Consider the following 230686-nt stretch of genomic DNA (forward strand, 5'->3'; position numbering starts at 1 on the left):
CCATCTTGCCGTGCGCGATGGGCGAATAGGCTTCGACCAGGATGCCGTGCTCCTTGGCGTAGTCGAGCAGGTCGAAGCGTGTGTTGCCTACGTGGGTGAGCAGCTGGTTGACCACGGGCTTGACCTCGCCGTGCTCGAGGATGTTGTCGAGGTCGACGTTCTCGAAGTTGGAGACGCCGATGGAACGGACCTTGCCCGCCTTCTGCGCCTCCTCCATGGCCCGCCAGACCTCGAGGTTGCCGGCGAAGCAGTGGTCGCCCTCGTGGAAGTGGGCCCAGGGTTCCGGCGCGTGGATGAGCAGCAGGTCGACGTAGTCGAGGCCGAGCGCCTCCAGGGAGGTGTCGATGGAGTCCTTGGCGGTCTGGTAGTCCTTGTATTCGGCCTGGATCTTGGTGCACACGAAGAGGTCCTCGCGCCGAGCGCCGGAATCGCGGATGCCCTCGCCCACACCGCGCTCGTTCTCGTAGGCCTGAGCCGTGTCGATGTAGCGGTAACCGGAGCCGATCGCGGTCTTCACCGCCGCGGCGGCCTTGTCGTCGTCGATCAGCCAGGTGCCGAATCCCAGCTTGGGAATCGTCAGTCCGTCGTTCAGTCGGTAGTCCTCGTCAAGTATCGTCATCATCGTCTCTTTCCCGGTCGCGGCACGCGTCCTTTCGCACGCCGTTCGCGCTTGTTCCAGCATCCCCTGGACCGTCGTTCGGCAGCATCTCGTCCGTGATGACACCACCAACGCACCACTCTAAACACCTGAAGCGCGTGAAGTCAACACCGCCATCGCGTCACGGTTGCCGGCCCCACCGCCCGCGAGCGCATCCGCGGCTGCGCCGCGTCAGGCGACATAGGTGTCGTAGGCGCTCAGCGCATAGCTGGCGTAGCCGTATTGCGGGGCGCCACCGAAGACGATCGCCATGTCGAGTCCCTCGACGAGCTGCTCGCGGGTGACGCCGGCGTCGGCGGCCGCGCGCACATGCGTCATGATGCACCGTTCGCTGCCGCGGGCCACACCCATCAGCACCGCGATCAGCGCCTTGGTCCCGCCATCTAGCGCGCCGGGCCGCAACGCGTCGGCCTTCATAACCAGGAAGTCGCCCACCACCTTCGGGCTGGCTTGCCGGTAGGCGTCGCGTGCGGCGACGAAACGGTCGGTCTCTTCGGTAATCGCCTGGTCTATCATGGTCACTCTCCTGCTCTGTTGAATGTTGGCATCATAATTGGTTCAATATGTATTGAACTACTTTGGGGATTGTACCATGGTCACCATGAGAGACCAACTGCACACCGACCCCAAGGACGTCACCATCACCCAGGCGCTTTCGGCGCTGGGCGACCCGCTGCGCCTGCGCATCGTCGCGCTGCTCGACGCCAACGGGGAGATGCCCTGCGGCGACATCTACCGAGCGCTGGGCATCACCAAGACCGCAGCCTCCCACCATTTCAAGGTGCTGCGCGGCGCCGGGCTGGTGTGGCGCGACCACCATGGTGTCAAGCAGAGCGCGCGACTGCGCCGCGCCGAGTTCGACGAGGCCTTCCCCGGCCTGCTCGACGCCGTGCTGCGCAAGGCCAGGGGCGAGGCCGGGTCCAGGTCCGAAGTCTGACGATCGCGGAGCCACAAAACCCGCAAGATCCGCCATCGTCCATGTCACCGTAGAAACATGGCCATACGACCATCCGCAAACGTTATGCCTCGTTCGACGCGCGCCTCGCATAAGGCGAAAGATCGACGGGCTCATGGGCTTGTGGCAGTTCGAGCCTGACTTTGTACGGTTTCGTCTCGTCGGCGCAATTGCTAGTGTGCGCGAGCGCCATCACCGGCCCATCCGGTATCTGGCCCCAGTGCTTGGCCATGAGTCGCGCGCCCAGGAATCCGATCTCCTCGCCATCCATGTATATGAAAACGGTGGGATAGCCTTCGTACTTACCGCTCGGAATGAAATCCTTGACCAAGGTGACCCAGAAATACGATCCGCGCGGATACTTGCGCAAGGTTTTCTGATATAAGGAACCACCGCTGAGGTTCTCTCCGCCATGCGCCTCGAGTTCGGCGCCTTCCGGCTTCTCGTTGACGGGGTCGGTCTTTTGCCCGGAAAGGCTTCTGGCGCGCATCACGGCATTGGTCTTGGCCTTGTTCCTTCGTTTCGCACGCCGCCTTTCCTCTGCAGTCTCAGCTCGCGGACCATCCATCTCCTGCAACAGCTGATACGCCTGCCAGGTCTGCAAGGCATCGGAAAGCGCCCTGTGCTGTTCCGGTTATTCGACGCCCAAGCGGTCGAGCAAGCTCTCGAGGGTATGGGACACTTTGTCTCCGGGAAACATCACCTTGCTGAGGTCCATAGTATCCACGGTCCGCGGCGGCCTCAATCCGGACAACCCTGCCAATCCAGCCTCATTGTTAATGATGCCAATGTCGTAGGAGAGATTGTGGCCCATCAAAGGAAGGCTACGGATGGCATCGAGCACCGGCGCCAGCACCTGACCGGGAGAGGGCTGCCCGACAAGCATATCCTGCGTGATGTGGTTGATTGCCGCGGCTCCGAATGTATTCGATACCTCCGGATTGACGAGCTGGGAAAACGTCGCCGTTACCCGAGCGTTCTCAATGAGGACGACGCCGATGTCAAGAAGACGTGGCGGTTTACCAGAGCCTGTTGTCTCCGTATCGATGACTGCGCAGTCAGCGGTCTTGGCCGCGGCGACGAATCCCGGATCGAGACAATAAGGACCGTCATCGTTGGGTGTCTGGATTATGGATGTGAGCATGGCTTCGTCGCCTCTCTGCGTTGATGCTTGGACAGTCCGTTGGGCGGCTGTCTTAATGCCCAGACATTCGACCGGCTGAATTTCTGGCCGTTCGTCCGACTGAACCGACTGAACGATTGGTCGAATGGATGGTTGCCGGGCCGCGCCGGAAGCCTCTGCCTGCCACGTGAAGTCAGACACGACTATCGGCTGATTTTGCGGTCGCAATCCCTTGGCTCGTATTTCGGTCGCGCCGGCCATACCATCGCTCGCCTTATGACCGATCTTCCTCGAAAGATACCAGAACAGCCAGCCGACCAGGGAGCATGGCAGGACGGCAATCAGCATGCCCACCAAGAACGCGGCGAAATTCTTCGATATCAGGGAGAATGCGACAGAGCAGAACAGGAGCGCCGCCAGCCAACAGACGATCGCGAGTATCGTAAGAACGGTTTTCAGAACCTTGACGAGGAAGGTCCGCTGCTGTGCGTGTCTGGGCATGCCCCAACGATATCGGACAGTGCCGATTCAAGTGTCCATCCAACGCAAGCGGACGTTCAACAAGCATCATTCACGGACAGCCATCGGACACCCGCAAGACCGGAAGCCATAGGAAACGCTGAAATTCCACGGAAACCAAAAGTCGGGATGACAGGATTCGAACCTGCGACATCCTGTTAGATTGACAGTTAAAACGACTGGTAACGGACAATACCGGAAACTGCCGATAACGCTGGTATTCCAAGGAAAACCCGCACCATCCGGAAAACGGTAGAGACGGTTGGAAACGGTAAATGCCGGAGGTCATCGTGTCTGAATCGTGTCTGGGACATCAAGTCCTGAAATCAAATATCCGATTTTAGAACATATTGCGACTGATCAAAAGATGGACTATTATTACGGTGACACGAAGAAGCATGTCACCCTATCATTTTTCTTTATGAGTTTCGGTTTCAGACTTAATCGGATAAATGCGTTCATCCCAAAGCTGTTTAGCATAAGAAAACAGGACGAATCCGATGAGAGTGCCGAGTAACCCTTTAAAGAGATCAGGTACATCTAATACTGAGAAGTGCAACCACAGCAATGTCAAACAGCTAAAAATTGGGTATAAAGATGTCCGAACGAACCAGTAGACATTTGTTTTCTTCGATATATCATGAAACGCATAGATTACTGAAACCATTTCAGGAACACAGACAAGAACTGTTACGGCAATAATAACGGTTCTAGTATCGTCGTTAGCCCTCCCAATTTTGAATAAAGATAAAGCACTTAAAATGACAACAAGCATCCCAAATGTGGCTATCATATGTACAGCCGAGGCAACCGCAACCGGGATGGAATGTTGTTTCAAGTTGATACCGATAAGAAGTAATGACAGAATGCACGCGACAAACATTCCCTAAGCCAAAAGATTCAAAACTTTTTGACTTGGAAGGTTGCAGAGAAAGAATAGATCCGACAACGACAACACACAGCAACATAAAATGCAAATCAAGTCCGAAACTATGAACCACCAACGAGCAACCCTTTTATCCCTAACCGTCGCCCAACGGCACGTAGAAAGACAAAAAGCTCTGATGGTCTTCTCAGTTGCAGCCTCATAATCCGTACCAGTGTTACCACGGTACGAAACAATGAAGGCAGAAAGCAATAAGCTTACGATAGAAATCGCAAAAAGCCAAATAAATATTGTCACTACAATTTCCATTAACTCATTCCTCAGTGTGAATCAAACCATTTCAAATCCACAGCGCAGCAACCAATACTCCTTGCCAAACTCAGAAGGAAAAAATACCGTACTTGGCAACCTTTGCTTTAAACTCATCCCCTTTCCCCGTATCCCTAATTTTCTGGGCCCACTCCTGCCTAGACATTTCACGGCTGTCAATTACCGCTTCGGCTAGGATTCTCTTTACATTTTCAGGCGTCGCATCTTTGATTCTGTATTTTCCTGTTCTGAGGATTTCATAGACATCATCAAGGCTACCTTCGTGTGCGAATACTCGGCCCAATACCCCATCAGACAAGCCGTATTGCATTTCAGCTTGCTTCCTGAATTTGTTTAGCAATTTTTCTATTGCCTTTTTGCTGTTAAAAGTGCTTGTGATATTAACCGACTCGGCCGGAATATATTTCACAAGATCCAAAGGCCGAAGGTTATATTCCGTTAAAGCCGTGAACAAGGAAACAAACCACAATACCAGTGGATACTTTGTTTGTAAGCCAACAAGTACATCGTCATTATCCAAGCAACGATACAAATAAAGCGGCTGAATATCAGCATTGCATAGATTGATTTCAGCGTTCAGGTCGACTTCTTGGTTGAGGCAAATCAATGAATCGATTCGCCTGTCAAAGGCGGTTTCGATTTGTATGTCGTCCAATTTTCCTGCGATGTCGTTGACTCGGCTATTTACCGCGAAGACCGAATAATAGATTGGCAGTTCATTCCACTCTCTGCCTCCCATTGTTCTCTTTCGTTCAATTGGTTGCGGGCGGTAGGCTACACGTGAAAGTTTCTTGATGCTCTGGCAATTTGTACAACAGGTCTTGAGCTCGTCCACGGTGAGAGTCGTCTTCACCTCAATCACGCCAAGGATTGCCTCGACGGGGACCAATGCCATATCGCTGAATTCGGTGTACATGAACACGGGCATCTGGTTTTTGTCGTAAAGGATCAGGTCGAGTTGCCGGCTGCGATGACCGTTGCTGTCTATTGCTTCGCCGCTTACGATTCCTATTTTCTGCGGCAGGAGTTTGGAGAGAAAGGCCTTTACGATGTTCTCAAGTCCTGTGCCCGCAGAACCATTATGGGAAAAGGCCTCGCGTACCGCATTCGCTTCCTTTCCCAGCTTTTGCTCCAGCTCGGAAAAGATACTTGCCAAATCGTCCGGTTTTTCTTCCTCCATATTTCACTCCTCACTGGCCGAAAATGTTGTTACCCTCAATACGACATGCACCGTCATGGCACAATGGTATTCGTCGAACACGGCTCATCGACTATTTTCTTTAATGCGTGAGTACAGCCCGGGAATTATTCGGGCCTCTTCCTTGCCGGAGAGATCGCGTTCCTCGACCTGGTAGTAGATCGCGTTCAGGTTCTTGGTGCTGATGCGGAATTGAGATCTTGGGTGGGGCGTCCATGAGCCGTTGACGAGTTTGGCTTTGTCGCCGGGATCGTAGGCGGCCTTGCCGTCGTTGAACGCCTGAAGGAACAGACCAAAGGATGTCGACAGGCCCAAAGTCAAAAGTGGCCCGAATTCCACGAGGGTGTCCTCGCCCGTACCGGTCTTGAGATAGGGGACATAGGCGGCGCGGTTGTGTTTGCGTTGCCAGTGCTCGAGCAATTTCAGGTACGACCATCCTGCAGCAACTTCCCCGGTCCTTTTGTCGACGAGTTCTACCATGCCGGCCGTGTCGAAATGTCTGTCATCGATGAACCCAGTGAGCCTGAGTTTCAGAAGTTTTTCTGGGCTGTCCTCATCGGGACGGTCGAAGTCCTTGGTCGTGAAATAGTATTCGACTGGCTCGTGCGCGGAATCGAACTTGTTGACATGTCCGAATTTTTGGACGAACTCGACGGTGGAATGCTCCTTGGCCCACCCTGCGTCTGGTTGCGGAGTGAACAGGGTGACACGGTGGGCGCTTCGTTTGGCGAGGTCCTTCTGAGCGATGGCCTTGAGCTCCCAGACATCGAAGTCGGGACCGGGGATGGCGTTCTCACCAATACCGAGCTCGGCCTCCAGCGTGAGGCCTGGCGCGTTCGGAGCGACGTATGGCCGGATGGGCTCACAGCCCTCCACGTTCCTCCATGGAACGATCTTGCGACCGATGATCTTGAGCAACGCCTGTTCCAGCACGGAGAAATCACCGATTTCGTGACCATCTTCGAACACGACCGGGCAAAGATGCCCGGGCCTGAAACCCTTCATTTGTTGGACATATCCAGCTGCCGGCGAAAAAGCACCCACGATAAGCGCGACGACATGGTCGGGTTCGCCGTTCTCACCCGCGACAGGGCCGAGGAACAAGCAGCGTCCTTCCTCGTAGCCGCGCTTTTCGGGATTCATCAGCTCGCTGGGCGATTCCCTGCAACCCTGTAGGAAGCCCGAGAGGCGCACCTCAGGATACTGCGGGTAGTAGCACAGCCGCGTATTCGGGGCTTCAAACGCGCCTCGCGGGTTGACCCATCGCCACGGGACGGGTATCTGCACGACGGGCGCGCCGGCCTTGGGCTTGCCCGACTTCCCCGCCGCGAACGTGGGTGTGCCCAAGGGCAGGAAGGACAGGTCGGAGAGATCGTTGGCGAACCACACCTGTTGTTTGCTGTTGTTGTTCCTTACCAGGCGCTTGACCCATACGCTTTTCGCGCCTTGGTCGGCGAGCAGGTCGTGGACCTGCCCGATCGTCGCCTGGTCGTACCATTGCCGCGTCGCATCATCGTTCATGCCACCCGATGATACTTGGCGGCTGGGAGAACGGGATGACCGGTCAGTTGAAGCTGGCCCCTTCGACGGCGCGCTTGCGGGCCTTGCTGATGGCCTTGTCCTCCGCTTCGACGCTTTTTCCCTTCTGACCCATGTCGTCCTGCTGCATGACCTTGAGGATATGGGGACGCATGATGCGAGCGACCTCGGCCACGGCCGGGACGACCACGCTGTTGCCGAACTGCCGGTAGGCCTGCGTGTCGGACACCGGGATACGGAAGTCATCGGGGTAGCCCATCAGGCGAGCGCACTCGCGCGGGGTGAGACGGCGCGGCCGCTTCCCCTCCTGCTTAACGAGGATCTCGGATCCGTCCTTGTGGTAGCGCGCCGACAGGGTGCGCGAGACCATGTCCGGGGTGACCAGCCCGTACCCGAATCCGTGACCTAAGGCCTCGTGCTTCTTCTTGTAGTCCTGCAGGTACTGCCACAGGCGCGGGGTGAGTGTGTACTTGTCTTGGACCTTGCATTTCTCAAAATCGAAGAACCGGTCGCTGTCCCACGGCAGATAGGGCTCGCTACCATCGGTCTTATGCAGAATGTCAGAGAGAACCGGCTTGCGCTCGGGGAACTCGAGGTCGTCCCAAGTGAAGTCCGTCTCGGAACGGAAGCCGGCGATGTAGATGCGTTCACGATGCTGCGGGACGAAATGCTGGCCGTCGATGACCTTCCAGTGGACCTCATAGCCTAGTTCGTCCTTGAGCGTGTCGAGGATAACCTTGAAGGTGCGACCCCGGTCGTGACTGGTCAGGTTCTTCACGTTCTCCAACAGGAACGCGGCCGGCCGCTTAGCGGCGATGATACGCGCCACGTCGAAGAACAGTGTCCCCTGCGTTTTGTCGCGAAAGCCCGTCTCTCGCCCGAGGCTACGCTTCTTCGACACCCCAGCCACGCTGAAGGGTTGGCAAGGGAAGCCCGCCAACACCACGTCGCAGTCCGGGATGTCGTTGGCGTCGACCTCGGTGATGTCCCCCGCCATGCTCTCCTCGAACCCGTAGTTGGTCCGGTAGGTGCGCGTCGAGAACTCGTTCCACTCCGAGGAGAACACCGCGTGCCCGCCCGCCGATGCGAACCCGCGACGGATCCCGCCGATACCTGCGAACAAATCGACCGTGCGGAAATCCTTCCCTGTCTCCTTGGTGGTGCCATGGTACAGATCCTGCAACGCGGGAATATAGGCCGGCTTGCACGGAACCGTGCCTAGCTCCCAACGCTCCACCGTCGAAGTTGACACACCCATTGATTCCGCCAACTGTCGACGAGTCATCGACTCCCGCAAACGGGCGATCAGCCCGGCCGCCTCGTCATCACGCGTAGGCCGCTTCTCAGTGTCCACATCAAGTACTAATTCATCACTCATAGGGAAAAACTTACCTCATAATGATGACAAAAACTCCCTATTCGGCATGTTAAGCATAATTTCACCAAACACAAAATCCAAGAAAATCTATAACAACGTTATTCTTCACATTCCTGTATAAGTCTATTGAGCACATGAGTTTCATACGGCTGGGTATCATGATCAAACTCAAGCGCGGCTCCACCCTGTAGCAGGTACTTTTCATTCTGTTTTGTGGGTTCAATCTGATATGCCTTCCAGAATGCCCGGTATTCCGCAGGGTCGAGTTTTTCTATGGATTCCGCTTTCGATTGAAAATCGGGATGCTGCGTAGGATTGATGGGCCCGTCCAGCCAGAACCGGAAACCCAATTGGACAATGAGGGCTTCCGCATCATATGGGCGGTCGCCATAGTCCTTGCGTTGCTCGATTCTTTTGGCGACTGCATCGAAATATCGACTGACCCCACGCTCATTGATTACCGATGTGGTCAAGGCCAAGCCACCGCCAATTGACGATATTGTTCCATAAAGGTTCAGGCAGGAACGATAGCAATACATTCGTTCTGCCGGGCTGACCGTGATTCCGATTTTTCGTTCGGCATCGTCGAATATGGACTCGAACGCCTGCAAACATGCGTCATCCATTTCCTGGATTTGCTTGAAATCGGAATCCGCGAACCGCTTGGTCGTCTGTTTCAGCCTTTTGTCGAAGATGAGTTTCACGAGCCGATTCGGCACATGCCGCACCTCCGAATGCATGACAGATATCGCGTTGGCTTCCATACGGTTCTGAACGGCGGAGTATTCATCACCCCCCATCCTGTCCACATAATCGAGGAACTCCTCATAGTCCGCGGAATGGGTGAGATCATCAGTGTCGAACATCTTGGCGAGTGTCTGCTCGTCGTCGATGACTTCTCTGAGTTGCAGTACAGCGTGCTTGTTGGCGAGCTCGTTGATGAAGTATGCCGAAGAATTGCTGCTGAAGTCGGTGGGGTTCGTGTTTCTAGGCTGGAACATGAAGTCCATGTATTGCTCGACTAATGGCTTCGCCGTCTCCTCCTTGGCCTCGTTCGAATCGGTTTCCTTCATATTTTTGAACAACCCGGCTGTGACCGGATCGGTGGCGTTCGAATCTTTCTTGGGCAGCCAGTGGTCATAGTACAGTTTCTCGTACTCACGCGGATGGAACAGGTACAGATAGATAACGAAAAGTTCCTGGTCAGGCTGGACCCTACCCTTTTTGTCTTGTCCGATGAACTCGGCTTCCGCATAGGCAAGGAATCTGTTCGCGTCCCGGGCCGTACGATGCTCGTACACGAACATGGTTTCCACCGATGACAGGTCGACGTCCTTCCCCAGCAATTCAGCGACCGCCTCGCGGATTCTCTGGGCGACGTTTCCGGACTGCAATGGAAGGGGAAGCATAATTTTCTGGTCGATAATCTTGTTCAGATAATTGTCTTTGAAAGATTTGAGATTCCATTGGTCACCGACGAATATGATTGCGGTATAGCCATGGACGGCATTGAAGAGCGTGTAGAGTTCTTTCTGAAGAGCTTCGTCCAAACGGTCGAAATCGTCTATGACCAAGACCTTTGGCCGTCGTATACTCGTCAGCGATCGGATTGAGACCGTAAACAGGAGGCGATCAGTATCGAACCACCTGCTATTCAGAAATCCACGCAAGGTCGTCAGAACCACGGATATGACCGTCACCGGCAGAGTGAGTGAGTTCAGTTTTCCCAATACGGGAATGCTGCCCTGTAGGGCCAAAAGGATGGCTCCGGTGACCGCAAAGACAAGCAGAACCAGACCTGTTCCGTAAACGATTTTCGCAAACCTAGGGAAAGTGGCGGAGAACAGGTTCTGGGCCAAAGTATTCCTGTTCGTCGGCTTCCACAATGCAAGATCGATGAATCTGTAGTCTTTCATTGCATCGGTCTTTTTGACTTTCTCCAGATATTCGGTCTTGCCACTACCCCAACTGCCTTGGAGAAAAAAGGTCCTGTGGCCACCGGCTATACGTTTTGCGAAAGCCTCCGCCTGCCCTGACGTATCAATGTCGCTTATACGCAAAGACTCCAGTTCTACCACAACTTTTTTGCTACCACGCATCACGTCCCAGCCCCTAGAAACAGCACCAAAAAAACAACCGCTAACAATCTATCTATAAGACTAGCAGCAAAGGGGCGATGCTAATCAACAGAGAACAAATGGAAGAAAACCAATTCACGAATCCAACGGGACGTTGCTTGAAAGCGGTAAACCATATTACGCCGAGTGCTAGCTGACATAACAGTATCGGTAAAACGCCATCAACCGTACAAGACCACGACCGTGCACACGTTTCTACAACGATTTGCCCAAATCTCTTTCATCAATTATTCATCCCTGTCGTATACCGGTAGGTGATGTTGTAGCCGAGGGTTTCCATGAGCAGGCCGATGATGAGGTAGACATTGCTCCATGTGCGCCAGTCGGCGATACGGGCAAGCTAGTCTTCAACATCGAATCCTTGGTTCATTTACCATTACAAAACACGGACTAAATCATCGAAACCACGGAGATATGTCCACAATTCCATAGAAGACGGAAACACCGAAATTGTAAGTCATCGTGTCTGAATCGTGTCTGGAAGCAAAAACGGCTGAAATCACAACGCCTAGAAACATTGAAATTCCAAGGGTTCTGAGTCGGGATGACAGGATTTGAACCTGCGACATCCTGCTCCCAAAGCAGGCGCGCTACCAAGCTGCGCTACATCCCGATGTGCTCCGCCAACCGCCCGAAGCACGGCCGACCGGCCACCATAAAGGCGGCCACAAGCACAATACTCCAGTATAACCCGGGATGTGCCAACGACTCGCTAGAATGACAACGGCAAAGGCGAACTCAACCACCGGGAGGCACAGATGGGATTGCACCAGCGCGCGGAGGCCTCGGGGCTGCTCTCCTTCATCGTCTGCGCGATCGTGGGCGCCGGGGCGATGTGGGCCTGCGTCTCCCTGTTCCCCGCCGGGCTCATGCTCAGCCGCCGCCTCTTCGTGGCCTGCGCGATCATCGTCGCGGCCTGCGGCACCGTCTCGTTCATCGTCGGCTATTCGCACCGCTCGAGCTCCCTGAGCCCGCGCAACCGATGGTTCGCCATCCTGCGCCGCATCGTCGAGATCCTGGCGCTGGCGACGGTCTACGCCTCCACCCTCTTCCTGACGGCCTTCGCCGCACTGAGCTTCGCCGGCAACCTGATGGGCCCGATGTTCCACGACTACCTGGTGGCGATCTGTGCCGGTGCGGCGGGCGTGGCGGGCTACCTCACCTTCGTGCAGGCGGAGCTAATGGACGCGAAGACGCTGGCGGGCCTGCTGCCGTTCTTCGTCGTCTCCGGGGTGAGCGTGGCCGGCCTGACCACCGACGACCCGGATTGGTCGCGCAACAACTTCTCCCAGCTCGGTGACCGCACCACCTTCGCGGCGCGCATGTTCGACTCCACGCTCATCCTGGCGGGCGTCTGCGTGGTCATCGTCAGCTACTTCGCGGTCTCCGAGCTCATCACCACCTACCGCCAGCGCCGGCAATGGCACCAGGACCAGGGACCGCTGCGATCAGGCAGCCGCATTCGCCACTACCGTCTGCGCCTGACCTGTCTGTCGGCGATGCTCGCCCTCTCCGGGGCGGCGTTCGTGGGCATCGGCACCTTCCGCTACACCCCGCACCCGAAGCTGCACAACTTCTCGGCGCATGGCCTGGTCGTGGTGATGGGGCTGCTGCTCATCCTGCTGCCGTGGCTCGCCCCGCAGCTCTCGCTGGCGATCTACGTGGCCGGCTATCTGGGCATCGCCCTGTGCGCGGCCGCGCTGGTGCAATGGCTCGGCGGCGCCAACACGCTGACCAACGTCGAGGCCCTGGCCGGAATGGTGTTCCTGGGCTGGTTCATCGTCTTCTCACGGCAGATCGCGGCCATCGAGGCCGACCGTGTGATCGCCCAGGTGCTGCACGGGAACGCCGCCACCGAAAGTGACGCCGACGCCGAATCGTCCGCGAGCGCCACACCGCCACGCGCGCACGCCGAGGAGATTCCCGACACCATCGAGATCGGTCACCGCCTGCATTCGCGCATCGCCGCGACACAATGAAGGCAGGACGTTTCGGCCGGGTCGGGTCGAGCCGGGTCCCGACACCATCGAAACATCCCCGTCGATCAGATAGATATGTCGGTCAGCACTACCCGACCAACCGGATTCAACAAGTCGGCCAATCAGACCCAACGGACCGGCAGTATGGCTAAACCAATGCAGCCACCAATGATTCAATCACTCCGATCGCACTACGGAGCCCATCGATCGCGTCTACCTGTCCGGTTCGGCTCTGAGCCGGCGCAGCTGCTCGGACTGGATGGCGATGATGGAGTTGGCGCCCATGAGTCCCACGCCCTGCAGCTCCTCCCAGCTGACCCACGCGGACTGCACGTGCTCGTCGCGGTCGAAGTGCCGCGCTCCCTGCGTCCAGCCGTCGAGGTCGATGCCGAGCACATACGAGCGCTCGTCGGTCATGCCCTCGGAGGAATAGGTCCGTGCGATCCGGCGGATGCGAATCGAGTCCTCGGTCTCGGGCACGACGCCCGTCTCCTCGCGCAGCTCGCGCAGGGCGGCCTGCCGCGCCGTCTCCCCCTCGTCCATCAGCCCGGCCGGAATACCGTAGGCGAAGCCGTTGGGCCCCACGCGGTATTCACGCTCGACCAGGTAGCGGTCGCGCCTCACGTCGTGCACCAGCATGACCACCGCTCCGGGGTGCCGCACGATCTGACGATGGATATGGACCGTACCGCCGTCACGTTTGGCCAGGGCCAGTTCCATGTCGTCCACGTGGAAGATGGCGCCGCGGTACTTCGTCTCCTGGCCCACCACGGTGGCGGGCGCCTCCATGTCGATGCTGTCCGGCGTCTCGCCCAGCTTCGCGTTGACCCCGCGCCGCAACGCCGAGACGTCATGAGAGGGTTCCGGCGTCATCATCGTATCGTCGGCCCCATCCGCGGTATCAGCGGGCCTCTTGTCATCGGCCCCGTGCTCATTGACCATCGTTCCTCGATTCCACATCCGTCGGCCGTATCGACCGTGCATGTCACTCGCCGCCTTCGCGCCCCAGCACCATCTGCCAGGGATCGGTGCTCTGCCGCAGCCACTGGGTCTCCGGGCGATGGCCGGTGCGTCGCTCCACTCCGTCGGCGATGTCGTCGAGGGCATAGCAGAACCAGAGCGATTCGATGGCCGAATGCGGCGTGTTGATCAACGCTGGGCGCATGGTCGCCGGCGACATGTCGCCGATACGGGTGCCGGCGCCGCCGAGTCCGATGCCATCGGCACGCAGGGAGGCCTCGTACCTGGCCTGTTCGAGTGCGTCGGTGGCCGGATGGTGGCGCAGGTCGCTGGTGACATAGACGTCCGCGCCGCACGCGCGCACATCGTCGAAGTTCGAGTCGCCCGAGCCCGGCAGCACCGCGACCGTGCGCACCGTGGCGTCGAGGTCGCCGGCCACCTGGATGCCATAGGTGGTCGCCGGCACCACGTCCGCCACGGTGGCGGCGAAATCGCGCAGCGGCACCGGGCGTGCCAGCTCGCCGACGCGTCCCAGCCCCACGGCCTGGCCATGCTGGACGATTCCCGAGTCGACGAGCGGACGCTGATCGGTCAGCCCGAGGGCGTCGGCGGCGGCCTGGGCGACGCCACGGTAGGCGACGTCGGCGTTGGTGTGCCCCACCCACAGCGCGCAGTGCGCCCGATAGAGCTTGCCGGCGATGGCCCCGTGCACGCCGAGCCCCGAGACCTCGTGCACCGAGCGGAAGAAAAGCGGATGGTGGCAGACCAGCAGATCGGCCCTGACGGCGAGCGCCCGGTCGATGGTGGCCATGGTGGGGTCGGCCGCGAAGACGATGCGGGCGACCCTGTCGTGCGGGTCGCCGACGATGAGACCGGGATGGTCCCAATCCTCGGCGTAGTCGAGCGGATAGAGCTCCTGCAAGACCTCGACGACCTGGGCGAGCGTCGGTGCGTCCTTGTCTGCCATATTGTCCCTCCTTGTCATTCCGGATTCGGCGGACGGGTTTTAAATACCTTGGAATTCCACGGTTCCACGAAACCTCCATGCCGCTTTGGAAACGGAAACCGTCAGTGCGCGGCCGCCTGCCAGTCGGAGCCGATGCCGATGGAGACGTCCAGCGGCACGGCCAGGTCGACGGCATGCTCCATGGCGTCGCGCACCAACTCACTGACCTGTTCGCTCTCCCCCGGCGCGACCTCAAGCACCAGTTCGTCGTGGATCTGCAGGATCACGCGGCTCTTGACCCCTGCTTCGCGCAACGCGTGGTCGGCGCGGATCATGGCGATCTTCATGATGTCGGCGGCGGAACCCTGGATCGGGGCGTTGAGCGCGCCGCGCTCGGCGGCGTCGCGCACCTGGCGGCGTGAGGACTTGAGCCCCGGGAAGTAGCGCCGGCGGCCGAACATCGTCTCGGTGTAGCCTTTCTGGCGCGCGGTGGCGACCAGCGACTCGAGGTAGTCGTGCACACGCCCAAAAGTGGCGAAATACTTGGATTTGAGCACGTCGGCCTCGGCGGGGCTGATCTTGAGCTGCTGGCTCAGCCCGTAGGTGCTCAGCCCGTAGGCCAGGCCGTAGCTCATCGCCTTGACGTGGCTGCGCTGGTCGGAGCTGATCTCGTCGACCGGGATGTCGTAGACCAGGCTGGCCACGTAACGGTGGAAGTCGGCGCCGGACTTGAACGCCTCGATCAGCGACTCGTCGCCGGAGAGGTCGGCCATGATGCGCAGCTCGACCTGCGAGTAGTCGCAGCTCAGCAGCGACTCGAAGCCCTCGCCGGGCACGAACGCGGAGCGGATCTCGCGGCCGGCAGCGTTGCGGTTGGGGATGTTCTGCAGGTTCGGGTCGACCGAGCTCAGGCGCCCGGTGGCGGCGACGGTCTGCTCGAAGGTGGTGTGGATGCGGCCGTCACGCGGATTGACCGCCTCCAGCAGCGTCTGCGCGATCTGCTTCAGCTTGTTGGTCTCGCGGTGGCGCAGCAGCGCGCCGAGGAAGTCGCTGGCCTTCTCGTCGTTGGCGTACTTGACATAGAGGTTCTGCAGGGTGGCGGCGTTGGTGGTGTAGGAGCCGGACTTGGTCTTGCGCGAGGGCTTGAGGCCCATCTCCTCAAAGAGCACCGTGCGCAGCTGCTTCGGGCTCTGCAGGTTGAGCTCGTGGCCGGCGGCGTCGAAGGCGATCTGCTGGGCCTGGCCGGCGTCCGCGGAGAAGGCGTCGAGCAGCTCGTGCATGCGTCCGAGGTCCACCTTCGCGCCGTTGTCCTCGATGCCGTGCAGCGCCTGCGAGACCGGCAGCTCGATGGAGCGCAGCAGGCCGAACTGCCTGCGCCGGTCGATCGGGGTCTTCAGGAAGTCGGCGAGCGCCCGCACGAGCGCGGCGTGCCGTACGGCGTCCTGGCGCAGCAGCTCGTCCTCGCCCGCCTGCTCCTGTCCGTCGCCCCCGCCGAGGTCGAGCTCGCCCTGCGCCTGCTTGGGCTGTTCCTCGGCGACGTCGATCTTCAGGAAGTGCTCGGCGGCCTTCTCCAACGTGTCGGCGTGGAAGTCGGGGTGGACCAGGTAGCCGGCGAGCTTGGTGTCGAAGAGCGGACGGCCCAGGCTGACGCCGGCCGAGGCGAAGAGGTGCAGGTGCTCCTTGTAGCCGTGCACCACCATCGAATGGCGGTAGGCGCCCAGAAGGGTGTTCAATTCGTCGCGCATGGCGTCGTCGATCGTCCGCGCGTCGAGCACGGCCGCCTCGCTTCCGGCGAGCAGCGCCACGGCCTCGAGCCTGGCATCGCCCGGCTTCGAGCGTCCTTCGGCGTGGACCACCCACGAATGGCCCACCCGCTCTGCGCATTGCATGTCGTGGTCGACCAGCTCGGGGCCTGTGGCACCGTCGATGATGGCCTGCTCGTCCGCCTTGCCGTCGGCACCGTCGTCCGCATCGGCCTGCGCATCGGCCTGCGGCGTGGCAGCGCCCTCGCCGTCGACGCCGAACGCCTCCAAGGCATGGTCCGCGAGGCCGGAGGGGTCCGCGGCGAACGCGGAGGCGATGTTCCTGCCGATCCAGTCGCCCAGCTGGCCGGCGTCGCCGATCACGGTGACGTTCGGCTCGACGACGCTCACCTCGTCGTCCTCGGCGGCCGCGAGGTCGGCGCCGGCGTCGGCGTCCTCCGGCATCGTACCGCCGTTGAACGCCTTGACCAGCCGGTTCTTCGAGCGGGTGCCGAACTCGAGCTTGGCGAAGATGGCGTTGACCTTGCCCATGTCCATGCCGCCCAGGGTGAAGTCGTCGATGGAAACGCCGAGGTCCATGTCACGCAGCACGGCGTTGACGCGGCGGTTGAGCTTGACCTGCTCGATGTTGTCGCGCAGCGCCTGCCCTTTCTTGCCGGGCAGCTCGTCGGCGTGCTCGATGATGCCCTCGAGGCCGCCGTACTGGTTGATCCACTTGGCCGCGTAGCCGTCGCCGACGCCGGGCACGCCGGGGATGTTGTCGGCCGTCTCGCCGCGCATCGCCGCGAGGTCCGGGTACTGCTGGGGGGTGACCTTGTATTTGTCGACGATGGCCTGCGGGGTCATGTGCTTGAGGTCCTTGAAGTGGTGGCCCGGGTAGAGCACGGTGATGTCGTCGTCGATCAGCTGGAAGGCGTCGCGGTCGCCGGAAAGCACCAGTGTCTTGTAGCCGGCGCTCTCCCCCATCGAGGCCATGGTGCCGATGATGTCGTCGCCCTCGAAGCCCTGCTTCTCGATGTAGCGCACGCCCAGCGCCTTCAGCAGCTCCTGGATGATCGGCAGCTGGCTCAGCAGTTCCTCGGGCGCGGCGTCGCGGGTGCCCTTGTACTGCGGGAGCATCTTGTTGCGGAAGGTGCCGCCGGCCATGTCGAAGGCGACGGCGAGATGGTCCGGCTTCTCGTTGTCGAGCACCTGGGCGAGCATCGTCGCGAAGCCCCACACGGCGTTGGTGGGTTGGCCGGCCGAGGTGGAGAAGCTCTCCACCGGCAGCGCGAAGTAGGCGCGGAATGCCAGGGAATGGCCGTCCACCACCAGCAGCGTGCCCTCGCCCTTGCCGGATGCCTCTTTGTTCTCGTCACTCATAAGTCATGCCCTCGCTCGTTGGTGTTTCCGCCGTCTGCTCTAACTATACAAATATCGCCTGCCGACTCGCAGAGGAGACGACAGGCGAATGGTGAGATTTATGGCTCAGCGCTTGTCCTGCGCGGGCTTCGGATCGCCGTACTTGGCGATGATGGCCATGGCCAGGCGCTTCTTGGGGATGCGCTGGTCCATGGAGGTCTTCTGGATCCAGCGGAAGGCGCCCTGCTCGGAGAAGTCGGCCTTGTCCATCAGCAGGCCCTTGGCGCGGTCGACGAGCTTGCGCTCCTCGAGCGTGTTCTCGGCCTTCTCGGCCTTCGCCTCGGCCTCCTTGAGCTTGGACTCGACTTCCTTGAGCTTGCCCTCGTTGCGCTCGACGGTGTCGAGCAGGTCGTTGATCTCGGCGAAGCGGCCCATGGCGACCTCGAGGGCCGGCAGCAGCTTGGATTCCTCATAGGGCTTGGTGACGTAGGCCATGGCGCCCGCGCCGGTGGCCTGCTTGACCAGGTCGGTCTGCGAATAGGCGGTGAGCATGACCACGGGGGCGATGTTCTCGTCGCAGATCGTGCCGGCGGCGGTGATGCCGTCCATGCGCGGCATCTTCACGTCCATGCACACCACGTCGGGGCGCTCCTTGCGGGTGAGCTCCACCGCTTCCTCGCCGTTGGCGGCCTCGCCGACGACCTGGTAGCCGTTGTCCTCGAGCATGGCCACCAGGTCCATGCGGTTGACCGACTCGTCCTCGGCCACCACGACGGTGGGCTTGGTGTGCTTCTCCTCGGGCTTGCCGGCCTGCTCGGCGTCCTTGGCGGCCTCGTCACCCTGGGCCGCCGCCTTCAATTCGTCATCGGTAAGAATCTCGTCCATAACCATATCCGTTTCCACTTTGATTGTCGTCCGACCATCCCGACCCGTAGTGGCAGGGATGTAGAGACCGAGCTGAATGCCACAGAGCTCCCGACGGGGAGTGGGCCACGTGCCCTTGGTGGGACTCGAACCCACACTGCACAGATTTTGAGGCTGTTTCCTCTACCAATTGGGATACAAGGGCTTGTATCTGGACGCAACCCAACGATTGCAACCCTTTCAAACTATCATGATGAAGCGACGTAGGTCAGACCATTGCATATTTTGCGTGTCTCCTGCATCTTTTGCTCTTCCGCCCGACGAACCATGTGGCACGGAGTCAACCCGACCTCATCGACGTGATGTACGCCTCCGCCGACTTCCGCCCGACGAACCATGTGGCGCGGGAGCCAACGGCGCAGTCGAAACCGCTGGCAGAAGCGGAAACCCGGCCGGAACATGAGTCGTGCCGGCCCGGAATCTTCCGGAACCGGCACGCATTCGCAATTCAAGCCATAGGGCGGGCGGACTTGCCGCTCACCCCATGCGCACTGACGTCAAACGAGTGTCACTCGCTGTCGCAAGCGCCCACGGTGTGCACGTAGATCGAGTCGGTGCGACCCGCCTTCTGCTCGCCCTGCGCGGCCGAGAGCACGACGATCTTGTCGCCGTTGACGACCTTGCCGGCGTCGCGCAGCAGCTTGTCGGTGAAGATCATCAGCTGCTTGCGGCTCTTGTCGTGGTAGTTCTCCTTGACGCAGAACGCCTCGGTGCCCCAGCTCAGGGCCAGCCAGTGATAGGTGTGCTCGTTGTTGGTCACGCCGTAGATCGGGGCGGACGGACGCTCGCGGGAGACGCGGTGCACGGTGGAACCGGTCTGCGTGTAGGCCACGATCGCCTTGGCGTTGATCTTGTTGGCGAGATCGACGGCGGCCGAGGAGACGGCGCCGGTCGAGGACATGTCGAGGTTGGAGATGGAGGGGATGCGGTCGAAGCCGTGCTCGGTGGCGTAGCCGGAGATGCGGGCCATCGTGTTGACGGTCTGCACCGGATAGCTGCCGACGGCGGTCTCGTTGGAGGTCATGGTCGCGTCAGCGCCGTCGAGCACCGCGTTGGCGCAATCGGACGCCTCGGCGCGGGTCGGAATCGGCGAGTTGACCATGGAGCCCAGGACCTCGGTGGCCACGATGACGGGCTTGGCGTACTGGCGGGCGAGCTCGATGCAGCGCTTGGTGACCAGCGGCACCTCCTCGAACGGCATCTCGACGGCCATGTCGCCGCGGGCGACCATGATGCCGTCGAACGCCTTGACGATGTCCTCGAGGTTCTCGACGGCCTGCGGCTTCTCGATCTTCGCGACGATCGGGATGCGGCGGCCCTCCTCGTCCATGATCTCATGGGCGCGGTCGATGTCGGTGGCGAAGCGCACGAAGGACATGGCGATGATGTCGGCGCCGGTCTGGATGGCCCAGCGCAGGTCGGCCTCGTCCTTCTCGGTCAGCGCCGGCAGGCTCACGGCCACGCCCGGCAGGTTGATGCCCTTGTGGCTGGAGACCGGTCCGGCCACGACGACCTTGGTGTGCACGTTGTTGCCCTCGACCTTGGTGACCTCGAGGCGGACCTTGCCGTCGTCGATCAGGATCGGGTCGCCGACGTGGCAGTCGCCGGGCAGGCCCTTGAAGGTGGTGGAGGTGATGTGCTCGTCGCCCTCGACGTCGTCGGTGGTGATGACGAACTCCTGGCCGGCCTTGAGCTGGACCTTGTCCTCGCCCTCGGCGTTCTTCTTGAACCAGCCGCAGCGGATCTTCGGGCCCTGCAGGTCGACGAGCGCGGCGACGTTGCGACCGGTGGTCTTGCCGGCCTGGCGGAGGTTGTTGTAGACCTTCAGGTGGTCGTCGGTGGTGCCGTGAGAGCGGTTGAGGCGCGCGACGTCCATGCCGTTCTTCACCAGCTCGGTCAGGTTCTCCAGCGATTCGCTCGCCGGACCGATGGTGTCTACGATCTTTGCTTTCCTCATGGGTACCTGCCTATTCTTTGGTGACATGTTTGCCTGCGGACTCTGGCCCGCAACACGTAAGACCATTCTACTAGCATCCACCAACACGGCGAAGGGGCGACATACGGTTTGATGTGAGCGCTCACAATGCCTCTTGTCCCTTGCTATCACTAGGCAAACGCACCCATGGCGTCTATGTGCTATTGCGCCTTCGCGTCCTGCCGGCGCATCTTGACGACGCTGGCCAGGGCGGCCGCGCCGATGGCGACGACGATAACGGCCAGGGAGACCCATGTGGGGATCTCGGGCACCTGCGTGATCGGGTTGCCGCCGTTGATGAACGGCAGCGAGTTGCCGTGCAGCGCCTCCATCACCAGCTTCACGCCGATGAATCCGAGCACCGCCGCCAGGCCGTAGGGCAGGTACTCGAGCTTGTCGAGCAGGGCGCCGAGCAGGAAGTAGAGCTGCTGGAGGCCGAGCAGGGCGAAGATGTTGGAGGTGAAGACGATGAACGGGTCGCGGGTGAGCCCGAAGATGGCGGGGATGGAGTCGAAGGCGAACATCACGTCTGTGGTGCCGATGGTCAGGAAGACGATGAGCATGGGGGTGAAGAAGCGCTTGCCGTCGATGGTGGTGCGCAGCTTCTCGCCGTCGTAGCTGTCGGTGACCTTGACGACCTTGCGCAGCGCGTGGATGATGGCGTTCTCGTGGTATTCCTCGTCCCCGTCGTCGCCGGCCACCAGCTTGACGGCGGTGTAGATGAGGAAGGCGCCGAAGATGAAGAAGACCCAGGTGAAGCGCTCGATGATGGCGGCGCCCACGAAGATGAAGATGCCGCGCAGGACCAGCGCGATGGCGATGCCCACGCTCAGCACGTATTTCTGCAGTTTGCGGGGCACCGCGAAGTTGGTCATGATGATGACGAAGACGAAGAGGTTGTCGATGCTCAGCGAGTATTCGGTGAGCCACCCGGAATAGAACTCCAGGGCCGGCTTCGAGCCGGAGACCCACCAGACCAGGCCACCGAAGACGAGGGCCGCGGCCACGAAGAAGGCGATGTGCTGCACGCACTCCTTGGTGCCGGGCACGTGCGGCTTCCTGCCGACGACGAAGAGGTCGGCCACGAAGAACACGGCGAGTACAGCATAGGTGACGATCATGAACGCTAAGGGAGTTTCGGCCATATGCTCACCCTACGGGATAGCGGTGACCACGGCTCGCCACTCCCCCGCTCCTCGCGCCCGGCATGCGAATCGCGCCCGGGCATGAAAAAACGTTCCCGGCAAGTATGCGGAATACCTGCCGGGAACGTGTGGTTGATAGCCGCTGACCTAGGTCAGCGAGGCGTCATCAGGCGGCCTGCTTGGCGGCCTTCTCCTTCTTCAGGGTGAAGATGTGGAGGAAGATGGCGCAGATGGTGCAGAGCACCACGGCGACCAGCAGCATGACCAGGCCGGCGTTCCAGCCGTAGTGGTCGACGGCGACGCCGAGGAGGCTGGTGCCGCAGGTGGAGCCGAGGACGTAGCTCATGAAGCCACGCAGGCCGACGGTGGAGCCGACGGCGAACGGCGGCACGACCTCCATGGTCTGCACGGAGTCAAGGAACTGCGGGATGTAGACCAGGCAGCCGGCGAGGGCGGCGAACACGGTGACCGCGACGACCGAGGAGCTGGTCCAGTAGCCGATGATGCAGAAGACGATGATCACCAGGGAGATGATGGCCGGCGGCATGCGGTGGCCCTTGAAGAGCTTGTCGGAGATGATGCCGGCGAGCAGCGTCGACGGGATGGCGGCCCACTCGAAGAAGGTGAACGCCACCATCATCTGGCCGTGGCTGAAGCCCTTGGCCTGGGTGAGGAAGATCGGAATCCAGGTGAGGATGCCGAAGCGGATCATGTAGACGAAGGTGTCCATGAAGGAGACGAGCCAGGCGCCCGGGTTGGTGAAGACGTACTTGGTCAGGATCTGCCAGGACGAGAGGTCCTTGAAGTCGACGTCGCCCTGCTCCTGCTTGGTCTCCTCGAGGGGCTGCAGGCCCTCTTCCTCGGGGCGGCCCTTGATCAGGAAGTAGATGACGACCGCGACGATGATCGCGATGATGGCCGGGAAGATGTAGTAGGCGAAGCGCCAGCTGCCGGTGCCGACCACGCCGAGCATGAAGCCGGCGAGCGGGGAGACCAGGCCGCCGCCCACGTTGTGGGAGCAGTTCCAGATCGAGGTGATGAAGCCGCGGTCCTTCTTCTTGAACCAGGTGGAGAGCGTGATGAACGCCGGGCCCACGCCCATGCCCTGGAACAGGCCCAGGAGGATGAGGATGAAGGCGGTCGCCCACACGTTGACGCCGAAGAACGCCAGGCCGATGTTGAGGATGGCGCAGATGACCAGGCCGGTGACCATGAAGCGCTTCGGATTGGCCTTGTCGGCCAGCGCGCTCATGAAGCCCTTGCCCAGGCCGTAGGCGATGAGCAGGCAGCTGGAGAGCATGCCGACCTCGCCCTTGGTCAGGTGCAGCTGGCCCTGAAGCTCCGGGGTCGAGAGCGTGAAGTTGTTGCGCACGATGTAGAACGCGGCATAACCGATGAAGACGCCGACCAGGGACAGCCATTTGTACCTGACGAACACCGACTCGGCCTTGTCAGCAGGCACGGCCGGCTTGTGCTGAATCTTTAGAAAACCTATCATATTTTTCTCCTGTTTTTTCTCTTGCTACCCACCGTGCGACGATCGCTGAGAGAGGAATCACTATGTGCCCTTCATCACAACTTCGCACAGCAAAATAACAGTTCAGAACTGTACCATATGGCAATAATTTTGACAACCGGCGCAAGGGGTCTCTATACTCGCTTAGTCATTTTGTCCTGCACCGCCCATTTGCCGCGTCATTACTGGCAAAAGCGCCTGTCGGACGAATCGAGGAAGAAGCCGTACGAAACACCGGTGAAACGATTCACTTTCATCACCATCGAACGCTGGCGACAAGGGGACCCGGACAATGCCACTGACGCGGTCCATGGGTCATGGCATCCGACCGAAACGGATCCGAAAAATCGCAGGCACCGGCACGAAATCACCATGCTGGGCTACGTTATCGAAACGATTCACATGTGACGATGACGGCACGCCACCGAGAGACGGTGTGTCGTCATGGCCATGACGACACATATCTGCCGCCAGACACGACGCGACGGCCACGACAGGTGAGACACCATATCAGCCGGGCACCATGGCGACCGAGCACCATGCCATCGGATGCCAAGCTACGGGTGCGAACAGCCCCTGCCCAGACACCAGGCTTCAGGACGTGGTCGCACTCTCCCAAAGCCGCGGCGCTCCCCTACTTCTGCGCCTCGGTGATCTGGCGCAGTTCCTTCTTCAGGTCGCGGATCTCGTCGCGCAGGCGGGCGGCGAGCTCGAACTGCAGCTGCTCGGCGGCCGTGTGCATCTGCTCGCTCATCTGGCGGATGAGGTCGGCGAGGTCCTGGGCGGGCAGGCCGGCGTTGACGATGTCGTCGTGGTGCTTCTGCAGGTCCTTCTCGTCGAGGCTCGTCAGGGCGATGCGCTTGTTGGACCCAGCGCGTTTCTCGTCGCGGTAGCCGCCGGCCAGCAGCGTTTCCGTATCCACGTCTTCTTTGGCCAGCATGTCGGTGACGTCGCTGATCTTCTTGACCAGCGGCTTCGGGTCGATGCCGTGCTCCTTGTTGTAGGCGATCTGCTTCTCACGACGGCGGTTGGTCTCGCTGATGGCCGTCTCCATCGCCTCGGTGATCTCGTCGGCGTACATGATCACCGTGCCGGAGACGTTGCGCGCGGCGCGGCCGATGGTCTGGATCAGGGAGCGGTGCGAGCGCAGGAAGCCTTCCTTGTCGGCGTCGAGGATCGCCACCAGGGAGACCTCGGGCAGATCCAGGCCCTCGCGCAGCAGGTTGATGCCGACGATGACGTCGATCTTGCCCTCGCGCAGCTCGCGCAAGAGCTCCACGCGCCGCAGCGTGTCGACGTCGGAGTGCAGGTATTCCACCTTGATGTCGCGTTCCAGCAGGTAGTCGGTGAGGTCCTCGGCCATTTTCTTGGTCAGCGTCGTCACCAGCACGCGCTCGTGCTTGGACACTCTGTCCTTGATCTCGCCGAGCAGGTCGTCGATCTGCCCCTTCACGGGGCGCACGTCGATCTTCGGATCCAGCAGGCCGGTGGGCCTGATGACCTGCTCCACCACGCCGTCGGAAAGCCCGAGCTCGTAGTCGCCGGGGGTGGCGGAGAGGTAGACGGTCTGGCCGATGCGGTCGAGGAACTCCGGCCATTTCAGCGGCCGGTTGTCCATCGCGGAGGGCAGGCGGAACCCGTTCTCCACCAAGGTGCGCTTGCGGCTGGCGTCGCCCTCGTACATGCCGCCGATCTGCGGGACGGTGACGTGGGACTCGTCGATCACGAGCAGGAAGTCGTCGGGGAAGAAGTCGAGCAGGGTGTGCGGCGGACTGCCGGGCTTGCGCTGGTCGAAGTGGCGGGAGTAGTTCTCGATGCCGGAGCAGAAGCCGACCTGCTGGATCATCTCCAGATCATAATTGGTGCGCATCTCGAGACGCTGCGCCTCCAACTCCTTGCCCTGCTTGCGCAGCTCGGCGGTGCGGCCGACCAGCTCCTCCTTGATGGTCTTCAACGCGTGCTCGGTGCGCTCGGGGCCGGCGATGTAGTGCGAGGCCGGGAAGATGTGGACCTGCGTCTCGTGGGCGATGATGTCGCCGGTGAGCGGGTGCAGCGTGGAGATGCGGTCGATCTCGTCGCCGAAGAACTCGATGCGGATGGCCAGTTCCTCGTAGACCGGGATGATCTCGACGGTGTCGCCGCGCACGCGGAAGGTGCCGCGGGTGAAGGCGATGTCGTTGCGCTTGTACTGCATGGAGACGAACTTGCGTAGCAGGGTGTCGCGGTCGATCTGCTGGCCCTCGTGCAGGAAGAGCATGCGCCCGGCATACTCCTCCGGGGTGCCCAGGCCATAGATGCAGGAGACGGTGGCCACCACCACGCAGTCGTCGCGGGTCAGCAGGTTCGCCGTGGCCGCATGGCGCAGGCGCTCGACGTCGTCGTTGACGTTGGAGTCCTTCTCGATGTAGGTGTCCGTTTGCGGGATGTAGGCCTCGGGCTGGTAGTAGTCGTAGTAGGAGACGAAGTAGCTCACGGCGTTGTCGGGCATCAGCTCGCGAAATTCGGCGCACAGCTGGGCCGCCAGGGTCTTGTTGGGCTCCAATATCAGCGTGGGCCGCTGCAGCTTCTCGATGAGCCAGGCGGTGGTCGCGGTCTTGCCGGTGCCGGTGGCACCCATAAGCACCACATCGTTCTCGCCGTTGTTGATGCGCCGCGCGATCTCGTCGATGGCCTCGGGCTGGTCCCCCGAAGGCTCGTATGGCGCCTTGACGACCAGCGGATGGTGCGACCGCTCGATGTTGAACCCCATGCCTGCCTATCTCCTTTCGCCTTCGGACCACCCTTTGGTGGCCACCCCCGCCCGCACGCGCGACCTCGTCCACGGCGCATGCGGCACGCAGCATTTACCTTACGGCGGACGCCGCCCCGTTCATTGCCATTGTGCGAACAGCATATCAAGACGTTCGAACATCTGTTCGACTGGCTGTGTCGAGTCGATGACGGTGTCGGCGATGGTCTCGCGCCGTTCCCGGCCCGGCTGGTGGCGTATCCTGCCCTCGGCCTGCGCGCGGCTCATCCCCCGCGTGCGCTCCATCCTCTCGATGCGCACCTCCTCGGGCGCCTCGACGGAAAGGATATGGTCGAAGGCGAAGGGAATGGTGTCGATGACCTCGGCCAAAAGCGGCACGTCATGGACGATGACAGGACTCAAGGACAGCCGTCCGGCGTTCCCGTGTTCGACGGTGCTCATCCCGTATTCCCGGTCGATCTCGCGTTCCAGCTCCTGCGCCCGCCGGTAGATCAGCGGATGCTCGATGTCGTCAAGCCGCTTTCTGGCGTCAGGAGCTGCTTGCGGCGAAAAGACGTGATCGGCCATCCACTCGCGGTTCAACGAGCCGTCGGAATTCACCGCCTTGGCCCCGAATTCCCCGGCAATCCGACGCATGCCCTCGCCGCCCGGTTCCACCACCTGACGAGCCAGTCGGTCATAATCGATGAGATGGGCCCCCAGCTCCCTCAGATGCGCGGCGACGGTGCTTTTGCCGGCCGCGATGCCCCCGGTCAACCCTATCCTCATGCGAACCTCCATTGCCGGAACCGATGCCGGCCGCCACACCCATCATAGATAACGACGCAACACGAAAACCAAAGCGAAAAGGGCCGGCACGGACTCTCTCCGTACCGACCCTTTCCTCACGGAATCAGCGTGATATCACCTTTAGTGACTCACTTCTTCTCCTTGAGCAGCTCCTCGCGCAGGGCGGCGAGCTTGTCGGAACCGGCAAGCGTGCCCTCGGACTCGCTGTTGGAGGAGTACTTGGTGGATTCCTCGTGGGCCTTCTCGGCGCGCGAACCCTGGCCATCCTCGGCGGCGGACTCGGCCGCGCCTTCGATCTGCTTGGCCACGAACGCCTTGTGCTGCTCCCACAGGTCGTGGGCGGCCGCGTACTGGTTCTCCCACTCCTCGCGCTGCTTCTCGTAGCCGGCGATCCATTCGTTGGTCTCCGGGTCGAAGCCTTCGGGGTACTTGTAGTTGCCATCCTCGTCGTAGTCGGCAGGCATGCCGTAGATCGCCGGATCGAAGTCCTCGCTGGACGGATCGACGGAGTCGTCGGCCTGCTTCAGGGACAGGGAGATGCGGCGGCGGTCGAGATCGACGTCGATGACCTTGACGAAGATCTCCTCGCCCTGCTTGACGACGGTCTCGGGGTTGTCGACGTGGCGGTTGGCGAGCTCGGAGGTGTGGACCAGGCCCTCGATGCCGTCCTCGACGGAGACGAAGGTGCCGAACTGCACGATCTTGGTGACCTTGCCCTTGACGATCTGGCCGGGAACGTGGGTGCGTGCGAAGCGCTGCCACGGATCCTCCTGCGTCGCCTTGAGGGACAGCGAGATGCGCTCGCGGTCCATGTCGACGTCGAGCACCTCGACGGTGACCTTGTCGCCGACCTTGACGACCTCGGACGGGTGGTCGATGTGCTTCCAGGAGAGCTCGGAGACGTGGATGAGTCCGTCCACGCCGCCCAGGTCGACGAACGCGCCGAAGTTGACGATGGAGGAGACGGTGCCCTCGCGGATCTGGCCCTTCTTGAGCTGGGCCATGAAGGTCTCGCGGACCTCGGACTGGGTCTCCTCGAGATACTGGCGACGGGAGAGCACCACGTTGTTGCGGTTCTTGTCGAGCTCGAGGATCTTGGCCTTGATCTTCTGGCCGATGTAGGGCGAGAGGTCGCGGACGCGACGCATCTCGACCAGGGAGGCGGGCAGGAAGCCACGCAGGCCGATGTCGACGATCAGGCCGCCCTTGACAGCCTCGATGACGGTGCCTTCGACCACGCCGTCGTCGTTCTTGATCTTCTCGATATCGCCCCAGGCGCGCTCGTACTGGGCACGCTTCTTGGACAGGATGAGACGGCCTTCCTTGTCTTCCTTGGTGACGACAAGGGCCTCGACGGTATCGCCGATCTCGACGACGTCATCGGGATGGACGTCCTTCTTGATGGAAAGTTCGCGGGAGGGAATGACACCCTCGGTCTTGTAGCCGATGTCGAGCAGCACCTCGTCGTGATCGATCTTAACGACCGTGCCCTGGACCAAATCACCATCATCGAAATTCTTGATGGTGGAATCGACTGCCTTGATGAAGTCCTCTTCGGTACCGATGTCGTTGATCGCTACCTTGGTGACCTCGTTATTGTTCTCTGCCATTAAACGTGGTTTCTTTGTTATTAGTTGGATGGATAATATCGTTCTTCAGTTATATGCGACGACACATGCCTTCGCACTAGAAAGACTACCCGAGCCCCTGGCCAAACCATCCCGGCGATTCCGGGCGTGTCCAGGCGTCGTGACCGCCGGCCGTCCGGTCAGTCGACGCCGGCGGCGCGCTCGGCGATCTCGACCACGTTGGCCAGCAGCATCGCACGGGTCATCGGCCCGACGCCGCCGGGGTTGGGCGTGTAGGCGGAGGCGAGCGGCTGGCAGGCCTTGTCGACGTCGCCCCTGACGCGCCAGCGGCCCTCGGCCTCGTCGTAGACGCGCGAGACGCCGACGTCGACGAGCACCGCGCCCGGCTTGATGTCGCCGGGTTTCACAAAGTCCGCCTGGCCGACGGCCGCGACCACCACGTCGGCGGTGCGCAGGTGCGCGGCGATGTCGCGCGTGCCGGTGTGGCACAGGGTGACGGTGGCGTTGACGTTGCGGGCGGAAAGCATCAGGCCGATGGTGCGGCCGATGGTGATGCCCCTGCCCACCACGCACACGTCCCTGCCCTCAAGGTCGATGCCGTAGTGGTCCAGCAGCGTGATGACGCCGCGGGGGGTGCAGGGCTTGGGGGCGGCGGACCGGCCGTCGATGTGCAGCACGAGCTCGCCCAGGTTGTAGGGGTGCATGCCGTCGGCGTCCTTGGCCGGGTCGATGCGTTCGATCACCCGTCGCTCGTCAACGCCCCGGGGCAACGGCAGCTGGACGATGTAGCCGGTGCAGGCCGGGTCGGCGTTGAGGCGGTCCACGGCCGCGAGGATGTCGTCCTCCCCCGCGTCGCCGGGCAGCTCGACGCCGATGGAGCGGATGCCGACCTCGGCGCAGTCGCGGTGCTTGCCCGCCACGTATTTGCGCGACCCGACGTCGTCGCCGACCAGGATGGTCCCCAGTCCCGGTTCGACGCCCCTCGCCTTCAGGCGCTCCACCCTTGCGGCGAGGTCCTTCTTGACCGACGCGGCCACGGCCTTGCCATCGAGTCTCTGCGGCATGCCCATCCCCTTCCGATCCGTCCGGCCCCAGGCCGGAGATGCGTACCGCTCCAGAATAAACCGTGGGCACAACGCGGGCGCGAAACCGCCATCGTTTCCGAACTCATGGCCACGGTGCCCACCCGGCGGCCGTTGTCAGCATAGCCCTCGATAATGGATGCACCAATCGAAAGCCGCCGGCACGTGGCGGCGCAAGCACAACGGAGCCCCTATGACACATCTTGGCAATCGCCGGCCGGCATGGCACGGGCTCGTCGCGCTCGCCTCGGCCATCTGCATGGCGCTGGGGCTGGCGGCGTGCGGCCCGTCCGGAGACAACGAGCAGAGCAAGGCCGCGACAGGGCGGGGGCCGATCACGGTGGTCGCCTCGATCAACCAGTGGGGCTCGCTGGCGCGGCGGATCGGCGGCAAGGACGTCCACGTGACCTCGATCGTCCATTCGGTGTCCGTCGACGCGCATGACTTCGAGCCGCGTACCAGCGACATCGCGGCCATCCAGAAGGCGGCGATCGTGGTGACCAACGGCGCCGGCTACGACTCGTGGGCCACCAAGAGCATCGTCAGGTCCTCGATCCGGGTCGACGCGGCCGACGCCGTGGGCGCGGGCGAGGGCGACAACGCCCACCTCTGGTTCTCCAAGGACGCGCGCCGGGCCATGGCCACCGAGCTCGCCGACGCGTTCGCCAAGGCTCGGCCGGGCAAGGCCAAGGCGTTCCAGTCCCGGCTCAAGGCCTGGCGCGCCGACGAGGGCAGGCTCGACAGGAGGATGGCGGACTTCTCCAAGCGACACCGCCACGCCTCCTATGGCGCCACCGAGGCGGTGGCCTACTATCTCATGGCCGACATGGGCCTCGACGACCGGACGCCGGAGGGCTACGCGCGGGCCGTCAACTCCGAGGGCGAGCCGGCGCCCGGCGACCTGCGCGACTTCCAGAACCTGATCGCCAAGCGCGGCATCGACCTGCTGATCGACAACGTCCAGGAGTCCAACGGCACCACCACCCTGCTCGTCGACTCGGCGAAACAAGGCAAGGTGCCCGTCGTCGACGTCACCGAGCAGATGCCCGAGGGGCAGAGGGACCTCACCGTCTGGGTGGGCTCGCTTGCCGACGCGGTCTCGCGGGCGGCCGGCAAGGCCTAGGCGGCGTTCGAGATCTTGATGACCTTCCCCATACGAACCATGACATTCAGCTATTTGAAAATGATTGTCAATGTCAGGATTCAGGATATAACCATCAGCATCATCGGTACCATGGCATGACGGAAGGCACGGGAGCATGCGGCCACACATTTCCGGAGGCGCGACGCACGCGCAGGACCGGCCGGCGACGGCCGCCGACGATGACGGCACGCCGCATGGCGCAAGCACGGACAGGCACGGGCACCGTCACCACGACGACGGCGGTGAGATCGCGCTCAGATTCACGAACGCCAGCGTCCGGCGCGGCGAGCGCACGATCTGGAGCAACGGCAACCTCTCCATCGCCGCGGGCTCGATCACCGCGATCGTGGGCACCAACGGCGCCGGCAAGACCACGATGATGAAGGCCGAGCTCGGCCTGCTGCCCCTGGCGAGTGGCTCGCTGACGGTGCTGGGCGGCAAGCCGGGCTCGATGAACCACGCCATCGGCTATGTGCCGCAGAACTACACCAACGACATCGATTCCAACATCACCGCGGGCCAGGCCGTCCTGCTGGGCCTGACGGGCATGAGGTTCGGCATCCATCCGGTCACCAGGCGGCAGCGCGCCCGGGTGCGCGAGGCGATGCGCTTCGTCGGCGTCGAGGACAAGGCCGACCGCCGCCTCTCCGAGCTCTCCGGCGGGCTGCGCCAACGCGTCGCCATCGCCCAGGCCTTGGTGGGCGGCCCGAGGCTGCTGATGCTCGACGAGCCGCTGGCGAACCTCGACCTCGCCTCCCAGCGCGAGACGGTACACGTGCTCGCCCGCCTCAACCACGAGATGGGCATGACCATCCAGGTGGTGGCCCACGACCTCAACATGCTGCTGCCCATCCTCGACGGCGCCGTCTACCTGATCGACGGCCATCCGCACTACGCGAGGATGAACGAGGTGCTCGACGCCGACCTGCTCACCCACCTCTACGGCACGACCGTGCAGGTGGTCACCACCCCGCAGGGCGACATGTTCGTCACCCCGAGCCCCGACGAGCCGGCGGCGGTTCGGCCGGACACGCACTGCCCCGCCGAGGTCGCGCAATTCCACCACCACCGCCATGCCGAGGCCAACGCCGCATCCGCCCCGCAAGACGCATCCGCGACGGACGGCCGGCACCAAAAGCGAAGCGAGGAACGCCGATGAACGCCTGGAACACCTTCTTCGAGCCGCAGTGGCGCTCGATCCTCACCGCGCCGTTCATGCTCAACGCCTTCCTCGCCGGACTGTGCATCGCCCTGGCCGCGGGCGTGATGGGCTATTTCACCATCGCCCGCCATTCCACCTTCGCCGCCCACGCCCTGGCCCACATCGGCCTGCCGGGCGCCACGGGGGCGGTGCTGCTCGGCCTGCCGGTCTCGCTGGGACTCGGTGTCTTCGCGCTCGGCGGCGCGCTGGTGATCGGGGCGCTGGGCAAGCGGGCCTCGCAGCGCGAGATCGCCACCGGCACCGTGCTCGCCTTCGCCACCGGCCTGGGCCTCTTCTTCGCCCGCATGTCCAGCTCCGCCGCCCAGCAGATGCAGTCGATCCTCTTCGGCTCGATCCTGACGATCACCACCGGGCAGGTCGTGGGCTTCGCCGTCTTCGACGCGCTGCTGCTCGCGGTGCTGGCGGTGGTCTACCGGCCGATGCTCTTCAGCTCCCTGGACGAGCAGGTGGCGCAGGCCAAGGGCGTGCCGATCGGGCTGATGAACGTGCTGTTCATGGCGATCATGGCCGGTGTCATCACCATCGCCGTGCCGGCGGTGGGCACCCTGCTCATCTTCGCGCTGGTGGTCACCCCGGCGGCCACCGCCAACATCCTCGCCGGCTCGCCCTTCGCCTCGATGGTGCTGGCGAGCGCCGTGTGTCTGGTGTCGATCTGGGGCGGGCTGGTGCTCTCCGCGATGTTCGCCGCTCCCCCGAGCTTCATCATCGTCACCATCTCGACGCTCTTCTGGGCGGCAGCCAAGGCCGTCGAGGCGCTGCGTTCCCGCTGAGGGCGACGCCACGCTTCCGTCGGCGGACGTGCGTTCACCGTTTCCCATATAGGCAACCCCGCACGCGCGACCACGTACGCCTTCATCCGCCCGGATACGACGATGCGGCCCCACCCCGATGGAGCGGAACCGCATGCCGTATAAGCTTGACGAAGAGCGCGGGGCCGAGGCCCGGACGGCTACTTCTTCTTTTTCTTCTTGTCGTCCTTGTGTTCGGCGTCGAGGCGAGCCAGCGTCTTGTTGGCGGGCTCGGCGGGGGCCTTGGAATGGTGCTTGGCGTCCTCGGCGCTCGGTTCGGCGTAACCGAGGTTCACGTCGAGCAGGTGCTGCGCCTCCTCCTCCTCGATCTTCTCGGAAAGGGCGATCTCCGAGGTGAGGATGTTGCGCGCGCGGATCAGCATGCGCTTCTCGCCGGCGGACAGGCCGTGCTCGTCGACGTCGCGCTGGGCCAGGTCGCGCACGACCTCGGCGATCTTGTTGACCTCGCCGGTGGCGATCTTCTCGACGTTGAGCTTGTAGCGCCGCGACCAGTTCATCTTCTCGTTGTCGACGATGGGGGTGCGCAGGATCTCGAAGACCTTCGCCACCTCCTTGCCGTCGACGATGTTGCGGATGCCGACCTTCTTGGCGTTCTCCTCCGGCACCTCGATGACGAGGCCGTCGCTGGAGAGCACGGAAAGCTGCAGGTAGTCGCGGGTGACGCCCTTGACGGTATGCTTCGTATATGCCACCACCCTCGCGGCACCGTGACGCGGATAGACGACGACATCGCCGATTTTATATCCCATGAAACCTCCGAGAACGGGCGAACCCAAGCAATTTACTTCCATCAGTCTCCCATGCGCCTCGGACGTTTGCCTTGCGCCCACAGGCCGGCACGCCGCGGTGCGCCCTCGCCGCCTTGGGTGTGCCAGCTCCTATAATTGGTGCTTTGCTGCAAGTTTTCAAGAGGTGGAGGATACATGCTCAACGCTTCGGCACATCAGAAGACGCCACGAACCATCTTGGTGGTCGAGGACGAACCCGACCTGGCGACGGCCATCGCGCAGCGCATCACGGCCAACGGCTGGAGCGCGCGGGTGGCTTCGGATGGGGCCAGTGCGGTGCGTGCCGCCAACCAGCTCAAGCCCGATCTGGTCATCATGGACATCATGCTGCCGGTGATGGACGGCATCGAGGCCACCAAGCGCATCATCGCCGAGCGCCCGGTGCCCGTGCTCATGCTCACCGCCCGCGATTCCGAGGCCGACAAGGTGATGGGGCTTTCGGCCGGCGCCGACGACTACATGACCAAGCCCTTCTCCCCGCGCGAGCTCATCGCCCGCTGCGAGGCCCTGCTGCGCCGCGTCGAGCGTGCCGCGATCATCGCCAAGAACAACGAGAACGAGAAGGTGCTCGATTTCGGCACGCTCGTCATCGACCCGCGCCAGCGCATCGTCACCCAGGACGGCAAGCAGGTGCACCTGACCCCCACCGAGTTCGATCTGCTGGCCACCCTGGCGCGCAAGCCGAAGTCCGTCTTCAAGCGCGAGAAGCTGCTCGAGGAGGTGTGGGACTGGCCAGACGCCTCGGGCACCCGCACCGTCGACTCGCACGTCAAGGCGCTGCGCCACAAGCTGGGCAGCGACATGATCCGCACCGCCCACGGCGTCGGCTACGCCTTCGAGCCGCCGGCCCAGCCGGGCGAGACCGTCCAGGCGTGAGAGATTGATGTTCTTCGGGCGCGGCCCCGGCAAGGTCCGGGAGCCGCGCCCGTCCGTATGCGCCCCGAAGCACAGAGGTCCAGGAAAGGAAGCGTCTTGACCGCACCGACGTCGAAACGTTCGAAGAAACTGCTCAAAAGCGAACGGCCGATAGGGCTGTTCTCCTCGTTGAAGGTGGAGCTGAGCTTCATCATCCTCGTCGCCACCGCCATCGCCTTCGTGATGGCCTGGTTCCTGCTCAAGGTGGGCCTGAGCGGCTGGATCGCCATGCCCCTGACCCTGGTGGTGGCCCTGGGCATCACCTACTTCTTCTCCCGCGGGCTGACCACCCCCCTGCGCCAGATGCGCGACGCCGCCGAGGCCATGGCCGACGGCGACTACACGGTGCGCGTCAAGACCGACGACACCAGCAACGACGAGGTGGGCCAGCTCGCCGAATCCTTCAACGAGATGGCCGGAGAGCTGCAGCACGCCGACCAGATGCGCCGCGACATGGTGGCCAACGTCAGCCACGAGCTGCGCACGCCGGTCTCGGCCCTGCAGGCGATGCTCGAGAACCTCGCCGACGGCGTGGTGGAGCCCACCCCCGCCAACCTGGAGGGCATCCTCAACCAGACCCACCGGCTCTCCGACCTGATCGCCTTCCTGCTCGACCTCTCGCGCATGGAGGCCGGCGCGGCGAGCCTGGACATCGAACGGTTCAACTTCGCCGACTTCATCGACGAGACGCTCAAGCCCCTGGAGATCGCCGACGCGGGCCACGCCCACGACATCGTCGTCCAGGTGCCGAAATCCATCACGCTGGAGGGCGATCAGGACCGGCTGCGCCAGCTGTTCACCAACATCATCGCCAACGCGTTCAAGCATTCGGCCGACAACACCACCGTGCTCATCCAGGCGCGCGAGGACCGGCAGCACGGCACCGTGGTGACCAACGTGGTCAACTTCGGCTCGCAGATCCCCCGCGAGAAGCGCGCCGACATCTTCCGCCGCTTCGTCAAGGGCAAGACGGGACCGGGCACCGAGTCCGGCGGCACCGGGCTCGGGCTGTCGATCGCCCGCTGGGCGGCGCAGCTGCACGGCGGCAACGTCAGGGTCGTCGACGACAGCCGCGGCGCCGACTTCGAGATATCGCTGCCCAAGTACCACGTCGCCGAGTCCGCCCGGGCCTAGGGACCACTGGGATCCACCGGCTTGTCCGAAGCCTCCGCCATACTGGAATCGAACAAATGTTCGAACACAGGAGGCAAGCGATGGGCGTTGTGCGGAGGGCGGCCACGGCCGCGGATGACCGGGTGGATTGCACCGTCACGCGCATCTTCAGGCCGGCGCTGGCGCCGACGCCCGTGCCGGCCGCGCTGGAGTCGGTGCACGCCGGCTTCCCGTCGGTGGCGCAGGACTATTTCGCGGGCGACTTCAGCTTCGACGAGCACGTCATCGCCCACCCCGACACCACCTTCATCATCACCGTGGCCGGCGATTCCATGGAGGGCGCGGGCATCTGGGACGGCGACCTGCTGGTGGTCGACCGCTCCCTCGAACCGCAGGCCGGCGACGTGGTGGTGGCCATCCTCGACGACGAGCTGACCGTCAAACGGCTCATCATGCGCGGTTCGACGCCGGTGCTGCACGCCGAGAACCCCCGCTACCCCGACTTCATGTCGTCCGACGCGGCCGAACTGGTGGTCTGGGGCGTGGTGGTGGGCAACTTCCATCCGCAGAGCCGCCGGCGCCGCTTCGGCGAGCCGATGGCCGGCGTCACCCGTCCGGGCATGCGCTCCCGGCGCGAGAACCGGACCGGCCGCCAGGCCGCGCAGAACCCGGTGGCGTCCTCCCCCACGCACCAACGGGGCGCCACCGTCTACCACTTCCCCGACCAGCGCGGCCAGCGTGCCGCCTCGCGCGGCTAGGGCGCCATGGCGAAACGGTTCATGGTGCTGGCCGACGCCAACAACTTCTTCGCCTCCTGCGAGCGCGTGTTCGATCCGAGCCTGGAAGGCAGGCCCGTGGTCGTGCTCTCCAACAACGACGGCTGCGTGGTGGCCAGGAGCGAGGAGGCGAAACGACTGGGCATCCGGGAGGGCACGCCGTGGTTCTCCATGCGCGAACGAGCCAGACTCGACGGCGTGGTGGCCAGGAGCTCCAACTACGAGCTCTATGCCAGCCTCTCGGCGCGCATGATGTCGCTGATGGCCACGTTCCTGCCCGGCCAGGAGGTCTATTCCATCGACGAGTGCTTCTTCTCCCCCGCCGACGACGAACGGCGGCTGGCCGCCATCTCGCGGCGCATGCGGCGGGCGACGCTCGCCGGCGTGGGCATTCCGGTGAGCGTCGGCATCGCCCCCACCAAGACGCTGGCCAAGGTGACCAACCATTGGGCCAAGCGCCACCCCGAATCCGGAGGCGTGGCGCTGTGGAGCGACATCGAGCGCGAATACGGCGACCGGGCGCTCGCCGAGGTGAGCGTGGGCGACGTCTGGGGCGTGGGCCGCAGGATGACCAAAAAATTGCAGGGTCTGGGCATCGTCACCGCCCTCGACCTGAAACGGCACGACCATGTCGACATCCGCCACCGCTTCTCCATCCTCCTGGAGCGCACGGTGCTCGAACTCAACGGCGTGCCCTGCGTGCCCGACGACGCCAGCGCCAACGACGGCAGGCGCAAAGGCGAGATCCTGTGCTCACGCATGTTCTCCTCGCCCATCACCGACTTCGCGCGCATGAGCCAGGCGCTGAGCGTCTACTCGCAGAAGGCGTGCCGACGGCTGCGCAGGCAGGGCAGCCTGTGCTCGCTGGTCTCGGCGTTCTGCGCGACCAGCCCCTTCGGCCCGCCCGGCAGCTACCAGACGATCCGCGGCGCGCAGATGCTCGGCGACCCGAGCAACGACCCGCTAGCCATCGGCAAGGCCGCCTGCGACGCGCTGCGCGACCGCTACGATCCCCATGCCCGCTACGTCCGGGCCGGGGTGCTGCTGATGGGATTGCGCGACGCGGGGCGTTTCACCACCCTCGCCGGCCTGGAGGCCAACAAGGACGAGCACCATCTGGGCTCGGTGCTCGACGAGGCCGCCAGGAAGTTCGGTCCGGCGCGCGTCGGCATCGGCTATGGCGGCATACGAGGCCTGGGACGCAACGATGACGACACCGGGGCCTCATGGACGATGCGCCGCGGGATGCTCTCGCCCCGCGCGACGACGCGGTGGAGCGAGATGGCCGTCGCCCACGCCGACTGAACGCCGCGGACCGCCCCGGCCACCCATGCGACGCCATGCCCTCATGGCCGGCCGCCCCTAGGGGCTGTGCACGCCAGGGCAAGGCCCGCCACCTGCCCGGCGCCGGCGGCCCGCAGGGCCTTGACGCACTGCCCCATCGTCGAGCCGGTGGTGACGATGTCGTCGACGACGAGCACCAGGGCGGCCCCGTCGTCGACGCGCCGCACGGCCCTCACGTGCCCGTCGATCCTGCGCGAACGGGCGAGGGAACCGTTGGCCTGCACCGATTTGCCCCGTACGCCGTTGAGCCGGAGGATGGGCAACGGCCGAGCGGCGACGCCTTCGTCCGCGAGGATCCGCGCCATCATCCTGACGACGGGCGCCATCTGCCAGCGGCCACGGCGGCGCTTGGAGGCCGGCGAGGAGGGGGCGGGCACCAGCAACACCCCGGGCGCGTCACCATCACGCTCCCGTGCCGGGCTCTCGAGGTCGGCGGTCCGCAGCGCCAGGTCCGCCAGGCAGCGGGCGAACACGCGGTCGCATTCCTCGTCGCCGTGGTCCTTCCACGAGAGGATGGCCCGGCGCGCGGCACCCTCGTAGAAGGCGCAGGCATGGCACCACGCCTGCCGCATCGACGGCAGGGAACGTTCGTGGGCGCCTTCGAAGAGGGCGAGGCAGCGCGGGCAGAGCACCTCGTCGGGCGCGTCGCATCCGGCGCAGCCACGGGGCAGCAGCAGGTCCCTGAATTCCCTCGCCAACGCCAACGGCAGGTCGGCGATGCCCATATCGTCATCGGTCATGGCACCACACGCTAGTGGGGCGAAAGTGCCGAAGCCAGCGGAACCGGCGGTTGTGGACGAATACTCGGCCCCTATCGGGATCTCCGGGAGTGTCGCGCCTCTGCGACCACAAGCGCCAATACGTCCGTCCGCGCTCAGGCGAGCCCGGCGATGAGCCGGTCGCACACCTCGAGGGTCTCGTCGGGCCCGTCGACCCTGATCGGCAAGGTCCCCATCACGGCGGCCGGATAGTCGTTGCCCTCCGGGTCCATGCGGTCGCCGACGAACACCACCTGGCCGACCCCGCAGCCCAGCTCGGCGCACAGATGCCGCACAGCGTGGGCCTTGTCGACCCCGCGCGCGGAGACGTCGACGCTGGTGGAGCCCGCGGAACGCACGACGAGGTCGGGCAACTCGGCCGCCACGGCGAGGGCGAGCCTGTCCTTCTTCTCATTGTTCGGGTCCCAGCGTTCCTTGGCCTCCACCGGTGCCCGCTGGCCCAGAGCGGAGAAAGTGACCTGGCTGCCGCGGTCCTCGATGCGCTCGCCCCATGCCTGTTCGCCCCAGATGCCCTGCCGTCTGGCGTTGCGTTCCAGCGCCGCCTTGGCGCGCTCGCGATCGCCGGCGGGCAGCTCCATGGTGTAGACGCAGCGCCACTGCCCGCCCTCCCAGCGGTAATAGCAGGCGCCGCTGGTGGGCATCGCGTGGATGGCGGAGCGCCTGGTGCGCGGAGCGAGCACGTCGAGCACCTGCGAGCGCACCAGGGAGTAGCTGCCGCCGGTGATGATGGCGACGTCGAGGGAAAGGCTCAACCGTTCCAGACGGGCGGCCATATCGGCGCGCATCGGCTTCTTGGAGCGCGCCAGGGTGTTGTCGAGGTCGAAGGCGACGAGCCGCGCCTGCGAGGCGGCCGCGGCGAGGTCGAGGCCGTGCCAGGCCCCCAGGATCCCCGTCTCGTCAGCCATCGTCACTCCGTTTCCGCCACTGCGCACGCACCGCGGCCGCCCCTGTGGGCGGGCCCTATGATGCCCGTGCCTAGTCTTAAGGTAAAGGTATGTTGCGACCACCTTGGCAAGCCCGCATATACCGCAACCGTCACGGGCGCGGCGTCAGGACGCCCATGTTCGGCCGTCGCCTGCCGCGCTACCGCACCAATGGCGGCATGTTCGACGACCTGGTCGTCTCCCAGCTGCGCAGGCTCTCCCAGGCGTGGCCGAACCTGGTGGGCCCGGTGCAGTTCGCCGTCGAGGACGTGCCGCCCTCCGACCCCGTGCCGTGGCAGGCGCACAGCCGCGTCACTTCGCAATGCTTCCCCGCGGCGCACGGCATTCCCGCGCGCATCGTGCTCTACCGCATGCCGATGCAGATGCACCATCCCGACCGCTACCACCTGCAGTGGGCGATCCGCGACGCGTTGGCCGCGCGGCTGGGCGATCTCTACGGCCGTCGCCCGGAGGAGATCGACCCGGACTGGACGGGCACCGAGCTCTGAACCCCGTCTGCCACAAAAGAGACGGAAACGGGCCACGGGACAGATGTTCCCATGGCCCGCAGTGTTCTCAGCGCACGATGGAGCGGTCGGCCTTGGCCCATACCTCCGTGCTCTGCCGCTCGAGCGAGGAAGGCGAGACGTAGGCCACGCCCACCAGTCCGGCGCCGGAGACGTCCGACTGACTCAGGCGCATGCCCCATTCGATGTGGTCGCCGCCGACGAGGGTGAGCGTCGAGACGTTGCCGCCGATGTCGCCGGGATTCACCCGAACGCCGGCGCGGGCCGGAATGTTGACGATCCTGCTGCCTGCCTCGCGGCCCTGCCCGTCATAGGCGTGGATGGTGGCGTTGGCCGCCTTGTCGGAATCGTTGAGCAGCGTCAGCTCGCCGTCGGTCCTGTCGGGCAGGGCGATGGCCGAGCGAGCCGCGGGCGCGGCGGGCGAGACGAAGGCGAAATCGACATGGCCGCCGTCGCCGGAACGGGTCACGCTGGCCTCGGCGTTGAGCTTCGCGGAACCGGAGACACGCAGGCCCATGGCGCCCTGGGGCGCGGCCGACAGGTCGGCCACCACCACCTTGCCCGCCTCGAGATGCTGGGCGGTGGCCTTCTGGGGCGTGCCCTTGTCGTTGACCCAGGTGACGGTGGCGTCGCCGTCCTGGCTGGCGCGCATCAGCAGCCTCACCTGGTCGCCCTCGTCGATGCCGGGCAGGTAGACGTCGTTGGACTCGCGGCCCACCGGCGCGACGAAATCGGATCCCTTGGCGTCCAGTCCGTCCATGCGCACGCTGCGCACCAGCGCCGCGACGGGCGTCTCGCCGCCGCCGACGGACACGAACAGCCCGTCGGCCCCCGGCACGGCCGAGGAGAGTTCCATCGTCGACTCGCCGTTGGCCCCCACGTTGAGCGTGCTGCCCGTGGAGAGCTGAAGCGGCTGGCCGTGCTTGGTGTCCCAGACCCGCACCTGCAGCGAGGTGGCCTTGGAGGAGGGATTGGCGACGACGAGCTGCTGGGTGGTGCCCGTCTGGGTGCCGTCGAGCAGGAAGTCGTGGCGCAGGGACGGCACCTGGCAGGTGGTGGCGGCCAAGCCCTGCAGGTCGCCGGTGGTGGCCCACGAGGCGATGGAGGCGGTGGCGCCAGTGCCGGACTTCGCTTTCAGCAGGTGGGTGTCGAAGACGCGTGAGCCCTGGTCGAGCGAGCCGGAGAGCGTCTTGACGGAGGAACCGGTCTCGCTGCCGGGCCCCTTGAGCGTGTCGGCGCTGGCCTGGCTGCCGTTGGTCAGCGGGCTGACGGTGGCGCGGTAGACCGATCCGAAGGCGCCGTAGCGAGCCGAGGAGACCATGTCGCCGTCGTTGGCCTGGAACTGGCTGTCGCCGTATGTGCCGGTGTCGGAAAGCGCCATCCTCGACGGGCAGTAATAGGTCAGCTCCGTCTGGTGGACGCGGCGCGCGCCGGCCGAGCCCGTGCCTCCGGCCGGGTCGACGAGCCAGGAGGGCCACGGGGCCAGCAGCACCGCGACGGCCACGAGCAACGCGACGAGCGTCACCGCCGCCAGCAGGGCGCGGTAGACCCCTTTCCGGGACTTGGGCGCGGAGGTATCCCGCCGATCGTCATGCTCGCTCATGCCTGCTCCTTACCATACCTACGGCCTTTGGGCAAGGCCACCAACACGTAGATGACCAGCACCAACGCGAAGCCCCACATCCACACATACCGCCATCCGCTCGTCGCGGCCTGGCGCCAGCCGGCCGAGGCGACGCCATGGCCGTTCTGCCCGGCGACGCCGAGTCGATAATAGGTGCCTGATGCCGCGCTGACCAACGACTGCGCGCCGTCACTGGCGTTGATGTTGCCGGTCAGACGGTGCGAGGCGGCCTTGTCGGAGGGCGTGTCGCCGGCGACGACGTAGATGCCGCCGAAGCCGAGCTTGGTGATCGTCTCAACGGCATGGGTGTCCTCGTTGGCGATCAGGCTCGCGCTGGCGTCGGCGAGGGCGCTCTGCGCGGCGTCGGTGACGCCGGAGACCTCACGCGCCCTCCACGCGGGCGAGGCGTCGGCCAGGTCGCCCCTCCGGGAGCGCATGACGGTGAAGTCGACCTTGTTCTCGCTTTCGGCCTTCAGCGCCAGCACCCGGTGGCTCGGATTGCTGGAAAGGTAGTCGACGGCGACCATGGGCAGTCCCGCCTGCGAGGAGGCGACGGTGTTCGGCCGGCGCAGCGCCCCGTAGGCCGACCAGAGGCAGGTGGCGGCGAGCAGCACGACGACCAGCAGCACGCGGCCGGCACGCACGGCGACGCGGCGGGCCTTGACACCGTTCGAAACGTCATCGGCCTTCTCGGCGTCGGAGGCGGAGGTCCTCAGGGGCCGGTAATGCTTGGCGGCGTTGCCGGCCACCATGCACACGCAGCAGAGCAGGGCGAGCATGGCCAGCGTGACGCCCGGCAGCGCCGAGGCGGCGAAGGTATGGTCGATGCCCGGCGCCACGGCGATGCGCACGTCCGCCAGCGCCAGCGCCAGGCCCGCGACGACCACGCCCCACATCATCCGCGAGGCGCGCAGGATGAGCGGCACGAAGAGCGCCGCCAGCGCGATGACGACCACCGCCAGCAGCACGGCCAGCACGCCGATGATCTCGGGGGTGTAGGCCGAAAGATCGTAGACATTGACCGCCGGCTTGAGCCCGAAGGCCCCGGCCAGCACCTGCAGGAGGTTGGACGATGCGGGCGCGGGCGCCGATGCGGCGGGCACGGAGACATCGGCGAAGACCTGCCGCCACGCGCCGTCGCCCGCATGCCGCACCACGTCCACCAGCGTGGGAGCCAGCGCGAACAGCGAGGGGATGGGGATGAGCAGGAGCATGGTGCGGTGCGAGCGCACGGTGAGGATGAAGAACACGAAGACAAGCGCCAACGGCAGCACCAGCTGCGGTTCGGCGCACACCGCGGCGGCGAAGCATAGGGAGGCGCAGGCCGCCGCCTGCACCGAGGAATGCGGCTTCACCGGCTCTTCGGTGTGGTACATGCCCACGGCCCTGAAGACGAAGGCGAAGGCGGCGGGCAGGAAGACCATCAGCGTCAGCATCGGCATGTCGGCCGCGCCGAACAGTCCCAGCGCCAGGCCCAGCGCCACCCACAGCAGTCCGGAGACCAGACGCACGGAGTCGGAGCGGGTGAAGATGCCCGCCAGGGCCCAGAACGAGAGCGCGGCCGCGGGGGCGGCGAGGAAGAGCATCAGTGACAGGGCCACCGCCGGATGGCCCAGGGTGAGTAGGGAGGCGAGCAGCCAGACCAGCAGCCAGGGTGCCGGAGGCGCAGCCACGCCGGCCCCGACGCCAAAGGCCCATGGGGTGGTGGCGGCCGAGAACAGCTGCCGGAAGCCGGCGGCGCTGGGCAGCAGGGAGACCGAGTACGGGCTCGCCCCGGTCAGCGCCTGGCGCAGCACGCCCCAGTCCATCCACGCCACCACGGCGAAAGCGACCAGGGCCATGAGCGCCGCGCCGGTGAAACGGCGTATGCGGCGCCGGCGCAGATGCGCCTGGGCCAGGGGGCTCAGCAGCACGGTGTCGCGCTGGCTGGCGAAGACCCGGGCGCGCCTCTTGTATTCGCGGATCTGCCCGCGGTCGGCCTCGAGCAACGCCAGCTGGGAGGCGGAGATGCGACGCCCGGAGGCGGCCCGATGGCGCGCGCCGAGCATCCTGGGCATCTGCGCCAACGCCTTCCACGGCATGCACAGCTCACACCACGAGCGGTAGGGATTCTTGGCGAAGAGCTGCCTGCAGGCCAGCCACAGCGCGCGGAAGAGCCCGGCGATCCAGAGCAGCGGCCAGAGCGCGGGGCGCATGTCGGTGAAGTAGTAGCGCTGGCCGGCGTCGAGGCGGGCCATGGTGGAGTCGACGGCGGGTCCGTCCTCGTCGAGCGGCTCCCCCGCCCTGGTGCGCACTCCTTCGAGCCGCGCCTGGCGGTGGGCGATGCGGGCCTTGGAGACCACGACCACGCGGCCGCCCTTCAGGCAGATGCGCCGCGAGAAGTCGGCCGACTCCCCGTAGGAGGTGAACCACGGGTCGGGCTCGCCGATGTCGTGCAGAGTCTGCAGCGGCAGCAACGCCCCGGCCAGCGAGACGGCGAAGACGTCGTTCCTGGCGTCGTACTGCTCCTGGTCCGGCTCGTCGCGCACCACCAGGCTCTCCAGGCGGTGCCGGCCGGCATAGCTGCCCACGTCGTGCAGCCTCTCCCCGCTCCAATCCAGCTGCTTGGCGCCCAGCAGCGAGACAGTGGGCGTGTTGCGCCAGGCCTCGACCAGCCGCTCCAGGCAATGCCCGTCGGCCGGTCGGGAGTCGTCATGCAGCAGCCACAGCGCCTTCACCGAGGCGGGGAGCTTGGCGTAGCGCATGGCCTCGCGCACGGCCCCGTAGAACGACCTGGCACCGGTGGCGCGGGCGAGGCGCACCTCGACGCGCTGGGGAGGATCGGGAAGCGTCACCTCCGACAGACGGCCCGTCCCCTGGCCGCCCTCGACGTTGAAGTCGGTCGCCAGCGGCTGCGTGGTGGCCCCGGTGCAGTCGGCGATGACGATGACGCCGGGAAGGACACGTTGGGCGAGCACTGCACAGAGCGTCTCGGGCAGGAAACGTGAGTCGCCTTCGACGGCGATCACCGCCGCCACGCTGCGGTTGACGCTCTGGCCTTCCTGCGGGGAACGCTGCCCCATGGCCACCGCAACAATCCGCTGTACATCGACGCTCGTGTTGGAACTCATGCCCTCCAGTGTACGCGAGGGCCTCGCTTAGCCGCCCGCGCTCTCAGGAACCTTTACGGTTGATACCCTATTACTGTCTGGTAGCGCGCAACGGATGCGGGGCCAGAGCCGCTCGACGGTGCCAGAATGGCGCCAGGAGCGGGAAAATCCTACCGTTCGGCTTACAATTGTCGGCAGATTGCATCAAAGGCTCCTCAATCGGCCCGCGTCAGAGCGTGCGGCGAAAAGGAAGGCGGAAACCGTGGCATCCCACCGTTTGGACGAGAAGAGCGTTCCCAATATCAATGGCTGGCGCCAGATCAAGCCACGCCATGGCACCATCTATGTGGTGCGCCATAGGCTCCGCCGCGCCATCGCCATGGTGGTGGTCGCCGCCCTCGGTTTCGTAGGCAGCGCCGCGGGGGCCGGAGTGATCTCGCTCATGCTCGCGCCCAAGAACGTCCATGTCATCGCCCAGAAGGGCGTGGTCAAGGAGGATCCGGTCGACCCGAACGCCGGCAAGCCGATCGAGTTCCTGCTGCTCGGCCAGGACACCAGGGACGGCGGCGACAATTCCGCGCTGGGCGGTTCCAACCCCGCCTACGAGGACGACTCCGACGAGCACAACGCCGACACCGCGATGGTCGTGCAGATCAGCGCCGACCGCTCCTATATCAACATCGTCTCCATCCCGCGCGACTCGATGGTCGACGTGCCCAGCTGCAACACCTCCCGTGGCACGATGCCGGCGCGCTACAACGTGATGTTCAACTCCGTGTTCGCCTCCGCCTGGCAGACGGGCGGCGACCTGGCCAGCGCCGCGAGCTGCACGGTCAACGCCGTCAACTCGCTGACCGGCCTCAACCTCCAGCACTTCATCGTCGTCGATTTCCAGGGCCTGAAGAGCATGATCGACGCCATCGGCGGCGTGGACATGTGCATTCCCACCGACATGCGCGACGAATACACCGACCTCGACGTCAAGCGCGGCCTGCAGCACCTCGACGGCAACCAGGCGACGCAGTACGCCCGCATGCGCCACGGCACCGGCACCGACGGCTCCGACATCATGCGCACGACCCGCCAGCAGTACCTCATCAAGGAGCTGATGAACCAGGCCCTCTCGAAGAACATCATGACCCACAGCGGCCAGCTCTACCGTCTGGCCAACTCGGCGCTGGGCTCGCTGAGCATCTCCTCCGGCCTCGCCCACCCGGGCACGCTGGTCGGCCTGGCCGTGAGCCTCAAGCATTTCAAGGTGGACCACCTCTACACCCAGACCATCTCGGTGGTGCCCGCGCCCAGCGACCCCAACCGCGTGGTGTGGAGCGACAGCGCCGACGCCACCTGGCAGAAGCTGCGCGACAACCAGCCGCTGACCGAGGCCGCCGACGCGGGCGCATCATCCTCGCAGTCCGGTTCCGCCCAGGGCGGCACGGCCCAGCAGGGTGGCGGCCAGGATGCCCAGGGCCAGCAGGACTCCGGCAACGGCGGCACGCTCGACGCCAAGACCGGGCTGATCGACATGCCCGACGGCACGCTCGTCGACCCGGTCACCGGCGGCACCGTCGACCCGGACGACGGCTCGATCCGCGACCCGCAGACCGGCCAGTACATCGGAATCGCCTACCAGTATCTGAACGTGACCGTATGTGCGGTTCCTGCGCAGAGTAAGCGGTGACACACCCCACTCGAAGATATGACGAGTAAAAGTAGAACAGTCGTATTTTTGGGGAGGTAGCATGGCCAGGGGAACGGACGGAGACGGAGCACAGGGCAATCCACCGAGTTTCATACCGACCGGCACCCACAGGCACACTCCCGCATCCGCCCAATCCAGGTCCTCGTCGGCGTCGCCGTCGCGGGCGGACAGCGACCAGCCGGCCGCCTACAGGCCCCTGCGCCAACGCCGACGCTCCACCACCGGAAGAACCACCGCACGCAAAAGCGGCATCCCCGCCGCTGCCAGCGCAGCGCCGTCACCGTCGCGGGCGGGCAGCGACCAGCCGGCCGCCTACACGCCCCTGCGCCAACGCCGACGCTCTACCACCGGCTCCTCACGCAACGCCACAAGAACCACCGCACGCAAAAGCGGCACCACGGCCGCGGCCGTCGTCTCGAACACGCCCCGCACCCCGGAGGACGCCAACGGCAAGCCGCGCAAGCACCACCACCGCATACTCATCACCCTGGTCATCCTCGTCCTCGCCATCGCCCTGACGCTCTTCGGATGCTGGAACTGGGTCAACGGCCAGCTCGACAAGGGCGACTGGCTCACCGACAAGTCCGACACGGTGGGCACCTCATGGCTCATCCTCGGCTCCGACGAGCGCGACTCCTCCGGCATCGGCGGCACCGAGTCCGACACCCCCGGCTTCCGCACCGACACCATCCTAGTGCTCACCAAGCCCGTGCACGGCAACTCCTCGCTCGTCTCCATCCCGCGCGACTCGCTGGTCAAGTACGACGGCGACTACATGAAGATCAACGCGGTCTCCGAGCTCTACGGCAAAAGCTCGCTGGTCGGCGCGGTCGAAGACATCACCGGCCAGAAGATCGACCACGTCGCCCAGATCAAGTTCTCGGGGCTCAACAACGTGGTCAACGCGCTCGGCGGCGTGAGGCTGTGCTACGACCACGACGTGGACGACCCTTACTCCGGCATGAAATGGCAGTCCGGCTGCCACACAGTCGACGGCGGCAGCGCCCTGGCGTTCTCCAGGATGCGCTATTCCGACCCGCAGGGCGATTTCGGCCGTGCCGCACGCCAGCGCCAGCTCATCGGCGCGATCATGTCGAAGGCGCTCTCCTCCTCGACTCTGGGCAGCCCGAGCAAGGTCAAGGGCCTGGCGCAGGCCACCCTGAAGGCGGTGCAGGTGGACCGCAGGACCAACCCGGCCACGCTGCTGAGCATGGCCCGGGCCTTCAAGTCCGCCACCGGCAAGCAGGGCATCACCGGCTCCGTCTATTGGACCGACCCGGAATACTACGTCGACGGCGTCGGGTCGGCGGTGTTGCTCGACGACGCGCGCAACCAAGGGCTGTTCGACGACCTGGCGCACGGCGTGCACAAGCCGGGAACGGTGGGCACCGCCGCCGAGAACGTCACGCAATAGGAGTTCGCCTCTGTGCCTTCCTTTCCGTCCCTAGAGGCTTTCGGAACCAAGGGATATCCGGTATCCACGATGCTCATCTGACACCTGAGACGCATGGGCGGATCAGCCGTTGAGCCGGTCGGCGACACGGTTATCCACATCGGCCAACCGTTCGACCACAGTGCCCCGCATCGCTTGTCAACGCCGCTCGCTCCCGCCCACAATGGGGCCATGGCAATGAAACGACACCGCAGGGCCAGCCGCGCCAAGGGCACCGACGCGAAGGATACCTACGCCAAAGACCGGAAAGACAGGAAACCTCGGCACGGCTGGCACCCGAGCGCGGCCGCGACGGCGCGGATACGGGCGATGGCCTATGCCTCGCCGTTCGTCTCGCAGGCCGTGATGCTCGCGGTCATGATCGTCGCGCGCCAATGGCTCTTCGTCGCCATCCTGGTGCCCAACCTGCTGGCGACCTTCGCCTCGTTCCTGCTCTTCACGCTCGCCGGCTCCGACAGCCAACCAGCCGGCGAGACCGGAGCCGATGCGACCGGGACAGCGACCGCCATCGACGACGGAGAATCCGACGATTTCTCCTCCCTGCCCGCCGCGAGCTTCGAATCATTGCAGGGCCCAGACGGCGGCACAGCGATGCCGTGGCGCCGGATCGTGTGCCGCTGGCTCGCCCCGCCCACCCTCGAATCGCAGATCGGCATGGGCCGCGACGGCGTCTTCACTATCGACCTGCGCCGCCAGGGGCCGCACGCCCTGGTGGCGGGCACCACCGGATCGGGCAAGTCGGTGTTCCTGCAGAGCTGGTGCATGGCCATGGCGCTGGCCAACCCGCCCAGCCGCCTCAACTTCGTGTTCATGGACTTCAAGGGCGGTTCCGCCTTCAGCGGACTCGCCGCGCTGCCCCACACCGTCGGCAACGTCTGCGACCTCAACCTCCGGCACGCGGTCCGGGCACTGCTTGCGTTGGAGGCCGAGCTCAAACGGCGGGAGCGGCTGGTCGCCGAGGCGTCCGCCGCCGACGTCTCCGGGCTCGACCGGCCTCCCCCGCTGCTGGTCATCGTCATCGACGAGTTCCACGCGCTGAAGGACCAGCTGCCCGATTACATGGACCGGCTCATGTCCATCGCCTCCCTGGGCCGCTCGCTGGGCATGCACCTGATCGCCTGCACGCAGAACCCGCTGGGACAGGTCACCGACGGGATGAAGGCGAACATGAGCCTCGATATCTGCCTACGGGTGCGCGACGGCATGCAGTCCCACGAGCTGCTCGGCGGCCCGCAGGCCTCGCGCATCAGCCCGAAGGCGCCCGGCTGCGCCTACCGCAACGACGGCGAGGACGTCGAGCCGTTCCGCTGCGCGCCCATCGCCGACATCGACGCGCTGGTGGCCCAGGTGCGGCTGGCCGCGAGGTTCATGGGCGAGGCCGACGCCGCCACGCTCTTCACCCCTCCCCTGCCCGCCTTGGCCGCGGCAGGCAGAGGCGACGAAGGCGACTGCGGCAGCAGACAGTCCGACCCGGAGCGCGTGCCCTTCGGCATCGCCGACGACGGGTTCACGCTCTCGCCGGCGCTCCTGCCCCTGGACCGCGGCAACATCGCCGTCATCGGCGGGCCGGGCAAGGGCAAGAGCACGCTGCTCGACCAGCTGGCCGGCCGGCTGCGCGGCGCTCCCGGCCTCATGCTGCAGCGCACCGTCAGGGAGCCCGCCGGATTCAGAACCTGGACACTCCACACCCGTTCGCCCTCCCGGCCGGCGGCGGGCCCCACGGCGCCACCAGCATTCCCCAAGAAGATCTGGCTGGTCGACGACGCCGACGATCTCATGGACCCGCTGGCCGTCGACAACGACGCGCAGGCCCTGCGCCGGGCGATCGCGGACGCCAACTGCGTGGTGGTCTTCGCCGTGGAGAACACCCGGCATGTGCGTGTGCCCGAGCAGAGCCTGGTCCGCCTCGTCTTTCCCACCGGCGAGCGCCCGGTCGACCTGATGGACGGCGTGCCCTCGTCGCTGCTCTCGACGCTCGGCCATGACGATTTTGGCACCCCGGGCAGGGCCGTCCTTCTCGAGGCCGCCGAGGCTCGTCTGGTCCAGTGCTTCGCGCCCCAGGAACGCCACAATCGGGGCCCGGAACGCAAATAAGTTCATATTTCGCCATAAAACCCTTGAAAAACGAATGGTTTCGTGCTTATCTAATAAGGGAATATGCATTCAAGGAAGGTATTCGATTTATGAGCAATGCGTTTGATTGGCGCGCGAAAGCCGCCTGCCGCGACAAGGATCCGGAGCTCTTCTTCCCGGTCGGCAACACCGGGGCCGCCTACCAGCAGATCGAGGAGGCCAAGGCCATCTGCCGCACCTGCAAGGTCATCGACGCCTGCCTGAAGTGCGCGCTCGACACCAACCAGGATTACGGTGTCTGGGGCGGACTGAGCGAGGACGAGCGACGCGCCCTGAAGCGCCGCGCCATGCGTGCCCGCCGTTCGCAGAACATGCAGATGCAGGTCTGAGCCCCGCCTTTCGTATCGTTCGCCCGCGTCCCTGTGGCTATATGGGATGAGGGCGAACGCATGATCTGCTCCGCCGCATGTGCCGACATGAACGGTTCGCAGGCGACAGGCCACGAAATATGAGTGATGCCCGGTGATTCGATCGATTGTCGAATCACCGGGCATCGCCGTATCTGCGGCCATGTTCCGCCCCTACGCCAGTCCTATAAACCTCTTGGCCTAAAGCGGAACCGGGACGGGCCGAACCGGAACGGACGTCACGGCTCAGTACTCGTCGCCGCCGTCCTGCGCGGCGCGCAGCTTCATGTCGAGCACCACGCGCGTGCCGCCGCCGTGGCGATCCTCCCAGCGCACCGTGCCGCCGAAATCGTTGGTGACGAAGGTGTTGATGATCTGGGTGCCCAGCCCGGAGCCCGAGGAACGGGCCATGCCGTTGTTCTCCTCGGTGGCCAGCCCGGAGCCGTCGTCCTCGACCACGACGTTGAGGTTGTTGCCGCTGCGCCCCACGGAGATGGTGATGTTGCCCTCCATGCGCCCCTCGAAGCCGTGCTCGACGGCGTTGGTGATCAGCTCGGTGAGCACCAGCGAGAGCGGGGTGGCGTCCTGCGCCGGCATCATGCCGAACTTGCCCACGTAGCGGATGGCGATGTGCTGGTCCTTCATGGTCGCCAGGTCCACGCTCATCTTCAGCAGGTTGGAGATCACGGCGTCGTAGTCCACGATCTCGTCGACGGTCTGGCTCAGCCCCTCGTGCACGGTGGCGATGGTCTGCACGCGCCGCTGCGCCTCCTTGAGCTCCTGCTTGACCTCGTCGGACTTGGTCTTGCGCGCCTGCAGGCGCAGCAGGGCCGAGACGGTCTGCAGGTTGTTCTTCACGCGGTGGTGGATCTCGGAGATGGTGGCGTCCTTGGTCTGCAGCTCCTGCTCGCGGCGGCGCAGCTCGGTGACGTCGCGGCACAGCACGATGGCGCCGGAGCGCTTGCCGCCCTCGTAGAGCGGCAGCGAGCGCATCGAGACCACGGAGTTGCTGGCGGAGAGCTCGCAGTCCACGGCCGCCTTGCCGCTGAGCACCAGCGGCAGGCTTTCGGGCACCGGGTCGCCGTCGCGCAGCAGCCTGGTGCCGACCTCGCTGAGGTAATGGCCCTCCATCTGGTCGAGCGTGCCCAGCCTGCGGAAGCAGCTGATGGCGTTCGGGGCCGCGTAACGCACGATGCCGTCGGCGTTGAGGATGATGAATCCGTCGGAGACGCGGGCGTTGTGCCGCTGGCTCATCATCGCGTCGTGGTAGGGGAACCGGCCCTGGGTGATCATGGAATAGAGCTGCTTGCCGGCGTTGATGCTCTCGGACTCGTAGCGGCCGTTGGACTCGCGGGTCGACATGTCGGTCTCTCGCACCACCATGCCCAGCACCTTGTTGCCGCAGTGCACCGGCGCGTAGACGTTGCAGACGGTGGCCGAGTCCACCTTGCGCAGCGTGGTGGAGTGCAGCACCCCGTTGGATTCCATCGCCGTTTTGATCTCGGGCAGCACGTCGGCGGGCACCTCCTTGCCCACCGCGTCGTCGCTGCGCAGGGTCATCACGGTGGAGGGCCTGCACTGCTCGGCGATCACGTAGCGGCCGTCGTCGCGCCTGATGACCAGCAGCAGGTCGGCGAAGCTCAGGTCCGCCACCACCTGCCAGTCGGAGACCAGCAGGTGCAGCCATTCGCGGTCGCCGGCGTCGAAATCGGATTGGGTCGCAAGGATCTCATCAAAATCTGCCATGCCCTCCATCATAGACCGGTTGGCCGAACCGGCTGGTGGGCGGAGGGTGAACGGCCGATGGATTTTGTCACAAACCGAGGTTACGATGGCGTAGGTTACGTTCTCGTAGCCGATGTTCCCTCAGCTGTTCCGCCCGATGCTTGGAGGTCCGATGCCAGACGAAGACGAGACCCGCCGCGCTCGCGAGGCCGTGACGTTGGCCCGCAAGCGGGCGCTCGACGCCAAGGCCACCAAGATCCGCGCCTCCGCCCACGACCGTGCCGATGCCATCCGACGCCGTGCCGAATGGCGGGCCTCGACCATCATCGCCAAGGGCGAGGTGCATGCGGCCAAGGTGGAGGGCATCGTCCCCGCCGAGATCGAACGCAAGACCCGCCTCGACGTGCACGGCCGGCCCAAGCCGCTGCTGCGCGGCTGGATCCACGCCGTTGCCGCTCCCCTGTCGCTGGCCGCCGGCATCGTGCTCATCTGCCTGGCGCACGGGGCGGCGCTGAAATGGGCGTGCGCCGTGTTCATGACCTGCTCGCTGGTGCTCTTCACCAATTCCGCCACCTACCATCTGGGCGACTGGTCGCCGCGCGTCACCGACATCCTGCGCCGCGTCGACCACATGAACATCTTCCTGCTGATCGCCGGCACCTACACCCCGGTCTCCTTCGCCCTCGGGCACCAGTGGCGCGACACCATCATCGCGAGCATGTGGGTGTGCACGCTGGCGGCGCTGGTCATCCACGTCATCTGGATCAACGCCCCGCGCTGGCTCTACACCTTCGTCTACATCGTCTTCGGCGTCTCCGGCGTGGCCTTCATGGGCCTCTTCTGGACCTCGCCCGCCGCGGGTCCGGTGGTCGTGGCCCTGCTGGTGGCCGGCGGCGTGTGCTATATCGCCGGCGCCATCGTCTACGCCAGGCGCCGCCCGGACCCCTGGCCCCGCGTCTTCGGCTTCCACGAGATCTTCCACCTGGGCACCGTCGCCGGCTACGCCTGCCACATAGTCGCCATCTACATGGTCATCGTCGCCCTGCGCTAGCCCTCCCCGGGCATGCGAAAGGCGGCGCAACGCCCTTTGATGGGAAGCGTTGCGCCGCCTTGCCGATATCGAACAAGCGATATGCGCCCGTTACTTCAGGGGCTTGGCGTCCTTGATGGTCACGGAGATGTCGCGGCCGTTGGGGGCCTGGTAGCTGACGGTGTCGCCGCTCTTGGCGCCCATGATCGCCGCGCCGATGGGCGATTCCGGGCTGATGACGTCGTAGTCGGTGGCCACGGCGATGTCGCGCGAGCCAAGCACGTAGACCATCTCGCGGCCAGCCAGCTCCACGGTGACCAGCGAGCCGTTGCCCACGGTGCCGGCCGGCGGGGCCGTGAGGATCTTGGTGTTGCGCAGCTTGACGATCAGCTCGTTGATGCGTCCCTCGTTCTTGCCTTGCTCCTCGCGGGCGGCCTGGTAGCCGCCGTTCTCGCTCAGGTCGCCCTCGGCGCGCGCGGTGGCTATGCGCTGGGTGATCTCGTCACGATAGTCGCCCTGGCGGTACGCCAGTTCCTTCTGGAGCTTCTCGAACGCCTCCTGCGTGAGCAGTACGGTCTTTTCTTCCTCTGCCATGAATAACCCCTTAGCTTCGTTGATGTGTGGGTGATGGGTGGATTCGCCTCGGCGCGGGCGCGGCTCAGCGCTTTGCGACGATGTCGATGACGAAGACGAGCGTGTCGTCGCCGCCGATGCCGGCCTGGGGCATGCCACGGCGCCCGTAGCCGTATTCCGGCGGGATGGAGACCACGAGCCTGGAGCCGACGTTGTGGCCCGGCACCGTGCGGTCCCAGCCCTGGATGACCTGGCCGACGCCGATGCCGAAGCTGGCCGGCTGGCCGCGGTCGAAGCTCGAGTCGAAGGGCGTGTCCTTGCCCCAGACCACGCCGTGGTAGTTGACGCTGATCGTGTCGCCGGCGCGCACCATGGGCCCGTCGCCCTCCACCAGTTCGACGGACTTGAGTCCCGCGGGCGCCGGGCCGGCGGGGAAATCGATCTTGGGGCTGGCGCCGAACTCGGCGTTCACTTCGGGCATGTTCGCAGCCATCTCAGGCCTCCTTGTTAGATTCGCAATGTCATTCAGGTTAGCACCACCGCGGACGCGTCGGCGTCCGGAGCGGCAAAACGTGCGCAAAAACGTGACACCGGCGGGCGTGCGCGGCGGAGCCTCTCAGCACTCCACGACGTTGACGGCGAGGCCTCCCTTGGAGGTCTCCTTGTATTCGCTCATCATGTCGGCGCCGGTGTCCTTCATCGTCTTGATGGCCTGGTCGAGGCTGACCATGTGCGAGCCGTCGCCCAGCAGCGAGACGCGCACGGCGTTGACGGCGGTGTTGGCGGCCATGGCGTTGCGCTCGATGCAGGGGATCTGCACCAGGCCGCCCACCGGGTCGCAGGTCAGCCCCAGATGGTGCTCGATGCCGATCTCGGCGGCGTTCTCGACCTGCGCCGGGGTGCCGCCCATCACCTCGCACAGCCCGGCGGCGGCCATGGAGCAGGCGGATCCCACCTCGCCCTGGCAGCCGACCTCCGCTCCGGAGATCGAGGCGTTGCGCTTGAAGAGGTAGCCGACCGCGCCGGCGGCCAGCAGGAAGCGGATCACGCCGTCCTCGTCGGCCGATCCGGCGAAATGCCAGTAGTATTCCAGCACCGCGGGGATGATGCCCGCCGAGCCGTTGGTGGGCGCGGTGACGATGCGCCCTCCCCCGGCGTTCTCCTCGTTGACGGCCATGGCGAACAGGTCGACCCAGGTGCATTCGGAGGATTCCATCGCCACGTCGGGCCGGCGCACGTCGCGGTTGAGGATGTCGGCGTTGCCGGCGAGCCGCCGGTAGATCTTGGGGGCGCGCCGCGGCACGTCCAGTCCGCCGGGCAGCGTCTTCTGGGTGCTGGTGCATCCCGCGTAGATGCAGTCGCTCATGCTGTGCCAGACGCGCAGCAGGTCGGCGCGCACGTCCTCGGCCGGACGCACCGCGGTCTCGTTGGCCCATACGATCTGCGAGATGCTTTTGCCCTCGCGCTGGCACAGGGCGACCAGCTCGTCGCCGGAATGGAAGTGGTAGGGCGCCTCGGGGGCGAAGTCATCGTCGTCGTCCACGTCCTCGTCGGCGAACGTGGAGCCCTCCGGGGCCTTGTCGTGGATGCCGATGAGCAGGTCGTCGGCGTGGCCCTGGCGCACGAAGCCGCCGCCGATGGAGTACCAGACCTGTTCGTCGAGCTTGCCTCCCTCGGCGTCATAGGCCTCGAAGCGCAGCCCGTTGGGATGGGGCGCCAGGCGCTTCCACTGCTCGAAGACGACGTCGCGGCCGTAGTCGAAGGCGATCGCGTGGCTGCCGCCGAGCCGCAGCGTGCCGCTGTTCTCGCATTCGTCCTTGATGTTGAGCAGATGCTCGGTGTCGACCGTGGCGGGCACGTTGCCCTCCAGGCCGGCCACCACGGCGCGGTCGGTGCCGTGGCCGAGGCCCGTGAGCGACAGCGAGCCGTAGAGCGTCGCCCGCACACGGGCGGTGCGTTCAAGCCGCTGCGTGCGCCGCAGCGAGGTGACGAAACGCGACGCGGCGACCATCGGGCCGACGGTGTGCGAGGAGCTGGGCCCCACGCCGATCTTGAACATATCGAGAATACTGAACATTCTGCCCATTCTAGTCATCGCCCGACCCGTGGCAACGCCCACGGCACAACGCGGGGCGACTGCTGCCTCACATATCGGGCGCACGGATGCGCCATCGTGCGCAGGCCACGCCCGCGCCGGCGGCTAGGCCTTCTTCCTGGCGTCGGTCTTCACCAGCAGCACCACCAGCGCGCAGGCCACGCCCGCGCCGGCCAGGAAGAGGAACGCGTTGGTGAACGAGCCGCCCGAGGCCTTGATCAGCTGCCCGATGAGCATCGGGGCGATGAAGCCGCCGAGGGTGCCGCCGGTGTTGACCACGCCGATGGAGGAGCCGATGATCTCGGCGTCCATGATCTTGTGCGGCCAGGTGAAGATGCCGGTGAACGCCAGGGTGCACACGATGCTGATGATGATGAGCAGGACCAGGGAGAGCACCAGGTTGCGCGACATCACGAAGGCGACGATCAGCGCCGCCACGATGAGGCAGGACCCGGCGACCGCGGCCTTCTCGCGGCCGAGGAAGAGCTTGGAGAGCAGCGACCCGGAGAAGATGGTGGCGGCCGTGGAGAACACGGCGTTGATGGCGAGCAGCAGGCTGGCCTGGTTGATCGTCAGGGAGAAGGTCTTGGTGATGTAGGACGGAAGCCATGACATGTTGCCGTAGAGCACCAGGTTCAGCAGCAGCATGGCCAGGAAGAGGACCAGCACGTTGCGGTTGGTGATGACGTCCTTGAAGCCGACCTTGGGGGCGTCGGCCCTGGCGGCCGCCTCGTCGCCGGCCCGCGCCTCGGACTTGGCCTTGGCCGCCCGGGCCGCCTCACCCTTGTGGGAGGGCACGAAGATGGCGATGAGCATGAAGGCGAGCAGGTAGAGCGCGCCGAGCACGTCGTAGGCGATCCTCCAGTTGGCCGTGACCAGCTGCGCGCCGAGCGTGTAGGCCAGGATGCCGCCGATGCCGGAGGTCGACAGGATCAGCGACTGGACGAAGGTGCGCCGCTCGCGCGGGAAGTTCTCGGCGACGGCCTTGGTGCAGCTGGGCGGATAGCCGCCGTGGCCCATGCCCGCGAAGAAGCGCATGACCATGAAGAGCACCAGTCCGCTCATCGCCCCGAAGAGGAAGGCGAAGGCCGCGATGACGAGCACGGAGACCATGAGCACGCGCTTGGCGCCGAACCTGTCGGCCAGCCAGCCGCCGGGGATCTGCATGAGCGAGTAGCCCAGGAAGAACGCCGACATGATCAGGCCCGTCTGCCCCGCGTCAAGGTGGAAACGCGAGGAGATGGGGATGATGGCCGTCGAGATCATGCTCTTGTCCATGTAGACCACCGAGTAACCGGCCATGAGCGCGACGATGAGCATCGCGCCTCCCCGTCTCCCGGCCGTCATGCCGCCTTCTCCTGCCGTTGCCACCTTTGCCATATCGGTCCACCTTTGTCGGAATTTGATAGGTTGCGGGCCAGTATAAGGCGGCCTGCGCGCCGGCGGTCATGCGTTGACCAGTTAGTGAGATGGAGAATTAAGCGGCACAGCGGAAACAAGGAAATCGGCGTGGCGGAAAGAGAAATGATGCCACATGCGCAATACCAATAACGTACCGTTGCCTCGACGATCAAGCGGTACTCCCGGTGGGACTCGAACCCACAAGCCAATGGCGGCTGATTTTAAGTCAGCTGCGTCTACCAATTCCGCCACGGGAGCACATCGGCACCAGGCCGACAGATGCCCATTATGTCATATGCCCTCTACCCGTTTCGGGTACCTTGTGGACGTCGCAGACAGGCATCGAAAACGGCCTGGGCAGCCTCTTCCACCCAGCCCACGCGCGTGGCGTCGATGCCCGCTCCCATCGCTTCGACAATGACGCGTGGAGAAGCCATCCGTCAGCTGCCAGCCGCTATATCAGCCATCTCCTGTGGGTTCGAGTCCCACCGGGGTACTTCATGAACGTCCTCAGCCCCGCAGCAGCCTCATACCGTAGTCGAGGACGATGCCGTCGAGCAGGCCGTGGTCGCTGGAGACGAACGAGTCGATGGGCTGGCCGTGGTCGGCGCTCGCCGCCTCGCTGACCCGCCTCAGCACGCGGTTCCAGACCAGCGCGCCTCCGCCCACCACGTCGACGCGGCCGGGATGGATGGTCTTGTAGGTGGCGCGTTCGGCACGGGTCATCTTGAGGAAGCGGTCGTCGACGGCGAAGACGTCCTGGTTGACCACGCGCACACCGTCGACCTTGCTGTGGTCGTATTCCTTGAGCCCCAGCACCAGAGCGGTCATCGTGGTCACCGATCCGGAGACGCCGATGATGGTGCGCGCCCTGCCCGCGGGCACATGTTCGAACGCCTCGTCGATATGCCGGTCGATGTCCGCCTCGGCCTCGGCGATCTGCGCGGCGGTGGGCGGGTCGTCGCGCAGGTGGCGCTCGGTCATGCGCACCGATCCGATGTTCATCGAGAAGGCGGCCTGCACCTGGGTGGCCGGCGCCGTCTGCCCGTCGCCGCCGAGCACCATCTCGGTCGACCCTCCGCCCAGGTCGACCACGAGGTATGGGGCGGCCAACCCGTCGCGCGGCACGATGCTGGTGGCGCCGAGGAAGCTCAGCGCGGCCTCCTCGGTGCCGGCGATGACCTCGGGGCGCACGCCGAGGATGGATTCGATGCCGTCCTCGAACTCCTGGCGGTTCGCGGCGTCACGCGTGGCCGAGGTGGCCACGAAGCGCAGGCCGTCGACCGGATGGCGGCCGAGCACCTCGGCGAACTCGTGGGCGGCGGTGTAGGCGCGTTGCAGGGCGTCATCGGAGAACCGGTGGTTCTTGTCGACGTCCTCGCCCAGGCGGATGACGCGCAGCAATCTGGGCACAATGTCCTCGCCGGTGCCGTCGGCCCGCACCCGCGAGATCTTCAGGCGTATCGAATTGGTGCCGCAGTCGATGCCCGCGACCGTCACCGATTTCCCCGACGGCATGTCCGTTCCGTGTTCCATCCTTGCTTCCCTCCGCGATCATGGCGCCCTCGGGCGTCTTCCTCCGCGTCTTGACGTTTGCTCCAATGACCTGGCACTGCGGCCTTCGCATTCCGTTCACCGGCCTCGGCTCGGCCTGTCCGATCCGACCACTCCGCCCCAGCCAGTCGCCCCTACTCCCCCGGCTCGTCCAGCGTCGTGGTGCAGCGGCAGACCGTGGGGTCGAATTCGTCGGCGATGCGTTCCAGGACCATGTCGCCGATGGGGTTGGCGCCCCGGCCCATCACCAGCGTCTGCGCCAGGATGGCGTGCAGGCATTTGACGCGCACCGGCATGCCGCCCGCGCTCGTGCCCTTGATGTGTTCCTCGCTGTCGCCCACGCGTTCGGCCAGCTCGTGGCGGAAGGCGAGGTAGAGCCTGTGGGCGCGCTCGTAGGCGGCATGGACCTGCTCGTCATGTTCGACGAGTTCGGTATAGTCCTTCATCGTCCCGTCGGCCTCCACGTGGGAGACGGCCTTGACGGCCTCGGGGCTGGTCAGGTAGCAGGTGGTGGGGAACGGCGTGCCGTCGGGCAGCTGGGGCCTGGTGACCACGGCCAGCGGTCTGCCGCACACGCACCGAGCGCCCACGGCCACCATGCCGCGGGGGTAGCGTCCGAGCTGCTTGCCGGCCATGGCGATGTCCCTGTCGGTGGCGGGGTCGGCCATCACCCGGTCGACCAGCGCCTGGGCCTGCCGCTCAAGGACTTGCTGCGAATTCGTCTCGTCGCCAACCGATGGCGCGTGTGCTTGCCGTTGTTCCAAACCGCGATGCCTTCCTTTTGAAAACCAAGGCGTCGATCCGGCTCCGGCCGCATCGACTTCCGTTTCGTTCACGTCTGTCTACCCGCCTATCCAAGCATATGGCGTCGAACGCCGTCAGACGTCCTGCCGTCAGGCGCCTCGTCGCCACGTTGTCTGGCCATACCGGTCAATCGACTCGCCCAGGCTGCCGCTAGCTGCGGGCTGCCGACTTGGATTCCCGCGACTTCGACCGGGCCGTCGCCTTGTCCGCCTTGGCTTTCTTCTTGGAATCCCGCTTCTTGGCGTCCTTTTTCCTGTCGGTTTTCGCCTTGTCGTCCGACTTCGTGCCGGACTCGCCCGTGTCGCTTGACGTCGGCGTCATGTCCTTGCGCTGCGAGGGCAGCGGCTCGTCGGCCTTCTTGAAGCCGTAGGCCAGCTCGCTGTACCACGGCAGGGCGCGCGAGTCCTCGTCGGGGCTCACCGTCTTGGCCTCGTCCTTGGACTTGATGCCGGTGACCGCCTCGGGATGCTCCACATGAATCGACTGCTCGCCGGGAAAGACGAAACCGAGCCGCTGCCTGGCCTGGGCGGTGACGTATGCCTTGTCGTTCCAGCGCGAGATGTCGTTCTCGAGGTTCGCCTTCTTGGTGACCAGCTGGGATTCCTGGCGTTTGAGGCCGTTGAGCTCGGTGACGCTCTGGCTGTAGCTGAAGATGGTGGTGGCCAGCTGGATGACGCCCAGGGCCACGACGACCACGACGATGAAGAGGGCGAGCGGGCCGAAGTCCCCCCTCTTCGCTTTCCGCTTCGTCTTCGATGTCGCGTTGGCGCGCCCGGTGCCACGCCCGGTGGCATGACCGGTGTTGCGGCCGGTGGCGCGTTCGCGGCTCGATGTGCTCATATAACAAGAAATTACCCGTCGCATTCGACTTGCTGCGGATGCGACGGGCAATCAGATCACCTCATGCCTTGGCACGCGGGCCACGGGCGATGCCCATGGCGCAAACATGCCGAAGCGGGGTTACTTCGTGTACTTCTTGCAGGCCTTGAAGGCGGAATAGCCGGCGTACTCGGCGGTGGAGCCAAGCTCCTCCTCGATCTCGAGCAGGCGGTTGTACTTCGCGATGCGCTCGCCACGGGCCGGGGCGCCGGTCTTGATCTGACGGGTGTTCTTGGCGACGGCGAGATCGGCGATGGTGGTGTCCGAGGTCTCGCCGGAACGGTGGGAGACCATGGAGGTGAAGCCGTTGGCCGTGGCGAGCTCGATGGCGTCGAGCGTCTCGGTGACGGAGCCGATCTGGTTGAGCTTGACCAGCAGGGAGTTCGCGGCCTTCAGGTCGATGCCCTTCTGCAGGCGCTTCGGATTGGTGACCAGCAGGTCGTCGCCGACGAACTGGAGCTTGTCGCCCATCGCGGCGGTGATCTTCTGCCAGGCGGCCCAATCCTCCTCGGCGAACGGATCCTCGATGGAGACCAGCGGGTACTTGGAGACGAGCTCCTTGTAGTAGTCCAGCATGTAGTCGGCATCGCGGTCGGCGCCGTCGAAGTGGTACTTGTCGGTGTCCTTGTTGTAGAACTCGGAGGACGCCACGTCGAGGCACAGGCCGATCTGCTTGCCGGGCTCATAGCCGGCGGCCTCGATGGCCTGCATGATGTACTTGAGGGAATCCTCGTTGGTCTTCATCTTCGGAGCGAAGCCGCCCTCGTCGCCGAGGCCGGTCTCGTGGCCGTCCTTCTTCAAGATGGACTTCAGGGTGTGATAGACCTCGACGCCGGCGCGCAGGGCTTCCCTGTAGGTGTCGAAGCCGTAGGGGGAGATCATGTATTCCTGGATGTCGGTGGCGAAGTCCGCGTGGGCGCCGCCGTTCATGATGTTCATGTTCGGCACCGGCAGGATGTGGCCGTTGGTGCCGCCGAGATAGCGGTAGAGCGGCAGGTCGGCGGAGTCGGCGGCGGCGTAGAGGGCCGCGAGCGAGACGCCGAGGATGGCGTTGGCGCCGAGCTTGCCCTTGTTGGGGGTGCCGTCGAGCTCGATCATGGTCTCGTCGAGGGCGCGCTGGTCGGTGGCGTCCATGCCGATGACCTTGGGGGCGATGACCTCGTTGACGGCCTTCACCGCGTCGAGGACACCCTTGCCCTGGTAACGGGACTTGTCGCCGTCGCGACGCTCCCAGGCCTCCGCCTCACCGGTGGAAGCACCGGAGGGAACCAGGCCCAGGCCCTCGGCGCCGTCGACGGTGTTGAGCACGACCTCGACGGTCGGATTTCCACGGGAATCAAGAATTTCGCGTGCGTAGACGCTTTCAATTGCTGCCACAACCGCTCCTTACAGTTGACTACATTATCGGTTTCCAGCTTACCGGCTTTGTTGGACGAAAAGCAAGACAGGAAGCCGATTGTCGTTAGCGTTCACATCACCTTGTATGCCAGGTCGTCCAGCAGCTGGTCGGCCCAGCCCATCACCTCGGGGCTGGTCATCGGCTTGCCGCCCAGGCTGCCGGCGAACGGCGCGGGGATGAGCCAGGTGTGGGTGACCGGGCGGTACTGCGCGCCCTTGTAGATCCGCGAGATGCGCATCTGCAACGATTCGGGCGGGTCGACCTTGGCGACGCGCACGCGCCTGCCCTGGGCGACGATCTCGGAGATACCGAGCGCGCGGGCGCGGCCGCGCAGGCGGGCGACGTCGAAGAGGGTGTCGAACTGCTCGGGCAGCGGGCCGTAGCGGTCGGTGAGCTCCTCGCGCAGGTCGGTGAGGTCCTGCTCGCTGCGGGCGCCGGCCAGCTTGCGGTAGGCCTCGAGGCGCAGCTTGTCGGAGTCGATGTAGTCCACCGGGATCGAGGCCTCGATGGGCAGGTCGATGGTGACCGCGACCGACTCCTTGCGCTCCGGCTCCTTGTATTGCTCGACGGCCTCGGAGACCATGCGCACGTAGAGGTCGAAGCCGACGCCCTCGATGTGGCCGCTCTGTTCACCGCCCAGCAGGTTGCCCGTGCCGCGCAGCTCGAGGTCCTTCATCGCCACGTCGAAGCCGGAGCCGAGCGCGGTGTTCTGCGCGATGGTGGCCAGGCGGTCGTGCGACTGCTGGGTCATGGGCTTCGACGGGTCGTAGAGGAAATAGGCGTAGGCGCGTTCGCGGCCGCGGCCGACACGTCCTCGCAGCTGGTGGAGCTGGCTGAGGCCGAAATGGTCGGCGTGGTCGACGATCAGCGTGTTGGCGTTGCTGATATCGAGGCCCGTCTCGATGATCGTGGTGCACACCAGCACGTCGATGTCGCGATGCCAGAAGTCCTGGATGATGCGGTCGAGCTGCTTCTCCCCCATCTTGCCGTGGGCGATGCCGATGCGCGCCTCGGGCACCAGCTCGTGGATCTTGGCGGAGACCTTGTCGATGTCGTTGACCCGGTTGTGCACGTAGAAGACCTGGCCGCCGCGCAGCAGCTCCCGCCGGACGGCGGCGGTGACCTGCGCGTCCTCCTGGGCGCCCACGTAGGTGAGCACGGGCAGGCGGTCCTCGGGAGGCGTGGCCAGCGTCGACATCTCGCGGATGCCGGTGACCGCCATCTCCAGGGTGCGCGGAATCGGGGTGGCGGAAAGCGAGAGCACGTCGATGTTGGTGCGCAGCGCCTTCAGGGTCTCCTTGTGCTCGACGCCGAAACGCTGCTCCTCGTCGATGATCAGCAGACCCAGGTCCTTGAACCTGATCTTGGGGTTCAGCAGCTTGTGGGTGCCGATGACCAGGTCGACCTCGCCGGACTCGAGGCCCTTGAGGGTCTCGTCGATCTCCTTCTTGGTCTGGAATCGGCTCATCGCGGCCACGGTGACCGGGAAGCCCTCGTAGCGTTCGGTGAACGTCTCGTAATGCTGCTGCACCAACAGCGTGGTCGGCGCCAGCAGCGCGACCTGCTTGCCGTCCTGGATCGCCTTGAACGCCGCGCGCACGGCGATCTCGGTCTTGCCGAAGCCGACGTCGCCGCAGATCAGGCGGTCCATCGGCACCGGCTTCTCCATGTCGGCCTTCACCTCGTCGATGGTGGTGAGCTGGTCGGCGGTCTCCTGGTAGGGGAAGGCCTCCTCCAGCTCCTTCTGCCACGGGGTATCGGGGCTGAAGGCGAAGCCCTTGGCCTGCTGGCGCGCGGAATAGAGCTTGACCAGGTCGTCGGCGATCTGCCGCACGTGCTTGCGCGCCTTGGCCTTGGTCTGCGACCAGTCGGAGCCGCCGAGCTTGTTGAGCTTTGGTTTGTCGGCGCCGATGTATTTGGAGATCTGGTCGAGCTGGTCGGTGGGGATGAAGAGCTTGTCGGCCGGGGCGTTGCGTTTCGAGGGCGCGTACTCGATGACGAGGTATTCGCGGGTGGCGCGGTTGGCGCCCACGCCGGTGGTGCGCTGGCGCATCTCGACGAAGCGGCCGATGCCGTGCTGCTCGTGGACGATGTAGTCGCCGGCCTTGAGTTCCATCAGGTCGATGGCCTTGTGGCGGCGACGACGGGTCTTGCGTTGGGCGACGGCGCTGGTCCTGCCGGTCAGGTCGCGCTCGGTGAGCAGAGCGAACCTGGCGGAAGCGTCGACGAAGCCGTCCATGGCCTGCGAGCGCACGGTGTCGAAGCGGGTGACGCCGGTCTGGTTGAGGGCGCGGGTCAGGCGCGAGAGCGTGCCGTTGGCGGCGGCGGTGAGGGTGACCTCGAACCCGTCGTCGATCAGCCCCTCCACGCCGGTTCTCGCGCGCTGCTCGTCGCCGCGGTATTCCTCGGGCATCTTGGCGTCCAGCTGGACGTGGCCGGCGATGGCCTCGTCGACGCCGAAGCTGGTGAGCCGCCAGACCTGGTGGTCTGAGAACTCCAGGGAGCCGATGGTCTCGTCGAAGTCGAGGAAGCTGGCCTCTTCGAAGCTGATGGGTGCGCCGGCGCCGTGGCCGCTGGCCGCCACATGCCAGCTGGCGGCGAGGAACTCGTTGGCGGTCTTGGCGAGGTCGGCGGCTGAACGGCGCAGCTTCTCCGGGTCGCTCAGCATGATGACGGCGTCTTTGGGCAGCATCGCCGAGACCGGCTGCATGTCGTCGATCAGCGCGGGGATCAGCGACTCCATGCCTTCCACCGGGATGGAGTCGGCGATGGATTGCAGCATGTCGTCGGCGTTGGGGATCTGGCCGATGAGCGTTTTGGCGCGGGCGCGGACCTTGTCGGTCAGCTGCAGCTCGCGGCAGGGCGTCGCCCAGACGACATCGACGCCGTCGCCGTAGGTGCGCTGGTCGGAGGCGTGGAACTCCCTGATGGTGTCGATCTCGTCGCCGAAGAACTCGATGCGCACCGGGTGCGGCAGGGTCGGCGGGAACACGTCGACGATGCCGCCACGCACGGCGAACTCGCCGCGGTTGACCACCAGGTCGACGCGGGTGTAGGCGTTCTCGACCAATCGGGCCGATACCTCGTCCAGCGCGATCTCATGGCCCACCCTGAACACCAGCGGCTCCACGTCGCCGAGGCCCGCGACCACCGGCTGGATGAGCGAGCGCACCGGCATCACCAGGATGCGGATGGGGCCGAACATGGCGCTGCCGGCCTGCGGATGGCAGAGCCTGCGGAAGACGGCCATGCGGCTGGCCACGGTGTCGGCGCGCGGCGACAGGCGCTCGTGCGGCAGCGTCTCCCAGGCCTCGAGCTGGCTCACCTCATGGGGGTCTCCCCCGTACCAGGAACGGATGGCGTTGACGGTCTCCTCGGCCTCGCGGCTCGAGGGCACGATGAGCACCACCGGCGAATACTGGGCGCGTGCGGCGGCGAGGGCCGGGCGGATGCCGAGGGGCGCGCCGACGCTCAGCGCCTGGTCGGCCGCGCCCTCGGGCGGTTCGATCTGGTCGGCGAGCAGGTCGCGGAAGGCGCCGTCGTCCTCCAGCCGGGGCAGGAACCCTGCCAGCGCGCCCGCCATGCCGGTCGTGCCTTCAGCCTTTGGTGTGGTCTTGCCTGCCGGTGTTGCCGTTGCCTGCTGCGTTGCCGTGGTGTCCGTTTCCTTCGCCTGCCTACCTGTGCGTTTGCCTTCGCTGGCGGCATGGCCCGTGCGGCCTTGTGCCTCAGCGGCCATTGAAGCGCTCCTGCGCCTCGGCGAGGCCGGAGAACATGATGGTCTCGGCCGCGTCGGCGCCGTCGGCCAGGAAGTCGGGAAGCTCCTTGCGCTGGGCGCCGGAGAAGCCGCCGAGCACCCAGTTGACGGTGTTCTCGTGGGCGTGCGGGCCGCGGGCGGCGTGGCCGGTGCCCATGCGCACCCGGGCGTACTTGTTGGTGCCGAGCGACTTGTCGATGGAACGGATGCCGTTGTGCCCGCCCGCCGAGCCGCCGGCCTTCACCTTGATGCGCCCGAAGTCGAGGTCCATGTCGTCGTGGATGGCCACGACGTGGTCAGGCTCGATGTCGTAGTAGTTGCAGATCGACGAGACGGCGTTGCCGGAATCGTTCATGTAGGTCAGCGGCTTGGCCAGGAAGAACTTCATGGCGCGTCCGTCGAGCCTCATGATGCCCTTGCCCAGCTCGGCCAGGCCCTTGTGGTCGCTCAGCGTCACCGACCAGCGCTCGGCCAGCACGTCGGCGACCATGAAGCCCATGTTGTGCCGGGTGCCCTCGTACTTCCTGCCGGGGTTGCCCAACCCCGCGACCAGCCAAAAATCAGATGCCATTGCCTCGTGTGTTCCTTTTCGAATACGCCGTCAGGTGGGGCGGTGACGCCATCCACCTTGGTTTCGCCTGCATCCGGGCATGACAAAAGCCGCCGAATGCGACGATCAACATCTCCATGGTACCGGCTGCAAGAGACCCGCGCGCCGCATACCGCGCAGGGGCGAACCAGGTCGCGCCGGACCGTGAGGCGAACGCCGGGCGGAGGAACCGGACTCCATCGCCGACTCCGAAATCCCTGCGCCGATCCGGCCGATCCCCTATCGCAGGTCCTGGTACCAGTAGTTCACGTCGAGGTAGCCCTTGCCGTCCCAGCTCGCCTGCGGCAGCATGCCGAAGCGGGTGAAGCCGTACTTGCGCATCAGCGCGTTCGACCCGTCGTTGATGGCGAAGATCAGCGCCACGGCCATGTGGGCGCCGAGCTTTTTGGCGCGGGCGACGAGCCATTCGACCATGGCCGAGCCGTAGCCCCGGCGCCTGGCCGATCCGGCGATGTAGTAGCTCAGCTCGAGCACGCCGTCGTAGCCCTCGCGGTAGTTGTAGCGCGACAGGGAGCCGAAGCCGACCACCGTGCCGTCCCCGTCGGTGATGACGACCACGGGATATTGCGCGCGCGGCCGGTGGCTTTCGACCCATGCGCGCCGCTCGTCGAGGGTCTGCGGCCTCAGGTCGGCGGTGGAGGTGAAGGTCACCACCGCCTCGTTGTAGATGTCGGTGATGGCCTGGATGTCGCCATCGTTCGCGTCCCTGATCCTCGCCTTCAAAGGCTCCACGTTGTGCGCAACCATTTCCTCGCTCGCTTCCCTGTTCCTCATATCGTCCGAACGGCTTTCAACCATCGTTCGAATGCCGTTCGACCATCCCTCAACCATTATCCATGATGAATGATGGCATGGAACGGGCGAACCGCCATCATTCCATGCCATCATGCGGCCTCAACGCCTTGCGGCCGTCGAGGTGACACGGCCGCCGAGCCCTATTGCTGCCCCTCGAGCTGCAGGGCGCGGTTGAGCTGGTCGTTGAGCTCCTGCTGGGCCTTGCCGTAGCCGGCCCAGTCGCCACGCTTCATCGCGGCGTCGGAGTCCTTCATGGCCTGCCCCGCCTTGCTCAGCGCGTCCTTCAGGTCGGGGTTCGACGCGGCCGCGCCGGATTGCCCGGATTTCGCCGCGTCCTTGCCCTTCTTGGAGGTGTCGGCCTGCGGCGTCGACGAGGATGCGCCACCCGTGTTCTCCGCGTCGCCGGCCGAGGCTCCGGAGTCGCCGCCGAAGACCTGGTCGAGCGCCTCGTCGAGGGTGTCGGCGAACCCGACCTGGTCGCCGAAGGCCACGAGGACCTTCTTGAGCAGCGGGAAGCTGGTCGGACCGTTGGACTGCACATAGACCGGCTCGATGTAGACCAGTCCGCCGCCCAACGGAAGCGTCAGCAGGTTGCCGCGCCGCACCTTGGTGGAGCCCTGTTCCAGAAGGTTGAGCTCCTTGGAGACGTCGGCGTTGGAGTTGAAGTTGTTCTGCGCCTGGCCCGGGCCCGGCACGTTCGAGTCCTTCGGCAGCTCCTGCAAACGTATGGTGCCATAGTTCGGCCCGACCTTGCCCGGAGTCGACCCGGCGTCGGAGTCCACGGAGAGGAATCCGGTGAGGATCTCGCGCGTGGAGGTGCCGGCGGGGATGTAGGTGGAGGTCAGCGAGAAGAGCGGCTCCTTGGATCCGCCCGTCTTGAGCGTCAGATAGTACGGCGGCTGCAGCACGTGCCTCTTCTGCTCCCCCGGCAGCTGGGTGGGATCGACGGGCGTCTGCCAGAAGTCCTCGCCGGAGAAGAACTGGCCGGCGCTGGTCACATGGTATTTGGCCAGCAGCTGGCGCTGCACCTTGAAGAGGCTCTCCGGGTAGCGCAGGTGGCTCATCAGCTGGCCGGAGATCTGCGAGAGCGGGTGGTATTGGCCGGGGAAGATCTTCTGCCAGGCCTTGATCACCGGGTCCTGCTGGTCCCAGACGTAGAGGTTCACCGAGCCGTCGTAGGCGTCGACCGTGGCCTTGACCGAATTGCGGATGTAGTTGGCCGGCTGCGACTGCAGGCCCTGGATGGTCTTGGAGGCCACCGTGGTGGAGTCCTTCGTGGCCACGCCGAGGTCGGTGGTCTGCGAATACGGGTAGGCGTCGGAGGTCGTGTAGCCGTCGACGATCCACTTCACGCGGCCGTTGACCACCGCCGGGTACACACGCCCGTCAAGGGTGAGATACGGAGCCACCTTGGCCACACGCTCCCGCGGGCTGCGGTCGTAGAGGATCTGCGAATCGGGGGTGACGCGGTCGGAGAAGAAGATCTGGTCGCTGCCGAAGCGGATGGCATAGAGCAGACGCGTGAAGAGGTTGTTGACCTTCGGCCCGCCGTTGCCCTCGAACGTGTTGGAGGCGCCGGTGGAGCCCTGCGGGTAGTCGAACTCCCAGGGCTTGCTGCCCTTGGGCGAGCCGACCACGGAATAGTCCGGCGAGTTCGGGGAGAAGTAGATGCGCGGCTCGTAGTGCTGGCTCTTGGTGAGCTTGCCCTGGGTGGGGATGCCGGATTCGAAGAACTCGGGGTTGCCGTCGCTGGTCACCTTGTTGCCGTAGGCCGCCACGACGCCGTAGCCGTGGGTGAAGACGGTGTGGTCGTTGACCCAGTTGCGGTTGTCGTTGCCCTTGACGTTGAGCTCGCGGGCGGCGATCACCGTGTCCTGGCTCTTGCCGTCAATGTCGTACTTGTCGACCGCCAGGGAATCGGCGAACATGTAGTACTGCTTGGACTGCTGCAGCTGCTTGAACGTCGGCGAGATGACCTCGGGGTCGAGCAGACGGATCTGCGCGGTGGTCTCGGGATCGTTGGCCAGCGCGCCGGAATGGCCCTGGGTGGTGGCCTGGTATTGGTCCACCTTCACCTTGTCGAGTCCGTAGGCCTGTTGCGTGGCCTTGATGTTGCGCGAGATATAGGTCGATTCCATCTCCTGCTCGTTGGGGCTGACCTGGAAACGCTGCAGGAGCATGGGCCAGACGACGCCGAGGATGAGCGCGACCACCACGGCCGCGGCGACCGAGACGACCGGAAGCTTCCACGCCTTCACCGCGCGGCCGACCGGGGCCGATGCGGCGGAGGGGCGCTCGAGGGCGTGCGAGGCGAAGAGCCAGACGCCCAGCACCAGCCCGAGCACGGCGATCACGCCGGCGAGGATGAAGGTCACCGGGATGCCCACGTGCACCGTGGTGTAGTCGGCGCCGGTGAAGCGGCTGCCCTGCTCGGTGAGGTCGTCGAAGGCGCCCACCGCATGGCGCACCGCCCAGACCAGCATGTTGAGCACGAACCAGATGGAGATCTGATGGCGGGCGTGCCGGGTCATGGAGACGATGCCGTGGCCGTCGACCGGCATGGTCACGCGGATGCCACCCATGGCGAAATGCGTGATGACCGAGAAGATGAGCCCGAAGAGCAGCAGCATCGTCAGCGCCGAGAGCATGAGCTTGAGCCCGGGCAGCACGAAGACGTAGAAGCCGTTGTCGATGCCGAACTGCGGGTCACGCACGCCGAAGGACTGCGCGTTGAACATCAGCAGCACCTCGGACCAGTTGGCGTTGAAGCGCGAGCCGAAGACCAGGCCGACGATCAGCGAGATGACGACCGCCACGCGGCGCGCCGTCTTGGAGCTGACCGACTTGCCGACCTCGACGACGTCGCCCTTGATGCGGATGGTTGAGCCGTCGGCGGAATCGGGACGGGTGCGGATCGCCATGGTGGCGGCCAGGTAGCTGACCAGCGCCATCAGCACGGCGAAGGCCACCCACAGCCCTACCTTGGTCCACAGCTGGGTCCAGACCACCGACTGGAAGCCGAGCTGGCCGTACCACATCAGGTCGGTGATGAAGCGGTCGAGCCCGAAGACCAGGGCCAGCAGTACCGCCAGCACGATCACGATGCCGAGGAAGACCTTCGTGCCCCGGGAGAGGCCCGGACGCGGGGCCTTGGACCTGGTCCTGGTGATGCGCGGGCCGCCCGGCCTCGGGGGCCAGTTGAACCGGCCGGAGCGACCGGAGGCATGCGGGGCGTCGCCGTTGGTCTCGACATTGAGGATCGTGGGATCGTCATCGTCGTCCGAGCCCTCGTGACGATTGGCGCCGAAGCGGTTGCGCGGGTCGGGGAACCCGCCTAATAGGTCGAAGAAAGACATGGTCCCATTCTAGCGAAAGGTGTGGCCCCGCTCACGCTTCGCCATGCCCGGTATCCGTGGCCACCGCCAGTGGCCGCCGATTCCGCGTTCCCGGCCGCGTTCCCTCAGGCGAAGACGGTCTGCACCAGCGCCATGTAGAGGATGGTGCCCACGAAGATGGCCAGCAGGCTGTTGTGGCGCCAGCGGTAGAAGAGGACCATGACCAGCACCGCGATCGCCTCGGGGGCGCCGTGGTTGCCGCTGAACGGCGTGACGTCCTTGAGCGAGTAGACCACGAGCATGCCGGTGATGGCCGGCGGCAGCACGTCGCCCAGGTAGCGCACGAACTTCGGCGGGATCTTCGACTCGGGGAAGAGGATGAACATCGCGAAACGCGTGAAGATAGTCGTCAGGCTCACGATGGCGATGATAATGATGGATTGCCACACGGTCATGGTCATCATCGCGCCACCTCCTTCGTCGTCTCCGCGGTGCCGTCCGCGGCGGTCTTTCCGGCGTCCCCGGGCTTCGTGTCCACTCCTGCGGGCAGGCCCTTGTCATGGGGCTTCTCAAGATAGGGACGCAGCAGCTGGAAGACCACCAGCATCGCCACCAGGGCCGGGAGCATGAAGCGCTGCGGGCCGAAGACGGCCAGGCAGGCCACCGAGGCGACCAGGCCCACCAGCACGGGGACATGCCCGCGCAGGGTGTGCGGCGAGGCCTTCCACTGGTCGAGCAGGATCGAGACGAACATGGCGACCATGGCGAAGCCGACGCCCTTGGTGGAGAACGGCAGGATGCCGCCGATGAGCCAGCCGAGCATCGCGCCGCCGACCCAATAGCAGTAGTCGAGCAGCGAGACCCACAGGTAGGCCCATCCGCGGTCGATGCCCTCGGGCACCCGCATCGAGGAGTTGATGGCGAAGGTCTCGTCGCACATCCAGAAGATCAGGAACGGCTTCTTCCAGCCCATGTTACGGTAGGGTCCCAGCATCGAAAGCCCGTAGAAGAAGTGGCGGCCGTTGACCATGAGGGTGAGAATGAGGGCCGCGAAGGGGTTGAAGGCGCTGACCAGCAGATCGACGAGCACGAATTCCATGGAGCCGGCGAAGATGGTGGCGGCCATGAGCGCCGGGTAGACGAAGGGAAATCCCTTGGAATACATCAGCAGGCCGTAGGACATCCCGGTGAACATGAAGCTGATGCATATCGGCAGCGTCCGCGCGAACACGAATCTGAACGCCTTGAGCCTGGCACCTTGCCCCACCACCATCCGACACGCCTCCATCTCTCTGCCTGGGATCGCCGCCGGAGCTCGCCGGCGAGCGAAACAAGAGCCAGTCTAGCGTGCGCGTACCCTTCGACCCGCCGGCGTTCCACATGGCGACGCCGCGCATCCTTGGCAAGGCGATATGCGGTGACTATAGTGAACGCGTGGCCATGCCGCGCCGCCGCACCAATCACATGGGCGGGCGCGCGGACACGGCAAGCGACGAAAGGACACGAACATGGCGAACGGCGCGACTTCCACCCACAAGGCGGAGTCCCAAGGCGAGGGTGGGGCCCCATCCGCCGAAACGACGAAAGATCCGGCGGCGACGGAGCATCCGGCGGCCGCGACCACGACGGCAACGGCGAAACCGGCGGGGCTGCCCTACGGCAAGAGGCTGGTCGTGGCCTTCACCTTCTTCTCGATGTTCTTCGGGGCGGGCAACCTCATCTTCCCGCCGCTGATGGGCGCGCAGTCGCAGTCGGCGTCGGTGCCGGCCACCATCGGCTTCATCGTCTCCGCGGTCGGCCTGCCGATCCTGGGCGTGCTGGCCGTGGCCTCGGCCGGCGGCTTCGAGCGCCTCGCCTCCCGCGTCTCCCCCAGGTTCGCCGCCATCCTGGCCTTCGTCATCATCATGGCCATCGGCCCCTGCTTCGCCATCCCGCGCACGGCCACCACCTCCTACGAGATGGCGATCACGCCCTTCTTCGGCGAGAACAACCGCCTGGCGCTGCTGGTCTATTCCCTTGTCTTCTTCGCGCTCTCCTTCATCCTGAGCCAGCACCCCGAGCGCCTCTCCAAGTCGCTGGGCCGCGTGATGGGCCCGTTGCTGTTGGCGCTGATCGTGGTCATGTTCGTCTCCTGCGTCTTCATCGGCCACGGCGCGCTGCGCCAGCCCTTCGGCGAGTACGCACACGGCGCCCTGGTCTACGGCTTCGTCAACGGCTACCAGACCATGGACCTGCTGGCGGCGCTCTACTTCGGCATTGTCATCTCCGCCAACATCTCGCAGTTCGGCGTCACCGAGACCAGGGCCAACCGCCGCGAGATCAGCATCGCCGGGGCCAGCACAGGCGTCCTGCTCATCCTCATCTATTCCGCCCTCTCCTTCATCGGCGCGGTGAGCGGGTCGATCAGGCCGGCCAACGGCAAGAACGACACGGGCGCCACGGTGCTCACCAACATCACCACCTCGGCCTTCGGCTCCGTCGGCACGCTTTTCGTCGGGCTCATCTTCGTGCTGGCCTGCTTCAACGTCTGCACCGGCCTGATCTCCACCTGCGCCACCTATTTCGAGGAACACTTCCCCACCGTCCTCGGCCATCCGGTGCGCTACCGCGCGTGGACCGTGGTCTTCGCGATCTTCAGCTTCGTGGTCTCCAACGCAGGGCTGAGCGCCATCATCACCGTCTCGCTGCCGGTGCTCGGCGCGCTCTACCCCATCGCCATCGTGCTCGTGGCGCTCAACCTCGTCGAGAGGCCGTTCTCCTCGAGGTTCCCGCGCGTCTACTTCTGGACGGTGCTGCTGGTGGCGATCTTCAGCATCGTCGACTGCGTGGTGAAGCTGCTGGCGGTCTTCGGCCTGCCGGTGGCGGCCGCCAGCGACGCCCTGGCCACCCTGCCGCTCTACGGCGCGCAGCTGACCTGGCTCATCCCAGCGGCCCTGGGCATCGTCATCGGCGTGGTCGACAGCCTCATCCGCTCGCGGCGTCACGGCGGCGACCCGTCCAAGGCCGAGGGCGTGGCCGTGTCGGAGTGAGGCGACGACGGTCATCGGGCCGTTGGTCCGATCGCCGATGGATTAGGCAAAGGCGACGCGAGGATGGTTTCCAGCGTCGCCTTTGTCGTCAGACCATCGGCGATCGGCCATGCCACGTCATCTGCCTGCTGGCAGTTGACGGTTGAACATGGAATATAGGAAAAGCCCCGACGGTTCGTATTCCGCGGGGCTTTCTGCGTGCCAATGCTGGTCAGTAACGGCATCCACCATCCCATCGCCGTCACTGGTTCGGCCAGTCATGGCCATCGGCTCGTCTCGGCGCTCACGCCTTGGTGATGTGGCCGCCGAACTGGTTGCGCATCGCGGTGACCACGCGCAGCACGTCGTCGGCGCCGCCGCGCGAGGCCTGGCGCGTGAACAGGCCGGCGCTGATGGCCGGGGTGGGCACGCCGAGCTCGGCCGCCGCCTCGATAGTCCAGCGGGCCTCGCCGGTCTCGTCGGCCACCGGCGGCATGCCCTTGAGGTCCGGGTCGTCCTTCATGGCGCGGACCACCAGGTCGAGCAGCCAGGAGTCGACCACGCTGCCGGCGCGCCAGGAGGCCATGACCTCGGCCGGGTTGCCGATGTATTCGCTGCGTTCCATGGTGGCGAAGCCCTCGCCGAACGCCTGCATCATGCCGTATTCGATGCCGTTATGCACCATCTTGGCGAAATGGCCGCCGCCGACCGGGCCGGCGTGCACCAGTCCGTTCTTGCCTTCCGGCTTCAGCGCCTCGAAGATCGGCAGGGCGCGCTCGTATTCCTCGTCGGTGCCGCCGGCCATCAGCGCGTAGCCGCGTTCCTCGCCCCACACGCCGCCGGAGACGCCGCAGTCCATGTATTCGATGCCGTTCTTCGCCAGCTTCTCGGCGTTGAGCTTGTCGTCGCTGTAGCGGCAGTTGCCGCCGTTGATGACCATGTCGCCGGCCTGGAGCAGGCCCATCAGCGCGTCGAGCGTCTCGTCGGTCGCCTTGCCGGCGGGGACCATGATCCACACGGTGCGCGGGGCGTCGAGCCTGGAGACCAGCGCCTCGAGGCTGTCGACGTCGCGACCGGACTCCGGGCTCAGGTCGTAGCCCACGACCTCGTGCCCGGCCTCGCGGATCCTCTTCGCCATGTTGCCGCCCATACGGCCCAGTCCGATCATGCCTAGCTGCATAGATTCCTCCAGATGAGAATAGTGATACCCAATGAGCGTACCATATCGATTACATTGATTACCCTTTTCTTTAAAGGGAGTACTTTTAAAAAATTAGTGGGGATGATAACTTCATTTAGTATTTTTTATATCTGTTTGATACTCTCAATGGTATGCATACGTCATCCTCTTCCAAGACCGCATCGAGCAAACGGCGGCCAAGGTCGCGCAACCTCCGCCGGGCCACGCCCGCCAGCGAGCGCCTGAAGGCGTTCTCCATGCCCACCGCGGTGACCCCGAGCTCCCCCATCGCCCCCTCGAGCCTGACGAACAAGAGCAGTACCGTGCTGCACAGCGCCATCGCCGAGGAGCTGGCCGTCGACATCATCGAGGGCCGGTGGAAGACCGGGGAGAGCATGACGCTCAACGACATCCAGCAGCGTTTCTCGATCTCGAGGACCGTGGCGCGCGAGACCGCGCATTCGTTGGAGTCGGCGCACGCCATCGTCATCAAGAAGCGCGTCGGGCTGATCGCCCAGGACCTGGGCGAATGGCTCTCGCTCGACACCCAGGTGATCACCTGGAAGCTGCACTCCAAGCAGCGCAAGCAGGAGCTCATCGCCTTGACGGAGCTGCGTCTGGCGGTCGAGCCCTTCGCCGCCGCCCAGGCCGCGCTGCGGGCGCCGGTGGAGACCCGCGCGCTGATGCCGGTGCTGGCCATGGAGCTGCGCAAGAACGGCGAGGCCGGCAACATGGACGAGTTCCATCGCCTCGACCTGCGTTTCCACAACGAGATCCTGCGCCACAGCGGCAACGACCTCTTCTCCTCGCTCTCCTCGCTGGTCGACATCGTGCTCACCGGCAGGGTGGAGCAGGGGCTCTACCCCAGCGAGCCCAAGCACGAGATGCTGCTGGCGCACGAGGACGTGGCCGAGGCGATCTGGGAGGGCAACCCCGAGATGGCCCGCAAGGCCATGTCCGACATCGTCACCGAGGTCAGCGGCAGCACGCGCGGGCAATGAGGAAGCCACATTCATTGGCGGGCACGATTTCTCATCGTCACCGGCGGATGTGGCCTACCTATGTTGTGGCGGCATGCCCGTGGCATCACAAGAGCGAGACGCTCACGACCAGTGGACACACGAGGATATGACTCATAGGCCGCGTGAAACCGATATCCGGATTCGCACGGCCGACAAAAAGAAGCGGAACCCTTACTCGGCCTGTTGCTTGGCCAGGTAGTCCCTGACGGCAGCAAGGGCCTGGTCCTCGACCTGCTCGGGCGTGCCCTCGATGCCGATCTCGACGCCATTCTCCCCCGGTTCGAGCGGCTGCAGATCGGCGAACTGGCTGGGCAGCAACGACGGCGGCATGTAGTGGCCCGTGCGCTTGGCCAGGCGCGTGCCGATCAGCTCCTGGGAGCCGGAAAGATGGACGAAGAGCACATCGAGGTCATGGCGCAGCACATCGCGGTAGGCCTTCTTCAGCGCCGAGCACGAGACGACGGTGCCCTTGCCCTGCCGATCCTGGTCAATCATCCATTCGTTGATGATCCTCAGCCAGGGCCAGCGGTCCTCGTCGCCGAGCGGGATGCCGTGGCTCATCTTCTCCACGTTGGCCTTGGGGTGGAAGTCGTCGCCTTCGGCCATCACGAGGCCGAGGCGGTCGGCCACCGCCTGCGCGACGGTGGTCTTGCCGCAGCCGGAAACACCCATGATGACAACGTGAACACTCATTCGCTACCCCTCGCAGCACTCGACCTTGATGACTTACACAGACTATATAGCCCACGACCGCGCCTGTCAAAAGGATGACGATACGTCAAGAAAGTACTACCTTTGTCGGTACGAGGATGACGCTCGCCCCGATAACGTAATCCCCAGCGCTCGGGCATATCCGCATCTACCGGCAGGACCCCTCTCCCGCCTTCGTTTCCGAACCAAGGCACGAAAGCGCCCGCCATACCAGAAGCGGCCGGCCACCCCACACGGTTCGCATGGGATGGCCGGCCGCCACCGGCGAAGGCAAATACCGGCATCTTTTCAGCCGGCCGCCCTCGTCGGCGGGAGCAAGGCTCAGCGCTTGTCCGCCACTTCCGGCTTCTTCAGGCCGTCGTCGTCCTTGGCGATCGCGCCGGTCGCCCGGCCGATGGCCCTCAGGCCGTGGTACATCACCAGCACCGCGACGGTGCCGATGGCGATGCCGTTGAACTTGACCCCGCTGATGGCGAAGCCGAAGTCGGCGATGCCGATGATCATGGTGACCGCGGCGGTCATGTTGTTCAAGGGCTTGCCGAAGTCGACCTGGTTGTCGACCCAGATGCGCACGCCGACCATGCCGATCATGCCGTAGAGCAGCGTGGTCACACCGCCGAGCACGCCGGAGGGAATCGTGTTGATGACCGCGCCGAACTTCGGGCACAGGCTCAGGATGAGCGCGAATGCGGCGGCGCACCAGTAAGCGGCGGTGGAGTAGACGCGGGTGGCGGCCATCACGCCGATGTTCTCGCCGTAGGTGGTGGTGCCGGAGCCGCCGCCGAAGCCGGCGATCGTGGTCCCCAGGCCATCGGCGAAGAGCGCGGTGCCGATCTGGTCGTCATAGTCGCGACCGGTCATCTGGGCTACCGACTTGACGTGGCCGACGTTCTCGGCGATCAAAACCATGACCACCGGGATGAACATGGGCAGCACCGAGAAGTCGGCCTGTGGCATGTGGAACTGGGGGAAGCCGATCCACGAGGCCTTGGCCACCGCGGCGAAGTCCACCTGCCCGCGGAAGCAGGCGTAGGCGTATCCGACCAGCACACCGAGCAGGATGTTGAGGCGGCCGATCAGGCCCTTGAAGAGCACCGCGATCAGCAGCACGGCGACCAGGGTCACCGCGGCGGTGTCGGGCGCCTTCTGGAAGTTGTTCCACACCGAGGGGGCCAGGTTGAAGCCGATGATGGCGACAATGGCGCCGTTGACCACCGGCGGCATGATGATGTCGATCCACTTGGCGCCGGCGAAGTGCACGAGAACGCCGACCAGCGCCAGCAGGATGCCGGTGCACATGATGCCGAAGCCCGCCGCGGGGATGCCGCCACCGACGCCCTTCTCGGCCTCGACGGCCGTGATAGGGGCTATAAAACCAAACGAGCTACCCAGATAACTGGGTAGCTTGTTTTTGTTGATCAACAGGAACAGCGCCGTGGACATCGCCGTGAAGAACAATGTCGTCGACGGATCGAAATGCGTCAGTATCGGCACCAGGAACGTCGCGCCGAACATCGCGATCACGTGCTGGGCTCCAATGCCCGCCGTCCGGCCCCACGTCATGCGCTCGTCGGGGTCGATCACCTCACCGGGATTCAACGTCTTGCCGTCGCCGTGCAATTTCCAGGTGAACATGTTGCTCATCCTTCGCTCTCCTTTTTGGGCATACTTCCGCCACTGATTGAAAAATAGGGGATTCACCGCGCGGCCTTGCTTTCGTCGCGCGCCTTGCGATAGTTTAATGCACGTTTGGACAATCGGCGTGTCGCGTTCATTACGTGGACATCGAACAACAACCGACTCCCAAGACTCAACCTATGACTGTTTTTTATTCCGCTTATAAGCTCAGTCCGGAACACCTCGACATTAATTATCCAGCGGCCTTATCACTCTCATCGTTGAGTAGCTGGGCGGAGATATGCGATGTTCGGGCGTAAGACATGGCCGAGCGGCCAAGGAGCGTCCCGAACATCGTATATCTCCGCCCGGCTACGTCAATCAGAACGCACGTCAGTCGAAACGCGCCGACTCAGAGGTGAGGGGTGACGGACTGGACGACGTCCACCAGGTCTCCGTTGGAGAGCAGGGGACGTTGGAACTCGCGCCACGGGTCGACCTTGACGACCCAGCGGCCGGTGTCCTTGTCGTAGACGGGGCGGGCGGTCTGCTCGAAGTGGATGCGCTCGTCGGTGCGGCCGGTGTTGGGGTCGCGGCGCGAATAGTGCAGACAGGTGCAGTTGGTGATCTTCCAGTTGTCGCTGTCGGCGCGGCGCAGGAACTCCTCGTCGGAGAGGTCCTCGAGGGTGAGCATCAGCGAGAGCATGAAGTCGCCGTGGGTCACCGCGATGACGGACTGGGCCTCGGCGCGGCGGTTGAGCGAGGTGAGCAGGTTGTGGGCGCGGTTCTCGGCCACGTCGGCGATGGATTCGCCGGCCGGCGGACGCCAGTAGAGCGGGTCGGTCTTCTTGAACATCCAGTTGCGCTCGTAGTTGGTCTTGAAGACCTCCTGGGTCACGGTGCTGATCTCTCCCCAGGAGCGTTCGCGCAGCACGCGCGTCTCCTCCCATTTGGCCTTGGGCAGCGCCATCGTCGCCGCGGTCTCGCGGGTGCGCACGTAGGGCGAGACGAGGTAGCGGTCGAAGAGCTGCTGCTGCTCGACCAGCCAGCGGCCGATGCAGTAGGCCTGCTTGCGTCCGGTCGCCGTGAGCCTCCACGAACGGTCGGGCACGGTGACGTTGTCCTGCGTGAACAGGGAATTGTCGCCGTGCTCCCCCGCCTTGACGATGACGTTCGCCTCCGACTCGCCGTGCCGGATCACATACAAATCCAATGGCATGCCCATGTGCCTTGCCTCGTTTCCGCTATTGCCTCGTTGCGCTCATATATCCATGGCCATTATCGCACGGTCTCGCCGACCTTGCCAGCGTGATAATCGAATGGCCGATACTCAGAACTCACCGGAAACCCCCATCGGAAAACACCCCATCGAGTGAACCATCGAACATCCCATCAGACAACACCACCAAAAAACGACGCTTCGGGCTGGACGACACATCGCCGAACGACCCTTACCAATCACCCCAGCGAACACGCGAACAGGCCATCCGGTTGCCTTCATCCAACCGGATGGCCTGTCTGCCAGTCAATCTGTCAATCAGTCAGTCAGCTTGTCAATCAATCAGCAAATCGACCGATCGCCCGTATCAGCCCTCGATGGCGATCTGGTGCATGGGCTCGACCTTCGGGGCCGGCTGCTTCTTGGCGATCTCGAGGTTCAGGGTGCCGTCCTTATAGCTGGCGTGCACGTCAGGGTCCTTCACCTCGTCGCCGACGTAGAAGCTGCGCGAGCAGGAGCCGGCGTAGCGTTCGCGGCGCAGCCACTTGCCCTCCTCGCCCTTCTCGTCGTGGTGCTCGTCGCGCTTGGCCGAGACGGTCAGGTAGCCGTCATGCAGCTCGAGCGAGATGTCGTCCTTGTTGAAGCCGGGCATGTCGATCGAGACGTCGTAGGCCTTGTCGGTCTCGCGCACATCGGTCTTCATCATGTTCGCCGAGGAGACGGGGTTGCCGATGCGCGGCGTCGAGTCGCGCCAGCCGGCGAAGAACGGGTCGTCGAAGAAATCGGAGAACGCATCATGCATCAGATCCGGAAACATAGCCATAATCAATACTCCTTGAAACGATGAGGCAAGCCATGACGCCCGCGGCCGCCAACACGTCCGGCCACCGGCGACACGCTCCGGAACCTTGCGGCTCCAAGTCTTTGTGTGTCACTATGACCAACCGATATTCCCGGTCCCGCTTCCAGGATTTAACCTATGGTGAACAAAACTTGAGTCTCCTCGACTCAACTTTTGGAATCGACTATATAACCAGTCTGCCCTACTCACCTTTGTAGGGATAGTCGCGATGGGATTGGGCGCGGAACTCGCGGACCCTCTTGATCTTGTTCTTCCGGTTGAACTCGATGACCGAGGCGCCGTCGAAGTCGTACGGCTCGCCGTCGCCATCCTTGGCGGCGAACGTCCAGAAGACGGTGATGGAGGGCTGGCCCTCACGGCCGCGCGCATGGGTGAAATTGGCGATCTTCCAGTTGAGCACGACCACGCGGTCCAGCTCGTCGGCGATCCACAGGTGGATCTGGTTACGGTTCTCGTAGATATGGCCGTTGCTCTGCTCGTAGACGCAATCGGGGGCGAAGCACGAGTCCAGTCCGTCGAAATCCCGCGTCACCCACATGCGGAAATAGTCGGAGATGGCACGCTCGCGCCGCCTTGCCCTCGGTATCGATAACGTCACAGTCGCCATAGCTCAATGATAACGCGGCGGAGGGCTTATGCGCAGGGGTTATCTCGATTCCCCACCATAATATTTACGCGCGCGCCCTAGGCGAGACCTAGGCGCTTCTCGAGATAGCCGCGCAGCACCACGGCCTGGTTGCGCTCCGGATCCTTGGCGCCGTAGAGCAGCGTGACCTTCCCGCGCTCCCGGCACAGCGCCGCCAACCGGTCGACCGCCTCGCCGTTGGCGTCGAGCTCCTTGCGGTAGCGCCCGGCGAACTCCTCGAACCTCGCGGGGTCGTGGCCGAACCACTTGCGCAGCTCGGTGCTGGGGCCGATTTCCTTCAACCACAGGTCGAGCCGCGCCTTCGCCTTCGAGACGCCGCGCGGCCAGAGCCGGTCGACCAGCACGCGGCAACCGTCCGCCTCATCCGCCGCCTCGTAGACCCGTTTCAATGCGATCGTCATGGCGCGCCCTCTTTCATATCGGAGTCAAGCCGAAATCCACGGCCCAGCCTAGCGCAAACGGCAACCGGGCGATAGGGGAACCGGAATCAGCGAACATCGAGGTTTTCATCGAACTTTGCGCTTCCTCGATATCGGGTGCCGGAATGCGCAATATACCTGATGCCTACTCGGTGTCCGGAGCAGGGTGACAGCTTGACGAGCCGAAAATGGCGGAGGACGAACGAACCGCTCCTCTCAGTTCATCAGGAAGTCGAGGATGTTCATGCCGGCGTCGGTCTCGGCGCGGTAGAGCTCGGTGTAGCCGCATTGCGCGCAGCTGACGGTGATGAACTTCTTGTTCTGGACGTTGAAGAGCTTGGCGAACTCGCCACCGGTCGCCTGGAACTGGTCGGAGGTGTAGCGCTGGCACCCGCATTTCTCGCACACGTACTGTTTCTGCTGCATGATGGCCTTTCGGTTCGTCGGTTTCGCCGTTTTGGGCATTGCCTATCAATCCATCTAACCACAGGGTGCCGGTCGACCGGTCGCGACGGGCCACCGAGAGTATGAAAATCGCCGTTCCCGGGCTCAAATCCACGGGAACGGCGATGGGACCGCGAAAGCGGCACGAGGTACTTTCAGATGAGGGTCTCGTCGATCGGCTTGTCGCCATCGTAGAAGGCGATGGTCTTGCGCTTGGCGACGTCGGCGCCCAGCACGCGGGCGATGACCGCCGCGACATTGCCCCTGGAGGTGGCGCGCTGCTCGGCCGTGGCCGGCTTGCCGTCGATCATCGCATGGTCGTCGCTCAGCACGATCTTGTCGCTCTCGGGCTCGAGGGTGAGCACGCCGGGGCCGAGGATGGTGTAGTCCAGAGAGCTGTCGCGCAGGTGGGCGTCGGCGTCGTGCTTGGCGCGGGCATAGGGCACGAACGACTCGGGCCAGCCCATCGACTCCGGGTCGCGGCTGGCGGTGTCATAGGAGACCATCACGAAGCGGCGCACGCCGGCCTTCTGCGCGGCGTCCATCGCGTTGACGGCGGCCTGGTAGTCGACCGCATGCGTGCGCACCGGGTCGTCGCCGCCGGCGCCTGCGGAGAAGACGACGGCCACGGCGCCCTCGAAGAGCTCGGCGAAGGCGTCGACGTTGGCATGCTCCATGTCGAAGACGACCGGATTGGCGCCCGCCGCGCGCACGTCGTCGGACTGCGCCGGGTTGCGGATGACCGCGTCCACCGCGAAGCCCTCCTCCTTCAGTTTCGGCTCGGCGAGCAACGCCACCTTGCCATGCCCGCCCAGAATCACCACACGTCGCTGATCTGCCATATCGATTCCTTTCAGAAGAATGAAATACCCTCCCATTATCACCCAGGTTCGGGCGCCCGGCTCACATTTTTTCGACGCCCCGAAAAAATGTGAGCCAAACGAACAGGAACGAACATTCGCCGCGAGCCAAAAACCGCGAATTTCCAACGATTGTCGAATGTCCTCAAAAATTTCGAGGCTCACATTTTTTTGACACTCTCAAAAAATGTGAGCCTCGCACATGGTCGTTCCCGAAACATTCAGACGGAAACCAATTCTCCATGCGACTCGTATTCATAGGAATGGTCGTATAGGTAGGTCGGGAAAATATCGATGGAACCGTTCTGCCACATGGGCACGCCGTGCACGACGGCGACATCCTCAAACGCCTTCTCGTCTTTCAGCGGCTCAAAGGCCGGGACCTCATCGAACAACTCGGTGAAATCACAAAGCCTGGTTTCACCAGTCGAGAAGGTGACCAGCATGATGTAATCGTCGGTCACCCGCGCGGACGTAACCTTCAATTCCTCACCGGGATCGTCGGCATGGACAATACCGTCGATCTCAACCATTCAGCATCTCCTTACAAGAACGGCTTAACCCGATTGAACGGATGCCTCAATACTGCGTTGTTCTAATTGTCAGTGTAAAGGAAATCCACGATCTAGGAAATATTGCGTGGCATCTTCTATAATCGAAAGCCATGGCGATCAGACTGTTCACCATAGAATTTCGATTGGTTACGTCGGCGAGGAGAACGAATCATGGCAACACAGCGCAATGCCTCCCCTCTGATGACCGTCAAGGGACTCGCCGGGCTGCTATATCGGATGGGGCGCACCTTCGACGGGCTCAATACCTCGCGCATGGCCACCGAGGAGTTCCTGCGCACCGGCAATCCCCAGGTCGTCGGATCGCGCAACGATTATGCGCTGCTGTGCGACCTGAAAGACGCCTCGTCATATGTCATTGAATATGACTACTCAGCCCACCCCATGGACCTGGCATGGTTCACAGGCATCAACGCGAAGATGACCCGGACGGCGGCGATGGAACCCGGCGTGCTGAGAACGGCCGAGAACGTCATCGTCTCCACCCGTCGAGGCACCTACACCCCGCCGGTTCCCGACGAAGCAGCGATCGAACACGAGCTGGACCTGGCCACAGGCGACGGCGGCGCCTCGCCTTCGAACAGCGGACACGGGACCGAACCATCGCAATCTTCGCCGGCACTGCACCGCGCCTCACATATGTTCGCCACCTTGGCGAAGATGCAGCCGTTCGGCGATGGCAACAAGCGCACCGCCCTGCTCGCCGCCAATGGCCTGCTGTTGCGGCTGGGTTCCCCTGACATCCTCGCCGTCCCGACTGAGCCGCCCGCCCGCGACACGTTCAACGACCAGCTGAGCGCCTGGTATCTGGATGACGACCCGACCGTCATCGGTTGGCTGGCGGAGTGGAATGGAACCGGGGAAATCCGGCTGGATGAGCGACCAGTTTTCGCCGAATGAGACAACGAGGCTCACATTTTTTCGACGCCCCGAAAAAATGTGAGCCAAACGAACAGGAACGAACATTCGCCGCGAGCCAAAAACCGCGGATTTCCAACGATTTTCGAGCGTCCTCAAAAATTTCGAGGCTCACATTTTTTTGACACTCTCAAAAAATGTGAGCCTCGCACATTCACACGTTGAACTTGAAGTCCACGATGTCGCCGTCCTGCATCACGTAGTCACGGCCCTCCTGGCGGAGCTTGCCCTCCTCCTTGATCTCGTTCATGCTGCCCTTGGCGGCGACGAAATCATCGTAGGAGACGATGTCGGCCTTGATGAAGCCACGCTCGAAATCGCTGTGGATCACGCCGGCGGCCTGCGGGGCGGTCCAGCCCTGGTGGATCTGCCAGGCGCGCACTTCCTTGACGCCGGCGGTCAGGAAGGTCTGCAGGCCGAGCACGTCGAAGCCGACGCGGGCCAGCTGGTCGAGGCCGGATTCCTTCAGGCCGGCGTCGACGAGCATCTCTCGGGCGTCGGCCTCGTCGAGCTCGGTGAGGTCGGATTCGAACTGCGCGTTGAGGAAGATCGACTGCGCGGGCGCCACGGAATCGGCGAGTTGCTTCTGGAAGTCCTTATCGCCCAGCTCGGTGTCGTCGACATTGAAGACGTAGATGAACGGCTTGGCGGTCATCAGGTGCAGGTCGTAGATGTCGGCCTTGTCGATCTTGCCGGCGGACGCGGCGTGGTCGATGGTCTCCCCGGCCTCGAGGATCTCCTGGGCCTTCTTGACCGCGTCGACGTAGCTCTGCTCGACCTTCTTGCCGCGCAGGTCCTTCTCGATCTTGGGCAGCGAGTTCTCGATGGTCTGCAGGTCGGCGAGCATCAGCTCGGTGTTGATGGTCTCCACGTCGTCGGCGGGGTCCACGCGTCCGTTGACGTGCACGATGTCGTCGTCCTTGAAGGCGCGCACGACCTCGCAGATCGCGTCGGCCTCGCGGATGTTGGCCAGGAACTTGTTGCCCAGGCCCTCGCCCTCGCTGGCGCCCTTGACGATGCCGGCGATGTCGACGAAGGTGACGGTGGCGGGCACGATCTTCTCGGTGCCCACCAGCTCGGCGAGCACGGGCAGGCGCTTGTCGGGCAGCGGCACGATGCCGGTGTTGGGCTCGATGGTGGCGAACGGATAGTTCTCCGCAAGCACGTTGTTGCGGGTGAGGGCGTTGAACATGGTGGACTTGCCGACATTGGGCAGACCGACGATTCCGATGGTTAAAGACATACCTCAAGTCTAAGGGCAAGCTGGACGAAGCGCACCCCGCGCGATTGCGGAAACGCCGTCGCGCCGCCATGGCATCGCACCTGAACCGTCGCACCCGCCCCGGCCAAGGATCCGGCGCTGTGACGAATGTCGCAGACGGCGTAAAATATGTCATAAACACACTGTATATCCAATAAAAAAATGAATAAAAAATGAGCTTGTTTTCCCCTGAATCTCATACGACACAAAGCTCTGGCGATACATTGAAAATAGATGAATATGCAGGTGTTCGTATATTTTGTCCCCAAAATCACCTATAGTATTCCTATCCAATATTCACAGAAGAGGTCGCTGGATCCACCAGTAGGCCGCGCGAGACGGGATTGCGTCGATGACCGCGGATGAACAGGGCTCCAGCCGAAATTGTTGGCGGCATTCAGCGCTGATGGTTGGGCCCGGGCCCAATAGGCACGGGACTGTCGCGGACACGTCCGTGAAGCGCTATTGATGAAATATCGTTGGTGGAATCTTCGAGAGGGATGCATCATCGGTTCGTGAACACCGGGATGTGTTCCGCAACAAGGTTCGGCCACATAGCCTTTTCCCTAGAGAGAGGAATGGTATGTCGGTACCGACCGCACATACAGACGAGGCCCCTTCCCCTGCCGGGAAGCCCCAGGGCGCCACGAAGGCGACCGAAAGCAAAGCAAGCGACAACGGCGTCCAGAGGAACCTCAAGACCCGCCATGTCTCGATGATCGCCCTCGGCGGCTGCATCGGCACGGGCCTGTTCATGACCTCCGGCTCGACCATCTCGAAGGCCGGCCCGGGCGGCGGACTCGTCGCCTACCTGGCCATGGGCATCATGGTCTACTTCCTGATGACCAGCCTCGGCGAGCTCGCCACCAACCAGCCGGTCTCCGGCTCGTTCGCCACATACAACGCCAAGTACGTCGACCCGGCGCTCGGCTTCGCAATGGGCTGGAACTACTGGCTCAACTGGGCCATCACCATCGCCGTCGACATCTCCACGGCGGCCATCCTCATGCAGTACTGGCTGCCCAAGACCCCAGGCTGGATCTGGAGCCTTTTGGTGCTCGCCTTCATCCTGATCATCAACGCGCTGACCGTCTCCGCGTTCGGCGAGACGGAATACTGGCTCTCGCTGATCAAGATCGTCACCGTGGTCGTCTTCCTCATCCTCGGCTTCTGCATGATCTTCGGCATCATGTTCAAGCCGGCGGTCGGCTTCAGCAACTTCACCTACAAGGACGCCCCGTTCGTCGGCGGCATCCCGGCGATCCTGAGCGTCTTCCTCATCGCGGGCTTCTCCTTCCAGGGCACCGAGCTCGTGGGCGTGACCGCGGGCGAGTCCAAGGACCCGGAGCACGCCGTGCCGAAGGCGATCAACAGCGTCTTCTGGCGCATCCTGATCTTCTACATCCTCTCGATCGTCGTCATCGCGGCGCTCATCCCCTACACCAGCCCGAACCTGCTCTCCTCGGCCAACGGCGACATCGCCATGTCCCCGTTCACCCTGGTCTTCAAGCGCGCCGGCCTCGCCTTCGCGGCGAGCCTGATGAACGCGGTGGTGCTCACCGCCGTGATCTCCTCGGCAAACTCCGGCATGTACGCCTCCACCAGGATGCTCTACTCGCTCTCCGAGGACCACTACGCGCCGAAGATCTTCTCCAAGACCACCAAGCACGGCATCCCGCTGGCCTCCCTGGCCGTCACGACCATCATCGCGCTGCTCGCGTTCTCGACGTCGATCTACGGCCAGAAGATCTACATGTGGCTGGTCGCCGCCTCGGGCCTCACCGGCTTCATCGCCTGGGTGGGCATCGCGCTGAGCCACTTCCGCTTCCGCAGGGCCTTCATCAAGCAGGGCCACAAGCTCTCGGAGCTCAAGTACCACGCCAAGCTCTTCCCGCTCGGACCGATCCTCGCGCTCATCCTGTGCATCGCGATCATCTGCGGGCAGAACATCAGCGCCATCATCAACTTCGACTGGAAGGAGATCGGCATCACCTACCTGAGCGTGCCGCTGGTGCTGATCCTCTACTTCGGCTACAAAATCAAGAACCACACCCACATCATCCCGCTCGACGAGATCGACGTGAGCCCCCATCGTCCGTGATGGGCCGGTTGTCGGTTTGAACGGCCCGCCCGGCGGCTTCCATGATTCCATGGTGCCGCCGGGCGGGTCTTTTTTTATTCTGTTATTCATTCATTGATTGATTTTTATATGGCTGTATTGCCGTATTCCCGTGGTTCGCGTCCGTGTCATTCCCGCGGCACGTGGACGCCGGCCGGCGCGTCGATGACGATGGCATGGTCGTCGTCGAGCAGGTGGAGGCGCAGCCGGTCGCCGAAACGGCGCGCGATCCTTTTCGCCGCCCGGCCCATCGCCGAGTCGCCCAGGTGCGGGACGATATGGAAGTCGACGAGCCGCAGACCCCTGGTGTCGCGCAGCGAGGAGGCGGCCCGGCGGTCGTCCATGGCGGCGATGTAGCCGATGTCCGGGGCGATGACCACCGCGCCCGCCGAGACGCCGATGTAGAGGCTGCCGCGTTCGACGGCCCCGATCAGCAGCTCGTCCGCGCCGGTGCGGCGCAGTTCCTGCAGCAGGTAGAAGGTGTTGCCGCCGCCGACGTAGATGGCGTCGCAATGGCGCAGCGCCCAGTCGATCTCGCGCCCTCCGGCCCGTGCGATGTCGAGCTGGTGGACGCGGAATCCGGCGCGGCGCAGCAGGAAGCGGATGACGGGACGGGCGAACCTGGACCAGTCGTTGGCGTCGGCGGTGGGAATGTAGGCCAGCTTGAGGCCCGAGACCCTGATATGGTTGCGCACGATCGCCCTCACGGCGCCGATGGGCTTGGACGCCAGCACCAACCTCGGCATACGCACCCCTCTCCGTCCGCCGCACTTCCGCAAGCCGCCATGGCCACAGGCGCCCGCAGCGTCGCGCAACATTTCGATATAACGAACTATAGGTTTTCGCCCTGACGCGAGGACACGGTTCGGCCCCACCGGGAAACCGGCCAGCCGACAACACGATACCGGTGCCTTGGCCCACTTTGGCGACGGGCCATGCCATATGTAATATATAGATTGAGAATAATCCGTCCGATTCGTCGATTCCGGCGAAGGTGACGGCAGGAGAACGAGGCCGCCACAGACGGCGACAGCGAGGGGAACGGCAACGCTATGGCGGATCTGGCGCACGGCATGAGGCGGATGCTCGCGGCGTGCGCGGCGCTGGCCTGCGCCGCCTGCCTCGCCCTGACCACGGTCCCGTCGCCGGCACAGGCCAAAACCGCTACCCCCCCCGTCACGATGATGCCGCGGCAGAAAGCCTGAGCCCGAGCGCACCGTCATTGGCCGCAGCTGCGCAGCCGACCGCCAAACCGTCACGCTCACCACGCATATCGTCCCGTTCCGCCGCGCTTCCAACCACCGATCTGACACGTCACGCCGTACCGAAACTGGGCGACGCGCAGCCGTCAGCGGCCGCACAAATCAAAGGCACAAGCGGCCCGATACAACGTAACGTCCCCGCACCTAAGGCCACCTGCACCGACACCGGCAAGACGGCACGGGAATCACGCCGGTCGCGGACTGGCCCGACCACGACAACGGCACACCGGCCGTCCCCGGCAAGGTCCCGACGCGCAATGGCAACGACTTCCTGGGATGGGCGGGCAGCCCGCATGCGACCGAGCCCCAATACACCGACGCCGGCGCCACCATCGCCACCAACACCGACGGCACGACCCTGGTGATCTATGCGGTGTGGAGGCACACCCCCGTCGCAGGGCTGCCGCTGACCGGCGGGCAGTGGGTCATCCTGGCCGGACTGCTGCTCGCGGTGATGGGATGCGCCGGCGCCGCCGTGGCCTCGCGCAGTCATGTTGGCCGTCATATAAAAAGCTAGACTGACGTGACGCCGATAAGACCGGTACGAGGGCACAGGGCGCAGCGCGGCCACGGAAACCCGTGTCTCTCCACGTCCCAAGCCCCTGAATCCCGAAACACAGCATCGAATCCTTCGCGCTCCCCCACCACCGGACAGCCATGAGCAGCCATGGGCAGCATATGGAAAAGCGTCGCGCAGCCGGAAGCCACGCGACGCCTGGAAGCGAGAACTGAAAATCTCAGCCGTTCTGGATGGCGTCGACGCCGCTGATAACGGCGCCTCGGAAGCCCTGCTTCTCCAGCTCTGTCACGCCCTTGATGGTGGTGCCGCCGGGCGAGCAGACGGCGTCCTTCATCGCGCCGGGGTTGGTGCCGGTGGCCATGTAGAGCGCACCGACGCCCTCGGTCATCTTGGCGGCCAGGCGGTAGGCGGTCTCGCGCTTGAGGCCGTACTTCACGCCGGCGTCGGCGAGCGCCTCGATGTAGATGGCGGTGAACGCGGGCGCGCAGCCGGCCACCGACGAGCCGATGTCCATCAGCGGGGAGTCGACGCGCTCGATCAGGGCGATCGGGCCGAAGAGCGCCTCGAAGGTCGCGCGCTGGGCGTCGCTCAACGTGTTGGCGTTCTCGGTGACGAAGATGCCCTGCCCGACCTCGACGGGGGTGTTGGGGATGACGCACTGCACGTGCGCGCCCTCGCCCAGAAGGCCCTGATAATAGTCGAGGTTGCGGCCGGCGGCGATGGAGACGACGAACTTGCCGTCGTCTTTCAGGTCGTCGAGCACATCGGCGAGCGCCGTCTCGATCTGGTTGGGCTTGACGGCGACGACCACCACGTCGGCGGCGGCCACGGTCTCCTTCGCGCCATGCACGGCCTTGGCACCGATGGCGGAGGTGGCGGCCTGGGCCTTGTCGAAATGACCGGAGTTGGCCACGATCCGCGAGCCGTCGACGACTCCCCCGTTGACCAGTCCCTTGGCGATGCCCTGGGCCATGTTGCCGAATCCGATGAAGCCCACCGTGATGTCGTTGATATCGCTTGCCATAAGAACTCCTTGCTGTCGCGTTGCGTGTCGCTGTCTGTCGATGTCGCCGTTATCCGTCCGTCACCGCCTGCCCGGCGCGCGGCGACCTGTTTGGCCGAGGCCGCCGGACCGTGTGAAGGACCGTCTCGTCATCAGCATAGACAACCGCGGCCCCAAGCGCGGCGCGAACGCGGTTTCCCGACAATTCGGTTCCATTCGCCGTCGCTGCGAACACGGCAGCAACCGATCGACGGAACCAACGCGAATTGGTACGAGTCAACACGAGTCGGCACAAGCCACACGAGCCAGCGCCAACCAACGCGAATCCCTCAGGCCACGCCCTCCAGGTCGCCCCGGTCAAGCGCCAGGCGGTAGAGGTGGTCGAAGACCCTGCCGCCGTGGTGGATGCCGTCGTGCTGGTATTCGTTGGTGACCCAGGCGTGCGAGTTGCCCACGCGCGAGAGCGTGTCGAGCTGCATGCCGGAGTCGACGTACATGTCGTCGTAGTAGACCGCGGCCTGCAGCGGCACCTCGTTGCGCTTGAGCCGGAGGGGATCGTAGACCTTGCCGAAATGGGTGTCGGCCATGAGCACGTCCATCGCCGCCCTGAACGGACGCAGGGCGCGCTCCTGCTCGAACATCCACGGGAACATCGCCTCGCCGGTGAACAGCAGCGGCCGGTGGTCGACGGCGAATTCGGGGTGCTCGTCGCGCACCTGCTGGGCGGCCCAGCCGATGGGCTCGTCGAGCTCGCCGTCGGCGTAGATGAACTCCTGCAGCGGCCAATAGAGCGGGGTGGAGGCGGTGGCCTGCATCACCGAGGCGAGGAACTGGTCGCCCAGCGGGGCATGGACGTTGGCGATGCCGTTGCCCGAGGCGAAGGCCGTGTCCATCAGCCAGTGCAGGCGCTCGGGGCTGGGCTGCATGCCGAAGTCGGAACCCAGGGTCTGCAGGCGCTCGACGGTGAGCGGGTCGCCGTTGGGCAGAGTGATGGCGTCCCTGCCCCGGCGGGAGGCGAGGCGGTCGGCCACGGTGGCCACGCGCTCGATGTCCTGCGGGTAGCGCTGGTAATAGAGGCGCGTCTTGCGTTCCATGCGCGGGAACGTGTGCTCGTAGACCTCGCGCGCGTTGGCCGGGACATGCGGGATGCCGCCGGTGGTGAAGCTGGCGGTGACCGCCTCGGGATAAAGGGAGAGATAAGCCAGGGTCAGGAAGCCGCCGTAGCTCTGCCCCAGTGTCACCCATTTGCGGCCGTCGAACGCCGTGCGGCGCAGGTGCTCGAAGTCGCGCACGATGGAGCCGGCGAGGAAGAACTTGAGGTATTCGGCCTGCTCGCGCGCCCCCTCGATGCGCCCCATCGCGTTCGAGTCGACGCAGGAGGAACGGCCGGTGCCACGCTGGTCGGGCAGCACGACGCGGAAATGCTTGATGGCCTCGGCCAGCCAGCCGTCGCTCGTCGGGTTCAGCGGACGCGGCCCCGCTCCCCCCGGGCCTCCCTGCAGGAAGACCAGCAGCGGTAGGTCGTCGCCGGCGTGCTCGGGGGCGCAGACCACGCGGTAGAACAGGCTCAGCGTCTCGCCGGTGAACCCCTTGCCCACGGTGTTGATCCGCCAGTCGAGCGGCACCTTGATGGAATGGTCCTCGACGGCAAGGCCGGGCACATAGTATTTCGCAAGCAACGTCATTGCTTTCCCCTTCGGATATTCTCTCGTCTTCTCTCACGCAACGTTGTTCGAGTAACGTTTCACGTCCACCCTAGCAGCGTCGCGCACGACCCGCCGAAGCGGTGTCGCGCGCCGGAACCGGACGGATTCATCCCTGGGAACGATGACGCCTCGCCAGGCGACGCGCTAGCCTTGGAGGTATGGGCAGACTCGCGAGCATGACGGCATGGTCACGGCGCCATCCACTGGCCGCCGACACGCTGCTCGCCGCCCTCGTGCTCTATTTCGCGTTCCTGGCCAGGGGCTACGAGCCCGGCCTGCTGGTGGGCTACGGCCAGTATCGGCAGTTCGCGTGGTCGTGCGCGCTGGTGGTGCCGGTGGCGTTCCGTCGCGTGGCGCCACAGGCCTCCACACTGGCCTTCGCGGGGCTGGTGGCGGCGCAGCTGCTGGCGGGGCCGGCGATCGCGCTGCCCGACCTGATGGCCATGGTGATGCTCTATTCGGTCATCGTCTACGGCGATCCGAGGCACGGCCGGGCGTTCATGGCGCTGGCGTTGCTCATGGCCCTGGCCGCCGGGCCCGTCATCGCGTGGGCGCTGGAGATCGGACCGGTGTTGGGGCCGCGCGACGGCGGCGGCATGGACCGGGCGAGCCAGACCTACCAGGCCTGCAACGTCTTCTACGATTCCGGGATGAGCGCCCGGTGCGGCTGGACGCTCGCCGAGGCGTCGCTGGTCGTCGACGTCCCCATCCTCATCGCTCTGCTCGCCGCATGCTTCGTCGCCTATTGGACCCGCGCCCGGCTCGCCACGGCCCGGCTGCTGCGCGAGCGCAACGAGTCCATCGCCGCCCGCGAGGCCGAGGAACGCCGCATCGCCCGCACGGCCGAACGCGCGCGCATCGCCCGCGACATGCACGACGTGGTGGCGCACACGCTGTCCACCGTCATCGTCCAGGCGGACGGCGGACGCTACGCCGGCGCGCACGACCCGCATCTCGCCCGCAAGACCATGCTGACCATCCGCCATGAGTCGCGCCGCGCGCTCGAGGACATGAACGCGCTGCTCGACGTCTTCGCCTCCTCCGGCGCGCATGAACGCCCCGGCTACGGCGAGATCGAGGGGCTCGTGCGCCAGGCCGACGCCACGGCGCGGCAGGAAGGCGGGCGGGTGACGCGCATGGTCACCAGTGACGCTCGGCCCGACTCGCTCGACGCGCAGTGCGGCTTCGCCGTCTACCGCGCCGTCCAGGAGGCGCTGACCAACGCTCGCAAGCACGCGGGGGCCGGCGCGCATGTGCGCGTGGAGGAACGGTGGGACGCGGGCAGGTTGCATGTCCTGGTCAGCGATGACGGGCGCGGAGTATCGGGCATTGGCAAAGATGCCGGAAGCGATAATGAAATCCACGAAGCTTGCGAAGTCGATGAAACGACTGAAGCCAGTGCCCACAATGGCGATACAGACGACCACGACAATGATGCAGCCAGCCCCGATAGCAAAGCAGGCAGCCACAATGACAACGCCGGCGGGCACCGTGGTGGCTACGGTCTGATCGGCATGCGAGAGCGTATCGAGGCCGCCGGAGGGCATCTGGCCTACGGTCCGAAAGACTCCGGGCAAGGCTTCGAAGTCGCTTTCGACGTGCCGCTCGACGCGGATACGGCATCGGCCGAACACCACGATTCACGGCCCACGACCACGTCATCCACAGCGCAGCCCGACCCTCAGACCACCATCGCGTCATCGGCAGCGCGGGATGACCCGCAAGCTACCAACGCATTTCTGGAATCATCGGCGGCGCGAACGGCGTCAACGTCAACGGCGCGGTCGCACGCCGAATCCGACGGGCTTCCCTCGGACTCCCCCGTCGTCAGAATCAAGGCATTGCTGTTCTCGCAACTTGCCAGGCTGGAGCATGCCTGGCGTTCCATGTGCCGCCAGCGGCAACATGGCGATGAACCAATAGCGAGGGAACGGCGCGCAGGCAATTCCGGCACCGATACCAGCACGAATGCCGAAACAGGCATCGCAAGCGATACCGTTGCCCACACCGATTCCGGAACCGATCCCAAGTCCGCCATCGCATCCGGCACCAATGCCGGGCCCTATGCCGGTTCCCCAACCGCCGTGCCCTCCCCGGCAACCGACACCGTGGCCAACACCGGCGAGGAGGCGAACTGGGTGGAGCGCGCCTCGCACTGGTTCGACCGCCATTACCTGCTGGTCGACGTCGTCACCACCCTCGCGCTGCTGCTCATCGGCAGCCCGCTGGAGAGCTTCGCCGGCCATTACCGCGCCGACAGCCTGCTGATCGCCCCCGAGCACGTCCTGCTGTCCCTTTCGCCGCGATACCTCGGCTTCGCCGCCGTGAGCCTGCTGCTCATCCTGCCTCTGGCCCTCAGGCGCCGCATGCCACGGGCCAGCGCCCTGTGCGTGGCCTTCGGCGCGGCGGCCGGCTGCCTGTTCCTGCGGCCGGTGCCGGTCTCGGTGATATTCGCCCTGCTCTCCCTCTACTCGGTGTGCCTCTACGGCAAGGGCCGCGCGCCGGCGTGGGCGAGCCTGCTGGCGCTGGTCGACTCGGCGCTCTTCACCGGCAAGATCGTGCTGCTCTTCGCCGGATACGAGACGCCGGTGCTCTGGCTCAGGGGCGTCCGCTCCTTCCCCGCAACGTGGTGGCAGGGGCGCGAGCAATACTGGGTGCTGGCGGCAAGCGTCGGCGGGGTGAGCCTGGCGCTGTGCGCGCTGGTGATCGCGGCGGCGCTGTGGACCCGGGCCAACGGCCGCAACGCGCTAGTGCTGCGTACCCGCCAGGAGGCGTTGCGCGCCGAGGCCGACAGGCAGGGCGTGATGGCGGCGAACCGGGAACGCGAGCGCATCGGATCGGCGATGCAGGGCGAGGTGAGCGCGACCCTGAGCACGGTGATCGAGCAGACCGAACGCGGGCTGGAGCTGCTCGACGCGGCGGACGACGACGGCGTTCAGGCGGCCCCTGAGGACATCGCCAAGGCGTTCGAGGCCATCGGCGAGCAGGGCCGGGAGGCGTTGCGGCGCATGCGCTCGCTGCTGCGGGTGCTGCGCGAGACCGGCGACAGCGACGAGGGGCACGGGGCCCAGAAGCCGCTGCTGCACCCGGTCGGGCCGATGAACGCGCGGCGCTGAATGACGAATAGAAACCAACCCCTCTTCCCTCAGCTCCCCACCCCTTCCCGATTGCCGCCGCGTGTTGTTAAGGTGGAACCATGAGTGAAACACAGCCGATCACAGTCCTTATCGCCGACGATCAGGAGCTGGTGAGGGCCGGGTTCGCCATGGTCATCGACTCGCAGAGCGACATGGAGGTCATCGGTCAGGCGGGCAACGGCGAGGAGGCCGTGTCGCTGAGCCTGGAGCTGCACCCCGACGTGGTGCTGATGGACGTGCGCATGCCCGGCATGGACGGCATCGAGGCGACCAAGCGCATCACCGACGCCGAGGCCTACCTGGCGAAGAACGGCGGGAGCGCGGCGCACGGCGAGACCCGCGTGATCATCCTGACGACCTTCGACCTGGACGAGTACGTGATGAGCGCGATCAACGTCGGCGCCTCCGGGTTCCTGCTCAAGGACACCGAGCCCGAGACCCTGCTCTCCTCGATCCGCACCGTGCACCAGGGCAACGCGATCATCGCCCCCACCGCCACCAAGCGGCTCATCGAGAAGATGACCGAGGACGGATTCGGGCGCGCGGACACGGACGGCACACAGGAGCCACATGAGCCAAACCCGGACTACCACGACCCGGAGCTCGACGAGCTGACCGAGCGCGAGCGCGAGGTGCTCATCGAGGTGGCGCATGGCCTGTCGAACCAGGAGATCGCCGACAAGCTGTTCATCAGCCTGCCCACCGTCAAGACGCATGTGGCCCACATCCTCGCCAAGATCCACGCCCGCGACCGGGTGCAGGCCGTCGTCTTCGCCTACGACAACAAGGTGGTGTGATTTCCGATTCCACATATGCGAAAAGGGGAATGGCCGAACATGGCCATTCCCCTTGCGCTATCCGCCGAACCGGAAACCTACGCCTCGGCGAGCGCGGCGACCGGCGGAGTCCTCACCGCGCGCCTGGCAGGCAGCACGCTCGCCAGCAGGGCCGCCACCGCGGCGACGAGCAGCACCGCGCCGTTGAAGCGCCAGTCGAAGAGGTAAACCGGGTCGCCGATGAGGCTGCAGTACATGTAGGAGCCGAGCCAGCCGAAGCCGGTGCCCAGCACGACGCCCGCCACGCCGCTGACCAGCGAGATCAGCAGCGACTCGCAGGCCAGCGAGCGCTTGAGCTGCCGGCGCGTCATGCCGATGGCCCGCAGGGTGGCCGATTCGCGGGTGCGTTCGATCACCGACAGGCTCAGGGTGTTGGCCACGCCGATCAGGGCGATGAGCACCGCCACGGCGAGCAGGCCGACCAGCAGCTGCATCATGCGGTCGACGAGGGTGTTCCACTGCACGCGCTGGGCGACCGGCCCGGAGATGTCGACGCCCTGCCCGTCGCCGAGCGCCGCCTGCACCTGCTCGAAGGTCTCGCCCAGCGAGGACGAGGAGGTGGAGAGGCTGGCCAGCAGGATATGCCCGTCGGTCTTGACCTGCGCGGCGTCGAGGCGTGACTGGTCGACGAAGACGACCATGGAGTAGGCTCCGGTGAGCTGCCGGTAGTCGACCTGGGTGGTCTTGAGCGGCAGGGTGACGCGGCGGCCCGACCCGTCCTGGCTGGCCGCGCTGAAGGTGGCCTGCCCGCCGAGAGCGGTGATCTTCTTGCCGTTGGCGTCCAGTTTCGGTGCCAGGGCGTGCTCGCCGTCGATGGCGACGCCGGAGATGTCGGCGCGCATCACCTTCTGCAGGGCCTGGCGCGAGGGCACGCCCACCAGCAGCGCGCTCGCCTTCCTGCCGTTCGCGTTGCCGTTCGCATTGCCGCCCGCGTTGCCGTCGGTGTCGAGCCGCGCGCTGGCGGTGGGCAGGTAGAGCGAGTGACTCACGCCGTCCACCTTGGCGACCTTGCGGGCCCGATCGGCGGTGAGGCCGTCGCCGCGGGCCACCACGTCCACGCTGTAGTGCGCGTCGAGCGTGGCGTTCATGGTCTGTTTGGCGCTGGCGGCTCCCGTGGCGATGGTGGAGACGAGGGTCACGCCGATCAGCAGCGCGACGCCGGTGGCGGCCACGCGGCGAGGGTTCTTCTGGATGTTCGCGTCGGCGATCTTGGCGGAGGGGCCGATATGGGCGACCAGCGCGCCGACGCCACGCATGAGCACCGGCATCCAGAAGACGGCCGTGAGCGCGAGGGCGACGAAGACCAGGGCGCATCCGCCGACCGCGGCGAGCAGGGCGACGGCATAGAGCGTGCTGCTGCCGTCGTGGACGGGATGGGCGAGCACCACGGGCATCCGGGTGGCGCCGAAGACGCAGAGCGCCAGGCCGGCCACGAGCATCAGCACGCCGATCGCCGCACGCGCCACGCCGGCCTTGCGGTTGTCGCTCGCCTCGATGGGGCGCAACGCCTCCAGAGGCGTCACGCGGGTCGCCGAACGTGCCGAAGACAGGGAGGCGAGCACGGTCATCACGACGCCGAACGCCAACGGCACCACGACCGTGGGCCAGGTGAGCGTGACGCCCATCGGCTGGCCGTTGAGCGTGCCGGTCTTGGTGGCGCCCATCAGCGCCATCAGCCCCACGGCGGCGAGGATGCCCAGCGCCGAGGAGACCAGGCCCAGCACGCCGGCCTCGAAGAGCACGGAGCGGTAGAGCTGGCCTTTTTTCGCGCCGATGGTGCGCAGCAGGGCCAGGGTGCGGCGGCGCTGGGCGACCATGACCTGGAAGGTGTTGGCGATGACGAGGGCGGCCACGAGCATCGCCAGGATGCCGAAGGCCATGAGGAAGGCCTTGACCGGGGTGGTGCCGCCGGCGCTCATGTCCTTCATGGATTCGTCGGCGATGTGCTGCCGGGTGTCGACGCTGAAGCGGTGGCCGAGGATGCGCTTGATCTGCGGGAGCGCCTGCCCCGCCTTCGCCTGGTCCACGTCGACGAGCAGGGTGATGGCCGTCACCTGGCCGGCGGAGCGCAGGCCCATGACCTTGGCGAGCACCGGCTCGGAGACCAGGGTCAGCCCGTCGTAGACCGCGTAGGCGCCGGTGTCGTCGTGGGTCAGGCCCACCAGCTTGGCCGTGGTGGCCAGCGACTTGCCGGAGTCGGAGGAGGAGACGGTGATGCGCTGGCCGAGCCTGGCGTGGATCTTGGTGGCGAGGGCCTCGGGGATCGCGGTCTCGTCGGCGCCGTCGTCGGGCAGGCGGCCGGCGGTGACGCGCACGCTTTGCAGCTTCTCGTCACCGGTGCCGAGCCCGAAGAGCGTGGCCGTCGATTGCGTGCCCTTGCCGACCTTGCCTTCCTCGTTGATCACCACGTGGGTGCCGTCGACGCCGTCGACGCCGCGCACCTGGTTGAGGTGCATGTCGTCGATGGTGGTGGGTTCGGCGTTGCCGTCGCTATAGGCGCCTGTCATCTGGGCGACGTAGTCCGCGCCGGCGTATTGGGCCGTCAGCTGCGTGCGCAGGGCGCCGTCCATGGCGTTTCCGAACAGGAAGGTGGCGGCGATGAACGCGGTGCCGATGAGGATCGCGATGCCGGCGGGGATGAGCGTCCTGGCGCTCTTTTTCATGAGTTTCAGTGTTGTCGAGAACATGGTGCTTCCTTCGCTTCGTTTCCCTTGCCGCTCAGCGCGTGGACTTCGCATGCTGGGGCTTGGCGGTGCCGGCTGTTGCGGTGCCGGTCGCCGTGGCATCGGCGCCGATGAGCTGGTCCATGCTCGGCATGCGCCGCGCCTGCCGCGCCGCCCGTTCGCTCAGTTCCATCAGCAGCCCGCTCATCTGCTCGGCCTTGGGCTCGCGCACGTCGGAGACGATGCGGCCGTCGGCGAAGACAATGGCGCGGTCGGCGTAGGAAGCGGCCACCGCGTCGTGGGTGACCATCACGACCGTCTGCCCCAGCTCGCGCACCGAGTCGCGCAGGAAGCCGAGCACCTCGGCGCTGGCCACGGAGTCGAGGTTGCCGGTGGGCTCGTCGGCGAAGACGACCTGCGGCCTGGCGATCAGGGCGCGGGCGATGGCGACGCGCTGCTGCTGGCCGCCGGAGAGCTCGTTGGGCCGGTGCCCCAGCCTGTCGCCGAGCCCCAGGGTGCCGACGAGCTGGTCGAACCACCGCCGGTCGACCTTGCCGCCGGCCAGCGTCAGGGGCATGAGGATGTTCTGCTTGGCGGTGAACATCGGCAGCAGGTTGAAGCTCTGGAAGATGAAGCCGATCTTGTGGCGGCGCAGCATGGTCAGCTGGTTGTCGTTCATCGTGGTGACGTCCTCGCCGTCGAGCATGATGTGGCCGCCGCTGGCCGAGTCCAGGCCGGCGAGGGTGTGCATGAGCGTGGACTTGCCCGAGCCGGAGGGGCCCATGATGGCGGTGAAGCGGCCGCGTTCGAAGCCGACGTTGACGCCGCGCAGGGCGTGCACCGCGTTTTCGCCGGAGCCGTAGTCCTTCACGAGGTCCATGGCCTCGACGGCGAAGGGCGGCCGGTGCGTCCGCGGGTCCGCGCCGTTCGCGCCGGCGACGTTTCCGGGGTTGACGATGGCGTTGAAATCGTTGGTATCGTGGGGATGTTGATGGTGCCGGAAGTTCATCTTGGCTCCTTCGTTGAGGTCGGTTCGGGTTGAATCGATTCTCAATATATGGCCGTTTTCCGGGCCGTTCCATCGTGCCTGGGAACGAATTATCGCCGCCATTTCATGCCCCGGGCCCGCCGTGTCATCCTCGGGGATGATGCGGGCCGGAACGCCGGAGGAACGATAGAATGGTGTGGGCACATACAGGCGATGACGGCGGAAAGAGCGGCGGATGCCAAAGGAACACGGACTTCAGATCACCACCCAGCTGGGCCAGGGAGTCACCGAGGAGACGCTGAGGGACCCCAGGGGCCTCGACCGCATCGACGAGGACGGACTCGAGCGGCTGACGCGCCTGCAACGGCTCCTGCAGGTGGTCTGCGACCGCTATGGCGCGCGGCTGAGCGTCGACGAGGGCTGCGGGAACGTGCTGTTCCTCCACGTTCCCGGCATCGGCGACCGCGATTACGCCCTGGGCGCCCCGTGGCTCAGGGGCATCACCTGCTGGAAGCACCAGGGCGAGGTCTATGGGTTCGTGGCGACGCGCGGCGGCTATTCGGCGTATTCGATCGGCCTCGAGCGCAGCTACGTCCTCGATTTCGACGCGCGGCTGACCACACCGCAGGAGGCGGCGCTGTGGCTCGCCCAGAAATTCGATGAGACGGACAGGCTGCTGTGGTCGCGAGACCGGCCCACGCCCGAGCGTCAGCGGGAATTGGACGACCTCGATGCCTTCTGTGACGAGGGACCGGGAGGCCACGGATATGGCCGGCCCTGGCAGCTGCCGGCGGTCATCGCCCGCCATGTGAGCCCCTCGCTCTATAGTGTGGGCCGGCGCGAGCGGGGCAAGGTGTGCGTCGTGCGCAGGCATGGCGGCTACACCCTGGAATACACCGCTCCGCACGGCGAGACGTACCGACATGACGAGCACGACTATCGACGGGCGATCTGGTGGTTCGCGCAGGGGGTGTGGAGCCTGCGGGCGGCCCTGGGCCACATCTGGCAGCTCGGGCTCGACGCCGATGCCATCGACGACCGGATACTGCTGGGCCTCGCGTTCGACGACGCCGAGCACCGCCTGCTCGAACGCGACCGATAGGCGGGCATCCGGTGGCGACCGCCACAGCTACGCGTCTGGCGGCGCCAGTCCCACGATTACGCCATAAACAAGCCACTGACGCGCACCCAGCGGCTCAAAAATGGCGGAAACAACAAATCGCGCCATAAACGGGCCGCTGAGCTCATCCCAGTGGCTTGTTTATGGCGCGATTGCAATGGTCGCGGCTGCTACAGGCAGACCCGGGATCCGCCTATCCAATCTACCGGTCAGTCGTTCTCGTCTCTGCGATGCCGCGCATAAATCGTCCTGTTGCGACGGGTATATGCCAACGCCACAACCAGACCGAGGACAACCAGCACAATCCACCAGGGCAACAGCGATACCCGGCGTACGCCAGCCGGCGATGACACCGCTTCCGAAGTCTCGCATGCCGACCCATTGGCCAGCACACGATACCCTGCAAGGTCCAGCACATATGAGGCACTATCGGCACCGCATCTCGGCATACTGCCCCGCTTCTGCGCATGCGGCGCGCCGGCAATCGCGTCACGCCCCTGCGAGGATGGCGCCGCCACCGACGAACGGACGAGCGGCAGACGGGAACCCGCAGCGCGCATCGGCGTCTGCCCTGTCACCGACGAAGAAGCCGACGGCAAGGGAGAGACGACGACACTTAGCGAACTGGGAGCCCATTGGGCATAGAGCGTCGTATCGCCTTCGATATCCAGCGGGTCACCCTTCCGGTAGGCCTTGCCCGTACCGTCGGCCGCCGTGTTCCAGCCCACGAACTGGTAGCTCCCGTCCGCACGCTGCCCGCTGACATCCATCAGCTCGAACGGGCTTGCCGGAGCCTTCTCCGTGAAGTGCATGGTGTCGATCGTGCCCGCGTTCCATCGCCTGACGACATTGCCGTCCCTGTCATAAGTGGCAGCCGGCACATCCGTGCCCACGCCACCGGAGAGCTCGCGCTCCACCGTCTTGGCATCGGCGGCCGTACATGACTGCGAAGTGCACTTCGCAGAAGTCTTCTCCGGCGCATTCGCATCCATCGTCACCTTGTACTTCCGACGCAACACATACGTCCCCACACGGGTGGGGTCGTTACCGTTGATGCGATCGACCAATTCATTATCTGACCAACCACCGTTATAAACCTGCGTGGCATCCACTTTTTCGGAGACAGTGCCAGGAACCGGAAGCTGAACCCATTCCCAAGGATCTGGTTGGCCTCCAAGTTCATCCTCGAATTCCAATCGTGGCAGCTTGGTGTTAGGCCCGACGGTGATCTCCCGAAGACTGGTCGGCAGAGCTCCGAAGTAAAGCTCAGAGGCATCGCTATTGAAGAAATTCACCGTTTCCAACCCGGTCCCATCAAACATAGTGGCCTGCATAACCACTTTGGACGCATCAAAACCGCTGATATCAAGATGTCTCAAATTCTTACAATTGCTGAAAGCCAAATCGAAATAACAAGTACCATGCCTATCATCAGGCTTAAGATTATTAAGATCGGCATGTTCCAAAGACTCATCGTCATAAAATAGTTCAGACAAATCGTTCGGACGCAATCTCCCGAATACCACATTTTTGACATCATGGCACTCATTGAACATATAGGACATTTCAACACTGCTGCCATCCGCAGTAGCCCAGCCCGACAAATCCACATCGACGACGCCGGAGTTGGAGAACATCCAAGACATATCCGTAACACGACTCGTATCCCATTTCGCGACATCAATCTGTTTCAACGATTCATTACTGTCCCACCCCGAAAACATTGAAGACATATCCGTGACATGACTGGTATCAACGAAATCGCCACTTATGAAAGACGCCACTTTATTGTTATTGTTGAACATGGAGCCTGAGTCCTCAGGAAACCTCGTCTTGCCCGGTCCCTCGAAAACGATGCTGGTGACATTGTCGAAATGGTCAGAACGGAATTCCCTTCCATCAATCACCCCGCTCGTCGCCAGATCGTACTCGTTGTCGGCACCGGGAGTCGTGGCGGTGATCGTCAACGTGCAGCCGCCATACTCGGCATTGGGCGAAAGCTCCCAATGGCCGTTCACGTTGGACGCACCTGGGTCGGTGGCGCTGGACTCCGAGCAGATCGCCGCCGGCTGTTCGGAATCGGATTGGGCCGAAGGCGTCGAAGAAGACTTCTTGTTGGCCGCATCCTTCGACCCGGCACTTTGTCGATTGGCGCTCTTATTTGCGGAAACACCGGCGTTATCCGCTTCATCGCCACCAGGAGCTCCGGCACCTTTGCCATTGGACGAAGCAGCATCTACCGTCCGCTCAGCAACCTGCCCCCCGGCCATTTGCGACGACGTCTCATCGCCGCTGGCCAGCGCGGGGATCGCCAGCATGGCCGCCGCGACCACGATACCCAACGTCGCCTTAAGCCTCTCTCGCATGACATCCCTCTTTCCATATTCCAACAGCCTCATCGAAAATCCAAACAACCTCAGGATTTTCTCCGATATTAATTAAAAAAGTAATGCCGTAACTAGACAAATGTGATTTTGCTCTCTTTTTATTAGAGCATCCAGTTTCCAGACGTTCCGCAACACAAATGGCGTGGTCGTTGCCATCAGACAACACGAAGGCCCCTCAACCCGCCATGCCAATCGTCGGCAACACCTTGAAACGATAGGAGCCGGACAGCGAACGCCACCACGGTTGCGCCATAAACGAGCCACTGACGCGTACCCAGCGGCTCGAAAATGGCGGAAACAACAAATCGCGCCATAAACGGGCCGCTGAGCTCATCTCAGTGGCTTGTTTATGGCGCGATTGCGTCGTGGACGGCTGCCTCAGCTGTCGCTACCTGGCCAGGCCGGAGGCGCGCACGGCCTCGAAGGCGCCCCTGAGGTCGTCGAGGATGTCGTCGATGTATTCGGTGCCGATCGACAGGCGGATGGTGCCCTGGTGGATGCCCTGGCTCTCCAGCTCCTCGCGCGTCTCCTGGGCGTGGGTGGTGGACGCCGGGTGCACCACCAGGCTCTTGACGTCGGCGACGTTGGCCAAGAGGCTGAAGAGGTGCAGGTTGTCGACGAAGACGCGCGCCGCGTCCTTGCCGCCCTTGATGTCGAAGGTGAAGATCGAGCCGGCGCCGTTCGGGAAGTACTTCTCGTAGAGGTCGTGGTCGGGGCGCCCGGGGATGGAGGGGTGCGAGACGGACTCGACCTCGGGAACGGTCTGAAGGTACTCGACCACCTTCAGCGCGTTCTGGACGTGGCGTTCGACGCGCAGCGACAGCGTCTCGGTGCCCTGCAGCAGCAGCCACGCGGCGAACGGGCTGATGCAGGCGCCGGTGTCGCGCAGGAAGATGGCGCGGGCGCGGGTGACGAAGGCGGTGCCGCCCAGCGCCTCGTAGAAGTTGAGGCCATGGTAGGAGGGGTCGGGCTCCGTGAGCGTCGGGAAGCGGCCGGGTACCGCGGCCCAGTCGAAGTGGCCGCCCTCGACGATGATGCCGCCGAGCGTGGTGCCGTGCCCGCCGATGAACTTGGTGGCCGATTCCACCACGATGTCCGCGCCGTTCTCGAGCGGACGGAAGAGGTAGGGGGTGGCGAAGGTGTTGTCGACGAAGACCGGCAGGCCGTGCGCGTGCGCGATCGCCGAGATGGCCTCGAAATCGGGCAGGTCGGCGTTGGGGTTGCCGAAGGTCTCGAAGTAGACGAGCTTGGTGTTGTCCTGGATGGCGTCCTCGAAGTTCTGCGGGTCAGCCGGGTCGACGAAGGTGGTGGTGATGCCGTCGCGCGGCAGGGTGTGGCGCATGAGGTTGAAGGTGCCGCCGTAGATGTGCGAGGAGGAGACGATGTGGTCGCCGGTCTGCGTGATGTTGCGGATCGCCGCCTCCACGGCCGCCGCGCCGCTGGCCAGGGCGAGCGCCGCGGTGCCGCCCTCGAGCGCGGCCATGCGACGTTCGAAGACGTCCTCGGTGGAGTTGGTCAGGCGCCCGTAGATGTTGCCCTCGTCCTCGAGCGCGAAGCGGGCCTCGGCGTGGTCGAAATCATGGAAGACGTAGCTGGTGGTCGCGTAGATCGGCACGGCGCGCGCGTCGGTGGCCGGGTCCGCGCTCTCCTGGCCGACGTGCAGCTGCAGCGTCTCGAAATGGTAACGCTTGGGGGTCTGGTCGGGGGTCTTGGTCTCGCTCATCATGGTCTCCTTTGGTGTCAGGGTTCATCATCCGGTGTTCCTTCGTTTCCGAGCCTAAACCCGGCGGCGGGGCGCGGCAAGCGCGTGGCTATCCCGGTTATCTATAACGTCTTCAAGACCCGTGCCGCCCCAAACGCCCAACGCTGCGGGAGACCGCGGCACGATTCATCCTTCGGCCCTCGAAGCGCACGCGCGCAGGCGTGGGGCTAGAGTCGGAGGCAGCGACGTCGCGGGCAATCCCGCCCGGGGCGGACGCGGATATTATTCATAGACTTTCTGAAAGGTCATGAAATGCAAGAAGACACGACGCTCTATGAGCGCAACCCCCAATACATTCCCCGCGTGGCGGCCGTGCACGACATGTGCGGCTACGGCAAGTGCTCGCTGACGGCGGCCATCCCGATCCTCTCGGCGTGCGGCTGCGACGTGTGCCCGGTGCCCACCGCCCTGTTCAGCGCGCACACCAAGTTCCCGGTCTATACCTTCCACGACACCACGGATATCCTTTCCGGCTATCTCGACGCCTGGCGCAAGATCGACGTGGATCTCGACGGCGTCTATTCCGGCTTCCTCGGCTCGGCCGAGCAGGTCGACATCATCAAGCGCCTCTACCGCGAATACCCCAAGGCGCTGCGCCTGGTGGACCCGGTGATGGGCGACGGCGGGCAGATGTACCCCACCTATTCGAAGGAGATGTGCGAGGCGGTCAAGACGCTCGTCGACGGGGCGGACGTCCTGATGCCGAACCTCACCGAGGCGTCCATCCTCACCGGACGCGACTACCCGGGCCAGAACCTGAGTGACGACGAGGCGACCGAGTGGGTCGGCGCGCTGCTGGACCTCGGCGCCAGGAACGTCGTGCTCAAGGGCATCGACCGCGGCGACGGCAAGCTGCGTAACTTCGTGGGCAGCGCCTCTGCCGGGGCCGCCGCCCGCATCGAGCTCGCGCACGACAAGCTGCCCTACATGATCCACGGCACGGGCGACGCCTTCGCCTCGGCGCTGTGCGGCGCGGTGATGGCCGGCAAGGGCCTGGGCGAATCGGCCCGGGTGGCCGGCGAGTTCGTGCGCCACGCCATGGAGTCCACGCGCCACCAGCCGCATTTCGAGGACCGTGGCGTCAGCTTCGAGCTCGACCTCGGCGAGCTGACCGGATTGGTCGGCTAGTAGGCTAGTCGGCCGAGACCCTTCGAATCGAACCGTCGGAACCCTTGGTTTTCTTGGGATTCCGGCGGTTTCTCGTATCCGCACCTTTTCTATCGGACGTTATATTCCCAAGTGCCGGAAACGCACAGTGTTATCCACATCGAGCGCCGATCATCGAAAGTTATCCACAGACACGCCGAAAAAACGGAAATCGCCAACCGTTTATCCACATCGACCGATAATCCTTCCATCCAGCCGACAGCCGTGATGTACTCGAGGCATGAGCACAGCAACGAACAACAGGGCGGCATACGCCCACACCAATTATTTCGGCGGCCACGTCGACGAGACCGGCGGGTCTGACGGAACCATCGAGTTCAACGGAGCCAGCGAGCCCGACGGCATCGACGGGCGCGGGCGACGCGCCCAGGAGACGGGCATGGCGCCGCCGGGCACGGGTCCCGACGACGGCGCGGACTCGCTGCAAGCCGACGCCGCCTTCGAGGCGGACACGGCCTTCGAGCCGCCAAGCGACGACGAGCTGGACGCGGTGGAGGCGCTGCTCGTCTCCCCCGACCTGGGCGCCAAGCAGCTGGGAGCGGCCGGCGAGCGCTATGCCGCGCTCTGGCTGGCGCGCATGGGCTGGCGGCCGTTGGCGAGCAACTGGCGCACCCGTTTCGGCGAGCTCGACATCATCATGCTCACCGGCGAGCGGATGGTCGTCTTCGTGGAGGTGAAGACCCGGCGCACGCAACGCTATGGCGTGCCCCAGGCGGCGATCACCGCGCACAAGCAGGCGAACCTGCACCACGCGGCCTCGCTGTGGCTGGCCGGCCCCGGCAGGTCGGTGCCGCGCACGGGCATCCGCTTCGACGCCGTCTCCATCCTCGTGCGGGGCGGCAAGCCGCATGTCGAGCATATTCCGGGGGCGTTCTGATGACCATCGGCAGCGCGCTTTCGGTGGGCCTGATCGGGCTCAAGGCCTTCGCCATCCAGATGCAGGCGTTCATCTCGCCCGGCCTGCCCTACTTCTCCATCATCGGCCTGCCCGACGCCTCGTTGAGCGAGGCGCGCGAGCGGGTGAAATCGGCGTGCCAGGCCAGCGGGTTCAAGTGGCCCGAGACGCGCGTGACGGTGAACCTCTCCCCCGCCTCGATGCCCAAACGCGGCTCCTCGCACGACCTGGCCATCGCCACCAGCGTGCTGAGCGCGGCGAACCACATCCCGCACGACTGCCTGGCCGACACCATCGTGCTCGGCGAGCTGAACCTCGACGGCTCGGTGCTGCCCGTCAACGGCGTGCTGCCGATCGGGCTCTACGCCCGCGAGCACGGCATCGGGCGGATGATCGTGCCGCAGGCCAACGTCGAGGAGGCCGAGCTGGTGGAGGGCCTCGACGTCACCGGCGTGCGCCACCTGGGCGAGCTCATCGAGCTGATGGGCGGCAAGGCCCGCTACCATCTCGACGACGCCCGTCCGGCGGCCCAGCCCGACGACGCGGCCACAACCGGGGAACGACGGACGGCGCCTGGCGACATGGCGGAGGTGCTGGGCCAGGAGCACACCAAGTGGGCGCTCGAGGTGGCGGCGGCCGGCGGGCACCACCTGCTGATGACCGGACCTCCCGGTTCGGGCAAGACGATGCTGGCCTCGAGGATGCCAGGGATCATGTGCCCACTCGACGAGCAGGCGCAGCTCGAAGTGGCCTCGGTGCGCTCGCTGTGCGGCACGCTCGCGGCCTACGGCATCACCGACGTGCCACCCTTCGAGGCACCCCACCACACCGCTTCCACGGCCTCGCTGGTCGGCGGCGGATCGGGGGTGGCCAAGCCCGGGGCGATCACGCGCGCCCACCGCGGGGTGCTGTTCATGGACGAGGCGCCGGAGTTCTCGCCGCGCACGCTGCAGACCCTGCGCGAACCGTTGGAATCCGGCTACGTCTCGCTCTCACGGGCCAAGGGGACCACCTACTATCCGGCGCGCTTCCAGCTGGTGATGGCGGCCAATCCCTGCCCGTGCGGCTATGGCTATGGCGACGGCGAGCGGTGCACGTGCCGCGAGAAGGACCGAATCCGCTATTTCTCCAGGCTTTCCGGCCCCATCCTTGACCGCATCGACATCCAGGTGGAGGTGCCGCCGATCGACCACATCATCCAGACGCCCTCGGCCCGCCAGACCACCAGCGCCGAGATGCGCGCCCGGGTCATCGCCGCACGGCAGGTGGCGCGCAGCCGCTATGCGGCCCAGCGGTGGACCTGCAACGCCGAGGCCAGCGGCTCGTGGATGCGCGCCAACACCTCGCGCTCGGCGTTGAAGCTCATCGACCTGGCGCTCGAGGACTCGCGGCTCAGCCTGCGCGGGGCGGACCGGGCCATGCGCCTGGCCTGGACGCTGGCCGACCTGGGCGGCAGGACCTCGCCCGGCCATGACGAGATGATGCAGGGCATCGCCCTGAGAACAAGGGAGACATGATGGACTTCGACAGCAACCACGTCTACGACCGCGACGGCACCCGACCAGTCGCGCCACGGCCCTTGGACGGGCAGCCGGCGCCGATGCCGGCGATCGACGACGACACCCTCGCCCGCGCCATCCTCACCTTCTGCATCGACGGGGCCGACGCTCTGCTCTTCGCCACGATCAAGGGCGCGGGCAGCGCCGTCGAGGCCTTGCGTCTCATCGCGGCCAGCGGGCAGGGCGCCCGGCAGCGCGGCCGTCTCGACAAGGCGTTCGCGACGGGCACGGCCAGGTGGGGACGCTCGGTCAACGCCCGTGGCATGGATTCCTTCCACCACGCGCTCGAACGCTGGAAGGGCCGGCTGGCGCAGCTGCCTTGCAAGGACGCGGACGGGCTCAGGGCCTGGCTGAGCATGGACGGCGCGCAATGGATCATCGGCCCGTCGAGCCCCTGCTGGCCCCGGCAGCTCGACGACCTGTCGATCCGCAAGAACTGGGCCTCGCCGCTGTGCCTGTGGGGCTTCGGCGAGCCGCAGGCCCTGGTCAGCTGCTCCCATCCGTTGGCGGTGGTGGGCTCGCGCGGGGTCGACGAGTACGGACGCTATGTGGCGCGCACGATCGCCAAGAAAGCCTCGCAGCAGGGGCATCTGGTGGTTTCGGGCGGCGCGTTCGGCGCCGATGCGGCGGCCCATTGGGGCGCGTTGGACACCATGTCGATGCTGGGGCCGGACGAGGCAGGACGCACCGTCGCGGTGTTCGCCGGCGGTCTCAACCACATCGGCCCGGAACGCAACCGCAGGCTTTTCGAACGCATCGTGGCCCACCATGGGGCGCTCGTCAGCGAGCTGTGTCCCGGCACCATCCCCGAGGCGCGGCGTTTCCTGTTGCGCAACCGCATCATCGCCGCGCTGGCCTCCACCGTCGTCGTCGCCCAGGCCCGCAGCCGGTCCGGGGCGCTCAACACCGCCAACTGGGCCGCCGACCTCGGCCGTGAGGTCTACGCGGCGCCTGGCAACATCAACCGGCCGGGCAACACCGGCTGCAATTGGCTCATCCGCGACCATCGCGCCTCCATCCTCACCTCGGTCAACGCCATCGACGAGATCTGCCACGCGGCCCATCCGCCGGCCGACGGCGTTGACGCCGACGCCGATGGGGACGGTACCGATGTCGGTGCCGATACCAATACCAATACCGGTGCCAATACCCGGCCAGCGGGCGGAACCGCAGATGATGACGACACGGTCAACAAAGCCAATGGGCCCCGTACGGAAGCTATCGCCACCCGAGCGGAAACCGGGAGCAGCCGGCAAGCGGGGAACACACACGAAACACAGGGAACGCAGGCCACGCAGATCGCCATCGACCTTCCGCGCCGCGGCAAGACCCATATCCCGTCGACGGTTCAACGCAGCGGGCAAGGCCAAACCAGCACGGCAACGGCTACCGGCACCGGCCCGACAGCCGACCCGACAACCGACCCCCACAAGGCGACAGTCACCGATCAGTCTGCCAGCACTCGCAGCCCCGGCACACGCAAATCCGGTGCGGGTGACGCCGCCGGCTTCATCGGCAAGGACGAGCCATCACCCAAGCAGCGCGAGGTACTCACGGCGGTACGCCGCTGCCGTCGGCAAGGAATGCCCGCCACACGCGAGGCCATCCTGGCGACGCTGCGCGGGACGACGTCCGGCAAGACGCGAAAGAACGAATCGCAGACGGCCAGGTCCCCATCGAATGGGTCCCGGTCGAGTGGACCCCGACCAAGCAAACCCGAACCAGGCAAACCTCGGACAGGCAAGCCACAGCCAGGCAAACCCCAACCCGGCAAGGCCCGAGCAAACGACCCGCAAGCGGACGGCCTGCGCACGGCCAAGCCCCAGACGGACCGACTTCAGGCGAGCCGGATTCAGACAGACCAATCCTCTGCCACCCGGAATCCTTGGAACGTCGGCGCATTGGAGGCGGCGTTGGGCGAGATGGAGCTGCTGGGGATGGTGCGCCTGAAATCGGGGACGGTCAGCATTGCCACTGGCAGCGGCTGAGGTCGACGAGCCAGCCGGGCGCGCCGGCGTTGTCGTGGCCAGCGGCGGGCGGCACGAACCGGACGCCCTCGTCCTCGAGCAGCGCCCGCTGCCGGTCGGGGCCGCCGAAGGCGAAGCCCGGGGCCAAGGAACCGTCGCGGAAGACGACGCGGTGGCAGGCAATCACGCCCGGCTCCGGGTTGGCGTGCAGCGCGTAGCCCACGAACCTCGCGTTGCGGGGCGCGCCGGCGAGCGCCGCCACCTGCCCGTAGGTGGCCACTTTCCCCTCGGGAATGCGTTTGACGACCTCGTAGACCTTGCTGTTGAATGGTGCGCTCATACCCCTATTATGCCCTCGCCAAGCCCACCTGCCATGTCCGGAACGCCGCGCCCGCGCTCTGTCAGGCCCTGTGCGAGAATCAGGGGTATGGATTCTGAGTGTGAGGAAACATACGATGCGGTGATCATCGGCGCCGGCGCGGCCGGGCTTTCGGCGGCGCTGGGCATCGTGAGGAGCGAACGGTTCAGGCAGCTGAAGGCGCAGGGGCACACGCCGAGGCTGCTGGTCGTCTCGAAATTGCAGCCGTTGCGCAGCCATACCGGTTCGGCCGAGGGCGGCATCGCCGCGAGCCTAGGCAACCTGGAGCACGACGACTGGCACTGGCATTATTACGACACGGTCAAGGGCGGCGACTGGCTGGTCGACCAGGACGCGGCGAGGATTCTCGCCCAGTACGCCCCGCAGACGGTGGTCAACCTCGAACGCAGCGGCGTCGCCTTCTCGCGCACCGCCGACGGGCATATCGCCCAGCGCAGGTTCGGCGGCCACACCGCCGACTACGGCAAGGCCCCGGTGCGCCGCGCGGCCTACGCCGCCGACCGCATCGGCCATCAGATCCTCTACGCCCTGTGGCAGCAGTGCGTGGCCGAAGGCGTCAGGTTCGCCGAGGAATGGTACGTCACCGACCTGGTGCTCGACACCGAGCCCAACGCCAGCCAAACAGACGGCACCACCGACGGAACACAAGGCGAACGCCGGGCGCGCGGCATCGTCGCCTTCGACACCCACACCGGCAAGACCCATGCGATCGGCGCGCGCAACGTGCTCGTCGCCACCGGGGGCGCCGGCCGCCTCTTCCACACCACCTCCAACAGCTACGACCTGACCGGCGACGGCATGGCGCTGGCGCTCAGGGCCGGCCTGCAGCTGGAGGACAGCGAGTTCGTGCAGTTCCATCCGACGGGCCTGGCCCACACCGGCATCCTGCTTTCGGAAGCCTCGCGCGGCGACGGCGGCGTGCTGCGCAACGCGCAGGGCGAGGCGTTCATGCAGCGTTATGCCCCCGAGCACAAGGACCTGGCCGCCCGAGACGTGGTCAGCCGTTCGATCATGGCCGAGGTGGACGCGGGGCGTGGCGTGGCCGACCCCAAAGATCCCGACGGGCCGAAGGACTGTGTGTGGCTCGACATGACGGGCATCGACAAGACTCATATGGAGGAGGCCCTGCCCCAGGTGGTGGAGACCATCCGCGACTACGCGGGCCTGGAGCCGAGCGAGGACTGGGTGCCCGTCAAGCCCACGGCACACTACACGATGGGCGGCATCCCCATCACCACCGATGGCGAGGTCTACCAATGGTCCGACGGCGCCAGGTGGATCGTCGACGGCCTGTTCGCGGCCGGAGAATGCTCGTGCGTGGGCGTGCACGGGGCCAACAGGCTCGGCGGCAACAGCCTGCTCGACGCCTGCCTCTTCGGCACCCGAGCGGGCGAGGCCATCGCCCGTCGCCTCGGCGAGACGGCCGAGATGGAGGCGGAATCCCCGCAGCAAACCCCACAGAACGGTGATGAGCCCGGCGCCGACTTCGCCAAGGAATACGCCTGCGTACGGCAGGCCGCCAAAAAGCGCGCGAAGAGCGTCACCGCTCTGCTCGCCGATGCCGCGAGCGCCGAAACGACGGATACCACCACTGGAACCGATACCGGCGCCACACCCGAACCAGCCGCCGACGCCGGGCAGCCGCGGGACGACAACCCGTACCAACTGCTCGCCGAACTGGGCACGACCATGGAGCGCGCGGTGGCGGTGCGCTGCGACGCGACGAGCATCGACAAGGCCATCAAGGAGATCGAGCTCAATCTGACCGATCGTGCCGCGGCGTTGCGCCCGCATTCCGATTCACCTGCCTTCAACCAGGAGCTCACGGCGATCTGGGAGGTCGGCAACCTGCTCCAGCTGGCCAAGGCCATGCTCAGGGCCTCGCAGGAGCGCCACGAGTCGCGCGGCTCATTCGCGCGCACCGATTTCCCCGAGCGCGACGACGGCTGTTTCCTGCTGCACTCGATGGCCGACGCACATGGCGGAGTCTCCTGGCAGCCGGTCCGCATCGTCGACATGCCGCCCCAGGCGCGGGGCTACTGACGGCCACGGCTGGTGGCAGACTGACGGAGGAAGGAAGAAGCGTGAAAGCGGCGATGGGAGCGGAATCCATGGGCGATCTTGGGGGCGGGGCCACCGCGGTGACCATACGGGTGCACAGGTTCACGGCGAGGCCCGAACGCGCCGGACGCAGGTCGTCGAGCCCGTTCGCGTCGAAAGCATCCAGAGCCTCCTCAAGCCCGTTCGCCTCGCGCAGGTCGTCGAGTCCGTTCGGCGATTCGCCGTCGGCGCCGAAACCCCGCCGCAGGACGCGCGGCAAGCGCTGGACGCAGGACTACACCATCGCCGTGCACGGCGGCGAGACCGTGCTGGACTGCCTGTTGTCCATCAAGCGCACCCTCGACCCGACGCTGGCCTTCCGCTATTCGTGCGGCCACGGCATCTGCGGCTCCGACGCGGTGGCGATCAACGGCACCCCCACCCTGCTGTGCACGGCCAAGGTCACGCAGTACGCGAAACCGGAACGGTCGGCGCACGGGGCCGCTTCCAGCGCCGACGAGAGATTCCGGCGCACCGGTTCGCCGAGCGATGGTGATGCCGACACCGACACCAATATCAATACCGATAACGCATCAAACGAGACGGCAGGCGACACCTCCGCCACCCCGCAAGCCGCGCCGCACACCAATCACCCCTCGCATCTGGGCGTCATCGAGCTCGCCCCGCTCCCCGGCTTCCCGGTGCTGCGCGACCTCATCGCCGACATCGACCAGATGATGGCGCAGATCAAGCGCCTGGCGCCCTACCTCAAGGCTGACGGCAAGCTCGCCCGCACCGCCGATGGCAAGATCGACATGTTCGAATACCTGCAGAGCCCGGAGCAGCTGAAACGCTACGAGCTGCTGAGCAACTGCATCTCCTGCGGGGTGTGCGAGGGCAGCTGCCCGGTCTACGCGGGCGGCGAGGCGTTCGTCGGTCCGGCGGCGCTCATCGCCCAGGCGCGTTTCATCAACGACTCGCGCGACCAGGCCGCCGACGAGCGGCTGAAGGCCATCGCCACGCAGGACGGCATCACGGCCTGCCAGTCGGTGCGCGCCTGCTCGCGGCAGTGCCCGCGCGGCATCGACGTCGGCGAGGAGATGTGGCAGCTGACCACCAAGGTCAACGGCGACTAGGCCGCGAACAAGCCGCACGAACACAACCACGCACGCGTCCGGTCCGCGGACACAGGCAGACACAGACGCAAAGCCACGGCATCCGCGCCAACCCGCGTGGCCCTGCGAGACCGCCATGACCGTGGGGATAGTAGAGTAGGAAACCATGGATAACACAACATATACCGATATGGCCAAGGCCTGCCAGCTCGCCGAGACGCACGCCCTGCAGCTCGAGGGCGAGTCGCTTTCCAAGGCCCGGCAGGAAGCCGAGCGTTCGGGCCTGCGGCAGGGTTCGGCCGCCCAGGCGGGTCTGCTGCGTTTCATGGTGCGCACGCTCAAGGCCGACTCCATCATCAGCGTCGGCACCGGCGCGATCGTGGAGGCGCTGCAGCTGGTCGCCGGCCTCGACGGCGCGGGCCAGCTGACGGCCGTGGATTCCTCGGCGCGCGGCATCACCATCATCCGCCGCATCTTCTCGGACCTGAACGACCAGGAGGCCTCGCACACCACGCTGCGTGCGGTCAACACCTCACCGGCCGCCTTCCTGCCGCGCCTCAACGCCGAGAGCTACGACCTCATTGTCGTCTCGGGCAACGCCTCCAACTACGAGCCCACCTTCGAGCAGGCGCACCATCTGCTCAAGACGGGCGGCCGCGTCGCCTTCGCCGACATGGCGGGCGTGGCCTCCGGCGAGCCGGACAAACCACAAGCCATGAAGGCCTTGCTCGGCCAGATCGAGGAGGACGACCGCTTCGAGACCGTCCTCACCTCGCTGGGCACCGGCCTGCTGGTCGCCTGCAAGCGCTGAGCCGCAGGGCCGGCCAACGCTCGCCCGGCCCTGCCTGATTACTTGACCATCCCCTCGATGGCCACGCGCACGGCCTCGTCCGGGTCGTCGACGAAGTGGATCCGGTCGATGTCGGCCTGGGCGATGAGGCCGCGCTCGCGCACCGTGCCGGAAAGCCAGGCGAACAGCCCCTTCCAATACGCGGAGTCGTAGAGCACCACGGGCTTGGGCGAGGTCTTGTTGGTCTGCACCAGGGTGAGGATCTCGAACATCTCGTCGAGGGTGCCGAAGCCGCCGGGGCAGATGATGACGGCCGAGGAATACTTCACGAACATCATCTTGCGCACGAAGAAGTAGCGGAAGTTCATTCCCAGGTTGACCCACTGGTTGAGCCCCTCCTCGTGCGGCAGCTCGATGCCGAGGCCCACCGACGTGCCTCCTTGCTCGGCCGCGCCGCGGTTGGCGGCCTCCATGATGCCCGGGCCGCCACCGGTGATCACGGTGATGCCGGCGCGCGCCGCCGCCTCGCCCATGCGCACCGCCGCGTGGTATTCCGGCTCGTCGGGCCTCACCCTGGCCGAGCCGAACACGCTCAGCGCACGCCCCAGCCCCGCGAGCGCGTCGAAGCCCTCCACGAATTCGGACTGGATGCGCAGCACGCGCCACGGGTCGCCGTGCCTCCACGCCGGGTCGCGCAGGCCCGCACGGCCCTTGCCGTTGGCGGGTGCGTCGTTTGTGCCTTGCCCGCCGGCGCCGTCCCCATGGCCGTCGTCGCCATCATCGCCATGGTCCGCGCTCAGCAGGTTCCTGTCGGCGCTGTGTTGCGGGATCATCGCCCCGCGCATGAGCACCGAGCCGCTGCGGTGCGTCTCCCATGCCGGTGCCTCGCCATGCCCCGCCTGCGTATCGGCCTGATTGGTCGTATCGGTCTGATTGGTCGTATCGGCCGAACCGGTCGTCCGGGCTTTGTCTGCGTTGCCGGACGTATCGGCCACATCCTGCTTCTTTCCGAGCCCTTCGGCATCCATGTCCTCGATCGCCATCGTTCACCTTCCTTTGTCCGCCATCGCCCCGTCGTCGAAACCGGCATCGCCGGGTGTCCAGTCCCACCGCTGGAACGCACGCCGCACAACGCCTTGGCGGACTCCCCGATTCCGGGCACATGGTATCGTGCATATCAGAGAGATGGGCAGAACCGTCAATACTGTCATTGAAGCAGGGAGGGACGCCAAATTGCAGAGGAACGACGCATACAGCACGCAGGATCTCAATATCCCTCCCCTTCCCTCGGGCGCCGCGGTGCCCATGCCGCCCACCGTGCCCCTGCCCGGCGATCCGGTCCCGCAGCCCGGCGCCAGCAACGGCCATAAGAAGCGGAACATCATCATCGCTGCGGTCGCCGCGGTGGCCGTGCTGCTGGCCTGCGGCGGCGTCGGCTTCCACTTCTACTCCCAGCATTCCCACTCCTACGCCCTTTCGCGCTACCAGAAGGCCTCGCACCGCCTCGCCGACGCGCGCGGCGATCTGCGCTCCTCAGTGAGCAAGGCGAAGTCCGCGGCCGGCCAGATCGACGACAGCCAGGTGGAGGACGCGAGCCTCATCGACGACTACGATTCGGCGATGAAAAAGACCCGGAAGGTCGAGAACTCCAGGCCCGCGGTGAGCGTGCACGACACCGAATCCGCCAGCACCACCGACCTGCGCAACGCCACGCAGTCGCTCGACGACCTGGCCGGCGACTTCGAGAACGCCGCGGCCGACGTCACCAAGGCGGCACAGAAAGTCGTCGATTCCAAGACCGCCGCCGACAAGGTGCTCAAGCCGGCCAAGGACGCCGTCACCGCCGCCGAGGCGCAGAAGAAGGCCAACGACACCGAGGCCGCCAACAACGGCGTCAACATCGACGCCATCGAGCGGGGCGACTACTCCAGCCTCGACGGCACCTGGACGAACTCCAACGGCAAGTGGATCAAGATCTCCCACGGCATACTCACCCCGCAGTGGGGCTTCGAGGGCACGACCCCGCCTTACCACCTGCACGCATGCAACGGCTACAGAAGCCAGTGCGTCGAGCACGGCATGCCCGGCACCCAGACCGAACTGGTCCAGGGTGGCGCCTTCGTGGACCACCATGGGCACTCCGTGGATTTCCAGGCGAACCTTCTGGTCGTCGAGAAGAACGCCGAATTCGATAACACCGCTCCCTTTAACCTCGACGAATCGGATCCTGATCCCACCGACCAGTCCCAGGACCGCATCATTCCCTACGTCCCCTCATTCAGCCAGGGGCAGTACCCTCCTTGCTCCAATCCGGACACCACCCGAACCGATGGAGATGACAGTCATCCCTATCCCACCGTCCTCAATCCCTCGTGCGCCTACTACCGCGCGGGCGGCAACGTCTCCGAGGCCTCGCAGCAGAAACTCAACGACAAGGTGAACACCGCCAAGAACGACCTCGCCTCGCTCGACAAGCAGTGGGAACAGAAGGCCAAGGCCGCCCTGCAGTGCCGGCTCGACATGGTCACCGGCGCACAATCCTCCTGCCCCGCGAACTGAGGCGAAAACGCGCGCGAAAAACGCAACACACCTCCGCCCTCTTTCAACGGAATCGCCACCTGTGAATGGTAAAATTACCGTCATAGCGTAAGCCATTCAATGTCGAAAGAGGAACAGTGGCAGACCAGAGCGAGAAGACCGGGAAGAAGCCGAATTCGAAGCCCAGTGCGGCGCAGGGAAAGTCCGGCCAGTCCGAAAACGTGAAGCGTACCGCAGACCAGAAAACCAAGTCGACCACAAAGGCCAAGACGACTGCGAAAGCCAAGCCCGCCACAAAGGCCAGGACGACCAAGGCCACCGCGAAGACCAAGACGACAGCGAAAGCCACGAGAGCCAAAACTTCCAAGTCTGTCTCAAAAGCCAAGTCAAATACAAAGACCAAGACGGCCACCAAGACCAAGGCCGCCGGGAAAGCCACAAAACCCAAGGCAACCAGAACCTCCAAGGCGACGAAGACCTCCGAGAAACCTACAGCAGGTAAGGCCTCGAAGCCCACCGACACCGCCGATTCCAACAAGGCGGTCGCGCAATCCGACACCGGAAAAACCAAGAAGCCCGCCACCACGGAAGCCGCAAAGGCGAAGCCTGCCAAGAACATTGCCGAACTTGGCACCGATACCGTCGAAGCGGACAAGGCATCCCCTGAATCCAACGCGGCAGTCTCGCAGTCCGCAGAAGACACGCCAAAGTCCGATACCGGCACCACCGCCGACGCAATTGACGCCGCCGAATCCGACATCGACGCGGACGCCGACGCTGCCGCCGGTGCCGAACCCACCGCACCCACGATGCAGGTGGCGCTGCCGCCGAGGCCTGGCACCGAGCCGGAAACCACCAAGTCCCAGCTCGTCGACGCCACCCAGACCGGCATCACACCCGTCGCCGCCGCGCCCGCCGCGTTCATTCCGAGCCAGTCCGATGCCGCCGACACCAAGGCTTCTTCCAAGGGCAAGTCGGACGCAGGCAAGGATGACAAGGACGGCATCACCATCAGCAAGAGGACCATCCGCATCGCGCTCATCGCGCTCCTGATCCTGATCGTCATCGGGATCGCCGCCGGTTTCGGCTACCACCACTACACCACGCATTCCCGCTCCTACGCCATCTCCCGCTACGACAAAGCGGTCACCCGGCTCAAGGACGCGCACAAGCAGCTCGACGCCACGATCGCGAAAAGCAACAAAACGGCCGGCCAGGTCGACGAGGGCGATGTCCAGCATCCCGCTGTGGTCACCAAGTACGAGACGGTGGTCCGCAGGAGCCGCAGGCCCATCCGGGTGAGAGTCCTGACCCGCCACCAGCTCAACACGTTCAACGTCACCGAGATCAACAACTACTCCCTGAAGATCGAGCAGGCCGCGGCGAACTACGACACCTCGCGCGGTAAGGTGCACGATTCCGCCCAGCACGTCATGGACGAAAAGCACAACACTGAAGTGCAGCTCTCCCCCGTCGAGCATGCAATCGCCTCGGTGGAGCAGCAGAAGAAGCAGAACGACGCCGAGGCCAAGAAGCACGGCATCGACATGGACGCCATCGCCAAGGGCGACTACTCCAGCCTCGACGGGACCTGGACGAACTCGGACGGCGCGTGGATGAAGATCTCGAAGGGCGTGCTGACCCCGCAGAACCCGGTGCCCGGCAGCACCCCGCCCTACCGTCTGCGTGAGCCGGACAAGAACAACAACCTCTTCAATCCGAACTATCTCGACCGGATTCCCAAGACCCAGCACACGCTCTATCAGGACGGCGCACGTGTGGAGCATCATGGAGCGGCACCCGACATCTACTTCCTGGTCACCGTCCAGCAGGGCGCCAAGCTCTACAACGCCTCCCCGAGCTTTGCTGCGGGCACCTCCATCGGCGATGACCCCACCGACTCGAGCAGGGACCGCATCATCCCCGCAAACGCCACGCTTTACCAAGGCCAGGAGCCCTTCTGCCAGAGCGCCTCATGCGCCTACTACCGCGAGGGCGGCGTCGTCTCCACGGCCTCGCAGCAGAAGCTCAAGGACAAGGAGGACCAGGCCAACAAGCTGATGGCGTCGCTCAACCACAAGTGGCAGGAAAGCGCCAAGACGAACTTCCAATGCCGCATCGACGTGGTCAACGGCGCGCAGAAGACCTGCGAGACCGCCAGCTCCTCGTCGAATGACGGCACCGCCAACGTCGACCAGCTGCGGCAGGGCGACTTCTCCTCGATCGCCGGCCAGTGGTGCACCTCCGGCAACGACTGCATCACCATCGGCAAGGACGGCTCCTACACTTCCAACCAATCCGATGGCAACGACGACAGCGATAGCCAAAGCGGCACACAGCCCAAGCTCGCCATCCCCACGGAGAACAACTGGGTCAAGGGCGGCGTGGGCAGCACCGGCATCGTGGAACTGATGGACACCCGCGGACCACAATGCATGGACCCGAACGTCACCTACCCCAACTGCGTCATGGCCGAAGCCATATGGCCCACCGACATCATCTATTACCCGAAGAACGTCACCGTCTGCCCCAACGACGACATCTGCTCCCGGGCCTATGAGGGCACCGAGAACGATCCAGACGACATCGACACCTCCCGGCCCCACTTGGAGCTCATGGCGCGCCACATGAACCCACGTCCAACCATGGCGGACACCTATTACTTCATGGGCGGCAAGAACGCCAAGTCCTCGAAGGCCAAGAAGGGCATGGACATCAAGCAAATCGCCCAAGGCGACTGTTCCTCGATCGCCGGCACTTGGGTCAACGCCAGAGGAGGCACACTCACCTTCCAGAGCAGCTGCCCCAGTGGCAGTGCCCAAATCAACGACCGTACGGTCCAATGGGTGACGCCGAAGCTGTTCGACGGTTTTGCCGAGCAGGAAGACACAGGCGGCGGCAATGCGGGAAGTTACGTCAAACACATCTTCATTCCCGCCGGCACCGCGGTTCCATCGTCTGATTCCTCAGGTCATTATGGTTTCACCGCTGACGACACCGACAAGACCAGGGATCGCATCATTGGCATGGGAGGCCCAGCGATGGACGATATCGACCCTGCGGAATATGTCTATTACAGGCAGTAACAAGCAAAGAGCGAGTCTGTAGATTCCCATCGTGGGCGTTGCGGCGCAAAGTCACCGCAACGCCCACGTTTCGTTCGCCATACCTGAAGCCCTCGGCCGTCTCTCCGTCGATCATCCCCATTCCGATAAATTGAGGACCAGATGGACAAAGTGTCTTCTGTAAGATACACTATTGACATGAAAGTAATGGCTTCTGACGAGTTCGAACAATGGATTGACACCTTGGCGGACACCCACGCCAGGAACAGCATCAACTTCTGGATCGAGCGCATAAAGGCCACGGGCAAAGTGACCGGAGACAGCAAGGACCTGAAGGACGGCGTGCATGAGCGCCGCTTCCACAAGGGTCCGGGCTACCGGGTCTACTACACGTTCTCCGGCCGCGAGCTGATCCTTCTTCTCGCCGGTGGCGACAAGGGCTCGCAGCGTCGGGACATCGCCCGAGCCAAACGGATGTGCAGGGAGTGGAAGGAACGGACGCCGGCAGGACCATAAAGCCCGACTCGAGCGCAGAATCCCGAAATATACCAAAGAAGGAACAAAGGAACCACATCATGACCACATTCAGGGAATACGACATCTCCGACCACCTCAGGAGCAAGGAGGAGATCGAGGACTTCATCGACGACAGCTTTGCTGAAGCTGCCGATCTGGATGACGACCAGGAAGCCGCCGACCTCATGCTCGCGGTGCTCGGAGAGGCCGCCAGCGCCGAACGCAAGATGAGCGACATCGCCCACCGCGCCGACGTGGGACGCACCAGCCTCTACCACTCGCTCAGGCGCAATGCCAATCCCTCGTTCAGGACCATTCTCAGCGCCATTCGAGAACTCGGCTTAGATCTGCGAACCACACCACGAAAGGCCGTGGCATAAAGGCGGAGCGCACGGACCGAGATTGGCAAGAACTCACCTTGGCTACGATGCACCGTGGCCCGGTCTTGTTACCAGAACTGGGCTACGACCTTGCACTGAAAGGGACTGATGTCCCGATGTCGATTGCGACCCCTTTCGGCAAAAGCTTTATTGCCGCCTAATATCCAAAAGGTTTGCGATGCCACAACCAACAATTTAAGCATACCGTTTCATGTGGAGTACACCTCGGCCCCGGCGTCTGTTTCCAAGCACCGGGGCCGAGGCCTCACAAAAAGGCGATATGCCTAGCGTCCACTATGGCCTCACCGGGATAAAGCCTCATTCGCCGGCTATATCCCAGTGAGCCACCACCCATAGAAGACAAATCCAGTATACTAACTATTTCGATTCACATACATAATCGATACATCAAATATTGTGGAAGGAAATCAAGAAAAGAAAGTGCGCCCGGCAGGATTCGAACCTGTAACCTGCTGATCCGTAGTCAGCTGCTCTAATCCATTGGGCTACGGGCGCAATCGTCAAGAACATTCGTCCCTGACAACTCGTTTAGATTACCATAGCCATTCCCATCGCACAACCATGGCGTGTCGCATGGGCCACGCGGACACGACGCAGCCACACTGCGACTGCCACACCGCAATCATTCTCATGCCACATCCAGAGTCTCGCCTTGGCAACCCTCACGCCCCGGCATCACACCAAAGTCACCTATGGCAACGCCTCTCATGCCGCGGCGACCTTGCGCCGGCCGAGCACGCCGCCATGCCCCTCGGAGGCGGCGACCAGCTTGGGCGCGCCCGCGCCACTGACGGCGGCCTTGTCGACGATGACCTGCCCCACGTCGTCCATCTCGGGCAGGCGGAACATGGTCTCCTCGAGGGTGCGCTCGATGATGGCGCGTAGCCCCCTGGCACCGGTCCCCTCGCGCATAGAGACGGCCGCGATGGCGGCGATGGCCTCGTCGGTGAAGGACAGGCGCACCCCGTCCACCGCGAAGAGCTTGCGGTACTGCTTGACCAGGGCGTTGGCCGGGCGCACGAGGATGTCGCGCAGGTCCTGCTCCCCCAGCTCGTCGAGCACGCTGACGACGGGCAGGCGGCCGATGAACTCCGGCAACAGCCCGAACTCCTCCAGATCGTCCGCGTCGACATGCCTCAGCGCCTCCTGGGCGACCGTTTCCTGCTCGCGCTGCCACGAGGCCGCGAATCCGCTTTCGTGCGCTCCCAGGCGCTTCTCGACGATCCTGTCGAGGCCGACGAATGCGCCGCCGCAGATGAAGAGGATGTCGCGCGTGTCCATCTTGACGGTGTTCTGGTCGCGGTGCTTGCGCGTGCCCTCGCCCTGCAGCGGCACCGAGGCGATGGTGCCCTCGAGGATCTTGAGCAACGCCTGCTGCACGCCCTCGCCGCTGACGTCGCGGGTGATGGACGAGCTCTCGCCGCTCTTGCGCGCGATCTTGTCGATCTCGTCGATGTAGACGATGCCATGCTGGGCGCGCGCCACGTCGCCGTCGGCGGCCTGCAGCAGGCGCTGCAGCACCGATTCCACGTCGTCGCCGATATAGCCGGCCTCGGTGAGCGTGGTGGCGTCGACGATGACGAACGGCACGTTCATCACGCGGGCCAGCGTCTGCGCCAGGTAGGTCTTGCCCACGCCGGTGGGCCCGAGCAGCAGGATGTTGGACTTGGCCACGCGCACCTCGTCGAGCGCCCCGCCTCCCCGGCCGGCCTTGGCGGGCTTCCCCGCCTTGCCGGACTTGCCGTTCTGCGGCTTCAGCGCGCCGGCGGCCTCGCCGAGCTCCATGTTGACGCGCTTGTAGTGGTTGTAGACGGCGACGGAGAGCGTGCGCTTGGCCCGCGCCTGCCCCACCACGAAGCGGTCGAGGTAGGCGTAGATCTCGGGGGGTTTCGGCAGCCTCAGCGCGTTCGCCCCGGCGTCGTGCTCGCGCTCGTCGGAGATGATGTCGACGCACAGCTCGATGCATTCGTCGCATATCGCCGCGGCCTGCCCGGTCACCAGCTTGTGCACCTGGCGCTCCGTCTTGCCGCAGAACGAGCAACGTGGGATCCCCTCGCCGTAGCTGACCACGTCTGCCATGCCGCCTCCTCTTGGCCGTTTCGTCTCCACATACGACGATACCCCTCACGCGCGAACGCGAGGGGTACCGGTGGTCTTCTCGGGTGACATCAGGGTCACTTGCGGTTGGCGAGCACCTCGTCGACCATGCCGTAGTCCTTGGCCTCGGGGGCCGTCAGGAAGGTGTCGACCTCGATGTCCTTGCGGATGCGCTCGGCGGACTGGCCGGTGTGCTTGGCCAGCGTGTTCTCGAGCCATTCGCGCATGCGCAGCATCTCCTTGGCCTGGATCTCGATCTCGGTGGCTTTGCCGGCCCCCTGGTCGATGGCCGGCTGGTGAATCAGGACGCGGGCGTTGGGCAGCATGAGGCGCTTGCCCTTGGTGCCGGCGGCGAGGATGACGGCGGCGGCGGAGGCGGCCTGCCCCAGGCAGACGGTCTGCACGTCGGGCTTGATGTACTGCATGGTGTCGTAGATCGCGGTCATCGCGGTCATCGAGCCGCCGGGCGAGTTGATGTACATCATCACGTCGCGGTTGGGGTCCTGGCTCTCCAGGACCAGGAGCTGGGCCATGATGTCGTCGGCCGAGGTGTCGTCGACCTGCACGCCCATGAAGATGATGCGGTCCTCGAACAGGCGCGAATACGCGTCCTGGGTCTTCATGCCGTAGGGCGTCTTCTCGCTGAACTGTGGCATCACATAACGGCTCTGCGGCCTGAACCCGGCCACGCCACGGGGGCCGGCGAGGCGCTCGGCACGGGCCACGAACTTCGCTTCTTCACTTGCCATGTTTCACTCCCCTGCCTTCGCCGTGCGCATGCTGCCCGGCGTGGTCACGATCTTGTCGAAGAACCCGTAGTCCAGCGCCTGCTGGGCGGTGAACCAGTGATCGTACTCGTTGTCGCGGTAGATCTCCTCGAGGGTGTGGCCGGTCTGGTCGGCGGTGAGCTGCGACATGGTCTTCTTCATGTCCATGATCAGCTCGGCGTTGATGCGCACGTCGGTGGCGGTGCCGCCGATGCCGCCCGAAGGCTGGTGCATCAGGATGCGGGTGTGGGAGGTCGCGAAACGCTTGCCCTTGGTGCCGCTGGAGAGCAGGAACTGGGCCATGGAGGCGGCCATGCCGACGGCCACGGTGGCCACGTCGGGCTCGATGAGCTGCATGGTGTCGTAGATGGCCATGCCCGCGGTCACGGAGCCGCCGGGAGAGTTGATGTAGAGCCAGATGTCCTTCTTCGGATCCTCGGCCGCGAGCATCAGCATCTGCGCGCAGATGACATTGGCGTTGGAATCCTTGACCTCGTCACCGAGCCAGATGATGCGCTCCTTGAGGAGCCTGTTGAAAATCGGATCCGTGATGGAGGGGGCGGAGTCGCCCTCATCCATCGACGGCGTAGATGTCAGCAATCCTGCCACCGTATCTCCTTGATATTCACGTATTATTACGATACCGATATTACCCGCACTTATGCGACACTTCGTTTCGTTTTGCGCTCAGCGGTGGAAACAAGGCGTTTCGAGGCCTCGAGGAAGGCCTTGGAGACCAGGGCCGAGACCGCGACGCCGAGGCCGACCGGCACGAAGAAGGCCATCGGCGCGCGCGTCAGCTCCATCACCAAGCACATCGCCATCAGCGGCGCCTGCTGTGAGGCGGCGAGCAACGAGCACGCCCCCACCAGCGCGCAGGCGGTGACGGTGTCACCGGGGCTCACCAAGACCCACGCGAAGCCGAGCAGCGCGCCGAGGCTCGCCCCCAGTGAGATGCCCGGCTGCAGCACGCCTCCGGAGGCGCCGGCGCGGATGGTGCCCAGGGTGAGCACGGCCTTGGCGGCGAAAAGCGCCAGCAGGATCGGCACCAGGCCACCCGCCTTGCCAGCGGTGGCGGCGAAGGCGTACTGGGCCACGGAGCGGCCGTTGCCCATCACCTGCGGCAGCCATATCGCCACCACGCCGGTCGCCAGGGCGGCCAGCGGCATCATCCAGAGGATGCCGGCGCCCTGGGGCTTGTGGCCCTCGGCCCACTGCGAGCCCTTGCGGAAGAGCGCCCCGGCCACTCCGCAGACCGCGCCGGCGAGGACGGCGAAAAGCGTCAGGCCCAGCGTGGGGACCACGGCCTTGCCCATGGCCGCCATGCCGTAGAAGGTGCCGCGTCCTCGGATCAGCGAGGCGACATAGGCGGAGAGCACGGAGGTGCCCAGCGCCATGGCGACCGTCTCGATGGAGATGTCGGCCAGGAGGATCTCGATGGCGAAGAACGCGCCGGCCAGAGGGGCGTCGTAGACCCCGGCCAGGCCTGCGGCGGCGGCCGCGGCGACCACCACCTTGCGGTCATGCTCGTCACGGATGCCGGTGAGGGCGGCGAAGCGCTGGCCGAGCATCGCGCCGAACTCGCGCGGGGCCACCTCACGGCCGATCGACGAACCGGCGCCGACGATGAAGATCTGCAGCAGCACATGCACCACGGTCTGCCAGACGGGCATGCGCTCCCCCGCCACGGCCTTGTTGACCGAGGGCACCTTGGTGGTCTTGCCGCACAGCAGCCACCAGGCCACGGCGGCGAACACGGAGCCGGCCACCACCGAGGCGACGCGGCGCCACGGCACGACCTGGTAGGGGCTAGGGTCGAGCGGGTTCTCGATATAGCCGAGCATCAGGCGCTCCACCCAGTTGAGCATCACGCCCAGCAGCCCGGAGCCCACGCCGACGGCGACCCCCAGCACCGCCACGGCGAGCAGGGCCCTCAGCAACCGCCCGATGGCGTGGCCGCCCTCATCATTCCTCATCCGCAGGCCTCCCGACCTCGTCGTTTCCTTTTCGCCGGTCCGCCGCCCGCCGCGCCAACCGTTCCCACGCTCGGCGATGGCCTCAGGACCAAAACGAAAGGAACCCGGAGCGCCTGCCCCGGGTTCCTCATATGCTACTCATTCGGCCGTCATGCCCAGCCGCACGCGACGCCATCGCATCGCACGCGCCCGACCACGGCCGAAGGCGGCAAGGCGATCACTCGCCCTTGCCCTCCTTGGAGACCTCGTCGGCGACGGCAGCGGCGGCGGAGGCGGCTTCGACGCTCTCGCTCTCCTCGGCTTGCTCGGCGGCCTCGTCCTCACCGAGGAAGGCGCTCAGGTCGAGCTCCTTGCCCTCGCAGGTGAACTTGACGGCGCGCATGCCGGCGAGCAGACCCTTGGAGCGGCCCACTTCCTGCACGGCGGAGCCCAGCTGGCCGTTGTTGACGATCGCGTTGATGAAGGCGCTCGGGTCCATGCCGTACTGCTGGGCGATGGAGGCGAGGAAGTTGGTGACGTCCATCTGGGAGACCTTGACCTCGAGCTGCTCGGCCAGGGTGTCGAGCACGATCTGGTCCTTGAGCTCCTTCTCGGCGGCCTCGCCGGCCTCCTTCTTCTGGTCCTTGGTGGCCTTCTCGGGATCGGCGGTGACCTGCTTGAGGCGCTCCTGCGTCATCTCCTCGAGCACGCCCTTGGGCAGCGGGATGTCAACGCCGTCCTTGAGCTTGGCGATGAACGCGTCGCGCGCGTCGTTGGCCTGGCGGCCCTCGCCGTCCTTCTCGCAGGCCTTGCGGATGTCGGCCTTGAGCTCGTCGAGCGTGTCGAACTCGGAAGCCTCCTGGGCGAAGTCGTCGTCGAGCTTGGGCAGCTCCTCGGCCTTCACCGAGTTGACCTTGACCTTGATCTGGGCCTTCTCGCCCTCGTGCTCGCCGCTTTCCAGCGTGCCCTCGAAGGTGGTCTCCTCGCCGGCGGAGAGGCCGTCGAGGGCCTCGTCGATGCCGTCGAGCAGCTTGCCGCTGCCGAGCTCGTAGCTCACGCCTTCCTGGGAGTCGACGTCCTCGCCGTCGATGGCGGCGGTGAGGTCGATGTTGGCGAAGTCACCCTTCTTGGCGGGGCGGTCGACGCCCACAAGGGTGCCGAAACGCTGGCGCAGGTTCTCGAGGCGCTTGTCGACGTCCTCGTCCTTGACCTCGGCCTTCGGCACGTCGAGCTCCATGCCCTCCAGTGCCGGCAGCTCGATGTCGGGGCGACGCTCGACGGTGGCGACGAACTTCACCTTGGTGTCGTCCTTGGAGCTGGTCGGCAGCTCCTTGACGTCCAGCTCGGGCTGGGCCATCGGGCGGATCTTCTTCTCTTCCAAAGCCTTGGAATACAGGTCCGGCACACCACGGTTGGCGGCCTCGCCCGCCACGGCGCCGAATCCGACGCGCTGGTCGATGATCGGGCCGGGCACGTGGCCCTTGCGGAAGCCCGGGACGCTGATCTGCTTGGCGATATCCTTGCGGGCCTGGTCAAGATAGGGGTCGAACTCTTCCGGGTCGACAGTGACGGTGAGCTTCACCTTGGTGGGCTCGAGATTCCTCACGCTGATTTTCACGCTAGTGCTCCTGACGGTTATTTCGACTACATCTGCCCTAAGGCAACCGTTACATAATAGCGCGAGTTACGGACTCTGAGACCAAGGCAATCTGCCACTCGCGGGCCCCCTGTTCGCGCAGGAAACCGGGTATGTCGATATGGGCCGGGTCGTCGTGCCAACACAGGTTGCGGATGATCTGCGGCTTGATGACGATGTCGACCGGGGTGCGGGTGTCGGAGGCGATGGAGGCCACCGCCGCGCGCGCGGCCTTCAGCCTGGCGAAACGGTCGGGATGGTGCTCGGCCCAGTAGCGCATCGAGCGGGGCGCGTTGGCGTTCGCCGACCTGCTCGGCGCCTGCGGCTGCGGCCACTGGCTCGGCCTGAGCTTCAAAGCCTCCTGGATGGTCTCCTTCCACACCTTGGGCTTGACCGAGCGCTGGATGGGGGCGTAGCGCTCGAACATCTTGTCCTGCTCGTTGCCCATATGGATCCGCACCCGCTCGTTGAGGCTGCGGATGGCGCGGAACTGGCGGGCGTTGTGCGGTTTCTTGCGGGCCGCCTCGATGATCGCGGCGTCGGAGAGCAGCAGGGTGGGCGCGATGTCGTCGGCGCGGGCGAGCTCGTCGCGCTTCTCCCAGAGCGCCTTGGCGACGGCCTGGCCCCGCCGGTCGTGGCCCAGCACGGTGAAATGCGAGATGCGCATCCACGGGGTGGGGTGCACCGGCTGCGGCCCGGTGCCCTTGGCCAGCGCGGCCGCGAACTCCTCCTCGGCCCAGCCATCCTTGCCCTGGGCCTTGAGCTCGGCGCGCATACGATCCTCGAGCTCGATGAGCAGCTCCACGTCGAGCGCCGCGTAGTTGCGCCAGTCGCGTGGCAGCGGGCGGTAGGACCAGTCGGCCGCCGAATGCTCCTTGGCCAGGGTGATGCCCAGATAGTGCGCGGTCACCGCGGCGAGGCCGAAGTGCTTCAGACCCAGCAGCCTCGCGGCGATCTCGGTGTCGAACAGGCGCTGCGGCCTCATGCCGAGGTCGGCGAAGCCGGGCAGATCCTGCAGCGAGTCGTGGATGATCCATGTGGCGTCGCCCACCGCCCGGTTGAACTCCTCCCAGTCGGCCCCGGCTCGGCCCAGCGCGATCGGATCGAGCAGCACGATGCCGGAACCGGTACGTTTGAACTGCACGAGCCAGTCCTCGTGGCCGTAGCGGTAGCCGGAGGCGCGTTCGGCGTCGGCCGCCACCGATCCGGTACCTTGCGCCAGACGCTCGCAGGCCTCTTCGAATCCCTCGGGCGTATCGGTGACCCGGGGCACCCCTCCCCTGGGCTCTGACTGCAACCTAGGCTCGTCGCTCAACCGCACGCTCCCGTTTTCTTCTGACCATGCGCCACATGACGCGCCGCCCTGCCGATTCGTCGAACCGGCGGACGCCTCGCGTCGGGCGCTCCACTATGAAATACGGCGTCCACCATACTCCGGGCCTTGGGCAGGCCTGGGAAGAACGGTGGACGCCGTGGACGAATATCCTTATGGGACCGGTATCGCATCAGGTGCGGCACCGGCCGCGCTCGGTCTTGCGGCCGATGGATTCCGCCGAAGGTTTAGTAGACCTCGAAGCCGTGGGCCTTGAACTGGTCGCGCACGCGCTTCTTGAGCTCCTTGCTCGGCCCCTCCTTCTTCTCCAGGGGGTAGGGGATGTTGAGCTCATGCCACTTCGGGCGGCCCAGCTGGTGGAAGGGCAGCACGTCGATATGCTCGACGGCGTCGCCGAACGACTCCACGATGTTGGCGACGTTCTCGACGTTCTCGACGCTGTCGGTGAGCCCCGGCACGAGCACGAAACGCACCCAGATCTTCTTGCCGGCCTTCGCCAGGCGCTTGCCGAACTCGATGGTGGGCGCCAGGGTGCAGCCGGTGACCTTGCGGTAGGTCTCCTCGTCGCCGGACTTGACGTCGAGCAGGCACAGGTCGATGTCGTCGATCATCTCGTCGGTGTAGTTGCGGTTGAGGAACCCGGAGGTGTCGAGGCAGGTGCGGATGCCCTTCTGACGCACGGCGTGGAAGACGCGCGAGACAAAGGCGGACTGCATCATGGACTCGCCGCCTGAGAAGGTGACTCCGCCGCCGGTGTTGTCGAAGACGTCCTGGTAGCGGCTGACGCGCTCGATCATCTCGTCGAGGTAAACCGGCTGGCCGTCGCGCATCTTCCAGGTGTCGGGGTTCTGGCAGAACTGGCAGCGCAGGGGGCAGCCGCTCATGAACACCGTCATGCGCGTGCCCGGCCCGTCGACCGAGGTGTTGATGTCCCAGGAATGCACGAAGCCGATGTCGCCGGTGCGCAACGCGTTGATGCGGTCGTGCCGGTCGAGGCCGATCGGGGATTCGAAGCCTGAGAGACCACCCATCAAAGTATGGCTGGCATATACCTTGGACTCCTTGAGCATATGCTGGGTCGTGGTACGGAATTGAGTGGTGTCGGACATCATTGCCCTCCTTCTGAACTGCTCGTCGTGCCCTGCCTTCATTCTACCGTTCATTGTCATTGCCCGCCCGAGGCGATGTCGCCCGGGCGAAACGCCGTTTGATGGAAGGGCTAATTCCATCGAACGGGAGACGTGACGAAGAGAGGGGGCGGAGCAGACTGCCCCACCCCCTCGTGCTTCGTACTAGCGTCTCACTGGAGACCGGTCACCTCACTCGGTGACGGCGCCCTGGTGGAACGTACGCGAGATCACGTCGAGCTGCTGCTCGCGGGTGAGCTTGACAAAGTTCACCGCGTAGCCCGAGACGCGCACGGTGAGGTGCGGGTACTTTTCGGGGTGCTTCACGGCGTCCTCAAGCTGCTCCTTGCGCAGCACGTTGATGTTCGCGTGGTAGAGGCCATGGCCGTTGCCGGCGTCGAGGATACCGACCAGGTTGCCGACACGCTCCTCCTCGTCGCGGCCGAGGCCGTCGGGGGTGATCGTGTTGGTCAACGAGATGCCGTCGAGCGCGTCGTTGTAGTCGATCTTGCCGACCGAGAACATCGAGGGCAGCATACCGTGCGAATCCATGCCGTTCTCCGGGTTGGCACCGGGGGCGTAAGGCTCGCCCTTCTTATGTCCGCTCGGGAAGGAGCCGGTCGCCTTGCCATAGACCACGTTGGAGGTGATGGTCAGGATGGACTGGGTCGGAACCGCGTTGCGATAGATCGGCAGGGCCTTGATCTGGGCCATGACGGTGGAGACGGTCCACTTGGCCAGGTCGTCGGCGCGGTCGTCGTCGTTGCCATAGATCGGGAAGTCACCGACGGTGCGATAGCCGACCACCAGGTCGTCATCGGCGCCTTCGACGTACTCGTTCTCGTGGCCTTCGAGGTTCTTGGCGTCCTTGTTGTAGATCGGGTAGACCTTCGCGTACTTCAGGGCGCTCAAGGAGTCGGCCGCGATCGACAGGCCGGACATGCCGCAGCCGAGGGTGCGGTAGACTTCCTTGTCGTGCAGGGCCATCTCGATGGACTCATAGGCATACTTGTCATGCATGTAATGGATGATGTTCAGCGCTTCGATGTAGGTCTCCGAGAGCCACTCGAGGGCCTTCTCGTAGTTGTCCTTGACCTTCTGGTAGTCGAGGGTGCCGTCGGCTTCGGGCTTGATCGGGTCGATGATGCCCTTGTCGATGACCTGCATGCCGGTCATCTCGTCGCGGCCGCCGTTGATCGCGTAGAGCAGGGCCTTGGCCGAGTTCACGCGGGCGCCGAAGAACTGCATCTGCTTGCCGACACGCATCGGGGAGACGCAGCAGGCGATGGCGGCGTCGTCGCCCCAGTGGTTGCGGATGTCGCGATCGGACTCATATTGGATGGCCGAGGTGTCGATGGAGATGCGGGCGCAGAAGCGCTTGTAGCCCTCAGGCAGCTTGGAATCCCAGAAGATCGTGATGTTCGGCTCGGGGCCGGGGCCCAGGTGGTCGAGGGTCAGGGTGGCGAGCAGACGGAACGAGGTCTTGGTGACCATGTGGCGGCCGTCGTCGGCGAAGCCGGCGTCGGACCAGGTGGCCCAGTACGGATCGCCCGAGAAGATGTTGTCGTAGTCCTTGGTACGCAGGAAGCGCACGATACGCAGCTTCATGACGATCTGGTCGATGATCTCCTGGGCGCCGGTCTCGTCGAGCACGCCGTTCTTCAGGTCGCGCTCGAAGTAGGAGTCGAAGAAGGCGGAGACACGGCCGAAGCTCATGGCGGCGCCGTCCTGGCTCTTGACGCTGGCGAGGTAGCCCATGTAGGTCCACTGCACGGCTTCCTGCGCGGTCTGCGCCGGGCGGGAGAGGTCGAGGCCATACTCATTGCCCAGGGCGATGAGCTCCTTCAGGGCCTTGATCTGGTCGGCGTGCTCTTCGCGGAAGCGGATCCAATGCTCGATCTCGGCCTCGGTGAAGTCGTTGCGATAGGGGATCGAGTCCTTGTCTTCCTTCTTCTTGGCGATCAGGTAGTTGACGCCATAGAGGGCCACGCGGCGATAGTCGCCGATGATGCGGCCACGGCCGTAGGCATCGGGCAGGCCGGTGAGGATCTTGTTGTGGCGGGCGAGCTTGATCTGCTTGGTGTAGACGCCGAACACGCCGTCGTTGTGGGTCTTGCGATACTTGGTGAAGATCGTCTTGATGTTGGGGTCGACTTCCTTGCCGGCCTCCTTGATGGCCTGCTCGACCATACGCCAGCCGCCGTTCGGCATCATGGCGCGCTTGCAGGGCTCGTCGGTCTGCAGGCCGACGATCACGTTGTCGTGCTCCTTGTCCATGATGTAGCCCGGGCCGAAGTTGGTGATGCCGGCGGGAGTGTGGGTGTCCACGTCGTAGATGCGCTGCTTGCGCTCCACGGCGAGGTACTTGTCGTCAAGGAACTTCCACATTTCCTTCGTCTTGGGAGTGGCCTTGGCAAGGAACGACTCGTCGCCGTCATAGGGCGTGTAGTTCTTCTGGATGAAATCACGAACGTCGATCTCTTTTTGCCAGTTTCCTCCGGTAAAGCCGTTCCACGCCTTTGCCTGAAGGTCCTGCTCGGAGAGAGCGGTCTTCTCAACTGCTGTCATTTATCACTCCTTTTTATGGAGCAACGCTTCTTCACGTTGCGTTCACCTCCATTGTAGAGTGTGATATCTCACAAACCCGCCAAAAAAATGTGAGCTACGTCACTTTTAAGATTTTAATTTGTCTAATTATCTCGGGTTATTCTCACCATAGGGGAACTATTTGTGACCTCAAAGGCATGATAATCGCACGTTTTGCAACAAACGCACAGCAAAACGGGCCATTGCTCTGTCAAGCCCGGCAGGTGGATGTTCCCCGATGTGACGCAGTTCTCATTGACAATTCGCGACGCACCACCCTCGCCGGCAACCATCGGGATATGGGCGGATACGGGTGCCTTGCCTCACATGCAACACGGCTCACCGGCCGGGCCCGGCGAACCGGCGAGGGGAGCTCAGACCCTGCCCGAGCCCCAGCTGTCCCACTTGCGGTTCTCCTCGTCCCAGATCAGGTTGCGTTCGCGCGCGATCTTCCAGGCGTCCTCGGCGTCCTTGCGGGACTTATAGGGACCGCTGCGCTGGTTGGCCGGCGAGAGCTTGCCCAGCTCGGGCTCGCCGGTGACGGTGTTGAAATACCATTGCCTGCGCTCCGACGCGCCTTCGGTGTCATGCTCCTGAACAGCCATGCTGCCCTCCCCCGTTCGTGTGATGGACCGTTCCCACACTAGCCTCGATGGCCGCTTCCCCACCGTTCCTCTCAGGGCTTAGGACCGGCCGGTGCGGACGAGCGGGCCAAGGCCGGAGGCTCACCGACGGTGCCGGCCACGGTTCCTCGGCCGGCACCGATCGCGTCTCGCTACTCGCGGAAGGCGCTGGTGATGGGCAGACGGCGGTCACGGCCGAAGGCCAAGGAGGTGACCTTGGAGCCGAGCGGGTACTGGCGGCGCTTCCACTCGGCGCGGTCGACCAGGCGCATCACCGTGTCGACGGTGCCTTCGTCGAAGCCGTCGGCCTTGAGGTCGGCACGGCCGTGGGCCTTCTCGATATAGGCCTCGAGGACCTGGTCGAGCAACGCGTATTCGGGCAGGGAGTCGGAGTCCTTCTGCCCGGGGCGCAGCTCGGCGCTCGGCGCCTTCTCGATGCTGGCCACCGGGATCATCACCCCGTCCTTCAAGGGGACACCCGCTCCACCGTGCTCATTGCCCACAACCTGCAGTCCGCCGACGCCGACGCCCTCGGCCGCCGCGCGGTTGCGCCAGCGCGAGAGCTCCCAGACGCGGGTCTTCAGCAGGTCCTTGATCGGCGCGTAACCGCCCACCGCATCGCCGTAGATGGTGGAGTAGCCACAGGCCAGCTCGGACTTGTTGCCGGTGGCGAGCGCCAGCAGGTTCCTGGAATTGGAATAGGCCATGACGATGACGCCGCGGATGCGCGCCTGCAGGTTCTCGGCGGCCACCCCGTCGAGCTCCAGCTGGCCCTGGAACGCCTTGAACAGTGGTTCGATGGGCTGGATGTCGTATTTGGCGCCGATGTTGGCGGCCAGGTCGGCCGCGTCGTCCTTGGAGCCGTCGGAGGAGTACATGCTGGGCATGGAGACGCCCTGCACGTGTTCGCCGCCCACCGCATCGGCCGCCATGGCCGCCACGAGCGCCGAGTCGATGCCGCCGGAGAGGCCGAGCACCACGCCTTCGAAACGGTTCTTGGCCATATAGTCCTTGAGCCCCAGCACGCAGGCGGTGTAGACCTCCTCGTCCGGGTCGCGCGGCGGGGCGAGGTAACCGACCTTCTGGTGTTGCCGTTCGGAGTCGAAATCGAAGTATTCCAGGTTCTCGACGAACATCGGCGAGCGCTCGAGCAGCGTGCCGTCGCGGTCGACCACGAAGCTGCCGCCGTCGAAGATGAGGTCGTCCTGGCCGCCGACCTGGTTGACGTAGATGACCGGGGCCTTGACCTCGCTGGCGCGGCGGCGGGCCAGGTCGAGGCGCGTGTGCGTCTTGCCCTCCTCGTAGGGCGAGCCGTTGATGGTCAGCAGCACGTCGATGCCGCGCGTCGCCAGTTCGGCCACCGGGCCGCCGTCCTGCCAGATGTCCTCGCAGATGGCCACGCCGACTTTCACGCCATCGATGTCGAGGACGACGGAGCGCTGCCCGGCCGCGAAGATGCGGAACTCGTCGAAGACGCCGTAGTTGGGCAGGAAATGCTTGTCGTAGGCGGAGCACACCGTGCCGCCATGCAGCACGACCAGCCGGTTGGTCGGCTTGTCGGAGTCGTTGGCGCCGCCCACTGCGCCGAGGTCGCGCGCCGTGGAGCCACCGTCGCCATCGGCCGCCGAACCGTCGTCGTGGACGGTTCCGACGGTGCCGACCACCACATAGAGGCCGCCCAGCCCCTCGCGTTCCAGCGTCTTGGCCAGTTGCTCGGCCTTGCCGGCCGCGGCCGCTCGGAACGTGGCGCGGAAGGCGAGGTCCTCGATCGGGTAGCCGGTGACCGTCATCTCGGGGAAGGCCACCACCTGGGCGTCGTTCATCGCGGCCATGCGCGCGAATTGCAGGATGGCGGCGGCGTTGCCGTTGAGGTCTCCCACGCAGGTGTCGATCTGGGCCAGGGCGAAACGTAGTTGAGTCATGCCTCCATCATATCCGCCCGGCCCGCCGATGCGAAGCCCGGAACCGCGGCACGGGCGGCCATGCCGTGTCTACTCCCCCACACCTCGCCGGTTGCGGCATGGATAGACGAACGACCGCCCGCCCGACGCCCCGAAAGGCGAAGGACAGGCGGTCGAACCTGGAAATCCTCGTGGAGCTAGCGCTCCAGCTCGTCGGCGACGCGCAGCGCGGCGTTGGCGTAGAACTCGGCGGTGGTCTCGATCGCGCCGTCGAAGGCCACGAACTCCGGGGAGTGCAGGTTGTGGTGGCCCGGGGTGCCGTTGGAGCCGATGAACGCGAAGACCATCGGGGCCAGGGTGGTGTAGTTGTAGAAGTCCTCGCCGCCCATCGACGGGTGGATCGGCTGCAGGTCGGCGTAGCCGGGCACGTCCTTGGCCACGACCTCGGCCAGGTGCCTGTCGCTGACCAGCGGGCCGGCCACGGTGTCGTAGTCGATGTCGGCGGTGATGCCGTAGGCCGCGGCGGTGGATTCGACCACCTCGTGGAAGCGGCGCTCGACCAGCTTGCCGTCGTCCTCGTAGAAGTAGCGGACGGTGCCGGTGAACCCGGCGTGGGCGGGCACCACGTTCCAGACGTCGCCGCCGTGGATCTCGGTGACAGAGAGCACCACGGGGCGGAAGGGCGCGATGTTGCGGCTCACGATGGTCTGCAGGGCGAGGATCGAGGAGGAGAGCGCCTCGATGGGGCCCGTGCCGGCCTCGGGGTAGGCGCCGTGGGTGCCCTCGGCGTTGAAGGTGACGTGGAAGCGCACGCAGCCGGCCATCATGGGCGTCTCGCCCACGGCGATCTGGCCGGGCTTGTAGTCGGGGTTGTTGTGGGTGCCGATGATGGCGTCGATCTTGCCGAGAGCGCCGACGCGGATGACGTACTGGGCGCCTTCGCTGGTCTCCTCGGAGGGCTGGAAGAGGATGACGACCGAGCCGTGGATGCGGTCGCGATGGTCGGCCAGCCAGAACGCCGCCGCCAGCAGGCCGCTGGAGTGCACGTCGTGGCCGCAGCCCATCATCACACCCTCGTTTTTGGAGGTGTAGGGCGAGCCGGTGGCCTCCACGATCGGCAGGCCGTCGATGTCGGCGCGCATCGCGACGCGCGGGCCGGGGTGCTCGCCTTTGATCTCGGCGACCAGGCCGGTCTCCAGGTCGGTGTCGAGCACCTCGATGCCGTGGCCGGCCAGCAGGTCGCGCAGGTATTTCGTGGTCTCGAACTCCTTGAAGCCCAGCTCCGGGTACTGGTGGAGGTGGCGGCGCACAGCGAGGATGTCGTCGCCGATCTCGATGTGGACTGGTTCGATGTGGTTCTCACTCATATGGATGACTCACTTTCTGCTGGCGGCTCCCGCCGCCGAAACCTATGCGCCCTGCCGGCTTGGCCTAACCCTGGCGCTTGAGGATGTGCTTGGCGAAGGCGTTGGCGATGGCCTGCACCACCTGCACCAGCACGATCATGATGATCACGGCGGTCCAGGTGACCGTCGGGTCGAACTTCTGGTAGCCGTAGGCGATGGCGAAGTTACCGAGGCCGCCGCCGCCGATGTAGCCGGCCATCGCGGACATGTCGAGGATCGAGATGAACAGGAAGGCGTAGGCCAGGATCAACGGGCCGAGCGCCTCGGGGATGAGCACCGTGCGGATGATGGTGAGCTTGGAGGCGCCCATCGCCCGCGCCGCCTCGATGACGCCCGAGTCGACGGGCACGAGGTTCTGCTCGACCAGGCGCGAGGTGGCGAAGGTGGCCATGATGACCATGGGGAAGATCGCCGCCAGGGTGCCGATGGAGGTGCCGACCACCTTCATGGTCAGCGGCTGGATGGCCGCCAGGAAGATGATGAACGGGATGGGGCGCACGATGTTGACGATGATGTCGAGCACGCGGTAGACCACCGAGTTCTCGAAGAGGTTGCCGGGGCGCGTGCCGTAGAGCACCACGCCGAGCACCAGGCCGAGGATGCCGCCGACGACGAGGGTGACCAGCACCATCTCGAGGGTCTCGGCCACCGATTGGAAGAGCATCGGCTTGAGCACCGACCAGTCCTGGTTGCTCGCCAGGACCAGTGCCTTGCCCTGCGCCACTGTGGCGGTGGCGCCCGAAAGTCCGAGAATTGCGCTCATTGCCGTTCCTCCCCTGCCTTGCCGACGGCCGTTGCCGCCGCATCATCGTTCGACTTCACGTTCGTGTCCGCGCCCTTGTTCGCATTCCCCTTGCGGCCCATGGGCGTGGTGACCGCCTCGTCATAGTCGACCGGCGAGGCCGCCGTGCCGAAGTCGAAGACGTCGCTGTCGCGCGCGAGGTCGGCCAGGAAGGCGTCGACGTCGCCGGACGAGGAGTCGAGCTCGTAGGTCATCGCGCCGATGGCGGTGCCGGAGACCGTGTCGATGCCGCCGTAGAGCAGATTGGTGGAGACGCCGTGCTGGGCGATCAGCGAGGAGATGTTCTGGCCGGAGGAAGGCACCTGGCCGTCCTCGCGCGCCACGTCCTTCTGGCGGATGAGCACGGTGACGATGCGGTCGTCCCACTGCTGGTGCAGCTTGGCGACGCGGTCGGCGCCGGGCAGCCCGGAGATGGCGGTGGCGATGAAGCGCTTGGTGACCTCCTGGCGGGGGGCGGCGAAGACGCTGTAGGCGTCGCCGGACTCGACCACGCGCCCGGCGCTCATCACGGCCACGTGCTTGGCGATCTGCTGGACGACGCTCATCTGGTGGGTGATCAGCACGATGGTGACGCCGAGCTCCTCGTTGACCTGGCGCAGCAGGTCGAGCACCTCGCCGGTGGTCTCCGGGTCGAGGGCGCTGGTGGCCTCGTCGGCCAGGAGGATCTTCGGGTTGGTGGCCAGGGCGCGGGCGATGCCGACGCGCTGCTTCTGGCCGCCGGAAAGCTGCGAGGGATATTTGTCGGCGTGGTCCTCGAGGCCCACGAACTTCAGCAGCTGGTCGACGCGCTTGGCCTGGTAGTCCTTGCGCCAGTGGTCGAGCTGCAGCGGGTAGGCGATGTTCTGGGCCACGGTCTTGGTGGAGAAGAGGTTGAACTGCTGGAAGATCATGCCGATCTTCTGGCGCAGCGGACGCAGCTTGGACTCGGGCAGGCCCTCGATCCGCTCGCCCATCACCGTCACGATGCCGCCGCTCGGCCGCTCCAGCGCGTTGATCATGCGCACCAGCGTCGACTTGCCGGCCCCGGAGTAGCCGATGATGCCGTAGACGTCGCCTTCCTCGATCGAAAGGGTCACATCGTCGACCGCGCGCACGCCCCTCCCCTCGGCTGAGCGTGACTTGAACTCCTTGACCACGTGGTCGAGTTCGATGATCGGCGTTGCCATCCGGTCACCCACCTTTCCTTGCTGTGTTTCGATGCCCGGGCCGGCCCGACGTGTCGCGACCGGCCCGAAAGCCCCGTCCATTATGCGCCATGGCCTACCTATGCGCCGCGCCCCGCCTTCCATCGGCGGCGCGCGGCGCATCGGCAGGCCCTCATGCCGCCCTGTCAGGCGCGGGCGGACAGGCGCTCACTTCTTCTGGGAGGCCTTCTCCTGGGCCTGCACCTGGGTCATGATCTTCTGCAGGTCGGCGGCGCTGTAGTGGTTGGCCAGCGAGGCCGAGTTGTCGGAGATCTTCATCAGCTGGTCGAAGACCGGCTGGGTCTGGTAGATCTTGATGAGCTTCTTGTAGGTCGGGTTGTTGACGTCGGCCTTGCGCACCGCGAAGATGTTGATGTAGGGCTTGGACTCCTTCTTGGTGGCGTCGTCCTTGTAGATGGCGTCGGAGGACTTGAGCCCGGCGTCGCGCACATAGTGCGTGTTCATCACGCCGGCGCCCACCTGCGGGTCCTTGAGGCTGTTGGCCACCTGCTCGGCCTTCAGCGGCGTGACCTTGACCTTGGAGGCCTCGGTGTCGATGTCGCTGGGCTCGGTGAACGGCGTCCACGGGTGCTTGAGCTTGATCAGGCCGGCCTGGTTGAGCACGCCGATGGCGCGCGCCTGGTTGGTCTCGTCGTTGGGGATCGGCACCTCGGAGCCGGCGGGCACGTCCTTGACGCTCTTGGCCTTGGTGGAGTAGACACCCAGCGGGTAGAGGGCCACGCCGCCGATGGGCTGCAGGTCCTTGTGGTTCTTCAGGTTGTAGTCGGCCAGGTAGAGGATGTGCTGGAACTCGTTCATGTCGAGGTCGCCGGAATCGAGGGCCGGGTTCTCGGAGGTGTAGTCCTGGAAGTCGACCAGGTCGACGTAGATGCCCTGCTTCTGCGCGGCGGCCTTGAAGATCGGCCACTCCGGGCTGGTCTTGCCGACCACGCCGATCTTCACCGGGTTCTCCTTGGAGCCCTTGGCGGCGGCGGTCTGCTTGCCGGCGAAGCCGCGGTAGCCGAAGAAGGCGATGACGGCGATCAGGGCCACCACCACGACGGCGATGACGATGTTGCGGGCGGTGTGGTTGACGCGCACCGGCTCCTCGAAGCCGCCGGATGCGGCGCCCTTGGGCGATTGGCTGTTGTCTGACATATGCGTTTCCTCTCGTGTGGCCCGCGTGCGCCCTGCGCCAGGTCGCGCCGGAACGGTGTGCGGGCGGGATTCGTCCCGTTACCTTGGCTACTCTAACGGCCCCGGCGGCGGGACACGGCCGCGTGCCTATACGGTTTCGTTATAGCGGGTTCTTCGGCGGCGCGGGGCGGCCACGTCTGGGTAAAGTGGGAAACTGGAGCCTATGACCAATGTAATCATGCATACCACAGAGGGCGACATCGCCCTGAACCTCTTCGACGACAAGACGCCGGAGACCGTCAAGAACTTCGTCGGCCTCGCCACCGGCGAGAAGGAATGGACGAACCCGATCACCGGCGAGAAGTCACACGACCGGTTCTACGACGGCCTGACCTTCCACCGCATCATCAAGGACTTCATGATCCAGGGCGGCTGCCCGCTGGGCAACGGCACCGGCGGCCCGGGCTATGACTTCGACGACGAGATCGTCTCCGACCTGGCCTTCGACGAGCCCTTCAAGCTCGCGATGGCCAACGCCGGCGTGCGCCGCGGCGCCGATGGCAAGGTGCACGGCACCAACGGATCGCAGTTCTTCATCACCACCGTTCCCACCCCCTGGCTCAACGGCCACCACACCATCTTCGGCGAGGTCGTCGATGACGCCTCCAAGGCCGTGGTCAAGAAGCTCGAGGCCCTGCCCACCGACGGCAGCGACATGCCGCTCGAGCCCGCGGGCATCGTCTCCGTGGAGATCGTGAAGTAGGCGCGAGCCCTTCCGGACTTACGAGGTCCCCGTCACTGACAACCGCCGGTGACGGGGACCTCGTGCGTCGTGGCCCGTGCAGAGATAATCTCACTTTTCGGGCATTTTTTGAGAGCAACTCCGCACACTTGCCTTGCATGCAGAGATAATCACACTTTTGCCACGTTTTCCGTGATTATCTCTGTATCTTTAGTACGTATGCAGAGATAATCACACTCGCGGGGACTGTGGATGCCGAGGAAACGGGGACGGCAGGCGCTACATGCGGCGCATGCGGGGCTCGGAGGAGCCCTTGGCGCCGGTGATGCGGTAGACGTCGAAGACGCCGTCGATCTTGCGCACCGCGTTGAGCAGGGTGTTCATGTGCTGCGGGTCGGCCATCTCGAACTCGAACTGGCTGATGGCCACGCGGTCGGAGCCGGTGGTGACGGCGGCGTTGATGATGTTGACCCCGTGGTCGGAGAGCACCTGGGTGACGTCGCTGAGCAGGTGGGGACGGTCGAGCGCCTCCACCTGGATCTTGACCATGAACAGGCCCTTGGCGCTGGTCCACTCCACCTCGACGACGCGGTCGCCCTGGTGCTTCTCGAGGTCGATCATGTTCTGGCAGTCGGCGCGGTGCACCGAGACGCCCTGGTTGCGGGTGATGAAGCCGACGATCTTGTCGCCGGGCACCGGGGTGCAGCAGCGGGCGAGCTTGACCCACACGTCGCCCACGCCCTTGACGGAGACGCCGAGCTTGCTGTTCTTCTTGCTCTTGCGCTCGATGCGCTTGAGCGGCAGCTCCTCCTGCTCCACGTCGGCGGCCACCTCGTCGGTGCCGGCGTCCTTGACCAGTCGGGAGATGACGTTCTGGGTGGAGACGCGGCCGTCGCCGATGGCGGCGAACACGGCGTCGGCGTTGTCGAAGTTGAGCTCGTCGGCGATGCCCACCAGGGCCTGCGGGGTCAGCAGCGAGGCGATCGGCAGGCTGCGCTTGCGCATGGCGCGCGTCAGCTCGTCGCGACCCTCGTCGATGGCCTCGCTGCGGCGCTCCTTGCTGAACCACTGGCGGATCTTGTTGCGCGCCTTGGGGCTCTTGACGAAGCTCAGCCAGTCGCGCGAGGGGCCGGCGGTCTCGGATTTGGAGGTGAGCACCTCCACGGTGTCGCCGCTTTCGAGCACGGTGTCCAGCGGCACCAGGCGGCCGTTGACGCGCGCGCCCATGGTGCGGTGGCCCACCTCGGTGTGCACCGCGTAGGCGAAGTCGATGGGCGTGGCCTTGGCCGGCAGGGAGATGATCTTGCCCTTGGGGGTGAACACGTAGACCTCGGCCGCGCCCAGGTCCTCCTTGAGCGAGCCCAGGAACTCGTCGGAGTCGGGGGTCTCGCTGGTCCAGTCGGCCAGGCGCTGGATCCACTTGAGGTTGTCGGCCTCGCTGAGCTCCTTGCCCTCCCCGGCCTCGTCGTCCTCGCGCCGCTTGTCGTTCTTGTCGGGCTCGCTGAGCTTGCGGCCGGCCTGCCCGTTCTCCTTGTACTTCCAGTGTGCGGCGATGCCGAACTCGCTGCGCCGGTGCATGTCCCAGGTGCGGATCTGGATCTCGACGGGCTTGCCGCCGGGGCCCACCACCGTGGTGTGCAGGCTCTGGTACATGTTCATCTTCGGCATGGCGATGTAGTCCTTGAACCTGCCGGGCACCGGGCTCCAGCGGGCGTGGACGGCGCCGAGCACCGCGTAGCAGTCGGGGATGGTGTCGACGATGATGCGCACGCCGATCAGGTCGTAGATGTTGGAGAAATCGTGGCCGCGCACGATCATCTTCTGGTAGATCGAGAAGTAGTCCTTCGGCCGGCCGGTGACGGTGGCCTTGATGTGCTGGTCGGCGAGGTCCTCGTTGATCTCGTCGAGAATCTGCTTCAAGTAGACGTCGCGCTGGCCGGCCCGGCGGGTCACCAGCACCACGATCTCGTTGTAGATTTTCGGATAGAGCACCTTGAAGCTCAGTTCCTCGAGCTCGGTCTTGATGGCGTTCATACCCAGCCTGTTGGCCAGGGGCGCGTAGACGTCGAGGGTCTCGCGGGCCTTCTTCTGGGCGTTGGCGGGCTTGACGTAGCGCCAGGTGCGGGCGTTGTGCAGACGGTCGGCGAGCTTGACGACCAGCACACGCACGTCGCGGCTCATGGCCACCACCATCTTGCGGATGGTCTCGGCCTGCGCCGAATCGCCCACCTCCATGTTGGTGAGCTTGGTGACCCCGTCGACCAGGCCGGCCACGGTGTCGCCGAACTCCTCACGGCACTGCTCGAGCGTGTAGTCGGTGTCCTCCACCGTGTCGTGCAGCAGGCCGGCGGCCACCACGGTGGGGCCCATGCCCAGGTCGGCCAGGATCTGGGCGACGGCGAGCGGATGGATGATGTAGGGCTCGCCGGAGCGGCGGCGCTGGTCGCGGTGCTGGTAGACGGCTCGGCGATAGGCGCGTTCCAGCACACCGAGGTCGTTGTTCGGATAATGGACGCGGCAGACGCGCTCGATCGGCTCCAACGGGTCGAGGGCGTCATCGCTGACCTCGCATCCCAGCACGCGAGACAAATAGCTCTCCGGTTTCCTCTCGGTCATCCCCGCCCCCTTCAGGTCTCTGCTGCCCATTGTAACCGCTCGCGCAACGCCTCCGCTCCGCCCGGTCCGCATGTCGCCGGGTCCGGGCCGACGTCAGTGGCCGGCCGTGGCCACCCCGGTCGATCCGAAGCCGCGTTCGGCCCTGTCGGAGCCCGGCAGCAGGCGCGCCGGCACGAACCTCGCCTCGACGTAGCGCTGGATGACCAGCTGGGCGATCCGGTCGCCGGGATGGAAGACGGCGGTATGCTCCGGGTCGAGGTTGATCAGCGGCACCTTGATCTCGCCGCGGTAGCCGGCGTCGATGGTGCCCGGCGCGTTGAGCACCGTGACGCCCTGACGCACGGCCAGGCCACTGCGCGGGTGGACCAGGCCGACGTAGCCGTTGGGCAGTGCCAGGCTGACGCCGGTGGGCACCAGGGCGCGCTCAAAAGGTTTGAGCGTCACCTCGATGGTGGCGCACAGGTCGGCCCCGGCGTCGCCGGCGTGGGCGTAGCGCAGAGCGGGGGCCTTGCCGTCGTCGCCCACCTTGATGAGCACCTCGGTGTTTTCGGGCTCGTCGTAGGATTCGTCGTAGGCCATCAGGCGGCGCACTCCTTGCATACCGGCTGGCCGTCCTCGTTGACGTGGTCCAGCTGGCTGCGGTGCTTTACGAGGAAGCATTCGGCGCAGATGAACTCGTCGCCCTGCATGGGGATGACGGTCACCGAGGCGTCCTCGTTGCTCAGGTCGGCGCCGGGCAGCTCGTAGTCCTCGGCGATGGCGTTCTCGTCGTCGTCGATGTCGGTCGCCGAGTTGCGGTTGCTTTTGCTCAGGGCCTGCAGCGATTCCTCATCCTCGTCCTTGTCCTTGCTGCGGGGCGCATCGTAGTCTTGTGCCATCGGGCAATTCCTTTCGACTGCTGATCGGTTATTCCATGACAGAAAAGAATAAATCGTCTTTTACGGGCTATAGGATACACGATTTGCCGAATTCGTAAAGCACGACACGAGGAACACCATGGAATAAGCTTATATTCTATAGACTGTTGTGTGAGACGGAAAGTGGTGCGTATGCCGATGGATTCGTATGAGAAGGCACAACTCGACCATGTCGACGACGACGGCGACCTGGTCTTCCGCGCCGGCGGGATCCGGTTCGCGGTGACGCTCGACGACGCGCTCGAGCGGGCGCTGCTCGAGGCACGCCAGATCCGCAGCGAAGCGGGGATGACGGCCAGTCCGAACATGGTGCAAACCCTACCGATATCAAGGATTCAGGGACTTATCCGCGCGGGCATGGAGCCCAAGGACGTCGCCGAGAAATACGGGCTGAGCGAGGTGCTGGTGCGCCGTTTCTCCGCGGCGGTGCAGACCGAGAAGCAGTACGCCATCGAGCAGTTCCTGAGCGTGCCGGCCCCCAAGGAGAGCCAGGTGCATTCGGTGCGCGACCTCATTGCCCGCACGCTGGCGGCCGCCCGCATCGGCATGGAATCGGTATCGTGGAGCGCGACACGCCGAAGCCGCGAACCGTGGAGGATCACCGCCGCGTTCCGCACCGCGCGTAACCGCGTTCGCGCCGAGTGGACGTGGAACATGCACGACAACACGGTGGAATGCCGCAACGTCGCCGCGCAGATCCTCTTCGGCGAGGTCGGCTCGCCGCGCGGAGGCGAGGGACACGACGACGGCCGGGGCGCCGCGAATGGGATGGAGCCGGACTCCCCCATCGCACAGAGCGACGCCACGGACACGACGGCGCGCGACGAGGGCGTCGAGGCCGCTCCCGCGGATTCCGGCGTGCAGGGCCAGCCGCTCTCCCGCCGCATCGAGCAGGGGAACGTGGCATGGCAGGAGCAGGCCGCCTATGCGCCCCATCGCCAGGACGGCCAGCTTTCCGCCGCCGGTTCGGCCCAGGCTCCGGGCGTGGACGCGGGAACCGGCGCGAATACGGGCGTCCCGGCGAACGCAACCTCAGTCCAGGCCGGCGGATTCGGCGCGCAGGGCACGGTGCCGGTCAACGCGCTGTCGTCGTTGCCGCTGCCCGACCGTACGAAGACGCAGGTCATGGACGCGATCGTGCCGCAACCGCATCTCGACGTCGATGAGGGTGGGAACAACGTGACGTCCCCGGAGCGGGAGCCGGAAGAGCCAGAAGAGCCGAAAGGACGCAAGCGGAGCGCCAAGGGCAAGGCCAAGGGCCGTTCCGGGCGCAGGTCGAAGCGTTCGGCGGTGCCGAGCTGGGACGAGATCCTCTTCGGCGAATAGGCGCGGACACAGGCCACGGACCGTCAACGGCGGCTCGGCGAGGATGGCTCGATGCCGGCAACCCCGCCGGGCCGCCGTTTCGCTATGCCATGTCGATCAGGCAGGGGATGTCCGATTCCATATGGGTCAGCGAGCCGTGGACGCTGGGCAGGCGGGTGGCGGCGTCGCTCTGCGTGCGCGAGTCGACGATGGTGACGCGTGAGGCGGCCGAGACCAGCACATCGCCGAGCACCGGCTCCACGCGCTCCTCGACCGGTCCGAACATCCCCTGGCCGATCGCCTCCGCCTTGGTTCGCACCTCGGCTCGGTCGCCCAGGAAGTCCCGCCAGCGCCCGGCGATGGCCTCCGGGTCCTCGTCCGGCTCCGCGTAGAGCATTACCGAACGCGGCTCGCCGCCCACCAGGGCGACGCCGCGGCCCAGCTCGCCATGCTCGGCGACGTCGATACGCGCCTCGGGGTCGGTCTGGATCATGCCGTGGTCGGCGGTGATGACGATCAGGGTGCCCTTCGGCGCGAAACGTCGCAACAGCGCCAGCTGCGCGTCGATGGACTCGAAGGCGGCGATCCAGCGGTCGGAATGCCAGCCGTAGTTGTGCCCGGTCTTGTCGGCGTCGCGGATGTAGAGGTAGATCAGCCCCGGTTCCTCGGCGGCCTTGCAGGCGTTGAGCACGCGCTGGCGGGGCGAGCCGCCGCTGACGTAATGGGTGCCGCGCAGCGCCGCGCGGGTGAGCGGCGAGAAGGCGAATTTGGGAAGCCCGGAACTGGTGACGCGCACGCCCTTGGCGGCGAGCAGCTCGAAGACCGTGGGCTCGCGCTGCAGCTCCTCGGGGCCCGGTGCGTCCCTGAACTGGATGAGCTGGCAGAGCCCGCCGGTGTTCGGATTGCGCTCGGTGTAGCCCGCCATACCGGTCATGCCGGGGCAGGTGCCGGTGCCGAAGGTGGCCATCGCGGCGACGGTGGTGCTGGGAGCGCAGGTGGCGATCGGACGCTGGTTCTCGCTGTGGCCCATCAGCGAGCGCAGGTAGGGCGCGTGCCCGCGGCGCAGGTTGATGTTCCAGTAGCCCATGCCGTCCACGAGCACGACGATGGCCGAGCGGGCCTGCGGGAACCCGAGGGTACGGCGCAGCGATTCCGGGTCGCGGTGGACCCTGGTGGCGACCGGCGTGCCGATGGAGGCGCTCAACGCCGGCAGGATGGAGGACAGGTGCAACGCCCCGCCACGCTCGTTTCCGCCGGTCCGGTTCCCATCCATATTCGTGGTTCCGGCGTCTCCTGGTTCTGCCGCATGCCCCACGTCTTGCGCCACTTGGTCGCCGTAGGTGGCGGGCCGCGTCATGGAAAGCAGTTGGGTTTCGTCCGGCACTTCGATACTCATAGCCTCATTCAATCACCGCGAGGCGAAAACCACGACGGCGCCTGTCCTCTCCCGTGGCGACGGAACCACGCTCGGAAGCCAGACGCGCCACGGCCCGCGCCGACAGTCGAGCAGGCGGCCACCGACGAGGCCAACCACTACACTTCGAACTGATTGTCTTTTAGTGTCAAGGAGTTCGCACCAGCATGGCTCAACGTCGCAAACCGGCCAAACCGTCGTATGACCCGCACACGGTCAAGGAGAACATCGTCGAGACGCCCCTCGACGACGAGATGAGCAAGTCGTTCCTCGAATACGCCTATTCGGTGATCTACGCGCGCGCCCTGCCGGACGCCCGGGACGGCATGAAGCCGGTGCAGCGGCGCATCATCTACCAGATGGGCCAGATGAACCTCACCCCCGACAAGGCCTACATGAAGTCGGCGCGCGCCGTCGGCGAGGTGATGGGCAAGCTGCACCCGCACGGCGACTCCTCCATCTACGAGGCCATGGTGCGCCTGGCCCAGCCCTTCGCCATGCGCCTGCCGCTGGTGGACGGGCACGGCAACTTCGGCTCGCTGGACGACGGCCCCGCCGCCTCGCGCTACACCGAGGCCAGGCTGGCCCCCGCGGCGCTGGGAATGAACGCGAACATCGACGAGGACACCGTCGACTTCTCCCCCAACTACGACAACAAGCTCAAGGAACCCGACGTGCTGCCGGCCGCCATCCCGAACCTCTTGGTCAACGGCGCCTCGGGCATCGCGGTGGGCATGGCCACCAACATGGCCACCCACAACCTCGGCGAGGTGATCGCCGCCGCCAAGCACCTGATGGCCCATCCCGATGCCACGCTCGAGGAGCTGATGCGCTACGTGCCGGGCCCCGACTGGCCGGGCGGCGGCATCGTCATCGGCCGCGACGGCATCCGCGAGGCCTACGAGACCGGCCGTGGCACGCTCACCACGCGTTCGGCCACCCACATCGAGAACGTCACCGCGCGCAAGAAGGCGATCGTGGTGACCGAGCTGCCGTTCATGGTGGGCCCGGAACGTGTGCTGGAGCGCATATCGGCGGGCGTGAAGAACCACAAGATCGAGGGAGTCTCGGGCGCGATCGACCTGACCGACCGCCACAACGGCACCCGCATCGTCATCGAGATCAAGACCGGCTTCGACCCCAACGCCGTGCTCGCCCAGCTCTTCAGGAACACCCCCCTGGAAGACAACTTCGCCATGAACAACGTGGCGCTGGTGCACGGCCGCCCGCACACCATGGGCTTGAAGGAGATGCTCGAGGTGTGGGTGGAGCACCGGCGCAACGTGATCCACCGGCGCAGCGAATACCGTCTGAAGAAGGCGCAGGAGCGGCTGCATCTGGTGGAGGGCATGCTGTTGGCGATGGTCGACATCGACGAGGTCATCCAGGTCATCCGCACCTCCGAGAACGCCGAAAGCGCCAAGACACGGCTGATGGCCGTCTTCGACCTCGACGAGATCCAGGCGCAATACATTCTCGATCTTCGTCTGCGCCGCCTGACCAAGATGAGCCGCATCGAGCTCGAGGCCGAGCAGGACGAGCTGAAGCGGAAGATCGAGGAGCTCAACGCGATCCTCTCCTCGCGCCAGCGGCTCGACGAAGTCGTGGTCGCCGAGATGGACGAGGCCGTCGAGAAGTGGGGCAGCCCGCGCCGCACGGTGCTGCTCGACAAGGCCGAGGACGGCAGCCTCACGCCGGTCACCTCGCTGGCCGACACCGCCGCCGGAGCCGGGGCCGCTGGAGACAATCCCGATTCCTCGGCAATCGCCGCGATCCACACCGCCAACACCCTCTCCTCGGTGGCGGCCGACGTCGCCGCGGCGGCCAAGGCCAAGAAGGCGGGGCGCGGCGACGAGGCGGAGCAGGCGCTGCGGCTGGACGACGAACCGTGCACCGTGGCGTTGAGCGCCACCGGCCTCATCGCCCGCATGACGCCGAGCGCCCTCGACGTGTGGCGTTCGCGCGCCGCCGGCGACCAACGCGGCCATGACGACCAGATCGTCTCCATCTTCGCGGCGACCACGCTTGCCAAGTACGCGCTCATCACCTCAGCGGGCCGTCTGGTGCTCGCGCAGGTGGCGGACCTGCCTTCCCTGGCCGTCTCCGGACCGGTGGACCTGACCGGCGGCGTGCGTGCCGACGAGCTGCTGGGCATGACCGAGAGCACCGACCCCGTCGCCGGCGAGCATGTGGTGGCCGCCATCGCCATGGGCGCTCCGGTCGACGGCAATGACTCTGCCAACGGTGACGACGCATTGGCCGAGGCCCTGGCGCCGCTGGGGCTGGGCACACGCCACGGCATGGTCAAGCGCTGGAACCGCGAATCGCCCAGCACCATGGACTCCTGGCCGGTCATCGACTTGAAGGACGGCGACGAGGTGGTGTTCGCCGCACCGGCCGCCGACGACGACCGCATCGTCTTCGTCTCCTCCGACTCCTCGCTGCTGACCTTCGAGGCCAAGGCGGTGCGGCCGCAGGGACGCACGGCCGGCGGCATGAACGGCATCAAGCTGGCGGACGGCGCGCATGTGGCCGCCTTCAATGTGGTGCCGGCCGGCAAGGTGGCCTGGACCTACGAGGAGGGCGACAACGGCATGTTCTCGGCCTCCGGGGCGCTGGTGCTCACCGTGGCCGGCGACGACGCGGCCCTGCCCGGCACCGAGAACGGCGCGGCCAAGCTCACGCCGCTCGAGATGTACCCGACCAAGGGGCGCGGCACGCGAGGCGTGCGTTCCCAGCGCTTCCTCAAGGGGCAGAACACGCTGACCTTCGCCTGCGTGGGCACCTACCCGATGCACGCCAGCACCTCCGCCGGCTCGCCAATCGAGCTGCCGAAGCCGGACATGCGCCGCGACGGCTCGGGTGTGGAGCTCGCCGCGCCGATCGAGTACGCGAGCTGAGCTGCCGGCTGAGCGATGCCGGGATTCCTGGAGCGTTGGGGATCCCGGCATTTCCATAGGTATCGGATATCCCATCGGCTTCGACGTTTCGACGATTTCTACGATTTCTACGATTCCGCCATGATCGGTATCCCCGATATTCGTGAATACCCAAGCGATGACGCCCCTATGGAACATCCATCACCGAAGACGAATCCTGCGATGTATCCCCAAGGGCGCGACGGCTCGCCAGCGCCTCGCTACCGATAGAGCCGCATGCCCTGCGGCGACGGCGTGAACCCGGCGGTGCGTAGCGGCTGCGTGTAGCGATTCAGGGCTGTTAAGGGCTCTCCGTTGACATCGCGGAAGGTGACGCTGCCACGCCTGTTGTCCGACCGCGGGCCTGACGCATACTGCGAGCGCAAGGTATCGGCCAGTTGTGCGATGGCACGCCGAAGCCCGAAATCGGTAGCCCTGAAACACAGCAGATGGTGGCTGGACGGAATGGCGTAGAGCACCGGCTTGCCTTCGATGAAGATGACCATGGAACCGACCAAGCGCCGGGGCCGTACCGGTTTCCCATGCCTATGCGCGACCGCGGTAACGGCAGGAAACGGCACAGTGCCATCCGACGGAACCGATGACTTGCCTGAATCACGTTTCCCCTCATCTCCCGGCGAATCTCTCATTGCTTCAGCAACGTCCACATCAGCGGGTTGGACAGCAAGCGAATCGTTCTCCTGATCGGTTTCGACACCGCTCTTTTTGGTGATATCGGCCGTATCATCGGACGTGTCTAACGATGGCCATGTGACCGCTCCACCGGCAAGACTCGCGGGATCGGCGGCATCCAGCACCACCGCCAACGGAGCGTCCTGCACTCGCCACTGACGCAATTGATCGATAGTGGCGCGTTCGGCGAACTGCACTGCGGAAAGACCACGGACGAACATGCCACGGACCAACGTGCCCGTAGCCTCCATCCGCCTCAACACCGGGTAGATATCCGCGAATCTCACATTTCCCGGGTCCATGTCCATCAGCGGCGGGGCGATGATGCCGTAACAGTCAAGCAGCGTCTCGACCTGCGCGATGGCACGCGCCTCCGGCCCCACGTCCTCCGGTCTCGACACGGCCGACCACAGGCCGGCCAGGGTCTCCGGCAACCGGGGCCTGCGCTCGACCCGTGCCCGGGCATGGAGACGATAACGGCCACGCGACGCCCGCGCATACGAACGGCCGGCAGTTCGAGCGCCATTCCCCTGACGCAACAGCGCACGGACCGGAGCGAACGACGAATTGGTCACGTCGCCACGCCACACCAACGACCACAGTTCCCGTTCGAAAGCCGTGCCGTTGGCGGACGCCATATGGATCTCACCGGTCAGAGGGTCCACGACCTCCTGTGGCCTGTCTCCGCTATGAAGCTGCCATCGCGCTTCCAATTGTTCCGCACGATAGGAGCCGCCGAGTGACAGCAATGAGACGATGCCATCGCCGACGGAATCTCCCTGATCCGCCGAAACGGCATCGGATGGGGACTTGCCGTCGTTGGCACGCCTGTCAACCGTTGGATTCTGCGCAAGTCGACGTCTCACACTCTCACCATCCGGTCCGCCAGGCAAATTGCGCCGATTGTCAACACCCGTCAGCAACGGCGAATCGGCGAGATAGAACGCGATCTTGCCGGGCCTCGTGGCCGATTCCGGACCAGTGGCCGCGCTTTCGTCCTTCGAGCCCACCCACATGACCTCGCCGGCCGCAAGCAGCTCGTCGAGCATCGACGGGCTGAAATCGGGCACCCTGGACGGCAACACCGCCGACTCCCACATCGCCGCAGGCAGCGGCATGCCCTCCAACTGCTCGATGGCGCGCAGCAGCCCGTCGGTTCCGCTCAACCGTAGCGAAGCGGACCGGGAGTCCGGCGAAGCGTCTTCGATCGACTCGCTTTCCTCCATTTCCCCGCCATCGGGCGCATACCGGCGATCGGACGCGCCTTGCCGGAGGGCGTCTCCGTCCGTTTCCGCGCCGATTCCCTGCCGGGCCAGCAGCCACGATTGGTAGGTCTCGGGACTGACCGGTTTCAGGGACTTGCGTGTCAGCGTCCGCGAGCGCGAGCGGATGCGACGGAACACCTCGCGGTGCAGGTATTGCACGCCCGGCGAATCTCGCGTGAATTCGCCGGTCATCAGCGCGCCGCGCGCCTTCAGGTCATCAAGCTCGTGGACCACCGTGGCCGCGTCCAGGCCCAGATCCGCGACGGCCTGGTCGGCGGTGAACGGCCCATGGGTCTTGGCGAAGCGCGTCACCCGGCCGGCCACGTCATCGGGTTCGAGCTCGTTCCAGAACCGCCGGTGGCTCAGCTCCTCCTGAATTTGTGTGATGGCCTTCGGATCGAGCGCGTCGGCGATGTGCCCGCTGCCCAGCAGCTCCTCCAGGACCTCCGGATCCATCGCCAGAAGCGAGGCCCGGCGTTCGGCCTGCGGTGAATCGTATTCGTACATCACCGAACCCACGAAGCCGAACAGGAGGTTCTGGGCGAACGGCGACGGGCTCTGCGTCTCGACGTCACGGACTTCGATGTTGCCTTCATCGATGTCGGTCATCAGCCGCCTCAACGCCGGCAGGTCATAGACGTCCTGCAGGCATTCGCGGGCGGTTTCCAAGACCAGCGGGAAATTGTGCTGGGTCTTGGCCGCCGCGAGCAGTTCGGAGGCGCGCAGGCGCTGCTGCCACAGCGGCACGCGCTTGCCGGGGTTCATCCTCGGCATGTAGAGCGAACGGGCGGCGCATTCGCGGAACCGGGTGGCGAAGAGCACCGAGTCGCCGATCTCCTCCTCCACGTCGCGCAGCAATTCGTCGGCGTCGAATGCGAACAGGTCGGCGGCGCTTGCATGGCTGTCCTGCTCGGGCAGGCGCACCACGATGCCGTCATCGGTGGCGTAGGTCTGGCCGTCGAAGCCGTATTGGCGCTTGAGCCGGTTGGTGACGGCGAGCGCCCACGGCTCATGCACACGACGGCCGTATGGCGAGTGCAGGATGACGCGCCAGTCGCCCTCCTCGTCCTGACAACGCTCCACGACGAGGGTCCTGTCGGTGGGCAACGCGCCGATGGCGGCCTTCTGTTCGGCGAGCAGGCGGGCGAGGTTGGCGCGGCCATTGTCATCCAATCCGTCGTCGCGCAGGCGTTGCTCGGTGGCGGCATCGAAATGGGGTCCGGCATCGCTCCCGTCGGCCCGGACTGTCGGCGACGTCACCGTTGATTGGTCCATATCCGTTGCGGCATCGGAAGACGGCGATGACGTCGACACCAGTCCGTCGCCGATCTCGCGGACGAACGCGCCCAGCAGCGCGCCGAATCCGGCGTCACGCCCCGGCCCTTCGCCATGCCAGAACGGCAGTCGCGCGGTGCGTCCGGGCGCCGGGGTGACCACCACGCGGTCGTTGGTGATCTGGTCGATCTGCCAGGTGGAGGTGCCGAGTGTGATGATGTCGCCGACGCGGGATTCGTAGACCATCTCCTCGTCCAGCTCCCCCACCTTCTTGCGTCCGGAACCGGCGTCGGCTTCGGGCAGCACGACGGTGTAGGTGCCACGGTCGGGAATCGTGCCGCCGCTGGTGACGGCGAGACGCTGCGCTCCGGGGCGGGCGGAGATAATGCCCTGTTCGGCGTTGAGTTGCAGCGGCGGCCGGAAGGCGGAGAACTCCTCGGAATTGTAGGCGCCGGTGAGCATGCCGATGACGTTGTCGAACATGTCCCGCGAGAGCGTGGCGAACGGGGCGCTGCGGCGCACGGCCGTGTACCAGTCGTCAGAGCCGAGGTCGTCCATCGCGGCCGCGGCGACCGTCTGCTGGGCCAGGATGTCGAGCGGATTATGGCGCACGGCCAAGGGTTCGATCTCGCTTTGCCGCATGCCTTCGACGGTGGCGGTGGAGGTGATGAGCTCCTGACGGGTGAGTGGATAGAACAGCGCGTGCGAGACGCCGCCGACGCGATGGTCCGCCCTGCCGACGCGCTGCAGGCCGGAGGAGACGGAGAGCGGCGGCGCGACCTGGATGACCATGTCGACCGAGCCCATGTCGATGCCGAGCTCGAGGCTGCTGGTGGCGACCACGCAGCGCAGGCAGCCGTGTTTCAGGTCGTCCTCGATGATCTTGCGCCGCGCTTTGGAGACGGAGCCGTGGTGGGCCATGGCGATGGTCTCGGACTTCGGGTGCGAGCCGACCAGGGCCGAGGAGGAGCCGACGACGGAATCGTAGTGCCGGCCGTCGCCGTAGGCACGGTTGCCGGCCTCGGCGCCGCACTCGGTCTCGGCGTACAGGTCGTTGAGGCGGGCGGTGAGGCGCTCGGCCAGGCCGCGTGAGTTGACGAACACCAGCGTGCTGTGGTGGCTCAGGACCTCGTCCAAAATGCTGCGTTCGACCGCCGGCCAGACCGAGTGCGAGGCGGAGGCGGCCGGCGAGGAATGGTCGCCGCGCTTGGTGCGGTTCGGGCCATCGGTCATATCGCCGGAACCATTGCCGGCGAGATCCTTGCGGGTCTTGGCCAACGCACGCATGGCGGAGGTGACGCCGCTGATACGGCGCGGGCCTCCATCGCCGCCGCTGCCGGATTTCACACCCGGTTTCCCGTCGCTTTCGCCGGTGTCGCCGATATGAAATCCGTCGCCGTCGCCGGAGGACGCGCCCAGCGCGCCCATGTCCGCCACGGGTTCGACGATGTTCAGGTCCATATGCACCGGATCCGCGCCATCGACGATAGTAACGGACTGGTCGCCGCCCAGGAAGGACGCGGCCTCCTTCGGCGGATTGACCGTCGCCGAAAGCCCGATGCGCTGCACCCGCCGGCCAGTCAGCAGATCGAGCCGTTCCAGGCTCAGCGCCAGATGCGCCCCGCGTTTGGTGGCCGCGAGCGCGTGCACCTCGTCGACGATGACGGTCTCGACGGTTTTGAGGATGCGGCGGGCCTTGGAGGTCAGCAGCAGGTAGAGCGACTCGGGGGTGGTGATGAGGATGTCGGGCGGATGCGCGGCGATGCGGCGGCGCTCCTTGGCCGTGGTGTCGCCCGTGCGGATGGCCACGTCGATGCCGGGAACCGGGATGCCCATGGCGTCGCACTGCGCGGCGATGCCTTCCAGCGGCACCCGCAGGTTGCGTTCGACGTCGGCGCCCAGCGCTTTGAGCGGCGAGATATAGAGCACCCTGACACCCGGCTCGTCGGGTTTACCGGCCTTGTCGGCTTTGCCGGATTTGCTGGGTTTGTCGGCTTTGCCTGATGTGTGTGATCGCCCGCCGATCAGCCCGTCGATGGCGCCGAGGAACGCGGCGAGGGTCTTGCCGGAGCCGGTGGGCGCGACCACCAGGACGTTCTCCCCCGCCAGGATATGCGGCCAGGCCCCGGATTGCGCGTCGGTGGGCGCGGCGAACGCATGCGAGAACCACTCCCGGACGGGAGCCGAGAACGGATTCAGGCATTCGTACATATGTTCGATTATGCCCACACCCGCTGACGTCGCAGTGACACGGAACCGGCACCGCCCGCGTCCGTCATGGCAATGCCGTCACGCTCGGGAAACCGGGGCAACGGCGATGGCGACGGCACCTGCGGCGCCGACCATGGCCCGGCGATCAGGTGTCGATCTTGCTGCGGTCGAAGTCGTCGGCGTTGTCGACGATGAACTGGCGGCGCGGGGGCACCTCGTCGCCCATCAGCAGCGTGAAGATGCCGCTGGCGTCCTCGGCCTCCTCCATGGAGATGCGGCGCAGCATGCGGCTGCGCGGGTCCATGGTGGTGTCGGCCAGCTGGTCGGCGTCCATCTCGCCCAGGCCCTTGTAGCGCTGCACGTCGGGATTGTAGGCGATGCCCTTCCTGTCGAGGTCGGCCAGCTTGCCGGCCAGCTCGTCGTCGGAATAGGTGTAGATGAACTCGCCCTTGTGCTTGCCGGCCAGCGCGATGCGGTGCAGCGGCGGCACGGCGGCGTAGACGTGGCCGTGGCTGATCAGCGGGCGCATGAAGCGGTAGAAGAGCGTGAGCAGCAAAATGCGGATGTGCGCGCCGTCGACGTCGGCGTCGGTCATCATGATGACCTTGTTGTAGCGGGTCTGGGTGACGTCGAAGTTCGCCCCGGACCCGGCGCCGATCACCTGGATGATCGCCGAGCACTCCTTGTTGGCCAGGATCTGGTTCATGCTGGCCTTCTGCACGTTCAAGATCTTGCCCCTGATGGGCAGCAGGGCCTGGAAGCCGGAGTTGCGGGCGGCCTTGGCGGTGCCCAGCGCGGAGTCGCCCTCGACGATGAACAGCTCGGCCACGTCGTCGTTGCCCGGCTGGCAGTCGGAGAGCTTGGAGGGCATCGAGGCGGATTCGAGCGCATTCTTGCGGCGGGTGACCTCCTTGGTCTTGCGCGCCTGGATGCGCGCGTGCATCTCGCCGGCGATCTTCTCGAGCACGCGGCCGGACTGCTCCTTGTAGCCGCGCTTGGCCCCGGTGATCATCTCGCCGAACTGCTTGTCGGTCATCCTCGAGACGATCGGGCGCACGGGGGCGGTGCCGAGCACGTCCTTGGTCTGGCCCTGGAACTGCGGTTCGGCGATGCGCACGGTGACCACGGCCACCAGACCGGCGAGGATGTCGTCGCGCTCGATCCTGGTCTTGGAATCCTTGAGGTTGACCTTGAGCTTGCGGGCGTTGGCCTCCACGGCCTTGCGTATCTGGCGGGTGATGCCCTGCAGGAAGCCGTCGACGTGCATGCCGCCGCCGGGTGTCTCCACCACGTTGACGAAGCTGCGGATGGTGGTGTCGTAGCCGTTGATCCAGCGCAGCGCGATGTTGACCTGGCAGTCGCGCTCGGTCTTCCGTGCATGCAGGTCGCCGTTGTCGTCGACGGCCTGGGTCTCCTCGACGTAGGTGTCGTCGCCGCTGATGTGCCAGATCGACGAGACGGGCTCGCCGTGGGAGAGGAAGTCGACGAAGTCCTTCACGCCGCCGGTGTGCAGGAACTCCTCGACGCGCTTGTGGCCGGGCTTGGCCGCGGCATCCACCAGCGATGCGGAGGCGGGATCGACGGCGGCGGGCTGGTCCGCGGTGCCTTCCGGCTGGCCTTGGGCCGCGTCATCGCCGTCATGGGCGTTCTCGTCGCCACGGGCGGCATCATCCGTTTCGACCGCGCCAGCAGTTGCCGTATCGGCGATGGCATCGGCATTCTCGGTTGACTGCGACCCCTCGTCGGACTGCGCGCTGGCGGTGGCGAGATCGGCCTGCGCGCCCTCGCCTTCGGGCGCATCGACCTCGAACATGTCATCGATCGCAGCGTCGCCAGTCTCCGGGATGTTCTCGTCGATGACCACGATCTTCAGGCCCGGCACCAAAAAGCTGGTCTGGCGCACGCGGTCGATGAGCTGCTCGTAGCTGAAGCGCGCGGTGTCGTTGAAGATCTCCGGGTCGGCCCAGTAGCGGATGCGGGTGCCGGTGGTCCTGGGCGTCACCTTGCCGATCACCTCGAGCTCGGTGGGCTTGTTCTTGCGGGTCTTTTTGAACTTGTTGTCGGGTGAGCGGTGCTCGGCGTCCGGGTCGTCGTAGACGCCGGGATGGCCCTGGTGGAACGCCATGTGGTAGGTCTTGCCGTTGCGGTCGACCTCGACGTCGAGGCGCGAGCTCAGGGCGTTGACCACCGAGGAGCCGACGCCGTGCAGGCCGCCGGAGGCGCCGTAGGAGGAGTTGCCGAATTTCGCGCCGGCGTGCAGCTTGGTCAGCACGACCTCGACGCCGGTGAGCTTGGTCTTCTTCTCCACGTCGACGGGGATGCCGCGGCCGTTGTCGGCCACCTCGATGGAGCCGTCGGTGTGCAGGGTGACCACGATCTTATCGCAGGCGCCGGCGAGCGCCTCGTCGACGGAGTTGTCGATGATCTCCCACAGGCAGTGCATGAGCCCGAGGCTGTCGGTGGTGCCGATATACATGCCGGGGCGCTTGCGTACGGCGTCGAGCCCCTCCAACACCGACAGGTTCTTGGCACTGTATTCCTCAACCATTCGTCATTTACCTCATATCTCGTCCGCATGGCCCTGAAAACCACAAGCCACCAGAATACCCAACAGCCTCGCCAACACCGCCATGCGCGAGCCTTGGCGCACGCATGCGAAAAGCGGAACCCGCCGCGGCGAAAGCCAACGGCGGGTCCGGGACGCGATCACTGGTCGAGGAAGTCGCGCAGCGTCTGCGAGCGCGAGGGATGGCGCAGCTTCGACATGGTCTTCGATTCGATCTGGCGGATACGCTCACGGGTCACCCCGTAGACGCGGCCGATGTCGTCGAGGGTCTTGGGCTGGCCGTCCTCGAGGCCGTAGCGCATCTTGATGACGCCGGCCTCGCGGGGCGAGAGCGTCTCCAGCACCTGCTTGAACTGCTCCTGCAGCAGGGAGAAGGCGACGGCCTCGCTGGGCGCGATCGCGTCGGTGTCCTCGATGAGGTCGCCGAACTCGGAGTCGCCGTCCTCGCCGAGCGGGGTGTGCAGGCTGATCGGCTCGCGGCCGTACTTCTGCACTTCCTGCACCTTCTCGACGGGCATGTCGAGCTCGCGGGCCAGCTCGTCGGGCGTGGGCTCGCGGCCCAGGTCCTGCAGCATCTGGCGCTGGACGCGGGAAAGCTTGTTGATGACCTCGACCATGTGGACGGGCACGCGGATGGTGCGGGCCTGGTCGGCCATGGCGCGGGTGATGGCCTGGCGGATCCACCAGGTGGCGTAGGTGGAGAACTTGAAGCCCTTCTTCCAGTCGAACTTCTCGACGGCGCGGATCAGGCCCAGGTTGCCTTCCTGGATCAGGTCAAGGAAGAGCATGCCGCGGCCGGTGTAGCGCTTGGCCAGCGAGACCACGAGACGCAGGTTGGCCTCCAGCAGGTGGTCCTTGGCCTTCTTGCCGTCGTTCGACGCCCACTTGAGCTCGCGCTTGCGCTTGAAGTCCATGCCCTCGGACTCGGTGTTGAGCAGGTGCTGGGCGTAGAGCCCGGCCTCGATGCGCTCCGAGAGGTCGACCTCCTGCTCGGCGTTCAGCAGGTTGACGCGGCCGATCTGCTTCAGGTAGTCCTTGACCGGGTCTGCGGTGGCGCCGGCGGCCACGACCCTGCGCTTCGGGTTGCCGGAGGGGGTCAGGTTGTCGTCGTCATCGTCCCGGTCGTTGACCACGAACGCGCCCTTGGCCTTCGGCAGCGCCGCGGCCCGGTGGTGCGAGACGGCCTCGTCGCTGGCATCGGTGCCGCCATCGCCCTCATCCGGGGACTGGGCGTCGTCATCTTCCATCTCGTCGACCTCGTCCTCGTTCTGCTCGAGGTCCTGGTCCCTGGGTTCCTCATCCTCGTGCTTCGCGTCCGCCTTGGAGGATTTGGCGGGCTTGGACGCCTTCTTCTCGGCCGTAGCCTTGGCGGCCGCCTTGGAAGTCGCCTTCGCCTCCTCCTTCTCACCGTTCTTGGAAGGCTTCTTGGCGGTGGATTTGGCGGCGGGCTTCGAGGTCTTCCTGCCGGCTGTGGACGACGCCTTCTTCTTGGCGGTGGAGGCGGTCTCCTTCTTCTTGGCCGCGGAACCCGACTTCTTCGCCGTGGTCTTGCCCTTGCCCGACGTATGCGAGGCGGAAGCCGCGTCCTTCACCTCATCCTTGGCATCGGCCTTCCCCTGATCGACCTTCGACGCTTTTGCCTGTTCCTTCTTGGCCAAACTCATCCTCCTGAACGAATACGGTAGTGGAGCGCCCATTATCCACGGCGCGAGCTCATCTCATGGCAATGCCCCAACATAGGAGTTAACCATCTTGTGGCGACGATTATTCCCGTTTCGCACAATTTCGTCCGCCGGCGCGATGCGGACGCGTCATTGGCGCCATGCCGGGCACACCTCGTCCTCGATCGCCGAGCAGATGATGCGCGCCAGCACGCACGATCCGTCGCGTTCCAGGGCGAGCCTGGCATAGCCGCCGGCCTCGTCCTCCCCCAGCCACCACAGGGTGTAGGCCACCACGCACAGCGGCTGCACGCGGAAGCGGCCGGGAGCGCGCGCCGCCAGATCGCGCAGCATGCCGATGCCGGCGCGCAGGCGGCGGGCATCGGGCCGCAGCGAGGCGTCGTTGAACGCCCGGTCGAGCCCACGGTAGAGCAATCTCACATTGTCGGGCTCGTGCGGATGCGTGGCACAGCCGAGCATGGTCGCCGTCGCCCCCTCGCCCCTGAGACCGCCGACCAGCGAGAGGATCAGCGCGTCACGGGCGGCGAGCGCGTCGGCCATCGCCACCACGAGCCGGCAGGCGCACTCGCGGCCCATCCTCGCCCGTCCGCGCTCGAGGTTCTCGTTCCACTGCGCGAACGGCTCATCCAGCCACTCCTGGCCCGCCTCGGCCACGCCCCGCTCCATGCACCGGCAGTGCAGGGCGGCGGCCAGCTCCTCCAGGTCGTCGAGGTCGAATTCCCCGTCATCGTCCGGGCCCCGGTCCATGGCCTCGCCCGGATCCTCATACAGGTCCTCGTCCGGATTCTGATCCATGGTCTCATCCAGGTCCTCATCCCAATCCTCATATGTCCTCTCGCACCCTTCGGCACCAGCCCGGCAACCACATCCGCGCCGCCTGCGTTCCTTGCGGTCCGGGCGTTCCTCCTCGCACCGCCCATGCCGCCCCGACGCCCCGGGCCGTGAGGAGTCCCGCCGTTTCGCCGGCGCATGGACGCGCGTCCCGTCACCGGCACGGCCGGCCTTTCCCCGCCGCGCATCCTCCCTGGCGGTCATCACCTCCGCATCCGGTCCTTCCATCGCCTCGTCACGGCGATCTTGCCCGGTCATGTGCTCCTTGCCCCGTCGGTTTCCGTCGTTCCTCATCTTGTCGTCACCTCGCATGGCTGCCATTCCTTTCCTTGTCGTTGGTTGTCCGGTCGGCGTCCGCGCCTACCCGATGTGGGGTCGCGCAGCCGGCCGGTTCTTGAACTATGGCACATTTCCGCGTTTCGGAGGCGATATTTCGGCCACTGTGGTCGAACGGTTGTCAGCGTTGGAATCTCAACGATTCGAGGGCAAGTATGGCGTTGTGGATAACCTCGAGATATGTCAACGAGTGTGGATAACCGGACGATCGACCGACGCATCGAGGAGCTGACCAACGCCTGGATGGCGACCGGGGAGCCGGGTTGCGTCGACGCGGCGCTCGAACCGACCATGCGGGCGTTGCGCGGCCAGGCGGCGGCCTCCAACGCGGGCGGCAAGCGTCTGCGCGCCCGTCTCGCGCTCGCCGCCTACGGGACGGGCATATCCGTGGCGCCCATCGCCGCAGAGCAACCAGCGCAGGCACACGGGGCGATGCTCGACCTCGCCTGCGCCATCGAAATCCACCAGACCAGCGCGCTCATCCACGACGACCTCATCGACGACTCCCCCCTGCGCCGCGGACGTCCCAGCGCCCACGCGGCGCTGGGCGAGGCGACGGGAAGCGAATCGTCCGGAAACGGCCTGGCGCTGATGCTGGGCAATATGCTGGCCACCGCCGCCGCAAGCATCGCCGTCAACGCCCTCACCGGCCACGGCCTGGCCAATCCTGGCGCCGGCATCTCGGCGTTCCTCGCCATGCAGCGGGCCATCGAGATCGGCCAATCCCTCGACCTCGCCGCCGAAGGCCTGCCCCTTGAGGAGCCAGAACGGCTGGCAAGCGCCTCGCTCAACGTCTTCGCATGGAAGACCGCGAGCTACACCACCATCGCCCCGATCATGCTCGGCCTCGCCGCCTCGGGCGTCGATCCGGACCACGCCAAGGCGGCCGCGCGCGCGATCGGCCTGCCGCTCGGTGTGGCCTTCCAGTTGGCCGACGACCTCCTCGACGTCACCGGAGACCCGGCGCGCACCGGCAAGCCCGTGGGCGGCGACATCCGCGAGGGCAAGCGCACCGTGCTGCTCGCCGATGCGCTCATGCGCGCCGACGAACCGGAGCGGCGGACCCTGATCGCCATGTACCAGGCACCGCGGCGCGGCGACGACGAGGTGCGCGAGGCCCTGGCGCTGTTCGCCTCGACCGGCGCCATCGACGCCTCACGCAAGCGCATACGGAGCCTGTGGAACCGCGCGGACAAGGCCATCGACACGGCCATCGCCGATGCCTCAGGCCGTGCGACGCTGCGGCGGGCGTGCCTCGCCTTCGTCCCCGGGTCGCTGCGCTGAGCGCGGCGCCCATACCGGCCCATAGCAGACGTCGATATCCAACCGTGGCCATACTGCCGCCCCTAGTACCTCGGGGCTTGTAAAATGTAATGGTCACGAACCCCGAGTCAAGGAATGCCAGCCACCCCATGAGCCAGACCGACCAGACGCCCACCATCGAAGGGCGATACCGTGTGCTCGCCAAGATCGCCGACGGCGGCATGGCCACGGTCTACCAGGCGATGGACGAGCGGCTCGAGCGCACGGTGGCGATCAAGGTGATGCACACCCAGCTGGCCGAAGGCCCCCACCGCGACCAGTTCGTCGAACGCTTCCACCGCGAGGCCCGCAGCGCCGCGGCCATCAGCAACCCCCACATCGTCCAGGTCTACGACACCGGCACCTGGCATAACCTCGACTTCCTGGTCATGGAATACGTGCACGGCGTCAACCTGCGCCATGAGATGGAGGAGCGCGGGGCGCTGAGCGTGCGCGAGACCGTGCGCATCGTCTCGCAGACCCTCGATGGGCTTTCCGCCGCGCACCAGGCCGGCGTGGTGCACCGCGACATCAAGCCCGAGAACATCCTGCTGAACGACCGCGGGCGGGTGCAGATCACCGACTTCGGGCTGGCCAAGGCGGTCAGCCAGGCCACGCTCTCCACCACCGGCATGCTGTTGGGCACGGCCGCCTACCTCGCCCCGGAGATCATCGAGAACAACGAGGCCACCCCGCAGGGCGACCTGTATTCGGTGGGGATCATGGCCTGGGAGATGCTCGCCGGGCAGGTGCCCTTCGCCTCCGGCAACCCGGTGACCATGGTCTTCAAGCATGTGCACGAGGATGTGCCGCCGATCAGCTCGGTGTGCCCCGGCATCGATCCGACGATCGACGCCTTCGTCGCCTCCCTCACCCAGCGCGACATCTCGGCGCGGCCGGCCGACGCCACCGTGGCGTGGCGCCAGCTAAAGACGCTGAGCGCGGGGCTGGACGGCAAGGCATGGTCGTTCCGCCGCGCCGCCGCAACCGCTGCCGCAACGGCGGCCGGACTCGCCGGCACGCAATCCGGCACGCCGGCGGCTGCCACGGCCCTCGACGACCGGACGCGGCCCCAGGTGCCGGCTCCCCCGCGCCAGACCACGGCGGCGACCACGGCCCTGCCCGGCACGCCGTCCACCCAGCCCGGCGCCACGGACCTGGCCGGCACGACGAATACGGCACCATCGCCCACCGCCGCGCGATACCGCGAACCCGGCATGCCATCCGCCTCCAACGCCGCCACACAGGCCATCAACGGGCGCACCCTGGCCAACGACGGCTCGAAGGCCGCCGGCGAGCCGACCACCACCCTCCCCCCGCTCGACGCGCGCATGGCGCAGGCCGAGCCGACGGCCGATAAGGCGAAAAGCAGCACCGGGACAGGCACGACCACTTCCGCAAGCGCACCGGCCGCGAAGCGCGCCAACCGCCAGCCGATCGTCATCGCCGCACTCGCCGCGGCCTTCGTCCTGCTCGCCGCGCTGGGCGGCGCGTGGTGGTATTTCTGGGGGCCGGGAAGCTATTGGAACGTGCCCAAGCCGGACCAGCTGAGCTGCCCGTCGCAGGGCTCGTGCAGGATCGCCGACGTGCGCTGGAGCCCCTACGAGAGCACGCTCAAGGTCGCCGGCGTCCCCTATCAGGTGCGACGCGACTACAGCGACACCGTCAAGGCCGGCAATATCATCTCCACCGACCCCGGCTCCGTGGGCTCGCACGTGAGCAAGCGCCGCTCCGGCAAGCTCAGGGTGGTCGTCTCGCGCGGCGTGCGCCAGGCCACCGTGCCCAAGGACATCCTCGACCCGAAGAGCGCCGACGGCAGGAAGCCGCTCGCCGCGCTGAAAAAGGCCGGATTCACCAAGGTCGTGCACCGGCAGGGCGCCGACGAGTATTCCGAGACCCTGCCGGCGGGCGCGGTGCAGTCCATCACCCCGAAACCCGGCGCCAGGGTGGCCCACAACCACAAGGTGGTCGTGGTGCTGTCGAAGGGGCCGATGCCGGTGAGCATGCCCGACATCGTCGGCCGTTCCCGCCAGGAGGCGCAGGTCGCGCTCGACGACGCCAAGCTCAAGGCGAACTACACCGAGCAGTTCAGCGACACCGTCGACGCCGGTGTCATCGTCTCCTCGTCGATCAAGGCCGGCACGCAGCTGCACTGGGGCGATTCGGTCGACATCGTGGTCTCCAAGGGCCCCGAGACCGTCACGATCCCCGACGTGCGCGGCAAGGGCAGCGGCGAGGCGCAGCGGATGCTGGAGGCCCTCGGGCTCAAGGTCAAGATCTCGGCGCCGCTGGGCGACCTGACCCACACCGTGCGCCTGCAGTCGCCGGATCCGGGCCAGCAGGTCCGCGTGCGCGACGCCAACGGCAATCCCACCGTCGTCACGTTGACTGTCGTCTAGGCGCCTGCCGACCCTCTTCGTATCGGTGGTGGACAGGCCGCAGCGCCTCGGGGACGACGGTCCGCATCGAGCACGGATATCCGCAACCTGCAAATGAGCATACATGGGCGTCGCCGATCGATGGCATGTTCGACGACGCGGCCAGGCGAACATCGCGTCCCGGGATTCGCGGCGGCTCCCGGTTACCGTTTTTGCGATTTCAGGCCTTGGCCGGCGTCCCGGCTTCCTGCTTCGTCGACGAGGCCTGGGCCTTCAGGCGCGCCTTGACCTTCTGCGCGTATTCGTCGACGTATTCCTGGCCGCTGAGCTTCGCGATCTCGCAGGTGACACGGTCGGTCAGCCCGCGCAGCTGGTCGTGGGTGATGGTCTCCGGGTCGACCCTGGCCACGTGGATCGGCTTGCCGTAGACCACCGTGGTGTGTCCGGAGGAGGGGATGACCTGGCCGGGCATCTGCAGCTGGCGGCTGCCGATGAGGGCGGTGGGGATGATGTCGCATCCGGTCTCCAGCGCCAGCTTGGCCACGCCGGTATGCCCGCGGTAGAGCCGGCCGTCGGGGCTGCGCGTACCCTCCACGTGGATGCCGAAGAGATGGCCGTCCTCGATGATCTCGCGGGCGTGGGCCAGCGCGCCCAGCGACTTCGAGCCGCCGGAACGGTCCACGGGGAAGACGCCGACCGAGCTGAACCACCATTTGATGAACCGGCCCTTGATGCCCTTGCCTTCGAAATACTCGGCCTTGCCCATGAAGTGCACCATGCGCGGGCTGGTGAGCGGGATCAGCGCGTCGTCGATGACGGCCAGATGGTTCGCCGCGATGATGGCCCCTCCCCTTTTCGGGATGTTGGCCACGCCGACGCCTTTGGGATGCATGCGCCACTTGGCGATCGGCCCCAGCCCGCGAACGAAAAACCAATACAACATGGACCGGTCCCTTTCCTTTTCACCAAGCCTTGCGGCGGCCGGCGGAATTGGCCGACCGGCCGATTAGAGTGAATGCTATGACTAGCCCCAAGGATACCAATGACGCTGACGAGCCGGACGAGGTGTGGCAGCGCTTCGCCTCCGAGCATGCCGACGATCTCGACGAGGTAAGCAGGTCGCGCCAGGCCAGGCGCTTCGAACGCCATGCCAAGCGCCAGGAAAAGGAGCGGCTGCTCTCGGTCGATGAGCTCGACGACGACGCGTTCGCCGGCGGCGGTCCTTCCGCGGGCCACGGCCCCAGGGACTTCCAGGGTTCCAGCTGGCTGGACACCGACGCGGTCATGGACGAGGGCAGCGATTTCACGCCGCCGAACCCCCGTCTCGGCCATCTCGACGCGGTGAAGGTGGTGTTCTGGGCGCTGCTGGTGGTGGGCGTGCTCGGCATCATCGCCACGGCCCTGGTGCCGCGCATGGCGGGCATGCTGGCCACGGTGTTCGGCCTGTGCGCGCTGGTGGGCGCGGCGGGGCTCATCATCCAGCACCGCGGCCACAGCCAGACCCGCAGCGACTATTTCGACGACGGCTCCCGCGTCTGAGCGGGGACGCCCTTCGGCTACAGGTCATAAAAGGCCCGAGCCACTGAGGCACAAGGGCATACGCGAGTGGCGGCTGGCACGCACCTGGGAAATCCAAGGCATGCCAGCCGCCACTCGCGTATCGGAAGCAAGCCGGAATCACCACCGTTCGAAGGGCACGTAGATCGGCTTGTCGCCGTAGAAGCGGAAGTACTGCGTCTGCCCCCACCGCTCCGGGTCGCCGAACTCGAGCAGGCGGACGGTGCGGTTGTCGTAGGTGTGCGCGTAGAGCGCCTTGTTGACGATGTCGTAGACCGCGGTGTATTGGGTCCAGGCGAAGATCGTGCCGTCGTCCTGCCTGATGCGCAGCAGCCCCTTGGGCGTGTTCTCGCAGCCGAGCAGCTGGAAGATCTGGTTGACCGCCTCGCCGTCGTCGACCTCGACCGACAGCAGCTTGGCGTAGGCGGCGCGCAGGAAGCGCGATTCCGGCTTGTAGTCGGCGGGGATGCCGACCAGGCCGCTGGTGGGCTCGCCGAGCGGGATCGTGTCGATCGGCTCGTCGTCGCGGTAGGTGTAGGTGCGGTAGGTGGAGCGCTCCAGATGCGTCTTGACGTTGTTCAGGTGCCAGTCGAAGGTGGGCGCGTTGGTGAAGACGCCCAGCTTGTTGTCGAAGACGCGGAAGCCGTTCTCCTTCGAGGGCTCCACGACGATGGACCGGCCGCTTTCGTCCTGGAAGACGGCGTGCTGCGGCACCGACATGCCCATCATGGGGCCCTTGTCGGTGGTGATGCCGAGGTCGTCGTTGAGGTTCTCGGCGATCTCGTCGAGCGTGGCGTATTGGGTCAGGATCCAGGTCACCAGTTCCTCGCCGCGCAGGGCCGTCTTGCCGGATTTGCGGATCTCGTCGGTGGGCGCGTAGCGGAAGAAGTGGTCGAAGTAGAACGAGCCGCCGCAGATGCCCTTGTCGTTGATGCCGTCGAGCACCACCGGATATCGGTGGACGTCCTGCGCCCATACGATGCCCATCACCGCGCGTTTGGTGCGAAACGGCGTGTAGGTGGATTCGATCATCGTCCCCGCCGGTATCCTGATCCCCGCGTATTCGAAGTTCTGTTCGAAGTCCTGGGTCCTGCCCCAATAGGGGTGGCCCTGTTTGCTGATCATCTCAATGCCTGTGCACATTGCATAACTCCTTTGTCATTGGCGTTGTCTCGCATGGTGGCGCCGCCGCCGACCCCAGCGCCGGCAGCGGCGCATGCCATCGTCTAGCGTTCGATCGTCTCCTCTTTCTTGGCCGAGGGGACCATGGCGATCCCGGCGCCGACGAGGGCGACCAGGGCGCCGAGGACGGTGACCATGTAGACGTGGCTGCCGAGGGCCGGCACCAGCAGGTCGATGAGCACGGAGCCGATGAGCTGGCCGGCGGTGGAGGCCAGGCCGAGCAGCAGCAGGCCGAGGCCGCGCACCAGCAGCGCCATCAGCGCGATGGAGAGCAGGCCGAGCGGGCCGCCGAGGTACATCCACCAGGTGGTGGGCAGGTGGAATTTGACACCACCGAGCAGGATGCGCACCACGAGCACCGCGCCGAGCACGCAGAAGCCGACGATGAAGTTCCAGGTGATGGAGACCAGCATCGAACCGGTCTGGCGGGCGACGGCGTCGTTGCCGGCGGGCTGCCATCCGGCGAGCAGGCCCGCGAGGAAGGGCAGGATGACCAGCGCGATCATCGAGGGCGCCTGCCAGCTGGGCAGCACCACGAGCACGGTGGCGGCGATGGCGAGCAGGGCGCCGAGGATACGGGGGACGTTGAAGGGCTGCTTGACGTCGACGCCGATGCCGAAGCGGTCGCACAGCAGCCCGGAGATGACCATGCCGGAGATCAGCGCGGTCTGGAAGGTGGCGACGCCGAGGATGGAGGCCGTGGCGCCTTCGGAGAAGACGACCATGGCGCCGCAGCAGCCGGCCAGCCAGTTCCACCAGGGGATGGAGCGTGACCGAATCTTGCCGGGGATCGAGGCGAACTGGCGCCTGGTGGAGCGGCGCGCAAGGATGATGACGGCCATGACGACCAGGCCGGAGCCGAAGGAGACGACCGCGGAGGCGTTGCCGTCTCCCAGCTCCTTGCCCACCTGGCCGTTGACCGCGGACTGCATCGGCGAGAGCATGCCGGCCAGCACCGTGGCGATGAACAGGAGCGGGACGGCTATGGCCTTCTTTCCGCCCGGGGTTTTTGCGGATGACTGTTCCGTATCACTCATATGATCTCTTCTTTCTGGTTGTTTCGTTCTTTCACTTCGTTGTCAAAAATGGAATCGGGCTGCCGACGGGCGGCCGGCGGCGTCAGTCCTTGCCGGCCAGCCAGTCGATGCAGCGGGAGAAGAACTCGCCGTAATGGGGCCAGTCCATGAACTGTTCGGGGGCCCAGTGCGGGGCGACGTCCGACATGTAGGCCAGCGAGCGCCCGGCGCCGAACGAGCCGGTGATGAGCAGCGGCTCGTCGCCCACCCTCATCAGCACCTCGCTGTCCGGCTTGGCCGTGGCGCGCTGGTAGCCGAGGATCGCGGGGAACTCGCCGAGGCCGTCGGCGATCGAGCCGGGGGCGACGCAGCGCGGAGTGACGCCCTGGGGCGCCTCGACGCGGTCGTCGTAGGGCAGGATCGAGACGGGCAGGGCCTGCTCGACGGGGGTGCCGGCGTAGTGCGCCTTGCCCTCGAACCCGCCGAAGGAGAGGTAGCCGCCGGCCATCATCAGGCCGCCGCCGTCCTTGACCCAGTCGCGCAGCAACGCCATGCGGTTGGGCATAGGCCGGCCCTGGTCGAAGACCTGGGAAGAGAGCAGCAAAGAATTCGAGCCGATGTCGGAAAGCAGCACCACGTCATAGCGCCTCAGCTCCTCCATCGTCGTCGGGAAATCGCGCTGCACGTCGTGGGCCAGCAGATGCGTGACCTCGTGGCCCTGGGCGCGCAGGGCGTCCAGCAGTTTTTGGCAGCCGATCTCCAGCCGCGTGCTGGTGAATGAATCGAAGCCCTTGTATTCGGTGGTGGATGAGATCCACGACTCTCCGGCAAGCAATACCTTGGCCATGTGCACCCTTTCAACGGTGAATGTGCGAACATCAAATGTTGCGTAACGTTGCGCAACATTGCTTTCATGGTATCAAGATATCTCACATTGTCAAATCACGGCCGTCTCCACAGCGGCATGGCCGGCGGGGAGATGAACCTGCCGCTTGGGCCCGACGACGTATAGACTGTTGATAGAAACTGCCGCGCCGTCGACGAACCGCGGACCGCAAGGCTCCACGACCCGGCACGCAACGCAGGCGCAACGGGCAAGGAGCCCGGCTCGGACGAGGACGATAAGGAAAGCCATGGTTTCTCTCTCACAGGTGGCGCGCAAGGCCGGGGTCTCCACCTCCACGGTCTCCCGGTACTTCCACGGGCAGCTGGCGGTCAGGGCCGACACCGAGGAGAAGATCGCCAAGGCCGCCAAGGAGCTGGGCTACGTGCGCCAGTCGTCGCGCTTCGCCGCGAACACCCCCTCCTCCAACACCGAGGTGGCGCTGATCATCCCCGAACTGACCAACCCCTTCTATTCGGCGCTTTCGGACGCGCTGATCACCCGCGCCCAGGCCAACAACCTCGTCCTGGAGATCATGGCCTCCAACCGCCAGGCGCGCATGGAGTCGAAGCTGGTCAACACGGTGGTGCGCTCGGGGCGCTTCGCCGGCCTCATCTACGCCGGCATGCACCGCACCAACGCGGCGCTCAACCACCTCGCCAACTCCGAGACCAAGCTGGTGCTTCTCGACGAGGACATCTCGATCCCCGACAACCCCAAGCCCAACATCGTCGCCGTCGACAACTACTCCGGCGCCTACCAGGCGACCTCCTACCTCATCGGCCTGGGCCACCGCCGCATCGCCCACATCTCCGGGCCCAACAAGCTCAGCACCGCCACCGAGCGCCTGCGCGGCTACAAGGCGGCGCTGAGGGACGCCGGCATCCCCTTCGACTCCAAGCTCGTCTTCTCCGGGCCCTACACCGAGGAGTACGGCGCCAACGTGCTCACCTATCTCATTCAGCTGGAGGAACGGCCCACGGCGGTCTTCGCCGGCTCCGACATCGTGGCAATCGGGCTCATATCGGCCTGCAAGCAGTACTCGATCTCGATCCCCCGCGACCTTTCGGTGGTCGGCTGCGACGGCATCCGCATCGGCAAGTGGCTCCACCCCACGCTCACCACGCTCACCCAGCCCATCGACGACATGGCCTCCGTGGCCTTCAACCTGCTGCTGCAGAGCGACGGGTCGGACGAGCGCCCGCTTGAGAACAACATCCGCCTGCCGCTGACGCTCACCATCGGCGAGTCCGCCGCCAGGGTGCGCCACGCCGGCTGAGACCGTGGATGTCCGCCAGCAGACGCTTGGCATGGCAAAGGCGCGGGAGGGACCGGATCGCTCCGGACACTTCCCACGTCTTTTTCGTATCGATACCTGGGACCGCGCCTCACTCGGCGGCGTTCGCCACCTCGATCCAGCGGTCGAGCAGGTCCATCGCCGCGCCGGAGTCCACCGTTCTCTCGGCGATGGCGTAGGCCGCCTTGAAGCGGTCGCGCAGGCCGGTGTCCGCCTCGACCCGACCGCCACATACCGGCGCATATCCTGTCCCGTGAGCCGAGGAGCTCGCATGCGGACCATCCGTGGCCTCCCGCACGCTCATATACGACGTGTGGCGGGCCAGCCCGAAGGCCGACCCGCCACATGTCATCGAAGCGCCTGCGGGGCTACTTCTTCTCGTTCTGCCCGTGGCACATCTTGTACTTGCGTCCGGAACCGCAGGGGCACGGCGCGTTGCGCGAGGTGCCGGGGAAGGTCCGGCCGTCGGCCCACGGGCTCTTGAGCTCGTCGGACTTCGGGCGCTTGTTCGGCGCGATCTTGGCGTCGGCGTGGCTCAGCGGCGCGGGGCCGACGATGCCGGCGGCCTCGCCCTTCCTGCCGGATTCCTCGCCGGCGGCCTGCTCCTCGTCGGCATCCTCGTCGGCGGCATCCGGATCGGCGGGCGCGGAGGTGACGGTGGCCGACGGTTCCTCGGCCTCGTCGGTCGCGCCGTCAACGGCCTCGACCGCCTCGTCGACGGCCTGGTCCGTCTCGCTCGTCTCCTCGTCCTGGGTCTCGGCGTCCTCGCTCTTGGCGACCTGCTCGATGTCGACGTGGAAGAGCAGCTGCACGCTCTCCTCCTTGATGGCGTCGATCATCTTGTTGTACATCTGGTAGCCCTCGCGCTGGTACTCGACCAGCGGGTCGCGCTGGCCCATGCCACGCAGGCCGATGCCGTCCTTGAGATAGTCCATCTCGTAGAGGTGCTCGCGCCACTTGCGGTCGAGCACGGCGAGCACCACGCGGCGCTCGAGCTGGCCGAGGCCGTCCTCGCCGATCTGGTCCTTGAAGCCCTCGTACTGCTCCTTGGCGTCGTCGTAGAGCAGGTCCTGCAGGGCCTTGGCGGCCTTGTCGCCCTTGAGCCCCTCGGTGGCCTTCTTGGCGTCCTCCTGCTCGACGCCCACCGGGTAGACGCTCTTGAGCGCCTCGAAAAGCCCCTTGAAGTCCCAGTCGCCGGGCTTGTCGCTGCCGTTGTTGGCGCCCTTGATGTAGCTGCCGATCGTCTCGGAGATGAAGCGCAGGACGTCCTTGTGGATGTCGACGCCGCGCAGCACGGCCTGGCGCTCCGCGTAGATGACCTTGCGCTGCTTGTTCATCACGTCGTCGTATTTCAGGACGTTCTTACGCATCTCGAAGTTGCGCGACTCCACGGACTTCTGCGCGGCGCGCACGCCCTTGGAGACGCTCTTGGACTCGATGGGCTCGCCCTCCGGCAGGCCCTTCGACATCACGCGGGCCACCAGCTGGGTGTTGAAGAGGCGCATCAGGTCGTCCTGCAGGCTCAGGTAGAAGCGGGACTCGCCCGGATCGCCCTGTCGGCCGGAACGGCCGCGCAGCTGGTTGTCGATGCGGCGGGACTCGTGGCGCTCGGTGCCCAGCACGTAGAGGCCGCCGAGCTTGGTGACCTCCTCGTGCTCGTCCTTGGCCTGCTCCTTCATCTCGGCCAGGGTGCCGGGCCAGCGCTTCTCGTACTCCTCCGGGGTGTCGTCGGCGGAATAGCCCTCGCCCTTGAGCTTCTGGTCGGCGAGGAACTCGACGTTGCCGCCGAGCATGATGTCGGTGCCTCGGCCGGCCATGTTGGTGGCCACGGTGACCGCGCCCTTGCGTCCGGCGACGGCGACGACCGCCGCCTCCTTCTCGTGGTGCTTGGCGTTGAGGACCTGGTGGGGAATCTTGGCCACGTCGAGCAGCGAGGAGACGACCTCGGAGGACTCGACGGAGGCGGTGCCCAGCAGCACCGGCTGACCCTTGCGGTAGCGCTTCGCCACATCCTTGATGATGGCGGTGAGCTTCTCCTTCTTGGTGCGGTAGATCAGGTCGTCGTTGTCGATGCGGATCATCGGCTTGTTGGTCGGGATCGGCAGCACGCCCAGCTTGTAGGTGTTCATGAACTCGGCGGCCTCGGTCTCGGCGGTGCCGGTCATGCCAGCGAGCTTGTCGTACATGCGGAAGTAGTTCTGCAGGGTGATGGTGGCGAAGGTCTGGTTCTCGGCCTTGACCTCCACGCCCTCCTTGGCCTCGATGGCCTGGTGCAGGCCCTCGTTGTAGCGGCGGCCGGGCAGCACGCGGCCGGTGTGCTCGTCGACGATGAGCACCTCGCCGCCGGTGACGACGTAGTCCTTGTCGCGCAGGAAGAGCTCCTTGGCCTTGATGGCGTTGTTGAGGTAGCCGATCAGCGCGGTGTTGCTGGGCTCGTAGAGGTTGTCGATGCCCAGGAAGTCCTCCACCTTGGTGATGCCCGGGTCGAGGATGCCGACGACCTTCTTCTTCTCGTCGACCTCGTAGTCCTCGTCGCGGGTGAGCTTGGTGACGAGCTTGGCGAACTGGCGGTACCAGCGGGTCACGCCGCCCTCGGCCGGCCCGGAGATGATCAGAGGCGTACGGGCCTCGTCGATGAGGATGGAGTCGACCTCGTCGACGATGGCGTAGTGGTGGCCGCGCTGCACCAGCTCGCCCTTGTCCCAGGCCATGTTGTCGCGCAGGTAGTCGAAGCCGAACTCGTTGTTGGTGCCGTAGGTGATGTCGGCCTGGTACTGCTTGCGGCGCTCGGCGGGCTTCTGGTCGGTGATGATGCAGCCGACATCCATCTTCAGGAAGCGGAAGATACGGCCCATCAGCTCGCTCTGGTAGCTGGCGAGGTAGTCGTTGACGGTCACGACGTGCACGCCCTCGCCGCTCAGGGCGTTGAGGTAGGAGGGAAGCGTGGCGACCAGGGTCTTGCCTTCGCCGGTCTTCATCTCGGCGATGTTGCCCCAGTGCAGGGCCGCGCCGCCCATCAGCTGCACGTCGAAGTGGCGCTGGCCCAGCGTGCGCTTGGAGACCTCGCGCACCGTGGCGAACGCCTCCGGCATCAGCTTGTCGAGGTCCTCGCCGTTGTCGAGACGCTCCTTGAATTTCGCCGTCTGGCCGGCGAGCTCCTCGTCGCTCAGCGCCGCGATCTCATCCTCGTGCGCATTGGTCGCTTTGGCCACGTTCTCGAGCTTCTTGAGCTGATGGCCTTCGCCCATACGCAGGGCCTTGTCGACGATATCTACCAATTTCGCTCCCTAGTTCGTTTCCCATAAACGAGCAAGACCGAGTAATTGCACTCGGCACAGACTATTCCACATTCTACGCGACGGCACAGATTTTCGGCTTCGTTCCAGCGCTTTCGCTCCCGGGCGCGCGGCTCGCCGTTCTTTCGCTTGCTCTTCCGTCGCTTACCAGTGCGCATGCGTGCCATCGGGCCATGACGGCATGAAAGGGCCCGCCGGCCTGTTGGTTGGCCGGCGGGCCCGGTGCCTCCTGGAACGGCGGGACGGAAGAGACCTCCTTGACGCGGAATCAAATCTCCCGTCCCATTCCTTATCGGCTCATCGCGTTATCCATTCGGACATTCACCTTCACATCGCATCCTTGGGAGCGGCGCCGGCGGCCTTGACGTGCTCGGCGGTGTCGATCTCGAAGACGCCGTAGCTCCAGCCGTGGCGGCGGTAGACGACTGAGGGACGGTTGGTCTCCTTGTTGACGAAGAGGAAGAAGTCGTGGCCGATGAGCTCCATCTCGTAGAGCGCCTCGTCGATCGACATCGGTTCGGCGATGTGCAGCTTGCGGCGGATGACGATCGGGGTGTCGCCCACCTGCACCTCCACGGACTGGCCGGGGCCGAGGTCGGAGGAGACGGCCTCCTGCGGGCTGTCGGTGACGGGGGCCGGCGGCTTCGGCTCCCCCGGCTCGGCATCCTGCATCTGCGGAGGCTCCGGCTTGACCGGCTCGTCCAACGGCAGGACCCCCTTGTCGACGATCTTGCGCGAGTCGCGGCGGCGACGGGTCATCTTGCGGTCCTTGGCGCGGCGCAGGCGCAGCGTCAGCTTGTCGAGCGCGATATCGAGGGCGCTGAACTCGTCGGAGCTCGACGCCTCGGCGCGCACCACCGTCGCCCCGTCGATGACCGTGATCTCGACGCGCTTGGCGGTGTCGGCCTGCCTGGGATTGCCCTCACGGCTCACCACGATCTCCGCGCGCTGCGCGCGGGGCGCGATGCCGGTCACACGATTCATTTTGGTTTCGACGACATCGCGGAACTTCTGGCTTACCTGCATATGACGCCCGGTGACGATGATATCCATGTGGACCTCCTGGTCAATCAGCGACCCGAAGGCCGCTTACGTGCCGATGGCCTCGATGCCATCGGTGCTTCCAGTCTAGACGACACGCTGCGGGCGGGGCGGAACCTGGCCGGATAATACGCCATTCGCTTGCTTGGGGCCGCAGGTGCGCAGTGGTTTGCTACAATTGAAATCTTGAGACCTCTTGATGACCGCGGCTGCGTTCGGCGCAGCTGAGGAACTTCCGGGCTCCACAGGGCACGATGGCGGACAACATCCGCCCAGGGCGACCTGAGAGCAAGCGCAGCAGAGAACAGACCGCCCGGCTTCGGCCGGGTAAGGGTGAAACGGCGGTGTAAGAGACCACCGGGCCTCTGGCAACAGCAGGCCGCATGGCAAGCCTCATCGGGAGCAAGGCCAAGCAGAAGGCACGTCGGATGCCACATCCGGCAGGGGCTGCCCGCCCCGCCTTCGGGTAGGCCGCTAGAGCCTGGCGGCGACGTCAGGTCGAGATGGATGGTCATCCGTGCGCAACAGCACGACAGAACCCGGGGTATAAGGGGTCTCACCACACTTCACAGGCAGCGATGCGCACGCGGGCACGGCCGCCCGCCGCTTTGAGCCGACCGCCATCACCTCGGCCAAGTCCCGCCCCTCAGATGGCTCAGTCGGCGTTCCCACCGTCGAAGAGCTCATGGGCCACACGGCGCAGCGCCTCGGGATCGTGGCCCTTGCGGCCTCCGGCGGACCAGAACCGGCGACGGCGCACCTGCCGGTCCAACCCCTCGGTCTTGGCGGCCATCCTGCGGCCGAGCTGCCATACGCTGTCCTCGAAGACGCCCTGCTCGCGGGCCTCGGCCACCACCTGCGAGGCCAGATGGTCCTCGACGCCCTTGCGCCTCAGCTCCATCAGGGAACCACGGGCGCCGAGCATCCTCGACGAGCAGGCGCGGATGACCGAGCGCGCGTAATCCTCGTCGTCGATCAGATGGATCTCGACCAGACGGTCGACCACCTGTTGGGAGACGACCGGGTCGTAGCCCTTGGTCACAAGCCGCTTGACCAGCGCGCCGGAGGAACGGGCGGCGGCGTCGAGCAACGTCAGCGCGGCCTCGCGGCACGCCTCGACGTCCGCGGGGTCATCGGGGACACGCCTCACCGGAGCGCCGGTGCGGTACCGCTTGCGCGACTTCCCGCGCCCCCATGATCCACGGCGGTATTTCCCGCGTCTGACTGGCTGTTCGTCATCGTCCAGACTGCCGCCGAAACCGCTGGTGTAGGCGCTGGTGATCGCGACCGCATGGGTGGGCGACGCGCTGCGTCTGCGCTTGCGCGCATGCTCCCGCGATTCCTTGTCTTCGCTCAGCGATGACGGCGTCCGACCGTGCGAACCATTGCCGCCATACGATGACGGCCTCCGCACCCGCGAGCCGTTGCCGCCACGGGATGGCGATTCCCAGCCATACGAGCCATCGTCCTCTTGCCTGTCGGAGACCTGCGTCCATGACTGTCCCGCCGAACCGGCTCTCCCCCGGCCTTCCGAACCGAGCGAATCAGGTTCTCTGGCCATGGCATCCGACGACCGGCGCACGGCGTCATCGCCGCCAGATTGGCGCGCGGCGCGTCCACCGGGTCGCGCAGGGCCGTCATCCTCGCCCTGGGGGACGGGATGGCGGCCCAGGAAATCCTCGACGCTGATCACGGTCAGGCTTCGCTTGCGCCGGCCTTGGCGTCATCATTCGCCGAGGCCTCGGCGGAAGCGTCGGACCCGCCCTCGGTGCCTTCCCCGTCGCCGTCGGCGGAGTCGTCGGGGATGATGCCGTACTTCACCTTGACCTTGTGCTCGATCTCGTCGGTGAGCGCCGGGTTGTCCTTGAGGAACTGGCGCACGTTCTCGCGTCCCTGCCCCAGCTGGTCGCCCTCGTAGGTGAACCAGGAGCCGGACTTCTTGACGACGTCGCACTGGATGGCCATGTCGAGCACGGAGCCCTCCTTGGAGATGCCCTCGCCGTAGAGGATGTCGAACTCGGCAAACTTGAAGGGCGGGGCCATCTTGTTCTTGACGACCTTGACCTTGGTGCGGTTGCCCACCGCCTCGTCGCCGTTCTTGAGGGTCTGGATGCGCCTGATGTCGAGGCGCACCGAGGCGTAGAACTTAAGCGCCTTGCCGCCGGTGGTGGTCTCCGGACTGCCGAAGAACACGCCGATCTTCTCGCGCAGCTGGTTGATGAAGATGGCCGTGGTGCCGGACTGGGCCAGCGCGCCGGCCATCTTGCGCAGCGCCTGGCTCATGAGCCTGGCCTGCAGGCCGACGTGGCTGTCGCCCATCTCGCCCTCGATCTCGGCCTTGGGCACCAGGGCGGCCACCGAGTCGATGACCACGATGTCGAGCGCGCCGCTGCGCACCAGCATGTCGGCGATCTCGAGCGCCTGCTCGCCGTTGTCGGGCTGGGAGATGATCAGGGAATCGGTGTCGACCCCGAGCTTCTTGGCGTAGACCGGGTCGAGCGCGTGCTCGGCGTCGATGTAGGCCGCCACACCGCCGCCCTTCTGCGCGTTGGCCACCGCATGCAGCGCCAGCGTGGTCTTGCCGGAGGACTCCGGACCGTAGATCTCCACGATCCTGCCGCGCGGCAGCCCGCCGATGCCCAGCGCCATGTCGAGGGCGAGCGAGCCGGTGGGGATGACCTCGACGTTCTGCACGGGCTTGTCGCCCAGCCGCATGGCCGACCCCTTGCCGAAGCTCTTCTCGACCTGCTTGAGCGCGGTGTCGAGCGCGGCCTGCCTACGCGGGTCGATCTCCTGGCCCTTGGCCTCGCCGATCTTGAGGTTCTTGACCTTGCCGTCTTTCGATGTGTTCTTCTGTGCCATTCGTTCTCCTTGAGCGTTCGTTTGCCTTGCGCTTCCCACCCTACGGGGGCGGATTACGGCCACACAAGCCAAACGGGGTTATGTGGTCGAACGGTTGGCATTTCGACACGCCGTGATTTTCCGGGCTTTTCGAACCAACAGACCACAAGACACCAACGTTGCCTCATGCTTTCTTCCCAACAGTATATATCCATATGCGAACATTTGTTCGAATATATCCGCGGAATCGAATCAGATTGTGGATAACTTTCCGCGCGCCCGGCGAACCGGCCCGCGCCAGCCTGCCGAAACCCCCGGCGACCCCGTCTAACGGGCCGGCATCGGCGGCGCGTTGTGGTCCTTGCCCCAGCGTTTCCCGTCGGGAACCTGGAGCTGGTCGCACAATACGTTCCAGACGACGCGCGGCTCCACGCCGGCCGCGAGCGCCTGGACGACCGTCATGCCGTCGAGCTTGGTCAGCACCTGGTCCTGGGCGATCGAGCGGCCGTAGGCATGGCCGAGGACCTCGTCGAGCAATTGCCAGAATTCACGTTCACGCACGTCCCCAGCATACCGGGCAAACACGAAAACCGAAACCGCCCGCGCCGCAACGCAAAAGGCCCTCCGCCATCACGACGAAGGGCCAATCGAAAAGCAAACCGCGGTTTGCCGGCGGCGCTCAGACCTCGGAGGAATCGAGGTAGTCGGCCACCAGGCGCAGCATCTGCGAGGTGCTCAGTCCCAGCGATTCGGCGATGGACGCCAGCAGCTCGGAGCTCGCCTCCTTCTGCCCGCGCTCGACCTCGGAAAGGTAGCCGAGCGAGACCCCGGCCTTCTCGCTGACCTCGCGCAGGGTCTTGTGGTCGCGGGTGCGCAGGTCGCGCAGCACATGGCCGATCGCCTCGCGCAGCGAGATGTCGCGGCCGTCGGCGCTCTCCTCGTGCCGGCGCGACATCATGCGCGGCTTGGAACGCTCGTTGTCCTCTTCCTGCCACATCCGGTTGAGGGCGGCCTGGCGCTCGTCCTTGGCCTTCTTCGCCGCCCGGGCCTTCAACACCTGCTGCTGCGCGAACGCGACCGCACGCTTCTGGGCCGGGGTCAGATCCTTGTTGCGCGCGTCATCCGGGCGCTGCGAATCCATCGAAACCGTGTTCATCCTCATCCGCTCCTGTGTACGAGTCATTGTCTCCATTACGCCACCCTCTTTCTGCAATTACGCTACTTACGTGATTCACTATGCCTAACAGCCCTGAGCGTAAATTATTCCTTATTCATGACTGTGAGACGCGTCACAGCGTACAGAACATTGAGTACCGTCAGCCGGCGGATGCGTTCCCTGGAGCCGGAAAGACGCAGCTCGAACGCCTTGGCACGCGCCGCCCCTCCCCTTACGCACGGCGGGATGCGCACGCCTATGTAGACCAGGCCCGCGGGCTTGTCGCCGTCGGGGCCGGGACCGGCCACGCCCGTGGTCGACAGGCCGATGACACGGCCATGATATTCCGGCTGGTCGTAGAGATCGGCGGTCGATTGCGCCATCTGACACGCCACCTCGGGATGGACCGCGCCCTCGCGCTTGAGCAAGCCGGCGTCGACGCCCAGCAGCGAGGCCTTGGCGGCGATGTCGTAGGTGACCGCGGAGCCCAGGAAGACATCGGAGGCGCCGGGGATGCGGACGAAGGCGTCGGCGAGCAGGCCGCCGGTGAGCGATTCGGCCGAGGCGACCCTCATCTCGTTGCCGCGGCACCATTCGAGCACGCGCGCGGCCATGGCGTCGCACTCCCGCTCGATGCCGGCGATGTCGCCCTCGTCGATGACCCCCATCGCTTCCACCGCCTCGTTGGCGTCCTCATTGGCATCCATGGCCCGCTCCTTACCGATCCGTCGACGCCGCGCACGGCGGCCGTCAACCCGAGCTTACCCCGAAAAGCCAACGGCCGCCGACGCGCACATGCACGACGACGGCCGGTCGGACGCCACGGGCCGGGCTGCCCGGGCACCGTGGCGACTGTGGCTTGGATCAGGCTTCCTTGCGGGCGCGGCTGACGTTGCGCAGGTAGATGTAACCGGAATAGAGGCACAGCAGCAGCGCCACGAAGATCAGGATGTAGGTGGCCCAATAGTAGACGCTCCACCACAGCGGCGCCCCCACGCCGAGGCCAAAGAGCGCCGAGGGGACCGTGCGGTCCGGCGAGAGCGTCCACACCGGCATCAGCAGCATGCCCAGGCCGATGCACTGGGTGAGCGTCTTGTATTTGCCGGCTTTGGCGGCGGCGATGACCTTGCCGCCGGTGTCGATGACGAAGAAGCGCATGACCGTGATGCCGACCTCTCGGATGAGGAAGAGGGCGGTGATCCACCAGCTGACCTCGCCGAAGGCGGAGGCGACGATGAGCGCCGAGCAGGTCAGGAGCTTGTCGGCGATGGGATCCATCAGCTTGCCCAGCTCGGTGACCTGGTTGTAGGTGCGCGCCATCCAGCCGTCGAGCTTGTCGGTCGAGGCGGCGACGATGAACAGGATCGCGGCGGTGAAACGCAGCCACGGGTTGCCGGTGCCCCACGGACCGGCCGCGATGTCGGCCCAGAGGAAGATCAGGACCAGGACGATACGGGTATAGGTGACCAGGTTGGGCGGGCTGTTCCAGCCATCGAGCAGCGACTGATGTTCATCTCGTTCTTGCATAGGATTCACCTTAGCGCAGCGGCGATACCGACACACAGCCCGGCCGCCCAGCGCGCCCGCTTGGACAGTCCGTCTCCATCCAAGACACCGGAGAAGCCGTCGGACGGAAGATCGCGCTCAGGCCGCGTCCGCCACACCCGCGGAACCGCCTGCGACAGCGGCGGCGCTAGACCCGATCGAGGAGGTCTTGCCCTGAATGAAGTCGAGGACCTGGGGCAGGTCCTGCGGCTGGACCAGCACCTCGCGCGCCTTGGAGCCCTCGGAGGGGCCGACCACGCCGCGCGACTCCAGGAGGTCCATCATACGGCCGGCCTTGGCGAAACCGATGCGCAGCTTGCGCTGCAGCATCGAGGTGGAGCCGAACTGCGTGGTGACCACCAGCTTGGCCGCCTCCAGCAGCGTGTCCATGTCGTCGCCGATCTCTTCGTCAGGATGGGCCTCGCGCTCCTCGGCCTGCTGGGCCATCTGCTCGATGTCCTCGCGGTAGTGCGGCTTGCGCTGGGTGCGCACGAACTCGACGGCCTGGCGGATCTCGGACTCGCCGACCCAGGAGCCCTGCACGCGGATCGGCTTGGCCGAGCCCATCGGCAGGAAGAGGGCGTCGCCCTGGCCGATCAGCGACTCGGCGCCCGTGGCGTCGAGGATGACGCGCGAGTCGGTGGCCGAGGAGGTGGCGAAGGCCAGGCGCGAGGGGATGTTGGCCTTGATCAGGCCGGTGATCACGTCGACCGAGGGGCGCTGGGTGGCCAGCACCAGGTGCACGCCCGCGGCTCGCGCCAGCTGGGTGATGCGCTGGATGGAGCTTTCGACGTCGTTCTTGGCCAGCATCATCAGGTCGGCCATCTCGTCGACGACCACGACGATGTAGGGGTAGGGAGCGACCTTGCGCTTCGAGCCGAGCGGGGCGTGGACCTTGCCCGCGCGCACGGCCTTGTTGAAGTCCTTGATATGGCGGAAGCCGAAGAACTGCAGGTCGTCGTAACGGGCGTCCATCTCCTTGACGACCCATTCCAGCGCCTGCGCGGCCTTCTTGGGGTCGGTGATGATCGGCGTCAGCAGGTGTGGGATGCCGGCATAGGCGGAGAGCTCCACGCGCTTGGGGTCGACCATGATCAGGCGGACTTCCTCGGGGGTGGCGCGCATGATGATCGAGGTGAGCATGGAGTTGATGAAGCTGGACTTGCCGGATCCGGTGGCGCCGGCGACCAAGAGGTGCGGCATCTTGGTGAGGTCGGCGGTGACGAAATGGCCCTCGACGTCCTTGCCGACGCCGGCGAGCATCGGGTTGGGGTCGTTCCTGGCCTTGTCGCTGCGCAGCACGTCGCCCAGGTGCACGATCTCGCGGTCGACGTTGGGGATCTCGATGCCGATGGCGGACTTGCCGGGGATCGGCGAGAGGATGCGCACGTCGGTGGAGGCCACGGCGTAGGCGATGTTGCGTCGCAGGTTGGTGACCTTCTCGACCTTGACGCCGGGGCCGAGCTCGACCTCGTACTGGGTCACCGACGGGCCACGCAGGAAGCCGACGACCTTGGCGTCGACGTGGAACTGCTGGAAGGTGGCACCCAGGGCGCGGATGACGTTGTCGTTGGCCTTGGTGCGGGTGGCGTGCGGCTTGCCGTGGACCAGGATGTCGAGGCTGGGCAGCTGGTAGGGAGCCTCCGGTTCGGTCGGAGCGTCGTCCGCGCCGCCGGATGGCGTGGCCTTCGCATCGCCGCCCGCGGCCCCGCTGGGATCGTAGAAGCTGTTGGCCACGGAGGGGCCGAGGTTGGCCGCTCCCCCGGGCACGCCCTTGACCAGCGCCGGCGAGACGCTGCCATCCTCGTCGATGGCCGACCACGGATCGGGTTGGGACGTTTCGCTGTCATCGCTGCCACCGGCATGCGAGACGGGTTGGGTGGAGGCGACGGCCGGCATCGACGCGGACGGCATGGGCGCGGTAGCCGGGCCGGAGGCGGAGGCGTTGGTGATCTCGCCGGTGACCGGGTCTACGATGGGCGTCTCGTCGGTCTGGCCGTTGAGGTCGGCCGCCCTGTCGAAGGCCTCGTCGCCGGCATACCGCTCGAGCTTCGCCACGCCGTCGTCGTCGGCGCCATGGCCGAAGATCCGGGAGAAGAACGCGCCTATGCCATGCCTGCGCGGGCGGGAGGCGTCATCGGCCGCACCGTCGTCGTCACCGTCGTGCGTGGGCACGCCCTCGGCGAGTTCCAACGTTCCCTCACCGACACGGACCTCGTTCGGGAACCGCTCCTGATCGTCGTCGAACTCGTCGCCGTCACCGTCACCGGACTTGCCGTCGCGACGCCGCCGCCACGAGTCATGCATCCGCTCGGCGAACTGGGAGATGTCGAGCCTGGCGATGAGCACGAGCGCGAACGCCGCCACCACCACGAAGATGAGCACGGCGAAGATGCGGGAGAGCCCCCATGCCAACGGAGAGCCGAGCACGAAGCCGAGGATGCCGCCGGCCCGGCGCAGCACCGTCATGTTGAAGCGGTGCGAGGGCGCGGCGACGATGGCGTCGACGATCGAGCAGATGGAGAAGAGCAGCAGCGCGCAGCCGATGACCACACGCAGGCTGCCCTTGTGCTTCTCCGGGTCGAGCAGCAGGCCGACCGCCGAGACGACCAGGAAGACCGGGAGCACCACGCTCATCACGCCGAGCACGCCCGCGGCCAGCATGTGCAGCCAGCGGCCGAGGAACCCGTCGACGCGGAACCATTCGGAGGCGCAGAACATGATGGCGAGGATGAGCAGCACGAAGAAGCCGGCGATGCGGCACTGCTTGGGGTACCGGCGCCAGAACGGGCCGTCCGCCGGCATCACCTTGGTGGTGTCGTCCGCCTTGCCGGCTCGCCGGGAGGACCCTTTGGCCTTGCCGCCACGGGTCTTTTTGGATGTGCCGCTCGATTTCGCTCTACGTACCATAACATGTGCGATTCTACGTCATGCCCCGCCCTTGCGGCCAACGGGGGCAACGGCTCGCGGCGCCTGACTCCGGCACAACCGGCGCGGCCGAGGGGCCGGGGACCTAAGATGGCGGTATGACCCCTGCAGAACGCGCGAGTGCCGTGGCATTCACCTACAAGAACTGCGAGCTTTCCCAATTGCGCCCGGGCCGGCCCATGGTCGCGGCGACGAACCACTACCAGCGCGGCGATCACGGCGTCGAACGGCTCCTGGAGGCCGCGGAATCCGGCGCTTCGCAACATGCCGGGCAGGACCGGGGCGCAAGTACCGCGACCTCAGGCACTGCCAACGCGGGCACCGCCAACGCCACCAACGCTGCCGCCGACCGGTCCACGCTGCTGGCCGACCGCGTCTTCGCGCGCTCGGTCCGCGCGGTGGAAATGGGCTGGCTCGAGGACGGCGGCCTCGGCGAGCTCAGGTCGATCCACCGCAGGATATTCGTGGGCGCCAGGCCCGGCGCGGGCGAGCTGCGGCGCCACGACCGGCCGGAAACGCCGTATTTCCCGGCGACGCTGATCGAGACGGGCGCGGCCAATATCGTCGCCTCTCTCGCCGAGCGGCGGCGCGGCATCACCGCCAACAGGACCACTTTCATTCGTGCGCTGGCGCGTCTGGCCGACGAGCTGACCACGCTGCGTCCCTTCGACTACGGCAACGACATGGTGCTGCGCATCTTCGTCTCCCGCTTCGCACACACCAACGGCTGGGACCTCGACTGGGGCCCGGTCCGGCGCGACGACTACCTGCGGGCCAAGGCCATGACGCTCGACGCCGACACCGGCGGCTTCCTCCGGCTCTTCGACGCGATCGCGCGGCCGGCCAACCTGACCCGCGTCTTCCTGATCGCCGGCTGGGACCAGGGCCCCGCCCACTGAGCGCGCGCAAAGCCTATCGCGACAACGGAGTTTTCGATCGTTTCGCCTGCGCCGAACCAGCCGCCAACGCCTTGGACCGATGACCTATGCGGCGATGTCGCCCAGATGGTGCGTGACGTGGCGCCGGTCGGCGTCCGCGTCGGCCCCGTCGTACTCCCCCGCGTCGGCACGCTCCACCACCGCGAGCGCCTTGGCCGTCAGATCGCCGTCAAGGGCGTCGAGCCAGTGGATGCGCGGGTCGCGGCCGAACCAGCCCATCTGCTTGCGGGCCAGGCGCTTGGTCTTCTGCGCGATGTCGGCGAACGCCTCGTCCTCGCCGATCTCCCCGTCGAGGAAACGGCCGATCTGCTGGTAGCCCAGGGCGCGGGCGGCGGTCACGCTCAGCGATCCGCGCAGCCGGCGCACCTCGTCGACGAACCCCTGCTCGCGCATCTGCCGGGTGCGGATGTCGATGCGCCGGTCGAGCGCCTCGCGCGGCAGGTCGAGCCCGATCTGCACGGAGGGGATGACGTAGCGGTAGCGCGGCAGGCTGGCGGAATAGGGGCGGCCGGTCACCTCGATGACCTCGAGCGCGCGGATGGTGCGGCGCGGGTTGTGCGGGTCCATGCGCTCGGCGGCCTCGGGGTCCTTCGCCTTCAGTTCGTCGAACAGCGCTCCCGGCCCCTCGTCTTTCTCGCGCCGTTCGAGCCGGGCGCGCACCTGCGGGTCCGTGCCGGGAAAGCTGATGTCGTCGATGGCGGCGCGGGCGTAGAGCCCGGAACCGCCGACCAGGATCGGGCGCACCCCCCTCGCCTCCAGCTCGGCGACCTTGCCCCTCGCCAGGCCCTGGAACCGGGCCACGCTCATCGTCTCGTCCGGGCCGATGATGTCGATGAGGTGGTGCGGCACGGCGGCGCGCTCGGCGGCGCTGGCCTTGGCGGTGCCCACGTCCATGCCGCGGTACATCTGGTAGGCGTCGGCGTTGACGATCTCGGCCTTCTCGCCCCGGCCTGCGAGCGCGCGGGCGAGCGCGATGCCCAGTCCCGTCTTGCCCGAGGCGGTGGGGCCGATGATGGAGACGACCCTGCGCCCCGCGCCCCCGTCGCCTTGCGTGCCTCGTCCTGTGCTGTCCATAAGCAGCGATTGTAGGAGACGGCCTCCACACCACGTTTCCGCCGCAGCATATGCCCGCATTCCCCGCCGATGTCCAGAAGATTCCCAGCCGGGCGGCAGCCCACAGGCTATGATGGGAATTGTGATACTCGATCGACATGAACGCATCAATACCTCGGAGATCCAGGCGAGGCTCGAGAAAGCGACGAAGAACGGCAACGGCGCCGGGGTCGGAACCCTCTTCCCCCGCGAGCAGATCGACGAATTCATCGACATGATGCAGGTCTACGAAGGCGCGATGTACGAGATCAGCACGAAGCTGGAGGTGCTCGACAGCGAGTTCCACGTCCACTTCTCGCACGACCCGATCCACCATATGGAACGTCGCCTCAAATCCGTCAATTCCATCCTCGGCAAGCTGCAACGCCGCAAGCTGCCGCTCTCGACCGAGGCGATACGCGACAACCTCTTCGATGTGGCCGGCATCCGCGTGATCTGCAACTACCGCGACGACGTCTATTCGGTGGCCAACTACCTTTCCAGCCAGTCCGACATCCAGGTGCTGCGCGTCAAGGACTACATCAAGAACCCCAAGCCCAACGGCTACCGCAGCCTGCACGTGATCTACGCGGTGCCGGTCTTCCTCTCCACCGGCGAGCACTACACCCCGGTCGAGGTCCAGTTCCGCACCATCGCCATGGATTACTGGGCGAGCCTGGAGCACGCGCTACGCTACAAGTCCGACCTGCCCGACGCCAAGTTCAGCGAGCACTCCCAGACGCTGCTCGACTGCGCGCGCAGCCTGCAGAACATCGAGACGCAGATGCAGAACATCCACCGCGACATCAACGGCGCCCCGCAGCAGGAGGAGGCCCCGACCTCGCAGGCCTTCGACCCCAAGCAATAAGTCTGTCCCGGTGCCATCCGGCGCTCCCTCCCCTCGGCTTCCGGCCGGGTCGGGGAACGCCCGGCCGGAAGCCGGCCGTTCCCACCATCCTCGCTGTTCACACTCAGCCAATTGCCAGCGGCCGCCGATAGACTCTGTGCATAATGAGACAGGCAAGGTCATCGACAGAAGGAGCGGGCATGGCTTTCGGAAACAGGCCCCAGGGTAACGGCGGCGCGCAGGAGCCTTACGGACAGCAGGCACCTTACGGGCAGCCCTATAACCAGAACTACGGCAACCAGCCCTACGGCCAGGGCTACGGACAGAGCAACCAGCCCCAATACAATCCCTATATGGGCGGCCAGCAGGGACCGGTCTACGGCCAGCCCTACGCGCAGCCGCAGTATCCCCAGGGCTATGCGGGAGGCGGCAACGGCTCGCCGGCCATGACGATGAACGGGCAGGCCGCCTATTCCTTCGAGCGCGCGCGGCGCTCCTCCACCACCAAGGCCTACGGCGAGATGACGCTGGGCCTGCTGCTGACGGCCGTGGTGGCCGTGTTCACGCAGATGACCGGCGCCCTCGACGGCTTCCTGATGGCCACGGGCGCGCTGGGCTGGATCGGCCTGGCCGTGGTGCAGGTGGTCATCGCCGTGGCCCTGAGCTGGCGCATCGAACGGATCAGCGTGGGCACCGCGCGGGCGATGTTCTACATCTACGCGGCCCTGACGGGCTTCACGCTCGCCTCCATCTTCGAGGTCTACAGCCTGCCGTCCATCGGTGTGGCGCTGGGCCTGTGCGTCGCGTTCTTCTTCGTGCTCACGATGCTCTCGCTGACCACCAAGAAGGACATGCTCAAGGCCGGCCCGATCCTGATGGTGGCGCTGCTGGTGCTGATGGTCGGCGAGGTCATCATGATGTTCCTCGCCCCCTCGCAGACCACGCTCATGGTCACCGCCGCGATCGGCCTGGTCGTCTTCGCGGGCCTGACGATGTACGACGCCCAGCAGACGCGCGCCATGTTCGACATGGCCGAGCGTTCCGGCGACGCGGCGACGCTCAACCGCATCTCGATCGTCTGCGCGCTGAACCTCTACCTGGACTTCGTCAACATGTTCCTCTACCTGCTGCAGCTCTTCGGCGACAACGACCGGTGAGCCGTTCCGTTTGGAAAAAACGGGCGATGGTTTCAAGGATTGGCATTTTCCGCCATTCCTCGCAACCATCGCCCGTTTTGCGATCACAGGTTATAGACGTGCGTGACCTTGGCCTTGTCCGTCACCGAGAACATGTCGCCGACCTCGATGGTGACCGGCGAATCATCGACCAGCACGTAGCCGACCGTGGCGGTCCCCTGCGCGCTGGGCTGCACCTGGGCGAGCGCCGAATTCTCGTCATAGCCCTGCGGTCCCTGCGGATAGGTGTTGTAGACGGCGGTGTCGAGCTCCTGCCCGTTCTGGAACGCCTGGGCGTGCATCACCACGCCGAACGACTGGTTCCTGTCGGTCTTGTTGGTCCATTGGTAGGTGACCAGCACCGTGGGCGCGTTGTTGTAGTCGTTGTCGCTGCGCGCCACCGAGACAATCTTGACGTGGCCGCTCTGCAGGTCGCCTTCGGTGTCCTGCGTCTTGGCATGCGACTTGCCCTTGGCCTGCTGTGAGGTGGTGGTGTGGTAGGTGGGATCGGCCTTGTCGATCGCCTTGCTGAGACTCGACTGCAGGCCCAGCGTGATGACGATGGCGAGCACGCTCAGCACCGCACCGGCGATGGTGATGCCCTTGCCGCGCTTCTTGCCCCTGAACACTCCGACCAGGCCGATGACGCCAAACACCAAGCCGATGATGCCGAGGATCGCGGCGACGTTGTTGACGATGGGGATAAAGCTCAGCACGGTGCCGACGATGCCCAGCACCAGCGCCGTCACCCCGCAGGCCGACAGATGCTCGGGACGTGCCCTCCTGCCACCAGAGGCGGGGCGGCGCGAGGCGGGAGCCGGATTCGCGATCGTGGGGAACGGATCCTGCCCGGCGTACGCAGGCGCGGACGGCCCCGCGGCCGTGGGCTGGCCTGCGCCGACGCCCTGGCCCTGACCGGCTGTGCCCTGCTCGGTACGAGACGGGTCACGATATGGCTCGTTGGGGCCGTTGTTTCCGCTGTTTCCAATATGCTGATCGCCGTTGAACGGCTGTGGTGAATCCGACACGATATCCTCTTCCGTCTTGGTCTTGTTGCCGGCGCGCCGCGGGAGCGAAACGGGCTTCCGGCAACGCGTCGTATACCCCATTGTTTCCCATCGCGACGTGCCCCGCCATTGGACCAACGGGACAATCTGCCCACCCGAAAGGGCAACGCCGCCGGCTTTTGCGGCCCGTTGGTCCAATGGCGGGCCGGACGCGCATCCCATAGAATGACGTCATGACCTCTTTCATAGCCAGCCTGCGACATCTGCTGCTCCTGTGCGGCATCTCATTGGACGACGCCGAGATCGTCGACGTCGACACCCGGCGGCCGTGCACCGTCGCCATGGTCGTCGTCGCCGGCCTGATGTGCGCGATCGAGACCATATTCATCATGCAGGATGCCGTCAGCCATGGCGGAGCGGGATTGCTCTGGGGCCTGCTCTCACTGCTCCTGGCGCTCGTCGTGGGCCTCGTCTTCCTCGCGAGGTCGGCATACCCCGAATACGTCTTCGCCCTCTCCTGTCTGCTGGTGCTGGCCTTCCCCTTCGATTCGATACTCTCGACGATGGCGCTGAGCTCGCTGCTGGCGAGGCGGGCAGGAAGGAAACACTCGCTGACGGCGGTGCTTCTGGCCACGGCCGTAGCGGTGACGGCCCAGCTGCGCGACACCTTCCAGCCGCTGAACGACTCGGTGTGGGCCCTGTGGTTCGCCAAACCCCGCGCCGACACCAGCCGCGACCCCATCGTCCTCACCTCAGGCATGGCCACGATACGCGCCACCGCGGTGGGCGCCGCGCTGCTCAGCGTGCTCGTCGCTGCCCTGATCGGCCTGCACATCCGTTCGCGGGCGCAGCTGAGGACGACGGCGCTCAAGGCCGACGCGGCGCAGACCCATGCCGATTCCCTGCGCACGGACCTGAGCCGCCAGCAACTTTCCGACGCCATCGCCGTCGAGGCCCACGACACCCTGGCCCACACCCTGTCGCTGGTGGCGATGAACGCGAACGCGCTGACGATCCAGACGCGCAAGCTGGCCGATCTGGCCCGCACGACGAACGACGGCGACGGGCTCGACGCCGGAACGCTGCGGCAGCTGGCGGACAGCGCCAACAAGGAATCACAACGGATCAGAAGCCAGGCCGCGCAGGCGGTCGACGAGGCGCATACGGTCATCGACATGCTGCGTGACCCGCAGGCCGCCGTCGAGGCGCTGGCGGCGGGCGACGACACGTCGCTGAGCCGGGCCTCCCTGCAGGAGCTGCTGGCCTCGTCCACCGATGCCGGCGCGAAGCTGTCGACATGGATCGACATCCAGCAGCTGAGCGACCTGAACGACAGCATCGGCAAGGTGGCCTACCGCGCGATCCAGGAGGGCCTGACCAACGCGCGCAAGCATGCGGCGGGCGCGCCGGTCAGCCTCGAGGTCACCGCACGCCCCGAGACCGGCGTCCATGTCCATCTGAGCAATCCGGTGGTGCCGGCGGGCACGGATGCGCCGGCCCGGGAGCCGCGTGGAGGAGCCGGGCTGCCGGGATTGGAACGGCGGGCCCATGCGGCCGGCGGGAATTGCCGGTACGGCGTCGACGAGCGTGGACTCTTCCACCTCGACGTCTCGCTGCCCTGGATCGCCCAATAATCCGGCGGATCGCACGCCATCGACCGGTGTTTTGTAAGATGATGGTATGCGCGAGGAAAACGCCGCGGGGCACGGCCAGGCAAGCCCCATCACCGTCAGCGTCATCGACGACGATCCGCTGATCTGCCAGACCATGTCGATACTCCTCACCGAGTCCTCGAATGGCGCGATACAAGTGCTGTCGACGGCGAACGACGGCGCCCAGGCCTTGGACCATGCCACCCGTGAGCATCCGGATGTGGTGCTAATGGACATCGACATGCCCGGCATGAACGGCATCGAGGCGACCCGGCGCATGCTCGCCCTCGAACCGAGGCCGCATGTGCTGATCCTCACTGCCCTGAGCCCCTCCACAACGGTGCAGCGGGCGATCGAGGCCGGGGCCGAGGGATTCGTGGCGAAAACTGACCCGGCCGAGGACATCGTCAAGCACATCAGGGCCGTGTGCATGGGCGACCCCCAGTTCAACGCCGACAGCCAGCGGCAATTGATGAGGGACATGGAGAGGGACCGATTCCGCTCGCGCCGCGACGAGGCGAGAAGGCAGCTCGCCAAGCTCGGGGAACGCGAGCGCCAGGCGGCGCAACTGGCCGCCGATGGGCTGTCGAACGCGGAAATCGCCGAGGCCATGATGATTTCCGAGCGCACGGTGAAGGCGGAGCTCTCCTCGGCCTGCGCCAAGCTCGACGCCAACCGCGTGCTGCTGAGCCGCATCGTGGAGAGGGCCGATCTTTAGACGGCCCATTTCGCAAACGGGCGATGGATGCTCGGGATTGGCTGTTTCCGCCATTCCTCGAAATCCATCGCCCGTTTTGCGTTCACTCGCCCATCAGCCCGCGCAGCACATACTGCAGGATGCCGCCGTTTCGGTAGTAGTCGGCCTCGCCGGGTGTGTCGATGCGCACCGTGGCGTCGAACTCGACGGGCCGCCGGCCCGGCTTGGCGGCGGTGACGCGGATGGTCTTGGGGATCGCTCCGTCGTTGAGCGCGTCCATGCCCGTGAAGTCGTAGGTCTCCGTGCCGTCCAGGCCCAGCGACGCCGCCGACTCGCCGGCGGGGAACTGCAGGGGCAGCACGCCCATGCCGATGAGGTTGGAGCGGTGGATGCGCTCGAAGCTGCGGGCGATGACGACCCTGACGCCGAGCATCAGCGTGCCCTTGGCGGCCCAGTCGCGCGAGGAGCCGGTGCCGTATTCGCCGCCCGCCAGCACGACCAGCGGGGTGCCGGCCTTGCGGTAGTCGAGCGAGGCGTCGAAGATCGTGGCGGGCTTGCCACTCACGAAATCAAACGTGAACCCGCCGGGGCGCACCTCCTCGCCCATCGAGGCGAGCAGAAGGTTGCGCAGGCGGATGTTGCCGAAGGTGCCACGCACCATGACCTCGTGGTTGCCGCGCCGCGACCCGTAGGAGTTGAAGTCCTTGGGGTCGATGCCGTGCGCGACCAGGTATTTGCCGGCGGGGCTCGAGGCGGGGAACGCGCCGGCCGGCGAGATGTGGTCGGTGGTCACCGAATCGCCGAGCAGGGCCAGCACGCGGGCGCCGCGCACGTCTTCGACCGGCCGTGGCTTGGCGCCCATGCCGTCGAAGAAGACCTGGCGGCGCACATATGTGGAGTCCGGGTCCCATGCGAACCGCTCGCCTGCCGGCACGTCGAGCGATTTCCAGCGTTCGTCGCCTTCGAAGACGTCGGCGTAGTCACGCACGAACATCTCGCGGCTGACGGACGCCGAGACGACCTTGGTGACCTCCTCGTTGGTCGGCCAGATGTCGCGCAGGAAGATCTCGCGGCCGGTTTCGGCGTCGCGGCCGAGCGGTTGCGCCTCGAAGTCGAAGTCGAGCGTGCCGGCGATGGCGTAGGCGATGACCAGGGGCGGCGAGGCCAGGTAGTTCATCTTGACGTCGGGGCTGATGCGGCCTTCGAAGTTGCGGTTGCCGGAGAGCACCGAGGTCATCGTCAGGTCGTTGTCGTTGACCGCCTTGGAAATCTCGGGCAGCAGCGGGCCGGAGTTGCCGATGCAGGTGGTGCAGCCGAAGCCGACGAGCTCGTAACCCAATGCATCCAGGTCCTCCTGCAAACCGGCTTTCTTGAGATAGTCGGCCACGACCTGCGAACCCGGGGCCAGCGAGGTCTTGACCCACGGCTTGGGCTTGAGGCCGTGGGCCCGAGCAGCTCGGGCGAGCAATCCGGCGGCGATCATCACCGAGGGGTTGGAGGTGTTGGTGCAGCTGGTGATCGATGCGATGGCGACGTCGCCGTTCTTAATCTCGAAGTCGCCACGGAAGTCGGTGTGAACCGCAACCGGGTTCTGGCAGGTCTTCGCCGTCTCGTAATCCGGCAGCGTTTCCTCGAACGTCTTCTTGGCCTCGTCGAGGCGGATGCGGTCCTGCGGACGCTTGGGACCGGCGATGGAGGGGACGACCGTGCCGAGGTCGAGTTCCATGTATTCGGAATACTGCGGCTCGACGTAATCGGGGTCGCTGGTGTCGCCCCAGAGTCGGTTGGCCTTGGCGTAGGCCTCGACCAGCGCGACCTGCCCGTCGCTGCGGCCGGTGAGGCGCAGGTAGTCGAGCGTGACCTGGTCGATCGGGAAGATGCCGCAGGTCGAACCGAACTCGGGGCTCATGTTGCCGATGGTGGCGCGGTTGGCCAGTGGCACGGAGGCGACGCCGTCGCCGTAGAATTCCACGAATTTGCCGACCACGCCGTGCTCGCGCAGCATCTGGGTGATGGTCAGGACCACGTCGGTGGCGGTGACGCCCTCGGGGATGGAGCCGGTGAGCTTGAAGCCGACCACGCGAGGCACGAGCATGGAGATGGGCTGGCCGAGCATGGCCGCCTCGGCCTCGATGCCGCCGACGCCCCAGCCGAGCACGCCCAGGCCGCCGACCATGGTGGTGTGGGAGTCGGTGCCGACGCAGGAGTCGAGGTAGGCCAGGTCGCGCCCGCGCTCCCCCGGCCCGGTCATGACGACCTTGGCGAGGCGCTCGATGTTGACCTGGTGGATGATGCCGGTGCCCGGCGGCACCACGCGGAAGTTCTCGAACGCCTGCTGGCCCCAGCGCAGGAAGCGGTAGCGCTCGGCGTTGCGCTCGTATTCGCGGTCCATGTTGCGCGTCACCGCGTCGGCGACGGCGTAATGGTCGATCTGCACGGAGTGGTCGATGACCATGTCGGCCTCGACCTGCGGGTTGATGACCTCGGGGTCGCCGCCCAGCTCCGCCACGGCGTCGCGCATGGTGGCGAGGTCGACGATGCAGGGCACGCCGGTGAAGTCCTGCATCAGCACACGCGAGGGGCCGAACGCGATCTCGTGGCTGGGCTGCGCCTGCGGGTCCCAGGCGAGCAGGTCGCGCAGCTGGGCCTCGGTGACATTGACGCCGTCGATGCGCCGCAGCAGGTTCTCGGCCAGCACCTTCAGGGAATATGGCAGACGCTCGATGCCCGGCAGGTCGGCGATCCGGTAATAGTCGACCTCGCGCTTCCCGACCCGTAGCGTATCCAGATGCTCGCTGCTTTTTGACATGGCGACCCTTTCGAACGTGTTGACGATATACCGTTCATTATTGGACGCCGAGAATTCAGCGACGTTACCCGGAGCCGAAAAATCCGGATTTCGGCGCGGCAAAACCTGCGAACCGTTGGATTTCCGCCGAAAACCAGGATTCACTATGTGAGACCGCTACGCCTTGTTCACCTTGGAGCGCCTCCTGAGGCTCGCGCGCAGGCGGCCGAGCATGCCGGCGATGGACTGGATGCCGGCGAAGATGACGATGGCGAGCGCCAGCACGGCGAAGGTCGCCGCCAGGTCCCAGCCGCGCAGGAAGCGCAGTTCGAAGAACGAGGAGACGAGGGGCACGAACATGCCGGCCAGCCCCGCCGCCGCGAACACGGCCACCAACGCGCCGCGCCACGATTTGAGCGGCCGGGCCACGCTGGCCAGCACGAGCACGCCGAGCACGAAGACGATGGTGGCGCACACGTCGCGCAGCTTGAGCAGATCGCCGGCGCGCGAGAGGTCCCAGCCCATGAGCCCGGGCAGCAGCCACTCGGCGAGCAGCACCGAAAGCGCCACCGCGATGCCGCCCGGCAGGGCGAAGCGCACCACGCGCCCCAGGAAGCCGGGGATGTAGCGCCGGGTGTTGTGCGCCAGGGCGAGGATGAAGGCGGGCATGCCGATGGTGAGCGCGCCGATGTAGGTGATGTGGCGAGGCAGGTAGGGGTAGGGCACGAAGGTGCAGACCACGCCCAGCGAGATGAGCGCGGAGTAGACGGTCTTGACCAAAAACAGCGAGGAGACGCGCTCCATGTTGGCCATCACCTGGCGGCCGCGGGCCACGACGCTGGGCAGGTGGGAGAACTTCGAGTCGACGAGCACGACCTGGGCGACGGCCTTGGTGGCGGGCGCGGCGTTGCCCATCGCGATGCCGAGGTCGGCCTCCTTGAGGGCCAGCGCGTCGTTGACGCCGTCACCGGTCATCGCCACGGTCTTGCCGCCCTCATGCAGCGCGACGACGATGGCCTTCTTCTGCTCGGGCAGGACGCGGCCGAGCACGTCGACGTTCTCCAGGACCCGGGCGAGCTCCTTGGTGTCTCCGGGCAGGTCGCGGGCGTCCATGGCCACCGGGTCGCGGTCTCCGGTCAGTCGGACGTTCTTGGCGATGGCGCCCACGGTGGCGGGGCTGTCGCCGGAGATGACGCGGCAGCGCACGCCCTGCTGACGGAACCAGGCGAGCGTCTCCTCGGCGTCGTCGCGGATGTGCTCGCGGCACAGCACCAGCGCCACCGGCCGGGAGGTGGGAACCAGCGTCGGATCGTCCGCGAAGGCCTGTGCGCCGCCGGCCGCCGCAGCGCCCCGCGCACGGGCGAGCAGCAGCACGCGCATGCCCTGGTTGGCGTGGCGGGTCGCCAAATCCTTGGCCTCGAGGTTCTCGCCGGCGAAGGCGGAGAGGAGCATCTCGGGGGCGCCCATGGTCCACACGTCGCCGTCGCGCACGATGGCGCTCCATTTGCGCGCCGAGGAGAACGGCACGCGGGCGTCGACCGGCCGGGCCGCGATGTTCCTCAGTCCCAGGGCCTTGAGCACGGCGGCGCCGGTGCCGTTGGGGCTCTCCTCGTTCGACAGGTCGTAGAGGGCCTGCAGCGCCTCGGCCTCGGTTCCGGATTCCCCGTCACCGTCACCGGCGCCGCCCAGCATCACGACCTGGTCGAAGACGATGCCGCCGTCGGTGATGGTGCCGGTCTTGTCGAGGTTCAACGCATCCACGCGCGCCAGCGTCTCCACGCTCTCAAGCTCCTGGACCAAGGTGTGCTGGCGGGCCAGACGCATCGCGGCGATGGCGAAGTTGAGCGAAGTCAGCAAGACCAGTCCCTCGGGGATCATGCCCACCACCCCGGCCACGGCCGAGACGATGGCCGCGCGCCACGCCCCGGTGGAGAGGGCGACCTGCCAGCCGCCCACCGTGCGGATCTGCGAGGCGACCAGCAGGATGCACAGCGGGATGACGACCACGGTCATCACCTTGAGGATGGTGTTGATGCCGCGGCTCAGGTCGGAAACGGTCTTCTTGTAGACCTTGGCCTTGGCGGTGAGCCTGGCCGCGTAGCCGTGTTCGCCCACCGCGTCGACCCGGACCAGCGCCATGCCGGAAGTCGCATTGGAACCGGAGTAGACCTCCGCACCCTCGCCTTTCTTGACGGTTCGCGATTCGCCGGTCAGCATGGATTCATCGAGCTCCAACCCCCATGTGCGCACGATGGTGGCGTCCGCGGGCACCTGCTCGCCGCTGCGCAGCCAGAGCAGGTCGCCGAGCACGATCTGCTCATGTTCGATCTCGATGTCCCGCCCGCCACGGCGCACCAAGGAACGCGAGGCGACCAGGATGGAAAGCTTGTCGAGCGTGTGTTTGGCCCGCATTTCGGTGAAGACGCCGATGCCGGAGTTGATGATGATGACCAGCCCGAAGACCGCGTCCTTCCACTGGCCGGTCAGCAGCACCAGCACCATGGCCGCGAAGATGATCGCGTTGAACAGGGTGAACACATTCTCGCGGACGATCTGCCCCAGCGAACGCGAGGTCTGGGTGTCGAGCGCGTTGACGTTGCCCTGCGCGACCTGCCGGGCGACCTCGGCGTCACTCAGGCCGGTTTCGCCGACCTCGGGAAGGGCGGAAGGCGCGCTTTCATGGCCCGTTTCGCCGCCAGCCGAAGAGATCTGCCCGGTCCCGCTCATTGGTGCCCCTTACCCATGCGCCCGCCTCGGCCCGAAAAGGCCCGACCCGGGTTCGTTTGCCAGTATAAGTGGTTTCACTCTACCGTATCCACCGTGTCCATGGCGTGAAAAGCACCGGCCCTTACGGCAACGTCACGTTCATCGTCCTGGCGTGGGGATTGTCGTCGATCGCCAGGCGCAGCGCCATATCGAGGGAACGCGCATGGCCGCCCCCGTCCGGCACCACATGCAGCGCCTCGGCGTAGAGGCCGGTGTCGCCCGGGGCGTTGACGGGGTCGAGCAGCACGACCGGGATGCCGGCCCCGCGCGCCTGGCGCAGCGCCCTCAGCCAAGCGTCGGCCGTGCCGCCTCGCATGTCGAGGCCGGCGACGAGCAGGAGTGTGACCGGCCTGCGGGCCATGTCGGCGACCGCCTGCGAGGGATCGGCCGAGACCACGCCGTCGGTGCCGGCCGCGTAGACGGCCTTGGTGCCTTTGCCGTTCAGGGCGGAGAGCACCCGCCGGTCGAGGTCGCCGTCACCGGCCGAGACCACGCCGACGAGGATGTCGGAGCGGTCGACGCTGTCGTGCGGCACATGGTTGGCCGCCGTGGCCGTGTCGCCGACCGCGGCTCCCCTCGGCGCGCACGAGCCCAATGCCGGCGCCAGCGACAATGCCAGCGCCATGCTCGCGATGACCGACCATATACGACGCATGCGGGCCCGCTATCTCATCGGCCGTCGCGCGTGAAGAGCGCCACGGTCTCGACGTGGTGGGTCTGCGGGTAGATGTCGAAGGCCTGGATGTTCTTCAGGGCGTAGCCGAGCGTGGTCAGCGTCGCCGTGTCGCGGGCGAGGCTGGTCTCGTCGCAGGCGATATAGACGATCGAACGCGCGCCCGCCTCGGCGATCTGACGGCAGACCTTGGCCTTGGCGCCGGCGCGTGGCGGGTCGAGCACCACGACGTCGGGCTCGGCGAGATCGGCGGGCAGGTCGCGTAGGCGGCGGGAGACGTCGCCCTGCAGCGCGGTGACGTTGGAGTCCCTGGCGATGTGCAGGTTGCGTTCGGCGTTGCGCACCGCCATGCGGCCGCCCTCCACGCTGAGCACCTTGGTGTGCGCGAAGGTATGGGCCAGCGGCACGGTGAACAGGCCGGAGCCGGAGAAGAGGTCCCACAGGGTGGCCGAGCGCACGCCGGAGAGCTCCTGGCTGACCAGGCGCATCACGTGCTTGGCGAGCGTGGGCGGGGCCATGCGGTGCACCTGCCAGAAGCCGCCGGCCTCCACGCCGTACTTGTAGCGCTTGCCGTCCACGTCCACGATCTCCTTCAAACGCTTGGAGCCGGCGTGCAGGCGGCCGTCGACCGTGATGGCATAGTTGTCGCCGATGGCCTCGAGCAGGGCCTTGTGGCTCGCCCGGGAGGTGTGGATATCGCGCGGCTCGGGCACGGCGATGCGGATCTTGGCGCCGGGCTCGAAACTCTCATCGAAGAGCTTGCGCTCACGGGCCACGGCCAGCAGCGCGCGCGTGGCCAGCGGCATGGTGTCGATGCGCACGCGGGTGTGCGAGGCCCGACGCCTCATGGAGACGCGGCCCTCCTCGTCGGCGATCAGCTCGATGCGGGTGCGCCAGTGCAGGCCCTTCTCGTCGTTGTCGCCGTCCATGCGCGCCACGGGCACCTCGTCGAGCTCGAGATGGCCCATGCGCCGCATCTGGCCGGTGATGACCGCGGACTTCCATTTGAGCTGCCCGGGCAGCGAGACGTGGACCAGGTCGGCGCCGCCGACTCCCCCGCCCTGCGACAGCGGACCCGCCAGAGGCCAGACCGGCTCGACGCGGTCGTCGGAGGCCTCCTTGACCTCCACCACCTCGCCGGTCCAGAAACGGTCGTCGCGGTTGTGCGGCTCGTCGAGCTCGATGGTGTCCAGCTCGCCGGGCAGCGCGAAGCGCACGAAGACCACACGGCCATCGATATGGGCGACGCAACGGCCCTGGTCGGCGTAGCGTTCGATTCGTACTGTGGCTTGCATGGCTACCTCTTGTTTCCTGAAATCCTTGATGGCCGGGAGACGCTTGCGCCTTCCGCGCCCGTTGCTTCATCCTACGTTCGCTTGATGGCCGCCGGCGGGTTTCGAGACCGCCATCGCCGCGCGACCGGAACTCCAAGTCTAGCGTTGGCCCTCGTCCGCCGTCCCATCGTCCTGGTCCGCGTCCGCGGACGGGACCGCGTGGGCGTCCGCCTGCGCGCCATCCTTCCTGTCGTCATCCTTGGCATCCCCGTCGGCCACCTTGAACTTCGGATGATGCCGCAGCGGGTCGGCGATGAGCAGATAGGAGACCCAGATGGCCAGCGCCCAGAACGGCAGGCCCATCAGCAGGCGGGTGGTGCCCAGCCAGGTGACGCGGTTGGTCAGGTAGAGCGGCACCTGCACCGCCAGGCGCAGCGCGAAGACGCCGACCCACAGCGCCGTGACGATGTCGTAGGCGCGCAGCAGCTTCCTGTCGCCCCGCCAGTCGGCGAGCCAGTCGCGCAGACGTTCGGTGGGCATGGAGCGGATGAACTCGACCATGAAGCCGACGCCCGGCACGCGGATGGCCAGGGTGAGGGCGAGCAGGACGAGGTAGACGGCGTTGGTGATGAAGCCGTAGACGTAGTAGTTGCGAGCCTCGTGGGTGTGCCATGCCCAGACCAGGCAGATGGCGACGGCGATCAATCCGCTGAGCGCCCCCAGCACGGTCTGGCGCTGCACCAGACGGACCAGGACCGCGAGCACGGCCAGCACCGCCGAGACGATGATGGTGAGCCTGAGGTCGGCGGTGAGCACGAACATGACCACGAAGACGAAGCCGGGCAGCATCGATTCGATGACGCCGCGCACCCCGCCGATCGCGTCGATGACGGAGAAGTCCTCGCCGTTGCCGGCCGCCGCCAGCGCCGCCAGCCCCTGCCGCTTGCTTGGCTTGCCCATGCCGTTCCTTTCCGTGCCCATAGACGATTCGCCGGCCCTGGTGCGGGAACCGGCGAATGGCGATCGCATGTGCCTTTAGCGCAGCTCGGAGAACATCGGGCCGCGCGAGATCGTGGTCTGCACCTCGGTCTGCTGGTCGGCGACGAACGGGCCCTTGACGCGCTTGGGGATCTCATTGCCGTTCTTATCATCCCCGTCGGCTTCCTCGGCCGCCTCGTCGGCCTTGCGCCGCTGCTCCGGCGAGACCGGGGCGTGCATGGCGATGAGGTCGCGCGGGGCGAGCGGCTCCTCTCCGCGGTCGACCACAATCTGGGAGAAGAAGCGGTCGAGCGCCTTGGTCTCGGGGCTCTTCGGCTGGGTGGCGGCGCGGCCGGAGAAGATGCCCCGCAGCATCCAGCGCGGTCCGTCGACGCCGACGATGCGGGTGGTCACGCTCTTGCCGCCCTTGACCTTGACGGGCAGCCTGACCTCCATGCCGAAGACGCCGGCATGCTCGCTCGCGTCGCCCTTGGACGCCAGCAGGTCGTCGCGCATGTCGTCCCAGAGTCCGAGCGTCTTCGGGGCGGCGAACGCCTCGACCTCCAGGCTGGAGGACTTGTAGGAGATGGTGCAGCCGAGTATCTGGCCGCTGGAACGGCTGGCCTTGACGCGCAGCTCGATGCCCTTCAGGAACGGCAGGTAGTAGGCGCCCATGTCGAGGTACTCGTCGTAGTCGGGCCCGTTCTCCTCGTCGATGTCCCACGGCCCGTAGAGCTCGCCGCGTTCGTCGTAGCTCTCCACCGGTTCCTCGGGGAAGGCGGGCTCCCGCGCCTCGTCGTCCTCGGCCTTGCCGGCCTTCGCGTCGGTGTGCTTGGCATCGGTGTCCTTCGCGCCCGTATTCTTCGTATCGGCGTCCTTGGCATCGGTCGCCGCGTCGTCGGCCGCGTCCGTGGTCTCCTTGGCGTCCTCGTTGTCGTTGTCGACGTCGACGTCGTCGTCCTTGCGGTGCTTCTTCCTGCCGAAACCGAACAGTCCCATCGTTCCTCGTTTCCTTACGTGTGCCTAGGGCAAGCCTAGCACCCCAACGTGATGCCTCAGATGTCGTAGACGACGCTTAGCGGAGCGTGGTCGGACCAGCGGGCGTCGTAGGAGGGGGCGCGGTCGATGTCGAAGGAGAGGGCCTTGCCGGCCAGCCCCGGGGTCGCCAGCTGGTAGTCGATCCTCCAGCCGACGTTGTTGTCGAAGGCGCGGCCGCGCTGGCTCCACCAGGTGTAGGGCCCCTGCACCTCGCCGGCGAGGCTGCGCATCACGTCGACGAAGCCGTACTGCTCCGGGTCGAGCCACCGGTCGACATAGGCGCGTTCCTCCGGTAGGAAGCCGGAATGCTTGACGTTGGCCTTGGCGTTCTTGATGTCGAGCGGGGTGTGGGCGATGTTCATGTCGCCGCACAGCAGGGCCTGGCGGCCGCCGCCATCGGCGATCTTGCGCAGCTGCGCCATGCGCTCGAGCATGCGGTCGAGGAAACGGAACTTCTGGTGCATCTTGTCGGGGTCGTCGGTGTTGCCCGCGTGCACGTAGACGCTGGCGACGGTCAGCTCCATGCCGCCCGGCGCGGTGATGTCGGCCTCGATCCAGCGGCCGGAGTCCACGTCCTCGTCGAGGTCCATCAGCCCGTAGCGCCTGGCGGTGACGGGCAGCGAGGAGAGCAGGCCGACCCCGGCACGGCCCTTGATGCGGCAGACCTCGTCCTGGCGGGCGAGCGAGGCGGCGTCGGCGACCTTGCCGGCCTTGGCGTATCCTTCGCCGATGGCGCCGAAGATCGGGTCGATCTCCTCCTGCGGGGCGCGGACCTCCTGCATGCACCAGACGTCGGGGGTGCGCCCGTCGGACCAGGCGAGGAGACCCTTGCGCCTGGCCGCGCGGATGCCGTTGAGATTGGATGTGGTGACGGTTATGCTCATGAGCCCGACGATACACCATCGCGTGCCCTCCCCGCCCGTCCGATGGCACAGGGGCCGGCCCGGACAGCACTCGGACAACCTCATGGACAGCGCGATGCCCCACCGTCCGCGGGGGACGATGGGGCATCGGGAAGCTCCGGAAGAGACTCGGTATCAGTCGAGGCCGAGCCGCAGCTTGCCGCCGGGGATCGCGTCGAGCAGATCCTTGGTGTACTGCTGCCGCGGGTGGTCGAAGACCTCGTCGGTGGTCGCGTGCTCGACGAGCCGGCCCTTCTGCATCACCACCACCTCGTCGGCGATCTGGCGGACCACCGCCAGGTCGTGGGTAATGAACAGGTAGCTCAGCCCGCGTTCGGCCTGCAGGTCGTTGAGCAGCTGCAGCACCTGGTCCTGCACCAGCACGTCGAGCGCGGAGACGGCCTCGTCGCAGACGATCACGTCGGGGTCGAGGGCCATGGCGCGCGCGATGGCGATGCGCTGGCGCTGGCCGCCGGAGAGCTCGTTGGGGTAGCGCTGCATCACCGACTGCGGCATACGAACCAGGTCGAGCAGCTCGCGCACGCGCTTGGCACGGCTCTTCTTGTCGCCGATCTTGTGGATGCGCAGGGGCTCCTCGATAGAGCGGTAGATCGAATACATCGGGTCGAGCGAGCCGTAGGGGTTCTGGAAGACCGGCTGCACGTGGCGGCGGAAGTCGAGCAGGTCCTTGCCCTTGAAGCCGCTGATGTCCTGGCCCTCGTAGGTCACGGTGCCGCTGGTGGGCTCCAGGAGCTTCAGCACCATGTTGGCCACGGTGGACTTGCCCGAGCCGGACTCGCCCACGATCGCCAGGGTGGTGCCGCGCTTGACGGAGAACGAGACGTCGTCGACGGCCTTGAACATCTCCTTGCGGCGCGGCAGCCTGAACTCGCGGGTCAGGTGGCTCACCGTGATGATGTGCTCGCTGCGCTCGAGGGTCTCCTCGCCCTTGACATGGTGCTCCATGAGCTTCTCGGCGTTCTCGCCGTGCTCCTTGGCGGAGATGATGCGCTGCGAGGCCAGCGACGGGGCCGCGGCCACCAGGCGCTTGGTGTAGGGATGCTGGGGGTGCTGGAGCACCTCGAGCGACGGGCCGGATTCGACGACCTGGCCCTTGTACATCACCACGATGTGCTGGGCGCGCTCGGCGGCCAGTCCCAGGTCGTGGGTGATGAAGAGCACCGCGGTGCCCAGCTCGTTGGTCAGGCTCTGCAGGTGGTCGAGGATCTTCTTCTGCACGGTGACGTCAAGGGCGCTGGTGGGCTCGTCGGCGATCAGCAGGTCGGGCCGGCAGGCCAGGCCTATGGCGATCAGGGCGCGCTGCAGCATGCCGCCGGAGAACTCGTGCGGGTACTGGCGCGCGCGGGTGGCCGCCTCGGGCAGGCCGGCCTCCTGCAGCAGGCCCGCGACGCGGTCGGTCATGGTGCTGCCGAGCACGTAGCTCTTGGCGATGGTCCATGCCTTCTCCTCGGCCACGCCGGCCTTGATGAGGTCGTCGGCCACGCGCCAGCGGGTCTCGGAACCGGGGATCCACTCCTCGGTGAAGTAGTCCATGACGTTCTCGGCCTTCTTGCCGGCGACGCCCGCCTCGTCGAGTGCCTGGCGCGCCGCCTCCAGCAGGTCGGGCAGCTCCTTGGAGCCGATGAAGGTCTCGTCGTCGTCGGCTTGCTGATCCTCGTCCTGGGGTTCCGTGTCGGCGCCGGCCAGGGCCTTGGCGAGGTTGGAGCGCTTCTCGTGCGAGACGTCCATGTGGTTGGCCTTGAGGGCCTCCTCCACCTGCGAGCCGATGCGCCAGACGGGGTTGAGGTTGCTCATCGGATCCTGGGGCACCAGGCCCATCTTGTCGCCGAGCAGGTGCTCGTACTGCCTGCGGGTGTCGCCGGAGATCTCCTCGCCCTCGAGCTTGATGGAGCCGCCGACCACGTGGCCGGTGCCGGCCAGCAGGCCCAGCACGGCCATGGCCGAGGTGGATTTGCCGGAGCCGGACTCCCCCACGATCGCCACCCACTGGCCGGGGTAGACGGTGAAGGAGGCGTCACGCACGGCGTGCACCACGTTCTTGTCGCCGGTGGTGAAATCGACCTTGAGGTCCTTGACCTCGAGGATCGGGCCCTGCTCGCGCTGCATGGCGAGCAGCTTGTCGTTGGTATTGTTCTTTTCGCTCATCGTGTCTGCTTTCCTTGCGCTCACGCCGTACGGCTCTTGGGATCAAGCGCGTCCTTGACCGCGTCGCCCATCATGATGAAGGCGAGCACGGTGATGGCCAGCGCGGCCGAGGGATAGAAGAGGACCGCGGGGTCAGTGCGCAGGATGGTCTGTGCGTTGGAGATGTCGCCGCCCCAGCTCACGGTGGTCGTCGGCAGGCCGATGCCCAGGAAGCTCAGGGTGGCCTCGGAGACGATGTAAGTGCCCAGCGAGGTGGTGCCCACCACGATGATGGAGGCCAGCGAGTTCGGCATGATGTGGCTGACCAGGTTGCGCAGCGGCGTGGAGCCGAGGGCGGTGGAGGCGGTGTTGAACTCGAGGTTCTTGGTCTCCATCACCGAGCCGCGCGCGATGCGGGCGGTCTGCGTCCAGCCGAAGAGGGTCAGCACGAGCACGATCTTCCAGACCGAGCCGGAGGTGCGGAACATCTGCAGGACGACGATGGCGCCGAGCAGCAGCGGGATGGCCATGAAGATGTCGGTGCAGCGGCTCAGCACCGCGTCGACCCAGCCGCCGAAGAAGCCGCCGAGCGCGCCGATCAGCGTGCCGAAGAGCACCACGAGGATGGTGGTGAGCACGCCGACGGACAGCGAGGTGCGGGTGCCGTAGACGGTGCGGGTGAACACGTCGCAGCCCTGGGTGTCGTAGCCGAAGGGATGGCCGGCGCTACTGGGCTCCAGCGAGTGCTCCAGCTGGCAGAAGTTGGGGTCCTGGTGCGTGAAGACGCCGGGGAAGAGCGCCACGAAGATGACGCAGACGATCAGCACCGCCGAGACGATGAACAGCGGGTTCTTGCGCAGCGTGCGCCAAGCGTCGGCCCACATGCTGGTGGCGGGGGCGGACTCGTCGATGGAGTCCACGTCCTGCAGCTTGACGGTGTCGGCCGGGGCCACATAGCGCTCCTGGCCGGGAAGGGTGGAAGAGGTGTTCATGCTTTCCTGGGATTCGTTGTCACTCATAAGTCTTTCTCCTCCCTGCCTCACGCGTACCGGATGCGCGGGTCGAGGGCCGCGTAGAGCATGTCGACGAGCAGGTTGCACACCACGAAGATCAGGGTCAGCAGCGTGACGATGGAGACGACCATGTTGCTTTCGCCCTTGAGGATGCTCTGGTAGGTCAGGAACCCGATGCCGTGGACGTTGAAGATGGTCTCCGAGATCATGGCGCCGCTCATCAGCGAGCCCAGGTCCTGGCCCAGGTAGGTGACCACGGGGATCAGCGAGTTGCGCAGCACGTGGCGCACGATCACCGAGCGGTTGGACATGCCCTTGGCGCGCGCGGTACGCACGTAGTCCTCGGCGATGTTGGAGGAGACCTCGGAACGGGTCAGGCGGATGATGTAGGCCATCGACACCGAGCCGAGCACCATGGCCGGCATCAGCAGGTCGAGGAAGCCGGGGTCGCTGCCCGCGGTGACCGGCAGCAGGCGCCACTTGACGCCCAGGAAGTACTGGCCGAGGAAGCCGGTGACGAAGGTCGGCACGGAGATGAGCAGCAGGGAGACGATGAGGATGACGGAGTCATACCACTTGCCCTTCTTGAGCCCGGAGATGATGCCGAAGACCACACCGAAGATCGCCTCGAAGCAGAACGCCATCAGCGCGAGCTTGATGGTGACCGGGAAGGCCCGGCCGATCTCGGAGATGACGGGCTGGCCGGCGAATGTGTTGCCGAAGTTCAGCGTCAGCGCGTTCTTCAGGAACAGCAGGTACTGCACGATGAATGGCTTGTCGAGGTTATATTCCGCGCGAATCTGGGCCGCGACCGCCGCGTTGATCGGTTTGTCGCCGAACATCGCCTTCACCGGATCGCCGGGAAGCGCGAAGACGAGCGCGTAGACCAAAAGCGTCGTGCCAAGAACCACGGGGATCATCTGCAGGATACGGCGCAGAAGATACTTGCCCATCGGTTAACTCCTTATTTTCCTAGGCCTGCGACCAGGAGAACGCCGCGAACGCAGCGCTGGCCCTCCGGGCGGCCTATAGACATATGGTGCCAGTGTAGCGCAGGCACAACCCAAGGTGGCCGGTTCAGGCTCCGCTTCCCCGGGTTCGGGCGGTTGGGATTATCGTCTTGCATACATGGTCATCGCAAAGGGTTGACGCCTTGGATGCGCTCGCGACGGCGGCGTGGAAACGCCCAAGGGTCATCGCCACGACCATGACACGACATCTGACGCCGAGAACCGGGAAACCTCGACGGACCGATACGCCGAGCCGTGCCAGGGTACGAGAAAGGGAGCGCACGGCGGTGATAACCGCCATGCGCTCCCCCACGTGTGCGGGGCCGGACCCTAGCCCCCGGAACCGAAAAGCCCGGAGGGGACCCGGCGACGCATCGTCATCCGAGCGCCGGTGCGATCACTTGTGCATCTGCGTGAAGGTCGGGTAGGTCTGCCAATCGATGGCGAAGCCCTTGACGTCCTTCGAGGCGACGCCCGCGTTGGCGCGGTAGTAGAGCGGGATGGCGGGCAGGTCGTTGAGGAGGACCTCCTGGGCCTGCTGGTAGAGCTGGTTGGCCTCGTCGACGGACTTGGCGGCATAGGCCTGGTTGATCAGGTCGTCGAACTTCGGGTTCTTGTAGTCGCCGTCGTTCGAACCGTTGCCGTCGGCGGCGGTGGAGGCGAAGTTCTGCACCAGGTAGTTCTCGGCCGAGGGATAGTCGGGCATCCAGCCGGAGCGGAAGGCGCCCTGCATCTTGCGGTTCGAGATCGCGTTGCGGAACTCGTTGAAGGTGGGCATGGGGTTGGTGGAGGCGACCTGCGAGCCCAGGGCGTTGTTGATGGAGTTGACCATCGCGTCGAAGACGGGCTTGGCGTCACCGTCGGCGTTGTAGGCGAGGGTGAACTTGTCGTTGTCCTTGCTGATCGCGTCGGCCTTGTCCCACAGCTCCTTGGCCTTCTTCGGGTTGTAGTTGAGGTTCTCGTTGCCCTTCAGGTTCGGCGAATAGCCGGGGATGACCGGGGCGGTGAACTCCTTGGCGGGCTCGCCGACGCCGTTGAGCACCTTCTTGACGATGCCCTTGCGGTCGATGGCCATGGAGATGGCCTGGCGGCGCAGCGTGCCTTCCTCGGTGCCGGCCTTGAAGTGCTCGAGGTTGGCGGGGATGGTGAACTGCTGGATGGAGGAGCCGGGCTTGTTGTAGGCCTGCAGGCTGGTGTCCTTCTGGAAGGTCTTGGTGTCGGCCTGCGGGACCGCGTCGAGGCCGTCGAGGTTGCCGGCCTGCACGTCGGCGTAGGCGGCGTCCATCTTGGTGTAGATCTTGAAGTCCACGCCGTCGTTCGCCGGCTTGTCGTCACCCTTGTAGTTCGGGTTCTTGACGACCTTGATCACCTGGTTGTGGTTCCAGGAGGCGAACTTGTAGGGACCGTTGCCGATCGGGGCGTTGCCGAAGGCCTTCGGGTCCTTGTAGAAGGAGGCCGGAAGCGGGGCGAAGGCGGAATAGCCGACCTTGATCGGGAAGGTGGCGTCGGGGGCGTCCAGGTCGACGGTGAAGGTCGTGGCGTCGACGACCTTGAGGCCGGCCAGCTGCTCGGAGCCCTTGAGGCCGTCGGTGGCCTGCAGGTCCTTGAAGCCCTTGATCGTGGAGAAGAAGGAGGAGCCCTTCTGCGCGTTCTTGGCGTTGGCCACGTAGCTCCACGCCTTGGTGAAGTTCTCGGCCTTGATCGGCGAGCCGTCGCTGAATTTCAGGCCCGGCTTGAGCTTGATGGTGTACTGCGTGCCGGCGTCGTCGGCCTTGATGGACTGCGCCGCGTCGTTGACGGGGTTGCCCTTGGCGTCGAAGCGGACCAGCTGCGAGAAGATGGCCCGGACCACCATGCCACCGCCGGTCTCATTGGTGTTTCCGGGGACCAGCGGGTTGGCGGGCTCGGAATCGAACACCGAGATGATGTCCTTGCCACCATCGGATGAGGACGAGGAATTGGAACCGCCGCAGGCGCTGAGCAACATGGCCGCCGAACAGGCCACGGCCGCTATGGCCAGAACTTTCTTCTTCATGAGATTTCTCCTAATTCTTGGGTTGTGCGCGGGGCTGGCCGCGCCTCAAACAAAAAAGTTGGCCGAACGCCAACTCCCTTGCTGATGTTCTTATTCTCACGCAATGCGGGTGGTTATGCAAACGGGATGTCCGAAAATATTCACGTATTGGACAAATTCCCACAGCACATTCGCATTTGTCGGGGCCTGGGAGAAGGTCTGCCGGGGATTGCCGGAGGGTATCGGTCGCGGTGCTCGCGCCAGATGCCGGCGGGCCGGCCGGGGACGTCAGGCGCGCGGGAAGGCCTGCCGGTAGCGTTTCTTGATCTGCTCGATGGAGACGTGGGTGTAGCGCTGGGTGGTCTTGAGCGAGGAGTGGCCCAGCATCTCCTGGACCTCGCGCAGGTCCGCTCCCCCGTCGAGCAGATGCGTAGCGGCGCTGTGGCGCAGGGCGTGCGGGCTGATGTCGGGCACGCCGGCCTCGGCGGCCTTGCGGTGGATGACCCCGCGCACCACGCGCTGGTCCACCCGTCCGCCGCGCACCCCCAGGAAGAGGGCCGCGGCCGACCTCGGGGTCTCGAAGCGCCGCCGCCCCCGCTCGATCCAGTGCCGCAGCGCCTTGGCGGCCGGCGCGCCAAAGGGCACGACGCGCTGCTTGTCGCCCTTGCCGGTCACGCGCGCGGTGCGGTTGGCGAAGTCGATGTCGCCGACGTCGAGGCCGGTGAGCTCGGCCACGCGGATGCCGGTGGCGTAGAGCAGCTCCACCATCGCGGCGTCGCGCAGGGCCAGCGCATGGTCCTTCGCCGAGGACATGCCGCCATCGGAACCGGTGGTGGAGCCATCGTTGTCGTTGGCACCTTGTGATCCCTGCTTTCGACTGGCCCGTGAACCCTGCGCGCCATCATGCCCGGGGTCCCGCGCCTCGGCATTCCCGGCATTCCCGGCATTCCCGGCTTCGCAATCGGCGTCGACGGTCTCCATCAGCTGCGCGGCCTGGCGTTCGCTCAACATCGCGGGCAGGTTCTCGGGGATCTTCGGGGTCATCAGCATGGACGCGGGATTGGCGGCGACGAGGCCGTGGTCGTGGGCCCAGGTGAAGAAGCGGCGCACCGCCACGCTTTTGCGCGCCATGCTGCTGCGGGCGTGGCCGGTGGACTCGTCGGCCATCCACAGGCGCAGCATGCGCAGGGTGACCTCGCCCAGGTCGGTGACGCCGTTCGAGGCGAGCAGGCCGAGGCAGGAGCGCAGGTCGGAGCGGTAGGCCTTGAGGGTGTTGGCGCTCAGCCCGCGGTTGGCCTTGAGATAGGCGAGGAACTCGTCGATGCGTCCGTCGAACCGCATGGGCCCTCCCCTCTCGCGCTGGCCGGTCACGCCGGCATATCGTCTCCAACTCTAGCCCCAACGCCGCGCAAGGGCGACATCGCGGCTACCATGGATTCCGGGCCTGGGCCATGGATCTCCGTGGCCATATCCATCGACATGAACGAACGGAGGGCGTATGCCGTTGCCGGCAAGGATTCCGCGGGGCGCACGGCTCGTGGCGCGCACGCTGGACGGCGTGGACGCGCGCACGGGGCGGCCGCAGTTGCGCGACTACATCGGCCATGTGCGCTCCTGGGACGGCGAGACGCTCGCCATCACGCGCGACGCGGCGGCCAACGGCTCGCGGCCGGAGCAGGAGATCGAGATTCCGCGCGGGCGCATCGTGGCGCTCAAGCCGATTCCGGAACGGCGTGCACGGCCGGCACAGCATGGTTCCGAAGCGCCCGAGGAAGGGCGGGGCTAGGTTCGCCCGACATCTGCCTTCATACTTACAGATAGAGGGACAGGGGTTTCGGCGATCGACCGTCGCCACCGAATGCCGTCATCCGTTGGCGTCAGTCCGCGCTCACAGCGCCGAACGCACCTCGACCATGGCCCGGTCGGGCCCGTCGAAGCGGATGACGTGCTCGCCGCGGCGCGCCGATTCCAGCAGCGCCCGCCGCCAATCCCCGCCGCCGATGTCCAAGGCGAACGGCTCAGCGACGGCGTCTGCGCCACGGCCCTTGTAGTCCCGAAACGGCTGGCCTTCGGCGAAGAATCTGGTCATCGCTTCGTCGTCTCCGCGGTGCAGGGCGTCGGCGAAGCCGAGCAGGCGCGAGGAGACCTCTCGCAGCAGGCGCTCGACGTTGGCGGCGTCCTCCTCGATCATGGCGCGTGTGCGGCCGGGGTCGGTCAGGGCCACCCGGGTCATGTCGCGCCAGCTGCCCGCCGCGAGTGCCACGGCGATGTTGCGCTCGTCGCTGGAGCTCAGCTCGTTGATCATCGCGGTCGCCACGGCGTGCGGCATATGCGAGATCATGGCGGCGGCCCGGTCGTGGGTGGCGTCGTCGAGCACGATCAGGCGATTGCCCACCTGCTCGGTGACGAGCCTAGCGACGTCGAGGAAACGGCGGCGGTCCGTCCGCTCGTCGACGGTGAGCGCCCACAATGCCCCGTCATAGAGCGCGGGGTCGCTGGCCGAGAAGCCGGAACGTTCGGTGCCGGCCATCGGGTGCGCACCCACGTAGCAGTCCGCGAGTCCGGCGGCGGCGACCTGCGAGCGCACCATGGCCTTGACGCTGCCGCCGTCGCTGAGCGTGGTGGCCCCGCGGTCGATGACGCCGCCGAGCGCGTCGAGCACCTCGGGCATCGCCTTGAGCGGGTTGCACAGCATGATGACCTCGGGGCGCGCGGCGGCCAGCTGCGCCAGGCTGTCCACGCATTCGATGCCGTCGCGCCGGGCGGCCGGGTAAGGATGCGGCCGGTGGTTCCATGCGATGACCCTGCAGCCGCGACCTGCCAGGCGGCGGGCCAGCGACCCGCCGATCAGTCCCAATCCGACGATGCCGATCGTGCTCACCACAGCAGCTCCCTTTCCATCTCGCGTGCGTCGCCTTTCCGTGCGACGCCTTCGCCGACGCGGTCCGAGCAGACGCCTCCGTGCGGCAGCATCCATGCGCTCACCGGCGGGTTCGGCCGTTCCACGCGCGGGTAGACGGCCAGGGTCTTGACCCAGTCGCCCCGTCCGACGACCCAGCGCAGCAGGTCGCGGAAGCGTGGTTGCCAGGGGGCTGCGTCGAGGGTGATGACGAAGCCGTAGGTGCCGGTATGGCCCTTGATCGGGCGCGAAATGAGGCTGGTCATGTTGAGTCCCTCGTCGCGCACGCGGTCGAGCAGGCGCGCGACGACGCCGGGGCCGGTGCTCAGCGGGATGACGGTGAGGATGGTCTCGAACTCGCCGTCCTTGCCGTCTGAGGCAAGGGAGGCGACCTCGCCGCGGGGCGCGAGGACGAGGAAATCGGTGCGGGCACCCTTGAAGTCCTGCACGCCGCGCTCCAGCGTGCGCAGCCCGTAGATCTCGCCGCAGCAGGAGGGGCCGAGCGCCACCTGACCGACGCCCACGTCGCGGCATGCGGCGGCGTTCGACGAGGCCGGCACCGCCGTCAGCCCATGGCTTCTGGCGAACCCCTTGCACTGGGCGAGGCCGTGCGGATGGGCGGTGAGTTGGGTGAAGGGCCCCCTGCCGTCGCGGGTGAAGGCGTCGAAGGCGACGTCGACGCCGACGCGGCCCAGTCCGGCGACGTCGCGGGCGTCGATCAGCGCGTCGAGGTTGGGCATGACGTAGCCCTCGACGTTGTTCTCCCAGGCGATGACGCCCCAGCCGCGTCTCTGCTGGACGGCGTCGATGATAAACGGCACGTCCTCGCAGGCCTCGAGCGCCATCTGCCGTGAGTGGCGCCCGGCGATGGAGCGTTGCGCCATCAGCGCGGCCTGGTGGGTGAAGGAGCCCTGCGGCCCCAGGAAATAGAGCTTGTCCGCGGTATCGTCCGTCGCGTCGTTCGTCGTCTTGTCCGCATTCATCGCTTCGTCCCCTCGTCCTTGGCCACAGCGGCCTTCCTGTTGTCGGAACCGTCCCCGGCCCGCTCGCCGTCCCGCGGCCCCGCCGCGAACCACCGGCGCGGCAGGAAAAGGACCACCAGCTGCACGATGACCATGCCGAACAGCCAGAGGTAGCCCACGTGCTCGCTGAAATAGGGCAGCCCCGAGCCGTCGCCGAAGCCGATGGGCGTGAGCACGTCGCCGCCGAAGCCCATGGCGACCATCCATGCCAGGCCCGACGAGGCGATCAGGTGCAGCGCCAGGCCGGTCGCACCGGCGCGGGCGCGGGCCAGCCACGTCGAGACCGTGACGAGAGCCAGGGCCAGGAGCAGGCCGTAGGGCACGTCGTGGGAGGCGCCCATGCGGTGCGCCAACGTGCCGACCATGCCGACGGCGAGGCCGGTGAGGATGCACGCCAGCCAGCGCACCGAGGTGTGCCGGCGTAGGGGCAACGGCATATCGGCCGTGCTGGCATGGGTTTCGGCGTCGCGAGGATTCATAGTGCCAGTATGCCCCATCCGCCGGTCAAGCGGCCCGTGGGACGGTTCGCGTGGGCCTGCGGCGCAGCCTCGGATGGGCCGGCATTATATATAAGCGGAAGCGGACGCACCGCCATGGGCACGTCCGCTCCCGCCGAAGGAAAAGTCAGTTCAGGCTCACTTCTTCTTGTTGTTGCCGTTCTGGCGACGCTGCTTGGCGTGCCACTTGTACCACTCGTCGCGGTCGAGGATGACCTTGCGCACGCGGATGGCCTCGGGGGTCACCTCGACGCACTCGTCCTCGTTGGCGAAGTCGAGCGCCTCCTCCAGGCTCATCTTGATGGGCGGGGTGAGCGTCTCGAGGACGTCGGCGGTGGCGGAGCGCATGTTGGTCATGTGCTTGGCCAGCGTGACGTTGACGTCGAGCTCGTCGGGCTTGCTGTTGATGCCGACGACCTGGCCCTCGTAGACGTTGGACTGCGGCTCGACGAAGAAGTTGCCGCGGGCCTGCAGGCGCTGCATGGCGTAGGGGGTGGCGGTGCCGGCGCGGTCGGAGACCATGGAGCCGTTCTGGCGCGTGGAGATCTCGCCGGCCCACGGGGCGTACCCGGCGGAGATGGAGCTGGAGATGCCGGTGCCGCGCGTGGCCGTGAGCAGGGCGGTGCGGAAGCCGATCAGGCCGCGGGAGGGGACGGTGAACTGCATGCGCACCCAGCCGGAACCGTGGTTCGACATGGAGTCCATGCGGCCCTTGCGGTCGGCCATCAGCTGGGTGACCGCGCCCATGTACTCCTCGGGCACGTCGATGGTGTCGGCCTCCATGGGCTCGCAGAGCTTGCCGTCGATGGTCTTGGTGACCACCTGCGGGCGGCCTACGGTCAGCTCGTAGCCCTCGCGGCGCATCTGCTCGGCGAGGATGGCCAGCGCCAGCTCGCCGCGGCCCTGCACCTCCCAGGCGTCAGGGCGGTCGGTGGGCAGCACCTTGATGGAGACGTTGCCGATGAGCTCGCGGTCGAGGCGATCCTTGATCATGCGGGCGGTGAGCTTGTGGTCCTTGCCCTCGCGGCCGGCCAGCGGGGAGTCGTTGACGCCGAAGGTCATGGAGATGGCCGGGTCGTCGACATGGATGAGCGGCAGCGGCTTCGGATCGTCCTTGTCGACGATGGTCTCGCCGATCATGATGTCGTCGACGCCGGCGACCGCGACGATGTCGCCGGGGCCCGCGGACTCGGCGGGGGTGCGGTCGAGGCCCTGCGTGCGCAGGATCTCGGTGAGCTTGAAGTTCTCGATGGTGCCGTCGACGCGGGAGAGGCCGTACTGCTTGCCCTTCTCGAGCGTGCCGTTGTAGATGCGGACCAGGCCGAGGCGTCCGAGGTAGTCGGAGGCGTCGATGTTGGTGACGTGGGCCTGCAGCGGGGCGCCCTCCTCGTATTCGGGGGCGGGGATGTTGGAGATGATGGCGTCGAAGATGGGCTCGACGTTGTCGTTGTCGGGCAGGCCGCCGTCCTCGGGCTGGTTGGTCGAGGCGTATCCGGCCTTGGCCGCGCAGTAGATGACCGGCAGGTCGAGCAGGGAGTCGAGGTCGAGGTCGACGCCCTCCTCGGTGACGTCCTGGGCCAGGCCGAGCAGCAGGTCGGTGGACTCGCTGACGACTTCGCTGATGCGGGCGTCGGGACGGTCGGTCTTGTTGACGCACAGGATCACGGGCAGCTTGGCCTCGAGCGCCTTGCGCAGCACGAAGCGGGTCTGCGGCAGCGGGCCCTCGGAGGCGTCGACCAGGAGCACCACGCCGTCGACCATGGAGATGCCGCGCTCGACCTCGCCGCCGAAATCGGCGTGGCCGGGGGTGTCGATGACGTTGATGGTGATGCCGTCGGGCTGGCCGTACTTGGCGGCCAGGGGGCCGGTGTAGCGCACGGCGGTGTTCTTGGCGAGGATGGTGATGCCCTTCTCGCGCTCCAGGTCGTTGGAGTCCATCACACGGTCCGGCACCTCCTCGCGCTCGCTGAACACGTGCGACTGCTGAAGCATCGCGTTCACGAGCGTGGTCTTGCCGTGATCGACGTGAGCCACGATCGCCACATTTCGAATATCACCACGTACCGCCATAAAAGCCTCTCCTACTGCGTATTTTCCTTAGGTGTCATCGGTATAGAGATGTTCTATCCTGCACTTACACACAAACCTTCACCATGATACGGACGTATCCCGACACAGGCACGCCCCGGGCGAAGCCCTCTACCAAGCGCCCGCGCGGCCGCCGTGCCGCGCCGCACGCGCCGGCCTCAGTCCGTGGTCAGGGGCGAGAGCGCGTCGGCGGCGCCGTCGGGGCGGGCGCAGGCCGTGCCGAGGTCGTCGGCGCTGGCGGCCAGGCGCATGCCCCAGGTCGTCTTGCGGCCCACCACCCCGGGGATGTAGCGGTAGACGGCGGCGGGCCGGTGACGTCCTTCCGCGAGCTTGTCGCCGGTGTCCTCGAGCTGGCCGGAGGCGAGCATCTTGCGCCGGAAGTTGCCCAGGTCGAGGGAGCGGCCGGCGATGGCCTCGTAGACGTCGTGCAGGCGGCGCAGCGTGAAGCGCGGGCCGACCAGCTTCGAGGCGACGTCGGGGTAGGACATCCTCGAGCGCAGGCGGTCCAGGGCGAAGGCGATGACGCTGGCGTGGTCGAAGGCGAGGCCGGGCAGGGCCGATTCGGCGAACCAGCGCACGTTGTCGCCGTCGCGCAGGTCCTCGGCCTGGGCGCTGCCGATCAGGGCCCAGTAGACGATGGAGACCATGGGCAGCGCCGAGCCGGACCGGTCGGGACCACCGAAGGCATAGAGCTGCTCCAAGTAGCCGGGACGCAGGTTCGTGGTCGATTCGAGGGCGGCGTAGGCGGACCATTCCAGGGACCGGCCGGCCAGCACGTCGCCGCCGGGCAGCGCCCATTGGCCCTTGAACGGCTCGCGCACGCGGCGCACCAACGGCAGCCACAGCTCCTCGCGCCCGGCGTCCGGACGGGGGGCGAGGGCGAAGATGATGACCGAGACCCCCACCTGTGGTGGTCCCGCCTTACGTTCGCTCACATTGCCTTGCCGCATAGTCCATAGGATAGCTCATTTCGGATGCGCCCGATATGCGTTACGGAACCTTGGCGTCGCGGCGATCGCCTGCACCCGTCGTCCGAACCGGCAAGGCTCACCGGCCGGCGAGCCTGCCATAGGAGTCCTCGAGCGCCATCGCGATCCGGTCGATCTGCCCGCGGGTCAGCGGCGCGTCGAAGGTCATGCGCAGCGCGGACTGGGCGACCTCGGGGCCGATGCCCATCGCCAGCAGCGTGGGCGGCAGCTCGTGGCGGCCCACCGCGCAGGCCGAGCCGGACGAGCAGGCGATGCCGTGGGCGTCGAGGTCGACCAGCAGCGCCTCGCCGGCGATGCCCGGGAAGACGAACGAGGCGTGGCCGGGCAGGCGCCTGCGCGGGTCGCCGGTCAGCTCGGCCTGGGGCACCACCCGCCGCACGGCGTCGATCAGCGTATCGCGTGAGGTGACGAGGTCGCGCTCCTGCCGCCGCATTTTCTCGTTGGCGTCCGAAAGCGCGATGGCCAGCGCCACGGCCCCCGCCACGTTCTGGGTGCCCGAGCGCAGGCCGCGCTCCTGTCCGCCGCCGGAGAGCAGCGGCTCGATGGGCACGCCGCCGCGCACCAGCAGGGCCCCGAGGTTCTTGGGCGTGCCGAACTTGTGGCCGGAGACCGCCAGCGCGTCGATGCCCCAGTCGCGCATGCGGATGGGGATGCGCCCGGCGGCCTGCACGGCGTCGACGTGCAGCGGCACGTGGTGGCCGTGGACGATGCGCACGATGTCCCTGATCGGCTCGATGGTGCCGACCTCGTTGTTGGCCAGCATGACGCTCACGAGCGTGGTGCGTTCTCCGGCCTCGCCCTCCAGGCTCTCCCCAAGCGCGTCGAGGTCGACATGCGCCTGGGCGTCGACGGGGATGCGCACCACTTCGAAGCCCAGCCAGGCGGCCAGCCAGTCGGCGGAGGCGCTGACCGCGGGGTGCTCCACCGACGAGATGACGATGCGGGGAGGCCCGGCGACGCCGCCTTCCCCCGCCTTGCGGCCGGGGCCGAGCCCCATCGCCCTCATGCGCGCCATCGAGATGCCCTTGATCGCGAGGTTGTCGGATTCGGTGCCGCCTGAGGTGAAGACCACGTCCTCGGCCTTGCCGCCCAGCCCGGCCGCGAACGCCGAACGCGCCGCCTCGAGGGCGCGCAGGGCGGTCTTGCCTGGCTGGTGGGCGCTGGCGGGGTTGGCGTAGGCCTCGGTGAGGAACGGCCTCATCGCCCCGATGACGTCCTCGCCCACCGGCTCGGTGGCGGAGGCGTCCAGATACAGCTCATCGTCCGACATGATCGTTCCTTTCCGCACTATCGCTCAGAAGTCCAGTCCAAGGTCGACGCTGCGCACGCTGTGGGTGAGCGCGCCCACGGAGATGATGTCGACCCCCGTCGCCGCCACGGCGGGTACGCGCTCCAGAGTCATGTTGCCGCTGGCCTCGACGATGGCGGCCCCGTCGATCATCGACACGCCGCGGGCGGTGTCTTCCAACGGGAAATTGTCGAGCATGATGGTGTCGGCGCCGCCGCGCAGCGCCTCGGGGATCTGGTCGATCCGGTCCACCTCGACCTCGATGTGGATGGTGTGGCCGACCCGGGCGCGCACGTGGCCGATCGCGTCGGCCAGGCCGATGCCTTGCGCCGCAAGGGCCGCCAGATGGTTGTCCTTGAGCATCACGGCGTCCGAGAGCCCGTAGCGGTGGTTGTGCCCTCCTCCGCAGACGACCGCGTACTTCTCGAAGGGCCTGAGGCCGGGGGTGGTCTTGCGGGTGTCGACGATGCGGGCGCGGCCGTAGCGTCTCGAGGGCACGGCCTTGTCGGCGTTGCCGCCCTCATAGGCGGTGTCGACGGCGCGCACGAACGCGTCCGTCATCGTGGCGATGCCGCACATGCGCTGCGTGAAATTGAGCGCCACCCGTTCGGCCTCCAACAGTCCGCGCACCGGCCCTCGCACTTCGGCCAGCTCCTGGCCGGCCTGGAAGCGCGCGCCGTCGGCGATCGTCGGCGTCACCTCGATGCCGCGATCCTGGGCGTCGAACGCCTCGGCGAACACCTCGATACCGCTCATCACACCGCTCTCACGGGCCACCAGGCGCGCCTCGCCCATGGCCTGCACCGGTATGGCGGTCTCGCTGGTGATGTCGCCATAGGGTGCATCCTCGGCGAGCGCCGCACGCACCGCCTGTTCGATGGTCGATGTTCTCAGCATGTCATCATCTCCCTTCCTTGCCGCGCCATGTGGCCAACCGTCAATCCGGCGGCCGGCGTCCGACGTGGCGGCGCCGTCACGGTCTCAGCGGCGGATGTAGGCCACCGAATGGGCCCATTCGTCGCGTGTCTGCGGGAAGTCGTCGCGGGCGTGCGCCCCCCGCGATTCCTGCCGGGCCAGGGCCGCGGTGGCGCCCACCAGTCCGACCGTGAGCATGTTCCGGTTCTCCAGCGAGGCGACGTCGACGTCGACGTGCGAGCCGATCCGCCCGTTCGCCGCCGCCAGTCCGGCGCCCAACCGTTCGATGGCGTGGGACAATCCAGCGGCGTCGCGCAGCACGCCCACGCCCTGCCACATGGTCTCCTGGATCCGCTCGCGGCTCCATACCTTCAGCTCCGGCTTGCCGACGTCGGTGCCGTCCAGGGCCACCGGGCCATCCTCGAAGGGCTTGTTCGTCACCGAGTTCATGAGGGGTTCGGGGCGCCATGCCGTCCCGTCGTCGTCGGCGACGGCGGCCAGCCCCGCGCGCCTGCCGTAGACCAGTCCTTCGAGCAGGGAGTTGGACGCCAGGCGGTTCGAGCCCATCACGCCGGTGCGCGCGCACTCGCCGGCGGCGTAGAGGCCGGGGATGCTGGCCCTGCCGTCGAGGTCGGTGCGCACGCCGCCCATGTAGTAGTGCGCGGCGGGCGACACGGGGATCGGCTCCTTGCTCCAATCGAAGCCCATCGAGCGCGTGTAGGCGTCGATGGTGGGGAAACGGGTGGCGAGGAAGGCCTTGAGGTCGGGATGCTCCTTGGCCATCGGCGAGACGTCGAGCATGACCGGACGGCCGTCCTGGCGCTGCATGACGCGGAAGTTCTCGCGGGCGACCACGTCGCGCGGCGCCAGTTCGGCACGGGGGTCGATGTCCTTCATATAGCGTCGTCCCTGCTCGTCGAGCAGTACCGCGTCCTCGCCACGCACGGCCTCGGAGATGAGGAAATGCTCGCCGACCGCCAGCGCGGTGGGATGGAACTGGTAGAACTCGAGGTCGGCCACCTGCGCGCCCGCCCGCCAGGCCGCCGCCACGCCGTCGGCCGTCGCGACCTGCGGGTTGGTGGTGTAGGGGTACATGCGCCCGGCGCCACCTGTGGCGAGGATCACCCGGCCGGCGTCGATCGTGCGCTGTTCGCCGGATGCGGATCGTGCCGCGCCGTCGTCGCCTGTTCCGGCAGTGGAATCGTCCGTCAGCAGCCGCACGCCGGCGATCCGCCCGTCGCGCACCACCAGGTCCTCGAGGAAGGCGTGCTCGACGATGTGGATGCGGGGCTCGCGGCGCACCATCGCCGAGACGTCCAGTTCCAGGATCTTGCCGGTGGCGTCTCCCCCGGCGTGCACTACGCGCGCGCGGGAATGCGCCGCCTCCAGGCCACGCATCATGTGGCCCTGCCTGTCGCGGTCGAAGCGCACGCCGGCCGCGGCGAACTGCCGCACCCTCTCGGCGCCCTCGCGGGTGAGGACATCCACGGCCTTCGGGTCGCACAGCCCGTGCCCGGCCGCGATGGTGTCCTGGGCGTGCAGCCTGGGGTCGTCATCGTCGAAAATCGCCGCGGCGATGCCGCCCTGGGCGTGGTAGGTGTTCGATTCCACCAGGTCGGCCTTGGTCACCAGGGTCACCTCATGGCCCGTCCGTGCCACGGCCAGCGCTGCCGATAGTCCGGCGACACCGGTTCCCACCACGACGATGCCCTCTTGACGGCCTTGCGAGTTTCCGTTGCTCAATTTGCGCTTCCTTGTCCTTTTGAATCCGACGACCGTTCGCGCTCAGGGGCGTGCGTTGAGCATGCGCTGAAGGGCGACCTTGGCCTCGGAGGCGGTCTTGTCGTCGACGGTGATGCGGTTGACGACCTTGCCGTCCACCAGGTTCTCCAGCACCCAAGCCAGGTAGGCGGGGTGGATGCGGTACATCGTCGAGCAGGGGCAGACCACCGGGTCGAGGCAGAAGACGGTCTTGTCGGGATGCTGGGCGGCCAGGCGGTTGACCATGTTGATCTCGGTGCCCACCGCGATGGTCGAGCCCGCGGGCGCCTCGTCGATCTGCTTGACTATGTAGGCGGTGGAGCCGACGCCGTCGGCCGCGTCCACGACCTCCATCGGGCATTCCGGGTGGACGATGACCCGCACGCCGGGGTAGGCCTTGCGCGCGCGCTCGATCTGGGCGACGGTGAAGCGCTGGTGCACCGAGCAGAAGCCCTTCCAGAGGATGATCTTCGCCTTGTCGTAGTCGGCCGGGTCGGCGATGCCGCCCTGGGGCTTGTAGGGGTCCCACATCGGCATGCGCTCCAGCGGGATGCCCATGGCCTTGCCGGTGTTGCGCCCCAGGTGCTGGTCGGGGAAGAAGAGCACGCGCTTGCCCTTGCCGAAGGCCCATTCGAGCACGGTGCGGGCGTTCGACGAGGTGCATACGATGCCGCCGTGGCGTCCGCAGAAGGCCTTCAGGGCCGCCGAGGAGTTCATGTAGGTGACCGGCACGATCTGCTGCCTACCGTCGGCGGCGTCGCCGGCGGTGAAGATGTCGTCAAGCTGGTTCCAGCAGTCCTCCACCTGGTCGATGTTGGCCATGTCGGCCATGGAGCAGCCGGCCGAGAGATTGGGCAGCGAGACGGTCTGTTCGGGCGTGGAGAGGATGTCGGCGGTCTCGGCCATGAAGTGCACGCCGCAGAAGACGATGTGGTCCACGTCGGGGCAGGTGGTCGCGTTCTCGGAAAGCTGGAAGGAGTCGCCCACGAAATCCGCGTGCTTGACGATCTCGTCACGCTGGTAGTAGTGGCCCAGGATCAGCAGCTTGCCGCCCAGCTTGCGCTTGGCGTCGACGATGCGCTGCTGCAGCTCGTCAGCGGAGGCGCTGCGGTACTCGTCGGGCAGCGGCTTCTGGCGCGGGGCGTTGGCGGGCAGCCGGTCGTGCAGCGAGGCGCCGGGGCCGTAGCTGGGTTTGGTGGACTCGAAGCTCCAGGGGTCTTGGGTCAGGCCCGCGTCGCAGGTGCTTTCGGCGCCAAGTCGGGCGATGATCTCGTCGACCGATGGCGCGGTGAACGTTGATGCCATGATTTCCTCCCATGCACTCGCCGCTTTCCGACGTTGGATGAACAAGCGGCTACCGACGAGCATAGCACTAATAGTCATGATGACTATAATTCATGGCAAACGAGCGCGTGGGCGTTGCGCGATCCGCGATCGCCGGCCGCCACCACACCGGTGGATGGGGTGCGGGAAAGCCTGTCGTCATTGACCTGCCGCCCCGCAAACCGATCTGGTCGCCGGGAACGTGAACCTCCTCACATGCGTGGATCAGGAGAGGGCGTCCTGCGCACCGGCCCCGGGATCGCGCGCCTGGTTGACGATGTCGCCGGGCTCGGGCATGAAGGGGGCGAGCTGCGGCAGCTGGTCGAGCGATTCGAGGCCCATCTTCTCCAAAAACAGCCCGGTGGTCACCAACAGTGCCGCGCGGGAGTCGGGGTCGGCGCCCTCCTCGCGGATGAGGCCGCGCACGTTCAGCGCACGCACCACCCCGTCGGAGTTGACCCCGCGGATGGCGGCGATCTGGGCGCGGGTGACCGGCTGCTTGTAGGCGACGATGGCGAGCGCCTCGAGCGCGGCCTGCGAGAGCCTGGCCATCTGCCCGTCGGTGACGAAGGCGGAGACGACCGGTTCGAAGACGGCCCGGTTGCCGTATTGCCAGCCGCGGGCGGTGTGGCGCAGCTCGAAGCCGCGGGGGGCGAGGCCGTGTGCCTCGTCGCCGTCGTATTCCCGCGCCATCGCCTCGAGCTCGGAAGCCACCTGGCCCTCGTCGAGCGCCAGCACGCGCGCCAGGTCACCGGCCTGCTGCGGCTGGTCGGCCACCATCAGGATCGCCTCCAGGCAGGAGCGCAGCCCGCCGGGAAAGTCATCGACGGAGAAATCAACGTATTCGGGGCGCGATCGCGCGTCGGCCTTCCCGGTTTTGCCGTCCGATCCGTCCCGCTTACTGTCCGCCATGTCATCCGCCGTGCCCTGGGGTTCGGTTTCCGATGCCTTTATATCCATATCCGTCAATGCCGTTTCCTTCTCGCCGTCATCCGCGTGTGCCGCCATGTCACCGTCACGCCCGCTCATGCGAAATCACCCTCGTCCACTTCCACGTCGCCTCCGTCGTCCGCGCCCGGCACCCAGCGCAGGTGCAGGTCCTCGAACGGGCCGGATTGCTTGTATTGCAGCACGCCCTGCTTGAAGAAGAGCAGGATGGCCAGGAACCTGGCGACCACCACCAGCGTGCCGTCCGCGTCGGCGGTCAGCTCGCCGAAGGTCATCGACTCGCCCTCGCCGAGGCCGCGCAGCCGTTGCCGCACCAGCCGTGACTGCCGCTTCAGGTCGACCTGGGCGACGTGCAGCTGGTCGAGGCGCACCTGGTCGGCCGGGGCGTTCAGGAACACGTCGACCGCGATCCTCGCCAGGTCGTCCGGCCTCACGCTCCACGCCAGCTCGGGGAGCATGGCGGCTATGGCGGGGTCGCTGAAGGAGGGGTGCGGGAACCGGCCGGAATTGGCGGCGAACAGGGAGCGGAAGTCGTCGGCGGCGCCCTTGAAGGCGCGGTATTGCAGCAGGCGGGCGAAGAGCAGGTCGCGTTCGCGCAGGGCCTCCATGCTCTGCTCGTCGCGCTCCCCGTTCTCGTCGCCGGGCAGGATCGCGGCGCTTTTGGCCTCCACCAGCACGGAGGCGACGTCGAGGAAGGCGCTGACCTGCTCCATGTCGCGGCCCATGTCGAGGCCGCGCACGTAGTCGATGAACTCCTCGGTGATGGCCGAGAGCGAGACCTCCGTCAGTTCGAGCTTGCGGTTGGCGATCATGGCCAGCAGCGCGTCGAACGGGCCGGAATAGACGGCCAGGCTGACCGAGAACCCCTTGTCCCGGGCCTTCGGGGAGACTTCGGCGTCCGCATCGCTCATCGGCACCGGGGTCGATGCCGCGTCATCAACGGGAGCGCTACGCTCGTCTTCGTTCATGACCCCTCACTTACGCAATGCATTCGATGACGCCTGACGGAGCGAATCGCGTTCCCCGGCGATGGAACGGCGACCCTATTCGACGATGCCGCGGGCGATGAGCTCGCGTGCGGTCTGCCGGTATTCCTTGGCCGTCTTGTGGTTCGGCGCGTAGATGGTGATCGGCGCGGCGGCGACGTTGGAGTCGGGCAGCTTGATCGACCGGGAGATGACCGAATGGAAGACCTTGCCCTGGAACGCCTCGTGGATGCGCTGCAGCACCTCCTCGCAGTGCAGGGTGGAGGTGTACATGGTCACCAGCACGCCGTAGACCTCGAGCTGGGGGTTGATGCGCGAGCGCACCTTCTCGATCGACTGCATCAGCAGGGCCACGCCGCGCAGCGCGAAGAACTCGGCGGCCACGGGGATGATCACGCCGTCGGCCGCGGTCAGCGCGTTGACGGTCAGCAGGCCCAGCGACGGCTGGCAGTCGACGATGATGACGTCGTATTCGTCGCGCACGCCCTCCAGGACGCTGGCGAGGATGCGTTCGCGGCCCACCTCGGTGACCAGCTGCACCTCGGCGGCGGAGAGGTCGATGTTGGCGGGGATGATGTCAAGGTTCTCGAATTCGGTGTGCTGCACCACGTCGTGCACGTCGAGCGACGGGTCGAACAGGGCGTTGTAGATGGTGGCGTCGACGGTGTTGGCGTTGATGCCGAGGCCCACGCTGGCAGCGCCCTGCGGGTCGAAATCGACGATGAGCACGCGCCGGCCGTACTGGCTCAGCGCGCCGGCGATGTTGATGGAACTGGTCGTCTTGCCGACCCCGCCCTTCTGGTTGCACATCGCGATGACGCGCGCCGGCCCGTGGTGATCGAGCACCGGCGGGGCGGGAAAAGTCTCATAGTTTCGTCCAAGAAGATCGGTAGGCATAGTGCCCATGCTACCAACAGGCCTGCTCACCTTGCGCCCGGCGGGTTCGCGCGCCCCGGCCCGCTCGTGGCCGCCAGTGTTGGCCTGCCTGGCACCTTCCGTCCGCTTCGGGGTGGCGCTCATCGCCTTGTCGCGCCCTCCGGCGAGCAGGTCGCGGATCTGGCCGACCTCGTCGCCGCCGGCGTCGTCGACCGGGCGGACGTGGACGGTGCCCGGCAGGTTCAGCCTGCCCTGCGTGACGTGGGCCGCCGGACGTTCGAGGCCACTCCATCGGGCCTCGCTGAAGGCGCCGTCGCGGTACCGGGTCCCGGATTTGCCCGCCTTGCGCTTCGCCGATTCGGATTGTCCCGTTTTCCCGTTCGTCGACCCGCCTGTTTTCCGTGCCTCGCCGCCGCGCGGCCTCGCCCCACGCTGTGCCATCGCTCTCTCCCGCCTCGTCGCATACTGTACTGTTTTCCATCCTAATCCGTCCGCGCGCCAACCATCCCACACACCCGATCGCCCCAGCCAGTCCAGCTCATCGGACTAATCCACGCGTTGAAAAGCAGAAAAACACAGCGGAAAATCTGCTTTCCGACGCGACTCATTATTCTTCAGCGTCCAAAAGCAGAAAAACGGTACCGAAAATCTGCTTTTCAACGCAGTCGACCAGTCAGGACAGCGGTCGGCGTGGCACTGGCCGATGTCACCGCGCGCGGGGATGGGCGGTGAGGTAGGTCTCGATGAGGTTCTCGGGGCTGACGTGGGTGTAGATCTGCGTGGTGGTCACCGAGGCGTGGCCCAGCAGCTCCTGGACCGTGCGCACGTCGGCGCCGCCCTGGATCAGATGGGTGGCGAAGGAGTGGCGCAGGGTGTGCGGGTGCAGCGGCCTGGCGATGTGCGCGCGCTCGCCCGCCGTCTTGACGACCTCCCACACCGATTGCCGCGAGATGCGCCGGCCGCGCTTGTTGAGGAAGATCGCGCGCCGCTCCCTGGTTCCCCTGCCCTTGGCCTCCAGCGCCGGCCGGCCTTCGGCGACGTAGCGCCGCAGGGCCTTCACGGCGTACTCCCCCAACGGCACCAGGCGCTGCTTGGAGCCCTTGCCGGTGAGCACCACCACGCGCTCGTCGAAGTCGATGTCGGTGAGGTCCGCGCCGGTGGCCTCGGAGACGCGGCAGCCGGTGGCGTACATGAATTCGAGCAGCGCATGGTCGCGCAGGACCACCGGGTCGGCCGACCCTCCCATCGCCGCGGCGTCGAGCAGGCGGGTCACCTCCTCGACGCTCAGCACGTCCGGCAGGTGGCCGCCGGCCTTCGGCGCCTTGACGCGCGCGGAGACGTCGTCGGCGACGGCCCCCTGCATCAGCGCGAACTTGTGGAACTCGTGGACGCTGGCGAGCCGCCTCGCCTTGCTGCGGTTGCTTTCGCCGGCCTCGTCGAGCGCCGCCACGTAGGCCTCGACGTCGTGGGTGGTCACCCGGTCCAGGTCGTCGATGCCCCGGCCGGCGAGCCAGCCCACATACTTGTTGATATCGGCGCGATAGGCGCTGACGGTGGCCGGCGAGAGGCCACGCTCCACATCGATATGCGCCAGAAACTGCCGCAGCAGACCGTCCATCCCATCCATGGCTCCGATTCTAGACGACGGGCCGCCACCGGCCGTCGCCCCCTCGCTCCGGCAGTCGGACCGAATACGGCGATGGCCGGAACCCCTGCGACGGTCTCATCGACCACCAGCCAACGGTTCCGGCCATGGCGGCAAGACCGGCCCCTCCCGATCAGACGGTGACCTCGGGCGCGCGGTGGCGGCTGATGATGAGCCTGTCGCGACGGGCGCAGGCAAACAGGAAGAGCAGCATCGCCAACAGCAGGAACAGCCACCACAGGCACACCGAACCCCAGTTGGTGCCGGCAACGGGAACGTTGACACTGCCGACGGTATTGCGCGGAGCGACCTCAATGCACTTCGAACCATCCGAAAGCACCCGATAGCCCTCGGCATCGACCATGTATGAGGCTTCGTTCGTGGTGCAGCGGGGGATGCCACGCCTGGCCTTCGGCGACGGGGACGTCGGGGCGCCACCAGTCGCATTGAGCGTCACGGCCGACGCTGAACCCGGAAGCGTAGGACCGGCGGGCGTGAACCCCGGCGCGTTGCCCGGCATGCCCGGGCCGCCTCCAATGCCGCCACCCGCGGCCGGAACGGCCTGCCAGACGCCCTGCAGCGTGACGATCGGATGGCTGCCGGCCAGCGTCACCATCTCGCCGGGCTGGTAGACGCGTCCGTCGACGTCGGACTTCCAGCCATGGAAGGCGTAGCGGCCGGCGGGGTCGGTCAGCGTGTTGGCGGACGGGACCCTGAGCGTATAGCTGCGCTCGGTGCGCCCATTGGCCCGGACCGGCTCGAACGTGGTGCCGGTGACGGCATGGCCGTCGGCCTGGCCGGAATCGAACCGCAGCTCGTAATCGTAGACCCTGGTCCACTGGCCGGTGAGCACCGCATGCGGATGCGAGGAGTCGAGGCCGACGGCCTCCCCTGCTTGGTAAACGTGTCCATCGATGTCGGACTTCCAGCCGTCGAACCTGAAGCGGTTGGTGTCGTCACGGGAGAACGTGTAGCCGCCGGGCACGGTGAGCGAATCCGACGTGGCGGTCGTCCGCTCGCCGGTCACCGGGGCCAGGGGTCGGCTAATGGAGCCTCCCGTCGGCAGGCCGGATTGGAAGGTGAGGGAATACTGGTATTCCGGCACCCATTGCGCGTAGAGCGTCACGGAGGGATCGGCCGCGGTGACGGTCATCTTGCCGTCCACAGGGCCTTGCCCCGAACCGTCCGGCCTGGTGTTCCACCCCATGAACCGGTATCCGCCGCGCGTAGGGCTGCCCGAGGGGATGGTGAAGTCGTGGCTGCCCTCGGCGACATTGCCATAGGAGAGGCCGGCCGGCATCGAGCCCACACCGGTGCCGTTCGCGTCGAAAGCGAGCGAATAGCGGTACAGACGGCCCCATTGGGCGTAGAGCGTCACGTCGCCGTCATACAAATACAGGTAGTCGTCCACGGAGTATAAACGTCCGCCGTTCGACGCCGTGCCCCAGCCGGAGAAGCGATAGCCATCGGGCCTGTCCAGGGTGAAGGGATTGCTCGGCAGCCTGACATCAGGCGACCAGTAATCGGCGTCGCCGTAGTCATCGCCGAGCTGGGCGATGACTACGGTCAGATGGCCACCGCCGTCGTAGACCGGCACATCATGGCCGACGCCATGCACGAGCGTGGTCTTCTTCTCGGCGATGTCCGGGTTCGTGCCAGCTGGCGCGTTGGCCTTCAGGGTCAGCGTCCTTTGCCGGGCCAACACGTAGGTGCCGATCCTGTCGGCCTTGGTCGCATCCTGCGTGCGCGCGGCAAGCTCGTCGGAGTTATAGGGCCCCTTCCTGGCGGATTGTGAGACGGTGCCGGGAATCGCGAGCTGGATCCACACCAGGGGGTTGTGTTCCGAGGTATAGGCCTGCGTGCCCATCCGCGAGTCGAACGCCTGTGGCCTGAGCTTGGTGTTGCTCCCCACGGACAGCTGGGTGAGGTAGCCGCAGTCCTGGAACATCTGATTCATATCCGTGTCATAGCCATTGATGAGCGCACGGGTGTCCCAACCGGTCAGATCGAGGCTTTTCAGCTGGCTTTCGGCGAACATGCGCTGCACATGGGTGACGTGGCGGACATCCCAATCGGCGATGTCCAGCTTCCGGAAGTGGGTATCGGAGAACATATCATCCATGTCTTCGACCTTGCCGGTGTTCCATCCCGACACGTCAAGGTTCGGCAGCCCCGTACAACCGTGAAACACCTGATACATTCGCACGACATTGCCCGTGTCCCACGAGGAGACATTCAGATCCGTCAACGCATAATCATAGTTGAACATGCCACTGATGTCTTTGACGTTGCCGGTGTTCCAACGGGAAAGATCGAGGCTCGACAGGCTGTAGCAAAATTCAAACATCTCATACATGTCGGTCACGCTGCCGGTGTTCCATCCCGAGACGCCGGAAAACGTGGCGTTCGGCAACTTATAGCAGGCTTGGAACAGATAGCCCATGTCACGGACATTGCCCGTGTCCCACCCCGACACATCGAGGACCGTCAACTCATTGCACTGCTCAAACATATTGCGCATGTCGGTGACTGCGGCGGTGTTCCAACCGGACACCTCGAGGGCGGTCAACGACTCGCAGAAATCGAACAGGCCACTCATATTGGTGACCGCCCCGGTGTTCCAACCGGACACATCGACGCTTGCCAGCTTCTTGCACCTGTAGAACATCTCATGCATGTCGGTGACATGGCTCATGTCGGCGTCGCCGAGGCCTTCGATCGCCGTCAGCTGCGTGCCGTCATTCACCGCAACGGAGAAGAACTCGCTGGAATCCTGCGGGAATATCGCCTTGCCCACGAAGCGCACGGTCTGGACGGACCGGTCGTATTTGGACCGGAACTCGCTCTTGCTGACCAGCCCGCCGCTTGCCGAAGTGGTGACGGTGAGCGTGGCGCCGGAGCGCTCGTAAGTGACCCCATCCCTGACGGTGGGTCCCTGGCTCTGCGCGCCGGGAGCTTGCCGAGTGCCTCGCTGTTCGGCGGCCTGCGTCTGGACGCCATCATTGTGGCCGTTACCATCGGCGGAAGAACCGTCCTTGCCCGAAGCCACGGCGGGAGAGGACGCGGGAGATTCCACGGGCGAGGCCGGTCGCGACACCGACGTTTGCCCTGAGCCCTGACCTGCGCTGGCGGATGGCGCCGACGATGCGCCAGCGTCCTTCGGCCCTTCGGCCTCGGAGACATCCACGGACCGGACGGCCTGCGTCTGCTCGTCGGGGTGCGAACGCTGGATCTCCTGGGCGCTCGCGAACGCGGGAACCGACAGCATCCCCGTCGCGAGCAGCACGCCAACCAGCACCCTGATCTTCCGATTCATTTCCCCTCCGCTTCTCTTCGAACGCATATCTGTCTTTTGGCGACACATTTCATCCACTAGGCAATACGCAAAGAGTATGTGACACACCTCCCCAAAACCCAGTCATGGCAAGGGTTTGGTACAATCGAACGCCAGTGGAAAAATGTCAATTCCGAACAATGATTCCCAATATGACTAGCTTTTTATTACGGCAATACATTCTTCAAATTCGCGACTTTGGCCACACATCAACGAACAAACGTTTGATATCGTCAAATAACCGGCATGACCATCGAAATACCTCGCCTTTGCGATTTTCCTCAACCTCGTCGGAAACAAATGGCTATCAACGAGAACGTTTTATTGTCTGATTAAATAGACATTTATTCCAACAATCACCTGCAACAGACTCGTTTGACGTCTGTTGACGGCCAAACTGCCCCTACAATTCGCTAACAGCGTAACCACATCGACCCGAAATCCCATGCGCGAACCGCCCTTCGCTCCCCTGCCGCCTTCCCCAGGCGCACACCCATGCGGGGCAAGGAAAAAGCGGGCGGAACGGCGTGAAACCGTTCCGTCCGCTTCCGAGCGATCATGGGGCTGGCCGGCCTAGGCGACCATGGCCATGCGATCAGCCCTCATTGCCCAGCGCCTTCTCGCTGCGGCGGGTGTAGACGTAGATCCCGCCCGCACCGGCGAGCAGCACCATCACCACCAGGGCCACGAGGATGACCCCCGCGCCGCCGGTCATCGGCAGCTGCGAGATGGAGTTGACCTCGTTGACCTCGATGAAGTGGGTCGGGTTCTGCGCATGGGTCCAGCCGGTCTCGTTCGCCTCGACCAGGTCGAAGACGTCGCCGCCGTTCTTGTAGTGCGGCGCGGCGGCGGAATAGGGCGCGTCGGTGTCGATGGTCACGGTGAACGTCGACTTGGAGATCTCGGAGTAGCCGGTCGGCGGATCGGTCTCCTCGACGGTGTAGACGCCGGCGGCGAGGCCGTCGAAGCGCAGCTGGCCGGCGGTCAGGGTGCCGTCGACGGCGTCGTTCGGGGCGGAGGCGCGCCTCAGGGCCGTGGTCGCGGCGGTGTTGGAGTCACGCTGGTCGGCGGCCTTCTTGTAGCTACCCTTGATGACCTTGCCGTTGGCGTCCTTGACCGGGTAGAACCTGATCACGTGGCCGTCGCTGTCCTTGATCTGGAAGGTCGCGTCGTCGAGCTTGGTGCTGTGGTTGTTGCGCGCCTGGTCGACGATGCCGAAGTTGTAGAAGTAGACCTTGGGCTGGTTGGGGTCGTTGGGATCGTTGGTGTGGTCGATCACGCCCTCGCTGGCCGGCTGGTTCGGGGCGGTGTTGTCGTCGCCGTTGTCGTTGTCGGGCTGCTTCTGGGTGTCGTTGGAGTAGGCGAGCTTGACGCCGTTGTGCACGTTGCCGGCGACCGCCTGGTCGTCCACCCTCATCTTGTAGGTGATCTTGATGAAGTGGCTGCCGAAGTACTGCGGGTGCGCGGAGGTGCCGTCGCCCTGCGAGATCAGGCGGATGACCTTCGAAAGGTTGAAGGTGATGGCCTGCCCTGAGGTGGGCGTGGAGCCAACCGCCGGCGTGACCTCGTAGCCCGTGGGCGCGGGGACGTCCACGGCTTGGCTGCCGGCGGTGTCGAAGATCTCGGAATTGCTGATCTCGACGGTGGTCTCGTCCGGCTCATAGGTCAGGCCCGCCGACGGCTGGTCGGTGAGCACGTACTTGTAGTGGCTGAAGCCCGTGGTCAGCGGGATGCTGGCGATGATCTGGTAGGTCAGCTCGTCGCCGATGCCGGCCGCGCCGTTGGAGGGCTTGATCAGCCGCTTCTCCACAGTTGGTGTAGCGCTCTTCATCTTGATGACGCCCAGCTTGTTGGCCGCGTCGTCGGCGAAGGTGTCGTAGACGCTCTGCCCGTCCTTGGAGGTCACCTGGGTGCCCACGAGCATCGGGATGGAGGCCGGAGAGGAGCCGGAGAGCGCGGCGGTGGTGTCGACCACCAGGTAGATGCCGCCCTTGAGGCCGGTGAACTGGGCGGTCATGTCGTCGGTGTCGGCGCCTGAGGTGGGCCCGGCGACCGTGGCGACGTCGTCGCGGGTGGTGTCGGCCATGCGCCTCTTGACGTTGGCGTTGCCGGAGAGGTTGGTGACGAACTGGCGCAGCTTGCCGTCGTAGGCCTTGGCGCGCGAGTTCGACGTCGTGTCCTCGTTGCTGGTGTTGATGGTGGAGGCATAGCCCAGCCAGTTCTTCGACACCGCACCGATGACGTTGTCCTCATAGCCCGCGGGCAGCGACGAGGCGCCCGAGGCCGCCAGGTAGGCGTCCTTCATGGCGGGCAGGATATGCTCGTCGGCGGGGCCGGTGCTGTCGGCGTTCTTGGAGCTCGTGCTCACGCTGGTCAGCTCGTTGTCGCCGTTCTTGGAGGCGCTCATGTAGACGCCGAGGCGCAGCGCGGTGAACGAGTGCCCCTTGATGGCCGAGCCCTTGCCCTCGATGGTCAGGGTGGCCACGCGCGAGGCGGGATCCATCGGGTCGATGGTGATGGGGGTTTCGGCGGCGTTGGCCGCGCCCACGGGGCTGAACGCGAGAAGCGTCGCCGCGGCGGCCAGGCCTCCCAGCAGTCTCTTGAGGTTCCTTGCTTTCATGATTGCTCTCTTTCCTTTACAAATTCCTGGTTTCCGTGGTGGCTGTGGTTTCGGGTCCCGCCGGGCGCCCACCGTCTGCCCGGCCATCGCGCCTCGGGTCGTGCAACGGCACCGGAGGCACGGGGAAAGATCATGCTATGAATCGTCCACCGCCTTTCCGTGCCTGGAGAAGTATTCGACCGAGCCGACGAGCCCCATGCCCATCGCCAGCAGTGTGGCGACGAGCGCCAGGACGATGCCCAGCAACCTGGTGCGGTCGCCGGTCACCGGCAGCACCTTCACCGTCTTGGCGGTCGCCAGGTTGTAGCGCACCCACCCGGACTCGTTGTTCTGGGCGGCGTCGGAGGGATGGTCGTCGGCGGTGATCCTCGCCTCGCCTTCGTCCATCCCCTCGGGGATGTCGAACGACCAGCGCCCGTCGGCGCCGACCGTCATGCTCGCCGTGGTGTCGTCGGGCCAGGTGACGCTGACCTTCGCTCCGACATCGGCGCCGGATCCGGTCTTGAGCCGGTGGGCCGTGCCGCTGACCTTGCCCTTGGCGGGCTTGGGGTCGACGGCCAGCTGGGTGGAGGTCATGTCGAGGGTGACGAAGACGTCGTCGGAGCGGGACGTGGAATCGTCCTGGGGATTGGCGAGCACCGCGTTGAACACGTAGGTGTCGCCCTGGGCGGCCTCGTCGAGGAAGAACGCGGGGTCGATCCGGCAGCTCCAGTCCTGCTGGCCCGAGGTGGCCAGCGTCTGCGTGCAGTCGGTGACCTCCCGGGTCTCCCCCGTCCTGGCCCCTCCCGCCGAAACGGTGTGGGTGGCGTAGAGGGTGAGCTTCTGGCCGGCCATGGAGGGCGCCGCGGTGCCCGAGATATGCACCTTGCTGCCCGCGGGGAGCTCGCCGTCGCTGGTCCGCTTGGTGTGCGGCACCGTGATGGCGGCGGAGTCGATGGTCG

The 230686-nt window shown here is 65.9% G+C and carries 175 protein-coding genes, 4 tRNA genes, 1 other RNA gene, 1 pseudogene and 1 riboswitch (2 of these 182 running past the window's edge); of the genes and pseudogenes, 50 read left to right on the top strand and 131 right to left on the bottom strand.

The features are described 5' to 3' along the window. Nucleotides 1–622, bottom strand: the 5' portion of a protein-coding gene (locus tag PT282_RS04630; protein ID WP_277168385.1) for an aldo/keto reductase. 245 nt of this gene lie to the left of the window's left edge; only the first 622 of its 867 coding nucleotides appear in the window; its start codon is at nt 620–622; its stop codon lies off the left edge, out of view. Between the two features lie 207 nt (nt 623–829). Next, the gene (locus PT282_RS04635) at nt 830–1174 is read right to left on the bottom strand and encodes a carboxymuconolactone decarboxylase family protein (RefSeq protein ID WP_277168386.1); all 345 of its coding nucleotides are present in this window, start codon (nt 1172–1174) and stop codon (nt 830–832) included. A gap of 85 nt (nt 1175–1259) precedes the next feature. Here PT282_RS04635 and PT282_RS04640 point away from each other — a divergent pair, with 85 nt between their 5' ends. Beyond that, the gene (locus PT282_RS04640) at nt 1260–1595 is read left to right on the top strand and encodes a helix-turn-helix transcriptional regulator (protein ID WP_277168387.1); all 336 of its coding nucleotides are present in this window, start codon (nt 1260–1262) and stop codon (nt 1593–1595) included. Between the two features lie 82 nt (nt 1596–1677). On the opposite strand, the gene PT282_RS04645 is transcribed toward PT282_RS04640, so the two are convergent. The 8 genes from PT282_RS04645 to PT282_RS04680 all read right to left on the bottom strand — a co-directional run bounded on the left by PT282_RS04645 (nt 1678) and on the right by PT282_RS04680 (nt 11337). Beyond that, nucleotides 1678–2217, bottom strand: coding sequence for a hypothetical protein (locus tag PT282_RS04645; RefSeq protein ID WP_277168388.1), 540 nt, complete (start codon nt 2215–2217; stop codon nt 1678–1680). A gap of 30 nt (nt 2218–2247) precedes the next feature. Further along, a complete protein-coding gene (locus tag PT282_RS04650) occupies nt 2248–3237 on the bottom strand; it encodes a 3'-5' exonuclease (RefSeq protein ID WP_277168389.1) in 990 nt (329 codons plus the stop codon). Between the two features lie 427 nt (nt 3238–3664). Continuing rightward, nucleotides 3665–4093: a hypothetical protein gene (locus PT282_RS04655; RefSeq protein WP_277168390.1), complete on the bottom strand. Its 429-nt coding sequence runs from the start codon at nt 4091–4093 to the stop codon at nt 3665–3667. Nucleotides 4094–4520: 427 nt separating this feature from the next. Further along, on the bottom strand, nt 4521–5651 hold the full coding sequence (locus PT282_RS04660) for a DUF6602 domain-containing protein (RefSeq protein WP_277168391.1): 1131 nt from the start codon (nt 5649–5651) through the stop codon (nt 4521–4523). Between the two features lie 84 nt (nt 5652–5735). After that, on the bottom strand, nt 5736–7190 hold the full coding sequence (locus PT282_RS04665) for an MvaI/BcnI family restriction endonuclease (RefSeq protein WP_277168392.1): 1455 nt from the start codon (nt 7188–7190) through the stop codon (nt 5736–5738). A gap of 43 nt (nt 7191–7233) precedes the next feature. Next, nucleotides 7234–8586, bottom strand: a complete 1353-nt coding sequence (gene dcm / locus PT282_RS04670) for a DNA (cytosine-5-)-methyltransferase (RefSeq protein WP_277168393.1) — start codon at nt 8584–8586, stop codon at nt 7234–7236. Between the two features lie 98 nt (nt 8587–8684). Continuing rightward, nucleotides 8685–10664 (bottom strand): P-loop NTPase fold protein, encoded by a 1980-nt coding sequence (locus PT282_RS04675; RefSeq protein ID WP_277168394.1) that lies wholly within the window; start codon nt 10662–10664, stop codon nt 8685–8687. Between the two features lie 599 nt (nt 10665–11263). Continuing rightward, a tRNA-Pro gene (locus PT282_RS04680) sits at nt 11264–11337 on the bottom strand. 145 nt (nt 11338–11482) lie between these two features. Between PT282_RS04680 and PT282_RS04685 the strand changes: the two genes are divergently transcribed. Further along, nucleotides 11483–12703 (top strand): ABC transporter permease, encoded by a 1221-nt coding sequence (locus tag PT282_RS04685; RefSeq protein WP_277168395.1) that lies wholly within the window; start codon nt 11483–11485, stop codon nt 12701–12703. 213 nt (nt 12704–12916) lie between these two features. On the opposite strand, the gene PT282_RS04690 is transcribed toward PT282_RS04685, so the two are convergent. From PT282_RS04690 to PT282_RS04725, 8 genes are all read right to left on the bottom strand, one after another. Continuing rightward, on the bottom strand, nt 12917–13576 hold the full coding sequence (locus tag PT282_RS04690) for an NUDIX hydrolase (RefSeq protein WP_277168942.1): 660 nt from the start codon (nt 13574–13576) through the stop codon (nt 12917–12919). Nucleotides 13577–13688: 112 nt separating this feature from the next. Further along, the gene (locus PT282_RS04695; RefSeq protein ID WP_277168396.1) at nt 13689–14630 is read right to left on the bottom strand and encodes a Nif3-like dinuclear metal center hexameric protein; all 942 of its coding nucleotides are present in this window, start codon (nt 14628–14630) and stop codon (nt 13689–13691) included. Nucleotides 14631–14731: 101 nt separating this feature from the next. Further along, the gene (gene polA, locus PT282_RS04700) at nt 14732–17734 is read right to left on the bottom strand and encodes a DNA polymerase I (protein WP_277168397.1); all 3003 of its coding nucleotides are present in this window, start codon (nt 17732–17734) and stop codon (nt 14732–14734) included. A gap of 105 nt (nt 17735–17839) precedes the next feature. After that, nucleotides 17840–18604: an ANTAR domain-containing response regulator gene (locus PT282_RS04705; RefSeq protein ID WP_277168398.1), complete on the bottom strand. Its 765-nt coding sequence runs from the start codon at nt 18602–18604 to the stop codon at nt 17840–17842. A gap of 104 nt (nt 18605–18708) precedes the next feature. Beyond that, nucleotides 18709–18782, bottom strand: a tRNA-Leu gene (locus PT282_RS04710). 363 nt (nt 18783–19145) lie between these two features. Further along, the gene (pyk, locus tag PT282_RS04715; RefSeq protein WP_277168399.1) at nt 19146–20594 is read right to left on the bottom strand and encodes a pyruvate kinase; all 1449 of its coding nucleotides are present in this window, start codon (nt 20592–20594) and stop codon (nt 19146–19148) included. Between the two features lie 179 nt (nt 20595–20773). Next, complete coding sequence (locus tag PT282_RS04720) at nt 20774–21757, bottom strand: TerC family protein (protein WP_277168400.1); 984 nt, start codon at nt 21755–21757, stop codon at nt 20774–20776. A 166-nt stretch (nt 21758–21923) separates the two neighbouring features. After that, nucleotides 21924–23255 carry an MFS transporter gene (locus PT282_RS04725; protein WP_277168401.1) on the bottom strand — a complete coding sequence of 444 codons (1332 nt, stop codon included), beginning with the start codon at nt 23253–23255 and terminating at the stop codon, nt 21924–21926. A 117-nt stretch (nt 23256–23372) separates the two neighbouring features. On the opposite strand from PT282_RS04725, the gene PT282_RS04730 reads away from it, so the two are divergent. After that, nucleotides 23373–23681: a hypothetical protein gene (locus PT282_RS04730; RefSeq protein WP_277168402.1), complete on the top strand. Its 309-nt coding sequence runs from the start codon at nt 23373–23375 to the stop codon at nt 23679–23681. A 226-nt stretch (nt 23682–23907) separates the two neighbouring features. Here the strand turns inward: PT282_RS04730 and uvrB are convergent, their stop codons facing one another. From uvrB to PT282_RS04750, 4 genes are all read right to left on the bottom strand, one after another. Next, entirely contained in the window at nt 23908–26022 is a 2115-nt protein-coding gene (gene uvrB, locus PT282_RS04735) for an excinuclease ABC subunit UvrB (RefSeq protein WP_277168403.1), read from the bottom strand. A gap of 120 nt (nt 26023–26142) precedes the next feature. Continuing rightward, nucleotides 26143–26790: a dephospho-CoA kinase gene (gene coaE / locus PT282_RS04740; RefSeq protein ID WP_308201367.1), complete on the bottom strand. Its 648-nt coding sequence runs from the start codon at nt 26788–26790 to the stop codon at nt 26143–26145. Between the two features lie 149 nt (nt 26791–26939). Further along, on the bottom strand, nt 26940–28421 hold the full coding sequence (rpsA, locus tag PT282_RS04745; protein WP_277168404.1) for a 30S ribosomal protein S1: 1482 nt from the start codon (nt 28419–28421) through the stop codon (nt 26940–26942). A gap of 158 nt (nt 28422–28579) precedes the next feature. Beyond that, entirely contained in the window at nt 28580–29464 is an 885-nt protein-coding gene (locus PT282_RS04750) for a bifunctional methylenetetrahydrofolate dehydrogenase/methenyltetrahydrofolate cyclohydrolase (RefSeq protein ID WP_277168405.1), read from the bottom strand. 211 nt (nt 29465–29675) lie between these two features. Between PT282_RS04750 and PT282_RS04755 the strand changes: the two genes are divergently transcribed. The 3 genes from PT282_RS04755 (at nt 29676) to PT282_RS04765 (ending at nt 32618) form a co-directional block, all read left to right on the top strand. Beyond that, nucleotides 29676–30605, top strand: coding sequence for a metal ABC transporter solute-binding protein, Zn/Mn family (locus PT282_RS04755; protein WP_277168406.1), 930 nt, complete (start codon nt 29676–29678; stop codon nt 30603–30605). Nucleotides 30606–30741: 136 nt separating this feature from the next. Further along, the gene (locus PT282_RS04760) at nt 30742–31785 is read left to right on the top strand and encodes an ABC transporter ATP-binding protein (RefSeq protein ID WP_277168407.1); all 1044 of its coding nucleotides are present in this window, start codon (nt 30742–30744) and stop codon (nt 31783–31785) included. Continuing rightward, nucleotides 31782–32618: a metal ABC transporter permease gene (locus PT282_RS04765; RefSeq protein ID WP_277168408.1), complete on the top strand. Its 837-nt coding sequence runs from the start codon at nt 31782–31784 to the stop codon at nt 32616–32618. The genes PT282_RS04760 and PT282_RS04765 overlap by 4 nt, the downstream gene beginning before the upstream one ends. A 179-nt stretch (nt 32619–32797) precedes the next feature. Here PT282_RS04765 and PT282_RS04770 read toward each other — a convergent pair whose 3' ends face one another. Then, nucleotides 32798–33406 (bottom strand): CarD family transcriptional regulator, encoded by a 609-nt coding sequence (locus PT282_RS04770; RefSeq protein WP_277168409.1) that lies wholly within the window; start codon nt 33404–33406, stop codon nt 32798–32800. 174 nt (nt 33407–33580) lie between these two features. Here PT282_RS04770 and PT282_RS04775 point away from each other — a divergent pair, with 174 nt between their 5' ends. From PT282_RS04775 to PT282_RS04790, 4 genes are all read left to right on the top strand, one after another. Next, nucleotides 33581–34321 (top strand): response regulator transcription factor, encoded by a 741-nt coding sequence (locus PT282_RS04775; protein ID WP_277168410.1) that lies wholly within the window; start codon nt 33581–33583, stop codon nt 34319–34321. A gap of 96 nt (nt 34322–34417) precedes the next feature. After that, the gene (locus PT282_RS04780) at nt 34418–35494 is read left to right on the top strand and encodes a sensor histidine kinase (protein ID WP_374114139.1); all 1077 of its coding nucleotides are present in this window, start codon (nt 34418–34420) and stop codon (nt 35492–35494) included. Between the two features lie 80 nt (nt 35495–35574). After that, nucleotides 35575–36231 (top strand): LexA family transcriptional regulator, encoded by a 657-nt coding sequence (locus PT282_RS04785; protein ID WP_277168412.1) that lies wholly within the window; start codon nt 35575–35577, stop codon nt 36229–36231. Between the two features lie 6 nt (nt 36232–36237). Next, a complete protein-coding gene (locus PT282_RS04790) occupies nt 36238–37554 on the top strand; it encodes a Y-family DNA polymerase (protein WP_277168413.1) in 1317 nt (438 codons plus the stop codon). Nucleotides 37555–37595: 41 nt separating this feature from the next. Here PT282_RS04790 and PT282_RS04795 read toward each other — a convergent pair whose 3' ends face one another. Next, entirely contained in the window at nt 37596–38333 is a 738-nt protein-coding gene (locus tag PT282_RS04795; RefSeq protein WP_277168414.1) for a ComF family protein, read from the bottom strand. Nucleotides 38334–38467: 134 nt separating this feature from the next. After that, a complete protein-coding gene (locus PT282_RS04800) occupies nt 38468–39277 on the bottom strand; it encodes an HAD-IIB family hydrolase (RefSeq protein ID WP_277168415.1) in 810 nt (269 codons plus the stop codon). An 89-nt stretch (nt 39278–39366) separates the two neighbouring features. Between PT282_RS04800 and PT282_RS04805 the strand changes: the two genes are divergently transcribed. Further along, nucleotides 39367–39804 carry a metallopeptidase family protein gene (locus PT282_RS04805; protein ID WP_277168416.1) on the top strand — a complete coding sequence of 146 codons (438 nt, stop codon included), beginning with the start codon at nt 39367–39369 and terminating at the stop codon, nt 39802–39804. Nucleotides 39805–39871: 67 nt separating this feature from the next. Here PT282_RS04805 and PT282_RS04810 read toward each other — a convergent pair whose 3' ends face one another. Together PT282_RS04810 and PT282_RS04815 are read right to left on the bottom strand one after the other, a co-directional pair. After that, nucleotides 39872–41425: a DUF5719 family protein gene (locus PT282_RS04810; protein ID WP_277168417.1), complete on the bottom strand. Its 1554-nt coding sequence runs from the start codon at nt 41423–41425 to the stop codon at nt 39872–39874. Continuing rightward, on the bottom strand, nt 41422–44556 hold the full coding sequence (locus tag PT282_RS04815) for a glycosyltransferase family 2 protein (protein ID WP_277168418.1): 3135 nt from the start codon (nt 44554–44556) through the stop codon (nt 41422–41424). The genes PT282_RS04810 and PT282_RS04815 overlap by 4 nt, the downstream gene beginning before the upstream one ends. A gap of 241 nt (nt 44557–44797) precedes the next feature. Between PT282_RS04815 and PT282_RS04820 the strand changes: the two genes are divergently transcribed. The 4 genes from PT282_RS04820 (at nt 44798) to PT282_RS04835 (ending at nt 50152) form a co-directional block, all read left to right on the top strand. Further along, entirely contained in the window at nt 44798–46216 is a 1419-nt protein-coding gene (locus tag PT282_RS04820; RefSeq protein WP_277168419.1) for an LCP family protein, read from the top strand. 61 nt (nt 46217–46277) lie between these two features. Further along, a complete protein-coding gene (locus PT282_RS04825; protein ID WP_277168420.1) occupies nt 46278–47651 on the top strand; it encodes an LCP family protein in 1374 nt (457 codons plus the stop codon). Nucleotides 47652–47999: 348 nt separating this feature from the next. Continuing rightward, a complete protein-coding gene (locus tag PT282_RS04830; protein WP_277168943.1) occupies nt 48000–49784 on the top strand; it encodes an FtsK/SpoIIIE domain-containing protein in 1785 nt (594 codons plus the stop codon). An 89-nt stretch (nt 49785–49873) separates the two neighbouring features. Further along, the gene (locus tag PT282_RS04835) at nt 49874–50152 is read left to right on the top strand and encodes a WhiB family transcriptional regulator (protein ID WP_277144447.1); all 279 of its coding nucleotides are present in this window, start codon (nt 49874–49876) and stop codon (nt 50150–50152) included. 264 nt (nt 50153–50416) lie between these two features. On the opposite strand, the gene PT282_RS04840 is transcribed toward PT282_RS04835, so the two are convergent. After that, nucleotides 50417–51916: a sensor histidine kinase gene (locus PT282_RS04840; protein ID WP_277168421.1), complete on the bottom strand. Its 1500-nt coding sequence runs from the start codon at nt 51914–51916 to the stop codon at nt 50417–50419. A gap of 151 nt (nt 51917–52067) precedes the next feature. On the opposite strand from PT282_RS04840, the gene PT282_RS04845 reads away from it, so the two are divergent. After that, nucleotides 52068–52946, top strand: a complete 879-nt coding sequence (locus PT282_RS04845; protein WP_277168422.1) for a hemolysin III family protein — start codon at nt 52068–52070, stop codon at nt 52944–52946. Between the two features lie 90 nt (nt 52947–53036). On the opposite strand, the gene PT282_RS04850 is transcribed toward PT282_RS04845, so the two are convergent. From PT282_RS04850 to PT282_RS04920, 15 genes are all read right to left on the bottom strand, one after another. Next, nucleotides 53037–53519 (bottom strand): transcription elongation factor GreA, encoded by a 483-nt coding sequence (locus PT282_RS04850; RefSeq protein WP_277168423.1) that lies wholly within the window; start codon nt 53517–53519, stop codon nt 53037–53039. Between the two features lie 64 nt (nt 53520–53583). Beyond that, on the bottom strand, nt 53584–53991 hold the full coding sequence (locus tag PT282_RS04855) for an FKBP-type peptidyl-prolyl cis-trans isomerase (protein ID WP_277168424.1): 408 nt from the start codon (nt 53989–53991) through the stop codon (nt 53584–53586). A 123-nt stretch (nt 53992–54114) separates the two neighbouring features. After that, nucleotides 54115–55575: an L-serine ammonia-lyase gene (locus tag PT282_RS04860; RefSeq protein WP_277168425.1), complete on the bottom strand. Its 1461-nt coding sequence runs from the start codon at nt 55573–55575 to the stop codon at nt 54115–54117. A gap of 123 nt (nt 55576–55698) precedes the next feature. Further along, nucleotides 55699–56973, bottom strand: a complete 1275-nt coding sequence (locus PT282_RS04865; RefSeq protein ID WP_277168426.1) for an MFS transporter — start codon at nt 56971–56973, stop codon at nt 55699–55701. 198 nt (nt 56974–57171) lie between these two features. Further along, nucleotides 57172–57252: transfer RNA gene (locus tag PT282_RS04870), tRNA-Leu, on the bottom strand. 252 nt (nt 57253–57504) lie between these two features. Then, nucleotides 57505–58530 carry a Ppx/GppA family phosphatase gene (locus PT282_RS04875; protein WP_277168427.1) on the bottom strand — a complete coding sequence of 342 codons (1026 nt, stop codon included), beginning with the start codon at nt 58528–58530 and terminating at the stop codon, nt 57505–57507. 152 nt (nt 58531–58682) lie between these two features. Beyond that, on the bottom strand, nt 58683–59216 hold the full coding sequence (locus tag PT282_RS04880; protein WP_277168944.1) for a DUF501 domain-containing protein: 534 nt from the start codon (nt 59214–59216) through the stop codon (nt 58683–58685). A gap of 286 nt (nt 59217–59502) precedes the next feature. Beyond that, nucleotides 59503–60192, bottom strand: a complete 690-nt coding sequence (locus PT282_RS04885; protein WP_277168428.1) for a septum formation initiator family protein — start codon at nt 60190–60192, stop codon at nt 59503–59505. 120 nt (nt 60193–60312) lie between these two features. Continuing rightward, a complete protein-coding gene (gene eno / locus PT282_RS04890; RefSeq protein WP_277168429.1) occupies nt 60313–61608 on the bottom strand; it encodes a phosphopyruvate hydratase in 1296 nt (431 codons plus the stop codon). A gap of 92 nt (nt 61609–61700) precedes the next feature. Then, the gene (gene mfd, locus PT282_RS04895; protein ID WP_277168945.1) at nt 61701–65213 is read right to left on the bottom strand and encodes a transcription-repair coupling factor; all 3513 of its coding nucleotides are present in this window, start codon (nt 65211–65213) and stop codon (nt 61701–61703) included. A 142-nt stretch (nt 65214–65355) separates the two neighbouring features. Further along, a complete protein-coding gene (gene pth, locus PT282_RS04900) occupies nt 65356–65955 on the bottom strand; it encodes an aminoacyl-tRNA hydrolase (protein WP_277168430.1) in 600 nt (199 codons plus the stop codon). Between the two features lie 258 nt (nt 65956–66213). Beyond that, nucleotides 66214–66741: a GNAT family N-acetyltransferase gene (locus PT282_RS04905; RefSeq protein WP_277168431.1), complete on the bottom strand. Its 528-nt coding sequence runs from the start codon at nt 66739–66741 to the stop codon at nt 66214–66216. 188 nt (nt 66742–66929) lie between these two features. Beyond that, on the bottom strand, nt 66930–70145 hold the full coding sequence (locus PT282_RS04910) for a UPF0182 family protein (RefSeq protein ID WP_277168432.1): 3216 nt from the start codon (nt 70143–70145) through the stop codon (nt 66930–66932). A gap of 104 nt (nt 70146–70249) precedes the next feature. Next, the gene (locus PT282_RS04915; RefSeq protein WP_374114140.1) at nt 70250–70588 is read right to left on the bottom strand and encodes a branched-chain amino acid transporter permease; all 339 of its coding nucleotides are present in this window, start codon (nt 70586–70588) and stop codon (nt 70250–70252) included. Then, nucleotides 70585–71397 carry an AzlC family ABC transporter permease gene (locus PT282_RS04920; protein WP_277168433.1) on the bottom strand — a complete coding sequence of 271 codons (813 nt, stop codon included), beginning with the start codon at nt 71395–71397 and terminating at the stop codon, nt 70585–70587. Before PT282_RS04920 ends, PT282_RS04915 begins: the two co-directional genes overlap by 4 nt. Before the next feature lie 235 nt (nt 71398–71632). On the opposite strand from PT282_RS04920, the gene brnQ reads away from it, so the two are divergent. Continuing rightward, on the top strand, nt 71633–73153 hold the full coding sequence (brnQ, locus tag PT282_RS04925; RefSeq protein WP_277168434.1) for a branched-chain amino acid transport system II carrier protein: 1521 nt from the start codon (nt 71633–71635) through the stop codon (nt 73151–73153). A gap of 283 nt (nt 73154–73436) precedes the next feature. Here brnQ and gnd read toward each other — a convergent pair whose 3' ends face one another. Then, nucleotides 73437–74312 carry a phosphogluconate dehydrogenase (NAD(+)-dependent, decarboxylating) gene (gene gnd / locus PT282_RS04930; protein ID WP_277168435.1) on the bottom strand — a complete coding sequence of 292 codons (876 nt, stop codon included), beginning with the start codon at nt 74310–74312 and terminating at the stop codon, nt 73437–73439. Nucleotides 74313–74464: 152 nt separating this feature from the next. Between gnd and PT282_RS04935 the strand changes: the two genes are divergently transcribed. Next, the gene (locus PT282_RS04935) at nt 74465–75313 is read left to right on the top strand and encodes a FadR/GntR family transcriptional regulator (RefSeq protein WP_277168436.1); all 849 of its coding nucleotides are present in this window, start codon (nt 74465–74467) and stop codon (nt 75311–75313) included. Between the two features lie 192 nt (nt 75314–75505). Here the strand turns inward: PT282_RS04935 and PT282_RS04940 are convergent, their stop codons facing one another. The 9 genes from PT282_RS04940 to PT282_RS04980 all read right to left on the bottom strand — a co-directional run bounded on the left by PT282_RS04940 (nt 75506) and on the right by PT282_RS04980 (nt 82645). Then, nucleotides 75506–76027, bottom strand: a complete 522-nt coding sequence (locus PT282_RS04940) for a gluconokinase (protein ID WP_277168437.1) — start codon at nt 76025–76027, stop codon at nt 75506–75508. 339 nt (nt 76028–76366) lie between these two features. Further along, nucleotides 76367–77689 carry a uracil-xanthine permease family protein gene (locus PT282_RS04945; RefSeq protein ID WP_277168438.1) on the bottom strand — a complete coding sequence of 441 codons (1323 nt, stop codon included), beginning with the start codon at nt 77687–77689 and terminating at the stop codon, nt 76367–76369. 385 nt (nt 77690–78074) lie between these two features. Continuing rightward, a complete protein-coding gene (locus tag PT282_RS04950) occupies nt 78075–78887 on the bottom strand; it encodes a histidine phosphatase family protein (protein WP_277159622.1) in 813 nt (270 codons plus the stop codon). Between the two features lie 361 nt (nt 78888–79248). Continuing rightward, nucleotides 79249–79704: an Hsp20/alpha crystallin family protein gene (locus tag PT282_RS04955; RefSeq protein ID WP_277168439.1), complete on the bottom strand. Its 456-nt coding sequence runs from the start codon at nt 79702–79704 to the stop codon at nt 79249–79251. Between the two features lie 220 nt (nt 79705–79924). Then, the gene (locus tag PT282_RS04960; protein ID WP_277168440.1) at nt 79925–80350 is read right to left on the bottom strand and encodes a nuclear transport factor 2 family protein; all 426 of its coding nucleotides are present in this window, start codon (nt 80348–80350) and stop codon (nt 79925–79927) included. Nucleotides 80351–80427: 77 nt separating this feature from the next. Beyond that, on the bottom strand, nt 80428–80790 hold the full coding sequence (locus tag PT282_RS04965) for a DUF488 domain-containing protein (RefSeq protein WP_277168441.1): 363 nt from the start codon (nt 80788–80790) through the stop codon (nt 80428–80430). Nucleotides 80791–81024: 234 nt separating this feature from the next. After that, the gene (locus PT282_RS04970) at nt 81025–81234 is read right to left on the bottom strand and encodes a zinc ribbon domain-containing protein (protein WP_277168442.1); all 210 of its coding nucleotides are present in this window, start codon (nt 81232–81234) and stop codon (nt 81025–81027) included. A 173-nt stretch (nt 81235–81407) separates the two neighbouring features. Further along, nucleotides 81408–82094, bottom strand: a complete 687-nt coding sequence (locus PT282_RS04975) for an SDR family oxidoreductase (protein WP_277168443.1) — start codon at nt 82092–82094, stop codon at nt 81408–81410. 239 nt (nt 82095–82333) lie between these two features. Beyond that, nucleotides 82334–82645: a DUF2442 domain-containing protein gene (locus PT282_RS04980; protein ID WP_277168444.1), complete on the bottom strand. Its 312-nt coding sequence runs from the start codon at nt 82643–82645 to the stop codon at nt 82334–82336. Between the two features lie 192 nt (nt 82646–82837). On the opposite strand from PT282_RS04980, the gene PT282_RS04985 reads away from it, so the two are divergent. Then, a complete protein-coding gene (locus PT282_RS04985; protein WP_277168445.1) occupies nt 82838–83584 on the top strand; it encodes a Fic family protein in 747 nt (248 codons plus the stop codon). 172 nt (nt 83585–83756) lie between these two features. Here PT282_RS04985 and ychF read toward each other — a convergent pair whose 3' ends face one another. Further along, the gene (gene ychF / locus PT282_RS04990; protein WP_277168446.1) at nt 83757–84845 is read right to left on the bottom strand and encodes a redox-regulated ATPase YchF; all 1089 of its coding nucleotides are present in this window, start codon (nt 84843–84845) and stop codon (nt 83757–83759) included. A 313-nt stretch (nt 84846–85158) separates the two neighbouring features. Next, nucleotides 85159–85336: riboswitch (Lysine riboswitch) on the top strand. A 110-nt stretch (nt 85337–85446) separates the two neighbouring features. On the opposite strand from ychF, the gene PT282_RS04995 reads away from it, so the two are divergent. Then, nucleotides 85447–86964, top strand: a complete 1518-nt coding sequence (locus PT282_RS04995) for an amino acid permease (RefSeq protein WP_277168447.1) — start codon at nt 85447–85449, stop codon at nt 86962–86964. A 146-nt stretch (nt 86965–87110) separates the two neighbouring features. Here PT282_RS04995 and PT282_RS05000 read toward each other — a convergent pair whose 3' ends face one another. Beyond that, nucleotides 87111–87728, bottom strand: a complete 618-nt coding sequence (locus PT282_RS05000) for a Type 1 glutamine amidotransferase-like domain-containing protein (RefSeq protein ID WP_277168448.1) — start codon at nt 87726–87728, stop codon at nt 87111–87113. A gap of 306 nt (nt 87729–88034) precedes the next feature. Between PT282_RS05000 and PT282_RS05005 the strand changes: the two genes are divergently transcribed. Continuing rightward, on the top strand, nt 88035–88187 hold the full coding sequence (locus tag PT282_RS05005; protein WP_277168450.1) for a hypothetical protein: 153 nt from the start codon (nt 88035–88037) through the stop codon (nt 88185–88187). Between the two features lie 418 nt (nt 88188–88605). Next, nucleotides 88606–88761 (top strand): hypothetical protein, encoded by a 156-nt coding sequence (locus tag PT282_RS05010; protein WP_277168451.1) that lies wholly within the window; start codon nt 88606–88608, stop codon nt 88759–88761. 220 nt (nt 88762–88981) lie between these two features. Here the strand turns inward: PT282_RS05010 and proC are convergent, their stop codons facing one another. Both proC and PT282_RS05020 read right to left on the bottom strand, forming a co-directional pair. Next, nucleotides 88982–89788: a pyrroline-5-carboxylate reductase gene (gene proC / locus PT282_RS05015; protein ID WP_277168452.1), complete on the bottom strand. Its 807-nt coding sequence runs from the start codon at nt 89786–89788 to the stop codon at nt 88982–88984. 308 nt (nt 89789–90096) lie between these two features. Next, nucleotides 90097–91452 (bottom strand): alpha/beta fold hydrolase, encoded by a 1356-nt coding sequence (locus PT282_RS05020; protein ID WP_277168453.1) that lies wholly within the window; start codon nt 91450–91452, stop codon nt 90097–90099. A 197-nt stretch (nt 91453–91649) separates the two neighbouring features. On the opposite strand from PT282_RS05020, the gene PT282_RS05025 reads away from it, so the two are divergent. Together PT282_RS05025 and PT282_RS05030 are read left to right on the top strand one after the other, a co-directional pair. Next, complete coding sequence (locus tag PT282_RS05025) at nt 91650–94589, top strand: histidine kinase (protein ID WP_277168455.1); 2940 nt, start codon at nt 91650–91652, stop codon at nt 94587–94589. 80 nt (nt 94590–94669) lie between these two features. Then, nucleotides 94670–95407: a response regulator transcription factor gene (locus tag PT282_RS05030; RefSeq protein WP_277168456.1), complete on the top strand. Its 738-nt coding sequence runs from the start codon at nt 94670–94672 to the stop codon at nt 95405–95407. Between the two features lie 77 nt (nt 95408–95484). Here PT282_RS05030 and PT282_RS05035 read toward each other — a convergent pair whose 3' ends face one another. Beyond that, entirely contained in the window at nt 95485–98133 is a 2649-nt protein-coding gene (locus PT282_RS05035) for an ABC transporter permease (protein ID WP_277168457.1), read from the bottom strand. 31 nt (nt 98134–98164) lie between these two features. Next, entirely contained in the window at nt 98165–98989 is an 825-nt protein-coding gene (locus PT282_RS05040; RefSeq protein ID WP_277168947.1) for an ABC transporter ATP-binding protein, read from the bottom strand. A gap of 343 nt (nt 98990–99332) precedes the next feature. Between PT282_RS05040 and PT282_RS05045 the strand changes: the two genes are divergently transcribed. Further along, nucleotides 99333–100199 carry a hypothetical protein gene (locus PT282_RS05045; RefSeq protein ID WP_277168458.1) on the top strand — a complete coding sequence of 289 codons (867 nt, stop codon included), beginning with the start codon at nt 99333–99335 and terminating at the stop codon, nt 100197–100199. A 227-nt stretch (nt 100200–100426) separates the two neighbouring features. Here PT282_RS05045 and PT282_RS05050 read toward each other — a convergent pair whose 3' ends face one another. The 3 genes from PT282_RS05050 to PT282_RS05060 all read right to left on the bottom strand — a co-directional run bounded on the left by PT282_RS05050 (nt 100427) and on the right by PT282_RS05060 (nt 104327). Beyond that, nucleotides 100427–102583 (bottom strand): BspA family leucine-rich repeat surface protein, encoded by a 2157-nt coding sequence (locus PT282_RS05050; protein ID WP_277168459.1) that lies wholly within the window; start codon nt 102581–102583, stop codon nt 100427–100429. Then, nucleotides 102567–102767: a hypothetical protein gene (locus PT282_RS05055; protein WP_277168460.1), complete on the bottom strand. Its 201-nt coding sequence runs from the start codon at nt 102765–102767 to the stop codon at nt 102567–102569. Before PT282_RS05055 ends, PT282_RS05050 begins: the two co-directional genes overlap by 17 nt. A gap of 225 nt (nt 102768–102992) precedes the next feature. After that, entirely contained in the window at nt 102993–104327 is a 1335-nt protein-coding gene (locus PT282_RS05060; RefSeq protein WP_277168948.1) for an O-acetylhomoserine aminocarboxypropyltransferase/cysteine synthase family protein, read from the bottom strand. 291 nt (nt 104328–104618) lie between these two features. On the opposite strand from PT282_RS05060, the gene PT282_RS05065 reads away from it, so the two are divergent. The 4 genes from PT282_RS05065 (at nt 104619) to PT282_RS05080 (ending at nt 109975) form a co-directional block, all read left to right on the top strand. After that, nucleotides 104619–105494 (top strand): pyridoxamine kinase, encoded by an 876-nt coding sequence (locus PT282_RS05065; protein WP_277168461.1) that lies wholly within the window; start codon nt 104619–104621, stop codon nt 105492–105494. A 259-nt stretch (nt 105495–105753) separates the two neighbouring features. After that, nucleotides 105754–106410, top strand: a complete 657-nt coding sequence (locus tag PT282_RS05070; protein WP_277168462.1) for a YraN family protein — start codon at nt 105754–105756, stop codon at nt 106408–106410. Next, nucleotides 106410–107945, top strand: coding sequence for a YifB family Mg chelatase-like AAA ATPase (locus tag PT282_RS05075; protein WP_277168463.1), 1536 nt, complete (start codon nt 106410–106412; stop codon nt 107943–107945). The genes PT282_RS05070 and PT282_RS05075 overlap by 1 nt, the downstream gene beginning before the upstream one ends. Continuing rightward, nucleotides 107942–109975 (top strand): DNA-processing protein DprA, encoded by a 2034-nt coding sequence (locus PT282_RS05080; protein ID WP_277168464.1) that lies wholly within the window; start codon nt 107942–107944, stop codon nt 109973–109975. Before PT282_RS05075 ends, PT282_RS05080 begins: the two co-directional genes overlap by 4 nt. On the opposite strand, the gene PT282_RS05085 is transcribed toward PT282_RS05080, so the two are convergent. After that, the gene (locus PT282_RS05085) at nt 109950–110294 is read right to left on the bottom strand and encodes an MGMT family protein (RefSeq protein WP_277168465.1); all 345 of its coding nucleotides are present in this window, start codon (nt 110292–110294) and stop codon (nt 109950–109952) included. The two genes, PT282_RS05080 and PT282_RS05085, sit on opposite strands and share 26 nt — an antisense overlap. An 87-nt stretch (nt 110295–110381) precedes the next feature. Between PT282_RS05085 and PT282_RS05090 the strand changes: the two genes are divergently transcribed. The 3 genes from PT282_RS05090 to PT282_RS05100 all read left to right on the top strand — a co-directional run bounded on the left by PT282_RS05090 (nt 110382) and on the right by PT282_RS05100 (nt 114299). Further along, nucleotides 110382–112376, top strand: a complete 1995-nt coding sequence (locus PT282_RS05090; protein ID WP_277168466.1) for an FAD-binding protein — start codon at nt 110382–110384, stop codon at nt 112374–112376. Nucleotides 112377–112444: 68 nt separating this feature from the next. Further along, nucleotides 112445–113509, top strand: a complete 1065-nt coding sequence (locus PT282_RS05095; RefSeq protein ID WP_277168467.1) for a succinate dehydrogenase/fumarate reductase iron-sulfur subunit — start codon at nt 112445–112447, stop codon at nt 113507–113509. Between the two features lie 145 nt (nt 113510–113654). Beyond that, the gene (locus PT282_RS05100) at nt 113655–114299 is read left to right on the top strand and encodes an O-methyltransferase (protein WP_277168468.1); all 645 of its coding nucleotides are present in this window, start codon (nt 113655–113657) and stop codon (nt 114297–114299) included. A gap of 38 nt (nt 114300–114337) precedes the next feature. Here the strand turns inward: PT282_RS05100 and PT282_RS05105 are convergent, their stop codons facing one another. Continuing rightward, on the bottom strand, nt 114338–115321 hold the full coding sequence (locus PT282_RS05105) for a TIGR00730 family Rossman fold protein (protein WP_277168469.1): 984 nt from the start codon (nt 115319–115321) through the stop codon (nt 114338–114340). A 190-nt stretch (nt 115322–115511) separates the two neighbouring features. On the opposite strand from PT282_RS05105, the gene PT282_RS05110 reads away from it, so the two are divergent. The 4 genes from PT282_RS05110 (at nt 115512) to PT282_RS05125 (ending at nt 120777) form a co-directional block, all read left to right on the top strand. Continuing rightward, nucleotides 115512–116837 (top strand): DUF6287 domain-containing protein, encoded by a 1326-nt coding sequence (locus tag PT282_RS05110; protein ID WP_277168470.1) that lies wholly within the window; start codon nt 115512–115514, stop codon nt 116835–116837. Nucleotides 116838–116953: 116 nt separating this feature from the next. After that, nucleotides 116954–119902, top strand: a complete 2949-nt coding sequence (locus tag PT282_RS07565) for a DUF6287 domain-containing protein (protein ID WP_277168471.1) — start codon at nt 116954–116956, stop codon at nt 119900–119902. 186 nt (nt 119903–120088) lie between these two features. Beyond that, nucleotides 120089–120397: a type II toxin-antitoxin system RelE/ParE family toxin gene (locus tag PT282_RS05120; RefSeq protein WP_277168472.1), complete on the top strand. Its 309-nt coding sequence runs from the start codon at nt 120089–120091 to the stop codon at nt 120395–120397. 59 nt (nt 120398–120456) lie between these two features. Next, complete coding sequence (locus PT282_RS05125; protein ID WP_277168473.1) at nt 120457–120777, top strand: addiction module antidote protein; 321 nt, start codon at nt 120457–120459, stop codon at nt 120775–120777. 442 nt (nt 120778–121219) lie between these two features. Here PT282_RS05125 and PT282_RS05130 read toward each other — a convergent pair. The 15 genes from PT282_RS05130 to PT282_RS05200 all read right to left on the bottom strand — a co-directional run bounded on the left by PT282_RS05130 (nt 121220) and on the right by PT282_RS05200 (nt 139373). Continuing rightward, nucleotides 121220–121293, bottom strand: a tRNA-Arg gene (locus PT282_RS05130). 210 nt (nt 121294–121503) lie between these two features. Beyond that, nucleotides 121504–122877: an ATP-dependent Clp protease ATP-binding subunit ClpX gene (gene clpX, locus PT282_RS05135; protein WP_277168474.1), complete on the bottom strand. Its 1374-nt coding sequence runs from the start codon at nt 122875–122877 to the stop codon at nt 121504–121506. A gap of 95 nt (nt 122878–122972) precedes the next feature. Next, on the bottom strand, nt 122973–123644 hold the full coding sequence (locus tag PT282_RS05140; protein WP_277168475.1) for an ATP-dependent Clp protease proteolytic subunit: 672 nt from the start codon (nt 123642–123644) through the stop codon (nt 122973–122975). 3 nt (nt 123645–123647) lie between these two features. Further along, a complete protein-coding gene (locus PT282_RS05145; RefSeq protein WP_280925252.1) occupies nt 123648–124241 on the bottom strand; it encodes an ATP-dependent Clp protease proteolytic subunit in 594 nt (197 codons plus the stop codon). Between the two features lie 80 nt (nt 124242–124321). Next, nucleotides 124322–125638 (bottom strand): chloride channel protein, encoded by a 1317-nt coding sequence (locus PT282_RS05150; RefSeq protein ID WP_277168477.1) that lies wholly within the window; start codon nt 125636–125638, stop codon nt 124322–124324. Nucleotides 125639–125855: 217 nt separating this feature from the next. Beyond that, complete coding sequence (gene tig, locus PT282_RS05155; protein WP_277168478.1) at nt 125856–127235, bottom strand: trigger factor; 1380 nt, start codon at nt 127233–127235, stop codon at nt 125856–125858. A gap of 49 nt (nt 127236–127284) precedes the next feature. Next, on the bottom strand, nt 127285–128568 hold the full coding sequence (locus tag PT282_RS05160; protein ID WP_277168479.1) for an HRDC domain-containing protein: 1284 nt from the start codon (nt 128566–128568) through the stop codon (nt 127285–127287). A gap of 245 nt (nt 128569–128813) precedes the next feature. Further along, nucleotides 128814–129695 (bottom strand): pyruvate formate-lyase-activating protein, encoded by an 882-nt coding sequence (gene pflA, locus PT282_RS05165; RefSeq protein WP_277168950.1) that lies wholly within the window; start codon nt 129693–129695, stop codon nt 128814–128816. A 210-nt stretch (nt 129696–129905) separates the two neighbouring features. Then, the gene (gene pflB, locus PT282_RS05170) at nt 129906–132281 is read right to left on the bottom strand and encodes a formate C-acetyltransferase (protein ID WP_277168480.1); all 2376 of its coding nucleotides are present in this window, start codon (nt 132279–132281) and stop codon (nt 129906–129908) included. 392 nt (nt 132282–132673) lie between these two features. Next, a complete protein-coding gene (locus PT282_RS05175) occupies nt 132674–132904 on the bottom strand; it encodes a hypothetical protein (RefSeq protein ID WP_277168481.1) in 231 nt (76 codons plus the stop codon). A 170-nt stretch (nt 132905–133074) separates the two neighbouring features. Next, nucleotides 133075–134844, bottom strand: coding sequence for an NAD+ synthase (locus PT282_RS05180; RefSeq protein WP_277168482.1), 1770 nt, complete (start codon nt 134842–134844; stop codon nt 133075–133077). Nucleotides 134845–135020: 176 nt separating this feature from the next. Continuing rightward, a complete protein-coding gene (locus PT282_RS05185) occupies nt 135021–136190 on the bottom strand; it encodes a M20 family metallopeptidase (RefSeq protein ID WP_277168483.1) in 1170 nt (389 codons plus the stop codon). Nucleotides 136191–136254: 64 nt separating this feature from the next. Beyond that, on the bottom strand, nt 136255–136893 hold the full coding sequence (locus tag PT282_RS05190; protein ID WP_277168951.1) for a methionine ABC transporter permease: 639 nt from the start codon (nt 136891–136893) through the stop codon (nt 136255–136257). 95 nt (nt 136894–136988) lie between these two features. Then, nucleotides 136989–138197, bottom strand: coding sequence for a methionine ABC transporter ATP-binding protein (locus PT282_RS05195; protein WP_277168484.1), 1209 nt, complete (start codon nt 138195–138197; stop codon nt 136989–136991). A 186-nt stretch (nt 138198–138383) separates the two neighbouring features. Next, nucleotides 138384–139373: a MetQ/NlpA family ABC transporter substrate-binding protein gene (locus tag PT282_RS05200; protein WP_277168485.1), complete on the bottom strand. Its 990-nt coding sequence runs from the start codon at nt 139371–139373 to the stop codon at nt 138384–138386. 202 nt (nt 139374–139575) lie between these two features. Here PT282_RS05200 and PT282_RS05205 point away from each other — a divergent pair, with 202 nt between their 5' ends. Continuing rightward, complete coding sequence (locus PT282_RS05205) at nt 139576–140115, top strand: peptidylprolyl isomerase (RefSeq protein WP_277168486.1); 540 nt, start codon at nt 139576–139578, stop codon at nt 140113–140115. Nucleotides 140116–140373: 258 nt separating this feature from the next. Here the strand turns inward: PT282_RS05205 and PT282_RS05210 are convergent, their stop codons facing one another. From PT282_RS05210 to PT282_RS05220, 3 genes are all read right to left on the bottom strand, one after another. Next, a complete protein-coding gene (locus PT282_RS05210) occupies nt 140374–142710 on the bottom strand; it encodes a bifunctional (p)ppGpp synthetase/guanosine-3',5'-bis(diphosphate) 3'-pyrophosphohydrolase (RefSeq protein WP_277168487.1) in 2337 nt (778 codons plus the stop codon). Nucleotides 142711–142803: 93 nt separating this feature from the next. Further along, on the bottom strand, nt 142804–143289 hold the full coding sequence (gene dut / locus PT282_RS05215) for a dUTP diphosphatase (RefSeq protein ID WP_277168952.1): 486 nt from the start codon (nt 143287–143289) through the stop codon (nt 142804–142806). After that, nucleotides 143289–143588, bottom strand: a complete 300-nt coding sequence (locus PT282_RS05220) for a DUF4193 domain-containing protein (RefSeq protein WP_277168488.1) — start codon at nt 143586–143588, stop codon at nt 143289–143291. The genes dut and PT282_RS05220 overlap by 1 nt, the downstream gene beginning before the upstream one ends. Nucleotides 143589–143738: 150 nt before the next feature. Between PT282_RS05220 and sepH the strand changes: the two genes are divergently transcribed. Next, nucleotides 143739–144953 carry a septation protein SepH gene (sepH, locus tag PT282_RS05225; RefSeq protein ID WP_277168489.1) on the top strand — a complete coding sequence of 405 codons (1215 nt, stop codon included), beginning with the start codon at nt 143739–143741 and terminating at the stop codon, nt 144951–144953. An 82-nt stretch (nt 144954–145035) separates the two neighbouring features. Here sepH and PT282_RS05230 read toward each other — a convergent pair whose 3' ends face one another. Beyond that, complete coding sequence (locus tag PT282_RS05230) at nt 145036–146328, bottom strand: alkaline phosphatase family protein (RefSeq protein ID WP_374114141.1); 1293 nt, start codon at nt 146326–146328, stop codon at nt 145036–145038. 185 nt (nt 146329–146513) lie between these two features. Between PT282_RS05230 and PT282_RS05235 the strand changes: the two genes are divergently transcribed. Beyond that, on the top strand, nt 146514–149246 hold the full coding sequence (locus tag PT282_RS05235; protein ID WP_277168491.1) for a DNA topoisomerase (ATP-hydrolyzing) subunit A: 2733 nt from the start codon (nt 146514–146516) through the stop codon (nt 149244–149246). Between the two features lie 1613 nt (nt 149247–150859). Here the strand turns inward: PT282_RS05235 and PT282_RS05240 are convergent. The 4 genes and pseudogenes from PT282_RS05240 to PT282_RS05255 all read right to left on the bottom strand — a co-directional run. After that, nucleotides 150860–154708: pseudogene (locus PT282_RS05240) on the bottom strand (DEAD/DEAH box helicase); the annotation flags it as partial. A gap of 145 nt (nt 154709–154853) precedes the next feature. Then, nucleotides 154854–157256: a type IIA DNA topoisomerase subunit B gene (locus tag PT282_RS05245; protein WP_277168492.1), complete on the bottom strand. Its 2403-nt coding sequence runs from the start codon at nt 157254–157256 to the stop codon at nt 154854–154856. Nucleotides 157257–157414: 158 nt separating this feature from the next. Further along, nucleotides 157415–158938, bottom strand: a complete 1524-nt coding sequence (locus PT282_RS05250; protein ID WP_277168493.1) for an RNA polymerase sigma factor — start codon at nt 158936–158938, stop codon at nt 157415–157417. Between the two features lie 147 nt (nt 158939–159085). Continuing rightward, complete coding sequence (locus PT282_RS05255; RefSeq protein ID WP_277168494.1) at nt 159086–159751, bottom strand: DUF4192 domain-containing protein; 666 nt, start codon at nt 159749–159751, stop codon at nt 159086–159088. 552 nt (nt 159752–160303) lie between these two features. On the opposite strand from PT282_RS05255, the gene PT282_RS05260 reads away from it, so the two are divergent. Both PT282_RS05260 and PT282_RS05265 read left to right on the top strand, forming a co-directional pair. Beyond that, nucleotides 160304–161407: a polyprenyl synthetase family protein gene (locus PT282_RS05260; protein WP_277168495.1), complete on the top strand. Its 1104-nt coding sequence runs from the start codon at nt 160304–160306 to the stop codon at nt 161405–161407. A 128-nt stretch (nt 161408–161535) separates the two neighbouring features. Continuing rightward, nucleotides 161536–163824: a Stk1 family PASTA domain-containing Ser/Thr kinase gene (locus PT282_RS05265; protein ID WP_277168496.1), complete on the top strand. Its 2289-nt coding sequence runs from the start codon at nt 161536–161538 to the stop codon at nt 163822–163824. 199 nt (nt 163825–164023) lie between these two features. Here the strand turns inward: PT282_RS05265 and PT282_RS05270 are convergent, their stop codons facing one another. Continuing rightward, nucleotides 164024–164746, bottom strand: coding sequence for a 1-acyl-sn-glycerol-3-phosphate acyltransferase (locus PT282_RS05270; RefSeq protein WP_277168497.1), 723 nt, complete (start codon nt 164744–164746; stop codon nt 164024–164026). A gap of 77 nt (nt 164747–164823) precedes the next feature. Between PT282_RS05270 and PT282_RS05275 the strand changes: the two genes are divergently transcribed. After that, nucleotides 164824–165342 (top strand): hypothetical protein, encoded by a 519-nt coding sequence (locus PT282_RS05275; protein WP_277168498.1) that lies wholly within the window; start codon nt 164824–164826, stop codon nt 165340–165342. A gap of 138 nt (nt 165343–165480) precedes the next feature. Here PT282_RS05275 and PT282_RS05280 read toward each other — a convergent pair whose 3' ends face one another. The 3 genes from PT282_RS05280 to PT282_RS05290 all read right to left on the bottom strand — a co-directional run bounded on the left by PT282_RS05280 (nt 165481) and on the right by PT282_RS05290 (nt 168405). Further along, complete coding sequence (locus PT282_RS05280) at nt 165481–166503, bottom strand: linear amide C-N hydrolase (RefSeq protein ID WP_277168499.1); 1023 nt, start codon at nt 166501–166503, stop codon at nt 165481–165483. An 83-nt stretch (nt 166504–166586) separates the two neighbouring features. Beyond that, nucleotides 166587–167579, bottom strand: coding sequence for a DMT family transporter (locus tag PT282_RS05285; protein ID WP_277168500.1), 993 nt, complete (start codon nt 167577–167579; stop codon nt 166587–166589). An 82-nt stretch (nt 167580–167661) separates the two neighbouring features. Continuing rightward, complete coding sequence (locus PT282_RS05290) at nt 167662–168405, bottom strand: glutamine amidotransferase (RefSeq protein WP_277168501.1); 744 nt, start codon at nt 168403–168405, stop codon at nt 167662–167664. 286 nt (nt 168406–168691) lie between these two features. Between PT282_RS05290 and PT282_RS05295 the strand changes: the two genes are divergently transcribed. After that, nucleotides 168692–169720: a LacI family DNA-binding transcriptional regulator gene (locus tag PT282_RS05295; RefSeq protein ID WP_277168502.1), complete on the top strand. Its 1029-nt coding sequence runs from the start codon at nt 168692–168694 to the stop codon at nt 169718–169720. Between the two features lie 109 nt (nt 169721–169829). Here the strand turns inward: PT282_RS05295 and PT282_RS07570 are convergent, their stop codons facing one another. The 3 genes from PT282_RS07570 to hpf all read right to left on the bottom strand — a co-directional run bounded on the left by PT282_RS07570 (nt 169830) and on the right by hpf (nt 174087). After that, a complete protein-coding gene (locus PT282_RS07570; protein ID WP_308201368.1) occupies nt 169830–170090 on the bottom strand; it encodes a hypothetical protein in 261 nt (86 codons plus the stop codon). A 16-nt stretch (nt 170091–170106) separates the two neighbouring features. Further along, nucleotides 170107–173016 carry a preprotein translocase subunit SecA gene (secA, locus tag PT282_RS05305; protein WP_277168503.1) on the bottom strand — a complete coding sequence of 970 codons (2910 nt, stop codon included), beginning with the start codon at nt 173014–173016 and terminating at the stop codon, nt 170107–170109. Between the two features lie 345 nt (nt 173017–173361). Next, nucleotides 173362–174087, bottom strand: a complete 726-nt coding sequence (gene hpf / locus PT282_RS05310) for a ribosome hibernation-promoting factor, HPF/YfiA family (RefSeq protein WP_277168504.1) — start codon at nt 174085–174087, stop codon at nt 173362–173364. Nucleotides 174088–174262: 175 nt separating this feature from the next. Here hpf and rnpB point away from each other — a divergent pair. Further along, an RNA gene (rnpB, locus tag PT282_RS05315) (RNase P RNA component class A) lies at nt 174263–174638 on the top strand. 92 nt (nt 174639–174730) lie between these two features. Here the strand turns inward: rnpB and PT282_RS07605 are convergent. From PT282_RS07605 to PT282_RS05350, 7 genes are all read right to left on the bottom strand, one after another. After that, the gene (locus tag PT282_RS07605; RefSeq protein WP_374114142.1) at nt 174731–175768 is read right to left on the bottom strand and encodes a regulatory protein RecX; all 1038 of its coding nucleotides are present in this window, start codon (nt 175766–175768) and stop codon (nt 174731–174733) included. Nucleotides 175769–175770: 2 nt separating this feature from the next. Beyond that, complete coding sequence (gene recA, locus PT282_RS05325; protein WP_277168505.1) at nt 175771–176937, bottom strand: recombinase RecA; 1167 nt, start codon at nt 176935–176937, stop codon at nt 175771–175773. 306 nt (nt 176938–177243) lie between these two features. Beyond that, on the bottom strand, nt 177244–177477 hold the full coding sequence (locus tag PT282_RS05330) for a DUF3046 domain-containing protein (protein WP_277168506.1): 234 nt from the start codon (nt 177475–177477) through the stop codon (nt 177244–177246). 118 nt (nt 177478–177595) lie between these two features. Next, the gene (locus PT282_RS05335; protein WP_277168507.1) at nt 177596–178108 is read right to left on the bottom strand and encodes a helix-turn-helix domain-containing protein; all 513 of its coding nucleotides are present in this window, start codon (nt 178106–178108) and stop codon (nt 177596–177598) included. A 68-nt stretch (nt 178109–178176) separates the two neighbouring features. Next, nucleotides 178177–178740, bottom strand: coding sequence for a nicotinamide-nucleotide amidohydrolase family protein (locus PT282_RS05340; RefSeq protein ID WP_280925254.1), 564 nt, complete (start codon nt 178738–178740; stop codon nt 178177–178179). 196 nt (nt 178741–178936) lie between these two features. Further along, nucleotides 178937–179599 carry a CDP-diacylglycerol--glycerol-3-phosphate 3-phosphatidyltransferase gene (gene pgsA / locus PT282_RS05345; protein WP_277168508.1) on the bottom strand — a complete coding sequence of 221 codons (663 nt, stop codon included), beginning with the start codon at nt 179597–179599 and terminating at the stop codon, nt 178937–178939. 117 nt (nt 179600–179716) lie between these two features. Beyond that, nucleotides 179717–182527: a DNA translocase FtsK gene (locus tag PT282_RS05350; RefSeq protein ID WP_277168509.1), complete on the bottom strand. Its 2811-nt coding sequence runs from the start codon at nt 182525–182527 to the stop codon at nt 179717–179719. 116 nt (nt 182528–182643) lie between these two features. On the opposite strand from PT282_RS05350, the gene PT282_RS05355 reads away from it, so the two are divergent. Next, nucleotides 182644–183444 (top strand): Fic family protein, encoded by an 801-nt coding sequence (locus PT282_RS05355; protein WP_277168510.1) that lies wholly within the window; start codon nt 182644–182646, stop codon nt 183442–183444. A gap of 84 nt (nt 183445–183528) precedes the next feature. Here the strand turns inward: PT282_RS05355 and miaA are convergent, their stop codons facing one another. Then, a complete protein-coding gene (gene miaA / locus PT282_RS05360; protein ID WP_277168511.1) occupies nt 183529–184557 on the bottom strand; it encodes a tRNA (adenosine(37)-N6)-dimethylallyltransferase MiaA in 1029 nt (342 codons plus the stop codon). Nucleotides 184558–184678: 121 nt separating this feature from the next. On the opposite strand from miaA, the gene PT282_RS05365 reads away from it, so the two are divergent. Beyond that, a complete protein-coding gene (locus PT282_RS05365; RefSeq protein ID WP_374114143.1) occupies nt 184679–185443 on the top strand; it encodes a GTP pyrophosphokinase family protein in 765 nt (254 codons plus the stop codon). A gap of 179 nt (nt 185444–185622) precedes the next feature. Beyond that, the gene (locus PT282_RS05370; protein ID WP_277168512.1) at nt 185623–186579 is read left to right on the top strand and encodes a Bax inhibitor-1/YccA family protein; all 957 of its coding nucleotides are present in this window, start codon (nt 185623–185625) and stop codon (nt 186577–186579) included. An 83-nt stretch (nt 186580–186662) separates the two neighbouring features. Here the strand turns inward: PT282_RS05370 and PT282_RS05375 are convergent, their stop codons facing one another. Further along, a complete protein-coding gene (locus PT282_RS05375) occupies nt 186663–187625 on the bottom strand; it encodes a DUF5067 domain-containing protein (RefSeq protein WP_277168513.1) in 963 nt (320 codons plus the stop codon). Between the two features lie 212 nt (nt 187626–187837). Between PT282_RS05375 and PT282_RS05380 the strand changes: the two genes are divergently transcribed. Both PT282_RS05380 and PT282_RS05385 read left to right on the top strand, forming a co-directional pair. After that, on the top strand, nt 187838–189238 hold the full coding sequence (locus tag PT282_RS05380; RefSeq protein ID WP_277168514.1) for a sensor histidine kinase: 1401 nt from the start codon (nt 187838–187840) through the stop codon (nt 189236–189238). A 46-nt stretch (nt 189239–189284) separates the two neighbouring features. Continuing rightward, complete coding sequence (locus tag PT282_RS05385) at nt 189285–189974, top strand: response regulator transcription factor (RefSeq protein ID WP_277168515.1); 690 nt, start codon at nt 189285–189287, stop codon at nt 189972–189974. 82 nt (nt 189975–190056) lie between these two features. Here the strand turns inward: PT282_RS05385 and acnA are convergent, their stop codons facing one another. The 12 genes from acnA to PT282_RS05445 form a co-directional block, all read right to left on the bottom strand. Next, complete coding sequence (acnA, locus tag PT282_RS05390; protein WP_277168516.1) at nt 190057–192762, bottom strand: aconitate hydratase AcnA; 2706 nt, start codon at nt 192760–192762, stop codon at nt 190057–190059. 156 nt (nt 192763–192918) lie between these two features. After that, nucleotides 192919–195468 carry an HAD-IC family P-type ATPase gene (locus PT282_RS05395; protein WP_277168517.1) on the bottom strand — a complete coding sequence of 850 codons (2550 nt, stop codon included), beginning with the start codon at nt 195466–195468 and terminating at the stop codon, nt 192919–192921. A 121-nt stretch (nt 195469–195589) separates the two neighbouring features. Continuing rightward, nucleotides 195590–196132 carry a sugar ABC transporter substrate-binding protein gene (locus PT282_RS05400; RefSeq protein WP_277168518.1) on the bottom strand — a complete coding sequence of 181 codons (543 nt, stop codon included), beginning with the start codon at nt 196130–196132 and terminating at the stop codon, nt 195590–195592. Nucleotides 196133–196176: 44 nt separating this feature from the next. Further along, on the bottom strand, nt 196177–197475 hold the full coding sequence (locus PT282_RS05405; protein WP_277168519.1) for a class I SAM-dependent RNA methyltransferase: 1299 nt from the start codon (nt 197473–197475) through the stop codon (nt 196177–196179). Nucleotides 197476–197613: 138 nt separating this feature from the next. Beyond that, nucleotides 197614–198414 (bottom strand): DUF3159 domain-containing protein, encoded by an 801-nt coding sequence (locus PT282_RS05410; RefSeq protein WP_277168520.1) that lies wholly within the window; start codon nt 198412–198414, stop codon nt 197614–197616. A gap of 75 nt (nt 198415–198489) precedes the next feature. Beyond that, complete coding sequence (locus tag PT282_RS05415; RefSeq protein WP_277168521.1) at nt 198490–199431, bottom strand: DUF3710 domain-containing protein; 942 nt, start codon at nt 199429–199431, stop codon at nt 198490–198492. A 56-nt stretch (nt 199432–199487) separates the two neighbouring features. Beyond that, entirely contained in the window at nt 199488–200354 is an 867-nt protein-coding gene (locus PT282_RS05420) for an exodeoxyribonuclease III (protein ID WP_277168522.1), read from the bottom strand. Nucleotides 200355–200507: 153 nt separating this feature from the next. Continuing rightward, a complete protein-coding gene (locus PT282_RS05425; protein ID WP_277168523.1) occupies nt 200508–202538 on the bottom strand; it encodes an ABC transporter ATP-binding protein in 2031 nt (676 codons plus the stop codon). A 20-nt stretch (nt 202539–202558) separates the two neighbouring features. Next, nucleotides 202559–203536 (bottom strand): ABC transporter permease, encoded by a 978-nt coding sequence (locus tag PT282_RS05430; protein ID WP_277168524.1) that lies wholly within the window; start codon nt 203534–203536, stop codon nt 202559–202561. A gap of 20 nt (nt 203537–203556) precedes the next feature. Beyond that, nucleotides 203557–204483 (bottom strand): ABC transporter permease, encoded by a 927-nt coding sequence (locus PT282_RS05435; protein ID WP_277168525.1) that lies wholly within the window; start codon nt 204481–204483, stop codon nt 203557–203559. A 454-nt stretch (nt 204484–204937) separates the two neighbouring features. Beyond that, a complete protein-coding gene (locus PT282_RS05440; protein WP_277168526.1) occupies nt 204938–206575 on the bottom strand; it encodes an ABC transporter substrate-binding protein in 1638 nt (545 codons plus the stop codon). A 267-nt stretch (nt 206576–206842) separates the two neighbouring features. Beyond that, complete coding sequence (locus tag PT282_RS05445) at nt 206843–207895, bottom strand: tyrosine recombinase XerC (RefSeq protein WP_277168527.1); 1053 nt, start codon at nt 207893–207895, stop codon at nt 206843–206845. A gap of 157 nt (nt 207896–208052) precedes the next feature. Here PT282_RS05445 and PT282_RS05450 point away from each other — a divergent pair, with 157 nt between their 5' ends. Continuing rightward, nucleotides 208053–208340, top strand: coding sequence for a DUF6725 family protein (locus PT282_RS05450; protein ID WP_277168528.1), 288 nt, complete (start codon nt 208053–208055; stop codon nt 208338–208340). Nucleotides 208341–208442: 102 nt separating this feature from the next. Here the strand turns inward: PT282_RS05450 and PT282_RS05455 are convergent, their stop codons facing one another. From PT282_RS05455 to PT282_RS05530, 16 genes are all read right to left on the bottom strand, one after another. Next, entirely contained in the window at nt 208443–209438 is a 996-nt protein-coding gene (locus tag PT282_RS05455) for a prephenate dehydrogenase (protein WP_277168529.1), read from the bottom strand. After that, nucleotides 209432–210436, bottom strand: coding sequence for a prephenate dehydratase domain-containing protein (locus PT282_RS05460; protein ID WP_277168530.1), 1005 nt, complete (start codon nt 210434–210436; stop codon nt 209432–209434). Before PT282_RS05460 ends, PT282_RS05455 begins: the two co-directional genes overlap by 7 nt. Then, nucleotides 210433–210954 carry an alcohol dehydrogenase gene (locus PT282_RS05465; protein ID WP_277168531.1) on the bottom strand — a complete coding sequence of 174 codons (522 nt, stop codon included), beginning with the start codon at nt 210952–210954 and terminating at the stop codon, nt 210433–210435. The genes PT282_RS05460 and PT282_RS05465 overlap by 4 nt, the downstream gene beginning before the upstream one ends. 156 nt (nt 210955–211110) lie before the next feature. Further along, nucleotides 211111–213042, bottom strand: coding sequence for a translational GTPase TypA (gene typA, locus PT282_RS05470; RefSeq protein WP_277168532.1), 1932 nt, complete (start codon nt 213040–213042; stop codon nt 211111–211113). Nucleotides 213043–213218: 176 nt separating this feature from the next. Further along, nucleotides 213219–214010 carry an NUDIX domain-containing protein gene (locus PT282_RS05475; RefSeq protein WP_277168533.1) on the bottom strand — a complete coding sequence of 264 codons (792 nt, stop codon included), beginning with the start codon at nt 214008–214010 and terminating at the stop codon, nt 213219–213221. 97 nt (nt 214011–214107) lie between these two features. Beyond that, the gene (locus tag PT282_RS05480) at nt 214108–215319 is read right to left on the bottom strand and encodes a cysteine desulfurase family protein (RefSeq protein ID WP_277168534.1); all 1212 of its coding nucleotides are present in this window, start codon (nt 215317–215319) and stop codon (nt 214108–214110) included. 24 nt (nt 215320–215343) lie between these two features. Next, nucleotides 215344–216234 carry a carboxylating nicotinate-nucleotide diphosphorylase gene (gene nadC, locus PT282_RS05485; protein WP_277168535.1) on the bottom strand — a complete coding sequence of 297 codons (891 nt, stop codon included), beginning with the start codon at nt 216232–216234 and terminating at the stop codon, nt 215344–215346. A gap of 84 nt (nt 216235–216318) precedes the next feature. Beyond that, nucleotides 216319–217995, bottom strand: coding sequence for an L-aspartate oxidase (gene nadB, locus PT282_RS05490; RefSeq protein ID WP_277168536.1), 1677 nt, complete (start codon nt 217993–217995; stop codon nt 216319–216321). Between the two features lie 42 nt (nt 217996–218037). Beyond that, the gene (gene nadA / locus PT282_RS05495) at nt 218038–219318 is read right to left on the bottom strand and encodes a quinolinate synthase NadA (protein WP_277168537.1); all 1281 of its coding nucleotides are present in this window, start codon (nt 219316–219318) and stop codon (nt 218038–218040) included. A 243-nt stretch (nt 219319–219561) separates the two neighbouring features. Then, nucleotides 219562–220248 (bottom strand): SMC-Scp complex subunit ScpB, encoded by a 687-nt coding sequence (gene scpB, locus PT282_RS05500; protein WP_277168956.1) that lies wholly within the window; start codon nt 220246–220248, stop codon nt 219562–219564. A gap of 113 nt (nt 220249–220361) precedes the next feature. Beyond that, nucleotides 220362–221195 (bottom strand): ScpA family protein, encoded by an 834-nt coding sequence (locus tag PT282_RS05505; RefSeq protein WP_277168957.1) that lies wholly within the window; start codon nt 221193–221195, stop codon nt 220362–220364. Nucleotides 221196–221327: 132 nt separating this feature from the next. Further along, nucleotides 221328–222167, bottom strand: a complete 840-nt coding sequence (locus tag PT282_RS05510) for a ParA family protein (RefSeq protein ID WP_277168958.1) — start codon at nt 222165–222167, stop codon at nt 221328–221330. 685 nt (nt 222168–222852) lie between these two features. After that, nucleotides 222853–223773 carry a site-specific tyrosine recombinase XerD gene (xerD, locus tag PT282_RS05515; RefSeq protein ID WP_277168538.1) on the bottom strand — a complete coding sequence of 307 codons (921 nt, stop codon included), beginning with the start codon at nt 223771–223773 and terminating at the stop codon, nt 222853–222855. 151 nt (nt 223774–223924) lie between these two features. Then, on the bottom strand, nt 223925–227107 hold the full coding sequence (locus PT282_RS05520) for a BspA family leucine-rich repeat surface protein (protein WP_277168539.1): 3183 nt from the start codon (nt 227105–227107) through the stop codon (nt 223925–223927). Between the two features lie 613 nt (nt 227108–227720). Then, nucleotides 227721–229745 (bottom strand): isopeptide-forming domain-containing fimbrial protein, encoded by a 2025-nt coding sequence (locus tag PT282_RS05525; RefSeq protein WP_277168540.1) that lies wholly within the window; start codon nt 229743–229745, stop codon nt 227721–227723. A 135-nt stretch (nt 229746–229880) separates the two neighbouring features. Then, nucleotides 229881–230686 carry the final stretch of a hypothetical protein gene (locus PT282_RS05530; protein ID WP_277168541.1) on the bottom strand. The gene runs 1831 nt beyond the window's last position, so only the last 806 of its 2637 coding nucleotides appear in the window; its start codon lies beyond the right edge, outside the window — the gene reads right to left on this strand; its stop codon occupies nt 229881–229883.

Source organism: Bifidobacterium sp. ESL0763 (assembly GCF_029433395.1).
In the GTDB taxonomy this organism is placed as follows: Bacteria; Actinomycetota; Actinomycetes; order Actinomycetales; family Bifidobacteriaceae; genus Bifidobacterium.

Excerpts from the sequence above, each read along its gene's own strand:
- PT282_RS04635 (WP_277168386.1), bottom strand. The coding sequence starts at position 1,174 with ATGATAGACCAGGCGATTACCGAAGAGACCGACCGTTTCGTCGCCGCA.
- PT282_RS04640 (WP_277168387.1), top strand. The coding sequence starts at position 1,260 with ATGAGAGACCAACTGCACACCGACCCCAAGGACGTCACCATCACCCAG.
- PT282_RS04650 (WP_277168389.1), bottom strand. The coding sequence starts at position 3,237 with ATGCCCAGACACGCACAGCAGCGGACCTTCCTCGTCAAGGTTCTGAAA.
- PT282_RS04660 (WP_277168391.1), bottom strand. The coding sequence starts at position 5,651 with ATGGAGGAAGAAAAACCGGACGATTTGGCAAGTATCTTTTCCGAGCTG.
- PT282_RS04665 (WP_277168392.1), bottom strand. The coding sequence starts at position 7,190 with ATGAACGATGATGCGACGCGGCAATGGTACGACCAGGCGACGATCGGG.
- dcm (WP_277168393.1), bottom strand. The coding sequence starts at position 8,586 with ATGAGTGATGAATTAGTACTTGATGTGGACACTGAGAAGCGGCCTACG.
- PT282_RS04685 (WP_277168395.1), top strand. The coding sequence starts at position 11,483 with ATGGGATTGCACCAGCGCGCGGAGGCCTCGGGGCTGCTCTCCTTCATC.
- PT282_RS04690 (WP_277168942.1), bottom strand. The coding sequence starts at position 13,576 with ATGACGCCGGAACCCTCTCATGACGTCTCGGCGTTGCGGCGCGGGGTC.
- PT282_RS04695 (WP_277168396.1), bottom strand. The coding sequence starts at position 14,630 with ATGGCAGACAAGGACGCACCGACGCTCGCCCAGGTCGTCGAGGTCTTG.
- polA (WP_277168397.1), bottom strand. The coding sequence starts at position 17,734 with ATGAGTGACGAGAACAAAGAGGCATCCGGCAAGGGCGAGGGCACGCTG.
- PT282_RS04705 (WP_277168398.1), bottom strand. The coding sequence starts at position 18,604 with ATGGTTATGGACGAGATTCTTACCGATGACGAATTGAAGGCGGCGGCC.
- pyk (WP_277168399.1), bottom strand. The coding sequence starts at position 20,594 with ATGAGGAAAGCAAAGATCGTAGACACCATCGGTCCGGCGAGCGAATCG.
- PT282_RS04720 (WP_277168400.1), bottom strand. The coding sequence starts at position 21,757 with ATGGCCGAAACTCCCTTAGCGTTCATGATCGTCACCTATGCTGTACTC.
- PT282_RS04725 (WP_277168401.1), bottom strand. The coding sequence starts at position 23,255 with ATGATAGGTTTTCTAAAGATTCAGCACAAGCCGGCCGTGCCTGCTGAC.
- PT282_RS04730 (WP_277168402.1), top strand. The coding sequence starts at position 23,373 with ATGGCAATAATTTTGACAACCGGCGCAAGGGGTCTCTATACTCGCTTA.
- uvrB (WP_277168403.1), bottom strand. The coding sequence starts at position 26,022 with ATGGGGTTCAACATCGAGCGGTCGCACCATCCGCTGGTCGTCAAGGCG.
- coaE (WP_308201367.1), bottom strand. The coding sequence starts at position 26,790 with ATGAGGATAGGGTTGACCGGGGGCATCGCGGCCGGCAAAAGCACCGTC.
- rpsA (WP_277168404.1), bottom strand. The coding sequence starts at position 28,421 with ATGGCAGAGAACAATAACGAGGTCACCAAGGTAGCGATCAACGACATC.
- PT282_RS04750 (WP_277168405.1), bottom strand. The coding sequence starts at position 29,464 with ATGCCGCAGAGACTCGATGGCAAGGCCGTGGCCGCGTCGGTCAAGAAG.
- PT282_RS04755 (WP_277168406.1), top strand. The coding sequence starts at position 29,676 with ATGACACATCTTGGCAATCGCCGGCCGGCATGGCACGGGCTCGTCGCG.
- PT282_RS04760 (WP_277168407.1), top strand. The coding sequence starts at position 30,742 with ATGCGGCCACACATTTCCGGAGGCGCGACGCACGCGCAGGACCGGCCG.
- PT282_RS04765 (WP_277168408.1), top strand. The coding sequence starts at position 31,782 with ATGAACGCCTGGAACACCTTCTTCGAGCCGCAGTGGCGCTCGATCCTC.
- PT282_RS04770 (WP_277168409.1), bottom strand. The coding sequence starts at position 33,406 with ATGGGATATAAAATCGGCGATGTCGTCGTCTATCCGCGTCACGGTGCC.
- PT282_RS04775 (WP_277168410.1), top strand. The coding sequence starts at position 33,581 with ATGCTCAACGCTTCGGCACATCAGAAGACGCCACGAACCATCTTGGTG.
- PT282_RS04785 (WP_277168412.1), top strand. The coding sequence starts at position 35,575 with ATGGGCGTTGTGCGGAGGGCGGCCACGGCCGCGGATGACCGGGTGGAT.
- PT282_RS04790 (WP_277168413.1), top strand. The coding sequence starts at position 36,238 with ATGGCGAAACGGTTCATGGTGCTGGCCGACGCCAACAACTTCTTCGCC.
- PT282_RS04795 (WP_277168414.1), bottom strand. The coding sequence starts at position 38,333 with ATGACCGATGACGATATGGGCATCGCCGACCTGCCGTTGGCGTTGGCG.
- PT282_RS04800 (WP_277168415.1), bottom strand. The coding sequence starts at position 39,277 with ATGGCTGACGAGACGGGGATCCTGGGGGCCTGGCACGGCCTCGACCTC.
- PT282_RS04805 (WP_277168416.1), top strand. The coding sequence starts at position 39,367 with ATGTTGCGACCACCTTGGCAAGCCCGCATATACCGCAACCGTCACGGG.
- PT282_RS04810 (WP_277168417.1), bottom strand. The coding sequence starts at position 41,425 with ATGAGCGAGCATGACGATCGGCGGGATACCTCCGCGCCCAAGTCCCGG.
- PT282_RS04815 (WP_277168418.1), bottom strand. The coding sequence starts at position 44,556 with ATGAGTTCCAACACGAGCGTCGATGTACAGCGGATTGTTGCGGTGGCC.
- PT282_RS04825 (WP_277168420.1), top strand. The coding sequence starts at position 46,278 with ATGGCCAGGGGAACGGACGGAGACGGAGCACAGGGCAATCCACCGAGT.
- PT282_RS04830 (WP_277168943.1), top strand. The coding sequence starts at position 48,000 with ATGGCCTATGCCTCGCCGTTCGTCTCGCAGGCCGTGATGCTCGCGGTC.
- PT282_RS04835 (WP_277144447.1), top strand. The coding sequence starts at position 49,874 with ATGAGCAATGCGTTTGATTGGCGCGCGAAAGCCGCCTGCCGCGACAAG.
- PT282_RS04840 (WP_277168421.1), bottom strand. The coding sequence starts at position 51,916 with ATGGCAGATTTTGATGAGATCCTTGCGACCCAATCCGATTTCGACGCC.
- PT282_RS04845 (WP_277168422.1), top strand. The coding sequence starts at position 52,068 with ATGCCAGACGAAGACGAGACCCGCCGCGCTCGCGAGGCCGTGACGTTG.
- PT282_RS04850 (WP_277168423.1), bottom strand. The coding sequence starts at position 53,519 with ATGGCAGAGGAAGAAAAGACCGTACTGCTCACGCAGGAGGCGTTCGAG.
- PT282_RS04855 (WP_277168424.1), bottom strand. The coding sequence starts at position 53,991 with ATGGCTGCGAACATGCCCGAAGTGAACGCCGAGTTCGGCGCCAGCCCC.
- PT282_RS04860 (WP_277168425.1), bottom strand. The coding sequence starts at position 55,575 with ATGTTCAGTATTCTCGATATGTTCAAGATCGGCGTGGGGCCCAGCTCC.
- PT282_RS04865 (WP_277168426.1), bottom strand. The coding sequence starts at position 56,973 with ATGGCAAAGGTGGCAACGGCAGGAGAAGGCGGCATGACGGCCGGGAGA.
- PT282_RS04875 (WP_277168427.1), bottom strand. The coding sequence starts at position 58,530 with ATGGAACACGGAACGGACATGCCGTCGGGGAAATCGGTGACGGTCGCG.
- PT282_RS04880 (WP_277168944.1), bottom strand. The coding sequence starts at position 59,216 with ATGGCCGACCCCGCCACCGACAGGGACATCGCCATGGCCGGCAAGCAG.
- PT282_RS04885 (WP_277168428.1), bottom strand. The coding sequence starts at position 60,192 with ATGAGCACATCGAGCCGCGAACGCGCCACCGGCCGCAACACCGGTCAT.
- mfd (WP_277168945.1), bottom strand. The coding sequence starts at position 65,213 with ATGGCGGGCGCGCTGGCAGGGTTCCTGCCCCGGCTGGAGGACGACGGC.
- pth (WP_277168430.1), bottom strand. The coding sequence starts at position 65,955 with ATGGCATCTGATTTTTGGCTGGTCGCGGGGTTGGGCAACCCCGGCAGG.
- PT282_RS04905 (WP_277168431.1), bottom strand. The coding sequence starts at position 66,741 with ATGGTTGCGCACAACGTGGAGCCTTTGAAGGCGAGGATCAGGGACGCG.
- PT282_RS04910 (WP_277168432.1), bottom strand. The coding sequence starts at position 70,145 with ATGTCTTTCTTCGACCTATTAGGCGGGTTCCCCGACCCGCGCAACCGC.
- PT282_RS04915 (WP_374114140.1), bottom strand. The coding sequence starts at position 70,588 with ATGATGACCATGACCGTGTGGCAATCCATCATTATCATCGCCATCGTG.
- PT282_RS04920 (WP_277168433.1), bottom strand. The coding sequence starts at position 71,397 with ATGGTGGTGGGGCAAGGTGCCAGGCTCAAGGCGTTCAGATTCGTGTTC.
- brnQ (WP_277168434.1), top strand. The coding sequence starts at position 71,633 with ATGGCGAACGGCGCGACTTCCACCCACAAGGCGGAGTCCCAAGGCGAG.
- gnd (WP_277168435.1), bottom strand. The coding sequence starts at position 74,312 with ATGCAGCTAGGCATGATCGGACTGGGCCGTATGGGCGGCAACATGGCG.
- PT282_RS04935 (WP_277168436.1), top strand. The coding sequence starts at position 74,465 with ATGCATACGTCATCCTCTTCCAAGACCGCATCGAGCAAACGGCGGCCA.
- PT282_RS04940 (WP_277168437.1), bottom strand. The coding sequence starts at position 76,027 with ATGAGTGTTCACGTTGTCATCATGGGTGTTTCCGGCTGCGGCAAGACC.
- PT282_RS04945 (WP_277168438.1), bottom strand. The coding sequence starts at position 77,689 with ATGAGCAACATGTTCACCTGGAAATTGCACGGCGACGGCAAGACGTTG.
- PT282_RS04950 (WP_277159622.1), bottom strand. The coding sequence starts at position 78,887 with ATGGGCATGCCATTGGATTTGTATGTGATCCGGCACGGCGAGTCGGAG.
- PT282_RS04955 (WP_277168439.1), bottom strand. The coding sequence starts at position 79,704 with ATGGCTATGTTTCCGGATCTGATGCATGATGCGTTCTCCGATTTCTTC.
- PT282_RS04960 (WP_277168440.1), bottom strand. The coding sequence starts at position 80,350 with ATGGCGACTGTGACGTTATCGATACCGAGGGCAAGGCGGCGCGAGCGT.
- PT282_RS04965 (WP_277168441.1), bottom strand. The coding sequence starts at position 80,790 with ATGACGATCGCATTGAAACGGGTCTACGAGGCGGCGGATGAGGCGGAC.
- PT282_RS04970 (WP_277168442.1), bottom strand. The coding sequence starts at position 81,234 with ATGCAGCAGAAACAGTACGTGTGCGAGAAATGCGGGTGCCAGCGCTAC.
- PT282_RS04975 (WP_277168443.1), bottom strand. The coding sequence starts at position 82,094 with ATGGCAGATCAGCGACGTGTGGTGATTCTGGGCGGGCATGGCAAGGTG.
- PT282_RS04980 (WP_277168444.1), bottom strand. The coding sequence starts at position 82,645 with ATGGTTGAGATCGACGGTATTGTCCATGCCGACGATCCCGGTGAGGAA.
- PT282_RS04985 (WP_277168445.1), top strand. The coding sequence starts at position 82,838 with ATGGCAACACAGCGCAATGCCTCCCCTCTGATGACCGTCAAGGGACTC.
- ychF (WP_277168446.1), bottom strand. The coding sequence starts at position 84,845 with ATGTCTTTAACCATCGGAATCGTCGGTCTGCCCAATGTCGGCAAGTCC.
- PT282_RS04995 (WP_277168447.1), top strand. The coding sequence starts at position 85,447 with ATGTCGGTACCGACCGCACATACAGACGAGGCCCCTTCCCCTGCCGGG.
- PT282_RS05000 (WP_277168448.1), bottom strand. The coding sequence starts at position 87,728 with ATGCCGAGGTTGGTGCTGGCGTCCAAGCCCATCGGCGCCGTGAGGGCG.
- PT282_RS05005 (WP_277168450.1), top strand. The coding sequence starts at position 88,035 with ATGGCGGATCTGGCGCACGGCATGAGGCGGATGCTCGCGGCGTGCGCG.
- proC (WP_277168452.1), bottom strand. The coding sequence starts at position 89,788 with ATGGCAAGCGATATCAACGACATCACGGTGGGCTTCATCGGATTCGGC.
- PT282_RS05020 (WP_277168453.1), bottom strand. The coding sequence starts at position 91,452 with ATGACGTTGCTTGCGAAATACTATGTGCCCGGCCTTGCCGTCGAGGAC.
- PT282_RS05025 (WP_277168455.1), top strand. The coding sequence starts at position 91,650 with ATGACGGCATGGTCACGGCGCCATCCACTGGCCGCCGACACGCTGCTC.
- PT282_RS05030 (WP_277168456.1), top strand. The coding sequence starts at position 94,670 with ATGAGTGAAACACAGCCGATCACAGTCCTTATCGCCGACGATCAGGAG.
- PT282_RS05035 (WP_277168457.1), bottom strand. The coding sequence starts at position 98,133 with ATGTTCTCGACAACACTGAAACTCATGAAAAAGAGCGCCAGGACGCTC.
- PT282_RS05040 (WP_277168947.1), bottom strand. The coding sequence starts at position 98,989 with ATGGACCTCGTGAAGGACTACGGCTCCGGCGAAAACGCGGTGCACGCC.
- PT282_RS05045 (WP_277168458.1), top strand. The coding sequence starts at position 99,333 with ATGCCAAAGGAACACGGACTTCAGATCACCACCCAGCTGGGCCAGGGA.
- PT282_RS05050 (WP_277168459.1), bottom strand. The coding sequence starts at position 102,583 with ATGCGAGAGAGGCTTAAGGCGACGTTGGGTATCGTGGTCGCGGCGGCC.
- PT282_RS05060 (WP_277168948.1), bottom strand. The coding sequence starts at position 104,327 with ATGAGCGAGACCAAGACCCCCGACCAGACCCCCAAGCGTTACCATTTC.
- PT282_RS05065 (WP_277168461.1), top strand. The coding sequence starts at position 104,619 with ATGCAAGAAGACACGACGCTCTATGAGCGCAACCCCCAATACATTCCC.
- PT282_RS05070 (WP_277168462.1), top strand. The coding sequence starts at position 105,754 with ATGAGCACAGCAACGAACAACAGGGCGGCATACGCCCACACCAATTAT.
- PT282_RS05075 (WP_277168463.1), top strand. The coding sequence starts at position 106,410 with ATGACCATCGGCAGCGCGCTTTCGGTGGGCCTGATCGGGCTCAAGGCC.
- PT282_RS05080 (WP_277168464.1), top strand. The coding sequence starts at position 107,942 with ATGATGGACTTCGACAGCAACCACGTCTACGACCGCGACGGCACCCGA.
- PT282_RS05085 (WP_277168465.1), bottom strand. The coding sequence starts at position 110,294 with ATGAGCGCACCATTCAACAGCAAGGTCTACGAGGTCGTCAAACGCATT.
- PT282_RS05090 (WP_277168466.1), top strand. The coding sequence starts at position 110,382 with ATGGATTCTGAGTGTGAGGAAACATACGATGCGGTGATCATCGGCGCC.
- PT282_RS05095 (WP_277168467.1), top strand. The coding sequence starts at position 112,445 with ATGGGCGATCTTGGGGGCGGGGCCACCGCGGTGACCATACGGGTGCAC.
- PT282_RS05100 (WP_277168468.1), top strand. The coding sequence starts at position 113,655 with ATGGATAACACAACATATACCGATATGGCCAAGGCCTGCCAGCTCGCC.
- PT282_RS05105 (WP_277168469.1), bottom strand. The coding sequence starts at position 115,321 with ATGGCGATCGAGGACATGGATGCCGAAGGGCTCGGAAAGAAGCAGGAT.
- PT282_RS05120 (WP_277168472.1), top strand. The coding sequence starts at position 120,089 with ATGGCTTCTGACGAGTTCGAACAATGGATTGACACCTTGGCGGACACC.
- PT282_RS05125 (WP_277168473.1), top strand. The coding sequence starts at position 120,457 with ATGACCACATTCAGGGAATACGACATCTCCGACCACCTCAGGAGCAAG.
- clpX (WP_277168474.1), bottom strand. The coding sequence starts at position 122,877 with ATGGCAGACGTGGTCAGCTACGGCGAGGGGATCCCACGTTGCTCGTTC.
- PT282_RS05140 (WP_277168475.1), bottom strand. The coding sequence starts at position 123,644 with ATGGCAAGTGAAGAAGCGAAGTTCGTGGCCCGTGCCGAGCGCCTCGCC.
- PT282_RS05145 (WP_280925252.1), bottom strand. The coding sequence starts at position 124,241 with ATGGATGAGGGCGACTCCGCCCCCTCCATCACGGATCCGATTTTCAAC.
- PT282_RS05150 (WP_277168477.1), bottom strand. The coding sequence starts at position 125,638 with ATGAGGAATGATGAGGGCGGCCACGCCATCGGGCGGTTGCTGAGGGCC.
- pflA (WP_277168950.1), bottom strand. The coding sequence starts at position 129,695 with ATGTCCGACACCACTCAATTCCGTACCACGACCCAGCATATGCTCAAG.
- pflB (WP_277168480.1), bottom strand. The coding sequence starts at position 132,281 with ATGACAGCAGTTGAGAAGACCGCTCTCTCCGAGCAGGACCTTCAGGCA.
- PT282_RS05175 (WP_277168481.1), bottom strand. The coding sequence starts at position 132,904 with ATGGCTGTTCAGGAGCATGACACCGAAGGCGCGTCGGAGCGCAGGCAA.
- PT282_RS05180 (WP_277168482.1), bottom strand. The coding sequence starts at position 134,844 with ATGACTCAACTACGTTTCGCCCTGGCCCAGATCGACACCTGCGTGGGA.
- PT282_RS05185 (WP_277168483.1), bottom strand. The coding sequence starts at position 136,190 with ATGAGTGAGAACCACATCGAACCAGTCCACATCGAGATCGGCGACGAC.
- PT282_RS05190 (WP_277168951.1), bottom strand. The coding sequence starts at position 136,893 with ATGCTCTTCCAATCGGTGGCCGAGACCCTCGAGATGGTGCTGGTCACC.
- PT282_RS05195 (WP_277168484.1), bottom strand. The coding sequence starts at position 138,197 with ATGGCAACGCCGATCATCGAACTCGACCACGTGGTCAAGGAGTTCAAG.
- PT282_RS05200 (WP_277168485.1), bottom strand. The coding sequence starts at position 139,373 with ATGTCAGACAACAGCCAATCGCCCAAGGGCGCCGCATCCGGCGGCTTC.
- PT282_RS05205 (WP_277168486.1), top strand. The coding sequence starts at position 139,576 with ATGACCAATGTAATCATGCATACCACAGAGGGCGACATCGCCCTGAAC.
- PT282_RS05210 (WP_277168487.1), bottom strand. The coding sequence starts at position 142,710 with ATGACCGAGAGGAAACCGGAGAGCTATTTGTCTCGCGTGCTGGGATGC.
- dut (WP_277168952.1), bottom strand. The coding sequence starts at position 143,289 with ATGGCCTACGACGAATCCTACGACGAGCCCGAAAACACCGAGGTGCTC.
- PT282_RS05220 (WP_277168488.1), bottom strand. The coding sequence starts at position 143,588 with ATGGCACAAGACTACGATGCGCCCCGCAGCAAGGACAAGGACGAGGAT.
- PT282_RS05230 (WP_374114141.1), bottom strand. The coding sequence starts at position 146,328 with ATGAGTATCGAAGTGCCGGACGAAACCCAACTGCTTTCCATGACGCGG.
- PT282_RS05235 (WP_277168491.1), top strand. The coding sequence starts at position 146,514 with ATGGCTCAACGTCGCAAACCGGCCAAACCGTCGTATGACCCGCACACG.
- PT282_RS05245 (WP_277168492.1), bottom strand. The coding sequence starts at position 157,256 with ATGGTTGAGGAATACAGTGCCAAGAACCTGTCGGTGTTGGAGGGGCTC.
- PT282_RS05250 (WP_277168493.1), bottom strand. The coding sequence starts at position 158,938 with ATGAGTTTGGCCAAGAAGGAACAGGCAAAAGCGTCGAAGGTCGATCAG.
- PT282_RS05255 (WP_277168494.1), bottom strand. The coding sequence starts at position 159,751 with ATGGATCAGAATCCGGACGAGGACCTGTATGAGGATCCGGGCGAGGCC.
- PT282_RS05260 (WP_277168495.1), top strand. The coding sequence starts at position 160,304 with ATGTCAACGAGTGTGGATAACCGGACGATCGACCGACGCATCGAGGAG.
- PT282_RS05265 (WP_277168496.1), top strand. The coding sequence starts at position 161,536 with ATGAGCCAGACCGACCAGACGCCCACCATCGAAGGGCGATACCGTGTG.
- PT282_RS05270 (WP_277168497.1), bottom strand. The coding sequence starts at position 164,746 with ATGTTGTATTGGTTTTTCGTTCGCGGGCTGGGGCCGATCGCCAAGTGG.
- PT282_RS05275 (WP_277168498.1), top strand. The coding sequence starts at position 164,824 with ATGACTAGCCCCAAGGATACCAATGACGCTGACGAGCCGGACGAGGTG.
- PT282_RS05280 (WP_277168499.1), bottom strand. The coding sequence starts at position 166,503 with ATGTGCACAGGCATTGAGATGATCAGCAAACAGGGCCACCCCTATTGG.
- PT282_RS05285 (WP_277168500.1), bottom strand. The coding sequence starts at position 167,579 with ATGAGTGATACGGAACAGTCATCCGCAAAAACCCCGGGCGGAAAGAAG.
- PT282_RS05290 (WP_277168501.1), bottom strand. The coding sequence starts at position 168,405 with ATGGCCAAGGTATTGCTTGCCGGAGAGTCGTGGATCTCATCCACCACC.
- PT282_RS05295 (WP_277168502.1), top strand. The coding sequence starts at position 168,692 with ATGGTTTCTCTCTCACAGGTGGCGCGCAAGGCCGGGGTCTCCACCTCC.
- PT282_RS07570 (WP_308201368.1), bottom strand. The coding sequence starts at position 170,090 with ATGACATGTGGCGGGTCGGCCTTCGGGCTGGCCCGCCACACGTCGTAT.
- hpf (WP_277168504.1), bottom strand. The coding sequence starts at position 174,087 with ATGGATATCATCGTCACCGGGCGTCATATGCAGGTAAGCCAGAAGTTC.
- recA (WP_277168505.1), bottom strand. The coding sequence starts at position 176,937 with ATGGCACAGAAGAACACATCGAAAGACGGCAAGGTCAAGAACCTCAAG.
- PT282_RS05335 (WP_277168507.1), bottom strand. The coding sequence starts at position 178,108 with ATGGAGACAATGACTCGTACACAGGAGCGGATGAGGATGAACACGGTT.
- PT282_RS05340 (WP_280925254.1), bottom strand. The coding sequence starts at position 178,740 with ATGGGGGTCATCGACGAGGGCGACATCGCCGGCATCGAGCGGGAGTGC.
- pgsA (WP_277168508.1), bottom strand. The coding sequence starts at position 179,599 with ATGCAAGAACGAGATGAACATCAGTCGCTGCTCGATGGCTGGAACAGC.
- PT282_RS05350 (WP_277168509.1), bottom strand. The coding sequence starts at position 182,527 with ATGGTACGTAGAGCGAAATCGAGCGGCACATCCAAAAAGACCCGTGGC.
- PT282_RS05355 (WP_277168510.1), top strand. The coding sequence starts at position 182,644 with ATGACCCCTGCAGAACGCGCGAGTGCCGTGGCATTCACCTACAAGAAC.
- miaA (WP_277168511.1), bottom strand. The coding sequence starts at position 184,557 with ATGGACAGCACAGGACGAGGCACGCAAGGCGACGGGGGCGCGGGGCGC.
- PT282_RS05370 (WP_277168512.1), top strand. The coding sequence starts at position 185,623 with ATGGCTTTCGGAAACAGGCCCCAGGGTAACGGCGGCGCGCAGGAGCCT.
- PT282_RS05380 (WP_277168514.1), top strand. The coding sequence starts at position 187,838 with ATGACCTCTTTCATAGCCAGCCTGCGACATCTGCTGCTCCTGTGCGGC.
- PT282_RS05385 (WP_277168515.1), top strand. The coding sequence starts at position 189,285 with ATGCGCGAGGAAAACGCCGCGGGGCACGGCCAGGCAAGCCCCATCACC.
- acnA (WP_277168516.1), bottom strand. The coding sequence starts at position 192,762 with ATGTCAAAAAGCAGCGAGCATCTGGATACGCTACGGGTCGGGAAGCGC.
- PT282_RS05395 (WP_277168517.1), bottom strand. The coding sequence starts at position 195,468 with ATGAGCGGGACCGGGCAGATCTCTTCGGCTGGCGGCGAAACGGGCCAT.
- PT282_RS05400 (WP_277168518.1), bottom strand. The coding sequence starts at position 196,132 with ATGGCGCTGGCATTGTCGCTGGCGCCGGCATTGGGCTCGTGCGCGCCG.
- PT282_RS05405 (WP_277168519.1), bottom strand. The coding sequence starts at position 197,475 with ATGCAAGCCACAGTACGAATCGAACGCTACGCCGACCAGGGCCGTTGC.
- PT282_RS05410 (WP_277168520.1), bottom strand. The coding sequence starts at position 198,414 with ATGGGCAAGCCAAGCAAGCGGCAGGGGCTGGCGGCGCTGGCGGCGGCC.
- PT282_RS05415 (WP_277168521.1), bottom strand. The coding sequence starts at position 199,431 with ATGGGACTGTTCGGTTTCGGCAGGAAGAAGCACCGCAAGGACGACGAC.
- PT282_RS05420 (WP_277168522.1), bottom strand. The coding sequence starts at position 200,354 with ATGAGCATAACCGTCACCACATCCAATCTCAACGGCATCCGCGCGGCC.
- PT282_RS05425 (WP_277168523.1), bottom strand. The coding sequence starts at position 202,538 with ATGAGCGAAAAGAACAATACCAACGACAAGCTGCTCGCCATGCAGCGC.
- PT282_RS05430 (WP_277168524.1), bottom strand. The coding sequence starts at position 203,536 with ATGAGTGACAACGAATCCCAGGAAAGCATGAACACCTCTTCCACCCTT.
- PT282_RS05435 (WP_277168525.1), bottom strand. The coding sequence starts at position 204,483 with ATGGGCAAGTATCTTCTGCGCCGTATCCTGCAGATGATCCCCGTGGTT.
- PT282_RS05440 (WP_277168526.1), bottom strand. The coding sequence starts at position 206,575 with ATGAAGAAGAAAGTTCTGGCCATAGCGGCCGTGGCCTGTTCGGCGGCC.
- PT282_RS05445 (WP_277168527.1), bottom strand. The coding sequence starts at position 207,895 with ATGCGGTTCGACGGACGCATCGACGAGTTCCTCGCCTATCTCAAGGCC.
- PT282_RS05450 (WP_277168528.1), top strand. The coding sequence starts at position 208,053 with ATGCCGTTGCCGGCAAGGATTCCGCGGGGCGCACGGCTCGTGGCGCGC.
- PT282_RS05460 (WP_277168530.1), bottom strand. The coding sequence starts at position 210,436 with ATGAATGCGGACAAGACGACGAACGACGCGACGGACGATACCGCGGAC.
- PT282_RS05465 (WP_277168531.1), bottom strand. The coding sequence starts at position 210,954 with ATGAATCCTCGCGACGCCGAAACCCATGCCAGCACGGCCGATATGCCG.
- typA (WP_277168532.1), bottom strand. The coding sequence starts at position 213,042 with ATGGCGGTACGTGGTGATATTCGAAATGTGGCGATCGTGGCTCACGTC.
- PT282_RS05475 (WP_277168533.1), bottom strand. The coding sequence starts at position 214,010 with ATGCGGCAAGGCAATGTGAGCGAACGTAAGGCGGGACCACCACAGGTG.
- PT282_RS05480 (WP_277168534.1), bottom strand. The coding sequence starts at position 215,319 with ATGTCGGACGATGAGCTGTATCTGGACGCCTCCGCCACCGAGCCGGTG.
- nadC (WP_277168535.1), bottom strand. The coding sequence starts at position 216,234 with ATGCTGAGAACATCGACCATCGAACAGGCGGTGCGTGCGGCGCTCGCC.
- nadA (WP_277168537.1), bottom strand. The coding sequence starts at position 219,318 with ATGGCATCAACGTTCACCGCGCCATCGGTCGACGAGATCATCGCCCGA.
- scpB (WP_277168956.1), bottom strand. The coding sequence starts at position 220,248 with ATGGCGGACAGTAAGCGGGACGGATCGGACGGCAAAACCGGGAAGGCC.
- PT282_RS05505 (WP_277168957.1), bottom strand. The coding sequence starts at position 221,195 with ATGAGCGATGCGGACGCCGAAGTCTCCCCGAAGGCCCGGGACAAGGGG.
- PT282_RS05510 (WP_277168958.1), bottom strand. The coding sequence starts at position 222,167 with ATGCCTACCGATCTTCTTGGACGAAACTATGAGACTTTTCCCGCCCCG.
- xerD (WP_277168538.1), bottom strand. The coding sequence starts at position 223,773 with ATGGATGGGATGGACGGTCTGCTGCGGCAGTTTCTGGCGCATATCGAT.
- PT282_RS05520 (WP_277168539.1), bottom strand. The coding sequence starts at position 227,107 with ATGAATCGGAAGATCAGGGTGCTGGTTGGCGTGCTGCTCGCGACGGGG.
- PT282_RS05525 (WP_277168540.1), bottom strand. The coding sequence starts at position 229,745 with ATGAAAGCAAGGAACCTCAAGAGACTGCTGGGAGGCCTGGCCGCCGCG.